This window comes from Dactylosporangium sp. NPDC051541 (assembly GCF_044454505.1).
GTDB lineage: Bacteria > Actinomycetota > Actinomycetes > Mycobacteriales > Micromonosporaceae > Dactylosporangium.
The window spans coordinates 280,358-510,287 of the sequence record NZ_JBITDU010000007.1; the positions used below are offsets into that span (position 1 = coordinate 280,358).

The window sequence follows — 229,930 nt, forward strand, 5'->3', positions numbered from 1 at the left end:
AACCGGGCGACGCTGCTCGACGCGATGGCGCACCCGGAGCGGTACCCGCAGCTGACGATCCGGGTGTCGGGATACGCGGTCAACTTCGTCAAGCTGACGCCGGAGCAGCAGCGCGACGTCCTCGGCCGCACCTTCCACGGCTCGCGATGAGCACCGGCCGGCTGCACTCCTGGGACCTGTCCACCGGCGTGGACGGTCCCGGGACCCGGTTCGTGGCCTTCCTGTCCGGCTGTCCGCTGCGCTGCCTGTACTGCCAGAACCCGGACACGTGGCACATGCGCGACGGCACCGCCACCACCGCGGCGGAGCTGCTGGACCGGATCGGCGGCTTCGCGAAGTTCCTGCGCGCGGCCGGCGGCGGCCTGACCGTGAGCGGCGGCGAGCCGCTGCTGCAGCCGGCCTTCACCCGGGCGCTGTTCGCCGGCGCCCGGGGCCTGGGCCTGCACACCGCCCTGGACACCTCCGGAGCGCTCGGGGCCCGGGCCGACGACGAACTGCTGGACCTGACCAGCCTCGTGCTGCTGGACATCAAGGCCTGGAACCCGGCCCGCTACCGGCGGCTGACCAGCGGCTACCTCACCCCGACGCTCGACTTCGCCCGCCGCCTGGCCCGCCGGGGCACACCCGTCTGGCTGCGGTACGTCCTGGTGCCCCGCCACAACGACGACCCGGCCGACGTCGAGGGCCTGGCCGGGTTCGCGGCGGGCCTTGGCAACGTCGAGCGCGTCGACGTCCTGCCCTTCCACCGGCTCGGCGCGCCGAAATACGAACGGCTCGGCATCCCGTTCCCGCTGCACGACACCCCGCCGCCCACCCCGGAGCAGGCCGAGCAGGTGCGCGCCGCGTTCCGCGCCGCGGGTCTCAAGACGACGTAGCTCATCCGGTGCGCAGATCGCGCCGGGCGACCCCGCCGAGCCCGGCCACCGTCGCCGCGGCGGCCACCGCGAGCAGCACCAGGATGCCGGCCGGGTCCGCCATCTGCTGGAACGGCCCCCGGTCGGCGACCGCGGCCGGCACGCCCAGCAGCGGGCCGAGCAGCGCCAGCGTCCCGCCGGCCGCCAGCGGCAGCCAGGCCAGGCCGGTCAGCCTGGGCAGGCACCCGGCCAGCAGCGCCGCCCCGCCGGCCATGGCCGCCGTCGCGGGCCACTGGCCGCAGACGTAGCCGAACATCCGCAGCGCGCTGCCGGGCCCGCCGAGGGTCGCCGGGGCCACCAGCGCGGCCACCGTCGCCGCCGCGAGCAGCACGAGCCCGCCGGAGGCCGCGGCCGCGAGGGCATGGGCGAGCAGCGGGGCCGGGCGCCGCACCCCCGTCGACAGCACCAGGTCGGCGCGGCCGGCCGCCTCGTCGTGCCGGTGCTCCAAGGTCCGCAGGATGGTGTGCGCGGAGACGATCAAGGCCAGGACGATCGAGGTGTACCGGCAGAAGCCCGCGGCCGGGTCCGCGGAGCCGAGCTGGGAGCCGAGGAACCCGCCGACGTCACCGCCGCGGCTCTGCTCGACGACCCCGGAGCCCATCGCGGTGAACAGCGCGGCCAGCGCGGTCGTGGCGACGGTCCAGACCAGGGCGTCGGGGCGGCCGAGGCGCAGCTGCAGGCCCAGCACCGAGCGGACGCGGAGCCGGGCCGGCCGGGACTCGCGGCGGGCGAACAGCCCGGCCCGGTACTCCCGCCGCGCCGCCAGCCGCACGGCGAGCGCGGCGATCGCCGCCGCGGCCGCGAGGTACACGCCGAGGACCCACCAGCGGTCGGCCGTGAACGGGCGGACCGTGGCCCGCAGGCCGAGCGGGGACAGCCAGTTCAGCGCGGCCACGTGGCGGACGTCGGCGACCGCGCGCAGGCCGAACGCGGCGCCGACGGCGGCGAACCCGAGGCGGCGGGCGGCGGGCGCGGCGGGGGCGAGTTGGGCCAGGACGGTGGTGAGGACGCCGACCAGTAGGAACGTCATGGCGAGCACGGCCCCGAACGCGAGGGCGCCCGTGGACGGTCCGGCGGCGGCCGCAGTACCCCCGAACAGCACGAAAGCCACCGCGCCGAGCACGGCCAGGGCGGCGCGCGGCGGCGTCGCCGGGTCGGCCCCGCTGCCGCGGACCAGCTCCAGCGTGCCGTCGTCCTCGGTGGCCCGGGTCAGCGCGACGCCGAGCAGCACGGCGAAGACGGCCGCGAGGATGGTGGCGATGCCGCCGATCTCCCAGGCGAACATCTGCTCCGCCCGGCCCGGCAGCGGCAGCTCACCGTAGATGAGCGTGGTCGCGGCGTCGGCTCGGGCGGCCGCGACCGCGACGGCCCGCTGCTGCGGCGTCGCATAGGTGCTCTCGTAAGCCGGCGTGGTGGTGCACACGCCGGCGAGCAGCAGCAGCCAGGCGCCGATCATCAGCCGGTGCCGGCGCGCCAGCAGCGCGACGGCGGTCACCGGGCCGCCACCTCGTAGTGGCGCAGGAACAGGTCCTCCAGGCTCGCCGGGGTGCACGTGATGTCGGCCGCGCCGCTGCGGGCCAGCACCGCCAGCACCGACGGCACCTGCGGCCGCGGCACGCTGAGCGTCAGGCCGCCGGCGTCGACCACGCCGAACCCGTCCAGCTCGGCCCGCAGACCGATCAGGTCGGCCGCACCGACGCTCGCGGTGATCCGGGAGGCGGCGAGGTGGCGCAGCTGTGCGAGGGGCCCCGACTCGACGAGCCGGCCGTCCTTGACGATGGTGACCGCGTCGCACAGCTGCTCGACCTCGCTGAGGATGTGGCTCGACAGCAGCACGGTGCGCCCGGCCGCGGCGGCCGCCCGGACCTGGCGGCGGAACACCTCCTCCATGAGCGGGTCCAGCCCGGACGTCGGCTCGTCGAGCACCAGCAGCTCGCTCGGCGCGGCGAACGCGGCGATCAGCAGGACCTTCTGCCGGTTGCCCTTGGAGTACGCGCGGACCGTCTTGCGCAGGTCGATGGCGAAGTCGGTGGCGAGCCGCCGCTCGGCTGCCTCGTCCCGGGCGCCGCGCAGCCCGGCCAGCGCGTCGAGGCACTGCTGCCCGGTCAGGTTCGGCCAGAGGCTCACATCGCCGGGGACGTACGACGTCCGGCGGGTGATCGCCGCGGCGGCCCGGGCCGGGTCCCGGCCGAGGACACGGACCGTGCCGGCGCCGGCGCGGTACAGCCCGAGCAGGGTTCTGATGGTCGTGGTCTTGCCGGCCCCGTTCGGGCCGAGGAACCCGTGCACGGAGGCCGGGGCGACGGTCAGGTCGAGCCCGTCCACGGCGGCGAAGCGGCCGAACCGCTTCACCAGCCCGCGGACGTCGACGGCGGCGGTCGCGGTCATCGGTGGCGTACCCCCTCGATGGCGTGGATGAGCCGATCGGCGATCGCCCGCGCCAGGTCGCGGTCCCGGTCGGCGCTGAAGCGCACGTACAGGTCGGCGGCCCGCCGGGCGACCGCGGGGTCGAGCGAGCGCGCGAGCTCGGGCAGCGCCGGCCCCAGGCGCCGCAGCACCCGGTCGACGGTCGCGGCGGCCGGCTCCTCGCGTCGGTGCCCCGGCCGGCCCGGTCGGCCAGGTCCCGAAACGCCGTGAGGCTCTCGGCCAGCCCGGCGTCGGCGAGCCCCCGGTAGACCGCCTCGGCCCCCGGCGGCATGTCGCCGCGGTAGTAGGCGAGCTCCATGAAGTCCCGCTCCCGGCGTATCTCGTGCCGGGTCGCCTCGTCCGCGGCCCGGTCGGCGAGCTCGTCGTAGAAGCTCGCCACGACCGGCGGCAGCGGCGACAGGACATCACCGGCCCGGGCCGCGTCCATGAGGCGCAGGGTGCGTTCCCGCTGTTCCCGCAAGGCTTCCAGTTGTACGTCCAGTGCCGCGACGATCCCGCCGAGATCCGCGAGCACGGCCTCCCGCGGCGGCCCGGGACCGAGCAGCGCGCCGATCCGGTCGAGCGGCACCCCGGCCTTGGCCAGCCAGCGGACCCGGGTGAGCCGGGCCAGGTGCGACAGGTCGTAGTCGCGGGGGCCGCGACGGTTCGCGGGCACGGGCAGCAGGCCGATCTGATGGTAGTAGCGGATCGTCCGCACCGTGGACCCGGTCAGCTCCGCGAGCTCCTTGACACGCACGAGGCCATTCTGCGCAGTGACGTAACGTCACACGCAAGGTCCGCAGGCCCGGGTATCAGTCCCGCTCGGTCCGTGGCTCCATCGCGAACACCGCCGTGCGCACCGACCGGATGATCCGGTCCAGCTCGTCGACGCTGGCGGCGAGGGCGGCCTGCGCCTCGGGGCTGGTGCCGCGGCCGGCGGCGCCCTGCAGGGACAGGCCCAGCCCCGAACAGGTCCCGCACGAGGGTGTCCTGCAGCTGCGTGGCGAGCCGCTGGCGGTCCTCCAGCGTCTGGATCCGCTCGTTCTCGCGGCGCAGGTCGGCCACGTCCAAGATCAGGCCGGCATGCACGGCGAAGGCGGTGAGCTGCTCGAGGTCGGCGCGGTCGAACCGGCCGGCCTCGCGGCGGTGGGCGACGGCGAGCAGACCGTGCACACCATGGTTGCCGCGCACCGGGGCCGCCATCATGGCGCCCAGGCCGGGCGCGAGCGCGACCGCCTCGGCGGTGCGCGGATCGGCCCGCGGGTCGGCCACGAGCGCCGCCTCGCCGCTGGCCAGCACACTCGCGGCCAGGGTGCCGACCGGTGGGACCGATCGTCCGTGCCAAGGCTCCAGAAGGCCGGCACCGACCGTGACCCGCAGGTCCGTCCGCGTGCCGTCAGGCGGCTCCGTGAAGCTCGCCCCGGCCGCCCCGGCCGCCTGCTGCGCGCACTCGGCGATGCAGCGCATGGCCTGCTCGCTGCCGGCGCCGCGGAACAGCGCGGTGGTCACGGCGGTCACGGCCTCCTGCCAGTCACGCCGCCGGCGGGCCTCGTCGAACAGGGTGGCGTTGGCGATCGCCACCCCGGCCGCGGCCGCGAGTGCCTTGACGACCTCCTCGTCGTCCCCGCTGAACTGCTGCGCGCCCTGCTTCTCGGCGAGGTACAGGTTGCCGAACACGTCGTCACGGACCCGGATCGGCACCCCGAGGAAGCTGTGCATCGGCGGATGGGCTTCGGGGAATCCCGACGATGCCGGATGATCGGCGATCTCGGCGACGCGGATCGGTCGGGGCTCGGCGACGAGGTCGCCGAGCAGCCCCTTGCCGGCCGGGAGCGGCCCTATGCGCGCCACGACCTCCTGCTCCATCCCCTCGTGCAGGAACCGGACCAGGTGCCCGTCCTGGACCACGCCCAGCGCCCGCCTCCCCGTCGTCGGCACCAGTGTGCCGCGAAGGAAGGCGGGAATGCTAGGCCCCGTCCTGGCGGTCCGGAGGCCTACCGCCCGGCCTCGGAGAACCGCACGGCCAGGTCGACGAGGCGGTTGGTGTAGCCCCACTCGTTGTCGTACCAGCCGAAGACCTTCACCAGGTGCCCGTCGGCGGCGGTCAGGCCGGAGTCGAAGACGCACGAGGACGGGTCGCCGATGATGTCGCGGGAGACCAGCGGCTCCTGACTGTAGCGCAGCACGCCGCTGAGCGGACCGGCGGCTGCCGCGGCGAACGCGGCGTTGACCTGCTCCGCCGTGGCGGGCTGGGCCACGCGCACGGTGAGGTCGGTCATCGAGCCGTTCTCCACCGGCACCCGCAGCGCGACACCGCCGAGCCGGCCGGCCAGCTCGGGCAGCACCAGGCCGATCGCCTTGGCCGCGCCGGTACTGGTCGGGATGATGTTCGTGGCCGCGGTCCGGCCCCGGCGCGGGTCCTTGTGCGGGGCGTCGAGCACGACCTGGTCGTTGGTGTAGGCGTGCACCGTCGTGAGCATGCCCTGCTCGATGCCGAAGGCGTTGTGCAGCACCTGGGCCATCGGCGCGGCGCAGTTGGTGGTGCAGGACGCCGCGGAGACGATGTCGTGGCGCTGCGGGTCGTACGACGCGTCGTTGACGCCGAGCACGATCGTCGCGTCGACGTCCTTGCCCGGTGCCGAGATCAGCACCTTGCCGGCACCCGCCTTGAGGTGGGTCGCGGCGTCGTCGCGGGCCCGGAACCGCCCGGTCGACTCGATGACGAGGTCCACGTCGAGGTCGGCCCACGGCAGGAACGCCGGGTCGCGCTGGCGGACCACCTCGATGTACTGCCCGCCGACGCTGAAGCCGCCGCCGGACGGATCGACGTCGACCGTGGTCCGCAGCCGCCCGAAGGTCGAGTCGTACTGCAGCAGGTGCGCCAGGCTCGCCGTGTCGAACAGGTCGTTGATGGCGACCACGGTGATCGGTCCGCCGAGCAGGTTCCGCTCGACGAGGCACCGGACAACGTCGCGGCCGATCCGGCCGAAACCGTTGATGGCGATTCGATACGTCATGACAACCTCCTGGGCCTCGGGGTCATTCCGGCATGTCGAGGAGGCGGCGGGCGTCGCGCTCGACGAGGACGGGGACGAACGCCTGCACGTCGGCGTCCGCATACAGCATGGAGATGCGCTGCACTGTCGCGCGCACCGTCGCGGCGTCGTGCCGCCCCGCGTACTGGTGGATCAGCCGCTCGGTGCAGTGGGCGATCGCGTGCTCCTCGATCTTCGTCTTGTACTCGATGGCCAGCATGGCGATCCCCTCCAGCGTTCACGGCTCCGTCGATGTCCACGATCGGCCGCGGCCGCCGCCGCGAACAGGGGCCAACGTCCCGCCGATACGGGCCTCGAGCCTCAGGCGCCGCGCCCGGCCCGGCCGCACCGTCGAAGGTGACGACAACCGCGAGGAGGGCAGTGGCGATGCGTGATCCGAACCTGCGAGTGGTGCTGTTGGGCGCGGGCGTGGCCGCGCTGGGCGTGGCGATGAGTGACGCGCTGGCCCGCCTGACCGCCCGCGCACAGCATTCCGTCCCGGCGAAATCAGGTCCTTCGGCCCGTGTGCGGGGCGGGCGCGGGGCGACCGTTGAGGCAGACGCTACGAGAAGGGAGCCGGCGATGCGTGCGCTGCTGGTACGCGATGTGATGACCACGAGCGTGGTCACGGTCTCGCCCGACCTGGGCTACAAGCAGATCGCGGACCTCCTCGTCGACATGGGCGTGAGCGCCGTGCCCGTGGTCGGCGACGACCGCAAGGTGATCGGGGTCGTGTCCGAGGCCGACCTGCTGCACAAGGTGGAGTTCAACGGGGCCGAGGTGCACGCCGGGCTGTTCGAGCGGCGGCGGGCGCGGCGGGCCAAGGAGAAGGCGGCCGGTGAGACGGCCCGCGACCTGATGTCGAGCCCGGCCGTTACAGTTGCGGCGGGGGTACCGCTCACAAGCGCGGCCCAGCTCATGGAGCACCACGAGGTGAAGCGGCTGCCGGTCGTCGACGACGACGGCAACCTGATCGGCATCGTCGCCCGCCGCGACCTGCTGCGCCGCTACCTGCGCACCGACGCCGAGATCCGGGCCGACGTCCTCGACGGGGTCCTGCTCGGCGTGTTGTGGCTCGACCCGATCGAGGTGGAGGTCACCGTCGCCGCCGGGCATGTCACCCTCACCGGCAAGGTGGACCGGCGCAGTACGGCACAGATCGCCGCCCGGCTCACCCGGACCCTCGACGGCGTCGTCGGCGTCACCGAGGACCTCGAATGGGGCTTCGACGACACGACATTGCAGCACCGATACACCTAGGACGCCTGACCGCCCGCGGTCCCGTCCTGGGGAGGGTAGCCCGATGCTGAGCAGGATCATCGCCGGAGTCGACGGATCCGACGCCGCACTGGCGGCGGCCCGGCTCGCCGCGGCCGAGGCGGTCGCGGCCCACCGATCTTTGCGTCTGGTCCATGCCCGGCTTCCGGCGGCCGCCTATGCACTGCTGCTGCCGCCGAACATCGCCGCGGATACCGCCGTGGCCGGGCGGATGCTCACCGAAGCGGTCCGCGACGACCTTCGGCGGCGTCACCCCGGCTTGGACGTGCGGGCCGTGGTGAGTGAGACGACGCCGGCCGCCGCACTGCTGCGCGCCTCCAGATCGGCCGGCCTGCTGGTGGTGGGCCGGTCCGGACTGCACACGGCGCGGCGCGGGCCGGCCGGTTCGACCGCGGCCCGCGTGGCGATCAGCGCCGCCTGCCCGGTGATGGTCGTCGGCCCGACCCCGCCGGCCCGCAGCGAGGTCGTGCTCGAGTTCGACCCCGTGGAGCCGGACTCGCCCGCCGTGCCGTTCGCGTTCGCCGCGGCCCAATGGCGCGGCGGCGGCCTGCGCGTCTGTTGTGTGCGGCCGTTCGAGAGCGGACGCTGGCCCGACGATGCGGCGGCCCGGCAGGCCGTCAACGAGGCGATCGCCGGTTGGCGCGGCGAACTCGCGGACGTGCCGGTCGCCGTCGACGTGCTCACCGGCATCGATCCGGTGGCGCGCCTGCTCGACGCCTCGGCGGAAGCCGGACTCATGGTGGTCGGTGATCGGGATCGGGGTGCGCAGCCGCGTCCGGCGACAGCGCCCGGCCCGGTGGGGCAACTGGCGGAGGTGCTCGTGCGCAACGCCGCGTGCCCGGTCGCGGTCGTGCGCTCGGCGCGCCGGCACGTTCGCCGGCCCGGCCCGGGCCCAACGTCCCCGGACTTCGGGCCGGAGTCCTCTGGGCCGGCCGGGTGGAGTTCGCGACGCTCGGACAGTCAGATACCGACATCGATGTGAAAGGAAGCGAGTTCCATGGCCACCCTCGCACACGGCGGCGCATCCGCCAGCTCCCGTCCGGCGCGCCCTGGCTGAAGTAGGCGACGGCGGCTCGTACCGACGGCCGGGCCGGCCGGATCCACACGGATCCGGCCGGCCCGGCCATTGGCTGTCACTTCTGCTTCGCGGCGGCGGTGGCCGGCTTGGTCGTCACCGGGATCTCGCGGCCCGGCGGCACCGCGCTCGCGAGCGGCACCCGGATCTCCAGGATGCCGGCCACGTAGGTGGCGGTGATGCCCTCCTCGGCGGCGTTGCCCGGCAGCTGCACCGAGCGGGCGAAGGTGCCGTAGTGGAACTCGGAGTGCGCCTTGTCCACGCGCTCCTCGGTGCGCTCCACGCGGATCTGCAGCCGGTTGCCGTACACGGAAACCTTGACGTCCTTCTCGGGGTCCAGGCCCGGTGTCTCCGCGCGGACCACGTAGGTGGTGCCGTCGGTGTACTCCTCCACCCGGACGCCCTGCATCCCGAACAGCGTGTTCGGCCACTGCATCAGGTCCAGCGGGAAGAGCCTGCTGGTCGTGCTCATCTCACGCCTCCTTCCGGCGTTGTTCCGGTTCCATCAGACGCCGCCGCGCCCGCCGGGGTGTAGGACGTCCGGCCCGGACGGGTGCGGCCGTTCGGCCCGATGAGCGCCATGACGAGGCCGGGTACCGCCGCGAACCCGGCCGCGGCCGCGAGCTGCCAGAGGTTCAGCGGCTCGGTGCCGAGCAGGTCCCGCAGCCACGGCACCCACAGCGCGCCGAGCTGCAGGGCCAGGGACAGCGCGACGGCGAGGTCCAGGCCCCAGTTGTGCGTGCGCGCGCCGCGGCTGCGGACGGCCAGGGCGACCCCGAGCTGGGCCAGGCCGAGCACGGTGAACAGCATCGCCTGCCACGGGCCGCCGGTGTGCCGGGTCCACAGGGCCGCCCCGAGCGCGACCGCGGTGATCAGGGCGCCGGTCAGCGCGATGCGGCCGATGAGCCCGCCGAGGATCGCCTCGCCGGGGCGGCGGGGCGGGCGGCGCATGAGCCCGGGCTCGGCCGGTTCGCCGCCGAGGGCGACGCCGGGCAGGCCGTGGGTGGTCATGTTGATCCAGAGGATCTGGGCCGGCAGCAGCGGTACCGCGAGCCCGAGCCACGGCCCCGCGAGCATGATCAGCACCTCGGCCGTGCCGCCCGACAGCGCGTACACCAGGAACCGGCGGATGTTGGCGTAGATGCGCCGGCCCTCGCGCACGGCCCGGCCGACGGTCGCGAGGTTGTCGTCGGCGAGGACGAGGTCGGCGGCCTGGCGGGCGGCTTCGGTGCCGCCGCGGCCCATGGCGACGCCGATGTCGGCCCGGCGCAGCGCCGGAGCGTCGTTGACCCCGTCGCCGGTCATGGCGACGACTTCGCCTTCGTGCTGCAGCCGGCCGATGATGGTGAGCTTCTGCTCGGGGCCGGTCCGCGCGTACACCGGGGTGCGCGGGTCGGCGCTGGCCGCGTCGTCGCCGAGCGCGGTCGCCGGGGGGCCGGTGGTGATGCCGACCCGTTCGGCGACGGCCGCGGCGGTCGCCGGGTGGTCGCCGGTGATGAGGACGACCTCGATCCCGGCGTCGTGGAACGCGGACACGGCGTCCGCCGACTCGGTGCGGACCGGGTCGGCCAGGGCGGCGAGGCCGAGGAGGTCCAGGCCCTGCTCCGGGTCCGCCGGCGGCTCGTCCGGCCGGGCGGCGGCGACGGCGAGCACCCGGTACCCGGCCCGGGACAGTGCCGCGGCCGCGTCCAGGGCCCGCTGCCGCCCGGCGTCGTCGATGCGCACCGGCCCGGCCGGTCCGAGCAGGACGTCGGCCGCCCCTTTGCACACGACGAGATGCCCGCCGGCGGGGTGGCGGTGCACGGTCGTCATCCGGCGCAGGGACGCGTCGAACGGCACCTCGCCGACCCGCGGGTACGCCGCGCGCAGGTCGGTCGAGACGCCGCAGCGGGCCGCGGCCACCAGGAGCGCCGCCTCCATCGGGTCGCCGACCGGCCGCCACGTCGGCTGCTCGGGGCCGGGTGCGGCGAGGGCGGCGTCGTTGCACAGCACCATCGCCTCAGCCAGCCGCCGCCCGGCCGGTCCCGGTGCCGGCTCGGCCCGCCCGGCCGGTTCGTAGCCGGTGCCGGTGAGCGCGACCGCGGCGCCGTCGGGCAGCAGGAGCCGCTCGACGGCCATGACGCCCTCGGTGAGGGTGCCGGTCTTGTCGGTGGCGACGACGGTGACGGAGCCGAGCGTCTCCACCGCCGGCAGCCGCCGCACGATCGCGGCCTGCCGCGCCATCCGGTGCGCGCCCAGGGCGAGGGCCAGGGTCACCACGGCCGGCAGCGACTCCGGCACGGCCGCGACGGTGAGGCTGACCGCGGCCAGGAGCATCTCACCGACCGGCTGGCCGCGGGCGACACCGACGGCGAGCACCACCCCGGACAGTCCGACGGCGGCGAGGGCCAGCACCCGCCCCAGCCCGGCCAGGCGCCGCTGCAAGGGCGTCGGGCGCCGCGGCTGCCCGGCGACCAAAGCGGCGATACGCCCCAAGGCGCTGGCCGGCCCGATGCGGCTCACCGCTCCGACCGCACGTCCGGCGGCGGCGACGGTACCCGCGAAAAGCTCGTCCCCAGCCGAGCGCGCGACCGGCACCGACTCGCCGGTGAGCGCCGCCTCGTCGACACTGAGCCGGACCGCCTCCAGGACGGCGAGGTCAGCCGGCACGATGTCGCCGGCCTCGATCCGCACGACGTCGCCCGGCACGAGCCGCGCCGCCGGGATCGTGACGTCGACGCCGTCGCGACGGACCCTGGCCGACGGCGCGGCCATCCGCCGCAGCGCCGCCACCGCACGGTCGGCCCGGATCTCCTGCACCACGCCGACCGTGGTGTTCAGGACGACGACCAGCAGGATGACCGCGAGGTCGCTGAAGTCACGCAGCACGGCGGTGAGCACCATCGCGCCGAGCAGCACCACGATGAGCGGGTCGCGCAGCTGCGCGAGGACCCGGCGGGTGATCGAGGGCGGCCGGGGCGCCGGAAGTTCGTTGGGACCGTACCGCTGCTGGAGCCGGGCGGCGTCGGTGCTGGAGAGACCGGCGGCGCCGAGCGTTGGAGGGGCCGTCATGTTTCCACGGTTGCTCGCCAGGGCCCGTTCGTTCAGGGCCGAATGTCCCCCGGGACCGGACCGGTGGCCCCTGCCCCGTAGCGGCCCGTCCGGAGCACGGTGGACCCATGGCCCAGGCTGCCGACCGGCTCAGCGCGTTCGATCTGACCAGCCTGGCCGTCGAGGCCGCGGACACGCCCATGCACGTCGCCGTGGTGGCGGTGCTCGACGGCCGGACGCTGCTGGACGACGCCGGTGACCCGCGGATGTCCGAGATTCAGGACCGCCTGCGTGACGGCGTGGCGGCCGCGCCGCGGCTGCGCCAGATGATCCGCCGCCGCCCGCTCGGGCGCGCGCGGTGGTCCGGCGATCCGGCGTTCCGCATCGAGCGGCACGTGTCGGCGGTGGTCCTCGAGCCGCCGGGCGGCGAGGCGGAGTTGCTGCGGGCGGCGGAGCGCCTGCTGGCGGCGCCGCTGCCGCGGACCCGGCCGCTGTGGCGGCTGTGGGTCGTCACCGGCCTGCCCGATCGGCGGCTTGCCCTGATCGTGGCGCTGCACCACGCGATCGGCGACGGAGTCGCGGTCATGCGCCTCATCGATGCGCTGCTCGACCCGGCCCGGCGGGACTGGGATCCGGTGAGCGGCCGGGACCGGCCGGCCCGGAGTCTCGCCGCGGTCTGGCGCACGATCCGGCAGGTCCGCGGCGCGCCCAGAACCACGCTCAACGCCCCCGTCGGCCCCGGCCGCCGGCTGGGCGTCACCCACCTGGACCTCGCCGCGGCCAAGGCGGTCGCGCACGCCGCCGGTGGGAAGGTCAACGATGTGGTCGTCAGCGTGGCCGCCGGGGGGCTGCGGGCGCTGCTCGCGGCCCGGGGTGAGCGCACAGACGGCGTCGAGCTGCGGGTCGCGGTGGCGGCGTCACTGCGCGGGCCGGACGAGCGGGGCAACGCCGGCAACCACAACGGGAGCTTCCTGGTGCCGGTACCACTGCAAGGAACCGACGCCGAGCACAGGCTGCGCGCCATAGCGGCCGCGACCGCCCGGGCGAAGCGCGAGCAGGCGCCCGTCGCCCAGCAGCACTGCATGGTCCTCGCCGCCCGCACCGGCCTGGCCCGCCGGATCAGCCGCCACCAGCACATGGTGAACCTGGCCGAGAGCAATCTGCCCGGCCCACCGGCGCCGATCCACGCCCTCGGCGCCCCCGTCCTGCACCTCCTGCCGGTCGGCGCCATCGCCGGCAACATGACGGTCAGCTTCCTGGCCCTGTCCTACGCCGGCGACCTGGTCATCACCGCGATCGCCGACCGCGCCCGCGTCCCTGACCTCCCGGTTCTGCTGGACGGCATGCGCCGCGAATGGCGCCGGCTGCACCCCGCCGGACACCCTCCGGCGGGACTACAACACGCGAAGGAGCGTGGCTCATGAACACCGTGCTGATCGTGCTCGCGGCCGTGGTCGTGGCGGCCGCGGCGCTGTCGATCCGGATCGTCAAACAATACGAGCGGGGCGTGGTCTTCCGCCTCGGCCGCATCGTGGGCGCGCGCCCGCCGGGGCTGCGGCTGCTGATCCCGGTCATCGACCAGATGCACCGCGTCTCCCTGCGCATCGTCACGATGCCGATCCAGTCGCAGGGCATCATCACCCGCGACAACGTCAGCGTCGACGTGTCCGCGGTGGCCTACTTCCGGGTCACCGACGCGGTGAAGTCGGTCGTGGCGATCGAGAACGTGCGCGCCGCGATCAACCAGATCGCGCAGACCACCCTGCGCAAGGTCGTCGGGCAGCACTCGCTGGACGAGACGCTCGCCGAGACGGACCGGATCAACGTCGACATCCGCGAGATCCTCGACGTGACCACCACCGAGTGGGGCGTCGAGGTCACACTGGTCGAGCTCAAGGACATCCAGCTGCCCGACAGCATGAAGCGGGCGATGGCCCGCCAGGCCGAGGCCGAGCGGGAGAAGCGCGCGAAGATCATCAACGCCGAGGGCGAGTCGCTCGCCGCGGCCGCGCTGGGCGACGCCTCCGACACCATGATGGCCCACCCGCTCGCGCTACAGCTGCGCAACCTGCAGAGCATGGTCGAGATCGGCGTGGACAAGAACACGACCGTGGTGTTCCCGGCCCCGCTGATGAGCACCATCGGTGAGCTGGGCTCGTTCCTGGCCCGCGAGGCGGCCGCGGCCGCGCCGGCGCCGCTCGCCGCGACGGTGCCCGCACCGCGCAGTGGCAACGGCGTGCCGGTCAAGGGCTGAGGCGATGGCTCCGCCCGTAGTGGTCGGCGTCGACGGCGGCCGGTCCGCGCTCGCCGCCGTCGACCACGACGCCGCCGAGGCCGTCCGCCGCGGCCTGGCACTGCGGATCATGCACGCCGACGGATGGTGCGTGCCACCGCGGTGTGACATCCAGGCCGTGGAGGGCGCGCCCGATGACGCGGGCGCGGCGCGGCCCGGCCCGGTGCTCCGGTGGTAGCCGCGGTCGACGGGCGGCATCCCGCCGCCGCGGTGCTCGCGTTTGCCTTCCGGGCAGCGCAGCTGCGCGGCGCGGAGCTGTGGGTGCTGTCCGGCTGCGACCCGCGCCGCGGTCCGCTCACCGCTGCGTTGGACGACTGGTCGGCGGCCTTCCCGGACGTCAAGACGGCAACCGGAGGGTGGCACACACCGGACCTGGCGCGAACGCTCGTCCAGGCGTCCGCCTCCGCGGGGCTCACGGTGGTCGGCAGCCATCGCCGCGACGACCTGTCCGGCGGCGTGCTCGGTCCGGCCGCGTACACGTTGGTCCATCAGGCCGGTTGCCCGGTTGTGGTGGTGCATCCGGAAGACGGGGCGCCCGCGGGGCCGGACGGCGACGGAGATGCCAGGAATCGACAATGACGAGAGGGGATGGCGGGCCTGCTCGTCGCCCGCGAGGTGCTCAAGGCCTGGTCAGTACGGTCCGGTTCGCGCGGGTCAGGTGCCTGACGAACCGGCGGCGTAGGCGGCGGCCAGGCGTTCCAAGGGGGTCGGGCCGTCGTGGGGTTTGGGTTCGGCGCCCAGGTGGTGGACTCGCAGCTCGTCCATCAGCTCCTCAACGAATGCCGGGCCCTCGGTGCGCATGAGGTGCTGGCGGGTGCGGAGCTCCGCGGTGCCGGGGCGCCAGTCGAGGCCCCAGTTGCCCAGGGCGTAGATCACCGGGACGGTCTGGATGCCGGCTTCCGTGAGGCTGTAGCGGGCGCGCTGGCCGCGAGCGGCGGTGCCGCGGGTCAGGAGGCCGGCTTCGACGAGGCGGACCAGGCGGTCGGCCAGGATGTTCGAGGCTATGCCCTCCAGTGAGCCGGTGAGCAGGGCCCGGAAGTAGCGGCGGTCGCCGAAGATGACGTCGCGCAGGACGAGCAGCGACCAGCGGTCTCCGAGGATCTCGACGGCGGCGTTGATCGGGCACCCGGAGCGTGGTTCCACGGTTCCTCCTTGACAGCCTTTACGCCACCAATATAGTGGTTGCAGATCGCAATCACTATAGGGGTGAGGTAGTCGGATGGGCCGGTTCCTGTACTGGATGAATGTGTCCCTCGACCTGCGGATCGAGCAGGTGCCCGGCGACGACGGGGCCGGTGAGTGGCTGCGGATCGACGAGGTGCTGCACCGCGAGTTCAACGCACGGGCGCGCCGGCTCGCGGCCATGGTCCAGGGGCGGGTCATCTACGAGACGATGGAGGAGTACTGGCCCCGGGCCCGCGGGGACGAGTCGCTGCCGGACTTCATGCGGGAGTACGGCGAGATCTGGACCGACGCGCCCAAGGTGCTCGTCTCCCGCACCCGGACCAGTGCCGGGCACAACACCCGCATCTTCGGCGGCGACGACGCGATCGAGCAGCTCGCGGCGCTGCGCAAGGAGACCGACGGCACGATCGGCGTGGGTGGCGCGACGCTCGCCACGCAGCTGCTGCGGGCCGGGCTCCTCGACGAACTGCTGCTCTTCGTCCACCCGTCATACCTGGGCTTCGGCCGGCCGCTGTTCGACGACTACGACGCCCCGCTCGACTTCGACCTCCTCGAGCACAAGGCGTTCGACCAGGGCGTCACGATGCACCACTATGAGATCCGCAACGAGAACTAGGAGCGCAAGTGCTGACCCAGGTCGCCGACGGTGTGCTGGTCCACGAGAGCGAGTTCGTCCAGAGCAACGCCATAGCCGTACACGGCCGCGAGGGTGTGCTGCTCATCGACCCCGGCATCCAGGACCACGAACTGGCCTGCCTCGCGAACGACCTGGCCACGCGCGGGCAGACCGTGGTCGCCGGGTTCGCCACGCACCCGCACTGGGACCACCTGCTCTGGCACTCCGAGCTCGGCGCGCCGCCCCGCTACTGCACGGCCCGCTGCGCCGAGGCGGTCGCGGAGGAGCTGGCCAACCCCGACGCCAAGGCCGAGATCATCGAGCACCTGGCCGAGACCGGGATCGCCGAGCACGTCCCCCTCGACCTTTACGGCCTGGTCACCGCTCTGCCCGCCGGGACGACCCACGTGCCCTGGGCCGGCCCGCGCGTGCGAATCGTCGAGCACCGGGCCCACGCACCCGGCCACGCGGCCCTGCTCATCGACGACAGCGGGGTGCTCGTCGCCGGCGACATGCTCTCCGACGTCCTCATCCCCATGTTCGGCCTGGACGCGACCCCCGACGCCCTCGACGACTACCTGGCCGCGCTCGAGCTGCTGGAGAACGTGGTCGGCGACGTCGCGGTCGTCGTGCCCGGGCACGGCTCGGTCGGCGGGGCCGGGCAGGCGCGGGCGCGGATCGAGCTGGACCGGGCCTACGTCCTCGCGCTCCAGCAGCACAAGACCCCCGACGACCCGCGGATCGGGCCGGCCGCCAAGCCCGGCTGGGAGTGGGTAGCCGACGTGCACGGGGCACAGGCGCAGCGCTTCCGGGTTGCATAATCATGTGATGAGCTTGCGGGTCGCGGTGGTCGGGGGCGGGATCGGCGGGCTGTGCCTGGCCCAAGGGCTGCGGCGCAGCGGCGTGGACGTCGCCGTCTACGAGCGCGACTCCGGCCCGAAAATGCGGCGGCAGGGGTACCGCATCCACCTGGACAGCCGCGCGGCGCGGGCCCTGCACGAATGTCTGCCGCCCGACGTCTACGAGCTCTTCCGTGGCACCCTCGGCCGGCCCGGCGCGGCACTCTCCGTGATCGATGAGCGGCTCAAGGTGCTGCACCGCACCGAGGGCACCGGCCTCGACCCGCGGGCGGCCGACCCGGACTCGCTCAGCGCACCCGCCAACCGGCAGACGCTGCGGGAGGTCCTGTCGACCGGCCTTGAAGACGTCATCGTGTACGGTCGCCGCCTCGTCGAGTACCACGAAGCGGACGAACCACAGGGGATCCGCCTGCGGTTCGACGACGGTTCGAGTGCCCGGGCCGACGTGGTGGTCGGGGCCGACGGTGTCGGTTCGGCGGTGCGGCACCAGCTGCTGCCGCACGCCCGCGTCGCCGACACCGGCGCCCGGTGCGTCTACGGCAAGACCCCGCTCACCGGCGGGATCGAGCTGCCGGAGCCGGTCCGCGAGGGGTTCACCGCGGTCATCGGCGGCGCCGCCGTCGGCATGTCGTGCGCCCTCGTCCGGTTCCCCGAACCGCCGGAGCGGGTCGCGGAGCGCGTCTGCCCGGCGGCCCGGCTGTCCCCGGTCGCGGACTACGTGATGTGGGCGGTGACCGGGCCGGCGGCCGCGTTCGGGGTCGCCGACGACGACCTGCTCGGCCGGGACGACGCCGGCCTGCACCGGCTGGCCGCCGCGGCCGTCAGCGGCTGGCATCCGCAGCTGCGCGAGCTCGTCGACCGGGCCGACGTCGAGGAGACGTTCCTGATCCGGATCAACACCGCCGAGCCGACGCCGGCCTGGCCGCCGGGGCGGGTCACGGTGCTCGGCGACGCGATCCACGCGATGAGCCCGGCCGGCGGGTCGGGGGCCAACACGGCGCTGATGGACGCGGCCATCCTGCGGGCCGCGCTGGTCCGGGCCGACCGCGGCGAGCAGCCGCTGGCCGAGGCCGTCGGCGAGTACGAGCACCGGATGCGCGAGTACGGCTACGCGGCCGTGGCGGCCTCGGACCGCAACATGGGCGGCCTGTGGGCCCGCCGCCACCCGGTGCTGGCCCGCATCGCCTGGCTGCTCGGCAAGCGCTGGTGAGCCCGGGTCGCTACCTTCGGTAGCCGCCTGCTCGCGTTGTGCCGTGCGGCGATCGGCCGATTCCCGGAATGGACGCTCTCACCGGTACAGTCCGCGCGTGACCGATGCCCCGGTGGTGTACAACGTCTGGTTCATCCTCGGCGTGTTGGTCTCCAACGGCATCGGCTGCGTGCTCTCGGTGTTCTGCCTGGTCCGGATGACCGACGAGCGGCGCTCCTTCGGCAACCGGGCCTTCCTCGTCGTCGCCGCGGCCTGGGGAATCGTCGAGACCGCCCGCGACGACGCCCTGTTCGTCATCGCCACCGCCGTGCACCTGCGCGACGACAGCGTCGTGTTCTTCCTCGCCCCGAGCCTGGCCCTGACCGTCCTGTCGATCCTCATCGCCAGCGCCATCCTCGGGCTCGCCGCGAGCCACCCCCAGCCACTGTGGACGGTCGCCGCCGGCGTCACCGTCGGCCTGCTCACGGGCGGCATGGTCGTGCAGGCGGTCCTCGCCGGCCGCTCCGGCTATGCGGTGTCGATCGACGTGCCGGCCGCCATCGCCACCGCGGCCGGCCTGGCCGCCGTCACCGCCCTCTGCGTGTGGCTGGCGACCGGCGCGACCGTCCGCTGGCGGATGTCGGTGCCGATCCTGGTCCTCGCGGTGAGCATGACCACGGCCCAGTACCTCCTCGCGGCCGAGGTCAACACCGACCTGACCGCCGTGGAGGACAACCCGACCGGCATGAGCCCGCTCCAGCTGATCTTCATCTGCGTGGCCGCGTTCGGCGTCCGCACGATCGCGTTGACCCTGCTCAGCATCACCGACGAGGGCCGCTTCGAGCGGGCCGGCGAATACTCCGGCACCCGCCGCGCCCGCGACTGACCTATAGTGCTCGATGTGCGGGGGCACCGATTCGCAGCGCTGACGCTGGTGCTCACCGTGTCCGCCTGCGGCCCCGGCGGCAACGCCCAGCCCGCGGACACGGTCCCGCCGCTGCCCCGCAGCACCCTGTCGGCGCAGGTCCCGGCGGTCGACGACGCGGCACTGGCCAAGGCGCTGCCCGACCAGCAGGAGTTGGGCTTCGGCTGGAATCCGATCACCGACTCCGGGCGCATCGACGTCATCGCCGGCTACGCGCAGGGCACCATCAAGGACCACTGCCCCTGGGCCGACGCCGCCCGCGCCGGCCTGACCGACGCCGGCGCCCCGCACCTGGCGTCGACCGCCTTCCTCCGCCGCGAACACGAGACGATCTCGATCAGCGTCACCGTCGACGCACCCGCCTCCGCCGCCGACCACCTGGCCTACCTGCGCCGCGTCGTCGAGCACTGCGGCACCGTGGCGCTCACGGCCGAGCCCGGCGTCAGCGGCCAGTACAGCCTCGCCCCGCGGCCGGCGCCGAAGCTCGACGCCGACGACGTGGTCGCCTACACCCTGAAGATCGAGCTGCTGAGCACGCCGTCGCCGCCGGCCGCCCGCACGAGCGAGAGCAGCGAGGAGGCCTGCGCCCGGGCCGGTGCCGTGGTCGTCTGCGTGCAGAGCGCCAACGTCACCGGCCTCGTCGACCCGCTGCTGACCCGGACGCTGCAGCGCGCCCGGGCCACACCGGGGTTGGCTAGCTGACCGCGCCGGACTGGGTGAGCAGGTTGGTGTACCAGGCGTCCGACGGGTGGTTCGTCGCCGGGTAGTTGGCCAGCGGGCTCGTGGCGTTGGAGGCGCTGTCGAAGTCCCAGCCGCGCACGCTGTGGCCGCTCTGGCGGGCCGCGGTGATGAAGGACGAGTTCGTCGCCGTCGCGGCGTAGAACTGGGCGCCCTCCTGCAGGACGGCGGCGTCGCCGGCCTGGTACTCGTCGAACGCCGTCTGCACGTAGCGGACCCGGTCGGTGGTGACGGCCGGCGTCGAGTACAGCAGGGTCTGGGCCGGGGCGGCGCCGTCGGTGCCGGTGCGGACCGTGACCCGCGAGCTGCCGGACGCGGCGGTCGCCTTGTCGGGCAGGGCGTCGGCCGTCTTGGCGTTGCCGGACCAGGCGACCGTGAGCGCGGACGCGTCCAGGGTGCCGGCCCAGGCCCAGTTCTGGCTGCTCGACTGGCTGCGGTGGACCTCGCGCAGGGTGCCGGCGGCGGTGAACCGGACGGTCGGCTGCACACCGTTGTCGTACTGGCGGCTGGCCGACCACGTGATCTCACCGGTGGCGTCGAGCTGACCCACGCGGTACCAGAGACCGCTGTTGTTTTGTGATTTGTGCACTTCGACGAGTTGTCCGTTGTCGTTCAGGGCGACCGCGGGCGTGGTGCCGGAGTCGTAGCGGCCGTGGCGCCGCCAGGTGATCCGGCCGTCGCTGCCGTAGGTGCCGGTCCAGTACCACAGCGATCCGCCGCCGTTGTCGTGGACCTCGACGACCTGGCCGCGGGCGTTGATGGCGACGGCCGGGTCGGCGCCGACGTCGCGGCGGTACTCCGTGCGGGTGCCGGCGTCGCCGGAGAGCAGGGTCAGCACGCGGCCGCGCAGTGAGCCGATCGTGCCCAGCGCGCCCGGCACCTCCTTGGCCGGCAGCAGCCGCGGGCCGAACGCGTCGCTGAGCTCCTGGTTGAGCGCGGTCAGGTTGCCCTCGGCGAACGACGGGTTGTCGGTCAGGTTGTCCTTGAGGTCGAGCATCACCACCAGCGGGGCGTGCGCCGGGTGCGCGGCCGACCACGTGTTGATCACCTGTAGCCAGTCGCGCAGCCGGTTGGAGGCCGGGTTGCCGGTGTGGTCGACGGCGTCGCCGGGGGAGTTGTGCCCGATCGAGTAGTCGCCGTTCGTCGCGTATCCGTTGTCGTGGATGTCGAACTCGATGAACCGCACGCCGCTGTCGAGCTGGGCGGTGATCGAGCCCTTGCTGCCGTCGACGTTGCCCGAGTAGCTGTTGTGGGTCGCCTTGAAGATCGCCGACGCGAACGGCAGGCTGTCGCCAGGCGTGGCGGCGCCCGCGGCCGGTCCAATGAGCGCCGCGGCGGCGCCGAGCGCGACCGCGACCACGGCGAGCCGGTGCCGTTCCAGGTGCAGTGTCGTCATGAAGTTCATCTATGTCACACGGAGCCCGTCGAGATCAACGCGGGCCGGATGAACGTTGGTGGGGCGTCGACTTAATTCAAGACCGTCGAAAGTTGACACGCGTATTGACGCGCGGCGACGATCGATGCACGAAAAAGCTTTCGAATTGGGGGAATTGCCATGACGGCAGGCAGTCTCACCGCGCTCGACGTCCGGAAGGTCACCGCCAGAATCGGGGCGGAAATCCGCGGTGTGAACATCAACGACGAACTCGGCGCGGAGACGGTCGATGCGATTCGGGCGGCGCTCAACGAGCACAAGGCGCTCGTCTTCAAGAATGTCTCGCTCGACGACGCCGGGCAGGAGCGGTTCGCCCGTTATTTCGGCGAGCTGACCACCGCGCACCCGACGGTGCCGGCCGAGCCCGGCGCACCCAACGTCCTGCCGGTCGACAGTGAGCTCGGGCGGGCCAACCACTGGCACACCGACGTGACCTTCGTGGTCAGCCCGCCGCAGGTCAGCACGTTGCGCAGCATCGTGCTGCCGCCCTACGGGGGCGAGACGCTGATCGCCAACGCGGCCGCGGCCTACCGGGACCTGCCCGAGCCGCTGCGCACGTTCGCGGAGACGCTGCACGCGGTGCACACCAACGACTACGACTACGCCGTGCCGCCGGAGTCGCTGGACTCCCAGGCGCGGGAGCGCCGGGCCCAGTTCACCTCCATCGCCTACGAGACGGTGCATCCCGTCGTGCGCGTGCACCCGCTCACCGGCGAGCGCGGGCTGTTCATCGGCGGCTTCGCCAGCCGGATCGTGGGGCTTTCCGGCACCGAGTCGCGCGATATTCTGCGAACCCTGCAGGCGTATGTCACGCGGCCCGAGAATGTGCTGCGGTGGCGCTGGTCGCCGAATGAGCTGGTCATCTTCGACAACCGCATCACCCAGCATTATGCGATCGACAACTACGATGATCAGCCGCGCCGGCTGAATCGCGTCACGGTCGCCGGGGATATCCCGGTCGGTGTGGATGGAAAGCCCAGCTACGCCATTTCCGGAGATGCGTCCCACTACACGCCGTCGGTGACGGTATGAAAAAGGCGCTGATAATTCTGGCCGCACTGACGCTGTCGGCCTGCGGCTCGGCCGAGGCCAGCTCCAGCGAGCCCGACGCGTCCGGGGTCAGCACCCTGCGCTACCAGGGCTGGGCCAACCAGGTGACGCTGCCGGAGGTGGCCGAGCACCTCGGGTACTTCGGCGGCCAGGTGAAGCTCAAATGGGTCGGCAACACCATCAGCGGCCCCCAGGACATCCAGTCCGCGGCCACCGGCGAGACCGAGTTCGGCGGGGCCTTCGGCGGCGCGGTCGAGAAGCTCGTCAGCTCCGGCGCCGGCATCAAGGCGGTGATCAACTACTACGGCAGCGACAACAAGGAGTTCACCGGCTACTACGTGCTGGCCGGCAGCCCGCTCAAGGAGGCCAAGGACCTGATCGGCAAGAAGGTCGGCGTCAACACCCTCGGCGGGCAGAACGAGGCCGACATCTTCAACGTCCTGCGCCGCGGCGGGCTGAGCGCGGCCGACGTCAAGAAGGTCGAGCTGGTCACGCTGCCCCCGCCGAACGCCGAGGACGCCCTGCGCAAGGGCCAGATCGACGCGGTCGCGCTGTCCGGGCAGTTCCGGCAGCGGGCGGAGGCGGCCGGCGGCCTGCGGCCACTGTTCACCCAGGTCAACCTCTACGGCCCGTTCAACGGCGGCCAATACGTCTTCCGCAATGACTTCATCAAAAAGCATCCGGCGGCGGTACGGGCATTCGTCGACGGTGTCGGCAAGGCCATCGAGTGGGAGCGGACCACGCCGCGGGAGGAGGTCATCGCCACGTTCACGAAGATCGTCGAGGGCCGCGCCCGGACCAACGAGACGACCGCGACCCTGCGGTACTGGCAGAGCGTCGGCGTGCCGTCCAGCTACGGCCGCATCACCGACGCCGACTTCACGCTGTGGCAGGACTGGCTGCTCACGACCGGCTCGGTGAAGCAGGTCCCGAAGTCCGCGGACCTCTACACCAACGAGTTCAACCCGGCGGCCGGCGGATGATCGGGGTCCGCAACATCACGAAGACCTTCCCCGCGCGTTCCGGGCCGGAGCTGACCGCGCTGGAGAACATCAGCCTGGACATCGCCGCCGGCGAGTTCGTGACGCTGGTCGGCCCGAGCGGCTGCGGCAAGTCGACGCTGCTGGACCTGATCGCCGGGCTGACCGAGCCGACGTCGGGCGAGCTGACGATCGGCGGGCACCCGATCACCGGCCCCGGCCTGGACCGCGGCGTGGTCTTCCAGCAGTACGCCCTGTTCCCGTGGCGGACCGCCCAGGCCAACATCGAGTTCGGCCTGGAGGTCAAGGGCGTCCCGCGCCGGCTGCGGGCGGAGCGGGCCCGGGAAATGCTCGCCCTCGTCGGGCTGACGGCCTTCGCCCACAGCTATCCACATGAGCTTTCCGGAGGCATGCGGCAGCGCGTGGCCATCGCCCGCAGCTTGGCGTACGAGCCGGCGGTGCTGCTGATGGACGAGCCCTACGCGGCGCTGGACGCGCAGACCCGGGAGTCGCTGCAGGAGGACCTGCTGGCGATCTGGAAGCGGACGGGCACCACCGTGCTGTTCATCACGCACAGCATCGAGGAGGCCGTCTACCTGGGGCAGCGGGTCGCGGTGATGACGGCCCGGCCCGGGCGCATCAAGCGGGTGGTGGACATCGACCTGCCCGACAGCGGCGCCGGCGATCCGCGCTCGGAGCCGGAGTTCGTGCGCTACCGCCGGGACATCTGGGAACTGCTGCATGACGAGGTGCGTGCCGGTGTCTGACAACACGTTGGTGGCCGTCGAGCGCCTGTCGTTGCGGCGGCTGGGCCTGGGTGCGCGCCGGGTCGTCGCCGTCGCCGCGTTCCTCGCGCTGTGGCAGGCCGCACCGAGCCTCGGCTGGGTCGACCCGGCGTTCCTGTCGCCGCTGAGCGAGGTGCTGGAGACCTGGTGGCGGCTGGCGATCGGCGGCGACCTGTGGACCAACATCGAGTCCAGCCTGCACCGTTCGCTGAGCGGGTTCGCGATCGCGATCGCCATCGCGGTGCCGCTGGGGCTGCTGATCGCCTGGTACCGCGCGGTGGCCGGGGTCCTCTCGCCGCTGCTGGCGATCTTCCTCAACACCGCGGCGGTGGCGCTGCTGCCGGTCTTCACGCTGATCCTCGGCATCGGCGACACGTCGAAGATCGCGATCATCGCCTACGCCTGCTTCTGGCCGGTGCTGTACAACACGATCAGCGGCGCCCGCGACGTCGACCCGCTGCTGATCAAGTCGGCCCGCTCGCTCGGGCTGCCGCACCTCAAGCTGTTCTCCAAGGTGATCGTCCCGGCCGCGCTGCCGACGATCTTCACCGGCATCCGGCTCGCCGGCGCGGCCTCCATGCTCGTGCTGATCACCACCGAGTACGTCGGGGCCAAGGCCGGCCTCGGCTACATGATCATCTCGGCGCAGTTCAACTTCCAGATCCCCGAGATGTACGCCGGCATCCTCACCGTGTCGATCATCGGCGTGGCGTTCAACTACCTGCTGCTGTTCATCGAGTCGAAGGTCCTGAGGTGGAAGGCATGATGCATCTCAACGCCTTTCTGATGAGCTCCGGCCATCACGAGGCGGCGTGGCGGCTGCCGGAGAGCGACCCGTACGCCGACGTCGACGTGCGCCACTGGGTAAACCTGGCGCGGATCGCCGAGCGCGGCAAGCTCGACTCGCTGTTCCTGGCCGACGGCCCGGCGCTGCTGCGCGGCATCGAGTTCCGCCCGACCGGTCAGCTCGAGCCGACGATCCTGCTGGCGATCCTGGCCGCGGCGACGAGCCATATCGGGCTGATCGCCACCGCCTCGACGACGTACAACGAGCCGTACAACCTGGCCCGCCGGTTCGCCTCGCTGGACCACGTCAGCGGCGGCCGGGCCGGCTGGAACATCGTCACCACGGCCGGGCGGGACGCGGCCCGCAACTTCGGCCTCGGCGACCGCCCGGACCACCTCGACCGCTACCGGCGGGCGACGGAGTTCGTCGAGGTCTCGCGCAAGCTTTGGGATTCCAATCTGGCGACACAGGCCTCGTGGGGGGAAGGTAGTCGGCCGGCGACGGCTTCGGGAGATGACGCCCGGGTGGCCGACAAGGCCCGCGGCCGCTACGTCGACCCGGCCAAGGTGCGTGCCATCGGCCACCGCGGCGAGTACTACCGGGTCGAGGGCGCGCTCAACGTGCCCCGCCCGCCGCAGGGCCACCCGCTGCTCGTGCAGGCCGGCTCGTCCGGCGACGGCAAGGACTTCGCGGCGCGCTACGCCGACGCCGTCTTCACCGCGCAGCAGACCCTGGCCGACGCCCAGCAGTTCTACGCCGACCTCAAGGCCCGGGTGGCCTTGGCCGGCCGCGACCCGGCCACGGTCAAGATCCTGCCGGGGATCGTGCCGATCCTCGGGTCGACCGAGGCCGAGGCCCAGCGCAAGGCCCAGGAGCTCGAGGATCTGATCGTGCCGGAGTTCGGGCTCGGGCAGCTCTCCGAGATCCTGGAGGTGCCGGTCGACCGGCTGGTGCTGGACGCGCCGCTGCCGGACGACATCCCGGACAGCGCCGCGATCGAGGGCGCGCAGAGCCGGTCGAGCCTGATCGTGAACCTGGCCCGGCGGGAGCGGCTGACCGTGCGGCAGCTCATCGGGCGGCTGGGCGGCGGCCGCGGTCACTGGACCTTCATCGGTACCCCGGAACAGACGGCCGACGTGCTGGAGGAGTGGTTCGAAAGCGGCGCGGCCGACGGCTTCAACGTGATGGGCGCGGCCCTGCCGTCCGGGCTGGAGGACTTCGTCGACCAGGTCGTGCCGATCCTGCGCGCCCGCGGCCTGTTCCGCACCGACTACGAGGGCCGCACGTTGCGCGAACATTACGGACTCACGGCGCCTTCTCCAGTGCCGGCACGGTGAACGGGTCGGTGTAGAGGGCGTCGAGCATGACCGCGCCGCCGGCCATCGCCAGGGGCGCGTGCATGAAGCTCGACATCAGCACGGTGCGGCCGGGGTCGGTGACGGTCGCACTGTGCCGGGCCACCTCGGCGCGCAGGGCGGCCAGGGCGTCGGGCAGCCGGGCCAGGCCGGGCTCGACCAGCAGGATCAGGTCCGGGTTGAGCATGTCCGCGATCGGCGCGATGGCCCGGCCGACCACCTCGGCCCGCCGGTGGAACAGGGCCCGGGCGGCCGGGTCGCCGGCCGCCGCGACGTCGACCAGCTCGAAGATCGACGGCTCGGCGATCAGGCCGGCCCGGTGCGCCCGCTCCACCAGCCGCCGCTCCGACACCGTGGCCTCCAGGCAGCCGGTCCGGCCGCACGCGCACGGCTCCGTGCTCCCGGCGACGGGCATGTGCGCGATGCTGCCGGCCTGGAACCGGGGCCCGTGGTGGACCTGCTCGCCGAGGGCGAAGGCGGCGTCGACGACGTTGCCGATGAAGACCGCGAGCACGCTCTCCCGCGACCGGGGGTGGCCGAACAGCTGCTCGGCCCGCACCAGCGCCCGGGAGTGCGAGTCGACCAGGGCCGGCACCCCGAACCGGCGGGCGAAGACGGCCCCGGCCGGGACCTGCCGCCAGCCGAGCATCGGGTGCTCGACGATGGTGCCGTGGTCGCGGTCGACCCAGCCGCCGGTGGCGATCCCGATCCCGAGCAGCCGGTCGCCGTGCGGCCGCTCGGCCAGCAGCTGGGCCAGGGTTTCGGCGCTGCGCTCGGTGATGCGCTCGGGCCCGGCGTCGCCGTGCGGGACGCGGCGCTCGGCCAGCACCCGCCCGCGGATGTCGAGCACCGCGACGGTCGCGTGGGGGATGGCGTAGTGGATGCCCCCGACGAGCCCGACCGAGGTGTCCAGGTCGACCGGGATGAACGGCCGCCCCATCCCGTTGGTGGCCGTGGCCTCGGGCAGCTCGGTCAGCAGGCCCAGGGCCAGCAGCTCGGCGGTGTGCCCGGTCACGGACGCCGGTGACAGGCCCGTGAGCCGGGCCATCGTGCTGCGGGGCAGCGGACCGTGCTCCAGGACCACCCGCAGCAGCGACCCGACGCTGACCGCCCGCCGTCGCTGGGGCCGCGGGGCCCGGGAGGGGGCTCGGGACAGAACCAACATGCCAATATCATATCTGGCAGATAGGTTTGATATGTTAAATGTCCGCAGCGAGAAACGGACGGGCCCATGCCTGATCCACTTGATCTCATCCACCTCCGGACCCTCGTCGCCATCGCCGACTGCGGGGGCTTCCACCGTGCCGCGGCGGCGCTGCGGGTCAGCCAGTCCACCGTCAGCCAGCACGTCCGGCTCCTGGAGCGGCGGCTCAAGGCGCCGCTGGTCGAGAAGGCCGGGCGGGGCGTGCGCTTCACCGGGCACGGCGAGGCGATGCTCGTCGAGGCCCGGCGCATCCTCGCCGTGCACGACGAGTCCCTACGCCGGCTCGAGGTCGTGGCCGAGCGCGGCATTCTCGTCGGCTGCACCGAGCACGCCGCCGACCAGATGCTCCCGCAGCTCCTGGCGGCCATGCGGCAGGGCTTCCCGGGGCGCTCGGTGCGGTTCCGTATCGACCGGTCCACGTCGCTGGCCCAGGACGTCGCACGCGGGACGCTGGACCTCGCCGTCGTGCTGGCCGGGGCCGAGCCGTTCGGGACGCCCGTCGCTGAGCTGCCGCTGCATTGGTACGCCGCGCCCCAGTTCGCCCCGCCCGGGCCCGGTGAGGCCTGGCCGGTGGTCGCCTTCGAGGAGCCGTGCGGCCTGCGGCAGCGGGCGCTGCAGGCCCTGGAGCACGACGGCCGGGTGGCCGCCATCACCGCCGAGTCCACCAGCCTCGACGGCGTCGTCGCGGCGGTCCGGGCCGGCCTCGGGGTCGCGCTACTGCCCAGCACCGGGCGCACCCCGGCCGGGCTGGCGGCGCTGCGGGAACTCCCCGAGGTCGGCACCGCCGGCCTGCACGTGGCCGCCCGCCGAGGCATCGACCCGGAGCTGGAGGAGACCGCCTGCGCGGTCAGCCGCGCGTTCTTCGCCCCACCCCGGCTGCGCACCGTCGCGTAGGGCCGCGCTCCGTCGCGCAGGCATCGATCGCCGGGACCGATCGGTGCCGGACGCGAGATCGCGTTGGTGGAATTCCGATCGAATCAGTAGGCTTTCGGGTCATGCCGGTCGAGTTCATCTCCGCCATCAACGTCAACGGCAACAACGAGGTCAACGGGGGCACGGACCCCACGCTCGACCTGGCCTACCTGCGCCGCTACGCCCGGGTCCTGGAGGACGGCGGCTTCGACTACACCCTCGTGCCCTACCACTCGAGCTTCCACGACCCGTTCACCGTCGCCGCGGCCCTGACCCAGCACACCGAGCGGATCAAGCCGATCGTCGCGCTGCGGCCAAACACCGTGTATCCGACCGTCGCCGCCAAGGCCCTCGCGACGCTGGACCAGCTCTCCGGCGGCCGGGCCGTGGTGCACCTCATCGCCGGGGGCAGCGACGCCGAGCAGGCCCGCGAGGGCGACCGGCTGGCGAAGGCGGAGCGCTACGCGCGCGAGGACGAGTACATCCGGATCCTCCGCCAGGCGTGGACGGCCACGGCCCCGTTCGACCACGCCGGCCAGTACTACAGCTTCGAGGACTTCGTCTCCCACGTCCGCCCGGTGCACGGCACCATCCCGGTCTCGGTCGGCGGCTCGTCGCCGGACGCCTATCGGGTCGGCGGCGCGCTCGGCGACATCTTCGGCCTCTGGGGCGAGCCCCTGGCCGACACCCGGCAGCAGATCGACCGGATTGCCGCCGCGGCCCGCGCCGCCGGGCGCGCCGACACGCCGCGGATCTGGGTCACGTTCCGCCCCATCGTCGCCCCGACCGACGCCCTGGCCTGGGACAAGGCCCACCGGATCCTGGACATCCTGCAGCGGCGCCCCAACCGTGGCCGGTGGAGCGGCGACGGCCGGCCGGCCAACGTCGGCTCCCAGCGGCTGCTCGACATCGCCGCCCGCCAGGATGTGCACGATCGGGCGCTGTGGACGCCGACGGCGACCGCGACCGGCGCGGCCGGGGCTTCCACCGCACTCGTCGGAAGCTACGAAACGGTCGCCGCGGCGATCCTCGACTACGTCGACCTCGGCGCCGACCTGATCTCGATTCGCGGCTACGACAACCTCAACGACGCCATCGACTACGGGCGGTACATCATCCCGCTCGTCCGCCAGGAGCTGGCGAACCGCACCACCGCCGCGGCGGCCGCTGGTGTCTAGTGCGGCCCCGGTGGTCTGGGCCCGCACGGTCGCCGAGGTCCAGCGGACCCTGGCCGCCGCGAGCCGCTCCGGAACACCGGTCGTCACCCGCGGGGCCGGCACCGGCCTCGTCGGCGGCGCAGACGCCGGGCCCGGCACGATCGTGCTCGACCTGTCCCGGATGAACCGGGTCCTCGGCATCGACCCGGTCGACGGCGTCGCCCGGGTGGAGCCCGGGGTCGTCACGGCCGCGCTCGACCGGGCCGCGGCCGCGCACGGCCTGATGTACGCCCCCGACCCCGGCAGCGTCACCACGTGCACCATCGGCGGCAACGTCGCCACCAACGCGGGCGGGCTGCGCGGCGCGAAGTACGGGGTGACCCGCGACAGCCTCCTCGCGCTCGACGTCGTCCTGGCCGACGGCACGCTGCTGCACGCCGGGCACGACACGGTCAAGGGCGTCGTCGGCCTGGACCTGGTGGGCCTGATCGCCGGCTCTGAGGGCACCCTCGGCGTCGTCGTCGGCGCCACCGTGCGGCTGCTGCCCCGGCCCCTGCGCACCGCGACCGCCGTCGCCTACTTCGCCACCGCCGTCGAGGCCGCCGCCGCCTCGGCCGCCCTGGCCACCGCCGGCGTCCGCCCGGCGGTGTTGGAGTTCCTGGACGGCAAGACCCTGCGCGCGATCGACGGCCTGCGGGGCACCGGGCATGCCGACCGCGGCGACGCGCTGCTGCTCGTGCAGACCGACGGGTTCGGCGCCGAGGAGGAGCTCGAGGTGGCCGCGGCCGTCCTGGCCCGCAGCGCACAGGAGGTCACGACGGCGACCGACCCGGCCGCCGCGGCCGAGCTGTTCGCGGCCCGCCGTGATGCCCTGCCCGCGATCGAGGCGAAGGGTCCGGTGCTCATCGAGGACATCGCGGTGCCCCGCTCCCGGCTGGCCGAAGCGGTCGCGGGCGTGGCCGCGATCGCCGCCGCCACCGGGGCCGACGTGTATGTCTTCGCGCACGCCGGCGACGGCAACCTGCACCCGATCATCCGCAGCGGGCCGGGCGACGCCACCCGGGCCGCCGAGGAGATCTTCGCGCTGGCGCTGAAGCTGGGCGGTACCGTCAGTGCCGAGCACGGTGTCGGCCTGGTCAAGCGGCCCTGGCTGGAGCGCGAGCTCGGGCCCGGAGCGCTGGACCTGCAGCGGCGCATCAAGCGGCTGTTCGACCCCGCCGGAATTCTCAACCCAGGAAAGGCCATCTGACATGACCCAGTCACCCGTGCTCGTGAGCGTCGCCGAGCTCGCCGAGCTCCTCCCGGCCGGCCGCGTGCGGCTGCTCGACGTCCGGTGGCGGCTCGGCGGACCGGCCGGGCACCCGCAGTACCTCGAGGGGCACATCCCCGGGGCCGTCTACGCCGACCTCGACACCGACCTGGCCGCGCCGGGCGCACCCGGCGAAGGCCGCCACCCCCTGCCCGACGTCGCCGACCTGCAGGCCGCGGCCCGCCGCTGGGGCATCAACGCCGGTGACACCGTGGTGGCCTACGACGACAACGGCAACCTGGCCGCGGCCCGGGCCCGGTGGCTGCTGCGCTGGGCCGGGCTCACGGACGTGCGGCTGCTCGACGGCGGGTTGCCGGCCTGGCTGGCGGCCGGGCAGCCGGTGGCGTCCGGCGAGGAGCGGCCGGAGCCCGGCGATGTGGTCCTGGCCGCCGGGGCACTGCCCGCGGTGGGGCCGGACGGCGCGGCCGCACTTGTCGCCGGCGGGGGAGTGCTCCTGGACGCGCGGGCTTCAGGGCGGTACCAAGGCGAATTGAACAACATCGACCCCCGGCTGGGACACATTCCCGGAGCGGTCAGCGCGCCGACGACCGACAACCTCACCGCGGACGGGCGGTTCCGCGACGGCAAGGAACTCGCCGAGCGCTTCGCCGCGCTGGGGGTGACGCCGGGTGCGACCGTCGGTGTGTACTGCGGGTCCGGGGTCACCGCCGCCCACGAGATCGCGGCGCTGGAGCTGGCCGGGATCGACGGGGCGGTGCTGTATCCGGGCTCGTGGTCGCAGTGGGCGACGCTCCCGGACCGGCCGGTGGTGGCCGGGGCCGAGCCCTACGGGCCGCCGCTCGTGCGGCCGGAGGAGGCCGCCCGCCGGGTCGCCGCCGGGGCCGTGCTCGTCGACGTGCGCAGCGCGCCGCGCCGGGAGAGCGACGGCGCGATCCCCGGTGCGATCATCGGGGACCGCACGAAGGTGGCCGAGGAGTTCGGCTCGACGCCGCGCGAGCGGCCGATCGTCGTCATCTGCGGCTCGGTCGACGGGTCGCGCGCGGTCGCCGAGGAGCTGCTCGGGCTCGGCTTCACCGACGTCGTGCACGTCGAGGGCGGCTACCCGGCGTGGGCCGCGGCCGGACTGCCGACCACGCGATAGGCAGGGCTCCCGGGGGCGGTCTTCGCGGCCGGCCGCCCCCGGGGCCGTCTCAGGCCGCGTGCAGGCGGCTGAACGTGCTGCGGTGGAAGACCAGCGGCGGCACGTCGCGGTCGGCGTCGAGGGCGTGCACGCGCAGCAGGACGATCTCGTGGTCACCGGCCGGGATCTCGCGCTCGATGCTGCAGTCGAGCCACGCGCAGGCGCCGTCGAGGAGGATCTCGCCGCCCCGGGCCGCGCGCCAGGTCGCCCCGGCGAACCGGTCGCCCCGGCCGCTGAGCTGGCGGCCGAGGCCGGCCTGGTCGGCGGCGAGCACGCTGATCCCGAGCCGGGCCGCGCGGCGCAGCTGCGGCCAGGTGCTCGACGTGCGGGCGATGCAGACGGAGACGAGCGGCGGGTCGAGCGAGACGGACGTGAACGAGCTGGCGGCCAGCCCGACCGGGACGCTGTCGACCAGCGCGGCCACCGCGGTGACCCCGCTGGGGAACGCGCCGAAGACGCGGCGCAGGTCGACCGGGTCGAGGTCCGTTCGTTCGGCCATACTTCTATCCTACCGGAACAATATGATTTTGGATCGCGCCGATCGATCGGAAATCGCGGTCGATGCCGAGTGCCGATTCGCATTGGACGCGGGCCCTATTCCCTATCAATCTGGTAGGCATGATAGGAGATGGCGCCCTCCCGGCAACCGCTTCGCCCCTGGTCGAGTTCATCAGCCTTTCGCACCTGAACCCGTCGACGGAGCTGAACCCGGTGCCGGGCCGCGGCATCGACCTGCCGTTCTTCCGCACCTATGTCCGCGCGCTGGAGGACGCCGGCTACGACTACACGCTGCTGCCCTACGGCTCCGGCAGCGCCGACTCGTTTGTCGTGGCCAGCGCCGTCGGCCAGCTCACCGAGCGGATCAGGCCGATCGTCGCGCTGCGGCCCAACACCACGTTCCCCACCGTCGGCGCGCAGAAGCTGGCCACCCTCGACCAGCTCACCGAGGGCCGGGCGGTGGTCCACCTGATCTCCGGGGGCAACGACACCGAGCAGGCCCGGCAGGGCGACTACCTGCCGAAGGAGCGCCGCTACGCGCGCACGTCGGAGTACATCGACATCCTGCGCCGGGCGTGGACCGAGACCGCCCCGTTCAGCCACGCGGGCGAGTTCTACCGCTTCGACGGCTTCGGCCCCGGCTTCGCACCCTACGAGCGGCCGATTCCCATCTCCATCGGCGGGCAGTCCGACGAGGCGTTCGCCGTCGGCGGGGCCAAGGCCGACATCTTCAGCTTCTGGGGCGAGCCCCTGGCCGACCTGAGCGGCGAGATCGACCGGGTGCACGCGATCGCCCGGGCCGCCGGGCGCACCACGCTCCCGCGGATCTGGGTCACGTTCCGGCCGATCATCGCCAAAACGGACGAGCTGGCCTGGCGCAAGGCGCAGGAGTACGTCGCCCGGATCGCCCGCAACGCGTACCCGGTCGACACTCCGCAGAACGTGGGCTCCCAGCGGGCCCTGGCCTTCGCGGAGCGCTCCGAGCTCTACGACCGGGCCCTGTGGACCCGCACGGCCGCGGTCACCAACGCGGCCGGGGCCTCGACCGCCCTCGTCGGCTCGCCCGAGACGGTCGCCGCGGCGATCCTCGACTACGTCGACCGGGGCGCGTCGCTGGTGTCGATCCGGGGCTACGACACCCTCGTCGACGCCATCGACTACGGCCGCCACGTGCTGCCCCTGGTCCGCCAGGAACTCGCGCACCGGGCGGCCACCGGCACCCGCGGCTCCCTGCAGGCCGAGCACCCCGGCAACTACGCCCCCGAATACGGGGCGTACGCCACCGCGGGGCGGCCGTGAGCTTCTCCGCCGACGAGCTGGCCAAGGTCACCGCGGAGATCGCCGCGACGGCCGCGGAATACGACCGGACCGCCGAGATCCCGTGGGCCGGGCTCTGGGCCGCGCACCGGGCCGGGCTGCTCACCGCCTCGGTCGGGGCGCAGTTCGGCGGGCCGGGCGCCGGTCCGCGAGAGATCGCCCGGATCCTCACGGCCATCGGTGAAGGCGACGCCTCGGTCGGCCTGCTCGCGGCCAACACACTGCTGCTCCACGCCGCGCAGGCCGTCCACCCGACCTGGCCCAGGGCCACGTACGAGGACCTGCTGCGCCGCTCCGCGGACGGCCCCGCCCTGGTCAACGCCGTGCGGGCGGAGCCGGAGCTGGGTGCGGCGGCCCGCGGCGGGCGGCCGAAGACGACGGCGACCCGGACCCCGGGCGGCTGGCGGCTCAACGGGCGCAAAGCCTACGCGACCGGCGGGACCGCCCTCACGTATCACGTCGTATGGGCCGTGGCCGAGGAGCGGGTCGGCCACTTCGTCGTCCCCGGCGACCTTCCCGGCATCACCTGGGTCGACACGTGGGACCACCTCGGGCTGCGCGCCTCCAACACCCACGACGTCGTCTACACCGACGTCGAGGTCCCGGCGGACGCGTTCACCGAGATCCCGCGCGGCCCCGACGGCGTCTACCGGGACCCGTCGGCGATGGCCGGCCCTGGCAGCTTCGGCCACCCGGCCCTCTACATCGGCGTGGCCCGCGCGGCCCGGGCCGCGTTCGCCGCCTTCGCCCGCGCCCGGACCCCCGCGGCGCTGGGCAAGCCGATCGCGCAGACCGAGCGCATCCAGAGCGTCGCCGGCGAGATCGACCTGCAGATCGTGCAGGCCGAGACGCTGCTGCACGGCGCGCTGCTGCGGCTGGAGGCGGGCGACGAGTCGCTGCTGCCCGAGCTCTCCGCGGTCAAGGTGGCCATCGCCCGCTCCGTGATCGCCGCGACCCAGACCGCCGTGGCCGCGCTGGGCAACCCCGGCCTGTCCCGGCACCACCCCCTCGAACGGCACCTGCGCGACGCGCTGTGCATCCGGGTCCACCCGCCGCAGGAGGACACCGTCCTGCTGGCGAGCGGCCGCCGCATCCTCAACCCCTGAGAAGGACGAAGCCCATGCGCAAGCTGACACTGCTCGCCACCACGGCCGCCGCGATAGTGGCCCTGGCCGCTTGTGGCGGCAACGGCGGCGGCACCGCTCAGAACGAAGGTGGCACGCCCAAGAGCGGCGGCACGCTGAAGCTGACGTACTGGCCCGACAACCCGACCCTGGCGTGCATCGACCCGTTCCAGGTGTACTGGATCGAGAGCCGCTCCATCATCCGCAACTTCGCCGACTCGCTGACCGACCAGGACCCCAAGACCGGCGAGATCGTGCCCTGGCTGGCGACGAGCTGGCAGGTCAGCCCGGACGGGCTGACCTACACCTTCAAGCTGCGCGACGGCGTCACCTTCGCCAACGGCAAGAAGCTCGACGCCCAGGCCGTCGCCGACAACGCCGCCGGCTGGATCGCCACCGTGAAGGCGACGAACGGGGCCGCGTTCGGCGCCTCCTACGTCCAGGGCCTCACCGGGGCCAAGGTCGTCGACCCGAGCACCGTCGCCCTCACCCTGAGCAAGCCGAACTCGTCATTCCTGCAGGCCACCTCGACCACGAACCTGGCCATCACCGACCCCGCCGAGTTCCAGCTGACCCCGGCCGAGCGCTGCACCGGCAAGGGCGTCGTCGGCTCCGGGCCGTTCGTGCTGGACCACTACACGCCCAAGGTCGAGACGGTGATCACGAAGCGGGCCGGGTACCAATGGGGCTCGGCGCTTTCGAAGAACCAGGGCGAGGCCTACCTCGACAAGGTGGTCTTCAACTACGTCGCCGAGGACAGTGTCCGCACCGGCAACCTCGTCAGCGGCGCGATCGACATCGCCTGGCCGCGCAACCCGTTCTCGCCCCAGGACGAGCAGCTCATCCAGCGCTCCGGCGCCAAGGTCGAGCAGCGCCCGCTGCCCGGCGTCGCCTACACCCTGTTCGCCAACACCGCCGACGGCAAGGTCCTCAGCGACCCGGCGGTACGCAAGGCGCTCAACCAGGCCATCGACCGCAAGACCTTCGCCACCACCGTCTTCGGCGCCAACTACCCGGTCGTCGGCGGCGCGTTCGACTCGACCACGCCGTACTACACCGACAAGTCGGCCAAGCTCGCCTACGACCCCGACGCGGCCGCGAAGGCCCTCGAAGCGGCCGGCTGGACGGTCGGCAAGGACGGCTACCGGTTCAAGAACGGCGCCCAGCTGACCATCGACTACCCGGTCACCAGCGCCATCCCCGGCGCCGAGCTGCTGCAGGCCCAGCTGAAGAAGGTCGGCATCAACCTGACCCTGCGCACCCTCACCACCGCGCAGACCACGACGTACCTGCCCAACGGCGACTACGACCTGACCGGCACCTACTTCACCCGGGCCGACCCCGGCGCGCTGCAGTTCATCCTCAACCCCGACGTCGCCAACTCCAAGGCCCTGGCCAAGCGCTCCGCCCCGGCCGACGGCATCGCGAAGATCCAGGCGCTGTTCGCCCAGGCGATCCAGAGCACCGACGCCGCCGCGACCAAGCAGGCGTACGCCGACCTGCAGGACTACCTGCTCGATGCCGGCGTGACGTTCCCGCTGTTCGAGCGGGTTCAGAAGGTCGGCGTCGGCAGCAAGGTCCACGGCTTCGCGTTCACCTCGGAAAGCTTCCTCAAGCTCAACGACGTCTGGAAGGACTGAGTCCGGTGACCCGGTACGTCGTGGGGCGCGTCACCCATGCGGTGGCGGTGCTGTGGGCGGCGTTCACGCTGACGTTCGCCATCCTGTATCTGCTGCCGAGCGACCCGATGCAGCTGCAGCTGGCCGCGGCCGGCATCCAGCCGGACAGCCTGCCGCCGGACCAGCTGGCCGCGCTGCGGCACCGCTTCGGGCTCGATCAGTCGATCTGGGTGCAGTACTGGCACCACCTGGCCGGCGCCCTGCACGGCGACTTCGGCCTCTCCCTCGCCCAGGGCGTGCCGGTCACCGAGCTCATCGGTCGGCGCTTCGGCCAGACGCTGCTGCTGAGCGCCAGCGCGGCCATCGTGTCGCTGCTGGCCGGGTCCACCCTGGCCTACCTGGCCACGTTCGCCCGGTGGAACCCGCTGCGGGTGCTGCTCACCCGGCTGCCCGCGCTCGGCGCCTCGTTCCCGCAGTTCTTCGTCGCGCTGTTCCTCATCCAGTTCTTCTCCTTCCAGCTCGGCTGGTTCCCGGCGACCGGCACCGAGGGCGTCCAGTCCCTCGTCATGCCGGTCGCCACGATCTCCGTGCTCACGTCGTCGATCCTGGCGCAGGTGCTCATCAAGACCTTCGACGAGACCCTGCGCCAGCCTTACATCGCCACGGCCCGGGCCAAAGGCCTGTCCCGCTCGGCGGTCCACCTGCGGCACGCCTTCCGCAACGCCGCCCTGCCGGCGATGACGATCCTCGGCGTGATCGTCGGACTGACCGTGACCAGCTCGATCGTCGTGGAGACGGTGTTCACCCGGGAGGGCCTGGGCAACCTGGCCCAGCAGTCCGTCCTCAACCAGGACGTCCCGGTGGTACTCGCCATCGTCACCATCGCCGCGACGATCTTCGTGCTCGTCAACCTCGTCGTCGACCTGCTGTACCCGCTGCTGGACCCGCGCATCTCGCTGCGGGAGGCGGCCCGATGATCCGCCGCCCCCTGTTCCTCGCCTCGGCCGCGTACGTCCTGTTCATCGTCGTCTCCGCCTTCCGGCCGGCCTGGTTCACGTCGGCCGGCCCGTTCGACACCCACCCGGAGGCGGCCGTGCTCCCGCCGAGCGCCGCACACCTGTTCGGCACCGACAACTACGGCCGCGACCTGTGGACCCGGATGCTGTACGGCTCGCCGCTGACCATCGAGGCGACCCTGATCGCCCTCGGTATCGCGCTGGTGGCCGGCCTGACCCTCGGCGTCGTCTCGGGCTTCTTCGGCGGCGGCACCGACGCGGTGCTGATGCGCGGCATCGACGTGCTGCTGGCCATCCCCGGCCTGCTGCTCGCCCTGTCCATCGTCACCGCCCTCGGCTACGGCACCATTCCGGTCGCGGTGGCCGTCGGCGTGGGCATCGTGCCCGGCTTCGCCCGCACCACCCGGGCCGAGGTGCTGCGGGTCAAGACGCTGCCCTACGTCGAGGCGGCCCGAGCGTCCGGCGCCTCCTGGTCGCGGGTGCTGCTGCGGCACATCCTGCCCAACTCCTGGGGCCCGGTCGCCGTCCTGGCCGTCCTCGACGCCGGCGTGGCCATCATCGCGATCGCGTCGCTGAGCTTCCTCGGCTTCGGCGCCGCGCCGCCCGCGGCCGAGTGGGGCACCCTCATCGCCGACGGCCGCAACTACCTGGTGACGGCGTGGTGGCTGAGCCTGCTGCCGGGCCTGTTCGTCGCGCTGCTCGTGCTGAGCCTGAACCACATCTCCAAGACGATGCAGGAGGTCCAGCGTTGACGGCACTGGTGGACATCAAGGGCCTGGACATCGGATACCGCCGCGGCCGCGCCGTCGTACCGGCCGTCGCCGGCCTCGACCTCACCGTCGGGGCCGGGGAGGTCGTGGCGCTGGTCGGGGAGTCGGGGTCGGGCAAGACAACCACGGCGAACGCGCTCATCGGGCTGCTGCCGGCCGGCGGACGGATCACGGCCGGCTCGGCGCTCGTCGACGGGGTGCAGATCGCGGGCGCGCGGGAGCGGACGCTGCGGCGGCTGCGCGGGTCGGTGGTCGGGCTGATCCCGCAGGACCCGATGGTGAGCCTCAACCCCACCAAGCGGATCGGCGCGCAGGTGGCCGAGGCGTGCGGGCCGGGGGAGGTGGCGCACTACCTGGAGCAGGCCGGCATCCCGGACCCGGAACTGCGGCGGCGGCAGTACCCCCACCAGCTCTCCGGCGGCCTGCGGCAACGGGTGCTCATCGCGATCGCCCTCGCCGGGCGCCCGAAGCTCATCATCGCCGACGAGCCGACCAGCGCCCTGGACGTCACCGTGCAGCGGCGCATCCTCGACCACCTCGGCGGGCTCGTCCGCGAGCAGGGCATCTCGCTGCTCATCATCACCCACGACCTGGCCGTCGCGGCCGACCGGGCCGACCGCGTGGTCGTGCTCAAAGGCGGCGTCAAGGTCGAGGAGGGCACACCGGGCACCATCCTGACCGCGCCCCGGGCGGAGTACACCCGGCAGCTCATCGCGGCCGTGCCCCGCCTCGAACCGCGCGCGGACATCCCGCCGCCGGCGCCGCCCATCCTGGTGCTGGAGCGGGTGCACAAGACCTTCGCCGGCGGCTTCGACGCGCTGTCCGACGTAAGCGTCACCGTGTCCCGCGGCCAGACGCACGCCCTGGTCGGCGAGTCCGGCTGTGGCAAGAGCACCACCCTGCGCATCGCGCTCGGGCTGGAGGCGGCGACCAGCGGGTCGATCGTCCTCGACGGCACCGAGATCGCCGGGCTGCCCTGGAGCCGGGCGCGTCCGCTGCGGCGCAAGGCTCAACTGGTACACCAGGATCCGTTCGCCGCTCTTGACCCGCGCTTCACCGTCCGCCAGACGGTCACCGAACCGCTGGTGGCGTTCCGGATCGGCGACCGCCGCAGCCGCACGGCCCGGGCCCGCGAGCTGCTCGACCAGGTCGCGTTGCCGTCGTCGTTCCTCGAGCGCCGTCCAACCGAACTCTCCGGCGGGCAGCGCCAGCGGGTCGCGATCGCCCGGTCCCTCGCCCTGCACCCGGAGCTGCTGATGCTCGATGAGCCCGTGTCGGCCCTGGACGTCCTCGTGCAGGACCAGATCCTGCGGCTGCTGGTCGAACTGCAGCAGAGCCTGGGTCTGTCGTACCTCTTCGTCTCCCACGATCTCGCGGTCGTCGCCCAGATCGCGCACACGGTGTCGGTGATGCGCGGCGGCCGGATCGTCGAGGAGGGCCCGGTGGCCACCGTGTTCACCGACCCGCGCAGCGAGCACACGCGGGAGCTCATCGCCGCCGTCCCCGGGCGGGCCTCGGTGCGGGCCCATGCCTGAGGCCGTCCGAGCGCTGGCGGCCCAGCTCGCGGGCGCCCGCATCCTCACCTTCGCGGCCAGCCGGCCGCTCGAGTGACCGCTCACGCCCCGGTCTGATCGTGGCGGGCCCGGGCGGCGCGGATGTCCTCGTCGTGGTGCTCCGCCCACCGGCCGACCGCGACGACGAGGGGCAGCAGCGACCGCCCGAGGTCGCTCAGGGCGTAGTCGACGCGGGCGCCCGGCCCCGGCCGCGGCGTGCGGTCCACCAGCCCGTCGCGCACCAGTGACCGCAGCGTGAGGGTGAGCATCCGCCGGCTCAGCCCGTCGACGGCCCGATCGAGCTCGTTGAACCCGTACGGCCGCGGCGCCAGCAGCGCCATCAGCAGCACGCTCCACTTGTCTCCGGTCCGCCGCAGCACGTCGACCGCCGCACACGCGGTGCGGTCCTGCGCCGAAACCGGCACCGGAATGCGTGGAGACATGAATGTTCCTTCTTTCGTGTCCGCGACCGTCCGCCCGAAGATCGAGCGTAACCACGCGACGAAGGGGGCACTCGGTGCGCACTGTGGTCATCACCGGTGGGACGCAGGGCATCGGCCGCGGCCTGGCCCTGGACCGGCTCAGCCGCGGCGATCGCGTCATCGCGGTCGGTTCGAGCCGGGCCAAGGGCGAGGCACTGCTGGCCGAAGCCGCCCGGCTCGGCGCCGCCGACCGCTGCTCATTCGAGCCCGTCGACCTGAGCTCACCGGCGGCGACGATCGAGCTGGCCGACCGCCTGAGCACTCGGCATCCGAGCATCGACGCCGTCGTCCTCGGCGCCTTCCGCTACCGGACCGGCCGGCGGGAAACCGCCGAAGGCATCGAACAGACCTTCTCCTTGTACGTCCTGAGCCGCTTCCTCCTCGCCGAGCACCTGCGCACCGCCCTGGAGCGAGCCCCGCACCCGGTCATCGTCAACCTCTGCGGCACCGGCACGAAGGCCGGCCACCTGCACTGGGACGACCTCCAGCTGCGCCGGCGCTACCGCCCCCGCACGGCCACCATGCAGGGCGCCCGGGCCAACGACCTGCTCGGCGTCGCCTTCACCGACCGGCACCCGGACAGCCCCGTCCGCTACGTGCTGCACAACCCGGTCTTCGTCGACACCAACCTCGCCGAGCCGTTCCGCCCGCCGATCCGGACCGTCGTCAGCGTCCTGGCCCGGCTGTTCGCCGCCCCGGTGGCCCGCGCGATCGTGCCGATAGCGGCCCACATCGACGCGCCACCGGCGGCCGCGCTGTCCGCGTTCCGGGCCCACCGCCCCGTCGACGTCACCGGCCCCGCCTTCGACCCGGCCGCGGCCCGCCGCCTGGCGAGGACCCTGCAGGACCTGAGCGCGTGATCGGCCTTCAGTGCCGCAGTGACCGCAGCGTCGCGTCCAGGGTGCCGAAGACGAGGTCCGAGCCGCCGTCCCAGTGCGGCTCGGGATCGGGCTGCCCCGGCGCCGGCGCCCACAGCCACCAGAGGTTCTGCCAGGCGTCGAGCATCCGCCCGAGCGTGATCTCCCCGTAGAACGGCGTCGGCGCGGTGACCACGGTGGCCCCCCGGCCCGCAGCCCGCTCCAGCACGGCCCCGACGTCACGAACCCACACCTGCAACAGCCCGGGCCGCGCCGGCCACCCGTCGAGCCGGTCGGCCACCATGAGGTCCACGGTCCCGAGGCGGAGCTGAGCGTGGATGAGCTTCCCGCCGGGCATCTCGGTCCGCGCCTCAGCCGCCTCCGCAACCCCGAAGACACCGCTCACGAAGTCGACGAACCCAGCCGCGTCGTCCACGATCACAAACGGGTTGAGCACCGCACCACCGGCCGGCACCGCTTGCTGCGGCAGCAGCATCTCACTGGTCATGCGGCCAAGTCTCCCAGCAGATCCGGCCACCTTCTGACCGCTTGCCGCCCGGCGGCCGCGATCCGATACGGTGAAGTTATGGCCATCGATAGGACGTCGGAGCGACCGCCTCCGCTGCGCATCGCGCTGGCGGTGATGAACTGGTCCGTCGACTGGCAGGGCCGAGCCCCGCGCTGGCAGTTCTGGACGTACGCCGCATCGTTCTGGGTGTTCTGCGCAGTGATGATCGAATGGACGGACCGCACGGACTCCGACCCGGCCTGGTTCGGCTGGGTCTTCTTCGCACTCTGCCTGCCGCTGATCGCGCTCGCGGTCCGACGGCTCCACGACTCGGGCCGCTCCGGCGCGTGGGCCCTCCTCGCGTTCTCCGCGATCGGCATGATCGCCCTCATCGTCCTCTGGTGCCTACCCAGCCAACCCGACCCGAACCGCTACGGCGCGACCTCCACCAGCCTCGGCGGCTGGGGCCTGCGCCGCTCCAGGTGACAAGCCGCGCAGATCAATCCCGCAACAGCAGTTCGCGGAGGGGCTCGAAGCGCAGCAGGTGAAGCAGGTCCATCGCTTTCTCGAACAACACCTCCGCGCCCGGTGTGATCGCCTGGCGAAGCATTGCCTGGCACACATCGGCGAACGGCTGTTCGTGCACGGTCTGCAGCGCAACCTGCATCTGGTCGGCATCGCCGGTGTCGAACGCTTGCTTCCAATCGCGAAGACTCATCGCAACGACGCGCCGGGCCTGGACGCGGCCGCGCGACAAGAGAAACCGGTTGAGACCGCAGACCTCGATCGTCAGCCGGCCCTTTGCGGTCAGCGCCTTGTACTCACCGACGGACAGTGACAGGAAGAGGTGGTCGAATGGATCTTCCAACGTCGGGTCGATCAGCAGCGGCCGGCCGTCGGTATCCACCGGGAACTGGTCCCGCTTCTGATGGCTGTTGCAGGTCGAGCAGGCGAGCAGGTGGTTGAGCCAGTCGAAGGTGCGCAGCGGGTTGCGGGTAACGGGCTCGAAGTGGTCGATGTCGGTGCCGTGGTTGTCCCCGCAATACATGCAGTGTTGACGGCCGGGCGCCATCTGTGCCAGGAACCGCCGGAGCGGCGTGCACACGGCGTCGCGCGTCGAGGTTCTACGCCACAGCTCCTTCGCCAGTGCTGTCCGATTGTCCAGCGCGACGCCGCTGATCTGACCGCTGAGCCCGGCCATGCGCGTTACCAGGTCATCGGGCAGCGCCACTCGATTGATCTTTATCATGAAGGGGGGTTCCGGTCGTTCAGTCGCGCGGCGACCTCCTCGGTCCGGGCTACCGGTGAGCTGGTGAGCACGTCCGCCAAGTGTGCGTAGCGTCGCTGCTGGTCGTGGGTTGCTTTGCCGGTCATGACGGTGAACTCGAGCTCGACCAGTTCGCGGCGAAGCTCCCGCGCGTCGTCTGAATACGGGGTGTCGAGGCCGAACAGGTCGGAGAGGACGGCGTCGTCGCCGCTGCCGTAAATGATGCGTTCGTAGAGGTCCTGGTCGACCACCATCGGTGGCTCGAGCTGATTGGCCCTCGGCAGCCTGATGAGGCCGCCCTGGTCGGCGGACTGGCAGATATACGGGCTATGCGTCGTGACGATGAACTGGATGTTGGGGAAGTGGCGTTTCAGCCACCAGCCGATGCGCTTCTGCCAGGACACGTGGAGGTGGGCGTCGACCTCGTCGATGATCACCACCCCCGGCGCTGTGATTCGGGGTGTCGATCCGTCGACATCCGTGGTCAGCTCGCCGTATGCCTCATGGATCTGCTTCAGCATGTCTACAACCAGGGCGGCGACGGTCCGGTAGCCATCGCTCATGTCGCGCAGCGGGAATCGTCGGCCGGCGTTTTCCACCCACAGCCCGTCCGAGTCGACGGTCTGGACGCTGTAACCGTCCGGTAGGAGGCCGTCGCGCAGGATGGCGATCGCGGCGTGCTTCAAGTCGCTCGCGCCCGGGCGGTCCTCGAGCGATCGAAGATGCTGCTCGATGAGCCAGCTGACACCTTCGGCGAGTGAGGCGTCTTCGTGGAACAGCGTGCCGAGCCGGGCCGCCGGGCCGGGGCTACGCATGATGCGCTTCGAGTCTCCGGAGCCCCCGGCGAGCCGGCGGAACGGGCCGTATGCGGCGCAGAACCAGCCGGTCGGGTTGTCCTGCCACGGGCCCTGTCGCGGCACTTCCTTCGGCGTCGAAGCGATGTCGTGCCGGTGCAGTGAAGGCTGCGGGCCCCGCCGGCCGCCGCTGTCCGGGGCCGGGGCGGTCCACCGGATGCCGACCCAGAATGGCGCGGACGGGAGTTGTTCGCCTGCTTCGGCGGTACGGTCGAACGCCTGGTCGTGGACCAGTTCAACGTCCGCGGTCCCGGCATCACGTCCAGTCGTGATCCAGCTTTCGAAGTCCGGCACGAGGCTGCGGGCCACCGCCGGCCCGCTCGCCGCCAGCGCCGCTGCCCGCAGGAGCGACGTCTTGCCGGAGCCGTTCTGCCCGGCGATGACCGTCCAGCCGGCATAGCTGCCATCGGGGCGCCGCAGGTCCAGGTCCACGTTGCGGTCGTCGAAGAACCCTCGAACGTTCTCCAGACGGACCCGTGCGATGTACATCGTCCGACCTCGGTCATCTGACAGCGCGCCGCCGGTGGGTGGCTGTCTCGGTGGATCAGTTCGGCGTATCTTACGTCGGCTCACATGGGCTTCCACGGGTGCCACCTGCGGCGACGGGAAATCTCGCTATTCGCGGGGCGTAGCTGCGGCGGGGGTGTCGTGGCCACGGCGCGGACCTCGGCGGCGACTGACGCGTCACCACCGTGGCCCATAAGACGCTCGCCGCGGCTCTCACTTTCGTCAGGGGTGGCCCCGGAGGATCGTCGGATTCGCCCGGGGCCGCCGGCTCATAGCGTCTTCGGCCATGAGACGGATCATGGTGCTGATGTCCATCGGCGCGGCGCTGTTGGTCGCGCAGCCGGCCGCGGCCGCTCCGAGCGCAGAGCCGCTGCCCGCCGCGATCGACGCCTACGCCGCGGCGGCCCTGAAGAGTACCGGGCTGCCGGGGATGTCGCTCGTCGTGACGCACGGCGGGCGGGTGGTCCACGCGGCCGGCTACGGGCACGGCTCGGACGGGCAGCCGATCACCGCGGGGACGCCGATGCGGGTCGCCTCGGTCAGCAAGTCGTTCACCGCGATGGCGGTGATGACGCTGGTCGACGCCGGGAAGGTCGCGCTCGACGAGCCGGTCGCGGCGCAGCTGCCGGAGTTCCGGCTGGACGATCCGCGGGCCGCCCGGGTCACCGTGCGGCAGCTGCTGAACCAGACGTCGGGTCTGGCCGACGGCGGCGTGGACCTGGGCCGGGCCGAGGCGGCGACCGACCTGGCCGGCTACCTGGCGGCGCTGCGCTCGGGGCGGCTGGCGGCCGAGCCCGGCACCCGGTGGGCGTACTGCAACGTCAACTACGAGGTCGCGGCGCGGCTGGTCGAGGTCGCGAGCGGGCTGGGCTTCGGCGACTACCTGGCGCGGCATGTCTTCGGGCCGCTCGGCATGACGGGCAGCGCCGTCGGCGACGGGGTGGTGCGGCCGGCGCGCGGGTACAACTCGCTGTTCGGCGTGTGGGTCGCCCGGCCGGAGCTGGACCGGTTCTCGGCCCGGGGCGGCGCCGGCGGGGTCGTCACGACCGCGGCCGACATGGGCGCATGGCTGATCAGCCAGTCCGGCGCCGGCACCCAGGTGGTCCGGCCGGAGAGCCTGGCCGCCATGCACACGCCGACCCGGATCGCCGAGTACGGCATGGGCTGGGGACCGGTCACGGCGGACGGCACCACCCTGCTCGTGCACTCGGGCAACCTGTTCACCTACAACGCCGTGGAGGCGATCGACCCGGCGACCGGCTACGGGTACGCCGTGATGACGAACAGCGCATCCCTCTACGACGACACCTACGACGTGATGACCGGTCTGGTCGCGCTGAGCCAGGGCCGGAGCCCGGCGGCACCGGGCGGGACCCGTCAGCTGACCGAGCTCGTCCTGGGCCTGATCGGGTTCGGTGCCATAGCGTTGACGGTACTGGCCGTCGTGCGATCCCGCCGGTGGGCGCGCCGGCGGTCGGGGCGGGCCGCGTGGCGGACGGGGCTGCGGCTCGTCCCGCTCCTGCTGCCGGTGTGCGGGCTCGTGCTGTACCCCCGAATCATCTCGTTCTTGACGAACGGCCGCACGGTCACCTGGGCGCAGCTGATGTTCTTCGCCGCGCCGCTGACGGCGACGCTCGTGACCGCCGCGCTCGCGGGGCTCGTGACCGCGGCGGTCCGGCTGGTCCGGCTCCGTTGGGTAGCCTCGGAACGGTGATCAACCGTGTCCTGCTCGTGGCCGTCGCGGGCGCCGGCGTCCTCAACGGGCTGTCCCTCGACTACGTGCCGGCGTGGCGGCAGCTGCTGTTCGTCGTGCTGGTGGTCGCCGCCTACCTGCACGGCCGACACCGGTCGGCCCGCGGGGACTGGATGGTGCTCGCGGCCGCCGGAGCGGTGGGGACGGTCCTGTTGGTTCCCGAGGTCTGGCTCGGCGCCGGGGTGCTGATCGCGGTCGGGCTGTCGGTCGCGCTGCCGTGGCTGGCCGGGCGCTCCCGGCGCCAGCAGGCCGACCTGGTGGCGGCCGGCCGGGACCGGATCGAGCGGCTGGAGCGCGAGCGTGCACTGGTGGCCGAGCGGGCGCGGCTGCGCGAACGGGCCCGCATCGCCGCCGACATGCACGACTCGCTCGGCCACGACCTCGCCCTGATCGCGCTGCGGGCCGGCGCCCTGGAGCTGGCGCGCGACCAGAGTGAGGCGAACCGGGCGGCCGCGGCGGCCCTGCGCGCGTCGGCGGTCGCGGCGACCGACCGGCTGCGGCGTACCGTGGGGCTGCTGCGCGAGCCGGACGGCGGGCCGCCGACGGAGCCGGCCGACGAACGTGTGGCCGCGCTGGTGGGCCGGGCCCGGGCGGCGGGGCTGCGGGTCGAGCTGCGCGATACGGCGGGACCGTTGCCGGTGGAGGTGGACCGGGCCGTGCACCGGGTGGTGCAGGAGGCGCTGACCAATGCGGCCCGCCATGCGCCGGGCGCCGCGGTCGTGGTGTCAGTGCGGGATTCCGGGGGTACTGTCCCGGCGTCGTCGAACGGCGGGAGCGGACTGGACGGGCTGCGTGAGCGGGTCCGGCTCCTCGGCGGGACGCTGGCCGCCGAACCTGGCGACGGCGGGTTCGAGGTGACCGCCACGATCCCTTACGAGCAGCGATGATCCGGGTCGTGCTGGCCGACGACGAGGCCATGATCCGAGCCGGCATCCGGGCCATCCTCGCCACCGACCCCGGGATCGAGGTGGTGGCCGAGGCCGGCGACGGGCGCGCGGCGGTCGACCTGGTCCGCCGCCACCGGCCGGACATCGCCCTGCTCGACATCCGGATGCCGCACCTGGACGGCCTGGCCGCCGCGGCCGAGCTGCGAGCGGCCGCGCCGGACGTCGCCGTGATGATGCTGACGACGTTCGACGAGGACGAGTACGTCGCCCGGGCCCTCGCCGAGGGGGCGGCCGGCTTCCTGCTCAAGGCGGCCGACCCGCGCGAGCTGATCATCGGGGTGCGGGCGGTCGCCGACGGCGCGGCCTACCTGTCGCCGCGGATCGCGCAGAAGGTGATCGCCCGCTTCGACGGCGGCCGGCTGGCTCGGTCGCGGGCGGCCCGGCAGCGGATCGAGCGGCTGACCCCGCGCGAGCGGGAGGTGCTCGCCCTGGTCGGCCACGGCCGGTCCAACCAGGAGATCGGCGCCGCCCTCTTCGTCTCCGAGGGCACCGTCAAGGCGCACGTCAGCGCCATCATGCAGCGGCTCGGGGTCAACAACCGGGTGCAGGCCGCGATCGTGGCCTACGAGGCCGACCTGCTCGGCCCGTGAAGGTCGTCAAAACGCCAAGAGCGGTGGCGGGGGTACTTCCTGAGCCGTAGCCGCCACCGCGAGCAGTTCGGCGATGCCGTCGACCGTGACCAGGCGCAGGTCCGCCCCGTCGGCCTGCAGGTCCAGGCCGTACCGCGACTCGACCGCGTCGATCAGCCGGAGCCAGCCGAGCGAGTCGAGCCCCAGGTCGAACAGTGGCGCGCCGGCGGCGAGGGCGGCCTCGGCGGTGACCGCACCCGAGGTGGCCGCGTCGACGAGCGCGGCCACCTCGGCCCGCCGGTCCGCGCCCATCAGGCCAGGCTCGCACGGACGACGGCCGCGATCTCGGCCACGGTCGGCGTCTCGAAGAAGTCTTCCATCGGCACCTCCACGTCGTAGCGTTGCTGAATCCGGCTGATGATCCGCGCGATCGACAGCGAGTGCCCGCCGAGGTCGAACAGGTCCTCGTCCGGTCCGATGTCGGGCACCTGCAGGATCTCCTGCCAGATGACGCTCAGCTCGGCGACGAGCGGATCGGCGGCGGCGGGCGCGGGTGCGGTGGACGGCGGGACCGCTATCGCCGGGAGGGAGGCGCGGTCCAGCTTCCCGTTCGGTGTCAGCGGCAGCCGCGGCAGCACCATCCACCGGTCCGGCACGGCCGCCGCCGGCAATGTCTCCGCCAGCCAGGCCCGTAGCGAAGCGGGGTCCGGGGCGGCGTCCCGCGCGACGACATACCCGGCGAGGTACGACGAGTCCTGCAGCGCCACCGCGGCCTCGGCGACGGCGGGATGCGCGAGCAGGCGCGCCTCGACCTCGCCGAGCTCGATCCGATGCCCGCGCACCTTGACCTGATTGTCGTCGCGCCCCAGGTACTCGAGGCGCCCGTCGGCTCCCCACCGCACCCGGTCGCCGGTCCGGTACAGGCGACCACCACCGAACGGATCGGGCCGGAACCGGTCAGCGGTCAGCCCGGGCCGCCGCAGGTAGCCGACGGCCAGACCGGTCCCGCCCAGATACAGCTCGCCCGCCAGCCCGACCGGCACCGGCCGCAGCGCGTCATCCAGCACGTACGCCCGGGTGTTGGCGATCGGCCGCCCGATCCTGACGTCGGCCGTCACCTCGTCCACTGTGGACCAGATGGTCGTCTCGGTAGGACCGTACACATTGAACAGCCGGGCCACCCGCGACCGCAGCACCTCGGCCAGGGGCGGCGGCAGCGCCTCGCCCCCGGTGAGCCCGACGACACCGTCCCGCCCGTCGAACCCGGCATCGAGCAGCACCCGCCACCCGGACGGTGTCGCCTGCACGTGCGTGATCCCGTGCGCCTGTACCAGCCGGACGACCCCGGGTCCGTCGGTGGCCCCGCGCTCACCGGCGAGCACCACCCGGCCCCCGGTGACCAGCGGCAGGAACAGCTCCAGCCCGGAGATGTCGAACGACAACGAGGTCAGCCCCAGCCAGCGGTCATCCGGCCCGCTCCCGAGCCGCTCACCCAGGCCGAGCAGCAGGTTGGCCAGGGCCCGGTGGGGGATCACCACCCCCTTGGGCCGCCCGGTCGACCCCGACGTGTACATCACGTACGCCGGCGCACCACCGGACGCGGCGTCAACGGCGGCCGCGGCCGGTAGGTCGGCGAAGAGGAAGTCGCGGTCGATCACGACGGCCGGCGCGGCGTCCTGCCGAATCATGGCCCGGCGGGCCTCGGGGTAGGCGGGGTCGACGGGCACGTACGCGGCCCCGGTCCGCATCACGGCCAGCATCGCCACGACGGCGTCGAGCGACCGGGGCACCGTCAGCGCGACCAGCGTGCCCGGACCGGCCCCGCGTTCCACCAGCACAGCGGCGACCCGGCTGGTGGCGTCGTCGAGCTGCGCGTAGGTCAGTGACCGATCGCCGTCGACGACCGCCAACGCCTGGGGCCGGGCCCGGGCGGCCGCCGCGAACAGCGCGGGAACGGTGGCGTCGGCGGGGAGTGGACGGTCGGTCGAGTTCCCCGCGTCGACCACGAGGGCGCGCTCGGCCGGCGGCAGGATCGGCAGCGCGGCCACCGGGCGGTCCGCCGTCGAGGACAGAGCGTCGAGGACCGTGGCCAGGTGGGTGGCGATGCGCGTGGCGGCCGGGGCCGGCAGGGCTTCGCGGTTGTGCTCGAGGGCGATCCGCAGACCGTCGGGGCCGTCGACCGCCAGGAGGTTGAGCAGGGAGCGGGCGGTCTCGGCCGGGGGTGTCCAGCCGACGTCGACGGGTACGCCGCCGAAGTCGGGGAGCGGGCCCTGGCGGCGATAGCTGACCGTGATCCGGGCGGGCAGGTCGGCCGGGCGTAGACCCGTGGGGATGTGGGCGCGGTGACCGTACAACTGCCGCAGTCGCTGTCGCATTGCCGTGGCGTATTCGGTGACCGTGCCGGTGAGCGGGGCGACGGCGAGGGGGAGTTCGTTGACGAACATGCCGATCCGGCCGGCGTCCTCGGGGGTGCGGGTGGACACGGCGAGGAAGACCGGGAGCCCGGAGTTGCCGTAGCGGGCGAGCAGCGCGTGGACGGCGGTCAGGAGCAGCTCGAACCGGGTGCCGCCCAACGCTGCGGCCGCCGTGGCGCCAGGGATCGCGACGTCGACGGTTCCGGCCGGTCCGGCGCGGCGGGGGACCTGGGTGAGGCCCGGCAGGAGCGGCTCACCGCTCACGGGAAGGTGCACGCGCGACAGCGAGGGCCCGGCGATCGGCAGTGGTTCGCCCAGCGGTGCCAGGTGATCCGGCTCCGCCCGGGCGGCTCGATAGGCGGTGGCCAGGTCGTCCAGCAGGATCGCCTTGGACATGCCGTCGAAGACCAGGTGGTGGGCGGTGAAGGTGAGGCGGTTGCCGGCCAGGGCGAAGGCGGCCAGCGGCGTGGGCGACGGGACCAGCATCGGGGTGTCGTCGTGGACCTCGACCGCGCAGCCCAGGATCGGGTGGCGGGCCAGGACGGCGGCGCAAGCGGCGTGCAGCGCCTGGACGTCGAGGCCGGGGCCGAAGCGTACCTCCAGGCGCAGGCGGTGGGCCGACTCGGGCGTGCCGGCCCGTTCGGCCAGCCAGATCCCGAGCTGAGCCGGGCTGAGGGCCAGGCCTACAGCGGTCGTCACGGCGCTCCCTCCGACAGTTGCCGGACCAATTCCCGTTTCAGCACCTTGCCGCCGTCGTTACGGGGCAGCTCCGGGCGGACCTGGACGCGGGCCGGCAGCTGGTGGTCGGCGAGGCGGCCGGCGAGAAACCGGCGGACGGCGGCCAGGTCCGGTGCGCCCGGCGGCGCGCCCGCGGCCGGCACGACGACGGCGGCCAGGACCGCGCCCAGCACCGGGTGCGGCACCCCGACCACGGCCGCCGCCGCGACCAGGGGGTGCTCGAGCAGCGCGGCCTCGACCTCGAGGGTGGAAATCTTGAACGCGCCGGACTTCACGACGTCCTGGGCGCGGTCCAGGAGGTACAGGTAGCCGTCGGCGTCGATGCGGCCCACGTCGCCCATCCGCACCCACTCGCCGCGGAACGTGGCGGCGGTCGCGGCCGGGTCGTCGTGGTAGGCCCGCGGGTACGGCGAGCGCAGCCACACCTCGCCGGCCGCGCCGGCCGGGAGCGGCTCGCCGTCCCCGTCGGCGATCATCAGCGCGCCGCCCGCGGGCCGGCCGAGGGCACCGGGGCGGGCCGGGTCGAAGATCATGCTGACCTCGGCCGGAGCCGCCTCCGTCGACGTGTAGTAGTTCACGACGGCGGCGCCGGGGAACGCCTCGGCGAGCCGCGACGCGGTGGCCGGGGCGAGGGCGGCCGCCGTCGAACCCACCAGGTGTACGCGGGAAAGGTCGGCCCCCGCCAGCGCGCCGGACTCCAGCAGCTCGATCGCGGTCGACGGCACCAGGAAGACCGTGCCGACACCGGGGGACTGCAGCAGGCGCGCGAACCGGGCCGGCGTGAACCGGGGCGGGGTAAGGGCGCCCGGCCTGGTGAACAAGGCCGTGAAGAGCATGGTCTGGGCGGCGTTGGTACCAATGGGAAAGGCATGGGCGAAGCGCGTCGAATGGGCCAGCCGCAGCCGCCGCGGGTGGGTCGGCGCCGCGACGGTGAGGTTGGCGTGCGTCGCCGCGACCCCCTTGGGCCGGCCGGTCGTGCCGGACGTGTACAGGATCTGCGCGAGGTCCTCCGGCCGGCTGGCATCGGCCAGTGCGGCCGAGCCGGTCAGCAGCGCGGGCACGGCCGCCGACCACACCGGCCCGGTCCAGGGCGAGGCCGCGCCGTGCAGCAGCGCGGTGGCGCCGCAGTGCTCCAGGACGAACGCGATCTGCGCCGGGGCCAGCCGGTCCGACACGGGCACCGCGACGCCACCGGCCCGCTGCACCCCGCAGTACGCGATCGCGAAGTCCCGCCACTCGGCCGCCCCGAACCGCAGCGCGACCCGGTCGCCGGGCAGCAGCCCGTAGTCGTGCAGCGCGCCCGCCACCCGGCCGGCGGCGGCGTCCCAGTCGCCGAGGGTCAGCGAGGCCTCGCCCGCCACCTCGACGGCGACGTGCTCAGGATCGTGCGCGGCGCGCCAGGCAAGGAATCCGGGCACGGTTCGAGGCGGTCGAGTCATCGACAACGGTCTCCCCTGACGAAGGCGAGGCAAGTGTGGCCCATTCATGGCGGGGCCGGGGATCAGCCGAACGGACCATAGGAATGCGCTTTCCTAGCCGCTACTACTGGTGCATCGCCGCTACTGCATTGACACTCGACAATTGGAACGGAGCGGGGGATGCTGCTGCGCGAGCGCTTCGCCATGTCCGCGTTCGCCGGTGACCCGGCGCCGCCGGCCCCGCTCACCTGGGGCCAGCAGGCCCTGTGGACCGAGCTGCGGCGCCGCGGGCCCGAGCAGGCGACGATCAGCCTGCGCCGGGTCGTGGCCCTGCGCCGCGGGGCCACACCCGAAGCCGTCGTACGGGCCATCAGCGCGCTCGTGAGCCGGCACAGCTCGCTGCGCACGCACCTGCGGGTCGTCGACGGCGAGCCCCGGCAGGTCGTCTCCGCGTCCGGCGAATTGCCCGTTCTGATGTATGACGCCGAATCCGGTAATGCCGCCGCCGAAGCCGAGACCGTCGCCCGGCGACTCGCGGCCGAGCCGTTCGACCACGCCGCGGAACTGCCGCAGCGATTCGCTCTTGTGCTCGATACAAGCACTGAAAAAAGCTATGTCGTGGTCGTGTTCAGCCACACGACCGTCGACTTCCGCGCGATCGAACTGCTGCTGCGGGAACTGCGCCTGCTCATCGTCCGCGGTCAATTGGCGAGTCCGCCCGGGCCGCAGTCCGTCGACATCGCCCGCCGCGAGGACGGGCCCGAGCGGTACCGCTCCGAGCGGGCCGTCGCCTACTGGCTCGACGGCTTCGGCCGCCTGCCCCACGACACGCTCCCGCGGCTGGCCGAGCCGGCCTCGCCCCGGTTCCGCCGCACCGAACTCGTCTCGGCCGCCACCGGGCCGGCCGTGGCCCTGGCCGCCCGCCGGTGCCGGGTCACCACCTCGGCCGTCCTGCTCGCGGCCGTCGCCGCCGTCATGTCCGTGCGCTCCGGCGCGGATGTGGCCGGACTCCACGTGATGGCGGCCAACCGGGTGCTCGACGACTACGAGCACGCGGTGGCCAAGCTCAACCAGATCGCGCTCGTCGTCGCCGACGCCACCGGCCGGCCCGGCTTCGACGGGCTCGTCGCCCGCGTGTGGCCGGCCGCCGTGCGCGGCTACCGGCACGCGCACTACGACCCGTCCGCCGTCCAGCGGGCGTTCGACCGCGCCGGCTTCCCGTACCGGACCGGGGTCAACCCGCACTGCTACTTCAACGACATCCGGCTCGCACCGGACGCCGCACCGCACACCCCGGCCACGACCGAGCGGGACCTGCGCGAAGCCCCGTCCACGTGCACGGTCACCGACGAGTTCGACCACTTCTTCTGGCGCGTCCGCGTCCAGATCTTCGACGCGCCCGGCGGCCTGGGCATCGCCCTGACCGGCGACACCGCCCACCTGCCACCGATCGAGGCCGAGCGCTTCCTGCGCGAACTGGAGCGGCTGCTCGTCGCGGCCGCCTTCCGGGACGTGCCCTGGCCGTGGAAGCCCGAACACCTGGAGCCGCAACGATGATCGAGATCCCGCTGACCCCGGCGCAGGAGCGGATGTGGTTCCTGGACCGGTTCGACCCCGGTCAGCCCAACAACGTGGTCCTGTCCCGGCGGCTGCGCGGCCACCTCGACCCGGCCGCGCTGCAGCGGGCGTTCACCGCCGTGTGCGCCCGGCACGAGGCGCTGCGGGCCACGTTTCCCGAGCGCGACGGCCGGCCGGTCCAGGTCATCGCCGACCCGGGCGAGTTCCGGCTGGAGCGCGCCGACCTGACCGGCGAGCCGGCGCCGCTGCGCGCGGAGCGGGCCCGGGAGCTCGGCCGGCAGCTGTTCGACGGCGGCTTCGACCTGGCCCGCGGGCCGCTGATCCGGGCCACGCTCGTGGCGCTGGCCGACGACGACCACGTCCTGCTCGTCGTGGCCCACCACATCGTCTTCGACGGCAGCTCCCAGTCGCTGCTCGTCCAGGACCTCGGGCCGGCCTACGCCGACCCCGCGAGCCTCGGCCCCCTGCCGGTCGGCTGGGCCGATCACGTCCGCGAGCAGGCCGACCAGCCCGCCGAGAAGGCCGAGGAGGCGCTCGCCTACTGGCGCGACAAGCTCGCCGGCGCCCCCGCCCTGGCCCTGCCCACCGACCTCCCGCGGCCGCCGTTCAAACTGCCGCGCAGCGAGCGGGTCCGGCACGAGCTCGACGCCGAGCTGACCGGCCGCCTCGAACGGCTGGCCCGGGCCCAGCGCAGCACCCTGTTCATGCTCCTGCTCGCCGCCTACCAGGTGCTGCTCGGCCGGCACGCCGGACAGGACGACGTGTCCGTCGGCACCGCCAGCGCCGGGCGCGGCCGCCCCGAGCTCGAGCCGATCATCGGCTCGTTCGTCAACACCCTCGTCCTGCGCGGCTCCCTGTCCGGCGACCCGACCTTCGCCGAGCTGCTGCGCCGGACCCGGACCGCGGCTCTGGAGGCGTACGCGCACCAGGACATCCCGTTCGAGCGGCTCGTCGGCGAGCTCGACGTCGCCCGCGATGTCAGCCGGACGCCGCTGTTCTCCACGATGCTCGTCCTGCACTCGCAGCAGAGCGCCCGCCACGACGTCCTGCCCGGCCTGACCGGCGAGAGCTTCGAGATCGGCGCGCCGCAGAGCCTCTACGACCTCGTCGTCGACGTGTCCGTGCGCACCGCCGGGCTGACACTGCGGGTGCGGTACGACAGCGGGCTCTTCACCGCCGGCACCGTGTCGGAGCTGCTGCGCCGGTTCGAGACGCTGCTGCGGGCCGTGGCCGCCGACCCGCACTGCCCGATCGACGACCTGCCGCTGGAGGACGCGGCCGCGCGGCGACTGGCGGTCACCCGCGGCATCGGGCCCCGGCGCACCTACACCGGGACGGTGCTGGACCTGTTCGCGGCCCGGGTCGCGGCCGCGCCGGACGCCCTCGCCGTCGACGACGTCACCTACGCGGAGCTCGATCGGCGGGCCCGGCGGATCGCCGCGAACCTCGACGTGCGGCCCGGGGACATCGTCGGCGTCGCCCTGCCCCGCACGCCGGACCTCGTCGCGACGCTCCTGGCCATCTGGCACCGCGGCGCCGCCTACCTGCCCCTCGACGCCGCACTGCCCCCGGCCCGGCGGGAGTGGCTGTGCGCGGACGCGGGGGTCGTCACGGTGATCGACGACCTGGCCACGTTGCCAGGACCCGCGGGCAACGTGGCCGGCGAGGCCCGGCCGGAGTCGCTCGCCTACGTGCTGTACACCTCGGGCAGCACCGGTCGTCCCAAAGGCGTCGGCGTGCCGCACCGGGCGCTGACCAACCTGCTGCTGTCGCTGCGGGACGCGCTCGGCTCCGGCGCCGGCGACGCCTGGCTCGGCCTGACCTCGCTGTCCTTCGACATCAGCGGCCTCGAGCTGTACCTGCCGCTGGTCACCGGCGGGCGGCTCGTCCTCGTCCCCGACGACGAGGGCCGCGACGGCGTCGCCATCGTCCGGCGGATCGCGGCCACGGGCGTCACCCACGTGCAGGCGACCCCGTCCGGCTGGCGGATGCTGCTCGACGCCGGGTTCAACGCCCCCGCCGTGACCGCGCTGACCGGCGGTGAGGCGCTCCCGCCCCGGCTGGCCCGGGAGCTGCGGCCGCGGGTCCGGCGACTGTGCAATGTGTACGGTCCGACGGAGACGACGATCTGGTCGAGCCTCGCCGACCTGCCCGAGCCGGTGCGCGACATCGCCCTGGGGGAGGCGATCGGCAACACCCGCCTGCACGTCGTCGACGCGCGGCTGCGGCCGGTGCCGGTCGGCGTCCCCGGCGAGCTGGTCATCGGCGGGGACGGGGTCGCGTGGGGGTACCTCGGCCGCCCGGGCCTCACCGCCGACCGGTTCGTGCCCGACCCCTACGGCCCGCCCGGCGCCCGCGTCTACCGCACCGGCGACCGCGTCCGGTGGCGGCCCGACCGGCGCCTGGAGTTCCTGGGCCGGTTCGACGCCCAGGTGAAGCTGCGCGGGCACCGCATCGAGCTCGGCGAGATCGAGGCCCGCCTCGGCGAGCACCCGGACGTCCACCAGGCCGCCGTCATCACCACGTCCGACGGCCCCGACGCGCTGCTCGCCGCCTACGTCACCGCCAAGCCCGGCCGCGAGCCGCAGGGCCGGGCGCTGCGCACGCACCTGGCCGAGGTCCTGCCCGGCTACATGGTGCCCGCGCAGGTCGTCGTCCTGCCGGGGCTGCCGCTCAACACCGCGGGCAAGGTCGACCGCCGCCGCCTCCCCGCGATCTCGGCCGGCGACCTGGACCCCCGCGAGTACGTCGAGCCCCGCACCGAGGCCGAGGAGGTCATCGCCGGGGTGTGGGCCGAGGTGCTGGGCCGCGACCGGATCGGCGCCCTCGACGACTTCTTCGACATCGGCGGGCACTCGCTGCTCGCCACCCGCGTCGTGTCCCGCCTCGCCGCCGCCCTCGAGCTCGACGTCCCGATCCGCATCCTGTTCCTGCACTCCACTGTGGAGCGGTTCGCCACGGCCGTCGAGGACCTGATCGCCGCTGACCTCTTCGTCGGCGACGTCGAGGCGTCCGCGTGACCCCGGAGACGCGGGCCGCGCTCATCTCCCAGCGCCTGCGCAAGGCCGCCGCGGCCGCGCCCGAGCCCGCCATCCCGCGCCTTCCCGACGGTGTGGACCCGCCGCCGTCCTTCGCCCAGGAGCGGCTCTGGTTCATGGAGCAGCTCGCCGGCGGTACCACCGCGTATGTCATGCGGGCCGCCGTCCGCCTCCAGGGCCGCCTCGACCTCGACGCGCTGCGGGCCGCGCTCGACGACCTCACCGCCCGCCACGACAGCCTGCGGACCTACTTCCCGGCGGCGGAGGACGGCACACCACAGGTGCGCATCGCCGCGCACGCCACGATTCCTTGTTCGGTGGTACGGCCAGAGCCCGACGCCGGCCCCGACGTCCTCGGCTGGGCGCGGACCCGCACCACCGCCGACTCCGGCCCGTTCGACCTGACCCGGGCCCCGCTGCTGCGCGCGATGGTCGTCGAGATCGGCCCGGACGACCACGTCCTGCACCTGGCCATGCACCACATCATCAGCGACGGCTGGTCGCGCCCCGTCCTCCTCGGTGACTGGGCCCGCCTCTACGCGGCCCGCCTCGGCCTGGCCCCGGCACCGGAGCCCCCGCCGCTGCGGTACGGCGACTACGCCGCCTGGCAGCGCGAGCGTCTGGCCGGCCCGGCCGCCGAGCGTGACCTCGCCTACTGGCGCCAGGCTTTGGCCGGCGTCGCGCCCCTGGAGCTGCCGACCGACCGCCCCCGCCCGGCCCACCAGTCCCCGGACGGCGCCGGGTTCAAGCTCCGCTTCTCCGACGAGCTCGCCGACGCGTTGCGCATGCTCGGCCGCCGCCACGGCGCCACCATGTTCATGACGCTGCTCGCCGGTCTGCACGCGCTGCTGCACCGGGTCACCGGCGGGCGCGACTTCGCCGTCGGCTCCCCGGTCGCCGGCCGCGTCCGGCCCGAGCTGGAGCCGCTCGTCGGGCTGTTCGTCAACATGCTCACGTTCCCGGCCGGCATCGAGCCCGGGATGACGTTCGCCGAGCTCGTCGCCCAGACCCGGGACCGGGTCCTGGCCGCGCTGAGTCATCAGGAGGTCCCGTTCGAGCGCCTGGTGCAGGAGCTGCACGTGGCCCGCGACACCAGCCGGTCGCCGCTGTTCCAGGTGCTGTTCGCGATGCACAACTCGGAGGGGGCGGCCGGCGCCTGGCCCGACGGCTTGACCGCCCTGCGCTACGGCCTGTCGATCACCAGCACCCGCCAGGACCTCTCCCTGTATGTCGACGAGCGCGACGACGGCCTCTGGGGCGTTTTCGGCTACCGCACCGAACTGTTCGACGAGCACTCGATAGCCCGCCTGGCCCACCAGTACCACCGCCTCCTGGCCGCCGCCGTCGCCCGCCCCGATGCCCCGCTGTCCGCGCTGGACCTGATGGACCGATCGGAGCGCGACTTGGTCCTTGCCCGCGGGGTGGCTTCTCGGGTTTGTGGCCCTCAGGCCGCAACGCTGGATGCCGTTATTTCCGGCATTTCGCCCGGAGTGCGTGCCGTCGACACGCTGACGTACGGCGACCTGGACCTCGGTTCGACTCGTGTGGCCAACTGGCTGCACAAGCGGGGCATCGGCCGCGGCGACCTCGTCGGCGTCTGTCTCGAACAGTCTCCGCAACTCGCCGTCGTCCTGCTCGGCGTCCTGCGCGCCGGCGCCGCCTACATCCCGCTCGACCCGGAGCTGCCCCCGGCCCGCCGGCAGCTCATGCTCGACGACGCCCGCCCGGCCCTGGTCATCGACGGCGACCTGCCGGACGCCGACGACGACACCCCGGTGCGGTCCGGCGCCCACCCCGACGACCTCGCCTACGTCATCTACACCTCCGGCTCCACCGGCCGCCCGAAGGGCGTGGCCGTCGCCCACCGCCAGGTCCTCAACTACCTCGCCGACGTCAAGGACCGCTTCGACATCGTCCCCGGCAGCAACTGGGCGCTGCTGCAGTCCCTGTCGTTCGACTTCGCCGTCACCGTCTTCTACCTGGCCCTGGCCACCGGCGGCACCGTCCACCTGATACCGCGCCGCGGTACCGGCGCTGAGCTGGCCGATCGCATCCGCGCCGACGCCATCGACTACCTGAAGATGACCCCGTCGCACCTCGCCGCCCTCGCCGGCGAGGTGCCGGTCGCGGACCTCATGCCGCGCAAGGCGCTGATCCTGGGCGGCGAGGCGTCGCGGCTGGACTGGGCCGCCGGCCTCGCCGCCGGCCCGGCCAAGGTGTTCAACCACTACGGCCCCACTGAGGCGACCGTCGGCGTCACCACCTACGAGGTCACCGCGGCCGACGGCGGCCCCGGCACCACCCCGATCGGCGTGCCCCTCGGCCACGCCCGCGTCTACGTCCTCGACGAGCGGCACCGCCCGGTCCCGGAGGGCGTCTGCGGCGAGATCCACCTCGGCGGCGACCGTTTGGCGCGGGGGTACCTCAACCAGCCCGGCCTGACCGCATCGCGTTTCCGGCCCGACCCGTACGCCGCGACTCCCGGCGCCCGCATGTACGCCACCGGCGACCTCGGCCGCTGGCGCCCCGACGGCACCCTCGAGTTCCTCGGCCGCCGCGACGGCCAGGTGAAGCTGCGCGGCTACCGGGTCGAGCTCGGCGACGTCGAGGCCGCCCTCGCTCGGGTTCCGGGCGTCGGCGCGGCCGCGGCCGACGTGCGCGGCGACCTGCTCGTCGGCTACCTCCAGCGGCGCCCGGACGCGCCGGAGCCCACCCCGGCCGAGCTGCGCCGGACCCTCGCCGAGACGCTGCCGGAGTACATGATCCCCAACCGGTACGTCTGGCTCGACCGGCTGCCGCTCCAGGACCACGGCAAGATCGACCGCCGCGCGCTGCCGGCCCCGCCGAGCTTGGCCGCCACCGGAGACTGCGAGTCGCCGGAGGGCCCGGTCGAGACCGCCATCGCCGCGGTCTGGGCCGAGGTGCTGAAGGTCGAGCGGGTCGGCGCGCACGACGACTTCTTCGACCTCGGCGGCCACTCGCTGCTCGCCACCCAGGTCGTTGCCCGGCTGCGCCGGGTCCTGCCGGCCGGTCACCCGATCAGCGTCATGGACCTGTTCCAGGCCCGCACGGTCCGCAACCTGGCCGCCACCACCGGGTCGAGCGGCCTGCTCCATGAGCTGACCGGCCCGCCGTCGGGCACCCGGGTCCGCTCATACGTCTGCGTGCCCTACGGCGGCGCCAGCGCGGTCGTGTTCCAGCCCCTCGCCGACGCGATGCCCGACGGGCACAGCCTCTACGCGGTCGCGGTACCCGGCCACGACATCGGCCTCGAGGAGGCGAGCGAGCCGATCGAGGTCACCGCCCGCCGCTGCGTCGAGGAGATCCTGGCCGGCATCACCGGGCCGCTCGTCGTCTACGGCCACTGCGGCCCCGGCGGCGCCCTCGCCGTCGAGATCGCCCGGCAGCTCGAGGCCGCGGGCCGGGACCTGGACGCGCTGTACCTCGGCGGCATCTTCCCGTTCGCCCGCCCCACCGGCGGCGTCCTGGGCCGGCTCACCCGGCTGCGGTGGCGGGAACGGCTGCGCGGCGACCGGGTGTACGCCAACTGGCTGCAGGGCATGGGCGCCGACATCGGCGCGCTCGACGATGACCAGCGGCGGTTCCTGGTGCGGGCGATGCGCCACGACGCCGAGGCGGCCGAGGACTACTTCACCGAGCTGCTGCACAGCCGGGTCACGCCACTGCGGGCGCCGGTCGTCTCGGTGGTGGGGGAGCGCGACCCCGGCACCGAGTACTACCAGGAGCGGTACCGTGAATGGGCCTTCCTGAGTGCCGCCACCGGCCTGGTCGTCCTGGACGAGGCCGGCCACTACTTCATGAAGTTCCGCGCCGCCGAGCTGGCCGGGATTCTGACCGGTCCGTTGCGGGTGTCCACGGTGGAGCCCGTGCGCGAGGCCGGCCTGCGGCGGTTCCTTACGGTCGCGGCCGGGCAGGTCGTGTCCAGCACCGGCTCGGCGTTGACGGCGTTCGCGGTACCCCTCTGGGTGTATCTCGACACCGGGTCGCTGATCCGCTTCGCGCTGTTCGCCGTCATGGGCCAGGTCCCCGGCATCCTGGCCGCCCCCATCGCCGGCGCGATCATCGACCGCACCTCCCGCCGCCGGGCCATGCTCGCCGGTGACGCCGCCGCTCTGGCCGCGATCGCCGCGTTCGCCGCGCTGTTCTTCACCGGCACGCTGCAGCCCTGGCATGTGTACGTGTTCACCGCCTGGCTGTCCGTCGCGCTGACCTTCCAGCGCATCGCCTACCTGTCCGCCGTGCCGCAGCTGGTGCCGAAGCGATACCTGGGCCACGCCGGCGGCATCCTGCAGCTGGGCGGCGGCATCGCGAGCTTCCTGGTGCCGCTGGTCGCGGTCGGCCTGGTGGCCACGATCGGCCTGGGCGGCATCCTGCTGGTCGACCTGGCCAGCTACCTGTTCATCATCGTCGTGCTCATCCTGATCCGCTTCCCGGACACGATGGCCCGCCGCCGCCGCGAAACGCTCACCGCCGAGATCGCGGGCGGCCTGCGCTACACGGTGCGCCACCGCGGCATCCGGGCGATGGTGTTGTTCTTCGCCGCGTTCAACCTGTTCCTGGCCCCGCTGTTCCTGCTGCTCTCCCCGCTGGTCCTGGCGTTCGCACCGCTGTCCTCGGTGGCGCGGGTCTCCCTGGCCGGCGGGGCGGGTGCGGTGCTGGGCGGCCTGGTGATGACCGTCTGGGGCGGCCCGGCGCACCGGCGGATGCGCGGCATGCTCCTGACAACGTTCGCGTTCGCGGCCGGCGGCCTGATCGCGGCGTTGCACGCGAGCGTCGCGGTGATCGCCGCCGGCGCCCTGGTCATGTCAATGTCGTTGGCCGTCATCAACGGCATCTGGCTGACCATCATCCAGACCAAGGTGCCGCAGCGCCTGCACGCGCGCGTGATCGCGCTCAACATGGTGATCGCGCTGTCGACGATGCCGATCGGCCAGGCGGTCCTGGCCCCACTCCTGGTCCCGGTGGCCGAGCCACTCCTGTCCCCGGCCGGCCCGTTGTCCGGCACTGTGGGCGAGGTGATCGGCGTGGGCCCGGGCCGCGGCATCGCACTCCTGTACATCGTCCTGGCCGCGGCGATAGCGTCGGTGGCAGCGGTGGCGTTGCGGACCCGCACCCTGGCCGGCTTCGACGACGAGGTCCCCGACGCCCCGCCGGACGACGTCGTAGGCCTGCAGACCCTGGCCCGATCCCGCGCGAACAGGAGCAACGATGGAACGTGACCGCTACGCCGTGGTCGTCAACGACGAGGAGCAGTACTCGGTCTGGCCGATCGAGGAGGAGCCCCCGGCCGGCTGGCGCACCGAGGGCTTCGTCGGTGCCCGCCAGGACTGCCTGGACCATATCGACCAGGTCTGGACCGACATGCGCCCCCTGAGCGCCCGCTGAGCTCGTCACTGCGGGTCGGCTCCGGTGGTCAGCTGGATCGCGCCGCGGAGGACGGCCAGGGCCGGTAGCGTGGCCGCCTCGTGCAGGGGCGCGGTCGGGTCGGACAGCATCAGGCTGGCGGTCACGAGGGTGCCGTCGGCCGCCTGGGCCAGGTAGTTGAGTGTGAGCACGCCCGGCTCGGAGCCGCCCTTGAACCATACCGTCGGGTAGCCGGCGGGGGAGAGGCCCAGGCCGCCGTCGTTGATGCTCAGTGCGGCGCCGACGTGGGAGTCGTGCTGGGCCCACAGGCCCGCGAAGGCCCGGCACATGTCCATCGGCGAGCCGAACCACTCCAGCTCGTCGATCATCTCCGGCTGCGTCCACGCCCCGAGGTCGGTCCGCGGCACCTGATCCAGCAGTGGCAGGGTCACCGTCCGCAGGGCCGGCGGGAGGCTCGCGTACGCGGTCGCGACCGCCGGGTAGTGCCAGCTCTTCAGCGCGAACAGTTCGCGCGTGGTCAGGACCGGCGTGTTGGGCGCGTCGTTGCCGAACCGGCGGAACTGCCGCTGCACCTCGGCCCGGCCGACCCGGTGGATCAGGTGGTCGGTGGCGGTGTTGTCGCTGATGGAGATCATGTAGTCGGCGTACTGCTCGAGCGTGTACACGGTGCCGTCGGGCTGGTCCTGCAGTACCCCGGACGGCAGCGACTTCCAGGCCGGGTTCAGCGCCAGCTTCGTGTCCCACGTGAGGCGGCCGTCGTGCACCGCCTGAGCGAGCGCGCCGAGCACGTAGAGCTTGAACGCCGAGCCGAGCGGCCGGGCCGTCGCCGGGTCGAGGCCGTGCACGAGCGTGCAGCCGGCCGGCGTGATGCGGGCCGCGGCGAAGGAGACCCGCGGGGCCAGGGCCCGGGCCGCGTCGTCCAGCGCGTCCCATGACCGCGGCGCCGGCAGGTACGGCGTGAACCGCAGTCCGGTGACCAGACCGGCCGGGTCGACGACGATGCGGACCAGCAGCGGCCCGCCGGGGCCGGTGGTGACCTGGCGCAGTTCGGTGGCGGTCGAGTAGACGACCGCGCCCGGCGTGAGCGGGCCGACCTGGCCCAGGACGGTGTTGAACCCGTCCGCGTCGCCGACCGCGGCCAGGAACTCGGGGGCGAGGTGTTGCCGCAGCTCCACGGCGGGCACCGGCGGGCGGGCGGAGGCGTCGACGAGCCAGGCGAACTGGGCGGCGGGCGTCGTGCCCGCGGCCGCCGGGGCGGCGACCAGGCCGAGCAGCAGCACGGCGAGCGCGGCGGCGGTGGCGATGCGGCGAAGCATGAGATCCCCCGATGCGGTCAGCGAACGGATGTGGACGTGGTCAGCACGGGCGGATGTAGAGGCCGGCGACCCGGCCGTCACCGCGGAACGAGACCTGGGCCGTCGCCTGGCCGGCCTCGAACTCCATCAGGACGTCGACGACGCTCAGGTCACCGGCGGGGTGCACGACCGGATCGCCGAACCGCTCGAACGCGCCCGCGGTGCCCACGACCATCGCCCACACCGACGCCAGCTGCTCGGTGTCGATCGCCTGCGACATGACGTCGTCGAAGGTCGCGCGGACCCGCTCGAAGCGGGTGGCCACGATGTCGCCGAGCGCGGCCAGGGCCCGGTCGGCGGCGTCCGGCAGCAGCCCGTCGGCCATCGGCGCACCGGTGCGCGGGTCGACCGGCCGGCCGAACCGCTGGAACGCCGCCTGCTTCGTCGTGCCCAAGACCTCTCCGATCTCCTGCCACGTGCGGCCCTCGGCCCGGGCCCGGTCCACCGCCGCCCGCAGCGACTCCTGGGCCTCGAGCACCTGCCGGTGCGCCGCCCCTACTGCCCCGAGGGTCCCGCCGACCGCCGGTGCTGTCAAGTCTGACTTGACGGATGCCCGGCGTCGGCGGGCCGCGCTGCGGCAGGTGGAGTTGCAAAACTGCTGGCTACGGCCGGGGCCGGAGCGTTCCGGAAGCGGCTTGCCGCAGTACTGGCACGACATAGCACGCAATCCTAATACGTGCGGCACGATTCGGTGGCGCGGCGGCGGCTACGGGAAGTTCGGGTAGTTCTCGCAGCCGCCGTTGATGCCCGGGGTGCCGCTGAACGAGTCGTGGTCGTTGCCGCCGTCGGCGTAGTCCTGGCCGTTGTCGCACTGCACCGTGTCGCGGCCGTCGGCGGCGTAGATGGTGTCGTCGCCCGGTCCGCCGTGGATCTCGTCGTCGCCGGTCCAGCCGTAGATGGTGTCGTCCATCGCCCCGCCCCGCAGGACGTCGTCGCCACCCCAGCCGTAGATGGTGTCGTTGCCGTTCTCGCCGTCGATGTAGTCCCGGTCCTGTTCGACGTCGTCGGCGTTGCCGTGGATCTCGTCGTTGCCGTCACCGCCGCAGATGATGTCGCTCGCGCCGAATCCGTCGATGACGTCCGGCCCGTTCGTCCCGATGATGACGTCGCTGCCGTTGGTGCCCCAGGTCTCGACGCCGCTGACCGCGTACGTCACCTCCCACACGTAGTGGGTGTTGCCGAAGCAGTCCGTCATTCTGGCGCTCAGGGGGTCCGTGGCATTGGCCCGCCCGGCCGGCGCGATGAGCAGTGCGAGGCAGGTCCCTACGACGACTGCGGCGCGACGCCGGGTGGAGCTGATGGTCGATTGCATGGCTGCGCTCCTCCAAGGATTCCGGATGGGCACAGCACAGCAGCGACGCTGGTCTTTGTCTGCGTATTACGACCCCCTTGACAGTTTCCCGGGGGAGACATAGCGTGCCGTCAAACTAGCAGGAAACTTAACAGTTTCGCTGGAGGATGACCGTGCGCCGTTCCCTTCGCCACCTGCTGCTCGCCTCCGCCGTGGCCGCCGCGACCGTCGCCGCCGGCGCGGCCGCGCTGCTGCCGGCCACCCCGGCCGCCGCCGCGGTGAGCCTCGCGGCCGTCGTGCCGGCCCCGGTGTCGGCGCAGCCCGCGGCCGGCGTGACCTACACGCTGCCGTCGAACGCCGCGATCCAGACCGCGGCCGGCGCCACCGACGTCGGCACCTACCTCGCCGGCATCCTCCGCCCGTCGACCGGCTACGCCCTGCCGGTGTCCACCACGACCGGCACGCCGGCGAGCGGCATCGCCCTGCTGCTGTCCGGGGCCGACCCGAGCGTGGGCGCCGAGGGCTACCAGCTCGACGTGACCGCCGCCGCCGTCACCCTGCGCGCGCAGACCGCGGCCGGGCTGTTCCACGGGGTGCAGACGCTGCGGCAGCTGCTGCCGCCGGCGGTCGAGGCGCGGACCGCGCAGAGCGGACCGTGGACGCTCACCGGTGGCCGGATCGTCGACTACCCCCGGTATGCGTACCGCGGCGCGATGCTGGACGTGTCGCGGCACTTCTTCGCACCGGACACGGTCAAGCGGTACATCGACGACATCGCACAGTACAAAGTCAACGTCCTGCATCTGCACCTCGCCGACGACCAGGGCTGGCGCATCGTGATCGACGCCTGGCCGCAGCTGGCCACCGTGGGTGGCAGCACCCAGGTCGGCGGCGGCGCGGGCGGCTACTACACCAAGGCGCAGTACGCCGACCTGGTCGCCTACGCGGCATCGCGCCAGATCACCGTCGTGCCCGAGATCGACATGCCGGGCCACACCAACGCCGCGCTCGCCTCCTACGCGCAGCTCAACTGCAACAACACGGCCCCGCCGCTGTACACCGGCACGAACGTCGGCTTCAGCTCGCTGTGCGTCGGCAAGGAGGTCACCTACACGTTCGTGCAGCAGGTGCTCAACGAGCTGGCCGCCATCACCCCCGGGCCATACCTGCACGTCGGCGGCGACGAGGCGTCGAGCACGACGGCGGCCGACTACACCACGTTCATGAACCGGGTGCAGCCGTTCGTCGGCGCGGCCGGCAAGACCGTCATCGGCTGGCACCAGATCGGGCAGGCCAACCACACGGCGAACCGGGTCGCGCAGTACTGGGGGACGTCCACATCGGACGCCGACCTGAGCGCCGCGGTGAGCAAGGGCGACAAGATCCTGCTGTCGCCGGCGAACAAGGCCTACCTCGACATGAAGTACACGAACTCGACGCCGCTCGGCCAGAGCTGGGCCGGCCTGATCGAGGTGCAGACCGCCTACAGCTGGGACCCGGGCGCCTACCTCACCGGCGTGCCGGCCACCGCGATCCTCGGCGTCGAGGCGCCGATGTGGACGGAGACGCTCGCGAAGCTGGCCGACATCGAGTTCATGGCGTTCCCGCGGCTGCCGGCCCTCGCGGAGCTGGCCTGGTCGCCGCAGTCGGCGCGCGGCTGGGACACGTTCAAGGTGCGGCTCGGCGCGCTGGGCCCGCGCTGGACGGTGCAGGGCATCAGCTTCTACAGCTCGCCGCAGGTCCCGTGGGGCACACCGCCGGCGACCCGCAGCGCCTACACCCAGATCCAGGCCGAGAGCTACAACGCGCAGACCGGGACGCAGACCGAGGCGACCACCGACACCGGCGGCGGCCAGAACGTCGGCTACATCACGCCCGGTGACACGCTCGCCTACGATCTCGACTTCGGCGCGGCCGCGCCGGCCTCGGTCACGACCCGGCTGGCGTCGGGCGCGTCCAGCGGTACCGTCCAATATCGGCTGGACTCGGCCACCGGCCCGATCATCGCCAGCGTCCCGGTCACGTCCACCGGCGGCTGGCAGAGCTGGACCGGCCGCACCACCACCCTGTCCGGCTCGGCCACCGGCGTGCACCGGCTCTACCTCACCTTCACCGGCACCGCGGGCGCCGACTTCGTCAACCTCAACTGGCTGCAGTTCAACCGGTAGCGCCGGTCACACCGTTCGGGAGGGGTCCTACACTCGACTGCGTGCTCACGATCGACCAGGTCAGAATCGGCTACGGTGACCGGGTTGTCATCGAGGAGCTGAGCCTCGACGTCGCCGCCGGTGAGGCGGTCGCGCTGCGGGGGCCCAACGGGATCGGCAAGTCGACGGTCCTGCGGTGCGTCGCCGGGCTCCTCGAGCCCGCCGGCGGCGCGGTGCGCGTCGACGGGCAGCCGGTCGATGAGCGAAGCGCGGGCTTTCGCCGTACCGTAGCCGCGCTCTTGGACCCTCCGGCCTGGTATCCGGGACTCTCCGCCCGCGAGCACCTCAGCCTGGTGCGGTTGGCCAACGCGCCGAGCGACGGCTGGTTCGCGGACGGTGAGCTGGCCGACCGGCTCGGGGTGACCGGGTTCGCCGACGCCGCCCCGGGCAGTCTCTCGTCCGGGCAGCGCCAGCGGCTCGCCCTCGCGATGGTGCTCGACCGGCCCAGCCGGCTGCTGCTGCTCGACGAGCCCGAGCGCCACCTCGACCGCGAGGGCCGGGAGACGGTGGCCGCGCTCATCGAGCAGTACCGCGGCCGCGGCGGCGCCGCCCTGCTCGCCTCGCACGACCCGACCGTCACCGCCGGCTGCGAGATCATCGAGCTGAGCACCGACTGGGCCGACGAGTGAAAGCGGGCCAGGTCCGCCGCTGGGTCCGGCGCCGGCAGCGTTCCCGGGAGAACGCCTCCGACCTCTTCGAGACCGTCTACACCCTGGCGCTGCTGGCCGCGATGGTCGGGTACATGATCTGGGCCCAGGTCCGGGCCGTCCTCAGTGGACAGACGGCGGCGCCGGCCGGTGTCCGCGAGGGTGTCGTGCTCGCCGCCGGGCTGGCCTGGACCGCCGCGCTGCTCGCCGTCGCGGCCGCGCTCGGGCCGGTCTCGACGTCGGCCCCGGCCCTGCAGTGGCTGATCACCACCCCGCTGGACCGCCGGTCCCTGCTCACCCCGTCCGTCGCCCAGGTGCTCGGCCTCGGCCTGCTCGCCGGCCTGGCCCAGGGCCTGCTGACCCTCACCCTGTCCACGGTCGGCGCCGGTGCCGTCCTCCTCGCCGCGGTCGCCGGTGGCGTGCTCGTCCTCGGCGCCACCGCCGTCGTGCAGTCCGCGTCCCGCCGCCCCGCCCGCCGGCTGAACACGACGGCCACGGTCCTCGCCATCGCGGCCGCCGCCATCGGGGTCCTCGCGGTCAGCGGCGTCGACGTCGGCGCTGTCGCCGCGACCGGACCGTGGGGCTGGCCGCTGCTCGCCGGCCGGCACACCTGGGTCGCGGTGCTGCTCACCGCCGCCGCCCTCATCGCCCCTTTCCTGCAGTGGTACCGCCTGCAGGCCCTCACCCTCGCGAACCTGACCGACGCCGCCCAGAGCAGCGGCGCCGCCACCGCCGTGTTCCTCACCCTCGACCCGGGTCTGGCGTCACGCGCGGCCGAGGACCGCCGGTGGCGCGGCCGCCGGCTCGGCCCGGACAAGCTGCCGAAGCTCTCCGGCCGGTTCACCGCGACCGGTCAGGACGCCCTGCTGCTGGTCCGCTCGCCAGTCCGGCTGCTGCTCGGGGCCGCGCTGGTGACGGTACCGGTGCTCGCGGCCGGCCTGCCGGTGTCCCGCTGGGTGATCGCCGCCGCCTGGCTGATCTGCGCGCTCGCCGCCGCCTCCGCGAGCACCGCCAACGCCCGCCGCGACCGCGACGACCCCGGCCTCGCCCGCCTCCTCGGCCTGTCCGACGGCGAGCTGTTCACCGGCCGCCTCGCGGTCCCGATCGTGCTGTGCACCGTGTGGTCCGCGGCCGCGCTGACCGCCGTCGGCGGCGGGTTCGGCGAGTGGACCCTCCTCGGCGCGCTCGCCGGCCCGGGCCTGGCCGCGGGGTCCCTGCGCTCGGCCCGCCGCCGCGAGGTCCGCCACGACGTCGCGTCGCTGTCGTCCCCGGCCGGCATCATGCCGACCGGCCCGTTCATGTGGCTGGCCGGCGCGGCCGACCTGGCGATCATCGCGCTGTGGCCGACCCTGTTCGCGATCGTCAGCCAGCACCCCGACCTGGCCCTGACCAACCAGGCCATCTTCTCCGCCGGCACCCTCGGCGGCCTGATCGTGACCGCCCGCTCGACCGGCGGCGCGTTCTCGTCGCGATGACCACGGCGCACAACGAGCGTTTGCGGCGCTTGCGCGCGGGCGCGACGATGTGGGCATGGACGTGTTCGCGCCATACACAGGCACGCTGCTCCTGCCCGACAAGGCCATGTTCGGCAGCGAGTCGCCGGTGATCCTGTCCGACGGCCGCCCGGTCGCCACGATCCGCTGGCACAGCTGGTCGATGCGGGCCCGCTACGAGATCCTCGACCCGGCGACGGGCGCCATCCTGGCCGCCGGCCACCGGCAGGGCTTCGGCGGCCGCAACAACTACCTCACCGACGCGCAGGGCCGTCAGCTGTTCCACCTGAAGCTCAGCTTCTGGGGCCCGAGCCGGAGCAGCACCCTGACCCTGCCCACCGGCCGCACGCTGAGCACCCGCGGCAACTGGACCATGCGTCGCTTCAGCGTCACCGACGAGCAGGGCCGCCAGGTCGCCGAGCTGGTCAACAGCAGCCGCCTGCTGTCGATGCGCCCGGACAGCCTGGCCCTGGAGCTGCAGTCCCCAGTCCTCTCCATCGTCCAGGCGATCGGCCTGGCCCAGGCGATGCGGGCCGCCATCGAGTCCGCGCGCACCACCGCGGCCACGTCCGCCGGCGGCTGACGTGCTCCTGGAACCGAGCGTGGGACACTCGCGGCGTGCGCGACGAGTTTCGTGAACTGCGGGCCGCGTTCGCCGGGACACCGCTGGCCGGGCTGCCGATCGGCCACGGCCCGGCCGGCACCCTGCTGGTGGCCGGCGTCGACCTGACCGCCCTGGCCGCGAATCTCGAACTGAGCCGCTGGGAGCTCGCCGTCGCCCGGCCCGCGGCGACGCCTGGTTCGTGCGCAACCGCCCCTGACGCGTGGCGATTCCGGCATTTCGATGCGCGGATTTCGGACGTGGGGTGCAAATTGCAGGGCTCGGAATAAAGAATCCTTAAATAGGTTTGGGCGCGCAGGTTCCATCCGGAATCAGGGGCCGTTCGGTTCCCTCGACACGGCCGAACGGCTGACTTGTGTTACGTCATACTTGCTGTGTAGCAAGGATTAGAAGCCGGTGACCTGCGTCAATTCATCGAACGTGAAACCGATTCGGGCAGGGGAGTGTGACGGCAGTGTTGCGCTTCGAAAAACTACCGATCGTCACGGGCGGCTGCGGTTTGTAGGCATCGAACGTCCGTGATAGCTTTCCCCGGCGCAACGGGGCCGGTCGCTGCGGAAAGCCCTTGCCCCGGCGCCGCGGCGTATTGTCAGCTCGAACGGGGCGAGCACGGATGGCTGTTGGGCTGCGCCCGCGCTGGCGCGAGAAGTTATGGCTGTGGGCCCGGCGTTACGTTCCCGCGGAGATTTCCGGCACCGCTTGTGCATTCATCGGCACCGCTGTCATATACGGCTTGTCGGCCGACCGGGTGCTCGCCGCCATCGCCGGCACGGTCGGGGAGATCGTCGGATTCTACGGGCTCATCGCGACCGTCGAGTGGCGGCGGGAACGGCGCCGCGGCTTCGGCCTGCGGCGGACCACCGCCTCGACCGCGCGGCTGCTGCTGGCCGAGTTCGGGCTCATCGAGATCCTCGACTCGACCACCCTGCGGCCCCTGTTCATGTACCTCGGGCCGAGCATCACCGGCGGCATGGGCTCCGGCACGCTGCTCGGCAAGCTCATGGCCGACCTGGCCTTCTACGGCGTAGCCATCGTCAGCTACGAGCTCATCCGCCGTCGCCGCCGCGAAACCGTCCCGGCGGCAGCGGTCCCGGCCGGAGCCGACGCGGACACCGTCGATCTGCGGCGCAATGCCGACGAGGTCACCCAGCCCATCGTCCGGCCGTCGGCGGCCGTCGACTCGGAAGTCACCCAGCGCATCCCCCGGCCGCGGTCGCACAAGAAGCCGGTGCCGGTCAGCAACGCCCGGACCCGGCCCGCGGCCGTGCGCTCGGGTGCCGGACGGAGTGCACAGTGAACACGCCCCGGCTCGTCATGGACCTTGACCGGGTCGGCGCCGCCTACCGCGCCATGCGGGCCGCCATGCCGGACGTGGCCGTGCACTACGCGATGAAGTGCAACCCGCACCCGCGCGTGGTCGAGCACCTCAAGGGCCTCGGGTGCGGCTTCGAGATCGCCTCCGCGAACGAGCTGGAGCAGCTGCTCACGATCGGCGTGCCCGCGGCCGGGATCCTCTTCAGCAATCCGGTCAAACCCGAGACGCACATTGCCAAAGCCCATGCCGCGGGGGTACTGCGATTCGCCTTCGACTCCACCGACGAGCTCGACAAGCTCGTGCGGGCCGCACCCGGAGCGTCGGTGTACGTCCGGCTCGCGGTGCCGGACCTGCACAGTGAAGTACCAAGTGAAGGCAAATTCGGGGTTGACCTCGGCACCGCCGCGCAGCTGCTGCTGGCCGCGCGGGACCGCGGCCTCGACCCGCACGGGGTGACCTTCCACGTCGGGTCGCAGATGCTGCACCCGCGGGCCTGGGCGCAGCCCCTGGAGATGGTCGGCGAGCTGATGGACAAGCTGGCGGCCGAGGACGTCCGGCTGTCCCTTGTGGACCTCGGCGGCGGCTTCCCGGTGCGGTACACCAGCGACCCGCCGCCGCTCGCGGAGTACGCCGCGGTCATCAACGCCGGCCTGGCCGCGCTGCGCTACCCGGTCCAGGCCGTCATCGAGCCCGGCCGCGCGCTGGTCGCCGAGGCCGGCACGCTCGTCGCGACCGTCATCGGGGTCGCCGACCGGATGGGCAAACGCTGGGTGCACCTGGACGTGGGCGCGTTCAACGGGTTCATGGAGAGCCTCGAGACCGGCAACCAGCTGCGGTTTCCGGTCGACTGTGAGGCGACACAGGCCTCGTCGGTGCAGACGCGGTCGGCCGCCGGCGGCAGCAGCACCCGCCGGCCTCGCGTCAATCTTACCGGGCCGACCTGCGACAGCCAGGACACCATTCTGTTCGACGTCGAGCTCTCCCGGGACCTGGCCACGGGTGACCGGGTGCACCTCGGCAGCGCGGGCGCGTACACGACCGTCTACGCCTCCTCCTTCAACGGCTTCGAGCCGCCGCTCGTCGACATTCAAGAAAACGGGGAACGACAGTGACACGCAGCCACGCCGCGGAGCCCGCGGCCGAGGTGGACCCCGACCTGGCGGTGCTCGCCTCGCCGATGTTCCGGGTCGTCCGGACCGTCATCGCCAGCCTGGGCGTGCTCTACGCGATCAGCACCCTGTTCCCGATGGGCGGCGAACGCCCGGCCCTGCTGGACACCGCGTTCTACCTGGTCGTCCTCATCGCCACCGCCCTGCTCGCGCTGGCCCGGCCGATCCTCGTCCGCCGCAACCGCACAGCCTGGGCGTTCGTCGGCGGCGGGGTCGCCTCCTGGGCCGCCGGCGACGTCTACTGGCAGGCCAGCTTCACCGGCGTCGACGCCAACGCCATCCCGGTGCCGTCGCCCGCGGACGTGTTCTACGTCGGCCTGTACCCGCTGGCCTACATCGGCTTCATCCTGCTGGCCCGGGCCACCGTGCGGCGCCTGCCCGCGTCCGTCTGGCTCGACGGTGTCGTCACCTCGCTCGCGGCCGGCGCGATGTTCTCCGCGTTCACCCTCAACGACCTGCTCAACGCCGACGAGAGCAAGCCCTTCGCGGCGACGATCACCAACCTGGCGTACCCGGTCGGCGACCTCATCCTCATGGTCGTCGCGGTCGCCGCCCTGGCCATGGTCCGCTGGCGCAACGACCCGGTCTGGTGGCTGGCCGGCCTCGGCGCCGCCGCGTTCACCGCCGCCGACACCGGCTACCTCTTCGGCCTGTCCGACAACTCCTACACCGACGGCAGCTGGCCCGACGGCGCCTGGATGATCGGGCTGACCCTGATGGCCCTGGCGGGCTCGATGTACCGCCGCCGCTCCATCGACGAGGTGCGCGGCTTCGCGGCCCTGCTCGTGCCGATCCTGTTCTCGCTCTGCGCGCTGGTCGTGCTCATCGTCGGCACCTTCGTCCACCTGCACCCGGTCACCATCGTCATGGCCAGCGCCTGCCTGCTCGCCGCCGGTGCCCGCACCGCCCTGACGTTCGAGCAGACCCGCGAGCTGACCCGGACCCGCCGCGAGGCCGCCACCGACGAGATCAGCGGCCTGGGCAACCGGCGCGTCCTGGACTCCGCGCTGCCGAGCATGCTGGAGGGCCTGCCCCCGGGCGCGACCCTGCCGCTCACCATCGTCAGCGTCGACCACCTGCGGGAGATGAACCGGATCCTCGGCTACCCGGCCGGCGACATGATCCTCAACACCGTTGGCAACCGGCTGCAGCAGGCCCTGCCACCCGAGGCGGTGGCGGTGCGCCTCGGCGGTGCCGAAATCGCCATTCTCAGAACGGTTTCCGCGGGTACTCCCGACAGCATCGCCCGGGACACGGAGTTCCTGCTGCGCGCGTTGGCCGCGCCGGTGCCGGCCGGCCCGGTGCCGGTCCAGCTCGAGCTCAGCGCCGGTGTCGCCCTGGCCCCGATGCACGCGGCCACCTCGGCCGAGCTGATCCGCTGCGCCGCCGACGCGTTGCACGAGGCCAAGTCCAGCCGCTCCGAGGTCGAGATCTACGACCCCGGCCACCGCGGCGACGTCGGCTCGCACCTGCTGCCGGACCTGCTGCGGGCCATCGAGAAGGACCAGTTCGTCGTCTACTACCAGCCGAAGGTCGACCTCGGCACCCGCCGCCCGGTGGCCCTGGAGGCGCTGCTGCGCTGGCGGCACCCGGTGCACGGCTGGATCGAGCCGGAGGTGCTGCAGCGGCTGGCCGTGCAGGTCGGCCTGACCCGCCAGCTGACCCGGATCCTGCTGCAGACCGCCCTCGAACGCTGCGCGGGCTGGCGCCGCCAGGGCATCGAGCTCGGCGTCGCGGCCGACGTGTCCGCGGCCGACGTGCTCGACTCCCGGCTGCCCTACGACGTGGCCAAGCTGGTCAACAAGCACAGCATCCCGCCGTCGGCGCTCACCCTGGAGATCGCCGAGGACGTGATGCTGATCGACGCCCGCCGCACCGAGACCGCCCTCGGGCAGTACCGGCACTTCGGCGTCCGCTTGGCCCTCGACCACTACGGCCGGTCGGCGCCGTCGCTGGCCCGCCTGCGCAGCATGCCCGTCGACGAGCTCAAGCTGGACCCGGCCTTCGCCGCGCCGATGGTCAACAGCCCGCAGGACGCCGTGGTCATCCGCTCGACCGTCGAGCTGGCCCGCTCGCTCGGCATCACCGTCGTCGCCGAGGGCGTCGACTCCCGCGAGATGGTCGACGCGGTGACCCTGTCCGGCTGCGCCGGGGTGCAGGGCCGGCTGCCGGGCGAGCCGATGAGCACCGACACCCTCCAGCAGTGGCTGGCCTCCCAGCGCCCGGCCGCCGACCCCCACGCGCCGGGCCGGCGCCACCGCGAACAGTCCCACAGCGGCCGCTGAGCCCGCTGACCCTCGCCGCGGGCCGGGTGGCCCGCCGCCACTACGATTCGCCGGTGGACGAAGACGTGCTGGAGTTGCCGGTTGCGTGGCGGCGGACCATCTACCCGCGACGGGGCGGGGTGCCGGTGCGGTTCAGTCCGCATCCGGCCAGCCCGGGGATCGTGACGGCGCTGCTGCGCGACCGGCTGGAGATCCGGACCTCGCTGCAGCACCCGCAAACCCCGCCGGAGGTCGGCGCGGCCGGGATGGCCCATCTGCTCGAGGCGGCCGACAGCACGCCGCTGGGGGCCGCGGCGGTCGCCGTCGTCCTGCTGTCCCGGCTCAGCTGGCGGGAGAAGGAAGCGCCGGCCGCGATCGCGGAGGCCTGGGTGCTCGAGCGCGGGCTGGAGTTCGCCGTGCGGGCCGGGGTCGAGCTGGCCGGGCTGCGCTACGACACCGATGAGCCGTCGTGGCGGGCGGTGCCGACCGGGCAGGCGGTCCTGCGGGCCGACCCGGATGCCGTGACCGGCAACTACTCCTGGCTCGATGTCGAAAGCCTGCTGGCCCGGCTGCGCGCGGGCGTGGCGGCCGCCCCCGACGACGTGTACGGCTCGCTCGTCGGGGCGCTCGCGCAGTACCGGAGCGGAGGTCTGCACCAGCGTGTCGCGACCTCCTTCCTCGCGCCGACGGAACCGGGCTGGGTCGACGCGGATGCGCGAGCGGTCCACGCGGCCGGCGGCGATCTCTGGGCGGCCGTGCTGCTGGCCGCCTCGGCGTCGACGGCGGAGCAGCTGGAGCTGGTCGCGGGTCAGTTCCCGCCATACGTGATGCTTGACGGCCAGGCCCGCTGCCACTCGATGATCGAAGGCCTCGGTGCGGCGGCCGTCGGCCCGCTGGTGACCTGGCTCGACGCCGAGGCCGCGCCCGCGCGTCGCCAGAGCATCCTCGGGCTGCTGGCGATGCTGCCGTCCGATGCGGCGTTCGCGGCGCTGGTGGAGCGGGTCGAGGAGCCGCACGTGGCGCTGGAGGCGGCCGCCGCGGCGGCCCGGTTCCCCCGGCGGGCGCTGCGGCTGCTGGCCGGGTCCGACGCGGGGGCGGCGCTGCTGCGCACCCACGTGCGTAACCACCCCGAGCTGGTCGACGTCGTGCGGCCGGAGCTGTCGGCCGCGGCCGCCGGACGGCTCGACGCCGTCCTGGACGCCATCGGCGCGGTCCCGGAGGTGCCGGTTACCTCGCTGCCGGCCGAGCTGATGCGGTACCGCCCGCCGGAGCAGCCCATGCCCGGCTGGGCCGACGCCGCGAGCCTGCCGCCGATCCGGATGCGCGACGGCTCCGGAGTCCTGCCGCTCGCCGCCGCCCGGCTGGTGCTCGGGGCGCTGCGGGCCTCCGGCCAGCCGGCGGCCCGCGGCGCGCTGGAGGCCGTCAAACGCGTCTGCGAGCCGCGCGACGTCGCCGAGTTCGCGTGGGTGCTGCTGGAGGGCTGGCGGGCTGGAGGAATGCCGGGGCCGGAGAGCTGGACCCTGGCCGTGCAGGGCGTGGCCGGTGACGACGAGACGGCCCGCCGGCTGGCGCCGATCATCCGGGAGTGGCCCGGCCAGAGCCGCCACGCCCGGGCCATCGAGGGCCTTCAGGTGCTGGCCCGGATCGGCAGCGACGTGGCGCTGATGCAGCTGCACGGCATCGCCCAGCGGGCCAAGTTCCAGGGCCTGAAGAAGAACGCCAACCGGCAGATGGCGGCGGTCGCCGCGACGCTGGGGCTCATGGCCGAGCAGCTCGCGGACCGGCTCGTGCCGGACTTCGGGCTGGCGCCGGACGGGACACTGGTCCTGGACTACGGCCAGCGCCGGTTCGTCGTCGGGTTCGACGAGGAGCTCAAGCCGTTCGTCGCCGACGAGGACGGCAAGCGGCGCAAGGCGCTGCCGAAGCCGGGGGCCGGGGACGACCAGGAGCTCGCGCCCGCGGCGTACCAGCGGTTCACCGCGCTCAAGAAGGAGGTGCGGACCGTCGCCACCGACCAGGTCAACCGGCTGGAGCGGGCGATGGTGGAGCAGCGGCAGTGGACCGGCGCGGAGTTCCGGGAGCGGCTCCTCGAGCACCCGCTGCTGTGGCACATCGTGCGGCGGCTGGTCTGGGCGGCCGGCCCGGGCGCTTTCCGGGTCGCCGAGGACCGCACCCTGGCCGATGCCGACGACAAGCCGGTGACGATCGCCGGCGACGCGATAGTCCGGGTGGCCCATCCGGTGCTGCTCGGCGATGCGCTGCCGGTGTGGAGCGCAGTGTTCGCCGACTACGAGATCCTGCAGCCGTTCGCCCAGCTGGGCCGGGAGACGTTCACCCTGACCGGCGAGGCCGACCTGCGACGGTTCACCGGGATCGCCATGCCGACCGGGCGGGTGATCGGCCTGGAGCGTTACGGCTGGCGGCGCGGCAACATCGGGGACAACGGCATCCAGCACACCCTGACCAGGCCGTTGCCCGGCGGTGGGCGGATCGAGGTCGGCCTCGATCCCGGCATCGCCGTCGGTGCCGTCACCGTCCTGCCGGAGCAGACCTTCGACGCCGTCAAGCTCATCAGTGCGGGTAGTGGCCCGGACCCGGTCACCGCCTCGGAGGTCGTCCGGGAGCTGACGGAGGTCACGCGCTAGAGTGCGGCGATGACGCGACCGGAGTGGGCACCGGAGAACATTGACATCACCGTCGCCAACGCGGCGCGGATGTACGACTACTCGCTGGGCGGCTTCCACAACTTCGCCGTCGACCGGGAGATGGTCGAGAAGGTCATGTCGATGGTGCCCAACGCCCGCCAGATCGGCCTGGCCAACCGGGCGTTCCTCGGCCGGGTCGTGCGGCACCTGGTGGCCGGCGGGGTGCGGCAGTTCCTCGACGTGGGCTCCGGCATCCCGACCCTGGCCAGCGTGCACGAGGTCGCGCAGCAGGCCGACCCGCGGGCCCGGGTCATGTACGTCGATCTCGACGAGGTCGCGGTCGCGCACGGCCGGGCCATCCTGGCCGACAACCCCAACGCCGACGTGATGGTCGGCGACGTGCGCCGGCCCGACGACATCGTGCGGCACCCGGCCGTGAGCGGCCTGCTCGACTTCTCCGAGCCGATCGCGGTCATGCTCATCGCGGTGCTGCACTTCGTGCCGGACGCCGACGATCCGGCCGGGATCGTGCGCCGCTTCCGCGAGGCGGTCCGGCCCGGCAGCTACGTGGCGCTCTCGCACGGTTCCCCGCCGCCGCGGCGCGAGGAGGACGCCGACAAGGTCAGCGAGGTCTACCAGCGCACGTCGACGCCGCTGACCCTGCGCAGCGCGGCGCAGATCGCCGGCCTGCTCGACGGCCTGGAGATCGTCGCACCGGGCGTGGTACCGGTGACGGACTGGCATCCGGACCCGGAAGACGGGGATGTCGAGGCCCGCCCGGAGGTACTCGCGGCGGTCGGCCGGAAACCGTAAGGACACTAACGAATACGGGCGGTAACGTCTGGCGTTTCTCTTGGCATCCAACCTCATCATTGCCCATAATCACCAGTGATGAGGCCAGGACCCACGCCGGTGGCGGTCGAGGAGTTCACTCGGGCCTGGACTCGGGTTGTGAGCGATCACACGGTGCTGCGACACAGCCGTGACGAGGTCTACGCGCTGCTCGAGCGGTTCGTCCTGCGGATCGCGTATGCGCTGCGCGCGGAGCCCTTCGAAGCCGGCGCGGGGCGGCTGATCGGTGCGGACCTCGTCGCGTCGGGAATCGCCACGCCGGAGCTGCTCGGCGCGACCACGACGCTCATCGGGAAGCATCTGCCTCAGGAAGTACACCTGGGGGAGTTGCTCGGGGCTCTTGTCGCCGGCTACACCGGCGCGCTGGTCGACCAGACGGTCGCGGCGCAGGAATCGCTGCGGCGGGCCGAGCTCGCCGAACGGCACCGCGCGGGTGCGTCCCGCTCCGCGCGCGACCAGCTGACCGGCCTGCCCAACCGCGGTGCCCTGCTGCAGCGGCTCAGCGCCACCCTCGGCGACCGGGTGCCACCGGCCCGGCTCGGGCTGTGCCTGATCGACCTCGACCGGTTCCGGACCGTCAACGACAGCCTCGGCTACCGCAGCGGCGACCAGGTGCTGCGGACCGTCGCCCACCGCCTCGAGCGGCTCGCCGGCCCGGCCGGGCACTACCTGGCCCACCTCGGCATCGACTCGTTCGTCCTGCTCATCGCCGGCACCACCGGGCCCGACGAGGTGACCAAGGCGGCCGAGCAGGCTCTCGCCGCGATCGCGCACACGTTTCCGATCAACAACGGCTACACGCTGCCGATCCGGGCCAGCGTCGGCGTCGTCGAACGGGCCACCGCCGGCGCCGACCCGGCCGCGCTGCTCGGGGCGGCCGAGCAGGCCCTGGCCTGGGCCAAGCAGGAGAGCCGCGGGCGTTGGACGGTGTTCGACGCCGACCGCGCGGCCGCCGAGAACGCCCGCCACGCCCTCGGCGCGCAGCTGCCCGACGCGCTCACCCGCGACGAGTTCGTCGTGCACTTCCAGCCGCTGATCGAGCTGGCCACCGGGCGGCTCATCGGAGCCGAGGCGCTGGTGCGGTGGCAGCATCCGGTCGACGGCCTGGTGATGCCCGGCCGGTTCATCGACCTGGCCGAGCACACCGGCCTGATCGTGCCGCTCGGTGAGCTCGTCCTGCGCCGTGCCTGCGCCGAGGCCACCACCTGGCCGGAGCCGATGTTCGTGAGCGTCAACGTCGCCGACGCGCAGCTGCGCCGGCCCGGCCTGCCCGCCATGATCCGGGCCGTCCTCGACGAGACCGGGCTGCCGGCCGGGCGGCTGCAGCTGGAGGTCACCGAGAACGTCCTGCTCGACCCCGGCGAGCTCGGCACCCTCGACGAGATCGCGCGGATGGGGGTGCGGATCGCCCTGGACGACTTCGGCACCGGCCACTGCCGGCTGGCCGAGATCAGTAACCTGCCGGTGCACACGCTGAAGATCGCCGCCTGCTTCATCGGCTTCCTGCGCGACGAGCCCGCCGCCGTCAGCGCCGACCGCACCGTGCTCACCGCCATGGTCAACCTCGGGCGCGACCTCGGCCTCACCATCACCGCCGAGGGCATCGAGACCGAGTCCCAGCGCCGCCAGCTCCTCGCGCTCGGCTGCGACACCGGCCAGGGCTACCACCTCGGGAGACCGCGCCCCGCGGAACGCTTGCCGAATGCGCGGCGCTGAGCATCGAGTTGGCATAGATTCAGTGGGATGATCGATCCGTTCGACGCCGCCGGTCCGCTGCGGGCGGAGTACCTCGGCGTCGACTGGGCGGCCGGCCCGCTCGGCCCGGTGAGCACGTGGAGCCCGGCCCTGCTCGGCGCGCTCGATCTGATGCTGCACAGCCGCAGCGCGGCCACCCTGCTGTGGGGCCCCGAGTTCGTGATGCTGTACAACGCGGCATACGTCGACATGATCGGCGACAAGCATCCGGCCGCCCTCGGCGCGTCGGCCCGGCAGGTGTTCGCCGAGGTCTGGGCCGACATCGGGCCGATGCTCGAGTCGGTGCGGGCCGGCGGCGGCGCCACCTGGACCGAGGACATGCGGCTGCTGATGAGCCGGCACGGCTACCTCGAGGAGACCTACTTCACCTTCTCCTACTCGTCGGTGCGGGGCTCGGGCGGCGCCATCGAGGGCGTCATCGACATCGCCTCGGAGACCACCGACCAGGTGATCGCCCGGCGCCGGCTGGAGCTGCTGGTGCGGCTCAACGACCGGCTCACCGACGTCACGAGCACCCAGCAGCTGGTCGAGCAGGCACTGGAGGTGCTGCGCTCGGACCCGGCCGACCTGCCGGGGGTGCGGATCGTGGCGGACGCGGCGCAGACCGACGGGGTGGGGCTGCTCACCGAGCTCAGCCCCAACCTGCGCGACGACGAGGCATATCGGGGCTTCCTGCGCCTGATCGGCACCGCCCTGGTGCACGGGCGCAACCGGGTCGCCGAGCGCCGGCTCGCCACCAGCGAACGGGAGCTGGCCGAGGCGCTGCAGCGCAGCCTCCTGGGCCGGCCCGCACAGCCCGAACATCTGGAGGTCGCCGTGCGCTACCGGCCGGCGGCCGTGGGCGCCGAGGTCGGCGGCGACTGGTACGACGCGTTCCAGCTGCCCGGCGGGGACCTGGCGGTGGCCGTCGGCGACGTCACCGGCCACGACCGGGAGGCCGCTGCGGCCATGAGCCAGATCCGCAACCTGCTGCGCGGGATCGCCTACGCGCTGCCCGCACCCCCGGACCAGGTGCTGTCCGCCCTTGACGACGCCATGGCCGGGCTGGCGGTGGACACCCTGGCGACGGTGGTGCTGGCCTACGTCAACCTGGCGACCCACCGGATGGTCTGGTCCAACGCCGGGCACATGCCGCCACTGCTGCTCACCCCGCGCGGCGAGGTCCGGCTGCTGCAGGCCCGCTCCGAGATGCTGCTCGGCAGCCGGCTGCCGGTGCAGCGCTCCAGCCACCACGCCGACCTCGATCCCGGCGCCATGGTCGTCTTCTACACCGACGGCCTGATCGAGCGCCGCGACCAAGGCCTCGACATCGGTCTGGAGCGCCTGCGGGACACGCTGAAGGGCCGCCAGCACCTGACGGCCGATCAGCTGTGCGACCACCTGAGCGAGGAGTTCGGCGACAACACCGAGGACGACATCGTCCTCACCGTCATCCGCCACCGCCCGGAATGATCAGGAGATCTTGCGGCGGAACGTGCGCATCGCGAAGGCGTAGGCGACCACGAGGATGCCGGCGCACCAGGCGAGCGCACTCCAGATGTCCGTGCCGACGGGCTGCTCGGTGAACAGGGCCCGGATCGCGTTGACGATGAGCGTAGCCGGCTGGTGCTCGGCGAACCACCGCACCGGGCCGGGCATCGTCGCCGTCGGCACGAAGGCGGAGCTGAGGAACGGCAGGAAGATCAGCGGGTAGGAGAAGGCGCTGGCGCCGTCGACGCTCTTCGCGGTGAGTCCGGGGATGACGGCGAGCCAGGTCAGGGCCAGCGTGAACAGGATCAGGATGCCGGTGACGGCGAGCCAGGCACCCGGACCGGCGGGGGAGCGGAAGCCGATGAGCAGGGCCACGAGCACCACGACCGCGATCGAGATGAGGTTGGCCACGACCGAGGTCAGCACGTGCGCCCACAGCACCGAGGAGCGGGCGATCGGCATGGACTGGAAACGTTCGAAGATGCCGCTCTGCGTGTCCAGGAACAGCCGGTAGGCGGTGTAGGAGATGCCGGAGGCGACGGTGATGAGCAGGATGCCGGGGAGCATGTAGTCCACATAGGACGCCGCGTCGGTGTCGATGGCGCCGCCGAAGACGTAGACGAACAGCAGCATCAGGCCGATCGGCATGACCGCGGTCGTGATGATGGTGTCGAGGCTGCGGGTGATGTGCCGCAGGGACCGCTTGGTCAGCACGGCGGTGTCGCCGAGGAGGTGCGTGGTCATCGGATTACCTCCAGGAAGATCTCTTCGAGCGTGGGCTGCTTCTCGACGTACTCCACCTTGGCCGGCGGCAGCAGTCGTTTGAGTTCGGCGAGGGTGCCCTCGACGATGATCCGGCCCTCGTGCAGGATCGCGATGCGGTCCGCCAGCTGCTCGGCCTCCTCCAGATACTGCGTGGTCAGCAGTACCGTCGTGCCGCCCGCGGCGAGCTCCTTCACGGACTGCCACACCTCGATGCGGCCCTGCGGGTCGAGCCCGGTCGTCGGCTCGTCGAGGAAGATGACCGGAGGGTTTCCGACCAGGCTCATCGCGATGTCGAGGCGGCGCCGCATGCCGCCGGAGTAGGTGGCCACCTTCCGGCCGGCCGCCTCGGTCAGTGAGAACCGGGTGAGGAGGTCCTCGGCGATGCGCCGCGGCTGTTTGAGGTGCCGCAGCTGGGCGACGAGGACGAGGTTCTCACGGCCGGTGAGGATCTCGTCGACGGCGGCGAACTGGCCCGTGAGGCTGATCGATTTGCGCACCTCGGCCGGTTGCCGGGCGACGTCGAAGTCGTGGACGCGGGCGGTGCCGGCGTCGGCCTTGAGCAGCGTCGAGAGGATCTTCACGACGGTGGTCTTGCCGGCCCCGTTGGAGCCGAGGAGGGCGAAGATGCTGCCGGGGGCCACGTCGAAGTCGACGCCGCGCAGCACGTGGAGCTGACCGTAGGACTTCTGCAAGCCCTGGACCTGGATCATTGCGGGGATTCCCTTCAGGGCACGGTGATCCGGCGGATGGTGACACTGCCGTGGTTGGTGTGCAGGTGCAGTTCGACCGTGCGGTCGCTCTCGGCGGCCGCCGGGTCGGGGGTGAGCTCGTTGTGGACCCAGCCGTTGGCCGAGCTGGCGTCGATCCAGGCGGCGACCCCGGCCGGGACGCCGACGTCGATGTCGGCGTAGCCGTTGTCGAGCCGCATCGTGCCGCCGCCGGCCTCCCGGATGCGGATGGGCCCGTGCGCGCTGTGCGCGGTGACATCGCCGAGGGCCCGGTCCACGGTGAGCGCGCCGGACGTGCTGACCTCGACATCGCTGGTGGTGGTGCCCAGCTCGAGGCTGCCGTGCGCGGCGCGCAGCCGGGCCGGGCCGCGCACCTCGGCGATGCGCACCGCGCCGTGCCCGGTGGTCGCGTCCAGCCGTCCGGTCACCGCGGTGATGTCGGTGGTGCCGTACGGCGCGTCGAGGACGAGGTCGGCCACGGTGTCGGCGGTGACGCTGCCGTACTTGGCGACGATCCTGGCGTTGCCGAGCACGCCCCGGGTCCGCACCGACCCGTACGCGTTCTCGACGTTGATCCGCGACCCGGCCGGGACCTCGCACCGGACGTCGACCGAGTCGCCCCGGCTGAACAGGTTGAGCCGGCGCGGCACCTTGACCCGCACCTGGCCGTTGTCGAACGTGACCGTGCAGTCGCGGGCGAGGGACTCGTCGCCGTTGCGCCCGGGCGTGCTCGGCGCGATCTCGACGACGGCGTCGGCGCGGTCCGACGCGATGATGTCGACGAACGCGACTCCGGCGGTGACGTCCAGGTCGATCGGGCCGGCGACGTCGTAACTGGGCATGGTGTGGCCTCCACGTGGGCATGCCGGATCAGCCCCGCCACGTCGGCGGGACTGTGCGAGTGCTGCTGTTCGGGTTTAGCGGGCCCAGCCGGTGAAGCGCTGGCCGTTGTTGGAGCCGCGGGCCGGGGCGGGCCGGGCCGCCGGTTCCAGGGCGGCGGCGATCGCGCGGACGAACCACGAGTTCACCGACACCCCCTCCGCCGCCGCGGCCTGCTCGGCCCGGGCCTTGAGCCGGTCCGGCAGCCGCAGCGTCGTCCGTGATGTCACGGTGGTGTCATCGACGGTGTCGGCCGCGACCGGCCCGGCCGCGACCGCCTCCGGGGTGCCGCTCGGCGCCACCGGCTCCGGCCGCGTCACGATCAGATGGGGGTCGCGCCCGCGCAGCATGACGTCGACCGACCCGGGCGCGATCTGCTGCGTGATCTCGCTGGACACGTCGCTCAGGACCCCGAGCAGCATCAGCCGCACCGCGGCGTCCATCGCCGCGTTGAGCTGCTCGGCGACGGCCCGCGCGGCGGGGTCGCCGTGCTCGGCCGCCGCCGCCAGCTGCGTCTGGAGTTCGGAGACGTACCGGTCGAGATCCATGACAAGAAGGTAGCACCCCCGTGGTGTCACTGCAAGCCAAAGTGACACCACATGACACCACCGGCTGCTGTCCGTCAGATTCGTCCGACCCCTCAACGAAGCGAAGGTGACTTATGGGTGAGCGTCCCGTCTCCGTCGGGCTGGCCGAGGCTGTGGCCGCCGTACGGGCCGAACTGCTGCGGGCGCAGCGGCTCGGGGCCGACTCGGCGATGCCGTTCGAGGTGGGCTCGGTCGAGATCGAGCTCGGCGTCGAGCTGGAGAGCAGCGGCGGCGGCAAGTTCGGCGTCAACGTCTACGCCGTCGAGGCCGGGATCGAGGGCAAGTCCGGGCGCACCGCCACCCACAAGCTGACCGTCACCCTGCACCCGAAGGACCGCGCGACCGGCGGATCGGCCACGATCTCCGGCCACCACGACGCCGACCCGCTCGGCTGATGCCGGCGGGGACCCGGCCGGCCGTCGCCGACCCCGGCCGGGTCGTCGCGATCAGCCCGGACCGGCCGGCCGCCGACGGCTCGTGGTCGTTCGGCACCGGCTACCTCATCGCGCCGCGGCTCGTCCTGACCGCGGCCCACGTCCTGCCCGATCTGACGGCCCCGGTGAATGTGCGGCGGCGCGCCGAGCGGAGCACCGCCCGGGTCGTCTGGTCCGGCCTCGACGTGGCGCTGCTGCACATCGACGACCCCGGCTGGGCGCCGCCGGTCGCCGGGCCGTGCCGCTGGGGCCGGTTCACCACCGCCCAGCCCGGCCTGCCCTGCGCCGCCATCGGCTACCCGCTGTCGCAGGTGCCCACCGGCGCGCGCAGCGGCGAGGAGCGCACCGCCGAGCACGTCGCCGGGCACATCAACCCGATCACCGGCGAGCCGATCGGCCGCCAGGTCGCCGGCCGCTACGCGATAAGCGTCGACGACGCGACCCCGCTCACCACCGCCCCCGGGCAGACGCCGTGGGCCGGCGCCTCCGGCTCCGCCGTCGTGTGCGGGGCCGGGCTCGTCGTCGGCGTCATCGTCACCGACGAGCTGGCCTACCAGCACGGCCGGCTGACCGCGGTGCGGGCCGAGCGGCTGTTCGCCCGGCCCGGGTTCCGGGCGGCCGTCGCGGCGGGCGGCGGCGGCACACCGTGGCTGGAGTCGGTCGAGCTCGCCCCGCTGCTCGTCGAGCCGACCCCGGCGCGGACCGGCGCGCCCCCGGCCTACCTGCTGCTGGCCGAGAACGAGGTGGTCCGGTTCCGGGGCCGCCGCGCCGAGCTCGACCGGCTGCTGGCGTGGTGCGACGAGCGGCCGGGTTTGCAGGCCCGGCTGCTCCACGGCGGCGGCGGGCAGGGCAAGACCCGCCTGGCCCGCGAGCTCGTCGCCCGGCTGCGCGGCGCGGGCTGGCTCGCCGGGGAGCTGCGGCGGCGGGTCGACCCGGACCGGCTGTGGCTGCTCGGCTCGATCGCCGGGCCGACGCTCTACGTCCTGGACTACGCCGAGACCGCCACCCCGGACAGCGTCGACGCCGTCATCCGGGAGCTGGCCGCCTACGCCGGTGAGCACCCGGTCCGGCTGCTCCTGCTCGCCCGCACGGCCGGGGAGTGGTGGGACGAGCTGCGGGCCCGGCTGCTGGTCGACGCCGAGGCGGTCGGCCTGGCCGCGCTGGAGGACTCGGTGCCGGGGCGCGAGGCCGCCTACCGCACCGCGCTGGCCGACTTCGCGACCGCCCGCGGCACATCGGGCCCGGACCACCCGGACCCGCCCGACCTGACCGCCGGACACTTCGGCTCGGTGCTCGCCATCCACATGCGCGCCCTGGCCGACCTGCTGCAGGCCGGCCCCGACCCGGTCGGCGGGGCCGGCCCCGCCCCCGAGGACATCCTGCTCGCCCACGAGGAGCGCTACTGGTCGGCGTACTGGAGCGAGCGGATCGGCTTCCCCGAGCCCCGGCACCGCTCGCTGCTGCGCCGGGCCGTCGCCGCCGCCACCATGTACGGCGCCGCGACCCGGGCCGAGACCATCGGCCTGCTGCGGTCCCTGCCCGGCTGGACCGAGGAGCGGCCGAACGTGTGGGAGTTCGCGGCCGACTGGCTCCACGAGCTGTATCCGCCGCCCGCCGACGGCTACCTCGGCGGCCTGCAGCCCGACCCGCTCGGTGAGCACCTGGTGGCCGGGGCCGTCCGGGACACCCCGGGGCTGGTCACCGACCTGCTGCCGGCCGGGGCGGGGGATCAGATCGAGCGCGGGCTGACGGTACTGTCCCGAGTCGCCGCCCGCCACGACGGCATCGCTGCCCTCACCACGGCCACGTTCGCGGCCGCGCCCCGGCGGCTCGCCGCCCACGCCGTCGCGGTGGCCGTCCGGGCCGAGCAGCCGGAGATGCTCGTCGCCGGCCTCCGCGCCGCCCTGGCCGCGCTGCGGTCCGGCCCGGCCGCGCCGGACATGGACACGGACACCGCCCTGGCCGAGCTCGCCGACGCGCTGCCACCGTCGACGATCGTGCTGGCCGAGTACGCCGTCGAGGTCATGGCCGCGTTCGCCGAGGCCGTCGAGCCGGGCCCGGGCGAGCCGCCGGACCTGCTGCACTGCGACCTGCTGGCGGCGCTGGCGCTGCGCCTGTCGATGGTCGGGCGCTACGCCGACGCGCTCGCCACGGGCGAACGGGCCCGCGACGCCCTCGACACGATCGACGCCGACCCCGACGGCCCGGACGCCGAGGCCCGCCGCGCCACCCGGCTGTCGGTGCTGACCAGCGTCGGCCTGGCGCTGCAGGGCCAGCTGCGCTACGACGAGGCCGCGCGGGTCCAGCGGGAGGTCATCGACCTCGTCCAGCGGGCCGCCGACGCGGACGGCGCCGGCCGGGCGATCCTGCTGTCCAACCTGGCCGCCATCCTCGCGCTGGCGGGCCGGGACGGCGAGGCGACGACCTCAGCCACCCAGGTCGGTGCGCTGCTGGCCGAGCGGGGCGCCGTGGAGCCGCTGCTGCTCGGCCCGGCCCTGGCCGGCCTGTCGATGGCGGAGCCGCGCGGCGAACGCCGGATCGAGCTGCTGACCGAGGCGGTGGCCAGCGCGCGCGAGGGTGTCCGGACCGACCCCGACGTCCACGCGATGAACCTCGCGCTGTGTCTGTCGCTGCTCGGCGGGGCGCTGTACGAGGAGGATCAGAGCCAGCTCGCCCGGGCCGGCCTCGAGGAGGCCGTCGCCATCCTGCGGGCGATGCGCCGCTCGAACCCCGGCCTGGCCGACAAGCTGCTGGTCGGCGCGCTCACCACTCTCGCCCGGGTGCTGCACGACCTCGGTCTGGACGCCGAGGCGCTCGGCCCGGCCGAGGCCGCGGTCGCCCACATGCGGGCCGCGTTCGGCCGCGAGTTCGACGACGACCTGGCCTCGATCCTGACGCTGCTGGTCGGCGTGCGGGAGCGGCTGGAGCGGTTCGCGGACATGGAAATCGCGGCCGAAGAAGCCCTGGAGGTGTACCGCCGCCTCGCCTACCTCGCCCCCGAGCCGTACCTCCCGATGGTGTCCCGCCTGCTGCGCGATCGCAGCCGGGCGATACAGGAGCAGCGCGGCGCCGCGGCCGCGATCGCCTCGGAGGACGAGGCGCTGCGCATCGACCGGGCGCTGTTCGCCGACGCCCCGGAGACGTTCCGGTCCCGGTTCGCCCGGGCCCTGGGCAGCGCGGCCGGGACCTACGGCCTGGCCGGTCGCCACGACACCACGGAGGCGTTGCTGGCCGAGGCGGAGCTGGTGCTGCGGGGCGGGCCGGGCGACACGCCGGCCGAGCGGCGGCTGCTGGCCGACGTGTTCCTGATGCGGGCCCGGATGTATCAGCTGCAGCGCCGCTTCGACCGCGCGCAGGAGCCGGCCCGGGCGGCGGACGCGCTCTATCGCGGGCTCGCCGAGGCGGACCCGGCCGCGGCCCCCGGCCTGGAGGTCGACCGCTGCGACACGGCCGAGGTGCTGGCGATCGCCGCCTCCGCGCGCGGCGACCACGACGAGGCGGTGGCGGCGGCCGAGGTCGTGGTCGGGCTGCGCCGCCGGCACGCGGTCGCCGACCTCAACGCCGTCTGGCCGCTCATCGGGTCGTTGACGGCGCTGGCCGGCATGCTCGTCGACGCCGGGCGGCCGGTGGCCGCCCTCGGCTTCGCCGATGAGGCCATCCGGCTGTCCGGCCCGGTGGACAGCGCGCCGCCGCAGCCGTTCGAGCGGCGGTTCGGGCTGGCCGAGGCACTGATCGTGCGGGGCCTCGCGCTCGCCGCGACCGGCGAACCGGAGCCGGCCGCGGCGTCGGTGGCGGCCGCGGTCGAGCGCCTGGACCGGCTCGACCCCGAGCTCGGCGGGCTGAGTCACCTGAGCGACGCCCTGCTCGACGGGGCCGCGGCCGTCTACGGCCGGCTGCTGCCGGTGCTCGGCGACCGGATCGCCACCGGAGCCGTCGCACTGCTGGTCAAGCTCTGCCTGGCCCACGAGCGGTACGGGGCACTGCGCCTGTTCGCCGAGCCTGCCGTCCTGGCCGGCCACCGCCCGGCCCCGCTGCTGCTGCTGGCCGCGCTGGACCGGCTGGAGCGCGATGCGCTGGACGGGGTGGCCGAGCTGCTGGCCGAGGCGCACGACCGGGGCGCGACCGGCGCGATGCTCGAGCTGATGGGCGAGCTCAACGCCGAGTGGTGTGCGCGGACGGGGCAGCCGCGGCCGCCGTGGACGGTCGCCGGGTAATCGAAGCCCTTGACAGTCCGGGCCCTAGGCGCGAGGCTCGGAGAGCGCTCTCCCGCCCTCCTGGCCGGGGACGCGTTGCGGTCACCGCCATGACCTGAACGGAGCATCATGCCGTCACTTCGCCGTGCCCTGCTCGCCGCCGGCCTCGTCACCGCGCTGGCCGGTGGGCTCCTCGCCGGGGCCCGCGCCGCCGAGGCGGCCGACCAGCCCTGGCGCGACGCCACGCAGACGCCCGCGCAGCGCGCCGACGAGCTGCTCGCCGCCATGACCCAGGCCGAGAAGCTCACCATGCTGCACGGCGGGGCCGGCTGCGGGTTCGCCGGCTGCGTCGACGCCAACACGCGGCTCGGCATTCCGCAGATCCGGCTGCAGGACGGGCCGGTCGGGGCCGGGGACGGGTTCACCGGGGTCACGCAGCTGCCGGCCCCGGTGGCCGCGGCCGCGACCTGGAACACCGCCCTCGCCCGGCAGTACGGCGAGGTGCTCGGCTCCGAGCAGTGGGGCAAGGGCACGAACGTGGTGCTCGCGCCGACCATCAACATCGTGCGCGACCCGCGGTGGGGCCGGGCGTTCGAGTCGTTCGGCGAGGACCCCTACCTGGCCGGGCAGGTCGGCGCGGCCGACATCCAGGGCATCCAGAGCCAGGGCCCGATGGCCCAGGTCAAGCACTACGCGGCCTACAACCAGGAGACGAACCGCAACACATTGTCGGACAACGTGATCGTCAACGCGCGGACCCAGCGCGAGATCTATCTGCCCGCCTTCGAGGCCGCCGTCCAGCAGGGCCAGGCCGACTCGGCGATGTGCTCCTACTCGGCCGTCAACGGGGCGTTCGCCTGCGAGAACGGGCCGCTGCAGAACGACGTGCTGAAGCGGGACCTCGGGTTCACCGGGTTCATCACCTCGGACTGGGGGGCCACGCACTCGACGGTCGCCTCGGCCAACAACGGCCTGGACATGGAGATGCCGGGCAGCCAGTACTTCGGGTCGGCGCTCACCACCGCGGTGCAGAACGGGCAGGTGGCCCAGGCGACGATCGACGACCATGTGCGGCGCATCCTGCTGTCGATGTTCCGCCGCGGCCTGTTCGACAAGGCGCAGACCGTCAACACGGCCGCGGTCGTCACGACGGCGGCGCACGCGGACGTCGCGCGGCAGGTCGCGCGGGACGGCGCAGTACTGCTGAAAAATGCTTCGAATGCCCTTCCGCTCGGCAGCGGCGCGACCGTCGCCGTCATCGGCCCCGGCGGCGGCACCCGGGCCATGGTCCAGGGCGGTGGCAGCGCGGCGGTCAACGCGCCCTACGTCGTCACGCCCTTCGACGCGATCCACGCCCGCAGCGCCTCCGCCGTCTACGCCCCCGGCATCCCGGCCGCCGACGGCGCCCTCCCGCCGGTCCCGGCGAGCGCGTTCACCGGCCTGACCGCGGCCTACTACAACACCACCGACCTGTCCGGCAGCGCGGTGCTCTCGCGGGCCGAAAGCGCGATCGACAAGGTGTGGGGCGGCGCCGCCCCGGCACCGGGCGTGAACGCGACGAACTGGTCCGCGCGCTACACCGGCACCCTCAAGCCCGCCGCGACCGGCACCTACCAGTTCTCCCTGACCAGCGACGACGGCAGCCGGCTGCTGATCAACGGCCAGCAGGTCATCAACAACTGGTTCAACCAGGGCAGCACCACCCGCACCGGCTCGATCGCCCTCACCGCCGGCCAGAACGTCAGCGTCGAGGTCGACTACTTCCAGGGCGGCGGCGCCAGCAACCTGACCCTGGGCTGGTCCGCGCCCGGCCAGTCCGTGCACGACCAGGCGATCGCGGCGGCCCGCGGCGCCTCGACGGCGCTGGTGTTCGTCGACAAGTTCGAGTCGGAGGGCTCCGACCTGGCCGGCATCGACCTGTCCGCGGCCCAGAACCAGCTCGTCGCCGACGTGGCCGCGGCCAACCCCAACACCGTCGTCGTGGTCAACAGCGGCTCGGCTGTCACCATGCCGTGGCTCGGCAGCGTGCGGGCGGTCATCGAGGCGTGGTACCCGGGCCAGGAGGACGGCAACGCCCTCGCCGCCCTGCTCTACGGCGACGCGAACTTCACCGGCAAGCTCCCGGTCACGTTCCCGGCCCGGCTCACCGACGTCCCGGCGAGCACCACGGCGCAGTGGCCCGGGCAGAACGGGCAGGTGTCGTACTCCGAAGGTCTGAAGGTCGGCTACCGCTGGTACGACGCGCAGAACGTCGCCCCGCTCTTCCCCTTCGGCCACGGCCTGTCCTACACCACCTTCGCCTACGCGAACCTGACCGTCGCCGCCCCGGACGCCACCGGCCGCGTCGCCGTCGCCTTCGACGTCACCAACACCGGCCCGCGCGCCGGCTCCGAGATCCCGCAGGTGTACATCGGCCAGCCCGCGGCCACCGGCGAGCCCCCGAAGAACCTGCGCGGCTTCGCCCGGGTCACGCTCAACCCGGGCCAGACCCAGCGCGTCTCGGTCACCCTGGACGCCCGCAGCTTCCAGTACTGGGGCACCACCTGGACCACCACCGGCGGCACCCACCAGGTGTACGTCGGCGCGTCGTCCCGCGACATCCGCCTCACCGGCCAGGCCACGATCGGCGGGACGCCACCGGCCGACACCCCGTTGCCCCGGACCGGCTGGACGGCCACCGCCTCGGCCACCGGCGGCGCCGATGTGCCGGCCCGAGCCCTCGACGGCAACACCGCCACCCGCTGGTCGACGGGCACCCCGATGGTCAACGGCCAATGGTTCCAGCTGGATCTGGGTACCGCCCGCACGTTCGCGAAGCTGCGGATGGACTCGGCCGGCAGCGCCAATGACTACGCCCACGGTTATCAGATCCTGACCTCGCCCGACGGGGTTACCTGGAGCGTCCCGATCGCCACCGGCACCGGCACCGCCGCCCTGGTGACCGCCGCGTTCCCGGCCCAGACGGCGCGGTACGTGCGCATCGTCCAGACCGGCACGTCGAGCAGCTGGTGGTCGATCGCCGAGCTCAACCTGTACGCGTGACGGCTCCACGCCGGCCGGCGGCCCTCAGCGGTAGGTCCGCCAGCCGAGCGTGATCGCGAGGCCGAGGCCGAGGGTGGCGATGATGCAGCGCATGGCTCGGGGTGGGGAGCGGCGGACGATGGCCGGGCCGAGGCGGCCGCCGATGAAGCCGCCGAGGCCCAGCGGCAGCACCGCGAGCCAGTGGACCGGGCCGAACAGCGCGTAGGCGACGGCGGCGACGGCGTTGGCGGAGCCGAGCAGGACGTTCTTCATGGCGTTGCCGCGGGCGAAGGTTTCGGGGGTCAGGGCGAGCATCAGGGCCAGCATCATGATGCCGGCGGCGGCGCCGAAGTAGCCGCCGTAGGCGCCGATCAGGAAGACGCCGCCGAGCAGGGGCCAGCGCTGCTCGTGGTCGGTCGCGGTGGCCCGGCGGGGGAGCAGGATCGCGGCCGACGCGAGCGCGATCAGGCCGGGCACGACCAGTTCGAACGACGAGGCCGGCGCGAGCAGCAGCAGGGCTCCGCCGGCCACACCGCCGGCGACGGCGGCCGCGATCAGCCGGCGGAGGCGGCGGGCCTGGCCGGCCAGTTCCGTCCGCGAGCCGGCGATCGACCCGACGCTGCTGAACACGAGCCCGACGCTGTTGGTGACGTTCGCCGCCACCGGCGGCAGCCCGACCGCGAGCAGCGCCGGGTAGCTGACCAGCGACGCGACGCCGCCAACGGCACCGACGAGGCCACCGCCGACGCCGGCCACGAGCAGGACCGGATACATCCACCACGACACCCGAGCATGATCTACCGCGGGCGGCCCGAGGTCCAGCCGTCAGCGGTCCAGCCGATGCGCGAGGCGGGGGTGGGCGCCGGCCGCATCGAGGGCGAGCAGGAGGTCGGCGGGCGGGTCGTGGACGAGGACTTCGCACATCGGGGTCCAGCGGCGGCGACACTGGGTGTTGACGTCCAGGTCCGCTTCCAGCAGGCGGGGCAGGAGCTCGGTGTGGTCGAACTGGTGGATGTGGTGCAGCAGCGTGCGGCCCAGGCCGTCACGCAGGTGCGGGTCGAGGTCCGCGTCGAGCAGCGCCAGGACCGCCCGGCTGCCGCCGTGCTCGATGCGAAGCCACAGGTCGCGGCGGTACCGTCGCAGGCTCTTCGGCAGTTCGGAGTCCTTGCCACCGGCCCGCCAGGCCGCCTCGATGCGGAAGCAGGCGCTGGCCTCGCCGCCCAGGTCCCGCAGCGTCAGCTCGGCCGGCCGCTCGCCGTCGGTGTGGTCGAGCAGCTCGAGCCGACCGGCCCGGACGGCGATCTCGTGCCACACGCCCCGGCAGCGCACCCGGACGCGCTCCGCAACGGCCGGCGGTGCCGATTCCGGCGCCGCGACCGAAGCCGCCAGCAGGGCCGGGTGCAGGCAGAGTTCGGCCCGGTACGGTCCCGGCGGCGGGTCCTTGACCCAGGTCACCCGCAGCTGCTCCGCGGCCGTTTCCAGGCGCAGGAACCAGTTGAACCCCGGCGACGGGTTCGGGCGCGGATAATGCTTGGTCCGCAGCGACCAGACGGCCTGGCCGAACTGGGCCGCGACCCGCCGCAGCTCGTGCGCGGCGAGCAGCGGGTCGGTGCGGTCGAGGAGGTCGGCGCCGACCCGGCTCCAGAAGGACTGCTCGACGCTGTCGTCGAGGTGCCAGCCGGCCGCCGTCCAGGCCGCGGCGCCGGGCGGCTCGCGCAGAGCCGGCGGCCGTTCACCGGTGCGGCGGGCGTCCCACAGGTATGGCGGCAGCGGGACGACCGGCCCGGCTCCCAGGTCGCCGAGGCGGGCGATGTGCAGCGTGAGCCGCTGCGAACTCGTCCGCCAGGTCGGGGCCCGGACCTCGAGCACGACGGTGTCCGCGCCGACCGGTCCGTCCGGCGCGAGCACGTATCGGGCGCCGGGCCACAGCACGCCCGACCCGTTCCGCGACCGGGGCAGGTTGAGGCGCAGCAGCTCCGGCGCCAGTCCGGCCAGCATCCCGGCGGCCGCGTCCACATCCGCGTCCGAACGGGCGACGACGGTGATCCGGGCGGCCGCGCACGCCGCTCGCCAGTCACCGCGGGCCCGAGCCTCGGCGCACTCGGCCGCCATCCAGTCGGGCAGCACATGCCGCCGCAGCTGACCGTCCACTGTGCTCAGTGCGGCAACGCGCCGGTGAGGAACACGGCGGTCACGGCGGCGACGTGGTCGCGCAGCACCGGGTTCCCGCTCATCGACCGTCACGATACACCGCTGCTGGCGTGGAGTGACCCGGCATCGGCGGTCTCAGGCGGCGCCGTCGGCGAGGGCGTCACCGGTGGGGGTGCGGCTGTAGTACACCTCCTTGCCGACGCGCTGGCCGACGGCCAGGCCGCCGCCGCGCAGGACGGCCAGGTGCTGGCTGACCGCGCCCGTCGTCAGTGACAGGCGGCGGGCGAGGGCGGTGGTCGTGGCCGGCTCGGCCAGGGCGACGAGCATGCGGGCGCGGCTGCGGCCGATCAGCGCGGCCAGGCCGTCGGGGGCCGGGGGCGCAGTGTCCTGCCAGAGCGTGCCCACGCCGGCGATCGGGTAGGCGACCATCAGGCGGTACGGCGCGTACATCGCCGCGACCGCGGGCCAGTGGAAGGCGCTGGGCACCAGGACCAGGCCCTCGCCGCGCGGCTCCTCGACGTGGGTGTGCGGGCGGTCGATGTGCAGCCGGTCGCCGGTCCAGGTGACGGCCGGGTGCAGCGAGCCGAACAGGGCGTGGGCCCCGCCGGCGGCGAGGATGCGGGTCCGGCGCAGCACGTCGGCCTCGAGCCGGTCGTGGACCCGGGTCCAGTACTCGCGCAGGCACACGTCCCAGTAGCGTCCGATGGTGGCGGCGACCCGCTCGACCCCGGCCGCCGGATCGTCCAGGAACGCGCGGACGGCCGGCGAGCGCCGCGGCCGCAGCCGGCCCACCTCCACGCGGGCGGTCTCCGGCGCGGTCGCCCGGACCCGTTCGAGCTCGGCCGGGAACGCCGGCGACTGCTCCTCCGGCGGCGGGGTCAGAAAGTCCGGCAGGTATCCGTCCGGCGGCACGAGCGCGAACAGCTCGTCGATCCCCTCGATCCCGGCCAGGCGCGGCCGCACGGCGCTGGCCCACGGGCGGTGCACGACCTGCCGGGCCGGGTCGGCGAGCGTGCGCACACTCGCGATCAGCTCCCAGACCGGCGAATACGCGAACCGGATCCGCGCCACGTCGTCCGGGCCGAGCAGCCACGTGATCGCCATGCACCCAAGCGTAGAAGCCGCGGTGGCGGTGGCGGCCCACCGGCCGCCACCCCGTACGTCCGAGTTCTCCGACCGCCGCAGTCGATAAGGCGGTACAGCCGCCGGGATTTTCCGAAACGTACTCCACGTGCCGGGGCCCATTCGCCTGAGCCGAAACATCGAAACATTCATTCACCTCGCGTGTCCGGCCCGTTTGACCACGCGGATCACCGGGGCCACCTCGAATTGTCGATTGCCCGCCCGCGGGTGAACGGCTTTGATCGGTACTCGTGACAATCTACGATGAGCTCATCCGCCCGGATCGGTATCCGCGCTCGTCCCGATACGACCCGGCCTGGCTGCTCGACCTGGACATGGGGCCAAATCCGTTGTGGCTGCTGGAGGACCTGGCTCAGGACCTCGACCTGCGGCCGGGGATGCGGGTGCTGGACCTGGGCTCCGGCAAGGGCGCGACGTCCGTGTTCCTGGCCCGTGAGTACGGCGTCCAGGTCGTGGCGGCCGACTGGTGGATCGCGCCGGATGAGGCGGCGGCCGTGTTCGCCGAGGCCGGCGTCGCCGATCGGGTGACCGCGGTGCGGGCCGAGGCGCACAACCTGCCGTTCGCGAAGGACAGCTTCGACGCCATCGTCAGCATCGACGCCTTCGAGTACTTCGGGACCTCCGACTGGTATCTGCCGTATCTGGTGCAGTTCCTGCGGACCGGCGGCCGGCTCGGCATGTCGACGCCGGGCATGACCCGGGAGATCCGGGAGCTCGGGGCGATCCCGGCGCCCGTCAAGGAACTGTTCGGCTGGGAGCCGATCGCCTGGCACACCCCCGAGTGGTGGCGCTTCCAGTGGGAGGTCACCGAGCTCGTGACCGTCACATCGGCGCGGCTGCAGGACGACGGCTGGCGGGACTGGCGGCTCTGGACCCGGGCGGTGGCCGAGCACACCGGCGACTGGACCGGCCGGGCCCACAGCCGCCAGGCGGTCATCGACCTGCTCACCGCCGACGCCGGCGAGTTGCTGGGCTTCGCGATGGTGACCGCGACGAAGCTCTGACGGTGGTGACGAAGGACTGGTCGCCTAGCGGTGGTAGGCGGCGGCGATGTCGAGGGCGATCTCGATGGCCCGGGCGGCCAGGGGCGAGTGGGTGCGGCCGGCCGGCCAGAGGAGGTAGATCTCCCGGGGCGGGAACGCCGGCCGCAGGTCGTGGACCGTCAGGGCCTCGTCGACACCGTCGAGGACCAGGCGGGGCAGGACCGCGGAGCCGATGCCGGCCCGGACCATCGACAGGACCGCCTCGTTGCTCGTCGTGCGGAACACGGTCCGCGGCCGCACGCCGGCCCGGGCGAACGCCTCCTCGACGCGGGGCTGGTCGCAGACGGCGGGCCAGGCGACCATCGGGGCCTGGTGCAGGGCGGTGAGCGGGACTGGGCCGGGCGGGAACGTGCCGCGCCGGGCGACCAGGGCGTAGGGGTCGTCGAGGAGTTTGCGGTGCTCGACGTCGCCGGTCGCGCGGCCGTCGAAGAAGACCAGGTCGAGGTCGTCGACGCGGGGCGGGTCGGTCTCTTCTTCGAACAGGCGGATGTCGCAGTCGGGGTATTCGGCGCGCAGGCGGCGCACGAGGACCGGCAGGATCACCGTCGACAGGCTCTGGAACGTGCCGATGTCGACCCGGCCGTCCCCGGCCCGGAACCGGTCGAGGGCCGCGGCCATGGCGTCGGCCCGGGCCAGCAGGTCGCGGGCGTGGGTCAGGACCACGCGGCCGAGCGGGGTGATCGTGACCGGTTTCGGGCCACCGGGGCGGTCGAACACGGCGCCGCCGACGGCCTTCTCCAGCCCGGCGATCTGCTGGCTGACCGTCGACTGGGTGTAGCCGAGGCGGGCGGCGGCGCGGCCGAACGAGCCCTCGTCGACGATCGCGGCCATGGTGGCGAGCTGGCGCAGGTCCACACCAGGTATTCTATCGGCTCCGGCGATCGACACGATCGGAACCAATCGTTTTTCTGGATGTCCGGTCGCGGCTAGCGTGATGGTCATGGCCACTTTCGTACTGATTCACGGCGCCGGCGGGTCGGCCTGGGACTGGCATCTGCTCGAGCCCGAGCTGCGGGCCCGCGGCCACGACGTGATCGCCCCGGACCTGCCCGACGACGAGCACTCGGACCTGCACGCCTACGCCGACACGGTCGTCGCCGCGGCCGACGGGCACCGGGACCCGATCGTCGTCGCGCACTCGTTCGGCGGGTTCACGGCCCCGCTCGCCGCCGAACGCCTCGGCGCGGCCGCGATCGTGTATGTGTCCGGGATGGTGCCGGCACCCGGTGAGCGGCCCGCCGACTGGTGGAAGAACGCCGGCCATCCGGGGTGGGACGACGACGACCCGTTCGTGGTGTTCTACAACGATGTGCCGCGCCCGCTCGGCGAGGAAGGGCTGCGGCGCTCGCGGACGCACCCGTCCGAGGTGGCGAACAATCAGCCGTGGCCGCTTTCGCGCCTCCCGGCAGTACCCGCCAAATTTGTCCTGTGCACTTTGGACCGATGCCTGCCCGAGTCATTGCTGCGCCGGGTCGTGGCGCAGCGGCTCGGCATCACACCCGACCCGATCGAGGCCGGTCACTGCGCGGCGCTGAGCCGGCCGGCCGCGCTCGCCGACCTCCTGCACGGCTATGCCTGACGGGGCGCGGTCGGCGATCTGGGTGCCGCTCTTCGACCCCCTCGCCGATCCGCTCGCCGTCACGCGCCTGGCCGCGCAGGCCGAGGAGGCCGGCTGGGACGGGTTCTTCGTGTGGGACCACGTGCGGTGGCAGAGCCCGATCCGGCAAGTGGCCGACCCGTGGGTCGTCCTGAGTGCGATTGCGGTGGGTACTGCCAGTCTCCGCATCGGCACCATGGTGACCCCGCTGCCACGCCGCCGCCCGGCGAAGGTCGCACGCGAAACCGCGACCCTGGACCGGCTCAGCGGCGGCCGGCTCACCCTCGGCGTCGGGATCGGCGGGGACCGCTCGGGCGAGGAACTGTCCCGCCTCGGCGACGAGACCGACGACCGCCGCCGCGGCGCGATGCTGGACGAGGCACTGTCCATCCTGGAGGGTGCCTGGTCCGGCGCCCCAGTCCGCCACCGCGGGGAACACTACACTGTGGACGATGTCGAGTTCCTCCCGCGGCCGGTGCAGGAGCCGGGCGTGCCGGTGTGGGTCGCGGCGTTCCCCGGCTACACCAGACCACTGCGCCGCGCCGCCCGGTATCAGGGCTTCTTCCCGGTCAACCTGGAAAGCCCCGACGCCCTCGCGGCCGCGGTCGCGAAGGTGACGGCGCTGCGGGCCGACCCTTCGGCACCGTACGACGTCGCGGCCGAACTCCCACCCGGCGACGACCCGGCCCCCTACGTCCGCGCCGGCGCGACCTGGCTGCTGACCGCCTTCGACCCGGCCACCCTGTCCCTGGACCACGTCCGCGGCGTCATCCGCGACGGACCGTCCTAGGTCCGGGCCCGGTCGAACACCACCGACCACGGCCCCGGAGCGCCGAGGATCCGCGCGGGGGCGTCGTCGCGAGTCTCGAGGACTTCCCGGACGAGGTCCCCGAACCGGGCCGTGGCCGGGTGCGGGGCCCGCCGCGGCCACACCGCCGACGTCTCCTGCCACAGCGGATCCCCGGCCAGGGGCCGCCACGCGACCCGCGGCTCCCGCCGGACCGCGTCCTCCCGCTCCAGCCCGACCCCGAGCCCGGCCAGGACGAGCCCGCACAGGAACTCCGGGTTGCGGGCGTGGCGCACCCGCGACGGTGTGAACCCGAGCTCCCGGCAGCGGCTCAGGAGGGTGTCGTACCAGTCCGGCGCCGTCGCCCGCGGGAAGACGACCAGCCCTTGCCCAGCGAGCCGGCCGGCGGTGAGCTCGGGGAGCCGCGCGAGGGGCGAGGCGCGGGGCAGGACGACCCCGAGCCGCACCCGGGTGACCGGCCCGCACTCGAGGTCGGCGGCGTCAACCGGGTGGTGGACGAGGCCGACGTCGAGCCGCGCGGACGCGAGGAGGTCCAGCTGCTCGGCGGTGGTCAGCTCCTGCAGGTCCACGTCGAGGCCCGGGGCCTGCTCGCCGAGGCGGCGCAGCAGCTCGCCGAGGGCCGCGGCCGGGGTCTCCGGCGGCACCCCGGCCCGCAGCGGGCCGACGTCGCCGTCGCGGATGCTGTGCATGAGTGCCCGCAGCCGCCGCTCGGCCGCCAGGAACTGCGGTGCCTCGTCGCGCAGGGCCCGGCCGGCCGCGGTCAGCTCGGTGCCGCGGGGGAGCCGGTCGAACAGGGTCACGCCCAGCTCCCGTTCGAGACGGCGCATGGCCTGGCTGAGCGGCGGCTGGGCGATGCCGAGCACCTCCGCCGCCCGGCCGAAGTGCAGCTCCTCGGCGACGACCAGGAAGTATCGCAGGTGCCGCGACAGGTCCCCCATACAGTGCACCTTATGTCGATCAGGGACATTTTCGCCGCCGCCGGGGTGCACGGGCGTCTGCACGTGTGCGACATCGACTCGGACCGGGCGGTCGGGCTGGACGCCGACGCGCCGGTCGTGCTGTCGTCCATCGTCAAGGTGCTGCTGGTCCTGGAGTTCGCCCGGCAGGTCGCGGCCGGTGTCCTCGACCCCGCCGAGCGGGTCGTCGTCGGCGTTGAAGACCGATTCGGCGGCTGGGGTACCGCGGGCTGCTCCGACGACATCGAGCTGTCCTTGCGGGACCTGGCGTACTTCGCCATGTCCGTCTCCGACAACACCGCCGCCGACGTCCTGCTGCACCGGCTCGGCGGGCCCGACGTCCTCGGCCTGCTGGCGGCCGAGCTCGGGCTGCACCGCACCCGGATCGTCGGGGGCCCGCGGCAGCTGCTCGAGTCGATGTTCGCCGACATCGGGGCCCGGGATGACGCCGAGTTCGCGCGGATCTTCCCGAGCCTGCCGCCGGAGCGGGTGGCGACCCTGCGCGTCTTCGATCCGGGTCGGACCACGGCCAGTACCCCCGAAGACATGACGAAACTGCTCGGCCTGATCTGGCGGGACGAGGCCGGGCCGCCACCGGCGTGTGCGGCGGTGCGCGGGCTGATGGCGCGGCAGATGGCCTGGACCCGGCTGCGGTCCGGGTTCCCGGCCGAGGTGCGGGTCGCGGGGAAGACCGGCACGCTGCCCGGGCTGGCGATGGAGATCGGGGTCGCGGAGTACCCCGACGGGGGCCGCTACGCGATCGCGGTCTTCGCCGGCGGCGCCGGGCGCATCCCCCGCATCGACGTCGACCTGGCCCTCGGCCGGGCCGCCGCCACCGCCGTCGACATGCTGCGTGACCAGCGCTGATATCCATCCCGATATGGGCGGTTGCCGGGTCTGGTCTTGGACAGGCCGGACCGGGCGGTGCTTGGGTTTGCGCCATGGCCGACACACCAGACCTGAACCGCCGTACCCTCATCCGCACCGCCGTCGCCGCACCGGCCGCCTTGGCCGCACCGGGTCCCGCGGCGTTCGCTTCGACGGCGGCCGGCTCCCGTTCCGCGACGTTTCGCTGGTTCGGTACCGCCGGCTGGCGCATCGACATCAACGGCCGCACGGTCCTCGTCGACCCGTACCTCAGCCGCTATCCGACGGGCCTGTTCACCGGCGCGTTCAACCCGGCCACGCCGCTGCGGGTGGACGCCGACGCGATCGGCCCGCGGATCGGCAAGCCGGAGACGGTGCTCGTCACGCATACGCACTGGGACCACTTCAACGACGTGCCGCACATCGCGCGGACGGTCCCCGGCGCGCGGGTCTTCGGCACGCTGACCGCCTACCACCTGGGGCTCGCGTCCGGCGTGGCGACCATCCCGGTCAAGGGCGGCGAGTACCTCGACTTCGGCGACTACACCGTCGAGGTCGTCGCGTCGCTGCACAGCCGCAACGCCGCCTACACGCTGGCCTTCCCCGGCGTGCGGGTCACCGCGCCGCCCGCCCCGCAGACGATCGCCGACCTGCCGGAGGGCGACACCCTCGCCTACCAGGTGACGATCGCCGGCGGCGCGAAGGTCTTCTTCATGGGCGGCAGCGACTTCGTCGAGCGCAACCTCACCGGCCTCGACCCGGATGTGGCCATGCTCGCCCTGCCCTCCGGCGGCGTTGTCCACGACTACGCGGGGCGGCTCCTCGCCGCGCTCGGGCACCCGCGGGTGGTCGTGCCGGTGCACTGGGACAACTTCGAGACGCCGCTGCGCAACCCGCCCGCCGTGGCCGCCTCCGACGCGGCGAAGCTCGACGCGTTCATCGCCGCGATCCGGCGGGCGTCGCCGCGCTCCCGGGTGCTGCGGCCGGAGTACGACACCCCCTACACGTTCTGAGCCTCGGCCTTCTTGAGGTCGGTGATGTCGATGCAGAACTCGGAGATGTTGCCGTCGCCGAGGTCGCGGCCGGCGAACAGCATCCACCGCCGCGACCCGTCCTTGCAGAAGTACTCCTTCTGATACGGCCCGATCCGGCCGGTGGCCTCCAGAACCGCCATCTGCTCCTCGCTGGTCGGCATCCACTCCGGCGGGGTCAGGTCCTGCCAGCGCAGCAAGCGCTGGTCGACCTCGGCCCGGGTGTAGCCGACCATCCGCAGGAAGACGTCGTTGGCGTCGACCAGGGTGCCGGACTGGTCGAAGAACAGGACGCCGACGCGTTCGGTCTCCAGCACCCGCCGCAGCCGCTCCTCGCTGGCCCGCATGGCCTCGTCGGCGGTGCGGCGGACCCGGGACAGCTCCAGCTGGGCGCCGACCCGGGCCAGGAGCTCCCGGGACGAGAACGGTTTGACGATGTAGTCGTCGGCGCCGGCGAGCATGCCCTCGATCGCGGTGTGCTCGCCGGCCCGGGCGGTGACCAGGACGACCGGGGTCCGCGCCAGGGCCGGGTCGGCGCGGACGGTGCGCAGCAGGGCGAAGCCGTCCATGCGCGGCATCATGACGTCGGCCAGGATGAGCCCGGGCCGGGCCCGCGCGGCCGTCTCGAGCGCCTCGTCGGCGGTGCGGGCCTCGAGCACGGGCCAGGCCCCGCCGAGCAGCCGCACCAGGTAGTCACGCATGTCGGCGTTGGCGTCGACCACGAGCACCGGCGCGCCCGCCGGCTTCCCGGCCGCGGGGAGGTCCACCGGGCCGTCCAGGCCGAGGGCGGCGTCGTGCTCCTCGCGGACGTGGTCCCACTGCGCGGCCTCCTCGGCCATGGCCGCGGCGAGGCCCCCGGCCCGGGCCGGCGGGCCCGGGCGGTCGGCCCGCCGGATCAGCGGCAGCCAGACCGTGAAGGTGCTGCCCCGGCCCTCCTCGCTGGTCACCCGGGCCCGGCCGTGGTGGCGCCGGACCAGCTCCTCGACCAGGGCCAGGCCGATGCCGGCGCCCTCGTTGGAGCGGCCGTGGGTCTCCGGCACCCGGTGGAAGCGCTTGAACACGTAGGGCAGGTGCTCGGCCGGTATGCCGACCCCGCTGTCGCGGACCACCAGCTCCGTGTGCTTCGGCAGGGTGCGCAGGACGACCTCGATCTTGCCGTCCCAGGTGAACTTCAGCGCGTTGGCGACCAGGTTGGCGACGATCTTCTCCCACATCTGCGGGTCGACCGACACCGGAGCCGGCAGCGGGGCCGCATCGACGACCAGCTTGAGCCCGGCCGCCTCGGCCGCGTTGCGGAAGGTCAGCGCGGTGTCGGCGGTCAGCGCGGCCAGATCCGTCGCCGCGTACTGCGGCCCCTGCCGGCCGGGCTCGGCCGGTGCCAGCTCCAGTAGGGTGTCGACCAGCCGCAACAGCCGGCGGGCGCTGCGCTGCACGAGCTCGACGTCGCCGCGGCGGGCCGGGATGGGGTCCCCGGCCTGCTGGAGGAGCTCCTCCAGCGGGGCCAGCATGAGTGTCAGCGGGGTCCGGAACTCGTGGCTGACGTTGGCGAAGAACTCGGTCTTGGCCCGGTCGAGCTCGGCCAGCCCTTCGGCCCGCCGGCGCTCCTGCTGCCGGGCGTGCGACTCGGCGACCTTGGCCGTGACCGTCTCGCCGACGACGGCGAGGAACTCGCGGTAGCCGTCGTCCAGCGCCAGGCGCGGGTGCAGGGCGAGCACCAGCACGCCGGCGACGTCGTCCCGGCCGTGGTCCGGCAGCGGGTGCAGGATCGCGCACTCCGGCGTCAGCTGCTCGGGGCCGACCGTGTGCCCGCGGAAGCGCGCGGCGAGGTCGTCGAACAGCAGCGGCCGGCGGGCCTCGGCCGCCTGGTGCAGCGGCCACTCGGCGCCGGCGGTCAGCCGCAGTTGGTGCGGCGCCAGCACGCTGCCCGCCTCGACCCCGGCCGCACCGGCCAGGTCGGCCAGCGTGCCGGACGCGTCGAACCGGTAGGCCGCGGCGAACAGCAGGTCCTCCGCCCGGCCGAGAATCGCGAGGGCGCCGGCCAGTGCCTCCCGCCGGTCCCGCGACGGCGGTGCCGCGGCCAGCTGGTTGACGATCCGCAGCCGCCGGGCCGCGAGCACCTCGGCGGTGCGCTCGTGGGCCGACTGCAGCACGCCGGCGACGGCGCCGTGCTCGTCCCACAGCGGTGAGTAGGTGATGTCGAACCACGCGTAGCGGGCCCGGCCCTGCCGGTCGAGGAGCCGGCGGGCGGCGCGCTGGTGCAGCGGCTCGGTCATCGGTCGGGTCGGCGGCCACAGGTGCGGGCCGGGCCGCGCGAAGTCCTCCGGGTGCCGCACGCCGCCCGGTTCGGCACCGCTGTCGTTGTACAGCATGATCCGCTGCTCGCCCCAGAGCACGAGCATCGGCACCGGCGAACCCATCACGAGCCGCACCACCGTGCGCAGCGCCGCGCTCCAGCCCGCCACCGGGCCCAGCGGCGTGTGCGCCCAGTCGACGTCGCGGGCGATGCCCGCCACGGCCGACGGGCCGCCGAAGATCTCCCGGACCGCGTCGACCTCCGCGCGCGGCCGGGGCAGCGCACCGCCGGAGACGACGTCGGCGATGACACCGCCGATCTCGTGCAGCGGCAGGACGAGGTCGGCGCCCGCCTCGGCCGCGGCCCTCGGCATCGACGGCTGCTCGGCGGTGTCCTCGCTCTGGGCGATGACGACACCGCCGACCGCCTTCAGCTCCGCCGCCCCCGCCGCTCCGTCCCGGCCCATCCCGGTCAGCACGGCCGCCAGGGCCCGCCCGCCGAACGACTCGGCCAGGGACTTGAGCAGCGCATCGTGCGGAAACTCGCGGGCCCCGCCGGGCGTGGGCAGCACCGCGCACGTGCCGTCGGGGAAGCACTCGATCCGGGACCGGGGCGGGCACACGATCGCGACACCGGCCGTGATCCGCGCGCCGTCCCCGGCCCAGACGACCTTGCGACCGGCCTGCCGCTGCAGAACCGAGACCAGTGCGCTGCCCTGGGCGCCGAGGTGCTGCTGCACGATCACCGCCGCCGGCAGGTCGTCCGGCAGCGCCCGCAGCACCGTCGACAGCGCATTGATCCCGCCCGCCGACGCGACCAGCGCGACGACCTCGATCCGCTCACGACCGTCCACGAAGCGCCCTCCTTGGCCATTGGGCAGCGTGGACTCAAGTCTCTACCCGCCGGGCGGTCCGCGGCGAGGTGAGTCGCGGGGAACTACAGGATCGTGATGGTCCGCTTCTGCACGCCCCAGGCGTCAGCCTCGGCCCCGGGCAGCCACACGTCGACGATCTGGCCCTGGATCCACGTGCCGATGTCGGCCGCGTAGCAGTACCCGTAGCCGTCGACCTTGAACCGGGTGCCCCACGGGATGTATCGGGTGTCGACCGCGCAGATCCCCAGCGCCGTGTTGATGCCGCTGGCCGTCTGCCCGAGGTCGTTGTACGACGTGACCTCGTACTCGAGCTGCGTCCCGGCCGGGATGGCGTAGGGCTGCACGGCCCCGCTGTCGGCGAGGATGTACGGCTGGGACAGCGCGCCGGTCGAGGCGTCACTGCCGTCGGAGCGCAGGGCCACGACCGTGTAGTGCGCGTTGCGACACGGCGCGGTGTCGGTCACGGACAGCGTCGCCTGGCCCCAGTCGTCCACCCAGCCGACCGACTGGCTGTTGCGCCACACCCGGTAGGCGACGGCCCCGGCCACCCGGCTGAACGTGATCGTGACGCTGGAGCCGCTGAGCGCGCCGGTCACGGTCGAGGGCGCGGGCAGCCGGCCGCTGAGGTCGTACTGCGGTGCCTGGCTGGTCGCGTTGTGGCTGGGTCCGATGGTGCGGACCGGCGGGGTGACGGTCGACCAGAACGAGCAGGCGGGCAGGCTCGTGCCCGGACCGGTACCACCGGTGGGGCTGGCGGTTGGGCTCTTGCTCGGGCTGTTGCTCGGACTCGGACTCGCACTCGGGCTCTTGCTCGCGCTCGGGCTCGCGCTCCGGCTCGGGCTCGGGCTTGCGCTCGGGCTTTTGGTGGGCGTCGGACTGCTGGTCGTCGGCGTGCCACCGGCGCCGGACGTGAGAACGAAGTCGTCGGCGTAGTACGTCGGCTGCCCGTACCATCCATGCACGAACACGGTCACGCTGGTCGTCGTCGCGCTGGTCGTGAACGACGTGCTGAGCTGCTGGAACGCCCCACCGCTGGACGGTGTCCAGATGCTGGCTCCGGACGCGCCGATGTACACGTAGCTGCCGTTGACCCAGGCGCTCAGCGTGTACGTCGTGTTGGGCGTGACCGGCACCGACTGCGTGCACTGCGCGGTGTCACTGGCGCTTGGCGTCGCCTGCAACGCGGCGGCGCCGGAGTGGACGGTGCCCGCCGCCGCGCCGGCGGTGCCGCTGCACGCCCACCCGGACAGCCCGGACTCGAACCCCGGGTCACCGATCGCGTTCGTCGCAGCACTCGCCGGCAGGACCACCGCAGCGATCGCCACCACCGCGGCCGTCACACACCCGGCCGCGATCGCCGGCCCGCTCCACCTACGCATGCATCGATGAAAGTGGTACCCGACGCCGAATGTCAAGGTTTGTTAACTAATCCTGAAGCAGCCGCGGCGTGTAGGCCCGTGCGGGGGTCAGTCCGGCAGGACCGGCTTCTCCCAGACGGACACGTGCTGGGTACTGTCGCTGGTGAACGGCTCGCGGTGCCAGTTGGCCCACCGGTCGTGCAGGTGCAGCCCGGCGAGCTGTGCCATCAGGTCCAGCTCGGCCGGCCACACGTAGCGGAACGGGATCGAGCGGAAGCCGCCGCGGCCGTTGACGACCTCGACGTAGTTGGAGCTCATCGACTGGGTCGCGACGTCGTACAGGTCGTAGGCCCAGCGGGTGTCGCTGACGTGGAACGGTACGACATCCTGCCCCGGAGGCAGCCGGCGCAGGTCCGGCATCATCACCTCGATGACGAACCGGCCGCCGGGCTGCAGGTGCGCGGCGACGTTGCGGAAGCAGGCGACCTGCGCGGCCTGGGTCGTCAGGTTCATGATCGTGTTGAAGACCAGGTAGGCCACGGAGAACGCGGCGTCGACCCGGGCGGTGGCGAAGTCGCCGATGGTCACGCCGATCGCGTCGCCGCCGGGCTTCTCGCGCAGCCGGGCGACCATGGCCCGGGACAGGTCGATGCCGTGCACCCGCACGCCGCGGGCGGCCAGCGGCAGGGCGATGCGGCCCGTGCCGATGCCGAGCTCGAGGGCCCGGCCCCCGTCGGCCAGCTCCTCCAGCGCGTCGACGATCGGCTCGACAACCGCCGGGTCGGCCATGTCCGCCGACGACTCGTCGTACTGCGCTGCGACCCGTTCCCCGAAGTACCCATCCGAATCGATCACCGCCGGACCCTATCGTGTGCCGCTCAGCGGAGCCGGAGCACCACCAGGCCGCGGACGACCCCGGCCACCAGGGTGCCGTCGTCGCCGAGGGCCAGGCTCCGCACGGCGTCCTCGATCGGCAGCCGGTGCCGCAGCGCGCCGGTGTCCAGGTCCCACACCCGCACGGCCCCGCCGTCGTACGGAGCGGTCGCGGCCACGGGCCGGTCGCCGAGCCGCCCGCAGGCGATCGTGCGCTGCTCCGCACCGGCCGCGATCGGCTCGGCCGCGGTCTCGATGACGGTGCCGCCGGCCCGCAGCCGCAGCCGGTGCAGGCCGCCGTGCCGTCACGTCCCGCATGGACTCGCCGCGGTCCGGGACCGGTTCCCGGCCGGGCGGGTAGTAGGCCCCGGTGTCGGGCAGCGGGTCGGCGGGCGGGGCGACGAACTCGTGCCGTAGGCCGCGGCCGTCCACATCGGACACCCGGACCCGGGCCCGCTGGTCCACGGAGACGGCGAGGACCCGGCCGTCCGGCCGGGTGACGCAGGCGACCGCGATCGGCCGGTGGTCGGTGAGCAGGACCGGGCTGGCGTCGTCGAGGTCCCAGGCGCCGGCGGCCGGAGTACAGCTCGCCGACGCCGCCGTCCACGGCCGCGATCGTCTGGTGCGGATGCTCCGGGGCGGCCAGCATCCAGCGGGCCGACCAGGGCAGGTCGAGGTCGTGGCCGATGCGGTCGGCGAGCTGCTCCGCGCCGGTCCGGCGGGCCGCCAGCTGCAGGGCCGCGGCCGCCGGACCGGGCCCGGCGCGCAGGTAGGCCACCGCCCGCCGGTAGGCGCCCGCGACCGCGAGGGCTTCCGGGTCGGCGACCGCTTCCAGGGCCGCGAGCAGGTCGCCCGGCTCGGCGCGCAGCAGATACCCGGGGTCGAGCACGAGCCGGTCCAGCACCCGGTCAAATTCAGTCGTGCTCGGGGGCGCTGGTGACGTGGTGGTCGGCGGCGTTGAGGACCTCGGCGACGAGGCGGCGGACGTGGCCGCCGCGGGCCCGGTATAGGACCCGGCGGCCGTCGCGGCGGGTGCTGACCAGGCCGGCCAGGAGGAGCTTGGCGAGGTGCTGGGAGACCGCGGGGCGGGCGGCGCCGACGGCCGCGGTGAGGGTGGTGACGTCGTGCTCGCCGTCGCGCAGCTCCCACATCAGGCGCAGGCGGGTGGGGTCGGCCAGCATCCGCAGCGCGACGACGGCCGCGTCGATCTGCGCGGCGTCGGGGGCCTCGTGCGGCGCGCCGGTCATCGGTGGTGGGCCGCGACGGCGTCGTGGTGGCGGGCCCGGTCGGGGCCGTCGGGCTCGGCGTGGACGGCGGCGGCGGTGAGCCTCGGCACCGAGTGGATCAGGCGGTGCTCGGCGTCGTGGGCGATGGCGTGGGCCTGGACGATGGTGGCGGTGGCGGCCACGGCGATCTGGCACTCGGCGCGCAGCTGGTGGCCGATCCAGCGCAGCCGGACCTCGCCGATGCCGCGGACCTCCGGGGTGTCGCGCAGGGTGGCCTCGACCTGGTCGACGAGGTGCGGGTCGACGGCGTCCATGAGGCGGCGGTACACCTCCCGGGCCGCGTCTTTGCCGACGATGAGGATCGCGACGGTGATGAGCAGCCCGACGGCCGGGTCGGCCCACCGCCAGCCGATCGCGACACCCCCGGCCCCGGCCAGCACCGCCAGCGAGGTGAACCCGTCGGTGCGCGCGTGCAGGCCGTCGGCGACCAGCGCGGCCGAGCCGATGCGGCGGCCCACGTTGATCCGGTACCGCGCCACGAGCTCATTGCCGGCGAAGCCGATGACGGCCGCCGCGGCGACATACCCGAGATGCCGGACGTCGGCGGGGTGCCGCAGCCGCTGGATCGCCTCATAGGCCGCCAGCACCGACGACGCCGCGATGCACGCGACCACGAACAGCCCGGCCAGATCCTCGGCCCGGCCGAATCCATAGGTGTACCGCCGGGTCGCGAGCCGGCGCCCGAGCACGAATGCGATGCCCAGTGGTACCGCGGTCAGCGCATCGGCCACGTTGTGCAGGGTGTCGCCGAGCAGCGCCACCGACTGCGAGAACACGACGACGACGGCCTGCAGCCCGGCCGTCACGCCGAGCACCGCCAGGGAGATCCACAGCGCGCGGACGCCTTCGCGGGACGACTCCATCGCCGCGTCGACCTTGTCGGCGGCGTCGTGCGAGTGCGGCTTGAGCAGGTGTCCGTGTCCGTGATGGTGATGGGGCTCGCCGGTCATGCCTCCACCATATGTGCTCATGTACGCACGCGACAATGCTGCAAGTACCAATCCCGGGCTATTGCCGGTCAGTGGTGGCGGTCCGGCGCCGGACGGCCGGGCCGAGCAGCAGCATGCCGACCGCGGCCAGCAGGCCCGTCGCGCCGACCGTGCACCACAGGGTCCCCACCCCGGCCGTCAGCAGGCGGCTGCCGGCCAGCGGGGCGACGGCCGAGGCGAGAGCCCAGGCAAAGCCATAGATTCCGTTGTACCGCCCGCGCAGCCGAACCGGAGCCAGCGCGGCGACGATCGCGCCGCCGATGCCGGCCGTGACGATCTCCCCGGCGGTCCACACGGCGACGGTCAGCGCCAGCCCGGCCATCGTGGTGACGTACGCGGTCGCGGCGAAGCCCAGCGCCATCACGGCCAGGCCGAGCGCCATCACGCGGGGCGGGTCGAACCGGTCCAGGCGGGCCGCCACGAACGGCTGGAAGGCGACGATGAGCAGGCCGTTGAGGGCCATCGCGAGCCCGAACTCGCGCGGGCTCAGGCCGGCGACGTCCGTCATCGCCACCGGCAGCATGGTGACCGTCTGCAGGTACACCAGCGCCTGGCCCAACGTGATGCACGTGAAGGCCACCATGGTCCGGTCGCGCAGCACCGCACCGAACCCGCCGGCCGGTCCGGCTCCGGGAGCGCCGGGCGCCGGCCTGGTCTCCGGCACGGCCCGCCACACCAGGACGGCGAACACGACGCACGTCACGGCGTCGGCCCAGAACAGCCAGGAGAAGCCGAGGCCGGCCAGCCAGCCGCCGGCCACCATCGCGACCGCGTAGCCGAGGTTGACCGCCCAGAACAGCAGCCCGAACGCCCGCGGCCGCAGCGCCGGCGGGACCAGGTCGGCGACGAGCGCGCTGGACGCCGGCCGGTAGGCGTCGATGAGCAGGCCGAGCACGAACATCGCGGCGATGATGGCGGGCAGCGACGTGCTGTAGCCGACGGCGAGCATGACCGCGGCGGTGGCGAGCATGCTCCCGCACAGCGTGGCCCGCCGCCCGATCCGGTCCGTGAGCAGCCCGGCGATCAGCTGCGAGAGCAGCGACCCGACGCCGAAGAGCGTCATCGCGAGCCCGGCCACGGCGACGGAGAAGCCGCGGGCCTGCGTCAGGTACACGCCGGTGAACGGCAGCACCATCGTGCCGAGCCGGTTGACCAGCGTGCCCGACCACAGCGCCCAGAACGGGCCGGGCAGTGCGCTTCGCCGTCGCTGGACCGGCGGTGTGGAGATCCCCGTTGTCGTCACGCGCACAGCGTCGGACCCAGCCGTCCCGGAGATCCAACGTCTTAGTTCAGGCTAAATCGAAGGCGCGATGGTACAGCGGCTAAGGTGCCCCATATGTCGGACGATGACTGGCTGGCCAACACCCGCACCTCCTACGACACCGTCGCCGTCAGCTACGCCGCGATGCTGGGTGACGCGCTCGCCGACGCGCCGTACGAGCGCGGTGTGCTCGGGATCTTCGCCGAGCTCGTGCACGCCGGCGGCGGCGGACCCGTCGCGGACATCGGCTGCGGGCCGGGGCGCATCACGTCGCACCTGCACCGCCTGGGCCTGGACCCGTTCGGCGTCGACCTGTCGCCCGGGATGATCGCCGTGGCCCGCCAGGAGCACCCGGATCTGCGCTTCGAGGTCGGGTCCATGACGGCGCTCGACATCGCCGGCGGCGCGCTCGGCGGCCTGCTCGCCTGGTTCTGCCTCATCCATGTGCCGGAAGACGCGATTCCGGGCGTTCTCGCGGAATTCCACCGCGTACTACGGCCCGGTGGTGTCGCACTCCTGGCATTCCACGCGGGGGAGGGCACCCGCCACAAGACGGACGGATACGGCGGGCACCCCATGGACGTCTACGTGCATCGGCGCACGTCCGCGCAGGTCGCGGCGTGGCTGCGGACGGCCGGGTTCACCGTCGAGCTCGAGATGCTGCACCACGGAGACGCGCGCAAAGAAGGTGCGTTCCTCATCGCCCGGACCCCCTTGCATTAACGGGTTCGGCGCGAAAGGGTTCCGCCACCGCCCAGCGGCACTGTCTGATATCCCCATTCCCTCGACCAGGGAGGTTATGTGGGATACAAGAGAAAGCTCACCGGCGTGGCGGTCGCGGCCGCGACGCTGACGCTGACCGCGGCCGGCTTGGCGTCGGCCCCGGCCTACGCCGACAACTCGGCCACGGCGGAGTACACCGTCGTCGCCGCGGACAACGTCTCCGCCGCTGACGCCGCCGCCGCCATCTCCAAGGCCGGCGGCAAGGTGATCAGCAGCAACGACGCGGTGGGCATGTACACGGTGCAGGCGCCGCAGAACGGGTTCGTCGAGAAGGCGGGCGCGTCCAGCCAGCTCGTCGGCGCGACGCACAAGGCGGCCATCGGCAAGGCTCCGAAGAAGGAGCAGCCCGGTGACGTCGAGCGCGAGGCCCAGCAGGCGGCGAAGGCCGCCAAGCGGGGCGGGAACAAGCCGGCCACGGCCGGGATGGACCCGCTGGACGACAAGCTGTGGGGCCTCACGACCGTCCGGTCGGACAAGGCGCGGAAGGTCAACGCGGGCGACAAGCGCGTGACCGTCGGCGTCCTGGACACCGGTGTCGACGCGTCGAACCCCGACATCGCCCCCAACTTCAACTGGGCGCTGTCGAAGAACTTCGCGAAGGACATGGTCGACATCGACGGCCCGTGCGAGGTCGCCAGCTGCCTCGACCCGGTCGGCACCGACGACGGCGGCCACGGCACGCACGTCGCCGGCACGATCGGCGCGGCGGCGAACGGTCTCGGCGTGTCCGGTGTGGCGCCGAACGTGTCGCTCGTCGAGCTCAAGGGCGGCCAGGACTCCGGGTACTTCTTCCTGGAGCCCGTCGTCAACGCGCTCGTGCACGCGGCCAACAACGGCATCGACGTGGTCAACATGTCGTTCTACGTCGACCCGTGGCTGTTCAACTGCACCGCCAACCCGGCCGACTCCCCGGCCGCGCAGGCGGAGCAGCGCACCATCATCAAGGCGATGTTCCGCGCTCTGACCTACGCCCACCTCAAGGGCGTGACGCTGGTCAGCGCGCTGGGCAACAACCACGATGACAAGGGCCACCCCCGCGCCGACATCTCCAGCCCGGACTACCCCGCCGACACGGCCTACGAGCGGCCGATCGACAACGGTTCGTGCTGGGACCTGCCGACGGAGGGCCCCTTCGTCATCAGCGTCACCGCGCTCGGCCCGTCGCTGAACAAGGCGGACTACTCGGACTACGGCACCGAGCGGGCGACCGTCTCGGCACCGGGCGGATACTTCCGCGACGGTCTGGGGACCGACACCTATCGGACCGTCGGCAACGAGATCCTGTCGACGTATCCGAAGAAGGTGCTGCAGGAGGAGGGTACGGTCGACGCCGACGGCAACGTCGTCGCGGGCTTCGAGGACTCCGTCTTCAAGGCCTGCAACGCGGCCGGCCAGTGCGGCTACTACACCTACCTGCAGGGCACGTCGATGGCCTCGCCGCACGCCTCCGGTGTCGCGGCGCTGATCGTTAGCGCGCACGGCAGCAAGCAGGGCCGCAACGGCTTCGGCCTGGACCCGTGGAAGGTCGAGTACATCCTGACCCACACGGCGGCCGAGCACGCCTGCCCGAACCCGCCGCTGGTCTCGTACGTCGACGTCGGCCGTCCGGCCGAGTTCGACGCGCTGTGCCAGGGCACCAAGCAGTTCAACGGTTTCTACGGTCACGGCATCGTCGACGCCTACGCCGCGGTCACCGCCCACACCCCGTGGGATCACCACTAGGAACACCCGGGCCGCCCCGCAACGTGCACCCGCACGCGGCGGGGCGGCTTCGTGTCCGCCCCTTTCGCGGCCGTCCCCGCGCGACCCGTCACGCCCGGCGGCGGAGATTGTCGAACTCGGCGCGGACGATCCGGTAGCAGTCACAGGCGGCCTCGGCGAGGCGGTCCCGGTCGTCGATGGTGATGAGGCCGCGGGTGTAGCTGATCAGGCCGGCATTGTGCAGGACCCCGGCGGTGATCGAGACGGTCGCGCGGCGCACCCCGAGCATCTGGGCCAGGAACTCCTGGGTGAGCGCGAACCGCGTGTCCCCGACCCGGTCCGCGGTCATGAGCAGCCAGCGGGCCGTGCGCTCCTCGGTGGTGTGCAGCCGGTTGCAGGCGACGTTCTGCGACAACTGGACCATCGTCGCCTGGATGTAGCGGTGCAGCAGCCGGTGCAGCGCCCCGTCGTGCGTCAGGAAGTCCCGCAGCTCGTGCGTGCGCATCCGCAGGGCCAGCCCCGCGACCTGGGCGAAGACCGTGTTCGGGCTGGCGCTCGCGCCCAGGAACACCGGCAGCCCGCTCATCCCCTCCCGCCCGATCGTGGCGACCTCCACCGCCGTCTCGCCGTCGACGACCGAGACCATCGACAGGACGGCGCTCGCGGGGAAGTAGACGTGGCCGATCGGCTCACCGGAGTCGTAGACGAGGTCCCGTACCTCCATCTTGACCGGCTCCAAACGGCCGGCCATCCGCGCGAACTCCTCGTCGGGCAGCGCGGCCAGGACAAAATTGTCGGCCCGCATCGCGGCGACGGCGGCGGAGTCTCCGAGCTGCTCCATGGATGGCCCCCTTCTCGGTGGCGGTCGATCCACCGCTACCCGCTCGGTGCGCACCTATGCGCGGTGGCGTACACAGCGCTTAGACTGGCCGTATGTCAGGCGGCGTACGCAGCGGTCACAGCGTGGCCGAGTTCGACGTGGCGGTCATCGCGGCATCGCTCGGCGGCCCCGTCGCGCTGGGCCAGGTCCTGGCCGCGATGCCGGCCGACTTCCCCGTCCCCGTCCTGGTCGTCCAGCACCGCCCGCCGGAGCTCGACGGCCGGTTCGTCGACGCGCTGCAGTCCCGCACCCAGCTCCCCGTCCGCACCGTCACCGACGACGAGCCGGTGAACACGCCCGGCATCGGCGTCCTGCCACCCCGGCACACCGCCGCCGTCAACCCCGACGGCCACCTCCACCTGCGCACCGCCGACAGCGGCCGGACCGTGGACCCGCTCCTGGAGAGCGTCGCCGCACACTGCCGCCGCCGAACCCTGTGCATCGTCCTCACCGGCCGCCTCGACGACGGCGCCGCCGGCGTCCGCGCGGTCAAACGCCACGGCGGCCGCACGATCGTGCAGCAGCCGTCCACCGCCCAGGCCCCCGGCATGCCCCTGGCCGCCCTGGCCACCGGCTGCGTCGACCTGGTCATGCCCCTGTCCCACATCTCGGCCGCGATGATCGCCCTGGCCATGGCCCCGGGCGCCGCCGACCTGTTCCGCGTGGCACCCCCGTCCTGGGCCGACCTGGCCGCCTGACCCGCTCGCCACCCCGACCCGCGGCCAGCACCACCGTTCCGGGCTGCTCACGTGGCTCGAACCGCGCGCCCCGCCACGCCCGCCATGTCGTCGGTGTCGCCGTGCGGGTGCCGTGAGCGCCGGCACCACTGTTCGGGGCTGCTCGCATGGCCTGAACCGCGCGCCCCGCCACGCCCGCCATGTCGTCGGTGTCGCCGTGCGGGAGCCTTAAGTCGCTGCGCCGCAGGATGGCGCTGGTGTCGCCCATCCGGGTGCATGAGCGTCGCGCCGGGTGGTGGCGCGGGAACGTCGTCCGAGTGCGTGCGGCGGCTCGGGTCAGTGTCCGGGCCCGGCGGGGCAGCGGCCCAGGGCGGTGAGTGCGGGAGCGGGCGGCGGTGGGGCAGTAGCGAGCGGCGGTGAGGCGGTAGCTGGCGGCGGTGTGGGGCGCTCGCGGGCGGTGGCGGTTCAGTGGCCGGGGCGGAGGGGGTCGCTGCGGGTGGCGGAGGGGCGGAGGGTCTCCTGCGTGGCCGCTATTCGGGCGGTCGAGCGGACGATCCGGACGTCGGCGCGGCGTTTGGCGTCGGCGATGCGTGCGCGGAGGTGCTCGGCGTCGTGGCGGATGCGGGCCAGGCGGTGGGCGGCCTGGCGGGATTCGATGGCTTCCCGGCGCCGGTCGAGGGTGAGATCGTCCATCTGCACGATCGCACCGTCGCGGAGCGTGTCCAGGCAAGGCCCCTGGCGCTCCCGATACTGGATCTCGTCAACCCGGGCGGCAAGCGCAGCGCTGCTCACGACCGTGAACGCCCGCCGCTGCCGCCGCACGATAGCCCCGCAGCCGCCGGCCGATCGATCACTGCGGCGACGAGGTGCACCATCCGTTCGAGGAACTCGTCAAGGTCCGACGCCTCGACGAGCAGCCACAGCAGCCGCGCGGACGCGGCCTTCCTCGCTGGTGGTGGGGGTGGCGGCGGGGGTCCTGCTCGTCAGCCGCACAGCGCCAGCTTCACAGCGCCAGCTTCACAGCGCCAGCTTCACGGCGCCAGCTTCACAGCGCCGGGTCCGGCCTCAGTGCGGGCAAGGTCGGCGCCTCAGGATTGGAGGCCCAGGCCGCGGCGGCCGATTTCGTTGAGGTCGGTGGGGTGGAAGCGGTTGGGCCAGTCGCGTTCGTAGTGCTCGGCGGGGAAGTCGGTCGGGCTCTCGCCCTTGGTGAACGCGTCGCGGACCGAGGTGGCGTAGTCCTCGTTGCGGGGGCACCAGGGGGCGGCTGGGATGTACATGACGTTGCCCCAGCCCTGCTGGGCCTCGACGGGCGCGACGCTGTGGATCATGTCGCAGTGCCACCAGACGGAGTCGCCGGCCTTGACGTCGGGGATGCCGGAGAGGGCCTCCATGAGCGGGGCGTGCCACTTGTGGCCGGCCGGGAAGACCTGGTTGACGGTGACACCGCACATGTCGTCGTCGGGGACGTCGGGCAGCAGCGGGCGCAGCATCAGGTAGGCCATCGCCTCCGGGATCGGCACCGTGTGCAGGACGCCCTGGTCGTGGTCCATGTCGGACAGGGCGGTCCAGCCCTGGAAGGTGCGGAAGGCCGAGCACATCGTCGAGCCCGGGTATTGCGGGCCGGACGTGCGGTAGGCGGCGTCCCACGGGTCGTACTGCTCGACGCTGCCGTCGAACAGGTGCCGGAACGTCTGCTGATAGGCCTGCGTCATCCACAGGTCGAGCGTGCCCGGGTCGAGGTGGGTGCCGAGGCCGGCCGAGTCCGCGCCTTCGGGGCGGCGGCGGATGCGGTCCGGATACAGCGAGTCGCGGCCCGGGTCGAACCAGGTCACGCCGTCGGACTCGTGCTTCCACTGGCTGTTGAGGAACGCCTGGACGTTGGCCATCCGCTCGCTCTGCCGGGCCTGCATCTGCGCCGGTGACCAGTAGATCGGGTAGATCTCGGGCTTCGAGCCGACGCTGCCGAAGAAGTCGTCGCCGGGGCCGCGGTAGTTTTCGAAGAACCGGTTGCTCTCGACGTAGTCGACGATGTCGGCGTCCCACCGCAGGGCCTGCTCGCGCTCGAAGTGCCCGCGCACCACGAGGCAGCCGCGCCGGCGCAGCTGGTCGAGCTGGGCCGGGGTGACGGTGCCGTCGGCGATGTCGGCGTATTCGATCACCGGCCAGACCGTCTCGCCGCGGCGGCGGGCGGCGGTGATGTCGTCGACGGCGGCCTGGACGCGCGCCTCGACGACGGCGAAGACCTCCTCGACGGTACGGCCGGACGCCTCGATCCGTTCGCGCAGCGCGGCCTTGATCTCGCGGGTGGCGGCCTTGAGGTCGGCGGGGGTCTGCTCCCAGTGCGGCAGCGTCGTCGTCGGAACGGACACGGCTGATCCTTTCTAGGCAAGTCTCCTTACTTGAAGAAGGTACCCCCGCATGCTTTTCAAGGCAAGGCCCTTGACTAGAATGGTGGGCGTGGAGCGATCCTCACCGGACGTGGTCCGCTCGGTCACCGACGAGCAGGTGCTGCGCGCCCTGATGCGCCGCCGCCGGCTCACCCGGGCCGAGCTGGCGCTCGCGATCGGCATCTCCAAGCCGACCGCGGGGGAGAGCGTCCGCCGCCTCACCGAGCGCGGCCTGGTCGCCGACACCGGCGAGCGCACCCCGGGCGGCCGCGGGCGCGGGCGGGTCGGCTCCTATTACGCCCTCGCGCCGACGGTCGGCACGGCGCTCGCGGTCGTCATCGCGCCCGAGGGCATCGTCGCCGAGGCCGTCGACGTGTACGGCGACACCGTGGCCCGCGCGACCCGGCCGGCCGTCCCGGGGCAGGTCGCCGCCGCCTTCGAGGCCGTCGCCGCCGAGATCGACCAGGTCGGACCGCCGATCCGGGTCGCCGTCGTCAGCGCGGCCGACCCGGTCGACCGCACCACGGGCCGCCTCGTGCACCTGCCCGACTCGCCGTTCCTGGTCGGGGCGCTGGACCCGGCCGCCGTCCTGGGCAAAGCCGGCTCCGTCATCGTCGACAACGACGTCAACTGGGCCGCCCGGGCCGAAAGCGACAACCGCAGAGACTTCGCATATTTGTACTTGGGGGAGGGCCTGGGCTGCGCAATCGTCAACGACGGCGAGGTCCGCCGCGGCCACAGCGGCCTCACCGGCGAGATCGCCCACGTCCTGACCGAGGGCCCCGACGGCCGCGCCGTGCCCTTCATCGAGCTCTTCGGTGTCCTGGGCCTGCGCCAGACCGGTTCGACCGCCATCGACGTGCCGCGGCTGCTCGCCGACCCGGCCGCACACCCGAAACTTGGCACTGCGGTCAGTGGCATCATCGCCGCTGTGGTCGCCTTGGCCGATCCGCAGGAGGTGGTCCTCGGGGGCTCCTGGGGCCCCGCCCTCGCCGACGAGATCCGCGCGGCCACCGCCCGCAGCCCGCGCCCGGTCCCCGTCCGCGCCGCCGCCGTGACCGACAACCCGGTGCTCACAGGCGTCCGCGGCGAGGCCCTCAACCGCCTGCGCAGCTTGGTGACGAGCTGAAAAGCGGTGACGTGACGAGAAGAAAGAGGAGTGCACGGCCGGGAGCGGGGCGCGACCGTCGAACGGTGAGCTCGACCGGGCGGCGTCGAACGCGGCGCGGATCTCGGGCGCGGTGCCGTCGACGGGGACCGACCCGCGGGCGGACGAGCCGTTGCCCAGCCGTGTCGGCGTGGTCATGAGGGCCGCAGAGCCCCTCGTGAACGGCTGAAAAGGCGTGACGCCGAACTACGGTGCCTGGTCGTCGAGGTCGTGCAGGACGCGCTGGGCGATGCGGAAGGCGGTGTTCGCGGCCGGCACTCCGCAGTAGATCGCGGTCTGCAGCAGCACCTCGGCGATCTCGTCGTCGGTGAGGCCGTTCGCGCGGGCGGCCCGCACGTGCATCGCCAGCTCCTCATGGTGGCCGAGCGCGACCAGGGCGGTGAGCGTGACCAGCGAACGGCTGCGGCGGTCGAGGCCCGGGCGGGTCCAGATGTCGGCCCACGCGTGCCTCGTCACCAGGTCCTGGAAATCGCGGGTGAACGGAGTGGTGGCCGCGGCGGCGCGGTCGACGTGCGCGTCGCCGAGGACGGCCCGGCGCGCCTCGGCCCCGGCCGCCACCCGCGGGTCGAACAGCTCGTCGAGCAGGACCGCGACCGCCGCCGGCGCCTCGGCCGGGGCCAGGTGGGCGACGCCGTCCAGGACGACCAGCCGGCCCGCCCGCACGCCGTCGGCGATCTCGGCCAGGCCGGCCGGCGGGGTCACGGCGTCGTCGGCGCCGGCGATCGCGAGCACCGGCGTGGCGATCGTGGCCAGCCGTGCGCGCACGTCGAACGAGCCGAGGGCCCCGCAGACGTGCGCGTAACTCTCGGCGTCCGTCGCGCGCAGGGCGTCGATCAGGGCGGTCACGACGGCCGGCTCGCGGCGCGATAGACCCTGGGCGAACCAGCGCTGGAGGGAGCCGTCGACGACGGCGGCTGTACCCCCGGCCCGGACCAGCTCCGCGCGCTCCCGCCACCCGGTCGGCTCGCCGATGCGGGCGCCGGTGCACAGCAACGCGGCCGCAGTGATCCGCTGCGGGGCGTCCAGCAGCAGCCGCAGCCCCACGGCGCCGCCGACGGAGACACCGGCGTAGTGGAACGCCTGGCCGGGCCGGGACCGCTCGACCAGTTCGAGGACGCCCCGGGCCAGATCGCCCAGGTCGAACGCTTCAGCGGCGGGAGCGCTCCGGCCGTGGCCCGGAAGATCAAAACCGATGATGTGGTACTGCCCGCGAAGCTGCCCGACACAACGCGTCCACAGCGCCTCCGTCGAGGTGCCGAGCGACGGGCCGAGCACGAGGAGCGGACGGTCGGGCGCGTCGGCGAACACGGTCGCGGTCAGCACTGGCGTCGTCATGGAGCGACCTCCCGGGCCCGGTCGAGGGCGGCATCGATGATCTCGTTCGCGGCACCGGAGTATGGCTCACCCGGCGCAGCGTCCGGCGCGATGGAGCGCTGCTCGGCGTCGATGCCGGGCCGGGCCGCGGCGAGCGTGGCCGCCATCCGTTCGGTGTCGACGGTGAGACGCCGCAGCAGTTCCGACATCTGCGATCCGGCGGCGGCGGTACGGCGAGCGAGTGCCCGTAGCGTCGCCCACTCGACATGCCAGGCCCCGTCGGCGCGCTCGTCGACCGTGGACGCGGCGGCGACGTGCAGGGTGGCCGCCAGGCCCGGTGCCGCTAGCGCCGCTCGCCGAACGAGCACCGCTAGCACCGGATTGCGCTTGTTCGGCATCGCCGACGACCCGCCGTGTCCTTCGGCCGGCTCCTCGACCAGTTCGCCGATCTCGGGTCGCGACCCGGTGAGCACGTCATTGGCGATCCGGCCCCAGGCGTCGGTGCACGTGACGAGCGCGTCGCCGATCCGGGTGATCGGGATGCGGTTGGTGTGCCACGGATCCCGGACCGGCAGCCCCAACGCCGCCGCGGTGGCCGCCACGAGCCGCCTCGCCCCGTCCGCCGCACCGGCACGTGCGGCGCGCTGCGGGTGCTCCGCCATCGCCGGGTCGGTGCGCTCGGCGGCGTCGGTGCGCTCGGCGGCGTCGGCCAGGGCGGTTATCGCGGCCAGGCTGCCGGCGGCGCCGCCCAGCTGGATCGGGAGGGCGGCGGTGACGGCGGACAAGTGGTCGCGGGCGTCCAGGATCTGGGTCAGCCAGGTGGCGAACTTCAGGCCCGCGGTTATCGGTACGGCGTGCTGGGTGAGGGTGCGGCCCGGCATCGGGGTCGAGCGGTGGCGGTGGGCGAGCGCTGACAGGCAGTACACCTGGGAGAGCAGTTGCTCGTGCATGACGGCGGTGGCGGTGCGCAGGCACAGGACCAGTGCCGTGTCGAGGGTGTCTTGGCTGGTGAGGCCCTTGTGCAGCCAGGTTGCGGCGGCGGCGTTGCGGGCGGCCAGGCGGGGGCGGAGCCGGTTGAGCAGCGGGATGACCGGGTTGCCGCCGGACTCGGCGGCCGCGGCGATCTGCGGGATGTCGGCGTCGTCGAGGAGGCCGTGCAGGTCGTCGGCGGCGGGTGGCGGGGCCACCCCGGCGTCCGCCAGCGCGCCGAGCCAGGCCGCCTCGACCTGGATCATCGCGGCCAGGACGGCGGCGTCGGCGAAGATGTCGGCGGCGCGCTCGTCGCCGGGCCAGAGGAGGTCCGTCACCAGGGCAACCATAGGCGTCCGGGCCGGGTCGCGGCGACAGTACGCTTCCACTGGGCGGAATCGCGGCATTCGCGGGCCGGGAACGCGGGCGGGAGGGCGGATGGCCGGGAATGCGGGGCGGCGCGGGGCTTCGGTCACGTCGCGGGCGTTGGATCTGCTGGGGGCGTTCGACGCCGAGCACCGCAGCCTCACGCTGACCGGGCTCGCGCGGCGGGCCGGGCTGCCGGCGGCGACCGCGCATCGGCTGGCGGGGGAGTTGGTGCGGTGGGGGGCGTTGCAGCGGCAGGAGTCGGGGGAGTACGTCATCGGGCGGCGGCTGTGGGACCTCGGGCTGCTGGCGCCCGTGCAGACGGGGCTGCGGCAGGCGGCCTCGCCGTTCCTGCACGACCTGTACGCGGCCACGCTCGCCACCGTCCACATCGCGGTGCGTGACGGGGCGCAGGTGCTGTACCTGGACCGGGTCTCGGGCAATGCGTCGGTGCCGATCGTGAGCACGGTCGGGTCGCGGCTGCCGATGCACGCGACCGGGGTCGGCAAGGTGCTCCTCGCGCATGCCGACGAGGGTGTCCTCGGTGTGGCGCTGGGTGCGCTGACGCGGGTGACGCCGTACACGGTCACGCAGCCGAAACGGCTGCTCGAGCAGCTTCGGCGGGTGCGCGCCGACGGCTACGCCACGACCGGCGAGGAGATGAGCCTGGGCGCGTGCTCGGTCGCCGTGCCGGTGCGCGGCGACGGCGGTGCGGTCGTCGCCGCGCTCGGCGTCGTCGTGCCCGATCTGCGCCGCCAGCTGCCGCGCCTGGTCTCGGCTCTCCGCGTGGCCGCGCAAGGCATCGGGCGGGTGCTCGTCAGCGGACGTTGACCGGCTCAGGAATCGGCGGGCAACGCTGGTGGCACCGGCGATCGGGCGGGCGTCCGCCGGCGGATGGCGACGGGTGTCAGGAGGCGGCGGGTCGCCGTGGCGGTCAGGGAGAGGATGAAGCAGGTGGCCGCCAGGAGGCTGATCGCGCCGCCGGCGGCCACGTCGAACCAGCGGGACACATACAGGCCGCCGGTCGCGCTGGCCACGCCGATCACCACCGCGGCCGCCGTCATCGGGCCGAGGCGGTCGGTCCACAGCCTGGCCGCGCCGGCCGGAGCGACCACGAGGGCGAGGGTCAGGATGGTGCCCACGGCCGGTACCGCCGTCGCGACCACCGCCTCGATCAGCACCAGCATCAGCAGGTCGATCGCGCCGGTGCGGTAGCCGGCGGCGCGGGCCCCGGCCGGGTCGAACGCCGTGAACACGAGCTCCTTGTGCAGCGCGGCGAGGATGAGGGCCACCGCGGCCGTCACCGCCGCGGCCACGAGCAGGTCCGAGGTGGCGACCGTCAGGATCGAGCCCGTGAGGTACGCGGTGAGGTCGCGCGTGAAGCCGCTCTGCGCCGACATCAGCGCGACGCCCAGCGCGAACCCGGCGGCCAGTGCGACGGCGGTGGCGGTGCTCGGGTCGTGGCCGCGGCGGCGGGACAGCGCGGTGACCGCGAGCGCTGCTAGGAATCCTGCCGCCGCTCCGCCCAGGTAGAGGTTCAGGCCCGTCACCGCGGCCATCACGACACCCGGGAACGTCGCGTGCGTCATCGCCATGGTGAAGAACGCTTGGCGGCGCAGGACGACGTGGACGCCGATGAGGGCACAGACCGTACCCACGAGCAGGGCTTCGACGAGGGCGCGATGGAAGGCCGTATCAAGCCACGACACGCCTGGCTCCCCGGGCTGTGAGCAGGGTCAGGAGATAGACCGAGACCAGTGTCAGCACGACGGTCGCGCCGCCGGCCAGGCGCAGGCCGTAGGTGATCGACGCGTGGTAGCTGATGAGCAGGCCGAGGGCGCCGCAGAGCGCGGCGACGGCGACGGCGGTGGTGGTGATCGGGACGATGCGCGTGCAGATGAGCCGGCCGGCCGCGGCCGGGACGACGAGCAGGGCGATGACGAGCAGCGTGCCCACCGACTGGGCGGCGGCGACCACGACCAGCGCGACGGCGAGATTCAGGACAAGATCCAAGCGGCCGATTCGGTACCCCATCGACGCGGCCGCCTGCGGGTCGAACGCGCGCAGCACGAGTTCCTTGTGGAGCAGGGCGAGCGTCAGCAGGACGACGGCGGCGACGAGCGCGGTCTGCACGATCTGCCCGCGGTTCACGGTGAGGAGCCGGCCGAACAGGAACGACGTGAGGTCGGCGGTGTACGAGGCGCGCCGCGAGACCAGCACCACGCCGACGGCGAACATCGCGGCGAGCAGCACGGCCAGGGCGGTGTCGTCGGTGACCCGGCGGGACCGGGTGAAGACGGTCAGCAGGATCGCGGTCACCGCGGCCGCCAGCAGCGCGCCCGGGAAGACGCCGTCGACGCCGGCAGTGACGAAGCCGAGCACGACGCCGGGGAACACGGTGTGCGTCATCGCGTCGGCGACGAACCCGAGCCGGCGCATCAGCACGTGCACGCTGACGGCACCGGCGAGGACGGCGAGCAGCAGCAGCTCGATCAGCGCGCGGGCCATGAAGGGGACGGTGAAGGGAGCGATGACCAGGTCGTACATCAGCGCTCCGCCGGGCTGAGGGGCCAGGTCTGGTCGGCGAAGTCGCGGGCCAGGTGCAGGTCGTGGGTGGAGATGAGTACGGCCGTGCCCGCGCGTTTGCGATCGGCCAGCACGTGCAGCAGCGCGTCGCGGCTCGTGGCGTCCACGCCGCTGAACGGTTCGTCCAGCAGGAGCAGGCGCGGTTGCGCGGCGATGGCACGGGCCAGCAGGACGCGCTGGCGTTGGCCGCCGGAGAGGGTGCCGAACGTCGCGCGGGCGCGGTCGGCCAGGCCCACCTGGTCGAGGGCCTCGGCCGCGATGCGTCTGTCGTCCCGGCCGGGGCGGCGCAGCCAGCCGATCCGGCGGTATCGGCCCATGAGGACGACCTGGGCCACGGAGATCGGGAACTGCGCGTCCAGGGTGTCGGCCTGCGGCACATACCCGACGTCGCGCCGGGCGGCTTGTGGCGATCGGCCGAGGACACTGACGGTACCCCCGACGATTGGAACCAGGCCCAGCACCGCCTTGATCAGCGTCGATTTGCCGGCGCCGTTGGGTCCGATGAGCGCGACGACCTCGCCCGCCCCGACGCGGCCGGTGACCGCGGTGAGCACCGGCTGCGCGTCGTAGGCGACCGCGGCGTCCTGGATCGCCAGCGCGACGGGCTCAGGCACCGAGCGCTCGCACGATGACGTCGGTGTTGTGCTCCTCCATCTTGAGGTACGTGTCACCGTCCGACCCCGCCGGCCCGAGCGTGTCACCGTAGAGCGCGTCCTCGCCCGCGACGACCTTCACGCCGGCCTGCTTCGCGATGGCCTCGGCCGTCTTCGGCGGCAGCGAGCTCTCGGAGAACACCGCCTTGGCGCCGGTCTGCTTGATCTTCGCGACGATCTGGTCGATGTCCTGCGCGGAGAGCTCGGCCGACGTGTCGAAGCTCGGGATGATCGAACCGACGAACTCCAGCTGGTACCGGTCGATGTAATACCCGAACGCGTCGTGGTTGGTGACCAGCTTGCGATTGTCCGGGGGCAGCTTGCCGATCTTCGCCTGGATGTCGGCGTCGAGCTGGTCGAGCTTCGCCGAGTAGTCGGCGAGGTTCTTCGCGTAGGCCGCGGCGTCGGCCGGGTCCGCATTCGCGAATGCTTTCGCGATGTCCTGCACCATGATTCTGGCGTTGCGGGGGTTGTGCCAGATGTGCGGGTCCCCGGCGGCCTCCTCTTCCTCGCCGTTGCCCTGACGCACCGGCACGCCCGCGCTGGCGTCCACAGTGGAGCCCTTGAACCCGGCCGAGGCGATGGTCTCGTCGAGCCACTGCTCCAGCCCGAGCCCGCTCTTGACGACCACCTTGGCCGCGCCGATCGCGGTGATGTCGGCCGGCGTCGGCTCGTAGTCGTGGGGGTCGATGTTGGGCTTGAGGATCTGGGTGACGGTCACGTGGTCGCCGCCGATGTTGCGGGCGAAGTCGGCGACCTGCGTGGTGGTGGCGACGACGGCGAGCCGGCCGCCCGCGCCGGGCTGGGCGGCGGCACGGTCACCGGTAGCGGCGCCGTCACCGCACGCGGCGAGCGACACCACCACCGCGGCGATGAGCGGAACAGCCATGATCAAGCGCATGGGCTAGACGGTACTCGTTTTCATTTTCAATAACGAGCCGTCGTATCGCGATGTACGCATGCCGCCACCGCGGCCGCCGGGCCTGTCACCGTGCTGGTCCGCAGCGACCCGGCGGCCGTTCCCGGCACGCGGGCGCGGAGCCGAACCGTTGGCCGGCGCCCGGTTCACGGTGCGTGGACCCGCGCCGCTCGACCGGCGCGACCCGCGCGCGACGCGGCCACGCACCTCGCGGTCGGCGGGTTCAGCAGTCGCGCAGCTCCGGCGACTGGTTGAGCAGCTGGGCGCGCGGGGAGACGAACGCGTGATACCGGTCGGTCTTCTCGGCGAACGCGGCCACCCGGTGGCAGTTCTGGAACGCGAGGACCACCCCGAAGTGCCGCTCCAGGCCGCCGCGGATAGCGTCGCTGGCCAGGGCCCGCAGCAGCTGACCGCGCTCGGCCTCGGACGGCGGCGGCACGCTGTGGTCGGCGAAGTCCCCCGTCGTGTGCAGGTCGGCGGCGACGCCGCTGATGATCTGCCAAGCGTATGGCAAGGATTCGCGAATACATGCGATGAATTCGGCATCGTCGACCGGGCCGGTTTCGGCCCGCTCCAGCAGGGCGGTGGGAACGTTCAGGGACATGTGACTCCTCCTAGGGTGAACGCGGGATCGATCTGGCCGGTCAGGTCGATGCCGGCGCGGGTGTTGCCCCACGCCGTGGCGTTGCGGATGTGGAACTCGGCGGCCTGCGTGGCGTACCGCCGCCAATCCTTCTCGCAGTTGTCCAATGTGGAGTGCATTGTGGACAGTGCGTGCGCGTTGGGCGGCTCGAGCCGGCTGATCGGCAGGACCCGGCCGCGCTCGGCCGCCTTGACGAAGCCGGACCGGCCGAAGTGGCACAGCAGGTCGGCGCCGACCTGCTCACGCAGGAACGCGAGGTCGTCGGCGTCATCCACTTTGTTGCCGACGACGACTGTCTTGACGCCGTGGTCGCGGGCGTAGCCGACGTACTGCCGGTAGACGCCGACGCTGCGCACCGTCGGCTCGCACACCAGGAACGTCAGATCGAAGCGGGTGAACAGCCCGGACGCGAACGAGTCGGCGCCGGCCGTCATGTCGACGACCGCGTATTCGCCGGGCCCGTCGACCATGTGGTTGAGCAGCAGCTCGACCGCGCCGACCTTCGAGTGGTAGCAGGCCACCCCGAGGTCATCGGCGGCGAACGGGCCGGTCACCGCCAGGCGCACCCCGCCGACGGTGTGCACCAGCCGGTCGTACAACGGGTTCGGACCATCCACGCCGATCGTGCGCGACCCGAAACCGGGCGGCGTGGTCTTCAGCATTTCGCGAATACTTGCGATGCGCGGGTTGTCGCCGCGAAGGTACTCCTTGATCACGTCGAGGTGGTCGCCGAGCGCGGGCAGCAGTGCCGCCGCGTCCGGGTCGGCCCCGAGCGCGACGGCCAGGTGCTGGTTGATGTCGGCGTCGAAGGCGAGGACGCGCGGTGCGTCCTGCGCGGCGAGGAATCGGCAGAACAGGGCGGCGAGGGTGGTCTTGCCGCTACCGCCCTTGCCGACGAAGGCAGCTTTCACCCCTTGTTGGTATCGGTTTTCATTTTCGACGTCAAGCCGAACGTATACGTGCGCATCACTGCATGTGATCGGTGCTCCCGGCGCGGCTTCTTCGCGCGGGCTTGTTCAGGGGCCGATGTGCACGAACGGGATCCACGCCGCCAGGTCCCGGCCGGAGCGTCGGCGCAGTGCTCGGACCGCGCGGTGCAGGGCGATCGCGCTGCGGTCCGGGTGCAGGGTGCCGCCGGCCGCCAGGTCCTGGTAGACGGCCGCGGCGACCTCGGCCGCGGTGCGGTCGCCGACGGACCAGAGGGTGGCGATCACGTGCCGGAAGCCGGTGAAGTGCAGGGCCGCGGCGAGTGTGATCGCCTCGTCCGGCAGGTTCGCGCCGCCGGTGGCGGTCTTGCAGGCGGACAGGAACGCGAACTCGTTGCGGTGCGCGTGGCGGCTGAGGTCGGCGATGGTCAGCGAGCCGTCGTACAGTTCGAGGCCGCCGCTGGACGGGTCGTCCAGGTCCTGGGAGCCGTGGCAGCTGAAGTGGACCCAGGCGTGGCGGCCGAGTTCGTGCAGGACGGCGGCGCGGGTGGCGGCCGTACCGCCGAGCTCGGTCCTTGTCGTTCCTGGAAACGCTTCGGCCAGCAGCGCCACCTCGTCCCGGACGAACGGCAGCGGCGCCTGGCCGGGGGGCTCGGGCAGGGCGACCACCAGCATGCGCGCGGCGTTGCTGGAAGTGTGTTTGCTCGCGCTGTGTTCGTTGTCCGGTCGGCGGGCGTCGCGGAGTGCTCGCAGGGTCGGGGTGTAGGACGAGACGACCCGGTCGATGACGGCGGCGCCGGGGATGTCGTGATGGCCGGCCGCGTGCACCGGCAGCAGGCTGAGCACGCCGGTCGGGCACCACCACACGCGCTGGTCCGGCCCGTCGAGGTGGTCCAGGATCCGTTCCGCGAACGCGTCCCACATCCACGCCGTGATGTCGGCCAGCGCGTCCGGTTCGGTGCCGGGCTCGTACCGCGGCCGGAGATCGCGGTCGGCCGGAGGTGCGCCGAGCGCGGTGAGGTACCGTCCGACCTGGTCGAAGACGTCGCCCTTGCGCAGGTCCGGCAGGTTGAGGACCTCGACGCCGTCGACCCGGACGATGAGCGCGTCACAGCGGCCCGAGCCGACGTTGATGACGACGACCGGCCCACCCGCGGCGGCCGGCAGCAGGTCGGCGAGGCGCGGCGGGCGCAGGAAGTCGGCGAACCCGTCCAGTCGGCGGATGTCGGCGAGAACATCGTCCCAGGCCCGGGCGCGGGCCATGCGCCGGTCGAGCTCGAGCGTGACGTCGGGCATCATCCGCGGACCACCAGGCGGTCACGGAACGCTGGGTCGCGGTACCCGTAGATGCCGTCGGCGCCGGTCAGGAGCTGGCGGTCGCGGGCGTCGTCGAGGAATCGCAGGAGGTGCAGCGGCAGCCGTCCTCGAGCCGCCAGGTACAGCCGGGCCACCGCGAACTGCGACCAGGACAATGCCGTCGCTGTGAACAGCAGCCCGGCCCCGGCACCGAACACCGCCCCGGTGACCGCCGCGACTCCGAGCCCCGGCCGCGACGGCATCTCGTAGTACAGCTCCAGCATCAGCACGTACGGCGGCCAGAGCACGGCGAACACCGCGACACTGCCGAGGAGCACGCGCAGCCCGGTCCGCCGCCCCGCATCGGGGTGCTCGACGCTGGGCTCGACGGCCGCGCCGGTCTCGCGGCGCAACGCCCCCGCGACCGCGCCGACGGCCACCGCGACCACGATCAGCACCAGCAGGAACGACACGACGACCCCGCCGCTCAACCGGGTGCCGTGCCGGGCCAGCATCTCGTCGAAGATCCGCCAGGAGTCCTCGGGCCAGCGCAGCCAGTACGTCAGCAGCTCGACCCCACCGAGGTACACCCCCCACACCAGCCCTTTGCGGGCCCCCTGGCCCGCGCTGCGCCGGTCACCGATCCGCCGCCCGGCCGTGCGTTTGGGCTTCGCCTTGCCCGGCCGCGTCCCGCCGACCCACATGAGCGCGCCGATCACCGCGACCAGCGCCAGCCACCGCAGATGCCCGCCGACCGCCAGCGGCGACGCGACACCGCCGAGTCCGAACGTCGACGCGTCGAACGTCACGTCCATCGCCCGGCGAAGATCCCCGGGAAAGCCGGGCGCGAGCCGTTCGCACAGGGCATACCCGGGCCACAGCGTCACCTCGAACGCCCCGGCCGCCAGCAGCGCCCCGATCACCGCCGCGGGCGCGGGCCGGACGAGCGCGGGGACGTTGTGCCATCGGATGTCGTAGCGGTGCGCCCGCTCCAGCCCGCGGGCCAGGAACGTGAACCAGCGGCGCGCCTGGTCGGGCGAATACGGATCGTCAGGCCCATAAACCGCAAAGAGCTGATTTGAGGTGTACTGCCGGCTGGTGCGCTCCTCGTTGCCGTCTTCTCGACCTGCGCCGGCCTGGTCGTCCGTCCGCGCTCCGCTATCGCCCGGCGCGGCCTCCGCGGCCCCAGCCGTGCGACGGTAGTTGTCGAGCTCGCCGATCCGCAGCTGCCCCAGCTCGATCACGGCCGAAGCCTGCGGCCTTCCACCTGCGGCCGCCTGCCGGTAGGCATGGGTCTCGGCGGTGAGGACGAACGGCCCCGGGTACGCGTCAAGCCGTTCGAGCACCGCCGCCCGAACCGCCGGCGCCACCTCCTGCAGGCCGTCGAACAGCGGCAGAACCCTCCCCACCGCGACAAGCCGCTGCGCCGGCGTGACGCCGCCCCGCCCCGGTTCCCCAAGCCCGTCAACAGCGACCGCGATCCGAGCCGCAACCCAGTCCGCCGCATCACGCCGCCGCGCATCCCAGCCCGCGACCGGTACCACAATCGGAACGCACTGATTCGCCGTTGCACTGAAGTCCGTGTTCACCGTTGGGCTTGAGTTGGCTGCGTGTGGTGCCGCGTTCGCTGCGCGCGGCGTCGCGTCGGCTGCGTGCGGCGTCGCGTCGGCTGCGTGCGGCGTCGCGTCGGCTGCGTGCGGCGTCGCGTCGGCTGCAGTGGGTGCCGCGTTGGCTGCGTTCGCTCCGCGCAGCGTTGCGTTGGCTGCGTGCGGCGTCGCTTCGGCTGCGTTGGCTGCGCGCGGCGTGGCGTTGACTGCGCTGGGTGTCGCGTTCGCGGCGCGTGGCATTGCGTTCCCTGCGGCCAGGCGCAGCAGGAACACCGTCTTGCCACTGACCGCCCCGCCGAGCACGATGAGCCGCCCCGACGGCACCGCCGCGAACACCTCAGCCGGACTGAGCTCCCCGATGTCAGCCCCGTGGCCCATGCCATCGACCGGCCGAACCCGATTCGACAGCGCCGCCGGCAAATACACGCGATGCCGGAGCAGCTCAGCGCGCACCCATTCGCGATGCCAGCCCGCAAGCCGTTCGGCCGCCGCGTCGAGCGCCGTGGGCGAACTCCGTCGCATGCGCCCAGAATGGCATCGAGGCGGACCCGGAAACGATCGTTCGCACGGAGCGTCGACTGTGTCCGTTCGACCCGTCGGCTCACCCGCGCCGGCGCCGATAGGCTGACGCGGTGGCAGGCTGGTGGCAGCGGCAGGTCGGCTCCCGAGCGTGGAACACCCTGGCCTTCCTCGAGTGCTATGCCGCCAGAACGACCGGCGACGACATGGCGCAGCTGGCCGAGGCCGCCGCCAGCTTCGAGATCGCCGCCCGGCACGCCCCACCGGGCCCGCGCCGCAACCGCTACCTGGTCCGCTCGGCCGCGATGCGGATGGCCGTGTATCACCGCACCGGCACCACCCCCGACCTCGCGGCAGCGATCGCCATCCTGGAGGAGGTGCTGGCCTGCGACCCTCCGGACCTCGCCCAATACGCCGAAGCGACGGCCGAACTCGCCAGTGCCCTGCGGACCCGTTCCCGGCTGACCGACTCGCCGTCCGACCTCGACCGTGCCATCGCGCTGGTCCGCCGCGACCCGCCGCCGGGCCTGGATGAAGCCGCCCGGGCCGAGCTGTCCGGCGCCCTCGGCTCCGGCCTGCTGGCCCTGTTCCGCCGCAACGGGCACGAGGCCGACCTGACCGCAGCCATCGAAGCGCTGCGAACCGGCCACGACAACGAGGTCCTGCTGGCCGACGCGTTGCTGGAGCACGACCGGCGATTCGGCGCACTACCGGCGGCCGACCTCGATGCGCCGACCCCCGTCGACGAGGCGGTCACCATACTGCGGCAGGCGACGCTCGACCGGACGCACCAGCAGTGGTCACGGCGCCGCGGTAACCTGGCGATCGCCCTGATGCGGCAGGCCACCAACCGTCTTGACCCGGCCGGCCTGGACGAAGCCGTGGACCTGGCCCGCGAGGCCGGCGCCGAAGCGGCCGCGGGCTTCGACCGGCTGACCGCCAAGTACCACCTGGCCATTGTCCTGCGCGGGCGTTTCCAGGCCCGCGGCGACCCGGCCGACCTCGACGCCGCGGTGACGGCGCTGCGCGCTTCGCTCGACGGACTCCCCGACATGTCACCGGAGCGTCTGCCGCGACTGGACGCACTGGCCGAGATGCTCTCGGACCGAGCCGACCGTTTCGGTTCTCTCGCCGACTTCGACGAGGCCGTGGCGCTGCTGGAGAGCATCACCGACCGCCGGCCAACGGCCCGGCTGAGCCTGGTCCGAACCCTGGCCGCCCGGTCGTTCGCCGCGCACAACCGCGCCGACGGTGACCGCGCGATCGAGCTCGGCGAACGCTTGGTCGACGCCCTGTCCGCCCGGCCGTCGCCCGTGCGGGACCGCGCCGACGGTGCCCAGGCTGTGGAGCCTAGCGATCGCTCGGTCGACACCCTGGCCGAGCGGTCGTCGCCCGTGCGGGACCGCGCCGACGATGACAGGGCAGTCGAGCTCGGCGAACGCTTGGTCGACGAGCTCGAACCGGCCGGCACCGATGGCGTCTCGATCCGCTCGGCCCTCGGCGTGGCGTATGTCAGCCGGAGCCTCGGCACCGGTGATCGGGATGACGTGGAGCGGGCGGTCGAACTGCTGCGGGCCGCACTGCGCGACGCGACTCCGACCGAACGCGCTCGCCCGCCGCGGCTCCACAGCGACCTTGGTTCCGCCTTGGCCGCACGGTTCGCGATGACCGGGTCCAGGGCCGATCTCGACGACGCGGTAGAGCTGCAGCGTACGGCGAGCCGGGAGTGGCCCAAGGGCGACGCGAACCGCGCGGGGACGCTGATCCGGCTGTCGACCGTCCTGCGGTATCGGTTCAACCTCCACAACGCCCGCGCCGACATCGACGAGGCGGTCGACGTGCTGCGCGAGGCGGCGGGCACCAGGTCCGGCCTGCAGGCGCTCGCGCTGACGGTGCTGTCGGTCGCGCTGCAGAGCCGATACGAGCTCACCCACGACCCCGACGACCTGCACACGGCCGCCGAAGCCGCCCGCGGCGCCCTACGCGACGCCGAGCCGGGCGACGGCATGTACGTGACGCTCCTCAACAACCTGGGCGCGGTCTTGCTGACCATCTTCGAGGCGACCGGTTCCCGAGAAGACCTGGACGAGGCCGAGTACGCGCTGCGCACCGCCTCCGACGCCGAGGGCCGGGAGTCCGCCGACTGGTGGCTGACGAGACTCAATCTGGTCGGCATACTCCGAACCCGCTGGCAGTCCGACGGCGACGAGTCCGCCAGGCGCGAGGCCCTGGACTTGGCGACAGACGCCTTGACCACCTTGGCGGCCGCCACTCCAGCCCACGGCCAGATCCAGTTCGTCCGCGGCCAACTCCTACCCGACGCAACGGCCGCGATCGAAGCCTTCCGCACGGCCGCCGTGAACGAGCACCTCCCCGCCGCCACCAGAGCCCAGGCCGCGATCCGAGCCGGCCAACTGGCCCTGCAGCCCCGGACCGCACGCACGCCAACACCACCTGCGCCGGCCACAGCGACCGCCGCCGAAATGTACGCCATAGCCGTGTCCCTTCTCCCATCAGTAGCCTGGCGCGGCCTGGACCGAACCGACCAGGAGCGCAACCTGACCGACCTGGCCGACGTAGCCACCGACGCCGCCGAGGCCGGCATAACCGCCGACCGCCCAGACGTGGCGATCGAGCTCCTGGAACAGGGCCGCAGCGTGCTGTGGGGCCAACTCCTGGAGCAGCGAGCCGAACTGGACCGCCTGCGAGCAGCCGCCCCAGAACTGGCCGACCGCCTGGAAGCAGTGCTAGCAACCTCCCGCTTAGCAACCTGACCCCCATCACGAACCTGCTCACCGCCAACTCCTGCTCCTAACCGCCAAGTCCCGCAGCTCACCGCCGCAGCCCGCAGCCCGTCGCCGTCGCCCTCGTTTCCGGTCGTGGCCGTCGCGCCGTGGTCTTTGCTGCCGTTGCCGCCGCCGCAGCCGTGGTCTTTGCTGCCGTTGCCGTTGCCGCCGCTGTCGCTGTCGCCGTTGCCATCGTCGTCGTCGCCGCGACGGTCGCGGTCGTCACGGGTGGTCGCTGTCGCCGACGTGGTTGCTGTCGTTTCGCTGTCCGCGTCATCGGCGCTGAAGTGCTGAGCTCCTCCCGGCGACGCAGATCTGGGGGGCGCTGGACGTGTGGTGACGGTCGTTGCGTTGTCCTTCGTCCGGCTAGCGTCGATTGGTTAGCTTGTCGAGGTCGTGGCTGTGGGCGGTGTTGGGAAGGCGATGGTGATGTGCGGTTCTCCTTCCGGCGCGGGGCTTGCTGAGAGCCGGGCGTGGTGGGCGTTGGTTAGCTTGTCGAGGTCGTGGCTGTGGGCGGTGTTGGGAAGGTGACGGTGATGTGCAGTCCTCCTTCCGGCGCGGGGCTGGCCGATAGCGGGGCGTGGTGGGCGTTGGCGATGGCGGCGACGATGGCGAGGCCGAGGCCGTGTCCTTCGGTCTGGTCGGTGCGGTCGGTGCCCAGGCGCTGGAACGGCTGGAACAGACGGTCGACCTCGGTCGCCGGGATCACCGTGCCGGTGTTGGCGACCGTGAGGCGACCGGGGTGCTCGGTGACGATCTCGACGACACCGCCGGACACGTTGTGCCGTATGGCGTTCTCGAGCAGATTGCCGACGAGTATGGCGGCCAGGCGCTGATCGCCGGCTGCCGGCGCGGTGCCGAGCTGGGTATGGACCCGGAGGCTGCGGCGTTCGGCTTCGGGGCGTTGATCCATGATGGCCTTGCGGGCCAGGTCGGCCAGGTCGAACTGCTCCCAGCGGTCGATCGGCTGGTAGCCGCCGGCCAGGGTCAGCAGGGCGTCGATCAGGTGCTCCTGCTGCTGACCGAGGTCCAGCAGGTCACGGCACGCCGCCCGGAGCGTGTCGGTGTCGGCTTCCGGATCGGCGAGGGTCAGCTGCAGCAGCGTCCGCTGCACCGTCAGCGGCGTGCGCAGCTCGTGAGAGGCGTTGGCGATGAACTGCCGCTGCGCCGTGAAGGACTCACGCAGCCGCTGCAGCAGACCGTCGAGCGTGTCGGCGAGCTCGGTGAACTCTTGATAGGCGGCCGGGACTCGCAGCCGGCCGTGCAGGTTGTCCGCCGACATGGTGCGCGCGGCCGACGTGATCACGTGCAACGGCCGCAGCGCACGCCCGGCGATCAGCCACCCGAGCACCATCGCCAGGCCGGCGATGAGCACCAGTGCGACGGCTGAATAGCGCAGCACCTCACCGAAGTTGCCCGCGAGCCCGTCGGCGGCCGCCGGTGCGGATGGTTCGCCCGCAGACGGTTTGCGTGTCGTCTGCCCAATGGCGAGCAGTGGAAGGTCGATGAATGCCAGCAGCAACACTCCGCACGCGAAGGCGAGCCCGGCGTGCACGAATGCCAGCCGCGTCCGCAGCCGCGGTCTCGCCGGGGCGCTGTTCACCGCGCACCAGCCCGGTAGCAGCGGGTACGGAGTTTGCGGCCGGTGAAGGCCCGATCGCGGTCGACGGCTGGTCTCACTGTTGTCTTCAGCGGCCAGGACCGGACGCGCGGGTCGGTGCGGTGGAGGCTGTTCACGGCTCCCCGATTCGGTAGCCGCCTTCGCGGATGGTGTGGATGGCCGGCGGTTGGCCCAGTTTGAGGCGCAGCCGGCCGATCGTGGTCTTCACCGTGCTCGTGAACGGGTCGGTGGCGTCGTCCCAGACCCGTTCGAGGAGCTCCTCGGCGGAGACGACGCGGCCGGCGGCGGCCAGCAGGTGCTGGAGGACGGCGAACTCCTTCGGGCTCAGGTCCAGGCGCCGGCCGGCGCGGGTCGCGACGCGGCGGCTGGGGTCCAGCGTCAGGTCGCCGTTGTCCAGCACCGGCGGCAGAGCCGGTGTCGTGCGGCGGGCGAGGGCGCGGATGCGGGCCACCAGCTCGGCGAAGTCGAACGGTTTGGGCAGGTAGTCGTCGGCGCCGAGGCCCAGGCCCTCGACCCGGTCGCGGACGGCGCCGGCCGCGGTGAGCATGAGCACGCGAGTGTCCGAGCCTTCGGCCACCATCCGGCGGCACACCTCGTCGCCGTGTATTCCGGGCAGATCACGGTCCAGGACGACCACGTCGTAGCGGTTGACGGCCAGCTGCTCCAGCGCCGCGCGGCCGTCGAACGCGGCGTCCACGGCCATCGCCTCGCGCCGGAGTCCGGCCGTGATCAGCGAGCTCAGCTTCCGGTGATCCTCAACCACGAGCACTCTCATCGTCACGGCTCCTCTCCCGGTCGGGGTGCCGACGGCGGCTTTGCGTCCACCATGCCAGGCGCCAGGTGACAGCCAGGTGTCAATCGTTGACACCTGGCTGTCACCTAGCTCGGCGTACAAACAATGGCCATGAGCGATGCCACGATCGAGGTCGCCGGACTGCGGAAGCGGTACGGCTCCACCACCGCCCTGGACGGGATGACGTTCACGGCCGGGCCGGGGCGGGTGACCGGGTTCGTCGGGCCGAACGGTGCCGGCAAGTCCACCACCATGCGCATCATCCTCGGGCTGCACGCCGCGGACGCGGGGCGGGCCCTGGTCGGGGGTCGGCCGTACCGGTCGCTGCGCTGCCCGCTGCGATACCTGGGCACGCTACTGGACGCCGCAGCACTGCATCCGGCCCGGACCGGTCGCAACCATCTGCTGTGGCTGGCACGGTCGCAGGGCCTGGGGCGCCGCCGCGTCGACGAGGTCCTCGAGCAGGTCGGCCTGGCGGCGGCGAGCCGACGGCCCGCCGGGGGCTACTCGCTGGGGATGCAGCAACGGCTCGGTCTCGCGGCCGCGCTGGTGGCCGATCCGCCGGCCATCATGTTGGACGAGCCGTTCAACGGCATGGACCCCGAGGGCATCGTGTGGCTGCGTGGCTTCCTGCGGGCCCTCGCCGGGCAGCAGCGGGCGGTGCTGGTCTCCAGTCACCTGATGGGCGAGCTGCAGGGCATGGCCGATCACGTGGTCGTGATCGGGCGGGGCCGGGTCATCGCCGACAGCAGCGTCGCCGATCTGATCGCGGCCGCCTCCGGGAACGGGGTGCGGGTGCGCACCAGCGCGTCGCGAGCCGCCGCGGCGGCGCTCCTCGCCACCGGCGCCCAGGTGACCGAGGCGGGCGCGGACCTCCTGGTCGTGCAGGGGCTCGCCGCCGAGCGGGTCGTTGCGCTACTCGCCGCCGCCGGATTGCCGTTCTCCGAGTTGGCGCCGCATCGGGCCACGCTGGAGGAGGCGTATTTCGAGCTGACACGCGACGCCGTCGAATACCGCGCCACGGCGACCGGAGCATCGTCGTGACGCGGCCGGGCGGATTGACCGGACAGCGAGAGACCGGACGGAGCGGGGCCGGGCGGAGCGGGGCCGGACAGAGAGAGACCGGAGGGAGCGGGGCCGGACAGAGAGAGACCGGAGGGAGCGGGGCCGGAGGGAGCGGGGCCGGACGGAGCGGGGCCGGACGGAGCGGGGCCGGAGGGAGTGGAACCGGACGGAGTGGGGGTCGGCAAAGTGGGGCGGGAGGTGGGTCCTCGGTGGTGCGGCTGTTGCAGGCGGAGTGGACGAAGTTCTGGTCGGTGGCCGGGTGGGCTCGCGGGAGCGTCGTCGCGGGTTTGTTGATTCTGCTGTTTCCGGTCACTGGGCTCGGGGGTGGGCCGCCGGATCATCAGCGGCCGGTGCCGATCGGGCCTGATGGTGGGGCGGTGAGCGCCGGGTACTACTTCGTGCACCGTCCACTGGTCGGGGACGGGCAGATCACTGTTGCGGTTTCGGGGCTGAGTTCCGAGCGGGCGGGGGACGGGGCGGCGGCATCGCCTTGGGCCAAGGCCGGGCTGATCATCACCGCTGGGGCGGAGGCGGGGGCGCGGTATGCGGCGGTCATGGTGACGGGCGGGCATGGGGTGCGGATGCAGTACGACTACGTGCACGACGTTGGTGGGGCGGCTGCGGCTGGGCCTGAGCCGGCTGTGCGGTGGTTGCGGCTCACGCGATCCGGGGATGCGGTCACCGGCGAAGGGTCGGTGGACGGTTTGCGGTGGAGCGGGCTTGGGACAGTACACCTGCCAGGGTTGTCAAACACGGTGGAAGCTGGACTGTTCGTGGCTTGTCCGGCCCGTGCGGAGGGGCTTGGGTCGGCGCCCGATGCGGCGACCGCGACGTTCAGTGGTCCGCGGTTGACGGGGGCCTGGCCGGCGGGGGAGTGGGCCGGGGAGCAGCGCGGGGCGGAGACCGCCACGTTCGCCGGGTATCCGCGAGGGGCGTCCGGCGGGTATGTGCCGGAAGGAGATGGGTTCGTGGTGACCGGGTCCGGTGATCTTGCTCCGGCCACCCGCGGGGATCTTGCTGTGGCGGCTACTCCCGGCGATCTGCTGTTCGGGACGTTTCCAGCATTGATCGTCGTTGTTGTCATCGCCACGTTGATGATGACGACCGAGTATCGCTATCGGCTGATTCGCGGGACCTTCAGCGCGCATCCGGGGCGGGGGTGGGTGCTGCTGGCCAAGGCGGCTGTCGTCGGGGGCGTGACGTTTGTGATCACCCTGATCGCGGCTGTTGCTGCGATGCCGTTGTGGCTGCGGCTGGTTCGGGGGCTCGGGGTGTACATGTTTCCGGCGACCCCTGCGGATCTGGTGCGGGCTGAGGTGGGTACCGCTGCGGTGCTCGCGGTCACCGCTGTGCTCGCGCTCGCCGTCGGGGCCATCCTGCGGCGCAGCGCTACGGCGGTCACCGTCGTCGTGGTCGTCACCGTGCTGCCGCACCTGCTGGCGCGGTTTCCGTTCCTGCCGGCGTCGGCCGCGCGGTGGGTGACCGAGGTGACGCCCGCTGCCGGTCTGGCCGTGCAGCAGACGTTGATTCGGTATCCGCAGGTCGACACCGTGTACACGCCGGCCAACGGGTACTTCCCGCTGTCGCCCGGGGCCGGGTTCGCGGTGCTGTGTGCCTACACGGTGGTGGCGCTCGCGTTGGCGGCGGTTCTGCTGCGGCGGAGGGACGTGTGAGTACCGTGCTGCGTGCCGTGCGGGCGGAGTGGACGAAGGCGACGAGTACGCCCGGGCCGGTCTGGCTGCTTGTCGTCACCGTGGCGGTTACCGTCGGGCTCGGCGCCGTCCTCGCCGGTGTGACCAAGTGCGGGGCGGCCGGGTGTGGCGTTGACGTTGCCCGGGTGGTCTTCAGCGGGGTGTACCTGGGGCAGGCGCCGGTGGCGGTGCTGGCTGTGCTGGTGGTCAGTGGGGAGTTCAGTACCTCGTTGATCCGTACGACGCTGGCTGCGATGCCGCGGCGGTCGGTTGTGCTGGTGGCCAAGGCGGTCGTGCTGGGTGTTGCGGTGGCCGCGGTCGCGGGGGTGGCGGTGCTCGGCTCGGTGCTGGTGGCCTCGATCGTGCTGCCCGGGAACGGGTTCACTGGCGAGCACGGGTATGTCGGTGGTTCGGTGGGCGGCTCCGGCATGGTGCGGGCGGCGGTCGGGACCGTCGGGTATCTGGTGCTGGTCGCGCTGCTGAGTTTGGGCGTGGCCGCGGTCGTTCGGGATTCCGGGGGTGCGATTGGGGCTGTGCTCGGGCTGCTGTATCTGCCGCCGTTGCTGGCGCAGATGGTGACCAACGAGCGGCTGCATCGGCTGCTTGAGCAGGGTGCACCGATGAGCGCGGGGCTCGCCGTGCAGGCCACTACGGATCTGGGGCAGTTGCCGATCGGGCCTTGGGCCGGGCTCGGGGTGCTCGCTGTCTGGGCGGGAGGGGCGCTGGTCGCTGGTGGACTTGCGCTTCGGGCCCGTGACACCTGACGTCGCCGTGCTCCGGGGCTCGGCTGGGTGGGCGGCGAGGTCAGGAGAGGTAGAGAATCATGTCGATCAGGGTGCCGTCGTTGGTTGCCTCGGTGAAGCCGTGTTTGGTGTAGAAGCGGCGGGCTCGGTGATTGGTTGCGTCTACGCCGCCGAAGAGGACTACGCAGTCTCGGTTCAAGAGTTTCGCGGCGGACCAGGAAGGGGGGAGGAGGGCGGCGGCCAGGCCTCTCGACTGCCAGGCGTCGGCTACGCAGGGGCCCCATCGCACTGTTCGGGCTGGGTCCAGGAGGATGCCGGCGGCTGCGTATCTGGTGATCTCCCAGCCGTCCGGGAGCGAGAAGCTCAGGTCGATGACGCCGGCCAGGACTGTGGGGGTGGTGGGGGCGTGGGCTACCAGGCGGAGTTTGTCGTAGCGGGCTATCGAGTCGATCCAGTCTCTGGCCGCTTCGGACGGGTCGGTGTCGCCGTGCCAGTAGCGGCGGCTGGGTTCGGAGAGGGTGGACAGGAACGTTTGCAGCGGGGCGGCGTCGGACCGGTGCAGGGGGCGGACCGTGAAAGGTTGGCCGTCCGCGGTCACCTGCATCGTCAACGGGGTTGGGTCGTTGGCCAGGGCTACCAGTTGTGGCATCACGGGAGACAGATTGCCGTAGATGCTGTCCGTCAGGTACTCAGGTGGAGGGGGCAGCAATCAAACCGGCTCGGCAGTGGAGGTTGGGACGGCCGTGATCGAAGTGTCCGTCACGCCCGGGGAGATCGTGGCCGGGCGACCGTCGCGGCTGGTGCTGCGGTTCTTCAACAGTGGTCGTGGGGGGTGCTTCAACGTCGAGTTCAAGTTGCGGCTGCCGCCCGGGGTGGTGCTCATGGGCGGCGAAGGGCGGGTGGACATCCCGGTGCTCACGGCCGGGCGGGAGCACACCCACGCCATCTCCGTGTTGGCGCCGCGGGCCGGGCCGTTCGAGCTGACCAGCGCCACCTTCACCTACCGGGATGAGTTCGACGAGCAGCGGCGCGTCAACGACTTCAGCTTCGGGATGGTGGCGACGGACGCGCCGCCGCCGGTGCAGGTCCGGCAACCGTCCGGGCGGCTGCGGGTCGAGTGCGAGGACACCTCGCTGCCCCGCGGGGACTGGGAGATGCTGCGGGTCCTGGTCTCCAACGGCACCGGCGCCGGGCTCTCCGACGTGATCGTCGCGGTCGAGGGGCCGTTCGACACCGACGGGAAGCGCTCCCGGATCGCAGCGCTCGGTGACGGTACCACCGCGCGCTGTTCTTTTCGGGTCAACGCCGGCGCGGCGGGACAGCATGTGCCGGTCACCGTGCGCACGACCTATGCGTTTCGGGACGCCGGCGGGGAACTGCGGACCCGGACGCAGGAAGACAGTGTCAGCGTCGCCGTGCGCGAGGCCGAGCGGCATGGCCCGCCGGCAAGCGCGGAGCAGGTCGTGCTGTATCTGGCGGCCAGTCCGCGGGACATGCCGGCGCTGCGGTCCGACCTGGAGATGCGCAAAGTGCAGGAGAAGCTGGCCCGGAGCCGGCAGCGGGAGCGGTACCGGATCGAGTGGTGCCCGGCGGCGCGGTTCGAGGACATCAGCCAGGCGCTCATGGACTTCGAACCGCACGTGGTGCACTTCTCCGGGCACGGTGACGCCGACGGCAACCTGTGCGTCGAGGACGAGACCGGGCATCGGGACCTGGTCACGCCGGACGGGCTCGCGGACCTGTTCGGGCAGCATCGGGCCACGCTGCGGTGCGTGGTCGTGAACGCGTGCCACTCGATGCAGCTGGCCGAGACGATGGCCCAGCGGATCGAGCACACGGTCGGCATGCGCAACCAGATCGCCGACGAGGTGGCGATCCAGTTCAGCGTCGGGTTCTACGAGGGGCTGTTCGCCGGCTGGCCGGTTCCGAAGGCGTTCGACCGCGGGTGTGCGCACATCCGCTCCCGCCCCGGGACCGGCGAGCAGCACGTGATCCCGCTGTTGTTCCCACGCGAACAGGCGCCCGGGTCAGTGGCTTAGCCCGGCGGCCCGGGCCAGGGCAACCGCCTCCTCACGGGTCGCGACGCCGAGCTTGCCCAGCATGTCGGAGACCCGGTTGCGGATCGTCTTCGGAGCCAGGAACAGGCGCGCGGCCACCTGGGACGTCGGCAGGCCCTGGACCAGCAGCTCCAGGATCTCCAAGTCGCGGGAGTCCAGTGCGGCCAGCGCGGCCGGGGGTGGTGCGGCCGCCGCGGCGGCGATGACGGCGGCCTGCGTGCCGCGGCCCAGGACGAGGGTGCCGCGGGCGGCGGAGTGGATGGCGGCCAGGACGTCCTCGGGGTCGGAGTCCTTCAGGAGGTACCCGTCCAGGCCCGAACCGAGGCTGCGGATCACCGACTGGTCGTCGGCGTGCATCGTGAACACCAGCACCCGCAGGGCCGGCCAGCGCGCCTTGAGCTCGGCGCCCAGCGTGATGCCGTCGCCGTCGGGCAGCTGCAGGTCGAGCAGCGCGAGGTCGGGCGGTGTGGTCACCGCGCGGGCATCGGCGGCGCAGCGGACCGCGGCCGCCAGCTTCAGGGTGTCGTCGGACTCGACCAGGGCCGACAGGCCGGCCAGGACGATCGGGTGGTCGTCGACGACCAGGACCGCGGTCATGCCGGTGCACCTCCCGTGGGCAGGTCCAGGCTCAGGGCAGTACCGATGCCGCCGCTGCTGGTGATTGTGAAACGGCCGCCGAGCTGCTCCGCCCGGCGGCGCAGGGACGACAAACCCACGCCGGGAATGATCGGGCCGCCGGTGCCGTCGTCGTGGACCTCGACCCGGACCCGGCCGCCGGCGGTGGTGTGGACGGCCACGGTGACCTCGGCGGCGTGGGCGTGGCGCAGAGCGTTGGTCAGACCCTCGGCGACCGTCCGGTAGACGGCCACCGTGATCGGCGGCGCCAGCGGCTCGGCCAAGCGGTTGTCCAGCGTCACGGCGGGGCCCTGGCCGTTGAAGGTACCCACCAGCCGAGTCAACGCCGTGGACAGGTCGGCGTCGTCCAGCACCGACGGGGTCAGGCCGGAGACCAGGCGGCGCAGGTCGCCCCGGCAGTCAGCGAGCTCGGCGGCGAGCGCCTCCAGCAGCGGGGTCGGATGCCGGCGGACCTCGGCCCGCACGCGCATGCTCATGCCCACCAGCATGGGGCCCAGGCCGTCGTGCAGGTCGCCGAGGATGCGGGCGCGTTCGGCGTCGCGCTGGCGGGCCACGTCACGGCGGGCATGGTCGGCTTCAACGGCCAGGCTGACCGCCTTGGCCACCAGCGCGACCGTCGGGAGCAGCTGGCGTACGACGCGCTCCTGCCACGGCTCGGGGCCCTCGGGGTGGCGGGGCTCCAGGAACACGGTGCCGACGCGGTCACCGGCGACGATCAGCGGGTACAGCCGCCAATGCGGTGGCGGCTCGGGGCTGTCGGGGCCGAGGACGAGGTCGACCTGGCGGTGCCCACTGGCCGCGGCGATCATGGCGGCGGCCTTGCCGAGCAGGGCGCGGACGTCGGCCTCGGCGTGCAGGTCGGCGGTGATCTGCTCGACGTCGGCGGGGGTGAGCGTGCCGCGGCCGTAGCGGCGGGCGAGGAAGCGCCCGCGCAGCCACAGCGCGGCCGGCAGCACGAGGGCGGCCGCGACCACCGCGGCGAACGCGCCCGACACGTCCGGGCCGGGCACGCCGGCGCGCTGGCCGACGGCCCGGACCGCGGTGCCGACGACGGCGCCGGCCAGCAGCGTGACGACCACGACGGCGGCGTCGATGACCGGCTCATCGACCGGGCGCAGTTCACGGACGGTGGCGAGGCGGAACACGAGGCCGGCCATGCCCGCCACACCGAGCGCCGCCACGGTGGCCGCCGCGCGGGAGCCGCCGCCGTTCTGCGCCAGCAGTACCGCCGCCACGAGCGCCGCCGCCCACCCGATCAGCCAGATCAGGCGGCGTCGCGACATGCGGTCGGCGGCGATGTCCACGCCCCACGCGACGACCGCGAACGCGGCCACGATCAGGCCGACGCCGAGCCAGGTCCAGCCGCGCTCGACCCGGTCCCAGCGACCCGGGTCGTCCAGCGTGAGCACGGCACCGACGACGACGGCGGCCGGGATGGCCGCGAGGGCCGCGCACGCCCAGCCGAGCCGGGACCGCCGGTCGCGGTCGAGAAGGAGCGCGGCGACGATCCCGAACACGGGCCAGCCGAATCCGTACACGGCCCCGGTCGGCACCGGGTCGTAGTTGAAGCCGAGCAGCGCCGGGGTCGCGCCCGCCGCGGTGGCGAGGGCCGCCGGCACGACTCCGCGGGACGTTGTGGCGGCGTCGGTCACGGCTTCATAGTGCTACAGGGACGCGGGCCGGCCCAGCACGCCGGGACGCCGCGGGACAACGCGGGACACGGCGGGCCTTCAGCCCGGGACGCCGACGCCTGGAAGGTGACTGCCATGACTCGCAGCCTCGCATACGTCTTCGCGGCATTCGTCCTGTCCACCGTCGCCAACATCGCGTTTCAGGTCGCCGACATCGTCTTCACCGACCGCGACCCGCACCGGTCAGAGGGCCCCCTGGAAAGCCTGCCGAGTATCGCGGTAGTCGGGGTGGCCGCCCTCGCCGTCGCTCTCGCCGCCGGGTTCGTGCTGATCCGCGATCCGGGGCGGGCCCGGGTCGGCGCCATCGTGTTCGGCGCGCTGTCGCTCGTGACACTGCCGCTGTTCTGGTCCGGCGCGCCGGCCACGTTCGGGGCGACGGCGGTCTGGCTGGCCGGCCGCCCGCAGTCCGGGGCGCCGCGCGCGTTCGGCGTCATCGGCCTGGTCGTGGCGATCCTGGTGGTCGTCGCGGTCTTCGCCGGTGGCGTGTCACAGTTCGTGACGCAGTAGCGCCGCGGTGACCTGCTCCGTGGCCCAGCGTTGCCACTGCGCCGGGGTCCAGCCGCGGTCCGCGGTCAGCAACAGGTACACCTCGATGCTCAGCAACGCGTAGGCCGCATCGGTGGCCGTCTCCACCGTCAGGCCGGGCCGCAGGCCGCCGCGCTCGGCGAGCAGGCCGGCCAGGTATCGCATCGCCGTCGCCCGCTGGTCGCGGTTGGCCGCCCACTGCGCGGCCATGTCGGGGTCGGCGGCGGCCGCATCGCGCACGACGCTCATGATCGGGCCGACCCGGCCGAGGATCTCCCGGCTGTTGCGCACCCACGCCGCCACGATCCGGGCCGGGTCGCGCTCCTGCCGCAGTCGCCGCCACCAAGGGCGTCCCATCAGGGGTACCGGCTCGTCGTCGCCGACCGCCGCCATGTCCACGGCCTCCTTCAGCACGGTGCGTTTGTTGCCGAAGTGGAAGTACACCGTCTGCACCGCCACGCCGGCCCGCTCCGCGATCTGCTCGAGGGTGGTGGCGCCGTAGCCGTTGGCGATGAACAGGTCGGCGGCCGCGGTGACGACGTTGCGACGCGTGGCCCGCGACCGCGTCGACCGCTTGACATCGTCGCTCACGAATTGGAGTCTAACTCTAGAGTCGGACTACAAAACTTGAGGGGTTGCGATGCCTGCACTGGCCGGTTTCCACCACGCGAAGGTCCCGGTCTCCGACGTCGAGCGGAGCCGGGACTGGTATCAGCGGGTGCTCGGTTTCGAAGTCGAGATCCAGTTCATCGAGGAGGGGGTACTGATGGGAGTCGGACTCGCGCACCCCGCCGGCGGCCCGGGCCTCGCGCTGCGCCACGATCCCGCCCGGGCCCAGGCGCTCTCGGGCTTCGACCTCGCCGCGATCACCGTCCCCACCCGCGCGGAGGTCACCGAGTGGCGGACCCACCTGGACATGCTGGGCGAGCCGCACGGCGGGATCGTCACCGGCCACAAGGGCGGCTCGGTCCTGGTCGGCCTGCGTGATCCGGACGGGATCGAGATCCGGCTGTACGCCGATTGACGGGTGGCGTTCCGATTCTAGCGATGCTAGGCTTCCTAGCAACGCTAGAAACCTGGGGGAATCGTGACTGTCGTGCTCGACGTTCTGGCCATCATCGCGGCGCTGACGACGGCCGTCATCTTCGGCACCGACACACTCGGCGCACTCGTCATGCGCCCGGCCTACGCGGCGCTCGACGACGCCACCATGACCCGCGTCGTCGGCCTGGCCCACCACTACGGCAACGCCCGCATGCCCGTGCCCGGCATCCTCAGCGTGATCACCGCCGCCGCGGCCACCCTCACCGCGCTGCTCACCGGCCACCCGGCCGCCGGCGCCGCCGCGGGCATCGGCCTGCTCCTGCTGCTGGTCTGGCTGCTGCTGTTCAACCGGGTCTCGCTCCCGATCAACAAGACCTTCATCGCGGCGGCCGAGGCCGGCCAGGTCCCGCCGGGCGCCCGCGGGCTCCAGGAGCGGTGGGACTCGATCATCAACCTCCGCGCCGCCCTCCAGGGAGCCGCGCTGCTGTGCTTCTGCCTCACCCTCGTCCTGGCCGCCTGACCCCCGGGCTACACCCCGGCGTGGTTGAACCTGGTCAGCGTCCATCGCGGCGGCGGCCACGCCGTCGGCGCCCCATCGGTCCGCCATTCGGTGACCGAGCCGGGCGCGACGGCGAGGTCGAACGAGCGGTACAGCGGCAGGAGCCCGAGCGCGTGGAACGACATCTCCACGGTCTCGGAGTGCCCGATGATGACGGCGGTCGCGCCCTCGTGCCGCTCGGCGATGTCGAGGACGGCCCGGCTGCCCCGCACGACCAGCTCGGCCCAGGTCTCGCCGTCGCGCTCGAACGGCCGGAACACCCCGCCGCCGGCGACCCCGTGTGCTCGCAGCTCCGCATGCGTGAGCCCGTCGGCGTAGTCCGGCACGTGCCACGTGCACAGGCGGCAGTCCGGCTCGGACCGCACGCCCAGCGCGGCCGCGATCGCGGCCGCGGTCTCGGTCGCGCGGCGCAGGGTGGAGGAGTAGACCGCCGCGGGCGGGGTCAGGTCCAGCTCCGAGGCGAGCCGCCGGGCGACGGCGCGGGCCTGCTCGCGCCCGCGCTCGGTGAGCCCCCGGCAGGCCCGTGGCCCGCCGACGAAGCCCTCGACGCTGTGCACGGACTCGCCGTGCCGGACGAACAACAGTCGGGTCGGCATCGTCCGATCATGCCCTGGCGCACGGGTGTCGCCGGTGCGCCGGGGTGGGGTCGATCTGCCACACTGGTGATCGACTTCGGGCCTGACCAGGGTCTGGGCGGCGGGAATGTGGAGGTTGGTGGCCGTGGCGGCGGAAGGTGGGAGTACCCGGGCGGTGGTGACCGCACTGGCGGCGAACCTGGGGATCGCGGTCAGCAAAGGGGTTGGCGCGCTCATCACCGGGTCGTCGTCGATGCTGGCCGAGGCCGTGCACTCGCTGGCCGACACCACGAATCAGGCGCTGCTGCTCGTCGGCGGGCGGCGGGCGCGGCGGGCCGCGGACGAGCAGCACCCGTTCGGGTACGCGCGGGAGCGGTACATCTACGCCTTCATCGTCTCGATCGTCCTGTTCACGCTCGGCGGGCTGTTCGCGCTCTACGAGGGGTACCACAAGATCCTGCACCCCGAGGACATCGAGTCGCCGCTGGTCGCCGTGGTCATTCTGGTCATCGCGATCGGGCTGGAGGGGTACGCGCTGTACACGGCGGCCAAGTCGGCCAACGAGACGCGCGGGAACCGCAGCTGGTGGCAGTTCATCCGGCACGCGAAGGCGCCCGAGCTGCCGACGATCCTGCTCGAGGACGCCGGCGCGGTCACCGGGCTCGTCGTCGCGCTGCTCGGCGTGGGGCTGAGCGTCGTGACCGGCAACGCGGTGTTCGACGGGATCGGCACGCTCGTCATCGGGCTGCTGCTGGTGGCGATCGCGTGCATCCTGGCCATGGAGACGAAGAGCCTCCTGGTGGGCGAGGCCGCCTCGAAGGGCAACGTCGGCCGGATCCGCGAGGCGCTGCTGGCCGAGCCGCTGTTCGACCGGGTCGTGCACCTGCGGACCATGCACCTCGGACCCGATGAGCTGCTGGTGGCGGTCAAGGTCACCGTGGCCGCGGGCACGGTCGCCGAGGACATCAGCGCGGCCACGAACAACGCCGAGGCCCGCGTCCGCGCCGCCGTACCCATCGCCACGCTGATCTTCGTCGAGCCCGACATCTATCGGCCGCAGTGAGCGTCAGCGAGGGGTGGTCGGCCCAGTTCGCGCCGTACCCGCGGGTCGTGCGCCGCGCCGCCGACAACAGCATCGTCAAGACCCGGCGGCCCGGTGACACGGCCGGGCGGGAGCGGGCGGCCCTGGCGTTTCTCGGGGCGATCGGGTCGGATGCCGGGCCGCGGCTGCTCGGGCACGGCGACGACTTCGTGGTCATGGAGGACCTCGGCCGGGGCCCGGCCCTGGAGGACCTCCTCGTCGGCGACGATCCGGCGGCCGCCACCGCCGGGTTCGTCGCGTTCGCCGCGGCCGTCGGGCGCATGCACGCGGCGACGCGGGGGCGGGCGGACGAGTTCTACGCCGAGCTGGAGCCGGTCGACCGGCGGCTCGACCGGATCACCCTGGCCGGCCACACGCTGCCCGAGTGGTGGTCGGCGGTGCGAGACCTGAACCTGGACCCGCCGGCCGACGCCCTCGAGGAGCTCCTCGCCTGGATGGCCGAGCCCGGGCCGGTGATGCTGGTGCTGTCCAGCGGTGACATCGCCCCGCAGAACTGCCGCATGGGTCAGGAGGGTGACGGCCGGGTGCGGCTGCTCGACTTCGAGGGGGCCAAGTTTCAGCACGCCCTCCTCGACGCCGCGCACCTGCGGCTGCCGTTCTACGGGCCGCCGTGCTGGGGCCGGATTCCGGCTGCGGTCGGCGCCGCCGTCGAGTCCGCCTATCGGCGCGCGGCCGGGATCGCCGACGGCGGGACCTATGTGGACGGCCTGGCCGCGGCCACCGCCGCCTGGGCCGTCGTCCGGCTCGCGCGGCTGCCGAAGCTCCTCGCCGCCGACGCGCCGCACCCGATGGGCTTCTCCCGGCGCGGCCAGCTCCTCGACACCCTCCAGGTCGCCGTCGACGCGGGGCCGCGCGAACTGATCGGTTCGTGGCTCGCCGACGTGATCGCGACGCTGCGTGCGAAGTGGCCCCACCTCCCGGCGGCCCAGGCGCTGTACCCGGCGTTTCGCTAAATACCAACAATCCAGAACACCACTTCGCCGTACAAAAGCGGCAATCTTTCGCTTCGGTCAGCAGAAGTTATCGACATTTCTGCGGAAGTCCCCTAGCGTGACGTAACACATCGACGCCTGTCGGTTCCGCCAGTACCGGCAGCGCGGCGATGACCCGCGCCCGTCTTCGGCGAGCGCGCGCGGGCGTCCGTGACGGCTCCTACCACTCCGGAGCATCCAATGAAGCGATGGACGACCGTCTGTGCCGCGATACTGATGGGCATCGGCCTGATGCCCGCGATCTCGGCGGCCAGTGCGGCAGCGGCGGTACCCCCACAAGAGCCCGGCGTCACCCTGCGCGTCTTCGACCTGCAGACCCCGCAGAGCTCCATCTGCGTCCTCAAGACCGGCCAGACGCCCAACATCGACAAGCTCATGCCGACCGTCAACTGGACCACCGCGGCCGACTTCGGCGGCCTCGAGAACTACTTCCAGGCCCAGGTCATCGGCAACGTGAACATCGCCACCGCGGGCACCTACGCGTTCCGGCTCACCAGTGACGACGGCTCCCGGCTGGCGATCGACGGCGCCACCGTCATCACCAACGACGGGCTGCACGGAGCCACCGCGGTCGAGGGCAGCGTCGCCCTCACGACCGGCTACCACGCCCTGCGCATCGACTTCTTCGAGCGCGACGGCGGCCAGCAGCTGACCCTCGAGTGGCGCCCGCCCGGTGCGACGTCCTATGTGGTCGTGCCGAACTCGGTGCTCAGCACCGACTCCGGCGTCGTACGGGTCACCGCGCCCGGCCGCAAGGAGTGCGAGGCCTCGGGCGACTCGCCGGGCGACGGGCTCCCGCTGACGTCCATCCACCCCGGGTACACCCTCACGAACCTGCGCCCGAGTGGCTTCAACCCGCAGGTCAGCGCCATGGACTGGTTCCCGGACGGGCGGCTCGCGATCGCCACGTGGGGCGGCAGCCTCAACACGACCGGCGAGGTGTACATCCTGCGCAACGTGACCGGCGCGACCTCACCGTCGCAGGTGCAGTACACCCGGATCGCTTCCGGTTTGCAAGAACCGATGGGCCTGAAGATCGTCGACGGCATCATCTACGTATCACAGAAGCGCGAACTCACCGAGCTCACCGACACGAACGGTGACGGGCAGATCGACCGGTACCGCACGGTCGCAACCTGGCCCTTCGACGGCAACTTCCACGAGTTCGGGTTCGGGCTGCTCTACCAGGACGGGTACTTCTACATGAACCTGTCCGTCTCGATCAACGAGGGCGGCGCCACCACCGAGCCGCAGGGTTCAGCGAACCGTGGCACGAGCCTCAAAATCAACCGATCGACGGGTGCCGTGCAGTATGTGGCCGGCGGCCTGCGGACCCCGGACGGCATCGGCTGGGGCCCCGAGAACGAGATCTTCGTGACCGACAACCAGGGTGGCTGGCTGCCGGCGTCGAAGCTCGTGCAGATCAAGCAGGACCGGTTCTTCGGCCACTACACCAACCCCGACGGCCCGTTCGACGGCCAGCCGATCACCCAGCCGGTGCTCTGGCTGCCCCAGAACGAGATCGCCAACTCGCCCAGCACGCCGCTGGTGCTCCACAGTGGACCGTACGCGGGTCAGATCGCGTTCGGCGACGTCACCTACGGCGGCATCCAGCGCGCGTCCCTGGAGAAGGTCAACGGCGAATACCAGGGTGCGGTCTTCCGCATGACCCAGGGGCTCGAGATGGGGGTACTGCGCATCAGTGAAGGCCCCGATGGCGCCCTCTACGCCGGTGGTCTCGGCGCCGGCGGCAACTGGGGCCAGGAGGGCAAGCTGACCTACGGCCTGCAGAAGATCACGCCGAACGGCACCAGCGTGTTCGACATGAAGGCCATGCGCGTCAAGCCGGGCGGGTTCGAGATCGAGTACACCAAGCCCGTCTCCGACACGACGGCGGCGTCGCTCGCGTCGAAGTACAACTTCAAGCAGTGGCGGTACGTCTCCACCCCGGCCTACGGCGGCCCGAAGGTCGACGAGGAGTCGCTGACGACCACCTCGGCGACGCTGTCGGCCGACCGCCTGAAGGTCAACGTCCAGGTCGCCGGCCTCAAGCCGGGCCGGGTCGTCTACATGCGCTCGCCGCGGCCGTTCTCCTCGACGTCCGGCGAGTCGCTGTGGAGCACCGAGGCGTGGTACACCCTGAACGCTCTGGCCGACGGGACACTCCCGCCGACCGGGCAGCAGGAGGCCGAGAACTCGGGCCTGAGCGGCAGTGCCGGGGTCGCCACCGACCACAGTGGATACACCGGCTCCGGCTTCGTCGCCGGGTTCGGCAACCAGGGCGCCGCGGCCACGTTCAGCGTCGCCGCGCCGAGCGCCGGCTCCTACAACGTGGCCCTGCGGTTCAGCAACGGGCCCAACCCGTCGGCCGGGGCCAAGACCGTCAGCCTGTACCTCAACGGCGTCAAGCAGAAGCAGATCTCCCTGGCCGACACCGGCAACTGGGACACCTGGGCGACACAGACCGAGACGCTGACGCTGCGGGCCGGTGGCAACACCGTCGCCTACAAGGTGGACAGTGGCGACGTCGGCCACGTCAACCTCGACAACATCAACGTGACCCCGGCCGGCGGCACCGGGACCGTCGACCACACCGGCACCATCACCGGCATCGGCGGCAAGTGCATCGACGTCAACAACGCCGGCACCGCCGACGGCACGAAGATCCAGCTGTGGACGTGCAACGGCTCGACCGCACAGAGCTGGACCCGTACCGGTGACACGCTCCGGGCTTTGGGCAAATGCCTCGACATCGACAACGGCGGCACCGTCAACGGCACGAAGGTGCAGCTGTACACCTGCAACGGCTCGGCCGCGCAGGTGTGGCAGGCCCAGGCCGACGGCACGCTGCGCAACCCGCAGTCGGCCAAGGTCCTCGACGCCGCCGGTGGCGCCTCCGCCGACGGCACCCAGCTGCAGATCTGGGACTCGGCGGCCGGCGCGGCCCAGCAGAAGTGGGTCCACAACGGAGTGTCGCGGGTGACGCTGTTCAACGGGGGCACCCTCAACGCGTTCCAGAACGCCGACGGTACCGCCCCCACGTGGCCGATCTCGGGCGGCTCGGCCGAGGTCCTCGGCGGCGACCTGCGCACCAAGCAGACGTACGGCGACTTCAAGCTGCACGTCGAGTTCTACCTGCCCAACCTGCCGGCCGACGTCACCGGCCAGCAGCGCGGCAACTCCGGCATCTACCTGCAGGACCGCTACGAGGTCCAGGTCCTGGACACCTACGGCAAGGCGACGCTCGCGAACGACGAGTGCGGCTCGATCTACCTCAAACGCGCGCCCGACAGCAACCCCGGCACCGCGCCGGAGACGTGGCAGACGTACGAGATGACGTTCCGCGCGGCCCGGTTCAACGGCGCCACGAAGGTCGAGAACGCCCGCGTGACGGTGGTGTGGAACGGCGTCACCGTCCACAACAACGTCACCATCGACGGCCCGACGGGTGCCGGCGCGGCCGAGAGCGCCGCGGCGCTGCCGATCCGCCTGCAGGACCACGGCGACGCAGGCGCGAACGTGCGGTACCGCAACATCTGGATCGAACCGGCGTAGCCGGCGGCTCAGTTGTAGAAGGCGGTGCAGCCGTAGTGCAGCGGCTCGCCGTCGACGAGGACGGGATGCCCGGGCGGCAACGGCCGCCCGGGCAGTGCCGGGATGTCGATCCTCGTCAGGTCCAGTGCAACGGTGCCTTCGAAGTCCTCGTCCGGCTCCTCGTCCACCGTCGCCAGCAGGTCGATGGTCTGGATCTCGGTGCCGTGGACCTCGAGGGTGGAGGACTCCGTGAAGCGCGGGTCGACGTCCAGCTCGGTGAGGACCCGGATCAGGTCGTCGCGGTCGGACAGCACATAGCGGTCGACGGTGGTGCCAGCTCCGCACCACCCTCGAGATGTCGCCGCTGTACGAGGGCTACGGCGCGCCCGGCACCGACCGCGCCACCTGGCTGCGCGCCCTCGGCCAGCGCCGCGAAGAGGCCTTCCACTGGTACCGGCACGCCCTCGCCATCGACCCGGCGTCCGCGGCCGCGGCGTGCGGACTGGCCCTCGCCGCGCTCGACGAGGGCTGGACCGACGACTTCGTCTACTTCGAGCGCGGCGACGGCGCGGAGCCCGAGGGGCTGGACGACGACGACCCGGCCGCGCGGGCCGAGGCCGCCGGGCACCTGCGCCGCGTGCTCGCCGCCGACCCCGGCAACGACGTCGCCGCCCACCTCCTGGCCCGGCTCGCTTGACCATGACGTAGCGGCAACGTTTCTACTTGGGGCATGCGGATCGGCGAGCTCGCCGCGCTGGTCGGGGTGTCGACCCGGACCGTGCGGCACTACCACCACCTCGGGCTGCTGCCCGAGCCGGAGCGGCACGGCAACGGCTACCGCGACTACCGGCTGCGCGACGCCGTCGTCCTGGCCCGGGTCCGGCGCCTGGCCGAGCTGGGCCTGTCCCTCGACGAGATCCGCGACGTCCTCGCCGACGACCAGGGCCGCGAGCTGCGCGAGGTGCTGCTGGAGCTCGACGCCGACCTGGCCCGGCAGCAGGCCGCGATCGCCGCCCGCCGGGAGCGGCTGGCCGTCCTGCTCACCGAGGCCGACCTGCACGTCGACTCCACGGTGTCGCCGGAGATGGCGGCGGTACTGCGGCAGCTGCCCGACGGCGGCTCCGCGTTCGCGGCCCTGGACCGGCGGCTGCTCGGCCTGATGGACACCAGCGCCGGCGAGACGGGCCGGGCCGACCTGGCCGCGCTGCTCGAGCCGCTCACCGAGCCCGCCGCCCTGGCCCGGGCGCAGGAGCTCTACGCGCGGATGGACGAGCTGGCCGCGGCCGACCCCGCCGACCCGCGGGTCGCGTCGGTCGCCGCGGACCTCGCCGGCTACCTGCCGCAGCCCTTGGCCGCCGAGTTCGCCGGCAGCGACGCCGAGCAGTGGCTGGGCACCATGGCCGAGGACCTGACCCCGGCCCAGGCCGAGGTGTTCCGGCTGGTCGCGGCCATGCTCCGAGGGCGGTCGTGATGCTGCGCGCGGCCCGGGCCGCCCTGTTCGCGGTCATCCCGGCCGAGGTCGTGCTCGGCGTGCTGATCGTGGCGGGCGTGGGGCTCCCACCGGCCGTCGTCGTGGCGATGGAGGCGCTCGTCCTGGCCGTCCTGGTCCTGGAGGTCGCGGCGGTCCGGCGGCTGTACCGGGAGGAGCGCCGGGTGCGCGCCACCCGCCTGGCCGCGGTGCGGGCGGTCTGGGCGCGGCTGGTGCCGGTGGCGGTCCGGCGGCTCCTGGCCCTGGAGCTGAAGAACACCGCGAGCCTGGGCCTGTGGCTGGCCCGCCGCCGGCACGGTGTCCCGCGGGGGGCCGTCGCCGTAGGGTACTTCGGCGCGCAGGCCCCGGCGCTGCTGGTGTTCCTCGGCGCGATGGTGGTCGAGTTCGTCGTCGTGGAGATCGTGCTGCGCTCCGTCGGCGCACCCGGCGCGCTCCGGGCCGTGCTGCTGGTCCTGGACGGCTACTCGATCCTGCTCGCCCTGTCGATGATCGCCGCGTTCGTGACCCGGCCGCACGTCGTCGCCGCGGCCGAGGTCCGGGTCCGCTCCGGGGCCCTGTTCGACCTGCGGATCCCGGCCGACCGGATCGCCGCCGCGCGCCGGGTGCGGGCCTACAACGAGCGCGGCACGATCCGCGTCGACGACGACGTGCTCACCGTCGCGGTGTCCTCGCAGGTGAACATCGTGCTGGAGCTGACCGCCCCGGTGACCGCGGTCCGGCCCCTGGGCCGCGAGTGCGAGGTCCGCACGGTCCGCTGCTTCGCCGACGACCCGGCCGCGGCGATCGCGGCCATCGCCGAGCGGGTGCCCGCCGCGCTGAGCAATCGGCGGGTTACTGGTTGCGGCCGGCCATGACGCCGCCGTCGACGTCCCAGATCGCGCCGGTGACCCAGCCGGCCTGGTCGGAGAGCAGGAAGGTGACGGCGGCCGAGATGTCCTCGGTGGTGCCGATCCGGCCGATCGGGTGGAAGCTGTTGAACCCGGCCAGCGCGGAGCTGACCTCGGCCGGTGGGATGAAGCCTTCGTAGATGGGGGTGGCCACCACGGCCGGGGCGATGGCGTTGACCCGGATCTTGTGCGCGGCCAGTTCCAGGGCCAGGTGCTGGGTCAGGGCGTGCAGGCCGGCCTTGGCCATCGAGTACGCCGACGACGGGGTCGCGGCGATGGCCTGCTTTGCCCACATGCTGCCGATGTTGACGATGGCGCCGCCCCGGCCGCTGTTCACCATGCTCCGCGCCACGGTCTGCGTGATCAGGAACGTCGCCTTGTTCAGGTCCAGGTAGCTGTCGTAGTCGGCCGCGGTGTGCTCCAGGAACGGCAGCGGCTTGAACACGCCGGCCGCGTTGACCAGCAGGCTCGCGTCGGCGTGCGGGCCGGCCAGTTCCTCGCGCACCCGGGCCGCCGCGGCGGGGTCACGCAGGTCGGCGGTGATGCCCCAGGCCGGTCCGCGGGTGACCAGGTCGCCCACGGTCTTCTCGACCCGCTCGGGGCGGGAGCCGATGACGACGGCGCTGCCGCCGCGGCTGACGACGTCCGCGGCGACCTGACGGCCCATGCCACTGCTGCCGCCGACCACGATGAGCTTTCGGCCGGTGAAGTCCTGTCCCATGTTCGTTCTCCTCACGTGACTACCTACTAGTTGGAAGGTTCGTTGGTGCCGAAAAAGGGCACCGCGCCGCGCGCGGTGCACTCAGGGCGTGCTGCGGAGCAGAGCGTCGACCAAGGTTGCCGCTACCGACCGGACGACGTCCCAGTCGTGTCCGTCGGTGCCGTCCGGCTGCCCGTGTGCCCGGGCCAGTAACAGCGCCCCCTCCAGGGCCGCCAGATATGCCTCCGCCGCCGCGCCGGTCCGGGTGGCGGGCACGCCCGCCTCGGCCAGCACGCCGGCCACCCATTGCCGCTGATCGGCGAAGAATCCGTCCGTCGCCCGCCGCACTGCGACGGGCAGGCTCTCCGCATCCACGGCGAAGACACCGCAGAGGCAAATACGGCCACCGTCGGCGAACGTCTCGGCATACAGCCCGGCGTAGTTCACCAGGCGCTGCCGCGCGCCCGCCGTCTCGTCGTCGACCTCCTTCCGTGCTGCGGCAAACCGCTCCCGATAGCGTGCGATCAGCGCCTCAGCCAATGCGGCCTTGGTGGGGAAATGGTGATGGATGCTCGGCTTCGTGATCGACAGTTGGGCACTGATGTCGGCGTAGGAGAAGCCGTTGTACCCCCGAACCTGCACCAGCGCCTGCGCGCTGTCCAGGATTCGATCCGCTGTCGTCACGCCAGTATTTCTACCTTCTAGTTGGTAGACAGTCAAGGCCGGAGACCGGCATCACGTCCGGATGCCTCACCCGTCGGCCGATCCGGTGGCGAAGTAGGTGCCGTGCTCCAGGTCGGCCAGCAGGCCCGGGCCGGTCGGGGTCCAGCCGAGCCGGTCGCGGGTGACCTTCGCGGTGGCGGGCCCGTCGACACCCCAGAACCCGGCCAGGAAGCCGACATACTCCCCGATCTGCTCGGCGGTGACGGAGCGGGCCGGGACGCCCAGCCGGGCGGCGATGCGCTCGGCGACCGCGCGGATCGGGACGCCCTCGTCGGCGACCGCGTGCAGGACCGCGCCGGGCGGTGCCGACTCCAGGGCGAGGCGGAACAGCCGGGCGGCGTCGTCGCGGTGGACGGCCGGCCAGCGGTTGGCGCCGTCGCCGACGTAGGCCGCCGCGCCCCGCTGCCGGGCCAGGTCGATGACGGCCGGGATGAAGCCGTTGTCGCCGTCGCCGTGCGTCGCCGGTGGCAGGCGCACGACCGAGGCGCGGACCCCGCGGTCGGCGAGCGCGAGCGTGAAGTGGGCGTTGGCGACCCGCTCGTTGGCGACCGGCGGGCCGGGGTGTCCGTCGTCCTCGGTAGCGACCGTACCCGGGGGCAGGCCGAGCACGCCGAGGATGCCGGAGGCGAGCACGAACGGCTTGCCGGTGCCGGCCAGGGCCGCGCCGAACGCCTCGATCGCCGCGCGGTCGGCGGCGGTGGCGCCGGCGAAGTCGCCGGAGAACGCGATGTCGTGCTTGAACGCCAGGTGGACGACGCCGTCGGCGGCCACCGCGGCGTCGCGCAGGACGTCGAGGTCGTCGAGCGACCCCGCGCGGACCTCGGCCCCGGCGGCCCGCAGCGCGGCCGCGGCGGTCGCGGAGCGGGCGAGGCCGGTGACCGTATGGCCGGCCGTGAGCAGCTCGGGGACGAGCCCCCGGCCGACCCAGCCGGACGCGCCGGTGACGAACACATGCATGGGGTGCCTCCTGATCGCTATTTCTAGAACGATCGTACAAGGAATATTCGTAGTACGGTCGTGCTAGAAATCTCACACCAGCGCGAACCGGAGGCGGCATGGCGGGACGACCGGTCAACCCCCAGCGGCGGGCCGAACTGCTCGACGCGGCGGTCGAATACGCGGCCGAGCACGGCTTCTCCGAGCTGACCTGGCGCCCGGTCGCGGCCGCCCTCGGCGTGTCACCGACGACCCTGGTCCACCACTTCGGCACCAAGGAACAGCTGCTCGAGGCCGTCCTCGGGCGGCTGCGGCAGCGCATGTTCGCGGCCACGCGGGAGCTGACCGGCGACCACGCGGACCTGCCGACGCAGGCGCGGGCGGCCTGGCGGCGCGCCTCCGACCCGGCCCGCGGCGCCGAGTTCCGCCTGTTCTTCGCCGTCTACGGGCGGGCGCTGCAGGCCCCGGAGCAGTTCGCCGACTTCCTCGACCACGCCGTGGCCGCCTGGCTGGCCGTGCTCGTCGCCGCGCAGGGCCCGGACATCGACCCGGCACTCGCCGCGCGCCGGGCCACCCTGGTCGTCGCCACCATCCGCGGCCTGCTGCTCGACCTGCTCACCACCGGCGACCGGACCCGCGTCCAGGCCGCCGCCGAGGCCTTCCTCGACCAGCTCTAAGCGCCGGCCACAACGTCACCGAGCGCCGCGCCCGCACCGCTGCGCCACCGCAACACCGCGGCCAGGGTGTCCAGCCGCTCGGCGACCTCGGCCAGGCTGGACTGGCCGCGCCGCCAGCGCGTCGAGCGCCACAGTGTCGAGCCCGCCGCCCGAACCACGATCAGGTCGGGCAGGGCGTGCAGTTCGTCGGCGGTCAGCCGGGCACCCCAGGCGCCGCCGCGGGTCAACGCCGCCGCTCGCCGGGGCCAGTCCGGCCCGCGGGTCGAGCCGGTCAGCGCCAGCGCGACGGTCAGTTCGATGGCCCGGAGCCAGTACCCGGCGACCTCGAAGTCGAGGATTCCGGTCACCTCGCCGGTGTCCGGGGCGACGAGCACGTTGGACGGGGCCAGGTCGGCGTGCACCACCTGCTGCGGCAGCCGCCCGGCGATCCCGGCCCAGGCCGCCAGCGCCCGGTCGAGGCCGGCGCGCAGCACCTTGGCCCGATCGGCGTCCAGCCCGGCCGCCATCAGGTCGCGGGCCAGCGCGGTCACGTCGGGGACGTCCTCGAGTGGGCCGCCCCGCCAGTCGAACGGCGCGTCCGTCGGTGCCACCGCGGCCAGTGCGGTGCTCAGCTCGGCCGCGGCGCGCCCGAACCGCTCCAGGGCCGGCTCCGAGCCGAGGTCGGGGCGCACACCGGGGATCCACGCGCACAAGGTGACTGGCCCGCCGGGACTGTCGGCGACGGTGCCGCCGTCGATGCGAGGCTCCGGCGTGGGTACCGCGAACGACAGCCCGGCCCGCCGCAATCGGGCGAGGAGCCGATGTTCGGCGAGCACCTGGGCCCGGTCCATGTTCTGGCTGATCCGCAGGCACCAGGACCGGCCGTCGGCGGTCACCCGGAACGTGTGGTTGTTCGAGCCGGCTTCCGTGGGGCCGACGTGCGCGCCGGGTGGGATACGCCAGCCGGCGAGCAGCTCGGTCAGGAGCACAGAAGACCCTCGACGGCGGCGAGGAAGGTGGCGTCGATCAGGGCCGGGTCGAAGAGGCAGCCGGCCGCCATCGCGCCGTCGCGCAGCATCACGTAGTGCCGGCCGGCGGCCGGGTCGCCGAGGACGGCGGTGACGGTGTCGAGGAACCACTGGCGGTGCGCGAGGACGGCCAGGTGGATCGGGTGGTCGGGCTCCGGGTACTCGGCGGCCGCGTTGAGGAAGGCGCAGCCGCGGAACCCCTCGGAGCGGATGTTCCCGGCGATGCCTTGGCTGATGGCGCGGATGGTCTCGGGGCCCGGGAGCCCGGCCGCGACGACCTCCTCCACGCCGGCCCGGATGGCCTGGTCGGCGGCGGTCAGGTAGGCGAGGATCAGGTCGTCCTTGCCCGGGAAGTGCCGGTACAGCGTGGCCCGGGTGACCTGTGCCTCGGCCACGAGCCGGTCGATGCCGACGGACCGGATGCCCTCCGCGTAGAAGATCCGGCTCGCGGTGCCGAGCAGCCGGTCCCGCGCCTCGGACGGCCGGCCGGCGGTTGTGCTGCTGGTCATGCCCCTATGGTAAGGGGTAGAACGTTCGGTCTTGCAAGTGTCACGTCCGGTCGGCTGTCGGAAGGGTCAGCGTGGCGACCGTACCGCCGCCGTTCCGGCCGTCCAGGCGCAGCGAGCCGCCGTGCTGTTCGGCGACGCTGCGGCTCAGCGACAGGCCCAGGCCCGCGCCCGGGTAGCCCTGATGGCGCACGTTGCGGCCGCGCTGGAACCGGCCGAACACGACAGTCAGCTCGTCGGGGTCGATGCCGATACCCCGGTCGGCCACCGTCACGGTCGCGTGGTCGCCGTCGGTGTGGACGGCGACCTCGACCGGGCCGCCGCCGGGACTGTACAGCACGGCGTTGCCGAGCAGATGGTCGATGACCTGGCGGAGCCGGTCCCGGTCGCCCGGCACGACGATCGAGGCCGGGCCGGTCACGGTGACGGCCCCGGAGCCGGCGGTGGCGGCCGCGCGGACGAGGGCGGCCAGGTCGATCGGGACCCGGTGCACGACGAGCTGGCCGGCGTCGAGCGCGGCCAGGTCGATGAGCTGGTCGATGATCCGGCGCAGGGTGCCGGCGTTGCGTTCGACGGCGTCGAGCATCGAGCGCAGGTCGTCGTGCTGGGGATGGTCGGCGGGCAGGTCGGCGGTGAGCAGCTCCAGGTAGGTGGAGATCACGGTCAGCGGCGAGCGCAGTTCGTGGCCGATCAGCCCGAGGTACTCGTCCCGGGCGGCGGCCAGGTCGAGCCGCAGCGCCTCGGCGTGCGTGCGGTGCAGGAACTGGCCCACGTGGGCGGCGATACCGCTGAGCAGGGCCACGACCGGGTCGCCGGGCTCCTGGGCGGTGTCGGCGGTGAAGGCCAGCACGCCGACCGTCGAGTCGCCGTCGCGGATCGGCAGCGCGAGGGCCGTGCTGCGGGAGCCGCCGTGGGCGATGTCGCCGGGCTCCCAGACGGCGGCGTTGGTCTTCCAGGCCCGCCCGGCGTGCCCGTCGCCGCGGCCGAGGATCGCCGGTGGCGGCTCCGGGCAGCAGTGCGCGTCGGCGCTCCAGGTCGCCGCGCAGCGCAGGACGTCGCCGCCGTCGTCGGCCAGCCACAGCTGGCCACAGGACCAGCCGAAGGCGGCGCCGACGATGCGCAGGACGGCGGCCCCGGCCGTCGCGATGTCCTCGGCGTCGGCGAGGGCGTAGCACACCTGCAGCTCGCACTCGGCGAGCCGCTCGGCCTGCCGGCGCAGGCTGATGTCGTGCACGGCGGCGACCGCGCCGAGCCGGGTGCCGTCCGCGCTGATGATCGGCAGGCCGTTGACCAGGACGTGGCGCTGGCGCGGCCCGACCAGCTGCTCGACGCCGCGGGTCCGCTCGCCGCGCAGGGCCCGGGCCAGCGGCATGGCGTCGCCGGGCATCGGGTGGCCGTCGAGGTCGTTGACGATGAACCGGGCCGCCCAGTCGGCCGGGCCGGTCGCGCCGGGCTCCGCGCCGAGCATGTCCCGCAGCGCCCGGTTGAACAGCCGTAGCCGCCCGTCGGGGCCGCAGGCGGCCACGCCGGTGTCCAGGGTGTCGAGCAGGGCCACGAGGAACGCCGTGTCGCCGCCGTCGCCCGGCCGGCCGGTGCAGCGCGGGTGGGCGGCCGACACGAGCTGGGCGATCTCGTCGGTGATGTCCAGTTCGCGGGTCGTCCAGGTCCGGGCCCGCCGGTCCAGGAGGGCGACCGCGCCGATGGGCTCTTCGCGGCGGTCGCGGATCGGGAACCCGGCGAAGGCCGCCGGTGCGGCGTCGCCGGGGCGCGGATCGCGGCAGCGGTGGTCGGTGGCGGCGTCGTTGACGATGATCGGCAGCCCGGTCGTGAGGACGGCGGTGAGCAGGGCGTGCGGCAGGGCCGGGCCGCCGTCGCCGCCCACGAGCCGGTCGAGGCCGTGCGCGCCGATCGGGGTCAGGGCGCCTTCGCCCTGGCTCACGACCGCGATGACGGTCGGCGCCGTGGTGGCGGTGGCCGCGATGCGCAGCAACCGGTCCATCGGCAGGGCCGGCTCGGCGGCCGGTGAGCCGAACGGGCCTCCGGAGAGTGCGGTATGAGCATCCGGTGTCACGTAGAGTAATTATATAGACACAAACGGTGAGCTGATATGAGTGTTCGGCAGAAGCTGCTCGGCGGGTACCTCATCGTCGCCGCGCTCGTCGCCCTGATCGGGGCGATGACGTGGCGGATCGACGCCGCCTCGGCCCGCCGGGCGGCCGTGACCGAGGCCGAGCACATCGCCCAGGGCGTCAGCAACGACGTCGGGTTCGGACTGCCCGCCGACACCGCCGGCGAGACGCCGAAGCCGCTGTACCGCGACCCGGCCGCCCTCGCGACCTACCTGCGGCGGCTGCACGCGATGCAGGAGCGCGACATCGTGATCGTCGACCGGGAGCAGATCGTCCTCGGCGACGCCGTCCCCGAGAACGTCGGCACCCGGTTCGACAGCGACACCGCCGACGAGGTCGGCGCCACCATCCGCGACGGCCGGACCCGCACGTTCATCGAGGTGAGCGTCGACTACCCGGCCGGCATCCAGCAGGCCGTGGTGCCGCTCATCGGAGCCGGGAACGTCACGCTCGGGGCGGTCATCCTCGAGTACACCCCCCTCTATGACGAAATGCTCGAGTCGACCCGCTCCACCCAGCTCGGCATCGCCGGCGCCTGCGCCGCCGGGGTGCTCCTGGTGCTGCTGGTCGGCTGGCTGATCGCCCGCTCGCTGGTCCGCCGGATCGGGCAGCTGACCGGCGCGGTGCTGGACGTGCGCAACGGGCAGTACAGCCGCCGGGTCACCGCCGCCGGCCACGACGAGATCACGCACCTGGGCCGGGCGTTCAACGACATGGCCGAGCAGCTGGACCGCTCGGCCCGGGAGATCCTGGCCAAGGAGTACACCGACGCCATCCTGGCCAGCGCGGGCGAGGGCATCTGCGGCATCGACGAGCACAACCGGATCACGTTCGCCAACGCGGCCGCCGCCCGGATCACCGGACTGGGTGCCGACGGACTGCTGAGTCAGGACGCGGCGGTGGTACTCCCAGACGCCGATCCCGCCGCGAGCGGCACCCGCGGCCCGGTGCACCGCGAGGGCGACATGCCGGCACCGGACGGCTCGCGGACGCGCGTGGCGTACACCGTCAGCCCCATCCTGCGCGGCGACCGGCCCGCGGGCGCCGTCGTGCTGCTGCGCGACGTGACCCGCCAGCGCGCCCTCGAGGAGCAGCTGCGCCATCAGGCCCTGCACGACGAGCTCACCGGCCTGCCGAACCGGGCCCTGTTCACCGACCGCCTCGAGCAGGCGATGGCCCGCGCGAGCACTCCGCTGGGCGTGCTGTTCCTCGACCTCGACGGGTTCAAGCGGGTCAACGACAGCCTCGGCCACGGCGCCGGCGACCGGCTGCTGCGGGCCACCGCCGACCGGCTGCTGGCCACGCTGCGCCCGGGTGACACGGTGGCCCGCTTCGGCGGCGACGAGTTCGGCATCATGCTCGAGCACGCCGACGACGAGACCGTCGACCAGCTCCCCGCCCGGCTGCTGCGGGCCCTCGAGGAGCCGCTGCTGATCGACGGCCGCGAGGTCGCCGTCAGCGCGAGCATCGGCGCGGTGTGGGACGCCGAGCGCTACGCCGACGCCGACGAGGTGGTGCGCAACGCCGACGTGGCGATGTACGCCGCGAAGAGCGACGGCAAGGCCCGCTGTCAGGTCTTCCACGAGGAGATGCACGTCCGGCTGGTCGACCGCCTCGAACAGGAGGGGCGGCTGCGCCTGGCCGTCGAGCGCGACGAGCTGCGCCTGCACCTGCAGCCGATCGTGGCCGCCGGTACCGGCCGGGCCGAGGGCGTCGAGGCCCTCGTGCGCTGGCAGGACCCGGCGCTCGGGCTGCGCCCGCCGGGCGCGTTCCTGCCGATGGCCGAGGAGGCCGGGCTCAGCGCCGACATCGACCGCTGGGTCATGCGGGAGAGCTGCCGGACGCTGCGGGCGTGGCAGGACGAGGACCCGGCCGGCGCTCCCGGCTGGATCAGCGTCAACGTGGCCGCCCCGCTGCTGGAGAGCCCCGGCCTGCCGGACCTGGTCACCCAGGTGCTGCGGGAGACCGGCCTGCGCCCGGACGCGCTGGTGCTGGAGGTGACCGAGACCACGCTCATGCGCGACGTCGCCGCCACCGCGCCGCGGCTGGACCGGCTGCGCGCCCTGGGCGTGCGGGTCGCCATCGACGACTTCGGCACGGGGTACTCCTCGCTGGGCTACCTGCGTGACATCCCGGCCGACGTGCTGAAGATCGACCGCTCGTTCCTCGACGGGCTCGTCGGCAGCGACCGCCACAAGGACCTCATCGCCGCGGTCCTGCAGCTCGGCCGGACCCTGGGCCTGGCGGTCATCGCCGAGGGGGTCGAGGACGCCGAGCAGCTCGCCGAGCTCGTCGCCCTCGGCTGCCCGCTCCTGCAGGGGTTCCACTGCGGCCGCCCGGCCCCGGCCGAGCAGCTGCGCCGGTCGCCCGACATGGTTGCGCGATAGCAACTGAGGGCTCCGGGCCGGCAACGCAACTTCCCGGCCGGCGAGCCGAATGCACCAGCGTGGCATTGACGCGCGCTCGGCTTCAGGTGTTCGGTCTCGGCTTGGCCGCGATCTGCTTGGCGGGCTTCTTCGCCGTCCCCGACGGCAGTCTGCTCCAGGTGGTGTGGCAGGTCGGGTGCGGCTGGCTGGCCGCCGCGGCCATCGTCGTCGCGGTCCGGCGGCACCGGCCCGCGGTGCCGGTGCTGTGGTGGCTCATCGCCGCCGGAGTGGCCGGGAACGCCGCCGGCATCGGGGTCGAGACGATCCTGACCCGGGTCCAGGTCGACGGGGGCTTCCCGTCGTGGGCGGACGCGGCCTACCTGTCGCTGTACCCGTTCACCGCGGCCGGCCTCACCGTGCTGATCCGCCACCGCAGCCCCAGCCGCAACTGGTCCACCGCCGTCGACGCGACCACGCTCACGACCGGCGTCGGCCTGCTCGCGTGGATCTTCATGATCCAGCCCGCGGCCACCGACCCCAGCATCGGCCTGCTCGGGCACATCGTCAGCGTCGCCTACCCCATCGGCGACATCCTGCTGCTGGCGATGACGGTCCGGCTGCTGCTCGACGGCACCGCCCGCAACACCGCAGTGCGGTGGCTGACGGCGGCGTTGCTGCTCTTCCTCGGCGGGGACTCCGCCTGGGCCGTCGTCAACCAGCTGGGCTGGGAGCCGGGCCCGCTCGCGCACAAGGCCCTGGCCTGCGTGTTCCTGGCCGGCTACTTCGCCTTCGCCGCGGCCGCGCGGCACCCCGACGTGCGTGCGGTCACCCGGCCCGCCCCGCCGCGCCCGATCCGGCCCAGCCGGGGGCTGCTGGCCCTGCTCACCGCGGCCTCGCTGATCGCGCCGGTGCTGCTGCTGGCCGAGACCGCCGTGGGCCGGGTCGAGGACACGCTGGCCATCGGGATCGGCTGCGTCGCGCTGTTCCTGCTGGTCGTGGCCCGCATGTCGCAGCTGCTGACCCAGCTCGACCTGCAGTCGCAGAAGGTCCGCGAACTGGCCGTCACCGACGAGCTGACCGGCCTGCCGAACCGGCGGGCCTGGAACGCCGAACTGCCCCGCGCCCTGGAACGCTCCCGCCGCGAGGGCCGGCCGCTCACCATCGCGCTCGTCGACCTGGACCACTTCAAGCGGTTCAACGACAGCTACGGCCACCCGGCCGGCGACCGGCTGCTCAAGGAGGCCGCGGCCATGTGGCAGGCCCACCTGCGCACGGTGGACACCCTGGCCCGCTACGGCGGCGAGGAGTTCATCGTCATGCTCCCCGACGCCACCCGCGAGGCCGCGCACGAGATCATCGACCGGATGCGCGCGGCGACGCCGCTGGGCCAGACGTTCTCGGCCGGCGTCGCGACCCTGGCGCCCGGCGAACACTCGGACGAACTCCTGGCCCGCGCGGACGCCGCCCTCTACGACGCCAAGCGCGCGGGCCGGGACCGCGTGGCCGTAGCCTGACCCTTACGACGTCGTGCAGGCGGTGCCGTTGAGCGTGAAGGCCGTCGGAACGGGGTTGGTGGTGGTCCAGGCGCCGTTGAAGCCGAAGCCGGCTGTGCCGCCGGTGGCGATGGCGCCGTTGTAGCTCACGTTCTTCGCCGTGACCGTGGTGCCGGACTGGGTGACGGTGGCGTTCCAGGCCTGGGTCACGCTCTGGCCGCTCGCGAACGTCCAGCCCAGCGTCCAGGCGGTGATCGGGCTGCCGAGGTTGGTGATGGTCACGTCGCCGCCGAAGCCGCCGGCCCACTGGTTCGTGATCTTGTAGGCGACCTTGCACGTGCCGGTCGGGGGCGGGGTGCTGCCGGTGGGAGTGCGGCTGGCGGTCGGCGAGGGGCCGGCGGTGGTCGGGGACGGCGACGTCGTGGTCGTCAGCTTCGCCGCGACGATCGGGGCCAGCTTCGCGGTGATCGCCTGGTGGCCCTTGTCGTTGGGGTGGACGCTGTCGCTGAGGCCGTCGCTGGGCAGCCAGCCCTCGGTGTTGACGTAGTAGATGTTGCGGTCGCCGGCGCCGTTCTGCGTCGTGACGGCGGCCTGGGTCTCGGCGGCGTAGCGCTTCGAGAACGTCTCCAGCGCGAAGATGGCGGCGTTGGGGTACTTGCCGCGGACCGTCTTCAGGAAGGCGACGTAGCCGTTCTGGAAGTCGGCCGAGCTGACGCCGTGGCTCTTGTCGTTGGTGCCGAGGTTGATGACGACGGCGTCGGCCGTGTAGCGGGTGAAGTCCCAGTTCGCACTGGTCGCCGAGTAGCCGGTCTTGAGGAACTGCGAGGCGACGGAGACGCAGCCGTCCGCGGTGGCGACCAGGCAGCCGCCGCCGTACCCGATCTGCGTGTGCCGCACCCCGAGCTGCTCCCCGGTCAGCCAGCCGTAGGCGGTGAGCGCGTTCTTCGACGACGTCGTGCCGACCGTTATGGAGTCGCCGACGAACTCGACGAGCTTCGGTGACACGTTCGCCGGCAGGGTGCGCGCCCCGGAGTCGAGCACGAGGCCCTGGAAGACGGCGTCGCCGCTGTAGGAGCCGGCCACCACCCGGTAGGAGACCAGGAGCGTGTGGTTGCCGGACGGCAGCGCCGAGGGCGTCAGATTCACGGTGCCGGAGACATTCTGGATGTACTGCACGCTGCCGCCGTCGATGCTGTAATACAGGTCGATCGCGTTGCGCTGCTTGAGTTTGACGGTCGTCCCGGTGAACCCGGTGCGCAGGTAGGCCCCGGCCCAGTTGGGCACGTAGGCGCTGGCGTTGCTGCGGTCCCACCGCCCGACGAACGCGATGTTGGCGTCGCCCGGCGAGCCGTCTCCGGTCGCGGCGAGTGCACTGACGATCCCGGCCCCGGCCAGCAGCGCTCCGGCCGCGGCCGCGACGAACAGCCCCTTGAGTCGCATGGCGCTCCCACCTGTCCACGTGTGAGCGCTCACAATCGGCCGCCACAGTCACGCCGGTCAATGCCATCGAGCATCGTCGCAGTTCAGGGCCGCGGTCGGGCCCGAAACTTTCATTTCGCCAAAGTGGCCTGAGGAAGTTTCGCAATTTATACAGTGATGTCGGACTCGTGGACATTGTGGAGGTTCCGATGGGCTGGTTCGCGAACGTCAGCGTCCGGATCAAGATCCTCGCGGGAATCGGGCTGGCGGCGGCCGTCGCGCTCGCGGTCGGCATCACCGGCCTGCTCGCTCTGGGCACCGCCAGCGAGGCGGCGCAGCGCATCTATTCCAGCAATGTCAGCAGCATGTCAGCCGTGGGTCAGCTCCGGACAGCGGTCAGCGCCACCCGCTCCGACCTCGCCAACCAGGCCCTCTCGCAGGACGCCCCGACGGTCGCGAAATTCACCGAGCGATACAACAGCGATGTCACCGACTTCGCCGCGGCCATGACCGCGTACCGCAACAGCAGCCCGGCCGGCGACCTGAAGGTCATCGACCGTGTCCAGGCGACCTGGGACGCCTGGATGCAGATCGCCAAGACCAAGCAGCTGGTGGCCGGCGCGGCCAACGACTACGCCACCTGGCAGAAGACCCGCGACACCGAGGTGATACCGCTGCTGAACGCGCTCGCCGCCGACCTGGACACGCTCTACACGGCCGAGAACGCCGACGCGGCCAAGTCCGCGGCGGCCGCCCGCAGCGGCTACACGACCAGCCGGACCATCTCCGTCGTGCTGCTGATCGCGGGGCTCGCCCTGGCGCTGGCCTTCGGCCTGATCGTGGCCCGGGGTGTGGTCCGGCCGCTGGACCGGGTCCGGGCCGTCTGCGAGGCCCTCGAGCGCGGGGACCTGACCGCCACCACCGGCCTCACGTCCCGGGACGAGGCCGGGCGCATGGGCCAGGCCCTGGACAACGCCATGGACCGGCTGCGCCGCACCGTCCGCACCATCGACGGGTCGGCGTCGTCGCTGGCCGGTGCGGCGGAGCAGATGTCCGGCGTCACCACGCAGATGTCCGCGTCGGCCGAGGAGGCCTCGGCCCAGGCCCAGACCGTGTCGGCGGCCGCCGAGGAGGTGTCGCGCAGCGTCGACACGGTCTCGGCCGGCAGCGAGGAGATGGGCGCCTCCATCCGTGAGATCTCGCAGAACGCCTCCGAGGCGGCCCGGGTCGCGGCCGAGGCCGTCGCCGCGGCCACCACGACCTCGTCGACCATGACCAAGCTGGGCGCGTCCTCGGCCGAGATCGGCAACGTCGTGAAGGTCATCACGCAGATCGCGGAGCAGACCAACCTCCTGGCGCTCAACGCGACCATCGAGGCGGCCCGGGCCGGAGACGCCGGCAAGGGCTTCGCGGTCGTGGCGAGCGAGGTGAAGGACCTGGCCCAGGAGACGGCCCGGGCCACCGAGGACATCGCCCGCCGGGTCGACGCCATCCAGGCCGACACCGGCGGCGCGGTCCACGCGATCGAGCAGATCTCGGAGGTGATCGCCCGGATCAGCGACTACCAGACGACGATCGCCTCCGCGGTCGAGCAGCAGACGGCCACGACCTCGGAGATGAGCCGCAGCGTGTCGCAGGCGGCCACCGGCGTCGGCGAGATCGCCACCAACATCACCGGCGTCGCCGAGGCGTCCATGGTCACCAGCCGGGGCGTGACCGAGGCGCAGCAGTCGACCAGCGACGTCGCCCGCATGTCCACCGAACTCTCCGAGCTGGTCGCACAGTTCCGCTATTGAGAACCACCCCGGCCACCAGCAACGGCAATCAACGGTGTCAGCGCAGGGCGGCGACGGCCTCCACCTCGACGAGCTGGTCGGAGTAGCCGAGCACGGCGACCCCGAGCAGGGTGCTGGGCACGTCGTGCGCGCCGAAGTGGCGGCTCACCACCGTCCAGGCGGTGACGAGGTCGGCCCGGTCGTGGCTGGCGACGTAGACGGTCGTCTTCACCACATCGGTGAGCCCGGCCCCGGCGGCCGCGAGCGCGGTGCGCAGGTTGGCCATCACCTGCTCGGCCTGCCCGGCCACGTCCCCGACGGCGACGGTCGCGCCGTGCTCGTCGAGCGGGCAGGCGCCGGCCGTGAACACCAGCCGCCGCACGTCGGGAACTACCGAGGCGTAGGCGTACGGTGCTCGATCGGTCAGCTGCGGCGCCCGGATCAGCTCGATCGCGTCGGATGCGGTCATTGCCGCATCGTCGCAGCCGACCCCGCGCTTTGACGAGCGGATTAGGTGTTGCCTGACGTGATGTTTGTCTTGCGCACAGGACCGGGCCGCGTGCCCGCGGTTAGGCTCCGGTGCGGTCCAGGCCATCGTCAGACGGGAGCGGACATGTCCACCTTCGCGGTACCGGCGCGCCCGGGCGGCATCCCCGGCCGGGTCCTCGGCCGGCTCCTCGCGGCGACCGTGGCCCTGAGCGCCGCGTTCTTCCTGGCCCCGCCCCCACTGGCGGCGATCAGCCCCAACGGCGGATACGCCGACGAGGAGGCCGTGCACGACGCCGTCGGCAGCGCGTTCGCCGGCTACTGGCCGACCGGTGACGCCACCCTGACCCCCGACCTGCAGCGCCTGGTCGACTACTGGGTCCGTTTCCACATCTTCAAAGGCGCCTTCGCATTGGTACTGCTCATCGTCCTGGCCACCCTCGGCGTACGCCTGTGGCGAGCGTTCCTGGCCGCCGGCGACCGCGGCCTCGGCCGGCGCGTGGCCCTGGCGGCCGGCGGCACGTTCACGGCCGCGCTGGGCCTCTTCGCCGTCATGCTGGTCATGGCCAACATCCAGTGCACCCTCGCGCCGCTCTCGTCCCTGGCCACCTTCCTGGACGCCGGCACCACCCCGGCGGGCCTGCAGGCCCAGCTCCAGACCACCGTCGACACCGGCGCCGCCGCCTCCCCGCCACTGCAACGCCTGATCGACGACTTCGGCTACTACCACGCCGTGATGGCCGTCCTCGGCACCGCGGCCGCCCTGGCCTTCGCGGCCCTCAGCGCCCAGCAGTGGCGCCGCTTCGCCCGCGCAGTGCGCCCGGCCGCCCGCGCCCGCCGCGTCTTCGCCACGTTCGCCACCCTGGCCGCCCTGACAGCGGTGGCGTTCGCACTGCTGGCCTTCGGCAACACGGGCGTCGCCGCCGACCCCGCCCCGGCCCTCCTCGCCTTCTTCGAAGGCGGCTGGTAACACGCTCCACCGCCGCCGCGCCCCGGCCGGGCCCTACACGGTGAAGCGCAGGCGGGAGGGTTCGCGGCGGCTCAGGAGTTCGAGGTGCTCGGCCAGGTTGGTGACCTCGGCCAGGCTCGCCCCCGCGTCCAGGCGTTCGATGACCGCGGCCTCGGCAACCATGACGGCGGCGGCCGCGGTGAGGGAGGCGACGGCGGTGCGGGGGTCCAGGACGATGATGCCGTTGTGGTCGGCGATGATGAGGTCGCCGGGGCTGATGGACATGCCGCCGCAGACGACGGCGGTGTTGACCTGGGCCGGGACGATGGTGCTGCCGGCCTTCGGGCTCACGTGGCGGCTGTAGACGGGCAGCTGGCAGCCGGCGACGAAGCGCAGGTCGCGGTAGCCGCCGTCGACGATGATGCCGGCCAGGCCCTTGTTGATCGCGGCCCGGGCGAACAGCTCCCCGGCCAGGGCGGTCTCGCGGCCACCGCCGTCGACTACCAGTACCACTCCCGGCTCGGCGGTTTCGATCGCCTGGACGACGCCCAGGAAATCGTCCCGGCAGCGCACCGTCACCGCCGGGCCGCAGAGCACCGGATTGGCCGACCGGCAGCGCAGCTCCGGCGACATGACCCGCACGTCGCGGGCCGCGTCGCAGATGGCGGTGGTGTCGACGGCGGCGGCTAATCGGCGTACGGCATCCAGATCCACGCGAGCACGCTACTCCGGGTAGGTTCAAGACCATGACGGCCCCCACTCGGCGACAGACGCGTGCGCTGCTGAGCCGGGCCGGGCAAGTGCAGGCCGACGCCGAGACGATCGTCGAAGTGCTCGGGGCGGCGCGGGCCGAGGTCGTCGACGCCTACGCGGTGGCCAGCGAGCCGCAGGTGTGGGCGGCGATCGGCAAGATGTCGATCGAGACGGTCAAGGACACCGTCGACGGGCGGGCCAAGCTCGACGAGCTGCCCGCGCACGGCATTCACACGGTCGCCGACGTGCTGCGGGCCGGGCCGAAGCGGCTCACCGCGGTGCCGGGGATCGGCGACGGCACCGCCCGCAAGACCGTCCAGGCCGCCGAGCAGCTCAAGGCCGCGGCCCGCGACTCCCTGCAGTTCCGCATCGAGTTCGACCCGAAGAGCCAGGACCTGACCCGGCTGATCCGGGCCCTGTACGTCTTCGGGGAGGCGCGCCAGGCGGCCGGGCTGCACGAGGCCGACGCGCAGAAGGTCGCCGGTGAGCTGGCCCGGGAGCGGCCGATCGCCGGGCCGGCCGAGGCCGGGCGGCTGCGGCGGCTGTTCATGCGGGCCGATGACAAGACGACCGCCGACGACGCCGCCCAGCGGGTCCGGGCCCTGGTGGAGGCGGCCGAGGCCAGCGGTCTGGGGCCGGCCGCGCAGGAGCTGCGGCGGCTGCGGGCACCGAAGGACAAGCCGCTGTGGCGGCACTTCGAGCAGCACTCCGCGGACTATTACGGGCTGCTCGGCCAGGTCGTCGGGCTCGGCGGGGACGTGGCCGCCAGCGAGGGGTTCCTGCCCGCCGACATCGTCGAGCGCGTCGGCGCGCAGCAGCTGGACACGTCCCGGCTCAGCGAGGGGCTGCGGCTGCGGGGATACCAGTCCTTCGGGGCCCGGTTCGCCCTGGTCCAGCGGCGGGTCGTGCTCGGCGACGAGATGGGGCTGGGCAAGACCGTCCAGGCGATCGCCGCGATGGCGCACCTGGCCGCCCGGGGCGCCACCCACTTCCTCGTCGTCTGCCCGGCCAGCGTCCTGATCAACTGGTCCCGGGAGGTCGCCAAGCACTCGACGATCCCGGTGGTCAGCCTGCACGGCAGCGGCCGGGCCCGGGCCGTGGCCAGGTGGCGGGCCGAGGGCGGGGTCGGCGTGGTCACGTTCGGCTCGCTCGGCGCGCTCGAGCTGTCGCCACCGCAGCCGGCCCTGCTGGTCGTCGACGAGGCCCACTACGTGAAGAACCCGGGCGCGAAGCGGTCGCAGGCGGTCAACCGGGTCGCGGCCGCGTCCGAGCGGGTCCTGTTCCTCACCGGCACGCCGATGGAGAACCGGATCGACGAGTTCCGCAACCTCATCGAGCACCTGCGCCCGGAGATCGCGACCGGGATGGGGCCCGAGCACGCGGCGATCGGCGTCGAGGCGTTCCGCCGCGCGGCCGCGCCCGTGTATCTGCGCCGCAACCAGTCCGACGTGCTCACCGAGCTGCCGGAGCTGGTGCAGGTCGAGGAGTGGGAGGAGTTCGGGGCCGAGGACGGGGCGGCCTACCGCGACGCCGTCCGCGACGGCAACTTCATGGCGATGCGCCGGGCCGCGTTCGCTGTGCGCCGCCCGGCCGACTCGGCGAAGCTGACCCGCCTGCTCGAACTGGCCCGCGAGGCGATGGCCAACGGCCGCAAGGTCGTCGTGTTCTCCTACTTCCGCGACGTGCTGAGCGTGGTCGGCGCCGCGCTCGGACCGGCCGCCCGAGGCCCGATCACCGGCTCGACCCCGGTCCGTGACCGCCAGCGGATCGTCGACGAGTTCACCGCCGACCGCAAACCGGCGGTGCTGGTCTGCCAGATCGAGGCGGCCGGAGTCGGCGTCAACATCCAAGCGGCTTCGGTGGTACTGCTCTGCGAACCACAGGTCAAACCGTCGATCGAGGCCCAGGCGATCGCCCGCGCCCATCGGATGGGGCAGGTCCGCAGCGTCCAGGTCCACCGCCTGCTGATCGCCGACTCGGTGGACGAGCGCATGATCGAGCTCCTCGGCTCCAAGGCGCAGCTGTTCGACGCGTACGTGCGCCACAGCACCATCGCCCACGCCGCTCCCGGCGCCGTGGACATCTCGGAGGTACAACTGGCGAAAATGATCGTCGCCCAGGAGCAGGAGCGCCTCTCCGGTGCCCGCTCAGGGGTGTAGCTTCGGCAGGACCTCGGCGCCGTAGAAGTCGATGACCCGCCGCTGGTCGGACTGTCCGGAGTGGACGAACGGGGTGCCGCCACCGTCGATGATGTGCTGCAGCACCGCGATGTGCGGGGCCGGGTCGGTGCCGCGCGGCCACTTCGCGTAGACCTGGGGCAGGGGCCAGCGCTGCTCGGCGAGCCGCTGGATGGTCACCGGGTTCGGCTGGTAGAGCAGGTCCCCGAACGCGTCGACGGTGAACCGCCACCGCTCGGCCGCATACTCGACGTCGGGCTCGCCGCCGACCGCGACCATCGTCTCGACGAACTTCGGCATCGCGTCGGGGTCCTTGCCGGCGGCCCGGGCCCCGGCCGCGAACGCGTCGCGCAGCTCCGGCTTGGCGAAGTCGGCCGCGCCGGTGATCCAGCCGTCGCCGTGCTGCCCGGCCAGGCGGGCGCTCCTCGGGCCGCTCGCCGCGACCATGATCGGCACCGCCCGCGGCGGGAGGTCGTAGAGCCGGAACTGGTCGGTCTGATAGTAGGTGCCGTGGAACGTGGTGCGCCGGCCGGTCCACAGTGTCCGGATGAGCCCGACGGCCTCGGCGAGCCGGTCGTGGCGCTCCTGATAGCGCCCGAACCGCCCGGTGGCGGCCCGCTCGTTGAGCGCCTCCCCGGCGCCGACGCCGAGGAACACGCGGCCCGGCGACAGCACCCCGAGCGACGCGAACGCCTGGGCGACCTCGGCCGGGTGATGGCGGTACAGCGGGCAGGTGACCCCGGTCCCGAACGTCAGCGTGCTCGTGCGCTCACCGACCAGCGCCAGGGTCAGCCACGGATGCATCGAGTGCCGCTGGTTGTCCTGCCACGGCTGGCTGTGATCACTGGCCCACACCCGGTCGAACCCGGCCCGCTCGGCCCGCACCGCGAGGTCGGCCAGCTCATTGGTGCGAAACTGCTCGTGCGACAGCACGAATCCGACCTCGGCCCCGGCCTTCGGCGCCGCCGCCGCTCGTCCCGGAGCGGCCCCGGTCGCGGCCGCGCTCATGAGGCCGGCCGCGGCGGTCAGCGCACCGAGCCGGCGCCGCGACAGTCCACCCGTTGCGATATCCCCCTTCACGAACGTCCCGACTACCCTGAGTAATGACAGCAAAACAAAGAGTAGTTCAGCGGCGGGATCTTTTCGGGCGGAGGTCGGTCCAGACCTCGTCGATGTGGGCGAGACACTCGTCGCGGGGGCCGGTGAACCCTTCCGCGTGCCAGCCGGCCGGGCGGTCGCGGTCGGCCGGCCACAGGGAGTGCTGGCCCTCGTCGTTGCGGACGACCTGAAACGTGGTGACGTGCTCGAACATGTCAGTGCCTCTCCTGCAGCGCGGCCAGCCCGACGAGGTCGTCGGGCTCGGCGTCCGGGGTGGTCTGGTCGAAGCGGGCGAGGTGGCGGTGGCGCAGCGCGGCCGCGCTGAGGGCGGCGATGCACACCCCGAACACCACGTAGAGCAGGGCGATGCCGCGGCCCGCCCCGACGCCGAGCACCGCACCGAAGCTGCCGGCGAGGGCGCCGCCGGGGGCCATCAGGTGCTCGCCGAAGCGGGTGGCGAGCGGGGCGATGACGGCGAAGCCGAGCGGGATCGTCGACCAGGCGATCAGCGTGTTGAGGGCGAACACCCGGCCGTGGAAGCGCTGCGGCACCTTCGTCTGCACGATCGTGGCGTAGACGCCGTTGACGACGGCGAGCGCGAAGAGCAGGCCGAACGCGCCGGCGGCGATGAGGTACAGCGACGGGCGCAGGCCGATGACGACGCCGCACGCGCCGAGGCCGACGGCGCACAGCAGCAGGCCGCGCATGCGGTCGGCGCGCGGGCCACCCCACACGGCGACTGCGAGCCCACCGGCCAGAGCGCCGGCGCCGGCGGCCACGGCGATGTCGCCGGCCGCGGCGAGATCGTCGACGGACAGCGCGAGCGGCGAGAGCATCAGCAGCAGCGGCGACAGGAAGATGTTGAGGCCCGCGAAGTAGAAGAGCATCGTTCTGAGGCCGGGGCGGCCCAGGGAGTACCGGAAACCGTGCCTGATCTCGGCAATGAGGGACTCGTGCCGGGTGTGGGCCAGGGTCGCGGGGAACGCGACGCCGAGCACCACGGCGATCGAGACCGTATAGCTGAGCACGTCGATGGCGAGGATCCCGCCGATGCCGAACCAGGCGAGCGCGGCGACGGCCACGACCGGCACGACCAGCTGGGCGAGGCCGCCGGACATCTGCACGATGCCGTTGGCGTGGCCGAGGTACCGCTTGGGCACCAGCTGCGGCACCGCCGACGCGAACGACAGCCGCTGGAATGTCAGCGCCACCGACAACACCGTGATCATCACGTAGATCGCGGCGGTGTCGAGGTGCCCGAGCAGCAGCAGCGCGATCATCGCGGCCTGGGTGAGGCCGGCGACGCCGTCGCTGAGCAGCATGATCCGGCGGCGGTCGGTGCGGTCGACGATGGCACCGGCCAGCGGCAGGGCGAGCAGCCCCGGCACCAGGCCGAGGGTGGCCAGCACGGCGAACGTCGTCAGCGAACCCGTTTTCGTGTACAGCCACAGCGGTACCGCGAACTCGGTCAGCGCGGAGCCGACGATCGAGGCCAGCTGGCTCGCGGCGACGATGCCGAACCGGCGCAGGCTCGGCGTCGTGGGGGGCGGCGCGGTCGTCGTCTCGAGGCTGGGCGTCTTGATGACGGCCGCGACCTCGGCCGCGCGGTGGTTGATGAAGTAGTGCCCGCCCTCCGGCAGCATGACGACCGCGGCCCGGTCGGTGAAGGCCAGCCACTCCTTGTACCGCTCGCGATACAGGTCGGTCGCCGGGTCGCGCTCGCCGACGATGGACACGATCGGGCCGGTCAGCCGGGGCGGGTTGCCGGCGAACAGGCCGGTGAAGAAGTCCTCGGCCTCGATGCTGTCGCGGCGCATCGCGCGGATGAGCGTCGTGAGCTCCTGCGGGTCGAGGCCGGACAGGTCGACGCCCATGCCGGTGAGCCAGCTGGCATACACGCGGTCGCTGAGGATGCGCTCCCGGTCGGCCAGCCGGGCCAGCCGGCCGAGGACGCGGCCCTTGGGGCGGGCGAACGGGAACATAGCGCCGATGTAGACGGCCTCCGGTGGCCGCCCCGCCTCCTGCAGGCCGATGGCGATCGCCATCGCGTATGCGCTGCCGACGCCGCAGTGACCGTACACGATGATCGGGCCTTCGACCCGCTCGACGATCTCGGCGACGACGGCCGGCACCACCTCGGCCATCGGCCGCGCCTGCTCCTCGGTGCCCAGGTCGTGACCGGGCAGGGCGAGGCTGAGCAGCCGGTAGTCGCCGCCCAGCGCGTCGGCGAGGGGCTTGTACACGACCGCGCTGCCACCGCCGTAGGGCACCGCGATCACGGTGGTCGTCGCCGCCTGCGCGTTCGTGCTCAGATCGTGCAGGAGCCGGGTGTCGTGGGCGTCGCGTTCGGTGTGCTCGGCGAGCTGCCGCACGACCGGGAGGCGGAACAGGTCCATGACGCTGACGGACCCCAGCCCGGCGTCGGTGAGGCGGTGCCGCAGCCGGGCGACGACCTGCACGGCGAGCAGTGAGTGGCCGCCGAGCTGGAAGAAGTCATCGTCCGGCCCGATGTGCTCGACGCCGAGCACTTCGCCGAAGGCGGCCGCGACGAGGTGCTCGGCGGTTGTCTTCGGATGCGCTGCGGCCAGGCGCTTGTTCGGCCTCGGCGCGGGTGCCGGCAATGCTCGCCGGTCCACCTTGCCGCTCGGGCTCAGCGGCAGCTCCGGCAGCACCACCAGCGCGGCCGGGACCAGCTGCTCGGGCAGCGTGTCGCGCAGGCGGCGGCGCAGGTCGTCCAGGTCCGGGTCCACCCGGGCGGTGAGGTAACCGATCAGTCGCTCCTGATGGACCGCGCAGGCCGCGTCGGTGACCTCCGGCTGCTCGCGCAGCACCGCCTCGATCTCGCCCAGCTCGATCCGGATGCCGCGGAGCTTGACCTGGTCGTCGAGCCGGCCCAGGTAGTCCAGGGTGCCGTCGGGTCGCCGGGCGGCGCGGTCGCCGGTGCGGTAGAGCCGCGTCCCGTCCGGGCCGGGCACGAACTTCTCCGCGGTCAGGGCCGGCCGGTGCAGGTATCCGTCGGCCAGCCCGGCCCCGGCGATGCAGAGCTCGCCCACGGGCTGCGGGCGGCCGCGGTCGTCGAGCACGTGGAGGTCGATGTTCTGGATCGGAAGCCCGATCGGCACCCGGCTCGACCCGGCCAAGTTCTCGGGTGTGCACTCCCACCAACTGACATCGATGGCGGCCTCGGTCGGCCCGTACAGGTTGTAGACCGGACACCCGAGCCGCTCCAGCGCGTCGCGGGCCACGTCCACCGGCAGGGCCTCACCGCTGGCGATGACCCGGCGCAGGGGGAGCGGTCCTTCGGTCGAGGCCAGGAACGCGGCCAGCATCGACGGCACGAAGTGGACGGTCGTGACGCGCTCGCGGGCGATGACGTCGTGGAGATAGGCGGGGTCGCGGTGGCCACCCGGCCGGGCCAGCACCAGCCGGGCGCCGGCGATCAATGGCCAGAAGAGTTCCCACACGGATACGTCAAAGCTGATAGGCGTCTTCTGCAGTACCGCATCCGCGTCATTGATCTTGAATGTGTTTTGCATCCACAGGAGCCGGTTGACGATGGCGCGATGCGAGTTGACGGCGCCCTTCGGCCGGCCCGTCGACCCGGAGGTGTAGATGACGTACGCCGGGTGTGCGGGTGTGACGGCGACGACCGGTGGCGTGTCCGGATAGCCCACCCCGGCCGCGTCGTCGCTCAGGACCAGGACCGGCGCGCAGTCCGCGCGCATGAAGTCGAGCCGGGCCGCGGGATAGTCCGGGTCGAGCGGGACATAGGCGGCCCCCGACTTGAGCACCGCGAGGAGTGCGGTGACGAGGCCGATGCCGCGGGGCGCGCGGACCGCCACCCGTTCGCCCGGCCCGGCTCCGTGCGCGACCAGATAGTGCGCCAGCCGGTTGGCTCGCGAGTGCAGTTCGCCGTAGGTGTACTCCACGCCGTCGTCCACCACCGCGACGGCCGCGGGATTCGCCGGCTCCAGCAGGTCCAGCAGCGTGACGTCGGGGATCTCCACGCGGGCGCCCCGGGCCGGTCCGGTCAGCGCCAGGTCGGCGAGGGGGCGGTGCGGCTCGTCGAGGGCGGCCCGCAGCAGGGTCGTGAGGTGCGCGGCTAGACGCTCCACAGTGGCCGGTTCGAACAGCGCGGTGTCATAGGTGAAGAAGCCGGCCAGGCCGCCGTCGTGCTCGTAGAGGTACAACTCGAGGTCGAAGCGGGTCGCGACCGCGTCCACGACGTGCCAGGAGATGCGCACGCCCCCGTGCAGCGCCCGGGTCGCCCGCGAGTAGTTCTGCATGGCCAGGGCGACCTGGAACAGCGGCGACCGGCTGGTGTCGCGGGCCACCTTGAGCTCCGTGACCAGGTGCTCGAACGGGACGTCCTGGTGACTGTAGGCGTCCAGGGCGGTGTCGCGGACCCGCGCGACGAGCTCGACGAACGTCGGGTCGCCGGTCAGGTCGGCGCGCAGTGTGAGCACGTTGGCGAACATGCCGATCAGGCCCTCGGTCTGCGGATGGCTCCGCCCGGCCACCGGCGAGCCGACCGCGAAGTCCGGCTGTCCACTGTGTCGCCACAGCAGCGCCTGGAACGCGGCCATCAGCACCATGTAGGGCGTCGCCCGCAGCTCGGCCGCGAGCCGTTCGACCGCAGCGGTCGTCTCCGGATCGATGTGCAAGCCACAACCGCCGCCATGGTACTGCTGGCGAGCCGGACGAGGCCGATCCGTCGGCAGCTCCAGGGGGACCAGCCCGCGCAGCCGATCGCGCCAATAGGCGAGGTCGGCCGCCGGCTCCAGCCGCGCCCGCTGCCAGGCCGCGAAGTCCCCGTAGCGGACCTCCGGCTCGCCGTCGTCGGGCGCGCCGCCGGTGACGATCGCGTCGTACGCCGCGACGAACTCCCCGATCAGCAGGTCGGTCGACCAGCCGTCGGCCGCGATGTGGTGCACCAGCACCAGCAGCACGTGGTCGGTGCCGGTGCGGCGGAACAGCGTGGCCCGCAGCAGCGGCCCGGCGGCCAGGTCGAACGGCCGGGCGCAGTCGGCCGCGACGAGGTCCCGGTCCAGCACCGCCACGTCGACCGGCGCGGGCGCGGCGATGTGCGCGAGCGGCCGCCCGTCGTCGGTCGCGGACACCCGCAGCCGCAGGCTCTCGTGCCGGGCCACGACCGCCGTCAGCGCCCCGGCCACCGCGTCCGCGTCGAGGGGCCCTTCGAGGCGCAGCGCCACCGGGACGACATAGGCCGCGGTGCCGGGCGCGTACTGCTCCATGAACCACAGCCGCTCCTGCGCGAACGACAGCACGAGCGGTGCGTCGTCGCCGCGGCGCGGGATGCCGGCCGCGACCTGCCGGCGGCCGAGCCGCTGCCGCAGCAGCGCCTGTTTGGCCGGGCTGAGGACGGTGCCGGTCACGCGACCTCCGCTTCGCTCCGGCCGCGCGACCTCCAGGCTGCGTTCATGGTGACCGGCCCCTCCGCTTCGCTCCGGGCCGGTCACGCGGATCCTTCCAGCAGGGCGAGGGCCTCGTCGTCGGTGAGCCGGTCGAGGTCGGCCACGATCAGCTCCTCGACGGCCACGGCCAGCTCGGCCAGGGTCCGGTGGGTGAAGAACGTCCGCAGCGGCACGTCGACCTCGACGGTGGCGGTCAGCCGGGCCGCGACCCGGGCCGCGAGCAGCGAGTGCCCGCCGACGGCGAAGAAGTCGTCGTGCACGCCGACCGCGGGCACGCCCAGCACGTCCCGCCAGGCCTGCGCGACCAGCTCCTCGGCGGCCGTGCGGGGCGGGGTGGACACCGGTGCGCGCAGCGGCTGCCGCAGCGGGTGCGGCAGGGCCTGGCGGTCGACCTTCCCGTGCGTGGTCAGCGGCAGCCGCTCGAGGCGCACGAAGCGTGTCGGCACCATGTGCGCGGGCAGCGACGCGGCCAGGTGGGCCCGGAGGCTCGCGGCGTCGGCGGCGCCGGTGACGTACGCGACCAGCTGCCGGTCGCCGGCCGTCACCTCGCGGGCCACGACCGCGGCCTGCTCGACCTGCGGATGGGTCAGCAGCTGGGCCTGGACCTCGCCGGTCTCGATCCGGAAGCCGCGGATCTTCACCTGGTCGTCGGTGCGGCCGAGGAACGTCAGGGTGCCGTCGGCGTTGAACCGGGCCCGGTCGCCGGTGCGGTACATCCGGGTGCCCGGCGCGCCGTAGGGGTCGGGTAGGAACCGGTCCGCGGTGAGGCCGGGCCGGCGGTGGTAGCCGTCGGCGACACCCGCGCCGCCCAGGTACAGCTCGCCCGGGATGCCGGCCGGGAGCCGGCCGAGGTGGCCGTCGAGCACGTAGGCGCGGACCCCGGCGAGGGGGCGCCCGATCGGCACGACCCCGTCGGCGTCGGCCGGGCCGAGGTCGTGGGCGGTGGCGACGATGGTGGTCTCGGTCGGCCCGTAGGTGTTGACGAGCCGCGCCCGCCCGCCCCAGCGCCGGACCGCGGCCGCGTCGACCTGGTCGCCGCCGAGGATGAGCAGCCGCAGCCGCGCCGGCCAGGCGATGCTGTCCACTGTGGAGACCAGCTCGTGCCAGTAGGCGGTGGGTAGGTCGAGCACGGTGATGTCGCGACCGGCCGGGGTGGCCAGGATCTCCGGCAGGAGCGCGCCCGGCTCCTCGCGCAGCAGCAGCGTCGCACCGGCGGCCAGGCACGGGAAGACCTCTTCGGCGTGGGTGTCGAAGCTCGGCGACGCGAACTGCAGCACCGTGTCGCCGGGGCCGAGGCCGTAGTGCTCGACCATCCACCGCACGCGGACGGCGAGGGCGCGGTGGCTGACCCGGACCCCCTTCGGCCGGCCGGTGGTGCCGGACGTGTAGATGACGTAGGCCGTGTCACCGGCGGGCCCGCTGCCGCCGTCCCGCAGCAGGAAGTCGATGCGGGCCGGCGGGTAGTCGGGGTCGATGGTGAGGTACGCGGAGCCGGCCGCCCAGCAGGCGAGCATCTCGACGATGAGGTCGATGGACGACGGCCGGCGCAGCGGTGTCACGGACCCCGGCGCCGTCAGCCTGGTCGCTGTCTCCGCGATCAGGTCGCCGAGCTCGCCGTAGGTGACCCGGCGCTCGCCCTGCCGCAGCGCCACCGCGTCGGGCGACCGGTCGATCCGGTCCCGGATCAGGTCGAGGACGGTGCCGCCGGCCGGCTCGGCGGCGGGTCCGGTGCCCCAGGATTCCAGGTGCTCGAGGTCATCGGGGCCGAGCAGGGACAGCCGTGACAGTGGTACGGCCGGATCGGCGACGACCTGCCGCAGGAGCCGCTCGAAGTGCTCGCCGAGGCGGGCGGCGGCGGCCGGGCTGAACCGGTCGGTGCGGTAGCCGAAGTGCAGCGTCAGCCCGTCCGGCTCGCGCCAGGCCTCGACCGCGAGGTCCAGCTTGCTGTGCCGGAACCCGTCGTCGAACCCCTCGGTGACCAGGCCGTCCAGCGCGAACCCGGCGGTGTCCGGGTTCTGCAGGATGAACGTGGTCCGCAGCAGCGCCGACCCGGCTTCGCCCCGCGCGCGGCCGGCCAGGAGCTCCTCGAACGGGATGTCCGGCCGTTCGTAGGCGCTGAGGGCGGTCTTTCGGGTCCGAACGAGGAGCTCGCTGAACGTCGGGTCGCCGCGCAGGTCCCCGCGGAGGATCAGGGTGTCGATGAGGTACCCGATCAGCGGCTCGGTCTCCACCCGGTCGCGGCCGGCGGTGAACGTGCCGACCGGGACGTCGATGCTGCCGGTGTACTTGTGCAGGAGCGTCTGATAGGCGGCGAGCAGGACCATGAACAGGCTGCACCGCGCCCGGCGGCTGAGCTGCTCGACCGCTTCGGCGAGCGCATCCGGCAGCCGGTGGGTGTGATACGCACCGGCCGTGCTGGTGTGCTGCGGTGCCAGGTCGCCCGGGAGCTCGAGGTCGGGCAGGTCGGCCAGCTGCTCCAGCCAGTAGGTGCGGGCCGTTTCCGGGACACCCTCCGCCCGTCGCCGCTGGGCGTACCGGGCGAAGGTCGACGGCAGCGGGGGGAGGGGCCGGCCGCGGTACCGGTGGGCGAGCTCGGTCGCGAGGACGTCGAGGGACCAGCCGTCGGCGATGATGTGGTGCATGACGATGACCAGGACGTGATCGTCGCTGCTCAGGCGCAGCAGGCTCACCCGCAGCAGCGGCCCGGCGGCCAGATCGAACGGGGCGTTGGTCCGGGCCCCGACCTCTGTGCGGGCGGACGCTTCCGGCACGTCGACGAGCTCGATGGGCACCGGTGCGGCCGGTGCGACCCGCCGGCACGGGACACCGTCGGCGTCCGCGACGAAGGTGCTGCGCAGCACGTCGTGCCGGGCGGCAACGTCCTCGACGGCCCGCTGGAACGCCGTGTGGTCGAGGTCGCCGCGCAGCCGCCGGACGATGAACATGTTGTACGACGGGTCGCCGGGCGCCAGCCGGTCCTGCAGCCACAGCCGCTCCTGGGCCAGGGTGACGGCGCTCATCGGACCAGCTCCGCCCGCACCGCGGCGGCCGTCTGCGCGATCGTCGGGCCGTCCCAGAGCACGTGCAGCGGCAGGTCGACGCCGAGCCGGGCCCGGATGCGAGCGGCGATCTGCGTGACCGTCAGCGAGTGCCCACCGAGGTCGAAGAGGTCCTCGTCCGCCCCGACGTCCGGCCGTTGCAGCGCCTCCCGCCAGATCTCGGTGACGGCGACGACGACCGCGTCACCGGACGATGCTGGCGTTTCGACCGGGGCCGGCTCGGCGGGCGGCGGCGCCGGCAATGCGTTGCGGTCGAGCTTCCCGTTGGGTGTCATCGGCAGCGCGTCGAGCCGGACGATGAGCGCGGGCACCATGACGGCCGGCAGCTGCGCGGCGAGCTGCGCCCGCAGGTGCCCCGGGTCGAGGTTTGCCGGCCCGAGGTTTGCCGGGTCGAGGTTTGCCGGGTCGAGGTTTGCCGGGTTGACGTTTGCCGGGCCGGGGTTTGCGGGGCCGCGGTCTGTCGGGTCGCTTGCCATGCCGGTGATGTACGCGATGAGACGCCCGCCCGGTGTGTCCCGGTCGACGGTGACGACGGCGCCGCTCACGCCCGGCTGGTCACGCAGGCGCGCTTCGATCTCGCCGAGTTCGATCCGGTGCCCGCGGAGCTTCACCTGCTGGTCTTCCCGGCCGAGGCAGTGCAGCCGGCCATCCGCCCCGATCCGGGCCAGGTCGCCGGTCAGGTACAGCCGCGAGCCCGGTGCCCCGAACGGATCAGGCAGAAACCGCTCGGCCGTCAGACCCGGCCGGCGGTGGTAGTAGTCGGCGACACCAACCCCGGCCAGGGCAAGCTGCCCGACAACCCCGACCGGCACCCGCTGCAGGTACTGATCGACGACGTAGGCAGCAGTGCCGGCGATGGGCAACCCGATGTTGATGTGCCGCGGATCGTCAATGTCGACGAAAGTCGACCAGACAGTGGTCTCAGTCGGCCCGTACGCGTTGATCAGACGAGCCACGCGCGAACGCAGCCGCTCGGCGAGCGACTGCGTCAACGGCTCCCCACCGGACAAAGCGGTCACGCGAGCGAGCGGCTCGTGCTGGGACGGTCCGGTCAGGTGCGCGAGCGGCTCGTGCTGGGACGGGCCGGTCAGGTGGGCAAGCGGCTCCTGCGCGGGCGGCGCGGTCACCTGCGTGAGGGGTGCGGGGGCGGGGGCGGCGATCAGCTGCGCCAGGGATGCGGGGGCGGGGTCGGGGGCGGTGGTCAGGTGCGCGAGGGGCGCGGGGTCGGGGGCGGCGGCCAGGATGAGTTCCCAGGTCGAGGGGGTGGCTTGGACGTGGGTGACGCCGTGCTCCGCGATGAGGTTGAGCAGGGCGGTGCCGTCGCGGACCTGGTCGTCGGCGGCGATGACGATCGTGGCGCCGGCGAGCAAGGGCAGGAAGCACTCGACGGCGGCGATGTCGAACGACAGCGACGTCAGCCATAGCCACACGTCACCCGGGCCGACGTTGATTTTCGTCAACATTGATTGGAGCAGGTTGACTATGGCGCGGTGGGGGATGACGACACCCTTGGGGCGGCCCGTCGAGCCTGATGTGTACATGACGTAGGCCGGATCAACCGGGGTTGGCAACCTACGTTGATTGTCGTCAACGTCGACGACAATGTCGTCCAGGAGCAGTGTCGGTGCACCTTCGACGAGGTCGATGGAATTCGGTGTGCACAAGACCAGCATCGGCGTAGCGTCGGCGAGCATGAATCGGATGCGTTGTGTGGGGTACTGCGGGTCCAACGGCAGATACGCCGCGCCGGTCCGGACAATGGCCAGGAGCCCGATCAGCAGGGGCAGGCCGCGCTCCGCGCACAGGCCGATCACCTGCCCGGGCCCGACACCGCGCTCGACCAGGCGGCTCGCCAGGCGCCGCGCGGCCGCGTGGACCTGCTCCTGCGGCAACTGGACGGCGCTGCTGATGACCGCCGGCTCGGTCCCCGTCGCGACCTCCGCGAGCAGCGCCGTCAAGGTGGTCGCCGGTCCGGCCGCGGGTCCGCTGAGCTCGGCCGCGGTCTCCAGCTCCAGCCGGTGGGCGGGCGCGAACGGCTGGCGGGCGGCCGCGTTCAGCAGCTGACCGAGGTGCCGCGCGACGGCGGCCGCGGCCGGTCCGCCGACGAGCCGGTCGTCGTGTGTCAGCCGGACGAGCAGACAATCGTCAACGTCGACGATTTGCACATGCAGGGAGCCGCGCACGGCGGTGGACGGGGCCCAGTCCACCACCGTGCGCAGCCCGTCGAACGAGGGCGCCGGCCCCTGACGCCGGTAGCTCACCGACATCCCGGCCGACGTGTCCGCCGGCATGCCGGCCGTCGGGCTCGCCGTTGCCCCGGTTGTCGTCGCCACCGGACCCGGGCGCCGGCGGTACAGGTCGCGGAGTGCGGCTCGGGTGGTGGCCGCGAACTCGGCGAACGTCGACGGGCCCGGTCCTGGCACGGTAACCGGGAGCTCGTTGACGAACATGCCGATGACGTCACTGTGCTGACGGTCGCGGGCGTTCGTCGCTATGGCGATGGTCGCGGGATCATTGCCGTACCGATGGAGCAGCAGTTGCAGTGTTGTGACGAGCAGCTCGAAGGTCGTCACGCCGATGGCTCGGGCGGCGGCGGGCAGGTCGGCATCGATCGGCACCTCGAGCGAAGCGGGCCGCGGACCGGGGCCGAGGTCGGGCAGCACCACGGGCTCAAGCGGGGTCGCTCGCTGGGGGCGGCCGCGTTGTGTCTCGACGGCGGCCGCGTATTCGGCGGGCGGGTGATCGCGGTTGCCGTTGTAGGCGTCGGCGAGGTGGCGGAGCACGATGTCCTTGGACTGGCCGTCGAAGACCAGGTGGTGGGCGCCTATCACCAGGCGGTGATGGTCGGGGGACACGGTCTGCAGCGCGAACCGGGCCAGGGGCTCGGAGCCGGTCACGTCATACTCGCGGGCCAGCAGGTCCTGCGGGTCGTCGTCGGTCTTCGTCAACGCGATCGAGTGGTGGCCCAGCCGTAGGTTCGGACGGTCGTGCTCCATGTGGACGGCCGCGGCCAGGACCGGGTGGCGGGCCACGACCGCGGTGACCGCGCGGTCCAGGGCGGCCACGTCCAGGTCGCCGTGCAGGTCGGCCACGAGCCCGAGGTTGTAGGCGCCGCGGTGGCCGCCGAGCTGTTCGGCGAACCACACGCCGTGCTGGGCGTCGGTGAGCGGGATCAACGGGTGTACCTCGGCTCGGTGAGGGCGGTCAGGAACCGCTGGGCCAGGGCCTGGACCTCGGCGGGGGCGACCGCGTGGCGGTTGTAGACGAGCTGCGCTTCCAAGCTGTCGCCGGCGCGTTCGGTCAGTCGCAGCCGGGGCGGGCTGAGGTCGGTCTGGCCGGGGGCGTACGCCCAGCGCAGGCCGAGCTCCGGGGGCAGCGGCACCTGATGGGACGCGAGTCCCGGGAAGTGGGCGGGGTGGGCCCACGGTTCGTAGAAGAAGTACGCCGGGTGCGGGACACGGCCGGTGTACTCGTGCAACGGGATCCACTGATGCTCGGTGGCCGCGGCGACCAGGTCGTGGACGCGTTGCCGCAGCACCACCGGGCCCGGATCGTCGTGCAGCGGGACCCGGATGATCGGCTGCTGGATGAGGCAGCCGACGATGTGCTCCCACTCGGGCCGGGCCCGGCCGGTCAGCGGCGTCATGAACGCCAGCTCCGACGATCCGGTGCACTCGCGCAGTGCGGTGGCCCAGGCGGCGAGCGCGACGCGCATCAGCGTCGTCCGGTTGGCCGCCGCGAGGCCGCGCATCGGTTTGACGCGCTCGGGTGGCACGACAAGTTCGATCGAGGCACCGTCGAACCGGCCGGGCCGCGGATGCTGGCCGGGCAGCATCCCAGGATCGGCGAGCGGCGACTCGAGCACGCCGTCCCAGAACGCCCGATGGCGCGGCCACTGCTCCTCGGCCCACCGCGCGGCCGCCGCTTCGGTGCTCGCCGCGGGGCGCAACGGATCGGGCTCGCCGCGTCGGAATGCCGAGTAGAGCAGTCCGAGTTCGCGGAGCAGTACCCCCATCGACCACCCGTCGCAGTGCAGATGGTCGACGCTGAGCACGAACACGCTTCGCTCGCGGCCGATATCGACCATGAGCGCCCGGACCGAAGGACTCGGCGCGGCCGTGACGAACTCGGCCGCGCAGTCGACCGCGCCTCGGGGGCTCTTCGCGGAAGTCCTCTGCAGCACCGGATGATCGGGTCCTAGGACCGGGTGGCGTTCGACCAGCCGGGCGAGGGAGCGCTCCAGAATCGCATGGTCGACGGGCTCGTCGATCTGGATGGCGACCTGGATCGGCACCACGCTGCGGGGTGGATCGGCCGCGCGCTCGGCCCGCCAGATCCGTTGGAGAGCGGTGAGCGTCGGCCGTCGATCCTCGCCCGGGCTGATAGTTGCGTGCGGCTGCTGGTGATCGATCCAGTCGGCCAGCTTCTGGACCGACGGCCTGGCGAAGATGTCGTCCACGCCGATGTCCAAGCGCCAGCGTGTACCGACGGCCGCGGCCAGCTGGGCTGCGCGCAACGAGTCGCCGCCCTGCGCGAAGAAGTCGTCGTCCGTGGAATCGGTGTGCAGGATCGAGCGCCAGATCGCCGTCAACTGGAGCTCGGTCGCGGTGGCCGGTGACCGGGTCTCCGATGACCGACCCGCCGATGATGGGTTTGCCGCTTCGGTGGATGCGAGTAACGGCGGCAACTCGCGCTTGCGGACCTTACCGGCCTCGTTCCTTGGCAGTGCCTCCACGGTTGCGACGTGCGCCGGGATCTCGTGTCTGGCCAGGCGGCCGGCCAGGAAGGTGCGCAGATGGACGTGGTCCAGCGGGGCGCGGGCGACCACGACCGCGCCGACCATCGAGCCCATGACCGGATGTGGCACCGGCACCACCGCCGCCTCCACGATGTCCGGGTGGGCGTGCAGCGCCTCCTCGACCCGCAGTGACGACACCTTGTGCGCGCCGGTCACGATCATGTCGCTCTCGCGGTCGACCAGGTGCAGGTAGCCGTCGGCGTCGAGGTATCCGAGGTCGCCCATCCGCACCCAGCCGCCGGCGAACACCTTCGCGCTCGCCTCGGGGTCGTCGACGTAGTGCCGCGTCGGGGCCGGGGAGCGTAGCCACACCGTTCCGATGTCCCCGGGCGCGGCCGTCGCACCGCCGCCGGTCTCCCGGGCCGCGGTCGCCGGACCGTCGCCGGTGTCTCCGGCCGCGGTCGCTGTGCCGTCGCCGGTCTTTCCGGCTGCCCTCGCTGTGCCGTCGCCAGTCATTCCGGCTGCGCTCGCTGTGCCGTCGCCGGTCTCGTTGGCCGTTGCGCCGTCGCCGGTCCGGATCAGCAGGTCGCTGGGGCGGGTCGGGCGGCCGACCGCGCCGGGGCGCCCCGGGTCGTACACCATCGTCGTCTGCGCCGGTGCGGCCTCGGTGGACGTGTAGGTGTTCACCAGGGTCGCGCCCGGCACCGCCGCCGCGAGCTCGGCCGCGACGGCGCCCGGTAACGCGGCCGCCGTGCAGCCGATGAGCCGCACCGAAGACAGGTCAGCCTGGTGGAACGCCACCGACCGCAGCAGCTCGATCGCCATCGCCGGCACCAGGAACACCGAACCGACCCGCAGCTCCCGGACCAGCGCACACCACCGCTCCGCGTCGAACCGGGCCATCGACACCATCGAAGGCCGCGCCGTCAACGCGTTGAGCAGCATCGTCTGCCCGGCGTTCGTCCCGATGGGAAACGCGTGCAGCGCATGCCGCGAATGGCCGAGCGGTCGCAGCGCCTTACGGGCGACGAACCCGGCGGTCAGATTCGCGTGCGTCGCACCAACCCCTTTCGGCCGCGCCGTGGTGCCCGAGGTGAACAGAATCTGGGCCAGGTCACCGGGGCGCGGGGGAGCGGGCAGGGTACCGTCCGCGCTCCTGACCTCAGCGGCGTCGGCGACCCAGGCTCCGTACGATGGCGGGGGAGTGGACGAGCCGTGCAGGACAGCGAGCCCGGTGAGCACGTCGGCCGGGCTGCCCGCGGACACCGGCACCGCGACCGCCCCGGCCAGCTGCACGCCGCAGAACGCCACCAGATACTGCGTCCAGTCCCGTCCGTCGAACACCAGCCCGACCCGCTCACCACGCCGAACGCCACGAACCACAAGCCCGCGGGCGGTATCTCGGGCCAAGCGCAGCCACCGCCCGAACGAAAGCGTTTCGGTCCCGTCGGCGACCCAGGCGACCGCATCCGGCTCCTCCGCAGCCCGGACCGCCAGCAGCTCGGGCACGGTCAGGATCTGCGCCGCGGCCCCCGTAGGCCCCATGGCATCCACGGCAACAGACTGACGCACGAAAAGGTTTTCGGCAATCCACCGATGTGATCGTGCCAACGCGGGCCCCGCCCGCGACGGGCTCGCGCTCGTCGTGAGGTCCTGCGCCCGCCCGAGACGGCGCCCCGCCCGAGACGGCCCTCGCCCGCGCGTGACGGCCCGCGCCGCGCCGCCTGCGCCCCGCCCGAGACGGCCCTCGCCCGCGCGCGTGACGGCCCGCGCCGGGCCCGCCCGCGTCCGCTCGCGACGGCGCCGCGCCCATGTTGGTCCGCACCCGCACCCGCACCTGCACCCCACCCGCACCCGCTCGCGCCAGGGCCGCGTCCGTGATGGTCGCCTTCAGTCCGCCATGGCCGGTGCCCGCAATGGCCTGCGTCTGCGCCAGGCTGCGCTCATCGTCACGTTGCTGGCGTTGCATCTGCGTTGCGCTCGTGACGGTCGGCGCTCGTGACGGCTCGCGGCTGACAGCGGACATGAGAGCTTCTGGTTCGACGGCCGGCCTGGATCGGGTGGGCGGACAGGCTCGTTCCGGGCGGGTGGACATGGTTCCTGAGGTTGCGTCATGTTCTCGGTGGCGTTATCCGTGTGTGTCGATGAGGCTGGTCAGGGCCGGGACCCAGTGGCGGCCGTAGCGGTGGCGGAGTTCGGCCAGTTGCCAGTCGTTGCCGGTGATCGTGTGTCGGCACAGCGGTGAGCCACATTGGCACCGCATGACGAAGTCGGCGCTGGCGGTGCTCGTGGCGTAGTCGTTGGTGAGTTCGTCGTCCACAGCGATGTCGCGCCGTGCGGCGAGGCGGTAGGCGTCGATCCACCACAGGTTCGGGTCGCAGCTGTGGTTGCCCTTGCCGTTCGGGCGGCCGGGCGGCAGGACGAGGTGCAGGGTGTCGGTCACCGTGATGGTGTCGATGTAGGGACGGCCGGGCTGCTGTTGTGCGCTGTTCAGCATGGTGCGCAGCTCCGCCTCGGTCACCAGGCGGCCGCCCAGGCGCGACACGACGGTGCCCGCTGCGATCGCGGCGCGGGTGAAAAGGCCTTGACCGGCGATCGCGGAGGGACGGACCTCCACACCGGGCAGCAGCCAGCAGTCGGGTTCCGGGGCGTCAACCATGCTGCCATAATGCCGGTCGCGCCTGTCCGCGCCCGCCCGCGTCCGCGCAGGCCACCGCTCGCGGCGCCGCGCCCGTGACGGCCCGCGCCCGCCCGTGACGGCCCGCGCCCGCCCGTGACGGCCCGCGCCCGCCCGTGACGGCCCGCGCCCGCCCGTGACGGCCCGCGTCTGTCCGCGTCCGCGCGTGGCGGCGTTGCGTTCGCGCCCGCCCGTGACGGCCCGCGCCTGTCCGCGCCCGCCCGTGACCGCCCGCGTCTGTCCGCGTCCGCGCGTGGCGGCGTTGCGTTCGCGCCCGCCCGTGACCGCCCGCGTCTGTCCGCGCCCGCCCGCGACGGCGTTGCGTTCGCGCCCGCCCGTGACCGCCCGCGTCTGTCCGCGCCCGCCCGCGACGGCGTTGCGCCCGCCCGCCCGCGTCCGCGTCCGTGCGTGACGGCGCCGCTTCCGCGCCTGCGCCCGCCCGCCCGCGTCCGTGACGGCCCGCGTCCGTGACGGCCCGCGTCTGTGACGGCCCGCGTCTGTCCGCGCCCGCCCGCGACGGCGCTGCGCCTGCGCCCGCCCGCGATGGCGCCGCGTTCGCGCCTGCGCGTGACGGCCCGCGTCTGTCCGCGCCCGCGCGAGACGGCCCGTGAAGGCAACGCGCCCCTGGTGTGCGGGTCGTCGAGGGGGTGCCGGGAACCGGACAGAAGATCCGGATGTCCCGGCTTGGAACACGTTCTTGGCGTGGGCGCCGTGGTGGTGCCCCCGAAACAGGGAGAACTCATGAAGCTTCGCGGCAAGCTGCTCAGCGCGGTCGTGACCGTTGGGGCGGCGCTGGCGGCGGTCATGGTGACGCCGGGGATGGCGCACGCGACCACTGATCCGTTCGCCTGCTACATCCAGACGTCGGACCACAGGCACTACATCACGGCCGTCGGAGGAGGTGGGCGCACCACCGACGTCCTGCATACCAACGTTACCGTCCCCGGCTCGTGGGAGCGGTTCACGCGGGTGCCGCAGGGCGATCTGTTCGGGCACTTCGCGCTGCGCACCGCGTCCGGCAACTACCTGACCACGCTGGCCAGTGGGGGGTTGAGCGGTGATGCCTTCGCGGACGTGTTCCACACCGACGCGACCCGGATCCAGGGCTGGGAGCTGTTCTCCACCACCGGGATCGCCGCCGGTGGGGTGGGCATCCGGGTCGCCGACAACCATTTCATGGCCGCGCTCAACGGTGGCGGGCGCACGTCGCGGACGTTCGACACGAACCGGGTGAACCTGATTCAGCCGGACACCGCGTTCTTCTTCACCTGCAACGTCTGACGCAAAGCTGGGCGGTCCGGGCTCTACGGAGTCCGGGCCGGCCCGACCTCGACGTGGGTCAGGGACTCCGAGAGGTCCCAGATGCGGCGGGCGTCCTCCTCGCTGCGCAGCGGTGCGTAGACGGGCTGCTCGGCCGGGGCGCCCGCCAGGTGCTGGAAGCCGCCCGGACCGTACATGCGGCCGCCGCGCGCCTCGGGGGATGTCGCGGCGTAGAGGGCCGGCAGTGCCGCCGTCTCGGGCGTGCCGACGAGGATGCCCCGGCTCCCCATCGCCTGGATCAGCCGGCCGCCGACGGTGGCCTGTGGGCGCCCCATTCCCGGCTGGGCCTTGAGCAGGTTGGTCGCGGCGACACCGGGGTGGGCGATGTTACTGCTGATACCCCAGTTCTCGGTGGTACTGCGACGCTCCAGCTCGAGCCCGAACAGTCCGAACGCGATCTTCGACTGGCCGTAGGCCTTCATCCCGTCGTAGGACCGCTCCCAGTTGAGGTCGGCCCAGTTGATCGTGCCGGTGCGCGCGGCGATGCTCAGCTGCGACGTGACCCGGGCGCGGCCGGCCCGCAGCAGGGGCAGCAGGTGGCCGACGAGTGCGAAGTGGCTCAGATAGTTGGTGCCGAACTGCAGCTCGAACCCGTCGGCGGTGGTCTGCCGGGCCGGGGGTGTCATGACACCGGCGTTGTTGATGAGGATGTGGATCGGCCGGTTCTCGGCGCGCAGGGCAGTGCCGAGCGCGGCGACCGAGGCGAGGGACGACAGGTCCAGCTCGCGGAGCGAGACGACGGCTTGGGAGTACCGCTGCCGGATCTTCGTTATTGCTTGTTGGCCCTTGCCCTGGTTGCGCACGGGCAGGATGACCTCGGCGCCGGCCGCGGCGAGGCGGGTGGCCAGGCCGAGCCCGACGCCGTCGCTGGCGCCGGTGACCACGGCCAGTTTGCCGGTGAGGTCGGGAACGGTGATGTCCGGAAGGTTGCGTGCCATGACCTCACTGTGCGCGGGCCACGCAGCGTTATCCACGGCCTGTCAATCCCAGGCTGCGCGGCTCGGCCGGTGGTAAGAACGGAGGCATGATCGATCGAGCCGGGCTGGCCGAGTTCCTGCGCCGCCGCCGCGAGTCGCTGCAGCCGGAGGATGTGGGGCTGCCGCGGGGGCAGCGGCGCCGGACGGCCGGGCTGCGCCGGGAGGAGGTGGCGACGCTCTGCCACATCTCCGCCGACTACTACAGCCGCATCGAGCGGGAGCGCGGGCCGCACCCGTCCGAGCAGACGATCGCCGCGATCGCGCAGGGCCTGCACCTGTCCCGCGACGAGCGCGACCACCTGTTCCGCCTGGCCGGGCACCAGCCGCCGACGCGGGGCGCGACCGGCGAGCACATCAGCCCGGGCGTGCTGCGCATCCTGGACCGGCTCACCGACACCCCGGCCGAGGTCGTCACCGAGCTCGGCGAGACGCTCCGGCAGACGGCGCTCGGTGTGGCGCTGACCGGCGACGCCACCTGCTACACCGGGCCGGCCCGCAGCATCGGCTACCGGTGGTTCACCGACCCGGACATCCGGGCCCGCTACCACCCGGACGATCACGACATGCACTCCCGGGTGTTCGCGTCCGGGCTGCGCTCGACGATCGCGCTGCGCGGGCCGGGCTCGTGGGCCGCGCACCTGCAGCGGCTGCTGATGGCCCGCAGCGAGGAGTTCCGGGCCGTGTGGGACGAGCACGAGATCGGGGTCCGCTACAGCCACGTCAAGCGATACCTGCACCCGGAGGTCGGCCTGATCGAGGTTGCCTGCCAGGCCCTGCTCGACCCCGACCAGGCCCACGCCCTGCTGGTCTACACGGCGGTCCCGGGCACCGAGAGCTACGAGAAGCTGCAGCTGCTGTCGGTCATCGCCGCTCCGTGAGGCCCGCTTCGGCGCGGGTCGCCTCGTGCCGGTCGCCGGCTCGCCGGGCCAGGTCGAGCGCGGTGCGGTACCGATGCCGCGCCTGGTCCTTGTGACCGAGGCTGTGGAGCGCGTCGGCGAGCCCGTTGAGGGCCTCGATGTGCAGGCTCCGCTCGCCGGTCTCGCGACTGATCGCCAGGGCCCGCTCGAACCCGGCCCGGGCCTCCGCCGGACGGCCGCATCGCAGCTGCGCCGCGGCCAGGGCGGCCAGCGCGCTGCCCTCGCCGCCGCGGTCGCGGACGGATCGGCAGGCGTCCAGGGCCCGCTGCAAATGCTGCAGGGCCTCCTCGTGGCGGCCGGCCAGGCTCTCCAGGACGCCGAGGTTGCCGTGCGCGTAGCCCTCCAGGCGGCCGTCGCCGAGCTCGGCGAAGATCGCCGTGGCCCGGCGCAGGTGCCGGCGGGCGAGGGGGTACTTCCCGAGGCGGCGGTGCAGGCCGCCGAGGTTGAGCAGCTGCGAGCCCTCACCGTGCCGGTCGGCGAGCCGGCGGTACTCGGCGAGCGCCCCGACCAGGCACGCCCTCGCCTGCGCGTAGTCGCCGAGGCGTTCGTGGGCCAGGCCCAGCCGCGCCCGGGCGCGGGCGCTGCCAGGGCGGTCCTCGCCGCGTTCGTGCCAGGCCAGGGAGCGCTCGAACCATAGGATGGCCCGGGCGTGCTCGCCGAGCCACCAGTAGGTGCCGGCCAGGTTGGCCAGGACCTGGGGTGCGCGTCCCCGGTGGTGCAGGGCGGCGCGGGCGGCGGCGCCGTGGACGGCGAGGGCCTCCTGGGAGTGGCCGCCGACCTCGAAGTACCGCCACAGGGATTCGGACAGGCCGATCGCATGCTCGGTGCCGAGCCTCGCCAGCGCGACCAGGTTCGGCAGCTCCCGGTCCAGGGTCTGGCGGGCCTGATCGGCGGGGCCGGGGCTGACACCCGGGTGGTCGTGCGGAAACAGGGCGGCCGCGGCGGACCGGGCGACGGCGAGGAAGTGGTCGAGGAGCTGGGTCAGCGGCGCGGTGTCGGACACTTCGGCGGCGAAGGCCCGCAGGAGGTCGTGCATGGCGTACCGGTCCTCGCCGGTCCTGGTCACCAGATGCGCCCGGACCAGCCTCGACAGCGCCTGGGGGTCGGCGACGGCCGCGCTGGGCAGGTCTGGTCCTGGGTGCCGGCCGAACATCGCGAAGACGTGCCGTTCCCTCGGGCCGAGATGGTCGTAGGACCAGGAGAACACCGAGCGGATGGCGGTCCTGGGATCGCCCGTTTCCCAGTCCTCGAGGTCTGGTTGCTCGGCGGCGATGCGCAGCGCCAAGGGCAGGCCCGCGCAGCGGCGGACGAGTGCCGGTACGTCGGCCCGGTCACCGAGCAGGGCGTGCAGCAGGCGGGTGGCGTCGGCCGGGCTCAGCGGCTCCAGGCGGACCCGGTGGGCGCCCTCGCGGACGACCAGGCCGGTGAGGTCGTCGCGGCTGGTGACGATCGCGGCGCACGAGGCGGCGCCGGGCAGCAGCGGGCGGACGTGGTCGGCGCCGGCCGCGTTGTCGAGCACCACGAGCAAGCGGCGGTCGGCGACGAGCGTGCGGTACAGGGCGGCCCGTTCGGCCTCGCCGCGCGGCATGTCGACGCCCGGGACGCCGAGGGCCCGCAGGAAGCCGCCGAGTGCCTCGGTCGCCGGTACCGGCCGCCGGGGGTCGTAGCCGCGCAGGTCGACGTAGAGCTGGCCGTCGGGGAAGGTGCCGGCCGCGCGATGGGCCCAGCGCACCGCGAGGGCGGTCTTGCCGACGCCGGCGGTGCCGACGACGAGCACGACCGCGGCCGCGCCCAGCACCCGGAGTTCGGCCTCGCGGCCGACGAAGCCCGTGCTGTCGATCGGGAGCTGGCGGGGGACGACCGCCCGGGGCCGGGCCGTGCGGCCGTCGGCGATCCGGTCCCGGGCGGTGGCGAAGGTGCCCTGCTCGGCCGGGGTCGCGCCGAGCAGGCGGACGAGCGTGTCGAGCCGGTCGGTCGGTGGCAGGACCTGGCCGGAGAAGTACCCGCCGATGACGCCGTGGGACCAGCCGGTCGCGCCGGCCAGCTCACGGTAGGTCAGCTCACCGGTGTTGGTGCTGCGGGCGTGCCGCCGGCGCAACGCGCGCAGCGCCCGGCCGAGGTCGCCGAGGGTCTCGATGCCGGGACAGTAGCCGCCCCGCCTACCAGCCCGAAACTGTGCAGGGCACGCCGTTGAGGGTGAAGGCGGTGGGCGGCGTGAAAGGTACAGCCGAGCCGCCGAAGCCGAGGCCGGCCTGGCCACCGGGCTGGATGGTCGTGAAGTACACCGCGGGGGTGATGGTCCCGGCGGAGCCCGAACGGGTGATGGTGCCGCCGAAGGAGCTGCCGATCGTGGCCACCGGCGCCAGCTGGAACGTGACGTGCCAGTTCGTGAGCGGGGCGGCGGTGGTGTTGCGGACGGTCACGAAGGCCTGGAACCCGGGTGCGAACGCGAAGACCTGGGCGGTGCAGGACGGGGCCGGGTCGGCGTGGGCGGCGGTTGCCGGGGCGAGGGCGGCCGCCGCCAGGGCGAGCACGGCGGCGAGACGAGTGAGCTTCATGGCGGCATCGTGACCGGCCGCCGCCGGCCGCGCCCCGGATCTCGGACACGGCCGGACAGCGTCGGACAGTGCGGTTACATCGGGTTCCAGCCGTCGGTGCCGGCCAGGTATTTCTGCGGCGTGTAGTTGGCCGCCGTCGAGTCGCTCATCTGGGGCCGGTTGCTGTTGGTGGTGGCGCCGGCGCCGGTGTTCTTGTACTCGAAGAAGCGCGCGTTCTTCCACGTGGCGTCGCCCATGTCGGTCCACGGCTGGGCGTTCTTGATGGTGGCGCTCAGGCTCGACTCGCGGTACAGCACCTGCGCGCCCTGCCGCCACGGCCGCCCAAGCTGGGTGACGTTGTTCGCCGCGCCGGTGATGGTCGACTTGTAGAACAGGAAGCCGTACATCTTCGCCGGGTCGGTGCTGGCCGCCGTGATCGGGCCGCCGGTGCTGCGCTTCTCGTAGATCGTGCAGGCGTTGAAGACCGCGGTGCCGCCGCTGTAGATGAAGTCGACCGTGCCCTCGATGTAGGAGCCGGTCACGTACAGCCGCGCGTGGTCGTTGATCTGGAACGTGTCCTGGTCGCCGAGGAGCCGGACGTTGCGCAGGATCGAGCGGTCCGAGTCCAGCTGCAGGGCCACCGCCTGCTGGCCGCTGGTCTGGGTGCTCTCGTCGAAGTCGTTGCTGACGGTCAGGTTCGTCAGGGTGGCGTCGTGGCCGTTGACGAACATCGTGGCGCTGCCGCCGGGGAAGCCGCCGCCGGCCCAGTGGTTGGACACGATGACCGTGTTACTGGGCGACGAGCCGAGCCCCTGCAACGTGATGAACGGCTTGTTCGCCGGGATAGTGATGATCTCCCGGTACGTCCCCGCCTTGATCGTGATCGTGCGCCGGGTGGTGTTGTCGGCCGGGACGGCGTCGATCGCGGCCTGGACCGTCTTGTAGGTGCCGCTGCCGTCGGACGCCACCGTCGGCTTGGTGCCGGCCGTGGTCGGGGCCGAGGTCGCCCCGCTGACGTAGTTGAACGACCACTGCATGCGGGCGATGTCGGAGCACGTCTCCTGCACGATCGGGTTGTTGCCGGCCGTGGAGCCGTCCTTGTCGCTCAGGCACAGCCCCGACGAGACGCTCTTCACGACGTACTTGCCGGCGGCGGCACCGGACGCGGTGAAGGTCCACTGCTGATTCGCCGAGTTGCCGCAGGTGTACTGCCACAGCTGCACCCCGGACGTGGAGCTGGCCGAGGGCACGTCGACGCACTTGCCGCTGTTGGTGTTGACGAGGTTCCCGGTCGCGGTCAGCGTGAACTGCTGGTCGGTCGCGGCGGTGTTGCACGCCACCTGGACCAGCAGGGCGCTGTTGGCGGTCGAGGCGCCGCTGACGTCGACGCACTTGCCGCTGGCGCCGCTCGCGAGGGTGTAGACGCCGCCGGCGGTCGGTGCGACGGCCGCCTCCGACGGCCAGGCCGAGGCGACGATCACCGCGGCGGGTACCGCCAGGAACGCTGTGACGGCGGCGACGATCTTGCTTCTTCGTTGCACGTGATCCTCCCGGAGCGGGGTGTGAGGGTCGGTCACGTGTTAGGTGCATCAATGGATGCCCGGATTACCGTTTTTCGGCCGGAGCCGTCACGATTCGGCCGGAGCCGTCACTCGAAGGCGCCGGCGTCGGGCGCGGCACCCGTGACGGTGCGAGCCTTGTGGCCCAGGGGGTGGACGTACTGCGCGGTGGCGGCGAGGTTTGCGGCCGGGGCGACGCCCTTGTCGATGCAGGGTGAGCCGGTAGCCAGGCGATAGTCGAAGCCGGCCCGGTCGGTGAAGCGGGGATCGGCGGCCGTGCAGTTGCCGGCCGTGGTCGCGCCGCTCTGGCTGACGAGGGTACCGCCGCCGGCCAGGATGTTGTTCTGGACCAGGACGGGGCCGGTGACGGCCGACCCGACCATGATCGCGGTGCCGCGGCCCAGGTCGTTGACGATGGTGTTGCCGGCGACGGACAGCCGGGAGTCCGGGTTCGGGGCGCCCTCCTCGCCGTAGGCGATGATGTTCGGGTTCTGGCTGCCCTTGCCCTGCTGCACGATGTTGCCGACGATCCGGGTCCGGCCGCCGTTGGGCAGGTCGATCTCGTAGCTGTCGGAGCCGTTCTCGCCGGTGATGCGGTTGTACAGGATGTCGTTGACCAGCGCCCGGGACTTCACCAGGTGGCCGACCTTGGCGTCGTGGGACCAGCTGTAGCGCAGGGTGAAGCTGCGCACGTGCCCGAGGTACAGGTTGTGCGTGTAGCCGTCCCCGGCCCCGTTGCGGGCCAGCTCGGTCGACTCCACGACGATGTCGCTGGCGGTGTTGTCGCCGGCCAGGATGCCGTTCTGGTTGTCGTGCAGGAAGCTGCGCCGGAGCGTCAGCCCGGCCCCTTCCTGGCGGATCGCGGCCCCGTTGCCGTCGGGCACCGCGGCCCCGCTGAGCTCGACGTTGTCGACGGTCGTGTTTTTGCCGGCGATGACCCAGGTGCCCTTGCCCTTGCTGTTCTTGCCGGCGGCGTCGATGTGGGCCCGGCCGTTGAACCCGACGATCATGAGGCCGTCGGTGCTCCAGCCGCACACGTCGCCGGCGTAGCCGCTGTTGCCCTTGGCGTCGATCTGGACGGTGTCGCCGGCCTTGGCCGCGGCGATGGCCTGGCACGGGGTGCGGTAGGCGCGGCCGGGGCCGACGACCAGGACCGCCCCGCCGGAATTGCGCGGCACGGCGGCCGGGGCGCTGGACGCGGGTGTGGCCGCGGAGACGCTGCCGAGGCCCGCGCCGGCCTCCGCGGCCGGGTCGGCGCCGGACGACGCCGTGGTGACGGCCCCGCCCCGGTCCGCCCTGCCATCACCACTGCCGCAGGCCGCCAGCGGGAGCAGGAGCGCGCCCGCGACCAGGGCTCGTAAACCGGAGATCACCTACGGACGGTACCGCACCGGCTCTTTACAACGATGAATACAACGTTGTAAAAAGTGAGGCATGCGCATCCTGGGCTTGATCGCGCTCCTGGTCGGTGCCGTCCTGGTGCCGAACACCGCGGCCGCGCACCCCGCCGGTTACACCAACCCGGTGTCCGCCCCCGCCGCGGACACGTTCGCCGACCCGTCCGTCGTGCGCGGCGCCGACGGCGTCTGGTACGCGTTCGGCACCAGCGACCCCCTGAAGGCCGGGGAGACCACCCCGCACCTGATCCCGATCCTGCGCTCCACCGACCTGTTCCACTGGACCTACGCCGGTGACGCGTTCACCACCAGGCCCGCCTGGGCCGAGCCGGGCGCCGGCCTCTGGGCACCGGACATCCGCCGCATCGGCGACACCTACGTCCTCTACTACACCGTCACCGACACGACCCTCAACCCCGGCGACGACTCCGCCATCGGCGTCGCGACCGCACCGACCCCGCTCGGCCCGTGGACCGACAGCGGCCGGCCGGTCGTCGCGCCCCGCCCCGCACCCGGCGGCGGCTTCCTGTGGACGTTCGACCCGGCGCTGCTCAGCGACGCGCAGGGCCGGCTGTGGCTCTACTACGGCTCCTACTTCGGGGGCATCTACACCGCCCCGCTCACCGCCGACGGCCTGACCGTCGCCGGCTCCGCCACGCAGGTCGCCATCGACAACCGCTACGAGGGCGCCTACGTCGTGCGGCACGACGGCTGGTACTACCTGTTCGCCTCGGCCGCGAACTGCTGTGCCGGCCCGACGACCGGCTACAGCGTGTTCGCCGGCCGCTCCCGCACGCCGACCGGCCCGTTCCTCGACCGCGAGGGCGTGTCGCTGCTGGCCTCGCGTGTGGGCGGTACCCCCGTCATCCAACCGGACGGCGACCGCTGGGTCGGCACCGGCCACAACGCGGTCGTCACCGACGGCCGCGGCCAGGACTGGCTGGTGTACCACGCGATCGACCGCGACCAGCCCTACCTCAACGAGCCGTACGGCATCAACCGCCGCCCGATGCTCATCGACCGCCTCGAGTGGCCCGGCGGCTGGCCGAGCGTACGGACGGCCCCGCCCCCGCGCCCGGCCCGCCTCGACCGTGCGGCCACCGACGAGTTCAACGGCGGCGCCCTCGGCACCGGCTGGAGCTGGGTCCGCGAGGACGACGCGGCCAAGGTCAGCGGCGGGGCTCTGCAGTGGCCGACCGAGGCGGCCGATCTGACCGGGACGGCAAACGATGCGGGGGTACTGCTTAGACGCGCGACCCCCACCGGCGACTACATCGTCGAGACCAAGCTGACCATCGACCTGGGCGTCGACACGGTCCGCAACTACCAGCAGGCCGGCCTGATCGCCTACACCGACGACGACAACTTCGCCCGCCTCAGCCTCGTCGCCATCTGGAACACCCGCCAGCTGGAGTTCGGCCGCGAACTCCCGTACGCCGGCGCGCTCTCCTACGGCGGCATGGTCGAAGGCCCACCAGCCGAAACCACGTGGCTGCGCCTGGCACACACCACCGTCCACGGCGAACACCACTTCCGGGCCGGCTGGAGCCGCGACGGCGTCCACTGGAACTGGGGCGGCACCTGGACCTTCCCGCCGGGCCCGGCCCCGCGCATCGGCCTGATCGCCCACGGCGGCGACAACCCGCAGGCAACCGCGAAATTCGACTACTTCCGGGTGTACCGCCTGAGCTGACGACGACCCCCGAGCGGTACGACGACGAGGATGGCGATCGCACCCACGATCGCCATCCCGCACCGGCTCACCTGGCCGCGGACTCCAGCGCGACGATCGCCTGGTGGATGTCGTCACACCGTTTCAGGTACCAGTACTTCGCTTCGCCTTCGGGGTCGTAGCTGTAGTCCTTCGCCTTCGCCAGGTCCCACTGCCCGAGCGGTCCGGGATCGATACGCCGCAGTGCGGGCAGCGCGCCCGGGTGACCGATCTGTCGCAGTGCTTCGGCGATCTTCGCCATCAGCTCGGCGTTCTCGTGGTCGACGGGGCGCAGCTTGGCGCACAGTGCCTGGACGGCCTCGGCGTCGCCGACGCGGCCGAGGGCTTCGACCGCCGGCTTGATCGCCGGACCGGTCCACGCGTTCGCGTCGAGGAACCTCACGAGCGGCCCGACGGCCGCCGAGTCGCCGACCTTCCCGAGCACCGCGATGGCGCCCAAGGCCCTCGTGCCGCCCGGCGCCTCGAGCCGGTCGATCATCGCGGCCACGACCTCGGGCCCGCCGAACTCGGCCAGGCCCTGGCCGCCGGCACCGCTGTCGAACAAGGCGAGCAGCGGCTCGAGGGCCCGCGGATCACGGTGCCGGCCCAGCGCGGCCGCGAAGTCACCGCGGGCCGAACGGACCTGGTTGGCATCACCGGTGCCGGCCGGCGGCTCGGCGAGGAACTCCAGCAGCACGTCGACGGCGTGCGGGTGCACCGCCTTGCACAGCGCCCGGCGAACCTTGTCGACATCGGGCCGGCGGCGCAGCTCATCCGCCAGCACATCGACGGCGGCGGCGCCGTCGACGAACGGCAGGACCTGGTAACCGACGTCGCGGACCCTCGCCTCGTGCGTCCGGGCGGCATCCCGCGAGTAGTTGTCGGAAGGGCTCTCGGCCGTGAAGGCCAGCAGCTGGACCAGCGCCGGAACATGCCGGGGCTCCGCGTGATCGCGCAGCAGCTGGGCGATCTTCGCGAAGACCACCTCGCTGACCGGCAGCGACCGGGTGCTCGACACCTCCGCCGGCGTCAGCTCGCGGACCCGCTTCTGCCAGGACAGCGACGGAGCGTTGATGGTGTCGTAGGTGTCGCGCCACTGGCCGGGCCGGATGCGAGCCAGAGCGTCGAACAGCAGATCCGGCGACACCGGATATCCCCTGGCGTCAAGGACGTCCAAGGCGACCGCGGCCCCGGCGGCTCGGCGCGGATCGGTCACCATGATCTCGACCAGCCGGCCGACCGTGGTCTCGTCGCCGCGCTCGCCCACTGCTCGCGCGGCCGGAAACTGATCGTGAAAGGGCGCCGGCCGCAGCGCCTCGGCAACGTCCGGGACGGACGCTCGAGACGGCTGCTCGCCACGCATAGGAACGGACTCTTCCCGCCGACTCCGGCGCCGGAACAACGGCACGACGACCCCCCGCAAGTCCGAGACATCAACAGCACTCACCATCGATCATATATGATCGAAGCCCGCCGGCCGCCCACCCCGCGCCCGACCGTGCATTGGCGATCAGCGGGCTCCGATACCGCGCCGGCGCCATCGCGGTCGGTTGGTTAATGCCTCGATCGTGAGCTAGGGGACGGCTAGCGTTGGGGAGGTGACCGGGACGCTGTTGTTCATCGTCGGGCCGCCGGCCGTGGGGAAGATGACCGTTGGTGAGCAGATCGCGGCCCGGACCGGCCTGCGGCTGTTCCACAATCACATGGCGATCGAGCCGGTGCTTCGGTTCTTTCCGTTCGGCAGCCCGCCGTTCGGGCGGCTGGTCGACCGCTTCCGTCGCGATCTTATCGAAGAGGTGGCGGCCAGCGACCTGCCCGGCCTGATCTTCACGTTCGTCTGGGCGTTCGACGTTCCCGGCGATGCGGTGGCGGTGGACGGCTTCGCGGCGCCGTTCCGGCGGCGCGGCGGCCGTGTGCTCTTCCTCGAGCTCGAGGCCAGTCAGGAGGAGCGGCTCCGGCGCAATCGTGGCGCGTCGCGTCTGGCGGAGAAGCCGTCCAAGCGGGATGTCGCCTTCTCGGAGCGCAACCTGCTCGAACTGGACCAGCAGTACCGCCTCGGCTCGGGCGGACGGTTCGATGACCGCGCCGACCACCTGCGCGTCGACAACACCAGGCGCAGTCCCGTCGAAGTGGCCGACCTGGCCATCACCCACTTCGGCATCCCTGCGCAGCCGGGCGCGTGAAGCGGCCGGACAAGGGTCGTGACTCCGGACGGCCGATCAGGAGTTCGGGATGTGGCCGACCGCGGTCCTGAGCAGCACGCCGGCCGCCGCCACCGGGTCCTTCGCCGTCGACTTCACCCGGATCTCGATGGAGTAGCCGCGCGCCCAGGTATCGCCGAACCCGACACCCGCCTGCTCCTTCGCCACGAACGCCGCGTCACCGACGCCCGGCAGGTCGGTCGCCGGGGAGTCCAGGCCGGCCTTGGCCGCGTCGACCGAAGCCTTCGTGTACGGCGCCCGCGCCACGCTGACGTCGACCGCCTGGGTGCCCTTCTGGTAGCTGCAGAAGGCCGCCGAACTCTCCTGCTTCGACAGGCCACTCAGCCCGCTGGCGGCGGCCGCCTCCTCCAGGCTCACGAGCACACACGCGTCCTTGATCGCGCCGCCCGCCGCCGCCGTGGTGGCCGGCGCCGGTGGCGGTGCCGCGGCCGTGGTCGTCGTGGAGCCACCGGGCGGCGCCGGAGCCGGCGAGTCGCCGCAGGCGGCCAGTGCCAGCGCGCCGGCGGCGAGGCCGGCAGCGAGTGTGATACCCGAACGCACGTTCATGACGATCAAGGTATCGAGGCTCGCGAACACTGTCCGGCCTCGGTCCAGTTCCGGACTGTCCAAGTCGAGCGTCCCCCCGCCGGTGGCGGCGCAGTGGTCGCGGTTGGTCGGCCGTGCCGCCTGGGCGCTGGGCGGCCCTGGATTGCCGCGCTGTTCGTGACAGCATGCCCGGATGCGTGAGTCCGTCGCGGTCGTTCACGACCTCGTGTCCCGGTTGGCCCCGCTCGACGACCTCGGCGCCGAGCATCGCAGGTCCGCGCTGGCCTGGCTGGCGAGCACGGACGACGTGTTCCGCCGGGTCAAACCGGCGTCCCCGCCGCGGCACCTGGTGTCCTACGTGGTCCCGGTCGCCGCGGACGGCCGGGTCCTGCTCGTCGACCACATCAACGCCGGGCGGTGGCTCCCGCCGGGCGGTCACGTCGAGGTCGACGAAGACCCGGCCCTGACCGCCCGGCGCGAGATCCACGAAGAACTCGGTCTGGGCGATACGGGCCTGTCACGGTCGCCGATCCTCGTGACCGTCACCCCCACCCTCGGGCCGGACCGCCACACCGACGTCAGCCTCTGGTACATCCTGACCGGCACCGGCAACGAGCACCTCCGCCCGGACACCGACGAATTCCACGCCATGCGCTGGTGGACCCGCGACGAACTGGCCACCGCCGACCCGAACCACTTCGACCCGCACCTCTTCCGCTTCCTCGCCGCCCACGACCAGCGGCGCCCGGTCGACGCACCGCACCGGCGACCCGCTCCCGAGCGACCCAGCAACAGCCCGGACGAGTGACCAGGACGAGCGCGCCGGCACCGTGCTCGACTGCACACCGGGCATCGCGCCGAAGCGCTACCACCCGCGGTTCGGATGGCAGTTCTGCTTGCTAGCAGGAGGCCCCCTTGAGCTCTACGCCAGGACCGAATTGGGGCCGCCACGCCGCCAGTGCATCCACATCGTCGTGTCCAATATTCGCAGGATCGGCTGATCCGGTCGGAGAGCGGCGATGAGCGCACGCCGCCCGGGGTGCTGCAGGACTCGGCGGAAGGTGGTCCAGTACGTACCTGCTGCGCATTCCAGGCGATCCGCGACGACGCGGTCGACGATCGGGATGAGTTCCGGGCGTTTCCTGGCCAGCACTTTGCCGGCGATCGTAGGCCCGACACCTGCGGTTGTCTTCAGCAGGTTCCACAGGATGTCGGCCCTGACAAGGTCGAGGTCGGTGGCGTCCCACAATGGAACATCAGCTGGAATCATGGTCAGCAGCTCGGAGACCTGATCGGCGATCTGCCCGCCCGGGAGGAGAGCGCGGACCGCGACCGCACCTGGGGCGACCGTGAGAAGGGTGACGGCGAGAAGGTCGGCCGGGCTGATGCTTTGTGGATTGTTCGGGGCGAGGCTGAGAAACGTGTCGCCGGCAAACTGGGTGGCGGGGTCATAGAACATCCGCACCGCCGCCGGGGTCCGCTGATCGGCAAGTAGAGCATCGATGACCGCGGCGACCCGCTCAACCTGCTCGATAGACCCCTCGGTCAACATGGGGCGTGGTTCGCGATCCTCCAGCATCGCTGCATTGTCATGCGCGACTTGCCGGAACGACATGCCCGACCGGGTGCCTCATCACTCCGTCTGGCCGCAATTCCCCAGCACTTGACGCACTCAAGCGGTCCGCGCTTCCGGCGGGACGCAGTTCTACCTTGACCAACTGAACCGCCCTGCCGCCGGCCGACGGAGGGCGCGCTCACCCATCCACTTCGGCCTGGCTACGGCGATGCTCGGTAGGACCTGCCGATCAAGCCTGACGGACCGTCGCGGTCGGAGCGGTGAGTTTCGCGATGAGTTTGGCAGTGATGCGGGTGGAGGCTTCCGCGTGCGGTGTGGCCGCGATGGCGGCCTGGAGGGACTCCACAGCGTTCAGCAGGGCATCGCGGAGGTCCTTCAGGGGTACCTCGCCGGTCGCGAGTGAGATTACTGCGTGCTCGTCGCGGTCGCAGTTTGCCTCGATGTGGACGGTCGGCTCCGGTGCGTCGGTTCGGTGGTAGTACAGGAAATACGGTCCGTCGAAGAAGTACGAAAACGCGTCCGGCGCTCCGCGGCTGATGTCCTCATAGGCGGTCACGGCCGAGCTCAGCACCGACACCGGGAGGTCCGTCCAGCCCGCCTCAGGGAACGCTACGCCGTGTAGCGTGAACCACACGGCGCCGGTCGCGAGCCGGTCGGCGGTTGGCGGTGGCTTGACGTCGACGACGTGCCATACGGCGCGGCTCACCGGTCGGCCGGCTCGAAACGGCGGGGGAAGCTGACGCCGCCGCGTTCGTGTTGGCGCGGGGCCCGTGCGTCGGTGTGGTGGGGTGGGCGGCGCAGGAACAGGTCGAACCCGTACGAGGATACTTGCACGTCGACTTCACGAGGGGTCGGACCGCCGGCACCCATCGCCCCAGTATTCCGCCGCGCGGGCGGATTGCCCAGGGCTACGCCGGGGTGGACTCCAGGGTGTCGGCGACCGGGCGGCGGGCGGCCAGCAGGGCCGGTACTGCGGTCAGGGCGACGATCGCCAGTACCACCGCGAAAGCCGTCCCGAGCAGAGCGCTGACGGTGGCGTAGCGCCCGGTCCCCGACTCGTCGAAGAACTTGTACAAACCGATGCCGGCCGGGATGCCCGCGAGGACGCCGGGGATGGCGGGCAGCACCTGGGCCACCGCGAGGCCCGCGCCCGCCTGCAGTGGGGTGGCGCCGAGGGTCCGGGCGACCGCGAGTGGGTGGCGGGCGTCGAGTACGGCGCTCCACGTGCTCACGATCGTGTTGAACAGGGCCAGGACGCAGATCACGGCGGCCACCAGGAAGCCGGCGCGGACGGTGGCGGCGCCGCGCACGTCCGGCAGTTCGGCGCCGGCGCCCATGTCGACCTGGTGGGTGCCGGACTGGGCCAGCAGCATCAGGACCGCCGACAGTGCGAACATCGTCACGAACGCGTTCACGGTCACGAGGCGGGCACGGCGGGGGCGGCGGGCGTTGATGCGGACGCCGAGCAGCAGGGCGATCGGCAGGCGGCGGGACAGGGTGACCCGCCAGCGGCGGCGGCGCGGCGGGGCGGGAGCGGCGTCGGCCAGGGCGTGGGCGGTGCTCGTGGTGGTGGCCCGGAGCACGGGGATGACGGTCGCGGCGGCGGCGATGGCGACGGCCAGTTCGACGGCGGCGGTGAGGGCTTGCAGCGTCGGTGGCGCGGCACTGGCAGTACCCATGAGACCGGCATTGGGTTTGAACAACACCGGTGCCGTGAACCAGCCCGCGACCAGGCCGGCGGCGGCCGCGGTCAGGGCTATGACCAGGTATTCCGTCAGGTGCACGAGTGCGATCAGGACCGGGCCGGCGCCGAGGGCCTTGAGCACGCCGACCCGCCGGCGGCGCCCGATGATCCGGCCGGCGACGATGCCGAGGACGCCGGCGATGGACAGGGCGTTGAGCATCCAGCCGCCGAGTTTGAGGGTGAGCTGGGCGTCGCGGTTCTGCATCCGGTAGCGCTCTTCGAAGTTCTGCCAGCGCAGCATGTTCATGCCCGGGCCCCACTGATGGGTGTAGTCGCGGCTGGCGGCCGGGTCGTTGATGCGCACCTTCAGCGAGTAGGTCTGCGGGTCGTGGACCTCGCGGCGGTCGACCCAGATCAGGCCGGCGCTCTCGGTGGCGATGCCCTGGCCGGGGACGCGCCAGCCCGCCGACGGATACGCGGAGCGGGACGACGTGATCGCGGTGCCGGCGACCCGGAACGTGTGCCCTTCGACGGTGACCGCGTCGCCGACGTGCAGGCCGAGGGCGACGGCGAAGCCGTGCTCGACGACGGCGGTGCCGGGGCCGATCGTCCACGCGCCGCTGATGACGAGCGGCTGGTCGACCGCGGCCGGGGGCTGGTCGCGGCCCTCGACGACGGTGCGGACCGTCTTGCCGGTCGCGGTCATCGTCGAGTAGCGGATCGGGAACGGTCCACTGTGGGCGGTCGTGTCCGGGTTGTTCGCCACCCGCTCGAGGTCGGGCAGGACGGCGTCGCCGGTGCCGAGCGGTTCGGCGGTCGCGTCGGGGCCGTTGGTGGCGGCCCGGGTCTGCTGGTATGACGAGGCGGCGACGGCGTTGAGCGCGAAGCCGACGGTCAGCGTGGCGGTCGCGGCGCCGATGGCGACGACGAGCAGGATGGTCTCGATCCAGGTGCGGCGCAGGTCGCGCACGAGCAGCCGGCCGATGAGCAGGAGACGTCCGCGCACCTCAACGACGCCCATCATAGATGGTGCCGGCGAACTGGGCGCCCGCGCCGAGGACGCCGTCGCGCATGGCGATCATCCGGTCGGCGACGGCCGCGATGCGCATGTCGTGTGTGACGACGACGAGCGTCTGCCCGGCCGCGCGCAGCTCCTCGAACAGCCGCAGCACGTCCAATGTGGACTCGCTGTCGAGGTTGCCGGTCGGCTCGTCGGCCAGCACGACGAGCGGCTCGTTGGCGAGGGCCCGGGCGATCGCGACCCGCTGCCGCTGCCCGCCCGACAGCGCCGACGGCAGGTGCTTGGCCCGGTCGGCCAGCCCGACCCGGTCCAGCAGCTCCAGGGACCGGCGCCGGGCCCGCCCCGGCGACCGGCCGGCGAGCAGCGCCGCCAGCTCGACGTTCTCGACGGCGGTGAGCTCGTCCATGAGGTGGAAGGCCTGGAACACGAACCCGACCCGGTCCCGCCGCAGCCGGGCCAGGGCCCGCTCGCTCATCGTGTCGATGCGCTGCCCGGCCAGCCAGACCTCGCCCTCGTCGGGCTCCTGCAGGCCGCCGAGCAGGTGCAGGAGGGTCGACTTGCCACAGCCGCTGGGTCCGGTGATGGCCAGAGACTGCCCCGGGGGTACTTCCAGATCGACCGAATCCACCGCGAGTACCTGGCCCGCACCACGGCCGTACCGCTTGGTGAGCCGCCGCGTCGACAGCACCGTCATGTCCGTGCCCACACTCGCTCGCACTCCTCCAGCCACTGCAGGTCGGCCCGCAGCCGCAGCACCACGCCCTCGACGAGCAGACCGGCCACCGGGTCCAGGTCGCCCGCGAGCGCGGTCCGCTGGGCGTGGCGCAGCCGGCCGAGCACCTCGCGGCGCTGGGCCGCGACCAGGTCGAGGGGGTCGGCCATCCGGGCCGCCGCGGCCGTGACCAGCTTCAGGTGAAACTCCGTCAGGTCCGGTTTGGGCCAGCTCACTTCGGTGAGCCACTCGGTGACTCGTTGCTGGCCGTCGGGCGTCAGGCAGTACACCCGGCGCTCGGGTTTGTCGGGTAGTCCCGGCTCCAGTGCCACCAGGCCGGCCTTGGCCAGCCGGGTCAGCGTCACGTAGATCTGGCCGGCGTTCATCGCCTCGCCGACCGGCCCGAGCGCGACCTGGATGCGTTTGCGCAGCTCGTAGCCGTGCGCCGGCTCTTTGGCCAGCAGCGCGAGCACCACGTCCTGCACGCGGCATAGCTAACCGTTATCCGTGCGCCCTGTCAAACCGCGAGCCGGACCGGGTCGCCTACGCGCAGCGTGCCGGCGCGCGCGACCGAGCCGTAGGCGCCGACGCACGTGAACGGGCCCTGGTCCCACAGTGCGATCCGGTTCGCGCGCGCCGCCGCCCGCAGTACCCCCGGATCCTCTGGCAGGTCCTGACCCTGCGCCAGGGTCGGCACCGGGCAGCGCGGTGTCGGGTGCAGCACGTGGATCGCGGCGTCACCGACCGTCAGCGTCCGCCCGGACCAGGTGTTCTCGACGAACGGTTCGTCATCGTCCATGCGCACCACGAGGTTGGGCCGGAACCGGCGGGCGTCGGCCCGGCCCAGCGCCGCCAGGGTCGCGGTGGTGACGATGTGCACGGCCGCGAAATCGACGAACGTCTCCCCATCGGGCAGCTGGCTCATCGTCATCGCGCCCGCGCCGGGCTCGGTCTCGGGCGTCAGCCGCTCCATGGCCCCGCCGCCGGGCCGGGCGCCGGTCAGCCGCACCGTCCGCCCCACGATCCGCGAGAGTCCGTCGTCGGTGTCGACGGTCGCACCGTCCGGCCCGGTGATCACCACGGCGCCGTCCGGGCCGTGCCGGGCCGTCATCGTGAGCAGGCGGCGCCACTTGCGCGGGTTCTTCGCGCTGGCCACCAGGCCGGACTCGGCATCGACGAGCGCGTGGCGGCGGTCGCCGTCGAACCCCGCCGGGCCGAGGTAAGCCTGGGTGAGCTCCTCGCCGCACAGCGATTTCACCGGGTATCGGGCGAGCCATACGATTTCTCCCACCGCGAAAATCTACCCGCACGTGTCGATTCCCGGGGCCCGGTGTTCGTGTAGGGCGTGTGATGCTGCATGACGTGCGTACGCTGCTGGACGGCCGCGGCCTCCTGGAATCGCCCCGCTGGCATGACGGCCGGCTCTACTGCTCGGACTGGTCGGCCGGCGAGGTCCTCGCCGTGACCGCGGACGGCGCCGCCGAGGTGATCGCCCGGGTCGCCTCGCTGCCGCTGTGCATCGCCTGGCTGCCCGGCGACCGCCTCGTCATCGTCGACTCACCCCGGGGCCGGCTGCTGCGCCGGGAGCCCGACGGCACCCTGGCCACCCACATCGACCTGGGCCGGCCCGGCTGGAACGACATCGCCGCCGACGGCCGCGGCAACGTCTACATCAACGGGGCCGGCTTCGACCCGACGGCCGGCGAGGAGTTCGCTCCGGGCGCCATTGTTCAAGCCAGAGCCGATGGTTTGGTACGTCCAGTCGCCGACGACATCGCCTTCCCCAACGGCATGCAGGTGACGCCCGACGACCGTACCCTGATCGTGGCCGACTCCTACCGCCACCACCTCCTCGCGTTCGACATCGCCGCCGACGGCGCGCTGACGAACCGGCGCGTGTGGGCCGACCTCGGCACCGGCGTGCCCGACGGGATCTGCGTCGACGCCGAGGGCGCGGTCTGGTACGCCGACGTCCCCCACCGCCACTGCGTCCGCGTCGCCGAAGGCGGTGCCGTGCGCCAGACCGTGGAGCTGGACCGGGGCGCCTTCGCCTGCGCCCTCGGGGGTACCACGCTCTACATCACGGCCGCCAGGTGGCAAGGCATGACCGCGGCCGAAATGGTGGAGCCGGGCAGCGGCCAGGTCCTGGCCGTCGACGTGGCGGTGCCGGGCGTCTGAGCGGCGGCGGGGTCAGGAGGCGGACGGTGCCGCGGCCGCGGCCGGGACGATCCAGCTGGCCACGGCGCCGTGCGGGGTGTAGTCGACGGTCGCCGGGCGCCGGTCGGCCGGGGCCGAGAAGGTGATCCAGCCCCGCACGCAGCTGCCCGCGGGCAGCGAGCGGGAGGTGAACGGGTACTCCGGACGGGGGAACGCGTCGTTGTTGGCCTCCGCGGCCGCGGCCACCGAATTGTCCGCGTAGTGCAGGCCCCAGGTCTTCCAGTCGACGGTGACGTTCTGCTTCGCCCCGTCGAGCGTGCACACCTGCACGTCCGCGGAGGCCCAGGTGTAGCCGGCCGGGCCCGGGTTGGGGCCGCCGGTCACGCTGGGCAGGCGGAAGTCGTAGACGGTCGTGCTGACGGTGTCGAGCAGGCGGGTGGACTGACCGAACGCGACCGGCGGGCCCGCGGTGGGGCGCGCGACCGGCGACTTGGCCGGTGGCGTGGTTCGGTGCGCGGGCGGCTTGGAGGGGCGCTGCGGCCCGCCGCAGCCGGCGGCCGCGACCGCCACGACCAGGAGCGAGCACACGGCCAGAACACGTCGAGTCACCGGACCAGCGTAGTCAGGACCGGCAACGCCCGCGAACGCTCACGGGTGGAAGGTCGGCGTCGTGCCACTGAGGCCGCGGGCCAGGTAGGTGCTGAGGCGGCGGCCCTTGAGGCGTTCGTCGGCCGGATTCTCCGGGACCGGCCAGCGCAGCTTCGCGTAGAGCTCGCCGCGGTGCAGGTCGACGGTGGCCTGGACGAGGGCGCTGTAGCCCTCGGCCCGGGCCGGCAGCCAGACGAACCAGCACGCCGCGGCGACACCGAGGCCGATCGGCAGGGCCCACCACGACCACGGGGTGAAGGCGGCGAACAGCACACCCCAGAGGCCCGCGGCCGCCGCGGCGTTGACACCCGCCCGGGCGACGACCAGCTCGGCCCGCACCAGCTCCGGCAGCAGCAGCCACAGGTGCGGCCAGACGGTCACGACGTCCAAGCCGTAGCGGTCCACCGGATGGCTCTCCGCCGCCCGCAGGATGTTGCCGACCCGGGTGGGCAGGAAGCGGCCCGGGCCGGGCAGCAGGCGCTGCTCGTGCGTGATCCGGGTGTACCGCTGCCGCTGATCGGCGCTCGCCCCGCCGCCGGCGATCACCGGTGCGAGCGCGGCGAACTCGGTGCCGAGCGCGTCGAACCGGCGCGCGAAGCGCCGCGCGAGCCGGTCCCGCCACGGCCGCCACAGCGGGCCGTAGCCCTGGGCCAGGCGCAGGGCCGGTGCGACGGCCTGGTTGACCACCCACCCGGACGCGGCGACCGCCAGCAGCAGCGCGCCGACCCCGAGGAGCTGGGCCCCGACCGGCAGCGTGGCGACGGCGGCGAGGGGCCGGCGCAGCGCCCCGAACCAGCCCCGCCCGGCCGCCCAGACGGTGAGGCCGCCGAGCCAGAACACCAGGGCCGGCACCGCCACCGACAGCCACCGCTCGGCCAGCTTGCCACCGAGCGCGTCCCAGAACTTGTCCATCGCTACACGATCACCAGCGCGACGTCGTGGGTCGGGCACCGCGGCACCGCGTACACGACCGAGGGCCGGTACCAGACGTAGTCACCCTGCGGGCAGTCGAAGCGCTCAGCGTCGACCGTCTCGCCGTCGCCCAGCCCGAGATCGACGCCGCGCTCCTGGACGCCCTGCAGCGCCGGTGGCCGCAGCCGGGGGTCGCCGAGGGTGGCCGCGGCCCAGGTGAGCAGCGCCGGATCGGCCAGCAGCACCCGCTCCACGTCCTCGTCGGCGCGGCCGGCCAGGATCGCGGCCAGCCGCGCGTCGATCTGCGGTGCCCGGCCCGGGCCGACCAGGTCGGTGAGGTAGGGGCGGATCCGCCGGGCGATCTCGATCATCTCGTCGTCCATGACACCGTCTCCCGCTCACACGCCGACGTGGGTGAACGATGCCCAATGATAGGGGTGCGCGTACGGGCGGGCCGCCGCCCAGATGGCGTACGCCCGGGCGCCGTGCGGGGCCGGCAGGTCGGGGAAGCGGGCGTGGACGTCGCCGTTGCTGGCGTCGCGCAGCCACGCCTGGGCCCGGCCCAGCGCCACCCCCGGGCTGAGCCCCTCCTGCCGCCAGCCTTCGTAGAACCGGCGGATCAGCAGCATCGTCGCCCGGTCGGGGACCGCCCACAGCGACGCGACCACCCCGGCCACCCCGGCCTGCAGCAGCGCCCCGGGCAGGCCGACGACCTCGTCCGGCAGGTCGCGGCCCGGCACGGCGGTTTCGCAGGCCGACAGGACGGCGAGGCGGCGGGCGACGTGCGGCTCGGCCAGCAGCCGCCGCATGGTCAGCCGGGCCCCGCCGGCCAGGATCAGCGCGCTGTCCAGCGGTGCGGCCGGCTCGGCGACGCCGTGGCACGCGAAGTGCACGACGTCGTGGTCGCGCAGCGCGGCCAGGACGGCGCCGTCGTCCACGTCGGTCAGCACCGTGCCGGCCGCGAAGGCACCGCGGACGGCGGCGGTCTCGGCCGCGGTGTCGGGCAGGTCGGCCCCGGCCCGCACGACGAGCACCCGCTCCGCGGCGGCCGGGGCGGCGACGTGGCTCAGCACCCGGGCACTGGGCGCGAACGAGATCCGCAGGTCGTCCAGCGCGTATCGCCGGCCGCCGGCACCGTCCGGCCGCCACGCCGCGTGCAGCGGCAGGAAGCCCAGCCAGCCGGCCGCGACCAGCGTCGCCGGTCCGCCGCGCACGACGCCGACGACCGGCCCCATGACCGCGCCCCACAGCCAGCGGCAGGTGTCGTCGAGGGCGGCCGCCCAGCCGTCGCGGTCGCGGGCCCGGTCCGCGTAGGCGGCGAAGTGGTCCCGGACGCGCGCGTCGAGCCCGGCCCGGGTCAGCTCGGGCAGCTCGACGGTCTCGGCCCGGCCGCCGGTGACGACGACGGCGAGCCCGCCGCGGGGGCCGGCGGCCAGGTAGACCAGCGGCACCGCGGCCGCGGCCAGATCGGCCGCCTCCGGCAGGCGCAGGAACCCGGCGTGACCGGGCCGGCGGCGGATCTCGGCGGTGACGGCCCGCAGCTCGGTGTGTGCGGTGCGCAGCGCCGACTCGGCCAGCCCGTCGTCGGCCGGGGCGTGCCGCAGCGTGCGCAGCCGGTCCGCGGCCGCGGCGAAGCGGTCCCGCAGCGGCGCGAGGGCGCTGTCGGCGAAGCCGTCGAGCACGGCCCGGTCCCGCTGCAGGGTCTCGGCCAGCACCAGGGCCCGGCCCCGCTCCAGGGCCAGGGCGGCATCCATCGGCCGGCCGGTGCGGGCGGCGGCCTCGGCGGCGTCGGTGAACACCCGGTCCGCGGCGTGCAGCCAGACCGCGTAGTCGTCGCGCAGCACCTGGGTCTCGAGCAGGCGCTGCACCGCCTCGACACCGGCCGCGTAGGCCTCGGCCGCCGCCGCCCACTCGCCCCGGCCGGCCGCGTCGTCGCCCCAGGCCCGGGCCAGCGTCAGGGCGGCCTCGGGGCGGGTGTCCAGGTTGGTCCGGACCGCGTGCCGGTACAGCCGACCCGCCCGATCCAGATCGGCCCGATCGCCCCGCCGCCGGTGCCGTTCGGCGAGGGCGGCGGCGAGGTTGCCGGCCCGCCACGCGTAGCCGGGGGCGTCGGCCGCGCTCGCCCGCACCGCCCGCTCGAACGAGCCGATGGCCGCCTGGAGCGTGTCGATCGCCTTGTCGCCGTAGTACTGCTGCAGCTGGGCATTGCCGAGATTGTTGAGCCGGTTCGGGTACTCGGCCGCGTCCGCCGGAGTGGCGGCGAGCGCGGCTTCGTGCTGGGCCAGAGCATCGCGCAGGTCGGCCGCCGAGTCGGCGTCCCGGGCCCGGATGAGCAGGGCGTTGCCGAGCTGCGAGCGGTGCCGGGACCGCTCCGCCACCTGTGTCGCCGGCCACTCGGCGGCCCGCCGCAGCGCGTCAACCGCTCGGTCGAGGTCGTCGGGGGTGTGGAGGCGCAGGTAGCGGATCGTCCGGTCGACGCCGTAGTTGGCGAGGTAGGCCGACCAGCCCGGGCTGTCGTCCGGCGCGTCGATCAGCGCCGCGTTGATCGCGATGGCGCGGTCCAGGTCGTCGAGGCGCCCGGTGGCCTGATAGCGGGCGCTGAGGGCGACGGCGAGCGTGTTGCGGCCCTCCGGATTCGCCGCGTCCTCCTGCGCCAGGTGCCGCTCGGCGGTGGCCACGGCCCGGTCCACGTCGGCGCGGTCGCCGAACCGCTTGAACCGGCGGACCAGCGCGCCGGCCAGGGTGCTCCACTTGTCCAGCGACGGCTGCGGGTCGGCCTCGGCCCGCTCCAGCAGCGCCACGACCCGGTCGATGTCGTCCGCCCGGCCGCGGCTGTCGAAGCGGGCCAGCAGCGCCTCGGCGAGCCCGCGGGGCCAGGCGGCGGCCAGTGAGCCGTGCGGGTCGCCGTGGTTCGCGCCCGCCTCCATGAGCTCGACGGCGGTGTCGATGTCCCCGGCCGCGCCGGTCACCTTGTGCCGCTCGATGAGCCACGCGGCCCGGCTCAGCTCGACCGGCTCCGGCCGCGTGCGCCCGGGCCCGAACATCGGGGTGGCCTGCGCCGCGGCCCAGGCCCGGCCGGCCTCGTCCAGCGCCTCCGGACCGGCGCCCTCCAGCCCGGCGGTCAGCAGCATGGCCTCCATCAGCGGGTGGTAGACGCCCGGATCGGCGACCACCTCCGCGACGATCTCCTCGGTCGCGCCGAGCGTGCGCATGGTGTGCAGGGTCAGGTACAGCCCCTGCAGCTCGTTCTGCGCCTCGAGCTGCGCCTCGGCCTGCGCCTCGAGCTGTGCTTCGAGCTGTGCTTCGATCAGGGCGAAGAAGCCGTCGTGCAGGAGGACGTCGCGGTGGGCCCAGAACACCCGGGCGGCCGTGGCGCTGTCGGGGGCGTCCTCCACGAGCTGCAGGGCGTCGGACGCGCGGGCGTGGACGTCCAGGAGGTCGTCGACCTGCCCGGGCCCGACCTCCTCGTCGAAGGTCCGGTCGATGCCGATCTCCCGGCACCGCCGCAGGACCTGCCGCACCTCCTCCACGCTGCCCGGCAGGTCTTCCTCGACGGCCAGCCGCACCGCGAGCACCAGGTCCGTCTCGTCGCTGAGCAGCCGCGGGTCGGCGTGGATCGCGGCCCGCAGCTCCGGCGCCGTGCCGCTGGCCGCGATGAGGACGGCGAGGAACAGCTCCCCGCCTTCGTCCCCGGTCGCGAAGAGGACCGCCTCGGCCCCGAACTCCCGGCCGGCCCGCAGGATTCGCAGCCCCTGCCGGATGCGCAGGGCCACGTTGTCGCCGTCCCCCTCGGCGACCGCCCGCAGCCCGTCGTCGGCGAGCAGTTCGTCCCCGAGCAGCTGCGGGTATCGCTGCAGCACCGCCGCCGCCCGCCCGTCGTTGTAGGCGTCGGCGAACGTGTTGACCAGCGCGAAGGGCCGCAGCACGGCCAACGCCCGGAGCTTCTCGGCCACCTTGCCCCGCAGCGATGCGGCGTCGGCGCCGGCTCGTGCGGCCAGGTCGGGCAATGAGCGCAGCAGGCCGGCCGCGAGCTCGAGCAGCTCCGGATCGAGCGTCATGTCGACGAGGGCCGACGCGTGGTTGGCGAGCGTGCCCCGGATGTCGAGCACCAGCCGGGCCGGCAGTGCGTCCCAGTCCTCGCCCGCCGCGACGGCGTCCGCGACGGCCGCCCCGGCCGCACGTGCCTCGGCGACGGCCGCCGGGTCGGTCGCGTCGACGGCCAGCCGCCCCCGGACACTCTCCATCCGCAGCACGAGCAGCCGCAGCGACACCGGCACGCTGTCGTCTTCGCCGAGCGACAGCGTGTCGGCGACGGCCGCGGCGACGCCGGCCTCCGCGGCCCGGCGCAGCAGCCGCAGATACTGCGGCCCCTCAGGGAGCTCCGGCGGCTGCTCGAAGAAGTCGATCAGGGCCGGAATGAGGTCGAGGTGCCCTTCGAGGACTTCGAGGGTGTGATACCAGTCCGGCGCTGCGACGAGCCGCTGCGCGACCCACACGGCCCGCTCCTCGACGCCGGCCCCGTCGATCCGCGCGATGCCCTCCGCGGCCGCGTCCCGGGCGTGCGGCTCCGGCAACTCGGCCGCGAGCACGTACGCGGCCCGGGCCCCGTCGGCGTCCCCGCCGGCCAGCAGCGCCCCCGCCTGGTTGAGCCGCCCCATCCACGAGTACGGCGCCACCCCGAGCGCCGCCGCCTCGGCGTAGGCCGCGGCCCCCTCCGTGACCCGGTCCGAGGCCAGCCGGATCGCCCCGAGCCGAAACCAGGCCCGAGCCAGCGCAGCCGCGTCCCCGGCGGTGGCGACGACGTGCTCGTAGACGACCTCGGCGTTCGCGTAGTCCCCCTGCTCCGCGAGTGCCTCCCCGAGCCGAACCGCGGCGTGCGCCGCCACCGGCTCGGCGCCCCGCTCGATCACCGCGGTGAGGACCTCCCGGGCCGCCCGCTGGTCGAACTTGCTGAGGTACGCGGCGTACTGCAACGGGATGAAGGTCGCGTAGGGATCGGGATGGCCGGCGGTGAGCTCCTCGAACGCCACCCGCGCGGCCGTCACGGCCTCCCGCCGGTCGCGCGCCGCCGGCACGAAGCCCGGAATCCCGTCCGGGACGGTTGCCGCGCGGAACAGCCCGATGAGCGCGTTCACCAGCGCCGGGGCCGACGCCCCAGCCGATCGACGGAAGCGCATCGCTGGCCCCTCGCGTTAGCCGAGCGTGTCGAGTCGGTCACGATAGTAGCGCAGCACTGTCGCGCGAGGCGTTTCCCGTTGACCGGCGATCACCATGCCGCCGAGGATCTCGGCGAGCTGGTCGTGTGGAGCAGGGTCGGAGATGAGGCGACGATCTCCCGGTCACTCGTCCGGGCTGTTGCTGGGTCGGTCGGGAGCGGTTCGCCGGTGCGGTGCGTCGAGTGGGCGGCCGTGGTCGAAGGTGGCCAGGAAGCGGAAGAGGTGGGGGTCGAAGTGGTTCGGGTCGGCGGCGGTCAGTTCGTGGCGGGTCCACCAGCGTACGGCGTGGAATTCGTCGGTGTCGGGGTGTAGGTGCTCGTTGCCGGTGCTGGTCAGGACGTACCAGAGGCTGACGTCGGTGTGGCGGTCCGGCCCGAGGGTGGGGGTGATGGTCACGAGGATCGGCGACGGTGACAGGCCCGTGTCGCCCAGACCGAGCTCTTCGTGGATCTCGCGCCGTGCGGTCAGTGCCGGGTCCTCGTCGACCTCGACGTGACCGCCCGGCGGGAGCCACCGCCCGGCGTTGATGTGCTCGACGAGCAGGACCCGGCCGTCCGCGGCGACCGGGACCACGTAGGACACCAGGTGCTGCGGCGGGGACGCCGGTTTGACCCGGCGGAACACGTCGTCCGTGCTCGCCAGCCAGGCCAGCGCGGACGCGCGATGCTCGGCGCCGAGCTCGTCGTGCGGGGCCAGCCGGGACACGAGGTCGTGGACGACCGCGACGGACTCACGCATCCGGGCATGCTGTCACGAGCACCGCGACACCCCGGGACCGGCCCGACTGCCAGCGCGGCGCCGGGCCCGCCGGGGCCGTGGCAGCAGCGCCACCCCCACCACCACCCCGCCCAATGCCCAGGCCGCGCGGCCGACCAACCGCGACCACTGCGCCGCCACCGGCGGGGGGACGCTCGACTCCACGGTCGCGCCGGCCAGGCGATCCCGCAGCGTGCCGGCCAGGTACGCCCCGGCGGCGGGCCACCCGCGGTAGGCCAGCCACCCGAACACGCTCAACGATCCGGCCATCACCACAACGGCCACCGCGAACCGCACACGACGCATAGCCGGGACGGCGTGCCATCGCGTTCCGCAAGACGGCACGAATCCGGGAATCGCCCGGGTGGCTACGGTTCGTAGTGTGGCGGTATCGACAAGGAGGCCTGCCATGACGGACTACGACTTCACCTCCGACCACCTGGACGACCCGTACCACGCGCACACCTTCGAGACGCATCCCGGCGCCAGTGACCACATCGACGAGCAGTACACGCCGCACCACTACGGCCCCGAGGTCCACGAGCAGGACATCAACCACGACGGGCGCGTCGACGTGGTCAGCGCGGACACCGACGGCGACGGCAAGGACGACGCCTGGCAGTACGACCTGGACAACGACGGCAAGATGGACATGACCGGGTACGACACCAACCACGACGGCTCCATCGACCAGAAGGAGTACGACCACAACGAGGACGGCCGCATCGACGAGGTGCGCCTCGACGCCGACCACGACGGTCACCCGGAGCTGCGCCAGACCGACACGAACAACGACGGCCGGCTCGACACGATGGACCGCGACAGCAACGACGACGGCCAGTACGACCAGCACGACCGGATCGACACCGCCAAGACCATGCCGCACTGGGGCCCGAACGCCACCTACGGCAGCGTCTGAGCCGCTCGTCCGGGCCCGGTCGCGATGGCGATCAAGGCGGCTACGACCTCGGGCAAGGGGCGGCTCGCGTCCAGCTCGTGCGTGCAGGTCGCCCGCAGCCGGGGCTCCACGTGGGCCAGGTCGTCCAGGATTATCGCGCGTTCGGCGGCGCTCTTGCCGTAGTTGTTCGTCGTCCTCGTCGCCACGCGGTCGAGGATCACGGCGGCGGGGGCGCTCAGGAGCACGACCGCGTCGAAGCGGGGATAGAACTTCGACTGGTTTCGCACGCAGCCCTGCACGAACAGTGTGCGGTCGTCCCCGGTGGCCAGCAGGGCGTCCATGCGGTCCTCGGACCAGAGGCGCTCACCCTCGCGGTCCTCGTGCCAGCCGGGGTCGTCGGTGTCCACGACGCGGTAGCCGAGCCGGGCCAGGGACAGCAGCGCTGTCGACTTGCCCGTGCCGGACATGCCGGTGATCAGAATCCTCATGGCACCGACCAGTGGACCAGGCCGGGGTTCGCCTCAGGTTTGGGGGTGGGTGGTCGATCGGGGGGTGGGAACCGAGGCAGGGGAGAGGCCGTTGAAGTATCGACTTGTGACGCGCAGTGACTTCGACGGGCTCGTGTGTGCCACGCTGCTGAAGCATCTTGACATGATTGACGAGATCGTTTTCGTGCATCCGAAGGACATGCAGGACGGCAAGGTCACGATCACCGAAAACGACATCATCACCAATTTGCCCTACGTTCCCGGGGCGCACATGGTGTTTGACCACCATCATTCGGAGACGGTCCGCGTCGGGCCCCAGGCCAATCACATCATCGACGCCTCGGCGCCGTCGGCGGCGCGCGTCATCTACAACGAGTTCGGCGGGGCGGAGTTCTTCACCGATGTGCCCCTGGAGCTCATGGAAGCGGTCGACAAGGCCGATTCGGCGCAGTACACCATCGAAGAAATCCTCGACCCGACCGGCTGGACGCTGCTGAATTTTCTGATGGACAGCCGGACCGGGCTGGGGCGGTTCCGGCACTTCACGACCTCCAACTTCGACCTGATGATGAAGCTCATCCACGCCTGCCACCAGCTGGAAAGTGTCGACGAGATCCTGGCGATGCGGGACGTGCGGGAGCGCGCCGAGCTGTTCCACGCCCACACCGAGCCGTTCATCGACCAGCTGCGCCGGGTCAGCACCGTCCACGACGACGTCGTCGTGGTGGACCTGCGCGGCGAGGACGTCATCTACGCCGGCAACCGGTTCATGGTCTACGCGCTGTTCCCGGAGGTGCGGGTGTCGATCCACGCCATCTGGGGCCGGGACAAGCAGAACACGGTGTTCGCGGTCGGCAAGTCCATCGTCGACCGCAGCTCACCGGCGGACGTCGGCTCGATCATGCTCGAGTACGGCGGGGGCGGGCATCAGGCCGCCGGGACCTGCCAGGTCGACAACGACGACGCCGGGCGGGTCCTGGGCGAGCTGATCCAGGCGCTGACCCGGCCGCGGGTGGCGGCCGGGCACCAGGCACGTTAGGCACGTCAGCCGGAGAAGCGGGCGGCGGTCCAGGACACCGGGGGGAGCACGAGCGTGGCGACGTCGCCGTCGACGGTGACGGCGTTGGCGGCGCGGAGCGTGACGCGGTCGGGGTCGGCGGCGGTGTTCACCGCTCGCAGGTCGTCGTCGGCGAGGGTCCACGTCCCGGCCGGCCGCACCGTGTCCCCGAACGCGCGCAGGTCGACGGCGAGCTCGACCGAGCGGGTCTGGTCCCGGTTGACGGCGAACAGGACCAGGTCGCCGGTGGCCGGGTCGTGGGTGGCGACGGCGTCGACGGTCGCCGCCGTCCCGTACCGGTCGGTCTCGTAGGAGGGCCCGTCGACCGCGGTCCGCAGCACGTCCCCGCGGGCGAGGGCGGCGGTCCGGGCGAACGGGTGGAAGATCGTCTGCCGCCAGGCCGGCCCGCCCGGCTCGGTGCGGATCGGGGCGATGACGTTGACCAGCTGGGCCTGGCAGGCGGCGGTGACCCGGTCGCTGTGCCGGAGCAGGGCGATGAGCAGGTTGCCGACCACGACGGCGTCGGCGACATTGTACTCGTCCTCGATCACCGGCGGCGCGACCCGCCACTCCGTCGGCGGCGGGCCGCCCTGGAAGCGGGAGAGGTACCAGACGTTCCACTCGTCGAACGACAGCTGGATCTTCTTGCGGCTGCGCAGCCGGGCCCCGACACTGTCCGCGGTGGCCACGACACTGTCGATGAAATGGTCCATGTCGTTGGCACAAGCCAAGAACGAGCCCAGATCGCCGTGGTACTCCTCGTAGTACGCGTGGCACGAGACGTAATCGACGAGGTCGTAGGTCTCCTCGAGGACGGTCGCCTCCCAGGAGCCGAACGTCGGCATCGTCGAGCTGGAGCTGCCGCACGCCACCAGTTCAAGCCCGGGCTCGGCCATCCGCAGCGCGCGGGCCGTGGCCGCGGCGAGCCGGCCGTATTCGCGGGCGTTCTTGTGCCCGAGCTGCCACGACCCGTCGAGCTCGTTGCCGAGGCACCACATCGAGATCCCGTACGGCTTCTCGGACCCGTTGGCCCGCCGCCGGTCCGACAGCGCCGTCCCGGCCGGCTGGTTGCAGTACTCGTGCACGTCCAGAGCCTCCTGGACGCCGCGGGTCCCCAGGTTCACCGCGTACATGATCTCGACGTCGGCCTTCGCGGCCCACTTCGCGAACTCGTCGATGCCGACCTCGTTGGGCTCGATGCTGTGCCAGGCCAGGTCCCGCCGCCGGGGCCGAAGTTCACGCGGCCCGATGCCGTCCTCCCACCGGTACCCGGAGACGAAATTGCCGCCCGGGTATCGCACGGTGGTGACGCCGAGCTCGCGGGTCAGCGCGAGCACGTCGGCCCGGAAGCCGTCCTCGTCGGCGCGGGGGTGCCCGGGCTCGTAGATGCCGGTGTAGACGCAGCGGCCCATGTGCTCGACGAAGGTGCCGAAGAGCCGGCGGTTGACGGGAGCAACGACGGCCGCGGGGTCCAGCACGATGCGCGCGGTCAGGTTCATTTGAGTGCTCCGATGGTCAGGCCGCCGCGCCAGTACCGTTGCAGCAGCAGGAACGCCGCGATGAGCGGCAGGATCGCCACCAGCGAGCCGACGACGATCACGTTGAACAAGGCCGGTCCGCCGTTACCGATGATCGCCGACTGATACCAGGTGCGCAGGCCGACCGTCAACGGGTAGAGGTTCTGGTCGCTGAGCATGACGAGGGGCAGGAAGAAGTTGTTCCAGCTCGCGACCATGGTGAACAGCAGCACCGTGACCAGCGCCGGGCGCATCGCCGGCAGCGCGATGCTGCGAAACACGCGCAGCTCCCCGGCGCCGTCGATGCGGGCGGCCTCGAGCATCTCGTCGGGGACGGAGTCGTGGGCGTAGACCCTCAGGAGGTACACCCCGAATGGATTGAGCAGTGACGGCAGGATGACGGCCCAGATCGTGTCGATCAGCCCGGCCTGGGACATGAGCAGGTAGGTCGGCAGCACCAGGGCGGTCCCCGGCACCATGATGAGGCCGAGCAGCAGCCCGAACAGCGCATTGCGGCCCGGGAACGGCAGCTTCGCGAACGCGTAACCGGCCAGCGCGGCGATGACCGTCGCGCCGGCACCGCAGACCACCGCGTAGAGCGCCGAATTGCCGAGCCAGCGCAGGTAGATGCCGTCGTCCTGGGTGAACAGCAGCCGCAGATTGTCCACGAGATGGACGTCGGAGAACCACAGCGGTTCGGATCCGAACAGCCCGTCGTTGTCCTTGGTCGCCGCCACGATCAGCCACCAGAACGGCAGCAGGAAATAGACGGTGAGCAGCGCCATGACCGCCCGTCTCATTGCAGCGCGCTCCTTCTGCGGGTCAGGAACAGAAACAGGTAGGAGCCCACGAACACCACGGCGCCGAGCAGGAACGAGATCGCCGCCGAATAGTTGTATTGCTGATAGGAGAAGGCCTGGTTGTACGCGTACACGTTCGGCGTGTAACTGTTGGTGATGGCGCCCGGGTTGAGCGGCTGCAGGATCAGCGGCTCCGTGAAGAACTGCAGCGTGCCGACGATGGTGAAGACCGTGCACAGCACCAGGGCAGCGGAGATCATCGGCGTCTTGATCCGCAGCGCGATCTGCACCGCGGAGGCCCCGTCGATGCGGGCCGACTCGTATACCTCGCGCGGGATGCCCTGCAGCGCGGCATACAGGACGATCATGTTGTAGCCGGCCCACTGCCAGGTGACGAGGTTGCCCAGCGACGAAAGGACGGTGCCGCTGCTGAGGAACTCCACGCCGGTGAACCGGAACGGGCCCGTATTGGGGGAGTACAGGAAGCCCCACATCAGCGTGCCGATGACGACCGGCACGGCGTAGGGCACGAACGCGGCCAGCCGCAGCGCGCGGGCCAGCCGCGAACCGGCCGCGTCGACGAGCAGGGCCAGGATGAGCGCGAGACCGATCATCACCGGGGTCTGCACGAGGCCGAAGAGCAGCACCCGCAGTACCCCCGAACGAAACTCCGGATCGTCGAACGCCTGGCGGTAGTTCGCGAACCCGGCGAAGACCTCGCCCTCGATCAGGGTCGAGCGGTAAAGGCTGAGCTTGAGGGCGTACGCCATCGGCAGCAGGAGGAACACCACCAGCAGCACGACGAAGGGCGCCACAAAAGCCCAGCCGGTTACTGCACGTCTCACTGGCTGACCTTGAACCCTTGGCTGGTGGCGTACTGCGTCACGTTCGTCTGCACCGTGTTGAGGGCGTCGGGCCAGGACGCCTTCTTCTCCACCGCCTGGCCGACCGCGGTCGTGAGCTGGCTGAAGTTGTAGCTGTTGAACGGGCTCCAGCCGAACTCCTTGATCCCGTTGTAGGCCGGGACGAACACCTGGTTGACCTGCTGGCCGCCGAAGAAGTCGTACTGCTTCGTCTGGAAGTAGTCCCACTGCAGGATCGGCGTGGCCGTCGGGAACAGGAACGCCTCGTCGATGCCGATCTTCCAGGCGTCCTTGTTGGACCCGAAGATCTCCATCGCGACCTTCGTGGCCTGCTGCGGATGCTTCGTCTGGTCGGTCACCGCGAACGAGGAGCCGCCCCAGTCGCCCTGCGCGTCGGCGCCGGCCGTCCACTGCGGCAGCGGCGCCGCCTTCCACTTGCCCGCGGTCGTCTTCGCCACGCTGGCCAGGTAGCCGGGCCCCCAGCCGGCCGCGATGTAGGTCGCGTACTTGGCGCTGCCCAGGCCGTTGTAGAAGTCCGTCGTCGCGAACGCGGTCGTGTCGGCCAGGCCGCCGTCGACCATGTCCTCCCAGTAGGACATGACCTGCTTGGCCGGGGCGCTGTTAACGCTCACATTGATGGCCTGCGGATTTGTGATGTCGTACTTGTACGGCTGGGCCCCGGCCTGCCACATCAGCCCGGTCATGAAGCCGCCGTCGTTGGCCCCGAAGTCGGTCATGAACTTGTCCGGCGCGGCGGCCTTGAGCTTCTGGCCCTGCTCCTTGAACTCGGCCCAGGTCTTGGGCACCGTGAGCTGGTACTGGTCGAAGACGTCGGTGCGGTACAGCAGCGCCATCGGCCCGGCGTCGACCGGGATCGAGTAGACCGCCGAGCCGTTGCTGACCTGCTTCCAGGCCCAGTCGACGTAGTTGCCCTTGATGTCGTTGGCGCCATACTTGCTCAGGTCGACGAGGTGCTTGGTGAGCTGAAACGTCGGCATCTCCTGAAACTCGAGCATGACGACGTCCGGCGCGCCTTTGCCGGCCTTCAAAGCGGTTTGCAGCTTGGTGTACTGGTCCTGCCCCGTCCCCGCATTCGTCCACTCGATCTTGATGTCGCTGTGGGTGCGGTTGAACAGGTCCACGACGGGCTGGAAGGCCGGGTACCACGCCCACACCTTGATCGTCACCGGCCCGCTCTCGTTCTCACTCGCTGTCGACGAGCAGCCGGTCAGGAGCAGGGCGGCAACGGTCGCGATGGCGGTTAGACTTTTTCTTCTGGCTCGCACTGATTCCTCCATCTCACTGGACATGGCGATGTCAGATCGGCCGGCCGGGGTGCTGGCACACCACGGTCGGCCAACTCTCTGCTAGCTTTTGCAGCGCTGCAAAACAGCATGCACCGGAAAGTCGTGGGCGTCTATATCGGGTTGGGGATGGTTTGGATGGGGCGGGCCGTCACGCTGCGCGAGGTGGCACAGCTGGCCGGCGTCTCCAGCCGAACCGTGTCGAACGTGGTCAACGGCTACGCGAACGTCACCGAACGGACCCGGGCCCGCGTGCTCAAGGCCGTCGAGGAGCTCGGCTACCGGCCCAACCTGCTCGCCCGCAACCTCGTGCAGGGCCGGTCGGGGCAGATCGCGGTCGTGGTGCCGTACCTGGACACGCCCTACTTCGCCGAGCTGCTCCAAGGTGTCATCCGGGCCGCCCGGGTCCGCGGCTACAACGTCTTGGTCGACCAGACCGACGGCGACCCCGACCACGAGCGGATGCTCATCAAGGACGGCCGCAGCCGGCTGCTCTTCGACGGCGTCATCTTCAGCCCGCTCGGCCTCGACCAGCAGGCCCTGGCCGAGCGCGACCCCGGCCTGCCCCTGGTCATCCTCGGCGAACGGGTCAGCCAGGGCACCTTCGACCACGTCGGCATCGACGACGTGACGGCCTCCCGCGAGGCCACCGAGCACCTGATCGATATCGGTCGCACCCGCATCGCCGCGATCGGCGACCAGCCCTACCCGACCGGCGAGGCGGCGCAGCTGCGCACCCGCGGCTTCCGCCTGGCCCATTCTCTGCGCGGGGTTCCTTTACACGAGGACCTGATCATCCCGACCCCGCGCTTCAACCGGGCCGACGGCGCCCGGGCCATGACGATGCTGCTGGAGCGCCCCGAGCCGCCGGACGCCGTCTTCTGCTACAGCGACCTGGTGGCCCTCGGCGCCATCCACGTGCTGGTGTCGCGGGGCCTGCGGGTCCCCGAGGACGTGGCCGTCATCGGCTACGACGACATCGAGGACGTCGCCTACGCCAACCCGCCGGTCAGCACCATCTCCCCGGACAAGGAGATGATCGCCGCGACCGCCGTCGAGCGCCTCCTGCTGCGCATCGCGAGCCCGGCCCCGCTGCCCGGCCAGGAGTTCCGCGCCCCGCACCGGCTCGTCGTGCGGGAAAGCACGATCGGCCGTTAGCTTTCGCCGCGGGCCGCCTCTGTCCCCGGTATGAAGCGACTCCAGACCCTCCTGCAACTGCTCGGCGCCGCGGCCATGCTGGCGCAACACGAGGCCCTGGCGCTGGCCGCCAGCGCACTGTCGATGCTCCTGGACGGACATTTCCGGATTCCCCGCGCCGGGGGTGTTAGCGCGCGGGCCCGCCTGCCTCTGAAGGTGGTGGGCGCCCTGGAACACCTCGCAGCGGCTCCCTCGATCAGCCCCGAAGTCGGGCCGATCGGTGACTGACAGACCGCGAAGCCGCCGTCACGATGGGTACGGCGGCCGTGGCGACCTCGTGGGGAGCACGATGGACCAGGAATCCGAGGACCGGCGCTTCGCCCAGGTCCGAGCGGGCGGCCCGGCCGGCCGAGCGGCGCTGTGGCACCTCCTCGACAGTGCGATGCCCGAGATTTGGTACTTCATCCGCGCCCGCATCCCCGACGACACCGACGCCGAGGAGCTGACCCGCACTGTCGTCCACGCCGTGATCAAGGTCTACGACGGCGGCACCGACCTGCGCCTCGAACACGGCCGGTCGTCGCTGTTCGCCTACCTGGTCCGCTCGGCCCGGCGCGAGGTGGCCCGCTACACCAACCGCCGCCGCCTCGGCGTCGCCATCCCGACGGACGACCTCGAGTCCGCCTTGGCCGACCCGGCGCTCGGGCCGGCCGAGGCGGCGGGCACCCGCGAGTTCTGGCAGTGGGTGCACGAGGCGCTGCGGCTGCTCAACCCGCGGGACTGCACGCTGGTCTACTGCGCGTTCCGGCTCGAGCTCACCGGCCCCGCCCTGGCCCAGGCGGCCGGCCTGTCCGGGCACAGCAACATCTCGGTCGCGAAGGCCCGGGCCCTCAAGCGCTTCGTGGACCGGCTGGCCGCCGTATGGGTGGCCCGCTCGGCCGGCACCCTGGGCTGCGCGGGCCTGCAGGCGATCCTCGGCGCCGACCGGACGATCGCTCCCGGCCGGTACGACGCCGTCGCCGCCCACCTCGGCACCTGCCCGGTCTGCGGCGCCGAGGCCGACACGATCCGGTTGGCCCGATCGGGTGACGCCGTGCTGCGGAAGTTCCGCACCCTGCCCCTGCTGCCCGTCCCGGCCGCACTGCAGGACTGGCTCAACCGCCAGCGCGACGCCGACCAGGACCGCCGCCGCACGCTGATCGAGATCGTCACCGGCTGGTTCTCCCGCCCGGTGGCCGCCCCGGCCGCCGTACTGCCCGGCCCGGACGCCCCGCCCGGCTTCGTGGACCGCGGCCGCGACCGCCTCCGTTCGGCCGTGGCCGGCGTGACCCGGCAGCCGGCCGTCTCCGCCGTCGTGCAGACCGCGCAGCAGCACCCGGGCGCGGTCGCCGCCGCGGGCACGGCCACCGCGGTCGTCGTCGCGGTGGTGGCCGGCGTCCTCACCTCCACCCCGTCGTCCGACGCGGCTGCGACTCCCGGTGTGGGTATCACCTCCGCATCAGCTTCATCCGCCACACCCGAGCCCCCCGTGGTGGCCACGACCGCTTCGCCGACCGCATCCCCTCCTTCGACCGCCCCGCCCGTGCCGACCACCACGACCAGACAGCCCACGCCCGGCCCGACGACCGAGCCGCCGACGACCACCGCCGCACCCCCGGTTGTCGCCGCGGCCCCCACGACCTGCGCTCCCGGCTGGGCCGGCGTGACGATGCCGGCCGGCGACCCCGGCGCGAACCGCCTCAGCGGCATCGCCGCCACCGGCCCGGACGACGTGTGGGTGGTCGGCGCGACCGGCACCCGGAGCCTCCTGATGCACTTCGACGGCCACGCCTGGCGCACGTACCCGAGCCCGAACCCCGGCACCGCGAGCAACGTCGTCCGCGCCGTCGCCACCCGCAGCCGCACCGACGCCTGGGCGGTCGGCCAGGGCGACGACGGCCGGTACACCTTCGCCCTGCACTGGGACGGCAGCGCCTGGACCGAGCACCCCCTCCCGGCCGGCATCGTCGACTGGACCGTGCTGCTCACCGCGACCGACGTGTGGCTGCTCGGCTACCAGCACGAGACCAAGGTGCGCTCCGACGCGGCCGTCCTGCGCTGGACCGGCACCGGCTGGACCGAGCTGAGCGTGCCGAGCCCCGCGAACGGCCTGAACCTGCTGCGCGCCGCGGTCGCCGTCGGCTCCGAGGTGTTGGCGGTCGGCGGCGACTACGGCGGCGACCCGCTGCTGGCCCACGGCAACGGCCCGACTTGGACCAACACGGTGTGGCCGGCGCCGCCGGGGGTGCCGGTCGTCCTGCACGACATCGCCGCGACCGCCGCCGACGACCTGTGGGTCGCCGGAGACCGGCAGGTGGCCGGCCGCTGGCTGCCCTTCGCCTCCCACTGGGACGGAACCCGCTGGACAACGGCGGCCCTGCCCGACATCGGCCCGGGCACGATCGAAAGCGTCCTCACCCTCGCCCACGACGACGTCTGGCTGCTCGGCACGGCCGGCCGGGAATGGGTCCACGGCGAGGGCCGCTCGCTCGCACTGCACTGGGACGGCAGGGCCTGGACCGACGTCTCGCCCGACACCCCCGGCGGCCGCTACCTGGACGCCACCCGCATCGGCGAACACGAGTTCCTGACCGCCGGCTACGTGTCCCGATCGACCACGGCCGCGGACGAGGTGCTCCGCGTCGACCGCCGCCGCTGCGCGTAGACGCTACGGCCGGCCAGGCAGGGAGGGTTGCGTGCGACGGATCAGCTGGTGGAACGGCATCTTCGTCGCGGTCCTCGGGGCCGCCGGGTTTGCGGTTGCGCTCTCTTCCGCGCACCGGGCTGAAGCACTGTGGCCGGTCTGGGCCGCGCTCGCGGTCGGCCTGTGCGTCGCCGCGGGTGTGGTCGCCGGTCGCGGGCTGGCGTCGTGGCAGGAACTGGCCCGTGCGCAGCGGTTGCCGTGGAGCCGGACGGTGCTGCCGACGGCCGCGATCGGTGTGGGTGTGCTACTGGCACTCGCGGCCGGCGAGCTGGGCGCCGTTCACCCCGGCCGCGGGTGGCGCGGGGACGTGCTCGTGGTCCTCGCGTTCGCGGGTGGCTCGTTCGCCGGCGTGGCGATGTTCGGCGTTGCGACGGCGGCCGCGACCCGGCCGGACCCCGGTGCGGACATGGCCGGCTTGGAAGCGGCCATCGTGGAGCTGATCGCGTTGCGGCGCCGGCTGCAGGGTCTGCTGTCCGCGCTCGGTTCGCTTGTGACGCTGTCCACGCTGGCGCTCGGCGCCGGGATCCTGCTGGGCCGGAACCAGCCGCCTGAGCTCGTCGTCGTCTTCGGCGCCGGCGGCTCCGCGCTGGTCGGGCTCTTCTATGCTCCGGCGGCCGCGGCGCTACGCGGGCGTGGGGAGCGCCTCGCCGCCCTGGTCTTCGCCGCCGCGAAACCGGGCGACGTCGTCGGACTCATCGAGCAGATCGAACGGCGCTCGAAGCTGGAGCAGTTGCTGGGCCTGGACCGGACAGTGCTCGGCGACCTGCAGTCGGCGATTCCCGTGCTCGGACCGCTCATCGCCGCCGCTGCGATCTTCCTGCCGCACTGATCGCATGGGCGTCAGCATGGCCGCCGGGCGTCGGGTGGTGGAGGTTGGCCTGGCCGAACGGTTGGGCGGCGGGGGTTTTCGGTGCTGGGAAACGGTTCGAAGCGGTGAGCGGTATTTGCAGATTTGCCCGGTTTGGACGGTTACCGTTCTGGCACACGGAAACGCAACGGGGGAAGGAATCAACCAGACATGAATGCCAAGGCTCGTCGGTCGTTGACCATCGTCGGTATGGGTGTCGTGGCCGGGGCGGCGCTCGGGTTGAGCGGCACCGCGGCCTCCGCGGCCACGCCCACCGATGTCGCCGTGCCGGTCGCCGCGGGGCACACCGCGACGGTCGGCGGGGCCCAGCGGGGGGCCGACCAGACGCACAACACCGGCGGCCAGCAGACCCGCGACGGCCAGCAGACCCGCGACGGCCAGCAGACCCGCGACGGCCAGCAGACCCGCGACGGCCAGCAGGACGACCAGCAGCGCGATCACAACGGCGACCCGCGCAACGATCAGAACGATCACAACAACAACGACCGCGGGAACAACAACGACGACCGCGGGAACAACAACGACGACCGCGGGAACAACAACGACGACCGCGGGAACAACAACAACGACCGCGGGAACAACAACAACGACCGCGGGAACAACAACAACGACCGCGGGAACAACAACAACGACCGCGGGAACAACGACAACGACCGCGGGCGCGGCGACAACGACCACCGCGGCAACAACAACGACCACCGCGGCGACCACGACAACGGCCGGGGCAACGACAACGACCGGGACAACCGCGGGCACCAGCACAACGTGCGATTCGTGCCGAAGACCCGGACGTTCACCGTCGACTACTACCGCAGCCGCCACGCCTGCCAGAGCGACGCGCGCAACGGTGTGCGGCGCGGGATGTGGGACAAGGCCTCGTGCCAGCAGGTCGGGCACCGCCACCTGTACAAGCTGACCGCCACCGTGTACCAGGGGCGGCACCGCACCGCCTGATCGCGGCCCGGTGCGGGCCGGCGCGCCCCATGCCGCCGGCCCGCACCCTTCAACGCTCCTGTGTGGACAGCAGCAGTGCCGGCAGGATCGCGGCCGCGGTCAGCAGGAAGGTCAGCGGGTAGCCGGCCGAGGTGACGATCAGCCCGGCGGCCAGGGCACCGGCGGCCATGCCGAGGTCGTAGGCGGTGTTCCAGATGGCGCTCACCGTGCTCTCGTTGCCGGCGGGCTCGCGACCGTACATCAGCGACAAGGTCGTGTTGGACAGCATCCCGAAGCCCGCGCCGAACACGAGGGCGCCGCCGATCACTGCGGCCGGGGTGCCGATCAGGGCCAGGGTGGCCATGCCCGCGGCCGCCAGGATCAGGGCCGGGGTCAGGAAGCGGGCCGGCCCGACGCGGTCGGCGACCCGGCCGGTGAGCCAGCTCGCGGCGGTCGCGGCGGCCGGCTGGGCCAGGAGCGCGGCGGCGGCGACCCAGGCCGGCTGGTCCGACGTGGCCAGGGGCAGGAACGTCACGAGGACGCCGACGGCGGCGGTCACGGCGGCGAAGATGGTGGCGGGCCGGATCAGCGCGGGGCGGCGCAGACCGGCGAGGAGCCCGCGGTGGGCGGACGCGCCGGCCGCCGCGACCCGGCGCGGCAGTCCGGGGATGACGACCAGCGCGAGCAGCGTGAGGATCGTCGTGGCGAGGAACACCGGGGTGTACCCCCACCGGTCCGCGGCCCACACCCCGGCCGGCAGTGCGAGCAGGCTCGACCCGCCGGCCACGGTCCCGACCAGGGCCAGACCTTCCGAGCGGCGCTGCGGCGGGATGAGCGTCGCGGTGAGCGCGCCGCCGGCGACGGTGCAGATGGCGAAGCCCGCGCCGCGGACCAGGCACACGGCGAGGATCGCGGCCGGTGCGTCGGTCACCGTCAGCACCACCGTGGGCGCCCCGAGCAGCACCAGGCCCAGCCCGAGCGCCCACCGGTAGCCGACCAGGGCCACCAGCCGCGGCGTGACCAGCTCACACGCGACCGTCGCCAGCAGCAGCGCGACGGTGGCCAGGCCGGCCGCGCGGTCGGAGCCGGACTCGC

199 protein-coding genes and 2 pseudogenes (2 of these 201 cut by a window edge) are annotated in these 229,930 nt (G+C 72.9%); 99 read left to right on the forward strand and 102 right to left on the reverse strand.

Annotated elements, in window-relative coordinates; all coding sequences use genetic code 11:
- From pflB to ACIA8L_RS30500, 5 genes are all read left to right on the forward strand, one after another.
- A protein-coding gene (gene pflB, locus ACIA8L_RS30480) for a formate C-acetyltransferase (protein WP_395910018.1) crosses the window boundary here: on the forward strand, window positions 1-150 show its final stretch. The gene continues 2,112 nt to the left of window position 1, outside the view; the window shows 150 of its 2,262 coding nt (coding positions 2,113-2,262); its start codon lies off the left edge, out of view; it ends in the stop codon at window positions 148-150.
- A complete protein-coding gene (pflA, locus tag ACIA8L_RS30485) occupies window positions 147-875 on the forward strand; it encodes a pyruvate formate-lyase-activating protein (RefSeq protein WP_395910019.1) in 729 nt (242 codons plus the stop codon). Before pflB ends, pflA begins: the two co-directional genes overlap by 4 nt.
- 8 nt (window positions 876-883) lie before the next feature.
- Window positions 884-1,162: a hypothetical protein gene (locus ACIA8L_RS30490; protein WP_395910020.1), complete on the forward strand. Its 279-nt coding sequence runs from the start codon at window positions 884-886 to the stop codon at window positions 1,160-1,162.
- A 215-nt stretch (window positions 1,163-1,377) separates the two neighbouring features.
- On the forward strand, window positions 1,378-1,935 hold the full coding sequence (locus tag ACIA8L_RS30495; protein ID WP_395910021.1) for a hypothetical protein: 558 nt from the start codon (window positions 1,378-1,380) through the stop codon (window positions 1,933-1,935).
- Between the two features lie 40 nt (window positions 1,936-1,975).
- The gene (locus ACIA8L_RS30500; protein WP_395910022.1) at window positions 1,976-2,236 is read left to right on the forward strand and encodes a hypothetical protein; all 261 of its coding nucleotides are present in this window, start codon (window positions 1,976-1,978) and stop codon (window positions 2,234-2,236) included.
- Between the two features lie 169 nt (window positions 2,237-2,405).
- Here ACIA8L_RS30500 and ACIA8L_RS30505 read toward each other — a convergent pair whose 3' ends face one another.
- From ACIA8L_RS30505 to ACIA8L_RS30530, 6 genes and pseudogenes are all read right to left on the reverse strand, one after another.
- On the reverse strand, window positions 2,406-3,302 hold the full coding sequence (locus ACIA8L_RS30505; RefSeq protein ID WP_395910023.1) for an ABC transporter ATP-binding protein: 897 nt from the start codon (window positions 3,300-3,302) through the stop codon (window positions 2,406-2,408).
- The gene (locus tag ACIA8L_RS30510; RefSeq protein WP_395910024.1) at window positions 3,299-3,472 is read right to left on the reverse strand and encodes a hypothetical protein; all 174 of its coding nucleotides are present in this window, start codon (window positions 3,470-3,472) and stop codon (window positions 3,299-3,301) included. The genes ACIA8L_RS30505 and ACIA8L_RS30510 overlap by 4 nt, the downstream gene beginning before the upstream one ends.
- A 467-nt stretch (window positions 3,473-3,939) precedes the next feature.
- A pseudogene (locus ACIA8L_RS30515) lies at window positions 3,940-4,077 on the reverse strand (MerR family transcriptional regulator); the annotation flags it as partial.
- Complete coding sequence (locus tag ACIA8L_RS30520) at window positions 4,050-5,258, reverse strand: GAF domain-containing protein (protein ID WP_395910025.1); 1,209 nt, start codon at window positions 5,256-5,258, stop codon at window positions 4,050-4,052. The pseudogene ACIA8L_RS30515 and the gene ACIA8L_RS30520, both read right to left, overlap by 28 nt.
- Before the next feature lie 56 nt (window positions 5,259-5,314).
- A complete protein-coding gene (gene gap, locus ACIA8L_RS30525) occupies window positions 5,315-6,337 on the reverse strand; it encodes a type I glyceraldehyde-3-phosphate dehydrogenase (protein ID WP_395910026.1) in 1,023 nt (340 codons plus the stop codon).
- 22 nt (window positions 6,338-6,359) lie between these two features.
- Window positions 6,360-6,575, reverse strand: a complete 216-nt coding sequence (locus ACIA8L_RS30530) for a three-helix bundle dimerization domain-containing protein (protein ID WP_395910027.1) — start codon at window positions 6,573-6,575, stop codon at window positions 6,360-6,362.
- 362 nt (window positions 6,576-6,937) lie between these two features.
- Here ACIA8L_RS30530 and ACIA8L_RS30535 point away from each other — a divergent pair, with 362 nt between their 5' ends.
- Window positions 6,938-7,615: a CBS domain-containing protein gene (locus ACIA8L_RS30535; RefSeq protein WP_395910028.1), complete on the forward strand. Its 678-nt coding sequence runs from the start codon at window positions 6,938-6,940 to the stop codon at window positions 7,613-7,615.
- A gap of 43 nt (window positions 7,616-7,658) precedes the next feature.
- A complete protein-coding gene (locus ACIA8L_RS30540) occupies window positions 7,659-8,615 on the forward strand; it encodes a universal stress protein (protein ID WP_395910029.1) in 957 nt (318 codons plus the stop codon).
- A 151-nt stretch (window positions 8,616-8,766) separates the two neighbouring features.
- On the opposite strand, the gene ACIA8L_RS30545 is transcribed toward ACIA8L_RS30540, so the two are convergent.
- A complete protein-coding gene (locus ACIA8L_RS30545; protein WP_395910030.1) occupies window positions 8,767-9,180 on the reverse strand; it encodes an Hsp20/alpha crystallin family protein in 414 nt (137 codons plus the stop codon).
- Complete coding sequence (locus ACIA8L_RS30550) at window positions 9,177-11,759, reverse strand: cation-translocating P-type ATPase (protein WP_395910031.1); 2,583 nt, start codon at window positions 11,757-11,759, stop codon at window positions 9,177-9,179. Before ACIA8L_RS30550 ends, ACIA8L_RS30545 begins: the two co-directional genes overlap by 4 nt.
- A gap of 107 nt (window positions 11,760-11,866) precedes the next feature.
- Between ACIA8L_RS30550 and ACIA8L_RS30555 the strand changes: the two genes are divergently transcribed.
- The 4 genes from ACIA8L_RS30555 to ACIA8L_RS30570 are packed head-to-tail and all read left to right on the forward strand — an operon-like array spanning window position 11,867 to window position 14,610.
- Window positions 11,867-13,162 carry a wax ester/triacylglycerol synthase domain-containing protein gene (locus ACIA8L_RS30555; protein WP_395910032.1) on the forward strand — a complete coding sequence of 432 codons (1,296 nt, stop codon included), beginning with the start codon at window positions 11,867-11,869 and terminating at the stop codon, window positions 13,160-13,162.
- Complete coding sequence (locus ACIA8L_RS30560) at window positions 13,159-13,992, forward strand: slipin family protein (protein ID WP_395910033.1); 834 nt, start codon at window positions 13,159-13,161, stop codon at window positions 13,990-13,992. Before ACIA8L_RS30555 ends, ACIA8L_RS30560 begins: the two co-directional genes overlap by 4 nt.
- Window positions 13,993-13,996: 4 nt before the next feature.
- The gene (locus ACIA8L_RS30565; RefSeq protein ID WP_395910034.1) at window positions 13,997-14,209 is read left to right on the forward strand and encodes a hypothetical protein; all 213 of its coding nucleotides are present in this window, start codon (window positions 13,997-13,999) and stop codon (window positions 14,207-14,209) included.
- Window positions 14,203-14,610: a universal stress protein gene (locus tag ACIA8L_RS30570; RefSeq protein WP_395910035.1), complete on the forward strand. Its 408-nt coding sequence runs from the start codon at window positions 14,203-14,205 to the stop codon at window positions 14,608-14,610. Before ACIA8L_RS30565 ends, ACIA8L_RS30570 begins: the two co-directional genes overlap by 7 nt.
- Before the next feature lie 75 nt (window positions 14,611-14,685).
- Here ACIA8L_RS30570 and ACIA8L_RS30575 read toward each other — a convergent pair whose 3' ends face one another.
- Window positions 14,686-15,174 (reverse strand): winged helix-turn-helix transcriptional regulator, encoded by a 489-nt coding sequence (locus ACIA8L_RS30575; protein ID WP_395910036.1) that lies wholly within the window; start codon window positions 15,172-15,174, stop codon window positions 14,686-14,688.
- Window positions 15,175-15,250: 76 nt separating this feature from the next.
- Here ACIA8L_RS30575 and ACIA8L_RS30580 point away from each other — a divergent pair, with 76 nt between their 5' ends.
- From ACIA8L_RS30580 to ACIA8L_RS30600, 5 genes are all read left to right on the forward strand, one after another.
- The gene (locus ACIA8L_RS30580; RefSeq protein WP_395910037.1) at window positions 15,251-15,832 is read left to right on the forward strand and encodes a dihydrofolate reductase family protein; all 582 of its coding nucleotides are present in this window, start codon (window positions 15,251-15,253) and stop codon (window positions 15,830-15,832) included.
- Window positions 15,833-15,840: 8 nt separating this feature from the next.
- Window positions 15,841-16,653 (forward strand): MBL fold metallo-hydrolase, encoded by an 813-nt coding sequence (locus ACIA8L_RS30585; RefSeq protein ID WP_395910038.1) that lies wholly within the window; start codon window positions 15,841-15,843, stop codon window positions 16,651-16,653.
- A 7-nt stretch (window positions 16,654-16,660) separates the two neighbouring features.
- The gene (locus tag ACIA8L_RS30590) at window positions 16,661-17,902 is read left to right on the forward strand and encodes an FAD-dependent oxidoreductase (protein ID WP_395910039.1); all 1,242 of its coding nucleotides are present in this window, start codon (window positions 16,661-16,663) and stop codon (window positions 17,900-17,902) included.
- A 97-nt stretch (window positions 17,903-17,999) separates the two neighbouring features.
- The gene (locus ACIA8L_RS30595) at window positions 18,000-18,767 is read left to right on the forward strand and encodes a hypothetical protein (protein WP_395910040.1); all 768 of its coding nucleotides are present in this window, start codon (window positions 18,000-18,002) and stop codon (window positions 18,765-18,767) included.
- Between the two features lie 15 nt (window positions 18,768-18,782).
- Entirely contained in the window at window positions 18,783-19,508 is a 726-nt protein-coding gene (locus ACIA8L_RS30600; RefSeq protein WP_395910041.1) for a hypothetical protein, read from the forward strand.
- Here the strand turns inward: ACIA8L_RS30600 and ACIA8L_RS30605 are convergent.
- Window positions 19,501-20,940 carry a hypothetical protein gene (locus ACIA8L_RS30605; RefSeq protein ID WP_395910042.1) on the reverse strand — a complete coding sequence of 480 codons (1,440 nt, stop codon included), beginning with the start codon at window positions 20,938-20,940 and terminating at the stop codon, window positions 19,501-19,503. The two genes, ACIA8L_RS30600 and ACIA8L_RS30605, sit on opposite strands and share 8 nt — an antisense overlap.
- A gap of 159 nt (window positions 20,941-21,099) precedes the next feature.
- Here ACIA8L_RS30605 and ACIA8L_RS30610 point away from each other — a divergent pair, with 159 nt between their 5' ends.
- From ACIA8L_RS30610 to ACIA8L_RS30630, 5 genes are read left to right on the forward strand one after another with little or no spacing between them, the layout of a single operon-like run.
- Entirely contained in the window at window positions 21,100-22,011 is a 912-nt protein-coding gene (locus ACIA8L_RS30610; protein ID WP_395910043.1) for a TauD/TfdA dioxygenase family protein, read from the forward strand.
- The gene (locus ACIA8L_RS30615; RefSeq protein ID WP_395910044.1) at window positions 22,008-23,012 is read left to right on the forward strand and encodes an ABC transporter substrate-binding protein; all 1,005 of its coding nucleotides are present in this window, start codon (window positions 22,008-22,010) and stop codon (window positions 23,010-23,012) included. Before ACIA8L_RS30610 ends, ACIA8L_RS30615 begins: the two co-directional genes overlap by 4 nt.
- Complete coding sequence (locus ACIA8L_RS30620) at window positions 23,009-23,776, forward strand: ABC transporter ATP-binding protein (protein WP_395910045.1); 768 nt, start codon at window positions 23,009-23,011, stop codon at window positions 23,774-23,776. Before ACIA8L_RS30615 ends, ACIA8L_RS30620 begins: the two co-directional genes overlap by 4 nt.
- Window positions 23,769-24,560 (forward strand): ABC transporter permease, encoded by a 792-nt coding sequence (locus ACIA8L_RS30625; RefSeq protein ID WP_395910046.1) that lies wholly within the window; start codon window positions 23,769-23,771, stop codon window positions 24,558-24,560. Before ACIA8L_RS30620 ends, ACIA8L_RS30625 begins: the two co-directional genes overlap by 8 nt.
- Window positions 24,557-25,918: an LLM class flavin-dependent oxidoreductase gene (locus ACIA8L_RS30630; protein ID WP_395910047.1), complete on the forward strand. Its 1,362-nt coding sequence runs from the start codon at window positions 24,557-24,559 to the stop codon at window positions 25,916-25,918. Before ACIA8L_RS30625 ends, ACIA8L_RS30630 begins: the two co-directional genes overlap by 4 nt.
- Here ACIA8L_RS30630 and ACIA8L_RS30635 read toward each other — a convergent pair.
- Window positions 25,887-27,101: an ROK family protein gene (locus tag ACIA8L_RS30635; protein ID WP_395910048.1), complete on the reverse strand. Its 1,215-nt coding sequence runs from the start codon at window positions 27,099-27,101 to the stop codon at window positions 25,887-25,889. The two genes, ACIA8L_RS30630 and ACIA8L_RS30635, sit on opposite strands and share 32 nt — an antisense overlap.
- A 66-nt stretch (window positions 27,102-27,167) precedes the next feature.
- Here ACIA8L_RS30635 and ACIA8L_RS30640 point away from each other — a divergent pair, with 66 nt between their 5' ends.
- From ACIA8L_RS30640 to ACIA8L_RS30655, 4 genes are all read left to right on the forward strand, one after another.
- Window positions 27,168-28,034: a LysR family transcriptional regulator gene (locus ACIA8L_RS30640; RefSeq protein ID WP_395910049.1), complete on the forward strand. Its 867-nt coding sequence runs from the start codon at window positions 27,168-27,170 to the stop codon at window positions 28,032-28,034.
- Window positions 28,035-28,135: 101 nt separating this feature from the next.
- The gene (locus tag ACIA8L_RS30645; RefSeq protein WP_395910050.1) at window positions 28,136-29,230 is read left to right on the forward strand and encodes an LLM class flavin-dependent oxidoreductase; all 1,095 of its coding nucleotides are present in this window, start codon (window positions 28,136-28,138) and stop codon (window positions 29,228-29,230) included.
- Window positions 29,223-30,458 (forward strand): FAD-binding oxidoreductase, encoded by a 1,236-nt coding sequence (locus tag ACIA8L_RS30650; RefSeq protein WP_395910051.1) that lies wholly within the window; start codon window positions 29,223-29,225, stop codon window positions 30,456-30,458. The genes ACIA8L_RS30645 and ACIA8L_RS30650 overlap by 8 nt, the downstream gene beginning before the upstream one ends.
- Window position 30,459: 1 nt before the next feature.
- Entirely contained in the window at window positions 30,460-31,620 is a 1,161-nt protein-coding gene (locus tag ACIA8L_RS30655; protein WP_395910052.1) for a rhodanese-like domain-containing protein, read from the forward strand.
- A 49-nt stretch (window positions 31,621-31,669) separates the two neighbouring features.
- Here the strand turns inward: ACIA8L_RS30655 and ACIA8L_RS30660 are convergent, their stop codons facing one another.
- Window positions 31,670-32,158: a flavin reductase family protein gene (locus tag ACIA8L_RS30660; RefSeq protein ID WP_395910053.1), complete on the reverse strand. Its 489-nt coding sequence runs from the start codon at window positions 32,156-32,158 to the stop codon at window positions 31,670-31,672.
- A gap of 119 nt (window positions 32,159-32,277) precedes the next feature.
- Here ACIA8L_RS30660 and ACIA8L_RS30665 point away from each other — a divergent pair, with 119 nt between their 5' ends.
- Genes ACIA8L_RS30665 through ACIA8L_RS30690 form a run of 6 tightly spaced genes read left to right on the forward strand, consistent with a single transcriptional unit; the run spans window position 32,278 to window position 39,538 of the window.
- A complete protein-coding gene (locus tag ACIA8L_RS30665) occupies window positions 32,278-33,456 on the forward strand; it encodes an LLM class flavin-dependent oxidoreductase (protein WP_395910054.1) in 1,179 nt (392 codons plus the stop codon).
- Window positions 33,453-34,580 carry an acyl-CoA dehydrogenase family protein gene (locus tag ACIA8L_RS30670; protein ID WP_395910055.1) on the forward strand — a complete coding sequence of 376 codons (1,128 nt, stop codon included), beginning with the start codon at window positions 33,453-33,455 and terminating at the stop codon, window positions 34,578-34,580. Before ACIA8L_RS30665 ends, ACIA8L_RS30670 begins: the two co-directional genes overlap by 4 nt.
- Before the next feature lie 14 nt (window positions 34,581-34,594).
- Window positions 34,595-36,238: an ABC transporter substrate-binding protein gene (locus ACIA8L_RS30675; RefSeq protein ID WP_395910056.1), complete on the forward strand. Its 1,644-nt coding sequence runs from the start codon at window positions 34,595-34,597 to the stop codon at window positions 36,236-36,238.
- Window positions 36,239-36,243: 5 nt separating this feature from the next.
- Window positions 36,244-37,194 carry an ABC transporter permease gene (locus ACIA8L_RS30680; RefSeq protein ID WP_395910057.1) on the forward strand — a complete coding sequence of 317 codons (951 nt, stop codon included), beginning with the start codon at window positions 36,244-36,246 and terminating at the stop codon, window positions 37,192-37,194.
- Window positions 37,191-37,985, forward strand: coding sequence for an ABC transporter permease (locus ACIA8L_RS30685; RefSeq protein WP_395910058.1), 795 nt, complete (start codon window positions 37,191-37,193; stop codon window positions 37,983-37,985). Before ACIA8L_RS30680 ends, ACIA8L_RS30685 begins: the two co-directional genes overlap by 4 nt.
- A complete protein-coding gene (locus tag ACIA8L_RS30690) occupies window positions 37,982-39,538 on the forward strand; it encodes an ATP-binding cassette domain-containing protein (RefSeq protein ID WP_395910059.1) in 1,557 nt (518 codons plus the stop codon). Before ACIA8L_RS30685 ends, ACIA8L_RS30690 begins: the two co-directional genes overlap by 4 nt.
- A gap of 80 nt (window positions 39,539-39,618) precedes the next feature.
- Here ACIA8L_RS30690 and ACIA8L_RS30695 read toward each other — a convergent pair whose 3' ends face one another.
- Window positions 39,619-39,999 (reverse strand): winged helix-turn-helix transcriptional regulator, encoded by a 381-nt coding sequence (locus ACIA8L_RS30695; protein WP_395910060.1) that lies wholly within the window; start codon window positions 39,997-39,999, stop codon window positions 39,619-39,621.
- A gap of 74 nt (window positions 40,000-40,073) precedes the next feature.
- Between ACIA8L_RS30695 and ACIA8L_RS30700 the strand changes: the two genes are divergently transcribed.
- On the forward strand, window positions 40,074-40,898 hold the full coding sequence (locus tag ACIA8L_RS30700) for an SDR family NAD(P)-dependent oxidoreductase (protein ID WP_395910061.1): 825 nt from the start codon (window positions 40,074-40,076) through the stop codon (window positions 40,896-40,898).
- A gap of 7 nt (window positions 40,899-40,905) precedes the next feature.
- Here ACIA8L_RS30700 and ACIA8L_RS30705 read toward each other — a convergent pair whose 3' ends face one another.
- The gene (locus ACIA8L_RS30705) at window positions 40,906-41,403 is read right to left on the reverse strand and encodes a VOC family protein (protein WP_395910062.1); all 498 of its coding nucleotides are present in this window, start codon (window positions 41,401-41,403) and stop codon (window positions 40,906-40,908) included.
- Between the two features lie 78 nt (window positions 41,404-41,481).
- Here ACIA8L_RS30705 and ACIA8L_RS30710 point away from each other — a divergent pair, with 78 nt between their 5' ends.
- On the forward strand, window positions 41,482-41,889 hold the full coding sequence (locus ACIA8L_RS30710; RefSeq protein ID WP_395910063.1) for a DUF805 domain-containing protein: 408 nt from the start codon (window positions 41,482-41,484) through the stop codon (window positions 41,887-41,889).
- A 13-nt stretch (window positions 41,890-41,902) separates the two neighbouring features.
- Here the strand turns inward: ACIA8L_RS30710 and ACIA8L_RS30715 are convergent, their stop codons facing one another.
- Both ACIA8L_RS30715 and ACIA8L_RS30720 read right to left on the reverse strand, forming a co-directional pair.
- Entirely contained in the window at window positions 41,903-42,634 is a 732-nt protein-coding gene (locus ACIA8L_RS30715) for a hypothetical protein (RefSeq protein WP_395910064.1), read from the reverse strand.
- A gap of 14 nt (window positions 42,635-42,648) precedes the next feature.
- A complete protein-coding gene (locus ACIA8L_RS30720) occupies window positions 42,649-44,109 on the reverse strand; it encodes an AAA family ATPase (RefSeq protein ID WP_395910065.1) in 1,461 nt (486 codons plus the stop codon).
- 208 nt (window positions 44,110-44,317) lie between these two features.
- Between ACIA8L_RS30720 and ACIA8L_RS30725 the strand changes: the two genes are divergently transcribed.
- From ACIA8L_RS30725 to ACIA8L_RS30735, 3 genes are read left to right on the forward strand one after another with little or no spacing between them, the layout of a single operon-like run.
- Entirely contained in the window at window positions 44,318-45,745 is a 1,428-nt protein-coding gene (locus ACIA8L_RS30725; RefSeq protein WP_395910066.1) for a serine hydrolase domain-containing protein, read from the forward strand.
- Window positions 45,742-46,671, forward strand: coding sequence for a sensor histidine kinase (locus ACIA8L_RS30730; protein WP_395910067.1), 930 nt, complete (start codon window positions 45,742-45,744; stop codon window positions 46,669-46,671). Before ACIA8L_RS30725 ends, ACIA8L_RS30730 begins: the two co-directional genes overlap by 4 nt.
- The gene (locus ACIA8L_RS30735; protein WP_395910068.1) at window positions 46,668-47,321 is read left to right on the forward strand and encodes a response regulator; all 654 of its coding nucleotides are present in this window, start codon (window positions 46,668-46,670) and stop codon (window positions 47,319-47,321) included. The genes ACIA8L_RS30730 and ACIA8L_RS30735 overlap by 4 nt, the downstream gene beginning before the upstream one ends.
- A 6-nt stretch (window positions 47,322-47,327) precedes the next feature.
- On the opposite strand, the gene ACIA8L_RS30740 is transcribed toward ACIA8L_RS30735, so the two are convergent.
- From ACIA8L_RS30740 to ACIA8L_RS30750, 3 genes are read right to left on the reverse strand one after another with little or no spacing between them, the layout of a single operon-like run.
- Entirely contained in the window at window positions 47,328-47,612 is a 285-nt protein-coding gene (locus ACIA8L_RS30740; protein ID WP_395910069.1) for a phosphopantetheine-binding protein, read from the reverse strand.
- Window positions 47,612-50,413: an amino acid adenylation domain-containing protein gene (locus tag ACIA8L_RS30745; RefSeq protein WP_395910070.1), complete on the reverse strand. Its 2,802-nt coding sequence runs from the start codon at window positions 50,411-50,413 to the stop codon at window positions 47,612-47,614. Before ACIA8L_RS30745 ends, ACIA8L_RS30740 begins: the two co-directional genes overlap by 1 nt.
- A complete protein-coding gene (locus tag ACIA8L_RS30750; protein WP_395910071.1) occupies window positions 50,410-51,870 on the reverse strand; it encodes a class I adenylate-forming enzyme family protein in 1,461 nt (486 codons plus the stop codon). The genes ACIA8L_RS30745 and ACIA8L_RS30750 overlap by 4 nt, the downstream gene beginning before the upstream one ends.
- Before the next feature lie 180 nt (window positions 51,871-52,050).
- On the opposite strand from ACIA8L_RS30750, the gene ACIA8L_RS30755 reads away from it, so the two are divergent.
- Genes ACIA8L_RS30755 through ACIA8L_RS30770 form a run of 4 tightly spaced genes read left to right on the forward strand, consistent with a single transcriptional unit; the run spans window position 52,051 to window position 61,892 of the window.
- The gene (locus ACIA8L_RS30755) at window positions 52,051-53,427 is read left to right on the forward strand and encodes a condensation domain-containing protein (RefSeq protein WP_395910072.1); all 1,377 of its coding nucleotides are present in this window, start codon (window positions 52,051-52,053) and stop codon (window positions 53,425-53,427) included.
- A complete protein-coding gene (locus tag ACIA8L_RS30760) occupies window positions 53,424-56,468 on the forward strand; it encodes an amino acid adenylation domain-containing protein (protein WP_395910073.1) in 3,045 nt (1,014 codons plus the stop codon). The genes ACIA8L_RS30755 and ACIA8L_RS30760 overlap by 4 nt, the downstream gene beginning before the upstream one ends.
- On the forward strand, window positions 56,465-61,726 hold the full coding sequence (locus ACIA8L_RS30765) for an amino acid adenylation domain-containing protein (protein ID WP_395910074.1): 5,262 nt from the start codon (window positions 56,465-56,467) through the stop codon (window positions 61,724-61,726). The genes ACIA8L_RS30760 and ACIA8L_RS30765 overlap by 4 nt, the downstream gene beginning before the upstream one ends.
- Window positions 61,716-61,892 (forward strand): MbtH family protein, encoded by a 177-nt coding sequence (locus ACIA8L_RS30770; RefSeq protein WP_395910075.1) that lies wholly within the window; start codon window positions 61,716-61,718, stop codon window positions 61,890-61,892. The genes ACIA8L_RS30765 and ACIA8L_RS30770 overlap by 11 nt, the downstream gene beginning before the upstream one ends.
- A 5-nt stretch (window positions 61,893-61,897) precedes the next feature.
- On the opposite strand, the gene ACIA8L_RS30775 is transcribed toward ACIA8L_RS30770, so the two are convergent.
- The 3 genes from ACIA8L_RS30775 to ACIA8L_RS30785 form a co-directional block, all read right to left on the reverse strand.
- On the reverse strand, window positions 61,898-63,187 hold the full coding sequence (locus ACIA8L_RS30775) for a serine hydrolase (protein ID WP_395910076.1): 1,290 nt from the start codon (window positions 63,185-63,187) through the stop codon (window positions 61,898-61,900).
- A 40-nt stretch (window positions 63,188-63,227) separates the two neighbouring features.
- Window positions 63,228-63,761: a DUF3887 domain-containing protein gene (locus ACIA8L_RS30780; protein ID WP_395910077.1), complete on the reverse strand. Its 534-nt coding sequence runs from the start codon at window positions 63,759-63,761 to the stop codon at window positions 63,228-63,230.
- 171 nt (window positions 63,762-63,932) lie between these two features.
- On the reverse strand, window positions 63,933-64,538 hold the full coding sequence (locus ACIA8L_RS30785) for a calcium-binding protein (protein ID WP_395910078.1): 606 nt from the start codon (window positions 64,536-64,538) through the stop codon (window positions 63,933-63,935).
- Between the two features lie 146 nt (window positions 64,539-64,684).
- On the opposite strand from ACIA8L_RS30785, the gene ACIA8L_RS30790 reads away from it, so the two are divergent.
- The 12 genes from ACIA8L_RS30790 to ACIA8L_RS30845 all read left to right on the forward strand — a co-directional run bounded on the left by ACIA8L_RS30790 (window position 64,685) and on the right by ACIA8L_RS30845 (window position 80,938).
- Window positions 64,685-66,685 (forward strand): family 20 glycosylhydrolase, encoded by a 2,001-nt coding sequence (locus ACIA8L_RS30790; protein WP_395910079.1) that lies wholly within the window; start codon window positions 64,685-64,687, stop codon window positions 66,683-66,685.
- 41 nt (window positions 66,686-66,726) lie between these two features.
- Window positions 66,727-67,353, forward strand: coding sequence for an ATP-binding cassette domain-containing protein (locus tag ACIA8L_RS30795; RefSeq protein WP_395910080.1), 627 nt, complete (start codon window positions 66,727-66,729; stop codon window positions 67,351-67,353).
- On the forward strand, window positions 67,350-68,846 hold the full coding sequence (locus ACIA8L_RS30800; protein WP_395910081.1) for a DUF6297 family protein: 1,497 nt from the start codon (window positions 67,350-67,352) through the stop codon (window positions 68,844-68,846). The genes ACIA8L_RS30795 and ACIA8L_RS30800 overlap by 4 nt, the downstream gene beginning before the upstream one ends.
- A gap of 55 nt (window positions 68,847-68,901) precedes the next feature.
- A complete protein-coding gene (locus ACIA8L_RS30805) occupies window positions 68,902-69,447 on the forward strand; it encodes a hypothetical protein (RefSeq protein WP_395910082.1) in 546 nt (181 codons plus the stop codon).
- 35 nt (window positions 69,448-69,482) lie between these two features.
- The gene (locus ACIA8L_RS30810) at window positions 69,483-69,755 is read left to right on the forward strand and encodes a hypothetical protein (protein WP_395910083.1); all 273 of its coding nucleotides are present in this window, start codon (window positions 69,483-69,485) and stop codon (window positions 69,753-69,755) included.
- 464 nt (window positions 69,756-70,219) lie between these two features.
- Window positions 70,220-70,783, forward strand: coding sequence for a hypothetical protein (locus ACIA8L_RS30815; protein WP_395910084.1), 564 nt, complete (start codon window positions 70,220-70,222; stop codon window positions 70,781-70,783).
- Window positions 70,780-71,913 (forward strand): type III PLP-dependent enzyme, encoded by a 1,134-nt coding sequence (locus tag ACIA8L_RS30820; RefSeq protein WP_395910085.1) that lies wholly within the window; start codon window positions 70,780-70,782, stop codon window positions 71,911-71,913. Before ACIA8L_RS30815 ends, ACIA8L_RS30820 begins: the two co-directional genes overlap by 4 nt.
- A complete protein-coding gene (locus ACIA8L_RS30825) occupies window positions 71,910-74,255 on the forward strand; it encodes a putative bifunctional diguanylate cyclase/phosphodiesterase (protein WP_395910086.1) in 2,346 nt (781 codons plus the stop codon). The genes ACIA8L_RS30820 and ACIA8L_RS30825 overlap by 4 nt, the downstream gene beginning before the upstream one ends.
- 53 nt (window positions 74,256-74,308) lie before the next feature.
- Window positions 74,309-76,879 (forward strand): DUF4132 domain-containing protein, encoded by a 2,571-nt coding sequence (locus ACIA8L_RS30830; RefSeq protein ID WP_395910087.1) that lies wholly within the window; start codon window positions 74,309-74,311, stop codon window positions 76,877-76,879.
- Window positions 76,880-76,888: 9 nt separating this feature from the next.
- Window positions 76,889-77,692 carry an SAM-dependent methyltransferase gene (locus tag ACIA8L_RS30835; RefSeq protein ID WP_395910088.1) on the forward strand — a complete coding sequence of 268 codons (804 nt, stop codon included), beginning with the start codon at window positions 76,889-76,891 and terminating at the stop codon, window positions 77,690-77,692.
- Window positions 77,693-77,830: 138 nt separating this feature from the next.
- Window positions 77,831-79,447, forward strand: coding sequence for a putative bifunctional diguanylate cyclase/phosphodiesterase (locus ACIA8L_RS30840; RefSeq protein ID WP_395910089.1), 1,617 nt, complete (start codon window positions 77,831-77,833; stop codon window positions 79,445-79,447).
- A 27-nt stretch (window positions 79,448-79,474) separates the two neighbouring features.
- Window positions 79,475-80,938, forward strand: a complete 1,464-nt coding sequence (locus ACIA8L_RS30845) for a PP2C family protein-serine/threonine phosphatase (RefSeq protein ID WP_395910090.1) — start codon at window positions 79,475-79,477, stop codon at window positions 80,936-80,938.
- On the opposite strand, the gene ACIA8L_RS30850 is transcribed toward ACIA8L_RS30845, so the two are convergent.
- The 4 genes from ACIA8L_RS30850 to ACIA8L_RS30865 all read right to left on the reverse strand — a co-directional run bounded on the left by ACIA8L_RS30850 (window position 80,939) and on the right by ACIA8L_RS30865 (window position 83,876).
- Window positions 80,939-81,700: an ABC transporter permease gene (locus ACIA8L_RS30850; protein ID WP_395910091.1), complete on the reverse strand. Its 762-nt coding sequence runs from the start codon at window positions 81,698-81,700 to the stop codon at window positions 80,939-80,941.
- The gene (locus ACIA8L_RS30855) at window positions 81,697-82,431 is read right to left on the reverse strand and encodes an ABC transporter ATP-binding protein (RefSeq protein ID WP_395910092.1); all 735 of its coding nucleotides are present in this window, start codon (window positions 82,429-82,431) and stop codon (window positions 81,697-81,699) included. Before ACIA8L_RS30855 ends, ACIA8L_RS30850 begins: the two co-directional genes overlap by 4 nt.
- 14 nt (window positions 82,432-82,445) lie before the next feature.
- A complete protein-coding gene (locus ACIA8L_RS30860; RefSeq protein WP_395910093.1) occupies window positions 82,446-83,291 on the reverse strand; it encodes a DUF4097 family beta strand repeat-containing protein in 846 nt (281 codons plus the stop codon).
- 75 nt (window positions 83,292-83,366) lie between these two features.
- Window positions 83,367-83,876, reverse strand: coding sequence for a toxin-antitoxin system HicB family antitoxin (locus ACIA8L_RS30865; RefSeq protein WP_395910094.1), 510 nt, complete (start codon window positions 83,874-83,876; stop codon window positions 83,367-83,369).
- A gap of 113 nt (window positions 83,877-83,989) precedes the next feature.
- Between ACIA8L_RS30865 and ACIA8L_RS30870 the strand changes: the two genes are divergently transcribed.
- From ACIA8L_RS30870 to ACIA8L_RS30880, 3 genes are all read left to right on the forward strand, one after another.
- Window positions 83,990-84,310, forward strand: a complete 321-nt coding sequence (locus tag ACIA8L_RS30870) for a trypco2 family protein (protein ID WP_395910095.1) — start codon at window positions 83,990-83,992, stop codon at window positions 84,308-84,310.
- Entirely contained in the window at window positions 84,310-88,563 is a 4,254-nt protein-coding gene (locus ACIA8L_RS30875; protein ID WP_395910096.1) for a trypsin-like peptidase domain-containing protein, read from the forward strand. The genes ACIA8L_RS30870 and ACIA8L_RS30875 overlap by 1 nt, the downstream gene beginning before the upstream one ends.
- A 108-nt stretch (window positions 88,564-88,671) precedes the next feature.
- A complete protein-coding gene (locus tag ACIA8L_RS30880; protein ID WP_395910097.1) occupies window positions 88,672-91,584 on the forward strand; it encodes a glycoside hydrolase family 3 C-terminal domain-containing protein in 2,913 nt (970 codons plus the stop codon).
- Window positions 91,585-91,608: 24 nt separating this feature from the next.
- On the opposite strand, the gene ACIA8L_RS30885 is transcribed toward ACIA8L_RS30880, so the two are convergent.
- The 3 genes from ACIA8L_RS30885 to ACIA8L_RS30895 form a co-directional block, all read right to left on the reverse strand.
- Complete coding sequence (locus ACIA8L_RS30885) at window positions 91,609-92,349, reverse strand: sulfite exporter TauE/SafE family protein (protein ID WP_395910098.1); 741 nt, start codon at window positions 92,347-92,349, stop codon at window positions 91,609-91,611.
- A 39-nt stretch (window positions 92,350-92,388) separates the two neighbouring features.
- Entirely contained in the window at window positions 92,389-93,714 is a 1,326-nt protein-coding gene (locus ACIA8L_RS30890) for a hypothetical protein (RefSeq protein ID WP_395910099.1), read from the reverse strand.
- A 135-nt stretch (window positions 93,715-93,849) separates the two neighbouring features.
- Window positions 93,850-94,818, reverse strand: coding sequence for a DUF5937 family protein (locus ACIA8L_RS30895; protein WP_395910100.1), 969 nt, complete (start codon window positions 94,816-94,818; stop codon window positions 93,850-93,852).
- Between the two features lie 269 nt (window positions 94,819-95,087).
- Here ACIA8L_RS30895 and ACIA8L_RS30900 point away from each other — a divergent pair, with 269 nt between their 5' ends.
- On the forward strand, window positions 95,088-95,861 hold the full coding sequence (locus ACIA8L_RS30900; protein WP_395910101.1) for an SAM-dependent methyltransferase: 774 nt from the start codon (window positions 95,088-95,090) through the stop codon (window positions 95,859-95,861).
- 24 nt (window positions 95,862-95,885) lie between these two features.
- Here the strand turns inward: ACIA8L_RS30900 and ACIA8L_RS30905 are convergent, their stop codons facing one another.
- Window positions 95,886-96,755, reverse strand: a complete 870-nt coding sequence (locus ACIA8L_RS30905) for a LysR family transcriptional regulator (protein WP_395910102.1) — start codon at window positions 96,753-96,755, stop codon at window positions 95,886-95,888.
- Between the two features lie 85 nt (window positions 96,756-96,840).
- Here ACIA8L_RS30905 and ACIA8L_RS30910 point away from each other — a divergent pair, with 85 nt between their 5' ends.
- The gene (locus ACIA8L_RS30910; RefSeq protein WP_395910103.1) at window positions 96,841-97,479 is read left to right on the forward strand and encodes an alpha/beta fold hydrolase; all 639 of its coding nucleotides are present in this window, start codon (window positions 96,841-96,843) and stop codon (window positions 97,477-97,479) included.
- On the forward strand, window positions 97,472-98,287 hold the full coding sequence (locus ACIA8L_RS30915; RefSeq protein ID WP_395910104.1) for an LLM class flavin-dependent oxidoreductase: 816 nt from the start codon (window positions 97,472-97,474) through the stop codon (window positions 98,285-98,287). Before ACIA8L_RS30910 ends, ACIA8L_RS30915 begins: the two co-directional genes overlap by 8 nt.
- Here the strand turns inward: ACIA8L_RS30915 and ACIA8L_RS30920 are convergent.
- A complete protein-coding gene (locus ACIA8L_RS30920) occupies window positions 98,284-99,243 on the reverse strand; it encodes a LysR family transcriptional regulator (protein WP_395910105.1) in 960 nt (319 codons plus the stop codon). The two genes, ACIA8L_RS30915 and ACIA8L_RS30920, sit on opposite strands and share 4 nt — an antisense overlap.
- 12 nt (window positions 99,244-99,255) lie before the next feature.
- Here ACIA8L_RS30920 and ACIA8L_RS30925 point away from each other — a divergent pair, with 12 nt between their 5' ends.
- The gene (locus ACIA8L_RS30925) at window positions 99,256-100,128 is read left to right on the forward strand and encodes a serine hydrolase (RefSeq protein WP_395910106.1); all 873 of its coding nucleotides are present in this window, start codon (window positions 99,256-99,258) and stop codon (window positions 100,126-100,128) included.
- A gap of 74 nt (window positions 100,129-100,202) precedes the next feature.
- The gene (locus tag ACIA8L_RS30930; protein ID WP_395910107.1) at window positions 100,203-101,141 is read left to right on the forward strand and encodes an MBL fold metallo-hydrolase; all 939 of its coding nucleotides are present in this window, start codon (window positions 100,203-100,205) and stop codon (window positions 101,139-101,141) included.
- Here ACIA8L_RS30930 and ACIA8L_RS30935 read toward each other — a convergent pair.
- From ACIA8L_RS30935 to ACIA8L_RS30950, 4 genes are all read right to left on the reverse strand, one after another.
- A complete protein-coding gene (locus ACIA8L_RS30935; protein ID WP_395910108.1) occupies window positions 101,129-104,305 on the reverse strand; it encodes a chemotaxis protein CheB in 3,177 nt (1,058 codons plus the stop codon). The genes ACIA8L_RS30930 and ACIA8L_RS30935 overlap by 13 nt on opposite strands.
- Before the next feature lie 83 nt (window positions 104,306-104,388).
- Window positions 104,389-105,705 carry a carbohydrate binding domain-containing protein gene (locus tag ACIA8L_RS30940; protein WP_395910109.1) on the reverse strand — a complete coding sequence of 439 codons (1,317 nt, stop codon included), beginning with the start codon at window positions 105,703-105,705 and terminating at the stop codon, window positions 104,389-104,391.
- 87 nt (window positions 105,706-105,792) lie between these two features.
- Entirely contained in the window at window positions 105,793-106,539 is a 747-nt protein-coding gene (locus ACIA8L_RS30945; protein WP_395910110.1) for a class I SAM-dependent DNA methyltransferase, read from the reverse strand.
- Window positions 106,540-106,562: 23 nt separating this feature from the next.
- Window positions 106,563-106,736 carry a hypothetical protein gene (locus tag ACIA8L_RS30950; protein WP_395910111.1) on the reverse strand — a complete coding sequence of 58 codons (174 nt, stop codon included), beginning with the start codon at window positions 106,734-106,736 and terminating at the stop codon, window positions 106,563-106,565.
- Between the two features lie 350 nt (window positions 106,737-107,086).
- Between ACIA8L_RS30950 and ACIA8L_RS30955 the strand changes: the two genes are divergently transcribed.
- Complete coding sequence (locus tag ACIA8L_RS30955) at window positions 107,087-107,497, forward strand: hypothetical protein (protein ID WP_395910112.1); 411 nt, start codon at window positions 107,087-107,089, stop codon at window positions 107,495-107,497.
- On the opposite strand, the gene ACIA8L_RS30960 is transcribed toward ACIA8L_RS30955, so the two are convergent.
- The 3 genes from ACIA8L_RS30960 to ACIA8L_RS30970 are packed head-to-tail and all read right to left on the reverse strand — an operon-like array spanning window position 107,472 to window position 110,075.
- Window positions 107,472-107,804 carry an ArsR/SmtB family transcription factor gene (locus ACIA8L_RS30960; RefSeq protein WP_395910113.1) on the reverse strand — a complete coding sequence of 111 codons (333 nt, stop codon included), beginning with the start codon at window positions 107,802-107,804 and terminating at the stop codon, window positions 107,472-107,474. The two genes, ACIA8L_RS30955 and ACIA8L_RS30960, sit on opposite strands and share 26 nt — an antisense overlap.
- Entirely contained in the window at window positions 107,801-108,793 is a 993-nt protein-coding gene (locus tag ACIA8L_RS30965) for a cation diffusion facilitator family transporter (protein WP_395910114.1), read from the reverse strand. Before ACIA8L_RS30965 ends, ACIA8L_RS30960 begins: the two co-directional genes overlap by 4 nt.
- 58 nt (window positions 108,794-108,851) lie before the next feature.
- Complete coding sequence (locus tag ACIA8L_RS30970; RefSeq protein ID WP_395910115.1) at window positions 108,852-110,075, reverse strand: MDR family MFS transporter; 1,224 nt, start codon at window positions 110,073-110,075, stop codon at window positions 108,852-108,854.
- A gap of 93 nt (window positions 110,076-110,168) precedes the next feature.
- Between ACIA8L_RS30970 and ACIA8L_RS30975 the strand changes: the two genes are divergently transcribed.
- Both ACIA8L_RS30975 and ACIA8L_RS30980 read left to right on the forward strand, forming a co-directional pair.
- Entirely contained in the window at window positions 110,169-110,816 is a 648-nt protein-coding gene (locus tag ACIA8L_RS30975; RefSeq protein ID WP_395910116.1) for a class I SAM-dependent DNA methyltransferase, read from the forward strand.
- Window positions 110,817-110,894: 78 nt separating this feature from the next.
- A complete protein-coding gene (locus ACIA8L_RS30980; protein ID WP_395910117.1) occupies window positions 110,895-112,598 on the forward strand; it encodes a S8 family serine peptidase in 1,704 nt (567 codons plus the stop codon).
- Between the two features lie 88 nt (window positions 112,599-112,686).
- On the opposite strand, the gene ACIA8L_RS30985 is transcribed toward ACIA8L_RS30980, so the two are convergent.
- Window positions 112,687-113,418 (reverse strand): Crp/Fnr family transcriptional regulator, encoded by a 732-nt coding sequence (locus tag ACIA8L_RS30985; protein WP_395910118.1) that lies wholly within the window; start codon window positions 113,416-113,418, stop codon window positions 112,687-112,689.
- Window positions 113,419-113,510: 92 nt separating this feature from the next.
- Here ACIA8L_RS30985 and ACIA8L_RS30990 point away from each other — a divergent pair, with 92 nt between their 5' ends.
- A complete protein-coding gene (locus ACIA8L_RS30990; protein ID WP_395910119.1) occupies window positions 113,511-114,155 on the forward strand; it encodes a chemotaxis protein CheB in 645 nt (214 codons plus the stop codon).
- Between the two features lie 444 nt (window positions 114,156-114,599).
- On the opposite strand, the gene ACIA8L_RS30995 is transcribed toward ACIA8L_RS30990, so the two are convergent.
- Both ACIA8L_RS30995 and ACIA8L_RS31000 read right to left on the reverse strand, forming a co-directional pair.
- Entirely contained in the window at window positions 114,600-114,926 is a 327-nt protein-coding gene (locus tag ACIA8L_RS30995) for a hypothetical protein (RefSeq protein ID WP_395910120.1), read from the reverse strand.
- A 296-nt stretch (window positions 114,927-115,222) separates the two neighbouring features.
- Window positions 115,223-116,503 carry a YbiU family protein gene (locus ACIA8L_RS31000; protein ID WP_395910121.1) on the reverse strand — a complete coding sequence of 427 codons (1,281 nt, stop codon included), beginning with the start codon at window positions 116,501-116,503 and terminating at the stop codon, window positions 115,223-115,225.
- An 88-nt stretch (window positions 116,504-116,591) separates the two neighbouring features.
- Between ACIA8L_RS31000 and ACIA8L_RS31005 the strand changes: the two genes are divergently transcribed.
- Window positions 116,592-117,650 (forward strand): ROK family protein, encoded by a 1,059-nt coding sequence (locus ACIA8L_RS31005; protein ID WP_395910122.1) that lies wholly within the window; start codon window positions 116,592-116,594, stop codon window positions 117,648-117,650.
- Between the two features lie 225 nt (window positions 117,651-117,875).
- On the opposite strand, the gene pcaC is transcribed toward ACIA8L_RS31005, so the two are convergent.
- From pcaC to ACIA8L_RS31020, 3 genes and pseudogenes are all read right to left on the reverse strand, one after another.
- A complete protein-coding gene (gene pcaC, locus ACIA8L_RS31010; RefSeq protein ID WP_395910272.1) occupies window positions 117,876-118,262 on the reverse strand; it encodes a 4-carboxymuconolactone decarboxylase in 387 nt (128 codons plus the stop codon).
- Between the two features lie 57 nt (window positions 118,263-118,319).
- Window positions 118,320-119,024: pseudogene (locus tag ACIA8L_RS31015) on the reverse strand (alpha/beta fold hydrolase); the annotation flags it as partial.
- On the reverse strand, window positions 119,021-120,310 hold the full coding sequence (locus ACIA8L_RS31020; RefSeq protein WP_395910123.1) for a lyase family protein: 1,290 nt from the start codon (window positions 120,308-120,310) through the stop codon (window positions 119,021-119,023). The gene ACIA8L_RS31020 and the pseudogene ACIA8L_RS31015, both read right to left, overlap by 4 nt.
- A 100-nt stretch (window positions 120,311-120,410) precedes the next feature.
- On the opposite strand from ACIA8L_RS31020, the gene ACIA8L_RS31025 reads away from it, so the two are divergent.
- On the forward strand, window positions 120,411-121,169 hold the full coding sequence (locus ACIA8L_RS31025) for an IclR family transcriptional regulator (RefSeq protein ID WP_395910124.1): 759 nt from the start codon (window positions 120,411-120,413) through the stop codon (window positions 121,167-121,169).
- Window positions 121,170-121,174: 5 nt separating this feature from the next.
- Here the strand turns inward: ACIA8L_RS31025 and ACIA8L_RS31030 are convergent, their stop codons facing one another.
- From ACIA8L_RS31030 to ACIA8L_RS31065, 8 genes are all read right to left on the reverse strand, one after another.
- Window positions 121,175-122,047: a metal ABC transporter permease gene (locus tag ACIA8L_RS31030; protein WP_395910125.1), complete on the reverse strand. Its 873-nt coding sequence runs from the start codon at window positions 122,045-122,047 to the stop codon at window positions 121,175-121,177.
- Window positions 122,034-122,885: a metal ABC transporter permease gene (locus ACIA8L_RS31035; protein ID WP_395910126.1), complete on the reverse strand. Its 852-nt coding sequence runs from the start codon at window positions 122,883-122,885 to the stop codon at window positions 122,034-122,036. Before ACIA8L_RS31035 ends, ACIA8L_RS31030 begins: the two co-directional genes overlap by 14 nt.
- Complete coding sequence (locus tag ACIA8L_RS31040; protein WP_395910127.1) at window positions 122,885-123,538, reverse strand: metal ABC transporter ATP-binding protein; 654 nt, start codon at window positions 123,536-123,538, stop codon at window positions 122,885-122,887. The genes ACIA8L_RS31035 and ACIA8L_RS31040 overlap by 1 nt, the downstream gene beginning before the upstream one ends.
- Window positions 123,531-124,478: a metal ABC transporter substrate-binding protein gene (locus ACIA8L_RS31045; protein ID WP_395910128.1), complete on the reverse strand. Its 948-nt coding sequence runs from the start codon at window positions 124,476-124,478 to the stop codon at window positions 123,531-123,533. The genes ACIA8L_RS31040 and ACIA8L_RS31045 overlap by 8 nt, the downstream gene beginning before the upstream one ends.
- 241 nt (window positions 124,479-124,719) lie before the next feature.
- On the reverse strand, window positions 124,720-125,100 hold the full coding sequence (locus ACIA8L_RS31050; protein WP_395910129.1) for an SCO5389 family protein: 381 nt from the start codon (window positions 125,098-125,100) through the stop codon (window positions 124,720-124,722).
- Window positions 125,091-126,050 (reverse strand): ATP-binding protein, encoded by a 960-nt coding sequence (locus ACIA8L_RS31055; RefSeq protein WP_395910130.1) that lies wholly within the window; start codon window positions 126,048-126,050, stop codon window positions 125,091-125,093. The genes ACIA8L_RS31050 and ACIA8L_RS31055 overlap by 10 nt, the downstream gene beginning before the upstream one ends.
- 105 nt (window positions 126,051-126,155) lie before the next feature.
- Window positions 126,156-127,364 (reverse strand): CHAT domain-containing protein, encoded by a 1,209-nt coding sequence (locus ACIA8L_RS31060; RefSeq protein ID WP_395910131.1) that lies wholly within the window; start codon window positions 127,362-127,364, stop codon window positions 126,156-126,158.
- Entirely contained in the window at window positions 127,361-128,770 is a 1,410-nt protein-coding gene (locus ACIA8L_RS31065) for a hypothetical protein (RefSeq protein ID WP_395910132.1), read from the reverse strand. Before ACIA8L_RS31065 ends, ACIA8L_RS31060 begins: the two co-directional genes overlap by 4 nt.
- Window positions 128,771-129,600: 830 nt before the next feature.
- Here ACIA8L_RS31065 and ACIA8L_RS31070 point away from each other — a divergent pair.
- The gene (locus ACIA8L_RS31070) at window positions 129,601-132,261 is read left to right on the forward strand and encodes a hypothetical protein (protein WP_395910133.1); all 2,661 of its coding nucleotides are present in this window, start codon (window positions 129,601-129,603) and stop codon (window positions 132,259-132,261) included.
- 499 nt (window positions 132,262-132,760) lie between these two features.
- Here ACIA8L_RS31070 and ACIA8L_RS31075 read toward each other — a convergent pair whose 3' ends face one another.
- Entirely contained in the window at window positions 132,761-133,876 is a 1,116-nt protein-coding gene (locus ACIA8L_RS31075) for a sensor histidine kinase (protein WP_395910134.1), read from the reverse strand.
- 130 nt (window positions 133,877-134,006) lie between these two features.
- Window positions 134,007-134,669 carry a response regulator transcription factor gene (locus tag ACIA8L_RS31080; RefSeq protein ID WP_395910135.1) on the reverse strand — a complete coding sequence of 221 codons (663 nt, stop codon included), beginning with the start codon at window positions 134,667-134,669 and terminating at the stop codon, window positions 134,007-134,009.
- Between the two features lie 129 nt (window positions 134,670-134,798).
- Between ACIA8L_RS31080 and ACIA8L_RS31085 the strand changes: the two genes are divergently transcribed.
- The 3 genes from ACIA8L_RS31085 to ACIA8L_RS31095 all read left to right on the forward strand — a co-directional run bounded on the left by ACIA8L_RS31085 (window position 134,799) and on the right by ACIA8L_RS31095 (window position 138,207).
- Window positions 134,799-135,731, forward strand: coding sequence for an ABC transporter ATP-binding protein (locus tag ACIA8L_RS31085; RefSeq protein WP_395910136.1), 933 nt, complete (start codon window positions 134,799-134,801; stop codon window positions 135,729-135,731).
- A gap of 869 nt (window positions 135,732-136,600) precedes the next feature.
- Complete coding sequence (locus tag ACIA8L_RS31090) at window positions 136,601-137,425, forward strand: hypothetical protein (protein WP_395910137.1); 825 nt, start codon at window positions 136,601-136,603, stop codon at window positions 137,423-137,425.
- Window positions 137,422-138,207: an ABC transporter permease gene (locus ACIA8L_RS31095; protein ID WP_395910138.1), complete on the forward strand. Its 786-nt coding sequence runs from the start codon at window positions 137,422-137,424 to the stop codon at window positions 138,205-138,207. Before ACIA8L_RS31090 ends, ACIA8L_RS31095 begins: the two co-directional genes overlap by 4 nt.
- 40 nt (window positions 138,208-138,247) lie before the next feature.
- Here the strand turns inward: ACIA8L_RS31095 and ACIA8L_RS31100 are convergent, their stop codons facing one another.
- A complete protein-coding gene (locus tag ACIA8L_RS31100; RefSeq protein ID WP_395910273.1) occupies window positions 138,248-138,835 on the reverse strand; it encodes a GNAT family N-acetyltransferase in 588 nt (195 codons plus the stop codon).
- A gap of 94 nt (window positions 138,836-138,929) precedes the next feature.
- Here ACIA8L_RS31100 and ACIA8L_RS31105 point away from each other — a divergent pair, with 94 nt between their 5' ends.
- A complete protein-coding gene (locus ACIA8L_RS31105; RefSeq protein ID WP_395910139.1) occupies window positions 138,930-140,225 on the forward strand; it encodes a CHAT domain-containing protein in 1,296 nt (431 codons plus the stop codon).
- Here ACIA8L_RS31105 and ACIA8L_RS31110 read toward each other — a convergent pair.
- Window positions 140,214-140,840, reverse strand: a complete 627-nt coding sequence (locus ACIA8L_RS31110; protein ID WP_395910140.1) for a response regulator — start codon at window positions 140,838-140,840, stop codon at window positions 140,214-140,216. The two genes, ACIA8L_RS31105 and ACIA8L_RS31110, sit on opposite strands and share 12 nt — an antisense overlap.
- Window positions 140,837-142,531: a sensor histidine kinase gene (locus tag ACIA8L_RS31115; protein ID WP_395910141.1), complete on the reverse strand. Its 1,695-nt coding sequence runs from the start codon at window positions 142,529-142,531 to the stop codon at window positions 140,837-140,839. Before ACIA8L_RS31115 ends, ACIA8L_RS31110 begins: the two co-directional genes overlap by 4 nt.
- A 114-nt stretch (window positions 142,532-142,645) precedes the next feature.
- Here ACIA8L_RS31115 and ACIA8L_RS31120 point away from each other — a divergent pair, with 114 nt between their 5' ends.
- Window positions 142,646-143,077: a hypothetical protein gene (locus ACIA8L_RS31120; protein WP_395910142.1), complete on the forward strand. Its 432-nt coding sequence runs from the start codon at window positions 142,646-142,648 to the stop codon at window positions 143,075-143,077.
- On the opposite strand, the gene ACIA8L_RS31125 is transcribed toward ACIA8L_RS31120, so the two are convergent.
- Window positions 143,057-143,686, reverse strand: coding sequence for a helix-turn-helix domain-containing protein (locus ACIA8L_RS31125; RefSeq protein ID WP_395910143.1), 630 nt, complete (start codon window positions 143,684-143,686; stop codon window positions 143,057-143,059). The two genes, ACIA8L_RS31120 and ACIA8L_RS31125, sit on opposite strands and share 21 nt — an antisense overlap.
- 49 nt (window positions 143,687-143,735) lie before the next feature.
- Here ACIA8L_RS31125 and ACIA8L_RS31130 point away from each other — a divergent pair, with 49 nt between their 5' ends.
- Both ACIA8L_RS31130 and ACIA8L_RS31135 read left to right on the forward strand, forming a co-directional pair.
- Window positions 143,736-144,119 (forward strand): VOC family protein, encoded by a 384-nt coding sequence (locus tag ACIA8L_RS31130; protein ID WP_395910144.1) that lies wholly within the window; start codon window positions 143,736-143,738, stop codon window positions 144,117-144,119.
- Window positions 144,120-144,191: 72 nt separating this feature from the next.
- Window positions 144,192-144,659, forward strand: a complete 468-nt coding sequence (locus ACIA8L_RS31135) for a DUF1772 domain-containing protein (protein ID WP_395910145.1) — start codon at window positions 144,192-144,194, stop codon at window positions 144,657-144,659.
- Window positions 144,660-144,667: 8 nt separating this feature from the next.
- Here ACIA8L_RS31135 and ACIA8L_RS31140 read toward each other — a convergent pair whose 3' ends face one another.
- Window positions 144,668-145,294 (reverse strand): histidine phosphatase family protein, encoded by a 627-nt coding sequence (locus ACIA8L_RS31140; protein ID WP_395910146.1) that lies wholly within the window; start codon window positions 145,292-145,294, stop codon window positions 144,668-144,670.
- Window positions 145,295-145,448: 154 nt separating this feature from the next.
- On the opposite strand from ACIA8L_RS31140, the gene ACIA8L_RS31145 reads away from it, so the two are divergent.
- From ACIA8L_RS31145 to ACIA8L_RS31155, 3 genes are all read left to right on the forward strand, one after another.
- Complete coding sequence (locus ACIA8L_RS31145) at window positions 145,449-146,336, forward strand: cation diffusion facilitator family transporter (protein WP_395910147.1); 888 nt, start codon at window positions 145,449-145,451, stop codon at window positions 146,334-146,336.
- Window positions 146,333-147,328: a hypothetical protein gene (locus ACIA8L_RS31150; RefSeq protein ID WP_395910148.1), complete on the forward strand. Its 996-nt coding sequence runs from the start codon at window positions 146,333-146,335 to the stop codon at window positions 147,326-147,328. Before ACIA8L_RS31145 ends, ACIA8L_RS31150 begins: the two co-directional genes overlap by 4 nt.
- Window positions 147,329-147,547: 219 nt before the next feature.
- Window positions 147,548-150,922: a family 16 glycoside hydrolase gene (locus ACIA8L_RS31155; RefSeq protein ID WP_395910149.1), complete on the forward strand. Its 3,375-nt coding sequence runs from the start codon at window positions 147,548-147,550 to the stop codon at window positions 150,920-150,922.
- Between the two features lie 8 nt (window positions 150,923-150,930).
- On the opposite strand, the gene ACIA8L_RS31160 is transcribed toward ACIA8L_RS31155, so the two are convergent.
- Window positions 150,931-151,215 carry a hypothetical protein gene (locus ACIA8L_RS31160; RefSeq protein WP_395910150.1) on the reverse strand — a complete coding sequence of 95 codons (285 nt, stop codon included), beginning with the start codon at window positions 151,213-151,215 and terminating at the stop codon, window positions 150,931-150,933.
- A 41-nt stretch (window positions 151,216-151,256) separates the two neighbouring features.
- Between ACIA8L_RS31160 and ACIA8L_RS31165 the strand changes: the two genes are divergently transcribed.
- The 3 genes from ACIA8L_RS31165 to ACIA8L_RS31175 are packed head-to-tail and all read left to right on the forward strand — an operon-like array spanning window position 151,257 to window position 153,244.
- Window positions 151,257-151,598: a hypothetical protein gene (locus tag ACIA8L_RS31165; protein WP_395910151.1), complete on the forward strand. Its 342-nt coding sequence runs from the start codon at window positions 151,257-151,259 to the stop codon at window positions 151,596-151,598.
- Window positions 151,599-151,631: 33 nt separating this feature from the next.
- Window positions 151,632-152,372, forward strand: coding sequence for a MerR family transcriptional regulator (locus ACIA8L_RS31170; RefSeq protein WP_395910152.1), 741 nt, complete (start codon window positions 151,632-151,634; stop codon window positions 152,370-152,372).
- A complete protein-coding gene (locus ACIA8L_RS31175) occupies window positions 152,369-153,244 on the forward strand; it encodes a hypothetical protein (protein WP_395910153.1) in 876 nt (291 codons plus the stop codon). Before ACIA8L_RS31170 ends, ACIA8L_RS31175 begins: the two co-directional genes overlap by 4 nt.
- On the opposite strand, the gene ACIA8L_RS31180 is transcribed toward ACIA8L_RS31175, so the two are convergent.
- The 3 genes from ACIA8L_RS31180 to ACIA8L_RS31190 form a co-directional block, all read right to left on the reverse strand.
- Entirely contained in the window at window positions 153,222-153,998 is a 777-nt protein-coding gene (locus ACIA8L_RS31180; RefSeq protein ID WP_395910154.1) for an SDR family NAD(P)-dependent oxidoreductase, read from the reverse strand. The genes ACIA8L_RS31175 and ACIA8L_RS31180 overlap by 23 nt on opposite strands.
- 81 nt (window positions 153,999-154,079) lie before the next feature.
- Window positions 154,080-154,661, reverse strand: a complete 582-nt coding sequence (locus ACIA8L_RS31185; RefSeq protein ID WP_395910155.1) for a TetR/AcrR family transcriptional regulator — start codon at window positions 154,659-154,661, stop codon at window positions 154,080-154,082.
- 66 nt (window positions 154,662-154,727) lie between these two features.
- Window positions 154,728-155,657: an SDR family oxidoreductase gene (locus tag ACIA8L_RS31190; protein ID WP_395910156.1), complete on the reverse strand. Its 930-nt coding sequence runs from the start codon at window positions 155,655-155,657 to the stop codon at window positions 154,728-154,730.
- A 98-nt stretch (window positions 155,658-155,755) separates the two neighbouring features.
- Between ACIA8L_RS31190 and ACIA8L_RS31195 the strand changes: the two genes are divergently transcribed.
- Window positions 155,756-156,313, forward strand: a complete 558-nt coding sequence (locus ACIA8L_RS31195; RefSeq protein WP_395910157.1) for a TetR/AcrR family transcriptional regulator — start codon at window positions 155,756-155,758, stop codon at window positions 156,311-156,313.
- On the opposite strand, the gene ACIA8L_RS31200 is transcribed toward ACIA8L_RS31195, so the two are convergent.
- From ACIA8L_RS31200 to ACIA8L_RS31210, 3 genes are read right to left on the reverse strand one after another with little or no spacing between them, the layout of a single operon-like run.
- Window positions 156,310-157,281, reverse strand: a complete 972-nt coding sequence (locus ACIA8L_RS31200; protein ID WP_395910158.1) for a phosphotransferase enzyme family protein — start codon at window positions 157,279-157,281, stop codon at window positions 156,310-156,312. The genes ACIA8L_RS31195 and ACIA8L_RS31200 overlap by 4 nt on opposite strands.
- On the reverse strand, window positions 157,272-157,829 hold the full coding sequence (locus tag ACIA8L_RS31205) for a TetR/AcrR family transcriptional regulator (protein WP_395910159.1): 558 nt from the start codon (window positions 157,827-157,829) through the stop codon (window positions 157,272-157,274). Before ACIA8L_RS31205 ends, ACIA8L_RS31200 begins: the two co-directional genes overlap by 10 nt.
- A gap of 40 nt (window positions 157,830-157,869) precedes the next feature.
- On the reverse strand, window positions 157,870-159,897 hold the full coding sequence (locus ACIA8L_RS31210) for an ATP-binding protein (protein ID WP_395910160.1): 2,028 nt from the start codon (window positions 159,895-159,897) through the stop codon (window positions 157,870-157,872).
- A gap of 36 nt (window positions 159,898-159,933) precedes the next feature.
- On the opposite strand from ACIA8L_RS31210, the gene ACIA8L_RS31215 reads away from it, so the two are divergent.
- Window positions 159,934-162,342 (forward strand): EAL domain-containing protein, encoded by a 2,409-nt coding sequence (locus tag ACIA8L_RS31215; protein ID WP_395910161.1) that lies wholly within the window; start codon window positions 159,934-159,936, stop codon window positions 162,340-162,342.
- 101 nt (window positions 162,343-162,443) lie between these two features.
- Window positions 162,444-163,835, forward strand: a complete 1,392-nt coding sequence (locus tag ACIA8L_RS31220) for a GGDEF domain-containing protein (RefSeq protein ID WP_395910162.1) — start codon at window positions 162,444-162,446, stop codon at window positions 163,833-163,835.
- A 3-nt stretch (window positions 163,836-163,838) separates the two neighbouring features.
- Here ACIA8L_RS31220 and ACIA8L_RS31225 read toward each other — a convergent pair whose 3' ends face one another.
- Complete coding sequence (locus tag ACIA8L_RS31225) at window positions 163,839-165,254, reverse strand: cellulose binding domain-containing protein (RefSeq protein ID WP_395910163.1); 1,416 nt, start codon at window positions 165,252-165,254, stop codon at window positions 163,839-163,841.
- Window positions 165,255-165,442: 188 nt separating this feature from the next.
- Between ACIA8L_RS31225 and ACIA8L_RS31230 the strand changes: the two genes are divergently transcribed.
- Window positions 165,443-167,029, forward strand: a complete 1,587-nt coding sequence (locus ACIA8L_RS31230) for a methyl-accepting chemotaxis protein (RefSeq protein WP_395910164.1) — start codon at window positions 165,443-165,445, stop codon at window positions 167,027-167,029.
- 37 nt (window positions 167,030-167,066) lie between these two features.
- Here the strand turns inward: ACIA8L_RS31230 and ACIA8L_RS31235 are convergent, their stop codons facing one another.
- Complete coding sequence (locus ACIA8L_RS31235) at window positions 167,067-167,477, reverse strand: RidA family protein (protein WP_395910165.1); 411 nt, start codon at window positions 167,475-167,477, stop codon at window positions 167,067-167,069.
- A gap of 144 nt (window positions 167,478-167,621) precedes the next feature.
- On the opposite strand from ACIA8L_RS31235, the gene ACIA8L_RS31240 reads away from it, so the two are divergent.
- Window positions 167,622-168,464 carry a hypothetical protein gene (locus ACIA8L_RS31240; RefSeq protein WP_395910166.1) on the forward strand — a complete coding sequence of 281 codons (843 nt, stop codon included), beginning with the start codon at window positions 167,622-167,624 and terminating at the stop codon, window positions 168,462-168,464.
- Window positions 168,465-168,497: 33 nt separating this feature from the next.
- Here the strand turns inward: ACIA8L_RS31240 and ACIA8L_RS31245 are convergent, their stop codons facing one another.
- Entirely contained in the window at window positions 168,498-169,157 is a 660-nt protein-coding gene (locus ACIA8L_RS31245) for an RraA family protein (protein WP_395910167.1), read from the reverse strand.
- Window positions 169,158-169,189: 32 nt separating this feature from the next.
- On the opposite strand from ACIA8L_RS31245, the gene ACIA8L_RS31250 reads away from it, so the two are divergent.
- Window positions 169,190-171,355, forward strand: a complete 2,166-nt coding sequence (locus ACIA8L_RS31250) for a DEAD/DEAH box helicase (protein WP_395910168.1) — start codon at window positions 169,190-169,192, stop codon at window positions 171,353-171,355.
- On the opposite strand, the gene ACIA8L_RS31255 is transcribed toward ACIA8L_RS31250, so the two are convergent.
- The 7 genes from ACIA8L_RS31255 to ACIA8L_RS31285 all read right to left on the reverse strand — a co-directional run bounded on the left by ACIA8L_RS31255 (window position 171,344) and on the right by ACIA8L_RS31285 (window position 188,362).
- A complete protein-coding gene (locus ACIA8L_RS31255) occupies window positions 171,344-172,453 on the reverse strand; it encodes a TIGR03557 family F420-dependent LLM class oxidoreductase (protein WP_395910169.1) in 1,110 nt (369 codons plus the stop codon). The genes ACIA8L_RS31250 and ACIA8L_RS31255 overlap by 12 nt on opposite strands.
- A 46-nt stretch (window positions 172,454-172,499) precedes the next feature.
- A complete protein-coding gene (locus ACIA8L_RS31260) occupies window positions 172,500-172,685 on the reverse strand; it encodes an MbtH family protein (protein WP_395910170.1) in 186 nt (61 codons plus the stop codon).
- Between the two features lies 1 nt (window position 172,686).
- The gene (locus tag ACIA8L_RS31265; RefSeq protein WP_395910171.1) at window positions 172,687-177,867 is read right to left on the reverse strand and encodes an amino acid adenylation domain-containing protein; all 5,181 of its coding nucleotides are present in this window, start codon (window positions 177,865-177,867) and stop codon (window positions 172,687-172,689) included.
- Between the two features lie 80 nt (window positions 177,868-177,947).
- On the reverse strand, window positions 177,948-180,926 hold the full coding sequence (locus ACIA8L_RS31270) for an amino acid adenylation domain-containing protein (protein WP_395910172.1): 2,979 nt from the start codon (window positions 180,924-180,926) through the stop codon (window positions 177,948-177,950).
- Complete coding sequence (locus ACIA8L_RS31275) at window positions 180,923-184,141, reverse strand: AMP-binding protein (RefSeq protein ID WP_395910173.1); 3,219 nt, start codon at window positions 184,139-184,141, stop codon at window positions 180,923-180,925. Before ACIA8L_RS31275 ends, ACIA8L_RS31270 begins: the two co-directional genes overlap by 4 nt.
- Complete coding sequence (locus ACIA8L_RS31280) at window positions 184,138-187,248, reverse strand: AMP-binding protein (protein WP_395910274.1); 3,111 nt, start codon at window positions 187,246-187,248, stop codon at window positions 184,138-184,140. Before ACIA8L_RS31280 ends, ACIA8L_RS31275 begins: the two co-directional genes overlap by 4 nt.
- A gap of 583 nt (window positions 187,249-187,831) precedes the next feature.
- Window positions 187,832-188,362, reverse strand: coding sequence for an SET domain-containing protein (locus tag ACIA8L_RS31285; protein WP_395910174.1), 531 nt, complete (start codon window positions 188,360-188,362; stop codon window positions 187,832-187,834).
- A 759-nt stretch (window positions 188,363-189,121) separates the two neighbouring features.
- On the opposite strand from ACIA8L_RS31285, the gene ACIA8L_RS31290 reads away from it, so the two are divergent.
- Window positions 189,122-189,661 carry a fascin domain-containing protein gene (locus tag ACIA8L_RS31290; RefSeq protein ID WP_395910175.1) on the forward strand — a complete coding sequence of 180 codons (540 nt, stop codon included), beginning with the start codon at window positions 189,122-189,124 and terminating at the stop codon, window positions 189,659-189,661.
- Window positions 189,662-189,684: 23 nt separating this feature from the next.
- Here the strand turns inward: ACIA8L_RS31290 and ACIA8L_RS31295 are convergent, their stop codons facing one another.
- Window positions 189,685-190,638, reverse strand: a complete 954-nt coding sequence (locus ACIA8L_RS31295) for an SDR family oxidoreductase (RefSeq protein WP_395910176.1) — start codon at window positions 190,636-190,638, stop codon at window positions 189,685-189,687.
- Window positions 190,639-190,724: 86 nt separating this feature from the next.
- On the opposite strand from ACIA8L_RS31295, the gene ACIA8L_RS31300 reads away from it, so the two are divergent.
- A complete protein-coding gene (locus ACIA8L_RS31300) occupies window positions 190,725-191,555 on the forward strand; it encodes a helix-turn-helix transcriptional regulator (RefSeq protein ID WP_395910177.1) in 831 nt (276 codons plus the stop codon).
- On the opposite strand, the gene ACIA8L_RS31305 is transcribed toward ACIA8L_RS31300, so the two are convergent.
- From ACIA8L_RS31305 to ACIA8L_RS31320, 4 genes are all read right to left on the reverse strand, one after another.
- Window positions 191,539-193,692 (reverse strand): ATP-binding protein, encoded by a 2,154-nt coding sequence (locus ACIA8L_RS31305; protein ID WP_395910178.1) that lies wholly within the window; start codon window positions 193,690-193,692, stop codon window positions 191,539-191,541. The genes ACIA8L_RS31300 and ACIA8L_RS31305 overlap by 17 nt on opposite strands.
- 61 nt (window positions 193,693-193,753) lie before the next feature.
- Window positions 193,754-194,152, reverse strand: coding sequence for a cellulose binding domain-containing protein (locus ACIA8L_RS31310; protein ID WP_395910179.1), 399 nt, complete (start codon window positions 194,150-194,152; stop codon window positions 193,754-193,756).
- 74 nt (window positions 194,153-194,226) lie between these two features.
- Window positions 194,227-195,672 (reverse strand): pectinesterase family protein, encoded by a 1,446-nt coding sequence (locus ACIA8L_RS31315; protein ID WP_395910180.1) that lies wholly within the window; start codon window positions 195,670-195,672, stop codon window positions 194,227-194,229.
- A 107-nt stretch (window positions 195,673-195,779) separates the two neighbouring features.
- Window positions 195,780-197,063: a hypothetical protein gene (locus ACIA8L_RS31320; RefSeq protein WP_395910181.1), complete on the reverse strand. Its 1,284-nt coding sequence runs from the start codon at window positions 197,061-197,063 to the stop codon at window positions 195,780-195,782.
- 61 nt (window positions 197,064-197,124) lie between these two features.
- Here ACIA8L_RS31320 and ACIA8L_RS31325 point away from each other — a divergent pair, with 61 nt between their 5' ends.
- Entirely contained in the window at window positions 197,125-198,780 is a 1,656-nt protein-coding gene (locus tag ACIA8L_RS31325; protein WP_395910182.1) for a family 43 glycosylhydrolase, read from the forward strand.
- 67 nt (window positions 198,781-198,847) lie between these two features.
- Here ACIA8L_RS31325 and ACIA8L_RS31330 read toward each other — a convergent pair whose 3' ends face one another.
- Window positions 198,848-200,161: a HEAT repeat domain-containing protein gene (locus ACIA8L_RS31330; protein WP_395910183.1), complete on the reverse strand. Its 1,314-nt coding sequence runs from the start codon at window positions 200,159-200,161 to the stop codon at window positions 198,848-198,850.
- A gap of 235 nt (window positions 200,162-200,396) precedes the next feature.
- Between ACIA8L_RS31330 and ACIA8L_RS31335 the strand changes: the two genes are divergently transcribed.
- Entirely contained in the window at window positions 200,397-200,981 is a 585-nt protein-coding gene (locus ACIA8L_RS31335; protein WP_395910184.1) for an AAA family ATPase, read from the forward strand.
- 36 nt (window positions 200,982-201,017) lie between these two features.
- Here the strand turns inward: ACIA8L_RS31335 and ACIA8L_RS31340 are convergent, their stop codons facing one another.
- Window positions 201,018-201,566, reverse strand: a complete 549-nt coding sequence (locus tag ACIA8L_RS31340; protein WP_395910185.1) for a DUF3558 family protein — start codon at window positions 201,564-201,566, stop codon at window positions 201,018-201,020.
- Window positions 201,567-201,738: 172 nt separating this feature from the next.
- Between ACIA8L_RS31340 and ACIA8L_RS31345 the strand changes: the two genes are divergently transcribed.
- Complete coding sequence (locus ACIA8L_RS31345; RefSeq protein ID WP_395910186.1) at window positions 201,739-202,353, forward strand: NUDIX domain-containing protein; 615 nt, start codon at window positions 201,739-201,741, stop codon at window positions 202,351-202,353.
- 114 nt (window positions 202,354-202,467) lie between these two features.
- Here ACIA8L_RS31345 and ACIA8L_RS31350 read toward each other — a convergent pair whose 3' ends face one another.
- The 7 genes from ACIA8L_RS31350 to ACIA8L_RS31380 all read right to left on the reverse strand — a co-directional run bounded on the left by ACIA8L_RS31350 (window position 202,468) and on the right by ACIA8L_RS31380 (window position 207,829).
- Window positions 202,468-203,124, reverse strand: a complete 657-nt coding sequence (locus ACIA8L_RS31350) for a DUF6308 family protein (RefSeq protein ID WP_395910187.1) — start codon at window positions 203,122-203,124, stop codon at window positions 202,468-202,470.
- Between the two features lie 226 nt (window positions 203,125-203,350).
- Complete coding sequence (locus ACIA8L_RS31355) at window positions 203,351-203,827, reverse strand: hypothetical protein (protein WP_395910188.1); 477 nt, start codon at window positions 203,825-203,827, stop codon at window positions 203,351-203,353.
- The gene (locus ACIA8L_RS31360; RefSeq protein ID WP_395910189.1) at window positions 203,824-203,955 is read right to left on the reverse strand and encodes a hypothetical protein; all 132 of its coding nucleotides are present in this window, start codon (window positions 203,953-203,955) and stop codon (window positions 203,824-203,826) included. Before ACIA8L_RS31360 ends, ACIA8L_RS31355 begins: the two co-directional genes overlap by 4 nt.
- 74 nt (window positions 203,956-204,029) lie before the next feature.
- Window positions 204,030-205,811, reverse strand: a complete 1,782-nt coding sequence (locus ACIA8L_RS31365) for an FtsX-like permease family protein (protein ID WP_395910190.1) — start codon at window positions 205,809-205,811, stop codon at window positions 204,030-204,032.
- A 1-nt stretch (window position 205,812) separates the two neighbouring features.
- A complete protein-coding gene (locus tag ACIA8L_RS31370; protein ID WP_395910191.1) occupies window positions 205,813-206,532 on the reverse strand; it encodes an ABC transporter ATP-binding protein in 720 nt (239 codons plus the stop codon).
- Window positions 206,517-207,023 (reverse strand): PadR family transcriptional regulator, encoded by a 507-nt coding sequence (locus ACIA8L_RS31375; protein ID WP_395910192.1) that lies wholly within the window; start codon window positions 207,021-207,023, stop codon window positions 206,517-206,519. Before ACIA8L_RS31375 ends, ACIA8L_RS31370 begins: the two co-directional genes overlap by 16 nt.
- Before the next feature lie 32 nt (window positions 207,024-207,055).
- The gene (locus tag ACIA8L_RS31380; protein ID WP_395910193.1) at window positions 207,056-207,829 is read right to left on the reverse strand and encodes an MOSC domain-containing protein; all 774 of its coding nucleotides are present in this window, start codon (window positions 207,827-207,829) and stop codon (window positions 207,056-207,058) included.
- A 71-nt stretch (window positions 207,830-207,900) separates the two neighbouring features.
- Here ACIA8L_RS31380 and ACIA8L_RS31385 point away from each other — a divergent pair, with 71 nt between their 5' ends.
- Window positions 207,901-208,716, forward strand: a complete 816-nt coding sequence (locus ACIA8L_RS31385) for an SMP-30/gluconolactonase/LRE family protein (protein WP_395910194.1) — start codon at window positions 207,901-207,903, stop codon at window positions 208,714-208,716.
- A gap of 12 nt (window positions 208,717-208,728) precedes the next feature.
- Here the strand turns inward: ACIA8L_RS31385 and ACIA8L_RS31390 are convergent, their stop codons facing one another.
- The 6 genes from ACIA8L_RS31390 to ACIA8L_RS31415 form a co-directional block, all read right to left on the reverse strand.
- Window positions 208,729-209,304, reverse strand: coding sequence for a hypothetical protein (locus ACIA8L_RS31390; RefSeq protein ID WP_395910195.1), 576 nt, complete (start codon window positions 209,302-209,304; stop codon window positions 208,729-208,731).
- Between the two features lie 39 nt (window positions 209,305-209,343).
- Window positions 209,344-210,255, reverse strand: a complete 912-nt coding sequence (locus ACIA8L_RS31395; RefSeq protein WP_395910196.1) for a hypothetical protein — start codon at window positions 210,253-210,255, stop codon at window positions 209,344-209,346.
- Between the two features lie 2 nt (window positions 210,256-210,257).
- Window positions 210,258-210,638, reverse strand: a complete 381-nt coding sequence (locus ACIA8L_RS31400; RefSeq protein ID WP_395910197.1) for a hypothetical protein — start codon at window positions 210,636-210,638, stop codon at window positions 210,258-210,260.
- 15 nt (window positions 210,639-210,653) lie between these two features.
- Window positions 210,654-215,432 carry a CHAT domain-containing protein gene (locus ACIA8L_RS31405; RefSeq protein WP_395910198.1) on the reverse strand — a complete coding sequence of 1,593 codons (4,779 nt, stop codon included), beginning with the start codon at window positions 215,430-215,432 and terminating at the stop codon, window positions 210,654-210,656.
- Between the two features lie 162 nt (window positions 215,433-215,594).
- Complete coding sequence (locus ACIA8L_RS31410; RefSeq protein ID WP_395910199.1) at window positions 215,595-216,209, reverse strand: NUDIX domain-containing protein; 615 nt, start codon at window positions 216,207-216,209, stop codon at window positions 215,595-215,597.
- Window positions 216,210-216,221: 12 nt separating this feature from the next.
- The gene (locus tag ACIA8L_RS31415; RefSeq protein WP_395910200.1) at window positions 216,222-216,533 is read right to left on the reverse strand and encodes a hypothetical protein; all 312 of its coding nucleotides are present in this window, start codon (window positions 216,531-216,533) and stop codon (window positions 216,222-216,224) included.
- A gap of 103 nt (window positions 216,534-216,636) precedes the next feature.
- Here ACIA8L_RS31415 and ACIA8L_RS31420 point away from each other — a divergent pair, with 103 nt between their 5' ends.
- The gene (locus ACIA8L_RS31420) at window positions 216,637-217,146 is read left to right on the forward strand and encodes a hypothetical protein (protein ID WP_395910201.1); all 510 of its coding nucleotides are present in this window, start codon (window positions 216,637-216,639) and stop codon (window positions 217,144-217,146) included.
- Here the strand turns inward: ACIA8L_RS31420 and ACIA8L_RS31425 are convergent.
- Complete coding sequence (locus tag ACIA8L_RS31425; protein ID WP_395910202.1) at window positions 217,131-217,613, reverse strand: AAA family ATPase; 483 nt, start codon at window positions 217,611-217,613, stop codon at window positions 217,131-217,133. The two genes, ACIA8L_RS31420 and ACIA8L_RS31425, sit on opposite strands and share 16 nt — an antisense overlap.
- A 163-nt stretch (window positions 217,614-217,776) precedes the next feature.
- On the opposite strand from ACIA8L_RS31425, the gene ACIA8L_RS31430 reads away from it, so the two are divergent.
- On the forward strand, window positions 217,777-218,652 hold the full coding sequence (locus ACIA8L_RS31430; RefSeq protein ID WP_395910203.1) for an exopolyphosphatase: 876 nt from the start codon (window positions 217,777-217,779) through the stop codon (window positions 218,650-218,652).
- A 5-nt stretch (window positions 218,653-218,657) separates the two neighbouring features.
- Here ACIA8L_RS31430 and ACIA8L_RS31435 read toward each other — a convergent pair whose 3' ends face one another.
- From ACIA8L_RS31435 to ACIA8L_RS31450, 4 genes are read right to left on the reverse strand one after another with little or no spacing between them, the layout of a single operon-like run.
- Window positions 218,658-220,169, reverse strand: coding sequence for an alpha-N-arabinofuranosidase (locus tag ACIA8L_RS31435; protein WP_395910204.1), 1,512 nt, complete (start codon window positions 220,167-220,169; stop codon window positions 218,658-218,660).
- The gene (locus tag ACIA8L_RS31440; RefSeq protein WP_395910205.1) at window positions 220,166-220,987 is read right to left on the reverse strand and encodes a carbohydrate ABC transporter permease; all 822 of its coding nucleotides are present in this window, start codon (window positions 220,985-220,987) and stop codon (window positions 220,166-220,168) included. Before ACIA8L_RS31440 ends, ACIA8L_RS31435 begins: the two co-directional genes overlap by 4 nt.
- The gene (locus ACIA8L_RS31445; RefSeq protein WP_395910206.1) at window positions 220,984-221,832 is read right to left on the reverse strand and encodes a carbohydrate ABC transporter permease; all 849 of its coding nucleotides are present in this window, start codon (window positions 221,830-221,832) and stop codon (window positions 220,984-220,986) included. Before ACIA8L_RS31445 ends, ACIA8L_RS31440 begins: the two co-directional genes overlap by 4 nt.
- Complete coding sequence (locus ACIA8L_RS31450) at window positions 221,829-223,037, reverse strand: ABC transporter substrate-binding protein (protein WP_395910207.1); 1,209 nt, start codon at window positions 223,035-223,037, stop codon at window positions 221,829-221,831. The genes ACIA8L_RS31445 and ACIA8L_RS31450 overlap by 4 nt, the downstream gene beginning before the upstream one ends.
- Before the next feature lie 255 nt (window positions 223,038-223,292).
- On the opposite strand from ACIA8L_RS31450, the gene ACIA8L_RS31455 reads away from it, so the two are divergent.
- The 5 genes from ACIA8L_RS31455 to ACIA8L_RS31475 all read left to right on the forward strand — a co-directional run bounded on the left by ACIA8L_RS31455 (window position 223,293) and on the right by ACIA8L_RS31475 (window position 228,856).
- A complete protein-coding gene (locus ACIA8L_RS31455; protein ID WP_395910208.1) occupies window positions 223,293-224,312 on the forward strand; it encodes a LacI family DNA-binding transcriptional regulator in 1,020 nt (339 codons plus the stop codon).
- 30 nt (window positions 224,313-224,342) lie between these two features.
- The gene (locus ACIA8L_RS31460; protein WP_395910209.1) at window positions 224,343-224,579 is read left to right on the forward strand and encodes a hypothetical protein; all 237 of its coding nucleotides are present in this window, start codon (window positions 224,343-224,345) and stop codon (window positions 224,577-224,579) included.
- Between the two features lie 61 nt (window positions 224,580-224,640).
- A complete protein-coding gene (locus ACIA8L_RS31465; protein ID WP_395910210.1) occupies window positions 224,641-226,995 on the forward strand; it encodes an RNA polymerase sigma factor in 2,355 nt (784 codons plus the stop codon).
- A 31-nt stretch (window positions 226,996-227,026) separates the two neighbouring features.
- A complete protein-coding gene (locus ACIA8L_RS31470) occupies window positions 227,027-227,863 on the forward strand; it encodes a hypothetical protein (protein ID WP_395910211.1) in 837 nt (278 codons plus the stop codon).
- 228 nt (window positions 227,864-228,091) lie between these two features.
- Window positions 228,092-228,856 carry a hypothetical protein gene (locus tag ACIA8L_RS31475; protein ID WP_395910212.1) on the forward strand — a complete coding sequence of 255 codons (765 nt, stop codon included), beginning with the start codon at window positions 228,092-228,094 and terminating at the stop codon, window positions 228,854-228,856.
- A gap of 49 nt (window positions 228,857-228,905) precedes the next feature.
- On the opposite strand, the gene ACIA8L_RS31480 is transcribed toward ACIA8L_RS31475, so the two are convergent.
- On the reverse strand, window positions 228,906-229,930 hold the 3' portion of the coding sequence (locus ACIA8L_RS31480) for an MFS transporter (protein WP_395910213.1). 148 nt of this gene lie beyond the right edge of the window; only the last 1,025 of its 1,173 coding nucleotides appear in the window; its start codon lies beyond the right edge, outside the window; its stop codon occupies window positions 228,906-228,908.

Bases quoted from the DNA above. Each gene is read 5' to 3' on its own strand.
- pflA (WP_395910019.1), top strand. From the start codon at position 147: ATGAGCACCGGCCGGCTGCACTCCTGGGACCTGTCCACCGGCGTGGAC.
- ACIA8L_RS30505 (WP_395910023.1), bottom strand. From the start codon at position 3,302: ATGACCGCGACCGCCGCCGTCGACGTCCGCGGGCTGGTGAAGCGGTTC.
- gap (WP_395910026.1), bottom strand. From the start codon at position 6,337: ATGACGTATCGAATCGCCATCAACGGTTTCGGCCGGATCGGCCGCGAC.
- ACIA8L_RS30530 (WP_395910027.1), bottom strand. From the start codon at position 6,575: ATGCTGGCCATCGAGTACAAGACGAAGATCGAGGAGCACGCGATCGCC.
- ACIA8L_RS30535 (WP_395910028.1), top strand. From the start codon at position 6,938: ATGCGTGCGCTGCTGGTACGCGATGTGATGACCACGAGCGTGGTCACG.
- ACIA8L_RS30540 (WP_395910029.1), top strand. From the start codon at position 7,659: ATGCTGAGCAGGATCATCGCCGGAGTCGACGGATCCGACGCCGCACTG.
- ACIA8L_RS30545 (WP_395910030.1), bottom strand. From the start codon at position 9,180: ATGAGCACGACCAGCAGGCTCTTCCCGCTGGACCTGATGCAGTGGCCG.
- ACIA8L_RS30550 (WP_395910031.1), bottom strand. From the start codon at position 11,759: ATGACGGCCCCTCCAACGCTCGGCGCCGCCGGTCTCTCCAGCACCGAC.
- ACIA8L_RS30555 (WP_395910032.1), top strand. From the start codon at position 11,867: ATGGCCCAGGCTGCCGACCGGCTCAGCGCGTTCGATCTGACCAGCCTG.
- ACIA8L_RS30560 (WP_395910033.1), top strand. From the start codon at position 13,159: ATGAACACCGTGCTGATCGTGCTCGCGGCCGTGGTCGTGGCGGCCGCG.
- ACIA8L_RS30565 (WP_395910034.1), top strand. From the start codon at position 13,997: ATGGCTCCGCCCGTAGTGGTCGGCGTCGACGGCGGCCGGTCCGCGCTC.
- ACIA8L_RS30580 (WP_395910037.1), top strand. From the start codon at position 15,251: ATGGGCCGGTTCCTGTACTGGATGAATGTGTCCCTCGACCTGCGGATC.
- ACIA8L_RS30590 (WP_395910039.1), top strand. From the start codon at position 16,661: ATGAGCTTGCGGGTCGCGGTGGTCGGGGGCGGGATCGGCGGGCTGTGC.
- ACIA8L_RS30605 (WP_395910042.1), bottom strand. From the start codon at position 20,940: ATGACGACACTGCACCTGGAACGGCACCGGCTCGCCGTGGTCGCGGTC.
- ACIA8L_RS30610 (WP_395910043.1), top strand. From the start codon at position 21,100: ATGACGGCAGGCAGTCTCACCGCGCTCGACGTCCGGAAGGTCACCGCC.
- ACIA8L_RS30615 (WP_395910044.1), top strand. From the start codon at position 22,008: ATGAAAAAGGCGCTGATAATTCTGGCCGCACTGACGCTGTCGGCCTGC.
- ACIA8L_RS30620 (WP_395910045.1), top strand. From the start codon at position 23,009: ATGATCGGGGTCCGCAACATCACGAAGACCTTCCCCGCGCGTTCCGGG.
- ACIA8L_RS30630 (WP_395910047.1), top strand. From the start codon at position 24,557: ATGATGCATCTCAACGCCTTTCTGATGAGCTCCGGCCATCACGAGGCG.
- ACIA8L_RS30635 (WP_395910048.1), bottom strand. From the start codon at position 27,101: ATGTTGGTTCTGTCCCGAGCCCCCTCCCGGGCCCCGCGGCCCCAGCGA.
- ACIA8L_RS30640 (WP_395910049.1), top strand. From the start codon at position 27,168: ATGCCTGATCCACTTGATCTCATCCACCTCCGGACCCTCGTCGCCATC.
- ACIA8L_RS30645 (WP_395910050.1), top strand. From the start codon at position 28,136: ATGCCGGTCGAGTTCATCTCCGCCATCAACGTCAACGGCAACAACGAG.
- ACIA8L_RS30655 (WP_395910052.1), top strand. From the start codon at position 30,460: ATGACCCAGTCACCCGTGCTCGTGAGCGTCGCCGAGCTCGCCGAGCTC.
- ACIA8L_RS30660 (WP_395910053.1), bottom strand. From the start codon at position 32,158: ATGGCCGAACGAACGGACCTCGACCCGGTCGACCTGCGCCGCGTCTTC.
- ACIA8L_RS30665 (WP_395910054.1), top strand. From the start codon at position 32,278: ATGATAGGAGATGGCGCCCTCCCGGCAACCGCTTCGCCCCTGGTCGAG.
- ACIA8L_RS30675 (WP_395910056.1), top strand. From the start codon at position 34,595: ATGCGCAAGCTGACACTGCTCGCCACCACGGCCGCCGCGATAGTGGCC.
- ACIA8L_RS30685 (WP_395910058.1), top strand. From the start codon at position 37,191: ATGATCCGCCGCCCCCTGTTCCTCGCCTCGGCCGCGTACGTCCTGTTC.
- ACIA8L_RS30695 (WP_395910060.1), bottom strand. From the start codon at position 39,999: ATGTCTCCACGCATTCCGGTGCCGGTTTCGGCGCAGGACCGCACCGCG.
- ACIA8L_RS30705 (WP_395910062.1), bottom strand. From the start codon at position 41,403: ATGACCAGTGAGATGCTGCTGCCGCAGCAAGCGGTGCCGGCCGGTGGT.
- ACIA8L_RS30710 (WP_395910063.1), top strand. From the start codon at position 41,482: ATGGCCATCGATAGGACGTCGGAGCGACCGCCTCCGCTGCGCATCGCG.
- ACIA8L_RS30725 (WP_395910066.1), top strand. From the start codon at position 44,318: ATGAGACGGATCATGGTGCTGATGTCCATCGGCGCGGCGCTGTTGGTC.
- ACIA8L_RS30735 (WP_395910068.1), top strand. From the start codon at position 46,668: ATGATCCGGGTCGTGCTGGCCGACGACGAGGCCATGATCCGAGCCGGC.
- ACIA8L_RS30740 (WP_395910069.1), bottom strand. From the start codon at position 47,612: ATGGGCGCGGACCGGCGGGCCGAGGTGGCCGCGCTCGTCGACGCGGCC.
- ACIA8L_RS30755 (WP_395910072.1), top strand. From the start codon at position 52,051: ATGCTGCTGCGCGAGCGCTTCGCCATGTCCGCGTTCGCCGGTGACCCG.
- ACIA8L_RS30760 (WP_395910073.1), top strand. From the start codon at position 53,424: ATGATCGAGATCCCGCTGACCCCGGCGCAGGAGCGGATGTGGTTCCTG.
- ACIA8L_RS30770 (WP_395910075.1), top strand. From the start codon at position 61,716: ATGGAACGTGACCGCTACGCCGTGGTCGTCAACGACGAGGAGCAGTAC.
- ACIA8L_RS30775 (WP_395910076.1), bottom strand. From the start codon at position 63,187: ATGCTTCGCCGCATCGCCACCGCCGCCGCGCTCGCCGTGCTGCTGCTC.
- ACIA8L_RS30785 (WP_395910078.1), bottom strand. From the start codon at position 64,538: ATGCAATCGACCATCAGCTCCACCCGGCGTCGCGCCGCAGTCGTCGTA.
- ACIA8L_RS30790 (WP_395910079.1), top strand. From the start codon at position 64,685: ATGACCGTGCGCCGTTCCCTTCGCCACCTGCTGCTCGCCTCCGCCGTG.
- ACIA8L_RS30805 (WP_395910082.1), top strand. From the start codon at position 68,902: ATGGACGTGTTCGCGCCATACACAGGCACGCTGCTCCTGCCCGACAAG.
- ACIA8L_RS30835 (WP_395910088.1), top strand. From the start codon at position 76,889: ATGACGCGACCGGAGTGGGCACCGGAGAACATTGACATCACCGTCGCC.
- ACIA8L_RS30845 (WP_395910090.1), top strand. From the start codon at position 79,475: ATGATCGATCCGTTCGACGCCGCCGGTCCGCTGCGGGCGGAGTACCTC.
- ACIA8L_RS30850 (WP_395910091.1), bottom strand. From the start codon at position 81,700: ATGACCACGCACCTCCTCGGCGACACCGCCGTGCTGACCAAGCGGTCC.
- ACIA8L_RS30855 (WP_395910092.1), bottom strand. From the start codon at position 82,431: ATGATCCAGGTCCAGGGCTTGCAGAAGTCCTACGGTCAGCTCCACGTG.
- ACIA8L_RS30860 (WP_395910093.1), bottom strand. From the start codon at position 83,291: ATGCCCAGTTACGACGTCGCCGGCCCGATCGACCTGGACGTCACCGCC.
- ACIA8L_RS30865 (WP_395910094.1), bottom strand. From the start codon at position 83,876: ATGGATCTCGACCGGTACGTCTCCGAACTCCAGACGCAGCTGGCGGCG.
- ACIA8L_RS30870 (WP_395910095.1), top strand. From the start codon at position 83,990: ATGGGTGAGCGTCCCGTCTCCGTCGGGCTGGCCGAGGCTGTGGCCGCC.
- ACIA8L_RS30875 (WP_395910096.1), top strand. From the start codon at position 84,310: ATGCCGGCGGGGACCCGGCCGGCCGTCGCCGACCCCGGCCGGGTCGTC.
- ACIA8L_RS30880 (WP_395910097.1), top strand. From the start codon at position 88,672: ATGCCGTCACTTCGCCGTGCCCTGCTCGCCGCCGGCCTCGTCACCGCG.
- ACIA8L_RS30895 (WP_395910100.1), bottom strand. From the start codon at position 94,818: ATGGCGATCACGTGGCTGCTCGGCCCGGACGACGTGGCGCGGATCCGG.
- ACIA8L_RS30910 (WP_395910103.1), top strand. From the start codon at position 96,841: ATGGCCACTTTCGTACTGATTCACGGCGCCGGCGGGTCGGCCTGGGAC.
- ACIA8L_RS30915 (WP_395910104.1), top strand. From the start codon at position 97,472: ATGCCTGACGGGGCGCGGTCGGCGATCTGGGTGCCGCTCTTCGACCCC.
- ACIA8L_RS30920 (WP_395910105.1), bottom strand. From the start codon at position 99,243: ATGGGGGACCTGTCGCGGCACCTGCGATACTTCCTGGTCGTCGCCGAG.
- ACIA8L_RS30925 (WP_395910106.1), top strand. From the start codon at position 99,256: ATGTCGATCAGGGACATTTTCGCCGCCGCCGGGGTGCACGGGCGTCTG.
- ACIA8L_RS30930 (WP_395910107.1), top strand. From the start codon at position 100,203: ATGGCCGACACACCAGACCTGAACCGCCGTACCCTCATCCGCACCGCC.
- ACIA8L_RS30940 (WP_395910109.1), bottom strand. From the start codon at position 105,705: ATGCGTAGGTGGAGCGGGCCGGCGATCGCGGCCGGGTGTGTGACGGCC.
- ACIA8L_RS30960 (WP_395910113.1), bottom strand. From the start codon at position 107,804: ATGACCGGCGCGCCGCACGAGGCCCCCGACGCCGCGCAGATCGACGCG.
- ACIA8L_RS30965 (WP_395910114.1), bottom strand. From the start codon at position 108,793: ATGACCGGCGAGCCCCATCACCATCACGGACACGGACACCTGCTCAAG.
- ACIA8L_RS30975 (WP_395910116.1), top strand. From the start codon at position 110,169: ATGTCGGACGATGACTGGCTGGCCAACACCCGCACCTCCTACGACACC.
- ACIA8L_RS30985 (WP_395910118.1), bottom strand. From the start codon at position 113,418: ATGGAGCAGCTCGGAGACTCCGCCGCCGTCGCCGCGATGCGGGCCGAC.
- ACIA8L_RS30990 (WP_395910119.1), top strand. From the start codon at position 113,511: ATGTCAGGCGGCGTACGCAGCGGTCACAGCGTGGCCGAGTTCGACGTG.
- ACIA8L_RS31025 (WP_395910124.1), top strand. From the start codon at position 120,411: ATGGCCGGGAATGCGGGGCGGCGCGGGGCTTCGGTCACGTCGCGGGCG.
- ACIA8L_RS31035 (WP_395910126.1), bottom strand. From the start codon at position 122,885: ATGTACGACCTGGTCATCGCTCCCTTCACCGTCCCCTTCATGGCCCGC.
- ACIA8L_RS31045 (WP_395910128.1), bottom strand. From the start codon at position 124,478: ATGCGCTTGATCATGGCTGTTCCGCTCATCGCCGCGGTGGTGGTGTCG.
- ACIA8L_RS31050 (WP_395910129.1), bottom strand. From the start codon at position 125,100: ATGTCCCTGAACGTTCCCACCGCCCTGCTGGAGCGGGCCGAAACCGGC.
- ACIA8L_RS31060 (WP_395910131.1), bottom strand. From the start codon at position 127,364: ATGATGCCCGACGTCACGCTCGAGCTCGACCGGCGCATGGCCCGCGCC.
- ACIA8L_RS31080 (WP_395910135.1), bottom strand. From the start codon at position 134,669: ATGAGAGTGCTCGTGGTTGAGGATCACCGGAAGCTGAGCTCGCTGATC.
- ACIA8L_RS31085 (WP_395910136.1), top strand. From the start codon at position 134,799: ATGAGCGATGCCACGATCGAGGTCGCCGGACTGCGGAAGCGGTACGGC.
- ACIA8L_RS31100 (WP_395910273.1), bottom strand. From the start codon at position 138,835: ATGCCACAACTGGTAGCCCTGGCCAACGACCCAACCCCGTTGACGATG.
- ACIA8L_RS31110 (WP_395910140.1), bottom strand. From the start codon at position 140,840: ATGACCGCGGTCCTGGTCGTCGACGACCACCCGATCGTCCTGGCCGGC.
- ACIA8L_RS31120 (WP_395910142.1), top strand. From the start codon at position 142,646: ATGACTCGCAGCCTCGCATACGTCTTCGCGGCATTCGTCCTGTCCACC.
- ACIA8L_RS31130 (WP_395910144.1), top strand. From the start codon at position 143,736: ATGCCTGCACTGGCCGGTTTCCACCACGCGAAGGTCCCGGTCTCCGAC.
- ACIA8L_RS31140 (WP_395910146.1), bottom strand. From the start codon at position 145,294: ATGCCGACCCGACTGTTGTTCGTCCGGCACGGCGAGTCCGTGCACAGC.
- ACIA8L_RS31155 (WP_395910149.1), top strand. From the start codon at position 147,548: ATGAAGCGATGGACGACCGTCTGTGCCGCGATACTGATGGGCATCGGC.
- ACIA8L_RS31165 (WP_395910151.1), top strand. From the start codon at position 151,257: ATGTCGCCGCTGTACGAGGGCTACGGCGCGCCCGGCACCGACCGCGCC.
- ACIA8L_RS31170 (WP_395910152.1), top strand. From the start codon at position 151,632: ATGCGGATCGGCGAGCTCGCCGCGCTGGTCGGGGTGTCGACCCGGACC.
- ACIA8L_RS31180 (WP_395910154.1), bottom strand. From the start codon at position 153,998: ATGGGACAGGACTTCACCGGCCGAAAGCTCATCGTGGTCGGCGGCAGC.
- ACIA8L_RS31190 (WP_395910156.1), bottom strand. From the start codon at position 155,657: ATGCATGTGTTCGTCACCGGCGCGTCCGGCTGGGTCGGCCGGGGGCTC.
- ACIA8L_RS31195 (WP_395910157.1), top strand. From the start codon at position 155,756: ATGGCGGGACGACCGGTCAACCCCCAGCGGCGGGCCGAACTGCTCGAC.
- ACIA8L_RS31205 (WP_395910159.1), bottom strand. From the start codon at position 157,829: ATGACCAGCAGCACAACCGCCGGCCGGCCGTCCGAGGCGCGGGACCGG.
- ACIA8L_RS31215 (WP_395910161.1), top strand. From the start codon at position 159,934: ATGAGTGTTCGGCAGAAGCTGCTCGGCGGGTACCTCATCGTCGCCGCG.
- ACIA8L_RS31225 (WP_395910163.1), bottom strand. From the start codon at position 165,254: ATGCGACTCAAGGGGCTGTTCGTCGCGGCCGCGGCCGGAGCGCTGCTG.
- ACIA8L_RS31230 (WP_395910164.1), top strand. From the start codon at position 165,443: ATGGGCTGGTTCGCGAACGTCAGCGTCCGGATCAAGATCCTCGCGGGA.
- ACIA8L_RS31235 (WP_395910165.1), bottom strand. From the start codon at position 167,477: ATGACCGCATCCGACGCGATCGAGCTGATCCGGGCGCCGCAGCTGACC.
- ACIA8L_RS31240 (WP_395910166.1), top strand. From the start codon at position 167,622: ATGTCCACCTTCGCGGTACCGGCGCGCCCGGGCGGCATCCCCGGCCGG.
- ACIA8L_RS31250 (WP_395910168.1), top strand. From the start codon at position 169,190: ATGACGGCCCCCACTCGGCGACAGACGCGTGCGCTGCTGAGCCGGGCC.
- ACIA8L_RS31260 (WP_395910170.1), bottom strand. From the start codon at position 172,685: ATGTTCGAGCACGTCACCACGTTTCAGGTCGTCCGCAACGACGAGGGC.
- ACIA8L_RS31270 (WP_395910172.1), bottom strand. From the start codon at position 180,926: ATGAGCGCCGTCACCCTGGCCCAGGAGCGGCTGTGGCTGCAGGACCGG.
- ACIA8L_RS31280 (WP_395910274.1), bottom strand. From the start codon at position 187,248: ATGGGGCCTACGGGGGCCGCGGCGCAGATCCTGACCGTGCCCGAGCTG.
- ACIA8L_RS31285 (WP_395910174.1), bottom strand. From the start codon at position 188,362: ATGGTTGACGCCCCGGAACCCGACTGCTGGCTGCTGCCCGGTGTGGAG.
- ACIA8L_RS31290 (WP_395910175.1), top strand. From the start codon at position 189,122: ATGAAGCTTCGCGGCAAGCTGCTCAGCGCGGTCGTGACCGTTGGGGCG.
- ACIA8L_RS31295 (WP_395910176.1), bottom strand. From the start codon at position 190,638: ATGGCACGCAACCTTCCGGACATCACCGTTCCCGACCTCACCGGCAAA.
- ACIA8L_RS31300 (WP_395910177.1), top strand. From the start codon at position 190,725: ATGATCGATCGAGCCGGGCTGGCCGAGTTCCTGCGCCGCCGCCGCGAG.
- ACIA8L_RS31310 (WP_395910179.1), bottom strand. From the start codon at position 194,152: ATGAAGCTCACTCGTCTCGCCGCCGTGCTCGCCCTGGCGGCGGCCGCC.
- ACIA8L_RS31325 (WP_395910182.1), top strand. From the start codon at position 197,125: ATGCGCATCCTGGGCTTGATCGCGCTCCTGGTCGGTGCCGTCCTGGTG.
- ACIA8L_RS31330 (WP_395910183.1), bottom strand. From the start codon at position 200,161: ATGCGTGGCGAGCAGCCGTCTCGAGCGTCCGTCCCGGACGTTGCCGAG.
- ACIA8L_RS31340 (WP_395910185.1), bottom strand. From the start codon at position 201,566: ATGAACGTGCGTTCGGGTATCACACTCGCTGCCGGCCTCGCCGCCGGC.
- ACIA8L_RS31345 (WP_395910186.1), top strand. From the start codon at position 201,739: ATGCGTGAGTCCGTCGCGGTCGTTCACGACCTCGTGTCCCGGTTGGCC.
- ACIA8L_RS31350 (WP_395910187.1), bottom strand. From the start codon at position 203,124: ATGCTGGAGGATCGCGAACCACGCCCCATGTTGACCGAGGGGTCTATC.
- ACIA8L_RS31395 (WP_395910196.1), bottom strand. From the start codon at position 210,255: ATGGACAAGTTCTGGGACGCGCTCGGTGGCAAGCTGGCCGAGCGGTGG.
- ACIA8L_RS31400 (WP_395910197.1), bottom strand. From the start codon at position 210,638: ATGGACGACGAGATGATCGAGATCGCCCGGCGGATCCGCCCCTACCTC.
- ACIA8L_RS31405 (WP_395910198.1), bottom strand. From the start codon at position 215,432: ATGCGCTTCCGTCGATCGGCTGGGGCGTCGGCCCCGGCGCTGGTGAAC.
- ACIA8L_RS31410 (WP_395910199.1), bottom strand. From the start codon at position 216,209: ATGCGTGAGTCCGTCGCGGTCGTCCACGACCTCGTGTCCCGGCTGGCC.
- ACIA8L_RS31415 (WP_395910200.1), bottom strand. From the start codon at position 216,533: ATGCGTCGTGTGCGGTTCGCGGTGGCCGTTGTGGTGATGGCCGGATCG.
- ACIA8L_RS31420 (WP_395910201.1), top strand. From the start codon at position 216,637: ATGACGGACTACGACTTCACCTCCGACCACCTGGACGACCCGTACCAC.
- ACIA8L_RS31425 (WP_395910202.1), bottom strand. From the start codon at position 217,613: ATGAGGATTCTGATCACCGGCATGTCCGGCACGGGCAAGTCGACAGCG.
- ACIA8L_RS31430 (WP_395910203.1), top strand. From the start codon at position 217,777: ATGATTGACGAGATCGTTTTCGTGCATCCGAAGGACATGCAGGACGGC.
- ACIA8L_RS31435 (WP_395910204.1), bottom strand. From the start codon at position 220,169: ATGAACCTGACCGCGCGCATCGTGCTGGACCCCGCGGCCGTCGTTGCT.
- ACIA8L_RS31440 (WP_395910205.1), bottom strand. From the start codon at position 220,987: ATGAGACGGGCGGTCATGGCGCTGCTCACCGTCTATTTCCTGCTGCCG.
- ACIA8L_RS31455 (WP_395910208.1), top strand. From the start codon at position 223,293: ATGGGGCGGGCCGTCACGCTGCGCGAGGTGGCACAGCTGGCCGGCGTC.
- ACIA8L_RS31460 (WP_395910209.1), top strand. From the start codon at position 224,343: ATGAAGCGACTCCAGACCCTCCTGCAACTGCTCGGCGCCGCGGCCATG.
- ACIA8L_RS31465 (WP_395910210.1), top strand. From the start codon at position 224,641: ATGGACCAGGAATCCGAGGACCGGCGCTTCGCCCAGGTCCGAGCGGGC.
- ACIA8L_RS31475 (WP_395910212.1), top strand. From the start codon at position 228,092: ATGGGTGTCGTGGCCGGGGCGGCGCTCGGGTTGAGCGGCACCGCGGCC.